Source organism: Clostridium weizhouense, from assembly GCF_019431045.1.
Classification (GTDB): Bacteria; Bacillota; Clostridia; order Clostridiales; family Clostridiaceae; genus Clostridium; species Clostridium weizhouense.
Genome location: NZ_JAHXPT010000001.1, coordinates 1 through 230,686, shown reverse-complemented (window position 1 = coordinate 230,686; position 230,686 = coordinate 1). Strand labels below are relative to the sequence as shown.

Annotated in this window: 211 protein-coding genes, 1 other RNA gene, 1 riboswitch and 2 other annotated features (1 of these 215 cut by a window edge); of the genes, 188 read left to right on the top strand and 24 right to left on the bottom strand. The window is 26.2% G+C overall.

What is annotated here, in order from left to right:
• A protein-coding gene (locus KYD98_RS01050; RefSeq protein ID WP_219777736.1) for a methyl-accepting chemotaxis protein crosses the window boundary here: on the top strand, positions 1-1,511 show its 3' portion. The gene continues 496 nt to the left of window position 1, outside the view; 1,511 of the gene's 2,007 nt are visible here — the last part of the coding sequence; its start codon lies beyond the left edge, outside the window; it ends in the stop codon at positions 1,509-1,511.
• Positions 1,512-1,688: 177 nt separating this feature from the next.
• On the opposite strand, the gene KYD98_RS01045 is transcribed toward KYD98_RS01050, so the two are convergent.
• Positions 1,689-3,698, bottom strand: coding sequence for a methyl-accepting chemotaxis protein (locus tag KYD98_RS01045; protein WP_219777735.1), 2,010 nt, complete (start codon positions 3,696-3,698; stop codon positions 1,689-1,691).
• A 438-nt stretch (positions 3,699-4,136) separates the two neighbouring features.
• Between KYD98_RS01045 and KYD98_RS01040 the strand changes: the two genes are divergently transcribed.
• Positions 4,137-5,390, top strand: a complete 1,254-nt coding sequence (locus KYD98_RS01040) for a L,D-transpeptidase family protein (protein ID WP_219777734.1) — start codon at positions 4,137-4,139, stop codon at positions 5,388-5,390.
• 160 nt (positions 5,391-5,550) lie between these two features.
• Here KYD98_RS01040 and KYD98_RS01035 read toward each other — a convergent pair whose 3' ends face one another.
• Complete coding sequence (locus KYD98_RS01035; RefSeq protein ID WP_219777733.1) at positions 5,551-7,173, bottom strand: sensor histidine kinase; 1,623 nt, start codon at positions 7,171-7,173, stop codon at positions 5,551-5,553.
• Positions 7,174-7,652: 479 nt separating this feature from the next.
• Here KYD98_RS01035 and KYD98_RS01030 point away from each other — a divergent pair, with 479 nt between their 5' ends.
• The 5 genes from KYD98_RS01030 (at position 7,653) to KYD98_RS01010 (ending at position 13,450) form a co-directional block, all read left to right on the top strand.
• The gene (locus KYD98_RS01030; RefSeq protein WP_219777732.1) at positions 7,653-8,144 is read left to right on the top strand and encodes a CarD family transcriptional regulator; all 492 of its coding nucleotides are present in this window, start codon (positions 7,653-7,655) and stop codon (positions 8,142-8,144) included.
• A gap of 155 nt (positions 8,145-8,299) precedes the next feature.
• Positions 8,300-8,452, top strand: coding sequence for a zinc-ribbon domain-containing protein (locus KYD98_RS01025; protein ID WP_219777731.1), 153 nt, complete (start codon positions 8,300-8,302; stop codon positions 8,450-8,452).
• A gap of 367 nt (positions 8,453-8,819) precedes the next feature.
• Complete coding sequence (locus KYD98_RS01020; protein ID WP_219777730.1) at positions 8,820-10,544, top strand: FUSC family protein; 1,725 nt, start codon at positions 8,820-8,822, stop codon at positions 10,542-10,544.
• Between the two features lie 254 nt (positions 10,545-10,798).
• Positions 10,799-11,064, top strand: a binding site (T-box leader).
• Positions 11,065-11,185: 121 nt separating this feature from the next.
• Positions 11,186-12,523: a branched-chain amino acid transport system II carrier protein gene (brnQ, locus tag KYD98_RS01015; RefSeq protein ID WP_219777729.1), complete on the top strand. Its 1,338-nt coding sequence runs from the start codon at positions 11,186-11,188 to the stop codon at positions 12,521-12,523.
• A 261-nt stretch (positions 12,524-12,784) separates the two neighbouring features.
• The gene (locus tag KYD98_RS01010) at positions 12,785-13,450 is read left to right on the top strand and encodes a Crp/Fnr family transcriptional regulator (protein ID WP_373368719.1); all 666 of its coding nucleotides are present in this window, start codon (positions 12,785-12,787) and stop codon (positions 13,448-13,450) included.
• 255 nt (positions 13,451-13,705) lie between these two features.
• Here the strand turns inward: KYD98_RS01010 and KYD98_RS01005 are convergent, their stop codons facing one another.
• Positions 13,706-14,485, bottom strand: a complete 780-nt coding sequence (locus KYD98_RS01005) for a DeoR/GlpR family DNA-binding transcription regulator (RefSeq protein WP_219777727.1) — start codon at positions 14,483-14,485, stop codon at positions 13,706-13,708.
• 455 nt (positions 14,486-14,940) lie between these two features.
• Between KYD98_RS01005 and deoC the strand changes: the two genes are divergently transcribed.
• The 18 genes from deoC (at position 14,941) to KYD98_RS00920 (ending at position 34,604) form a co-directional block, all read left to right on the top strand.
• Positions 14,941-15,606: a deoxyribose-phosphate aldolase gene (deoC, locus tag KYD98_RS01000; RefSeq protein WP_219777726.1), complete on the top strand. Its 666-nt coding sequence runs from the start codon at positions 14,941-14,943 to the stop codon at positions 15,604-15,606.
• Between the two features lie 267 nt (positions 15,607-15,873).
• On the top strand, positions 15,874-17,175 hold the full coding sequence (locus KYD98_RS00995; protein WP_219777725.1) for a pyrimidine-nucleoside phosphorylase: 1,302 nt from the start codon (positions 15,874-15,876) through the stop codon (positions 17,173-17,175).
• A 374-nt stretch (positions 17,176-17,549) separates the two neighbouring features.
• Positions 17,550-19,193, top strand: coding sequence for a hydroxylamine reductase (hcp, locus tag KYD98_RS00990; RefSeq protein ID WP_219777724.1), 1,644 nt, complete (start codon positions 17,550-17,552; stop codon positions 19,191-19,193).
• Positions 19,194-19,456: 263 nt separating this feature from the next.
• Positions 19,457-19,786, top strand: coding sequence for a hypothetical protein (locus KYD98_RS00985; RefSeq protein ID WP_219777723.1), 330 nt, complete (start codon positions 19,457-19,459; stop codon positions 19,784-19,786).
• Positions 19,787-20,226: 440 nt separating this feature from the next.
• Positions 20,227-21,000, top strand: coding sequence for a viral A-type inclusion protein (locus KYD98_RS00980; RefSeq protein ID WP_219777722.1), 774 nt, complete (start codon positions 20,227-20,229; stop codon positions 20,998-21,000).
• A gap of 211 nt (positions 21,001-21,211) precedes the next feature.
• Positions 21,212-21,871: a YczE/YyaS/YitT family protein gene (locus tag KYD98_RS00975; protein ID WP_219777721.1), complete on the top strand. Its 660-nt coding sequence runs from the start codon at positions 21,212-21,214 to the stop codon at positions 21,869-21,871.
• A gap of 544 nt (positions 21,872-22,415) precedes the next feature.
• A complete protein-coding gene (locus KYD98_RS00970; protein ID WP_219777720.1) occupies positions 22,416-22,973 on the top strand; it encodes an accessory gene regulator ArgB-like protein in 558 nt (185 codons plus the stop codon).
• Positions 22,974-23,055: 82 nt separating this feature from the next.
• Positions 23,056-23,181 (top strand): hypothetical protein, encoded by a 126-nt coding sequence (locus KYD98_RS18040; RefSeq protein ID WP_258049553.1) that lies wholly within the window; start codon positions 23,056-23,058, stop codon positions 23,179-23,181.
• 28 nt (positions 23,182-23,209) lie between these two features.
• Positions 23,210-24,472 (top strand): sensor histidine kinase, encoded by a 1,263-nt coding sequence (locus tag KYD98_RS00965; protein ID WP_219777719.1) that lies wholly within the window; start codon positions 23,210-23,212, stop codon positions 24,470-24,472.
• An 82-nt stretch (positions 24,473-24,554) separates the two neighbouring features.
• A complete protein-coding gene (locus KYD98_RS00960) occupies positions 24,555-25,781 on the top strand; it encodes a histidine kinase (protein WP_219777718.1) in 1,227 nt (408 codons plus the stop codon).
• A gap of 87 nt (positions 25,782-25,868) precedes the next feature.
• A riboswitch (SAM riboswitch) is annotated at positions 25,869-25,984 on the top strand.
• A 166-nt stretch (positions 25,985-26,150) separates the two neighbouring features.
• A complete protein-coding gene (locus KYD98_RS00955; RefSeq protein ID WP_219777717.1) occupies positions 26,151-27,116 on the top strand; it encodes a methionine ABC transporter ATP-binding protein in 966 nt (321 codons plus the stop codon).
• A complete protein-coding gene (locus KYD98_RS00950; protein WP_219777716.1) occupies positions 27,116-27,754 on the top strand; it encodes a methionine ABC transporter permease in 639 nt (212 codons plus the stop codon). Before KYD98_RS00955 ends, KYD98_RS00950 begins: the two co-directional genes overlap by 1 nt.
• A 55-nt stretch (positions 27,755-27,809) precedes the next feature.
• Positions 27,810-28,637, top strand: a complete 828-nt coding sequence (locus KYD98_RS00945) for a MetQ/NlpA family ABC transporter substrate-binding protein (RefSeq protein ID WP_219777715.1) — start codon at positions 27,810-27,812, stop codon at positions 28,635-28,637.
• 364 nt (positions 28,638-29,001) lie between these two features.
• Positions 29,002-29,961 (top strand): YkvA family protein, encoded by a 960-nt coding sequence (locus KYD98_RS00940; protein WP_219777714.1) that lies wholly within the window; start codon positions 29,002-29,004, stop codon positions 29,959-29,961.
• Positions 29,962-30,207: 246 nt separating this feature from the next.
• Entirely contained in the window at positions 30,208-31,122 is a 915-nt protein-coding gene (locus KYD98_RS00935) for a ribonuclease H1 domain-containing protein (protein ID WP_219777713.1), read from the top strand.
• 383 nt (positions 31,123-31,505) lie between these two features.
• Positions 31,506-31,682 (top strand): YtxH domain-containing protein, encoded by a 177-nt coding sequence (locus tag KYD98_RS00930; protein WP_219777712.1) that lies wholly within the window; start codon positions 31,506-31,508, stop codon positions 31,680-31,682.
• A 310-nt stretch (positions 31,683-31,992) separates the two neighbouring features.
• The gene (locus KYD98_RS00925; RefSeq protein WP_219777711.1) at positions 31,993-33,291 is read left to right on the top strand and encodes a helix-turn-helix domain-containing protein; all 1,299 of its coding nucleotides are present in this window, start codon (positions 31,993-31,995) and stop codon (positions 33,289-33,291) included.
• A 47-nt stretch (positions 33,292-33,338) separates the two neighbouring features.
• Positions 33,339-34,604 carry a helix-turn-helix domain-containing protein gene (locus KYD98_RS00920; protein WP_219777710.1) on the top strand — a complete coding sequence of 422 codons (1,266 nt, stop codon included), beginning with the start codon at positions 33,339-33,341 and terminating at the stop codon, positions 34,602-34,604.
• A 78-nt stretch (positions 34,605-34,682) separates the two neighbouring features.
• Here the strand turns inward: KYD98_RS00920 and KYD98_RS00915 are convergent, their stop codons facing one another.
• Positions 34,683-36,755 (bottom strand): AraC family transcriptional regulator, encoded by a 2,073-nt coding sequence (locus KYD98_RS00915; RefSeq protein WP_219777709.1) that lies wholly within the window; start codon positions 36,753-36,755, stop codon positions 34,683-34,685.
• 184 nt (positions 36,756-36,939) lie between these two features.
• On the opposite strand from KYD98_RS00915, the gene KYD98_RS00910 reads away from it, so the two are divergent.
• Together KYD98_RS00910 and clpB are read left to right on the top strand one after the other, a co-directional pair.
• Positions 36,940-37,473 carry a DNRLRE domain-containing protein gene (locus tag KYD98_RS00910; protein WP_219777708.1) on the top strand — a complete coding sequence of 178 codons (534 nt, stop codon included), beginning with the start codon at positions 36,940-36,942 and terminating at the stop codon, positions 37,471-37,473.
• A 423-nt stretch (positions 37,474-37,896) separates the two neighbouring features.
• Complete coding sequence (gene clpB, locus KYD98_RS00905) at positions 37,897-40,503, top strand: ATP-dependent chaperone ClpB (protein WP_219777707.1); 2,607 nt, start codon at positions 37,897-37,899, stop codon at positions 40,501-40,503.
• A gap of 322 nt (positions 40,504-40,825) precedes the next feature.
• Here the strand turns inward: clpB and KYD98_RS00900 are convergent, their stop codons facing one another.
• From KYD98_RS00900 to KYD98_RS00890, 3 genes are all read right to left on the bottom strand, one after another.
• Positions 40,826-41,008 carry an alpha/beta-type small acid-soluble spore protein gene (locus KYD98_RS00900; RefSeq protein ID WP_012423416.1) on the bottom strand — a complete coding sequence of 61 codons (183 nt, stop codon included), beginning with the start codon at positions 41,006-41,008 and terminating at the stop codon, positions 40,826-40,828.
• A 152-nt stretch (positions 41,009-41,160) separates the two neighbouring features.
• Complete coding sequence (locus tag KYD98_RS00895; protein WP_219777706.1) at positions 41,161-42,132, bottom strand: P1 family peptidase; 972 nt, start codon at positions 42,130-42,132, stop codon at positions 41,161-41,163.
• A gap of 119 nt (positions 42,133-42,251) precedes the next feature.
• Positions 42,252-42,845 carry an ECF transporter S component gene (locus KYD98_RS00890; protein WP_219777705.1) on the bottom strand — a complete coding sequence of 198 codons (594 nt, stop codon included), beginning with the start codon at positions 42,843-42,845 and terminating at the stop codon, positions 42,252-42,254.
• 608 nt (positions 42,846-43,453) lie between these two features.
• Here KYD98_RS00890 and KYD98_RS00885 point away from each other — a divergent pair.
• The 4 genes from KYD98_RS00885 (at position 43,454) to KYD98_RS00870 (ending at position 47,768) form a co-directional block, all read left to right on the top strand.
• Entirely contained in the window at positions 43,454-44,317 is an 864-nt protein-coding gene (locus tag KYD98_RS00885) for a tRNA 2-thiocytidine biosynthesis TtcA family protein (RefSeq protein WP_219777704.1), read from the top strand.
• Between the two features lie 339 nt (positions 44,318-44,656).
• The gene (locus KYD98_RS00880; RefSeq protein ID WP_219777703.1) at positions 44,657-44,851 is read left to right on the top strand and encodes a DUF4250 domain-containing protein; all 195 of its coding nucleotides are present in this window, start codon (positions 44,657-44,659) and stop codon (positions 44,849-44,851) included.
• A 259-nt stretch (positions 44,852-45,110) separates the two neighbouring features.
• The gene (locus KYD98_RS00875; RefSeq protein ID WP_219777702.1) at positions 45,111-46,865 is read left to right on the top strand and encodes a sensor domain-containing protein; all 1,755 of its coding nucleotides are present in this window, start codon (positions 45,111-45,113) and stop codon (positions 46,863-46,865) included.
• A 38-nt stretch (positions 46,866-46,903) separates the two neighbouring features.
• Positions 46,904-47,134 (top strand) — a binding site (T-box leader).
• Positions 47,135-47,249: 115 nt separating this feature from the next.
• Positions 47,250-47,768 (top strand): tryptophan transporter, encoded by a 519-nt coding sequence (locus tag KYD98_RS00870; RefSeq protein ID WP_219777701.1) that lies wholly within the window; start codon positions 47,250-47,252, stop codon positions 47,766-47,768.
• Between the two features lie 227 nt (positions 47,769-47,995).
• Here the strand turns inward: KYD98_RS00870 and KYD98_RS00865 are convergent, their stop codons facing one another.
• Complete coding sequence (locus KYD98_RS00865; RefSeq protein WP_219777700.1) at positions 47,996-48,709, bottom strand: polysaccharide deacetylase family protein; 714 nt, start codon at positions 48,707-48,709, stop codon at positions 47,996-47,998.
• 388 nt (positions 48,710-49,097) lie between these two features.
• Between KYD98_RS00865 and KYD98_RS00860 the strand changes: the two genes are divergently transcribed.
• The 3 genes from KYD98_RS00860 (at position 49,098) to dut (ending at position 55,968) form a co-directional block, all read left to right on the top strand.
• A complete protein-coding gene (locus KYD98_RS00860) occupies positions 49,098-54,362 on the top strand; it encodes a GGDEF domain-containing protein (RefSeq protein ID WP_219777699.1) in 5,265 nt (1,754 codons plus the stop codon).
• Positions 54,363-54,570: 208 nt separating this feature from the next.
• The gene (locus tag KYD98_RS18035) at positions 54,571-55,236 is read left to right on the top strand and encodes a prealbumin-like fold domain-containing protein (protein WP_258049551.1); all 666 of its coding nucleotides are present in this window, start codon (positions 54,571-54,573) and stop codon (positions 55,234-55,236) included.
• Positions 55,237-55,527: 291 nt separating this feature from the next.
• On the top strand, positions 55,528-55,968 hold the full coding sequence (dut, locus tag KYD98_RS00850) for a dUTP diphosphatase (RefSeq protein ID WP_219777698.1): 441 nt from the start codon (positions 55,528-55,530) through the stop codon (positions 55,966-55,968).
• 286 nt (positions 55,969-56,254) lie between these two features.
• Here the strand turns inward: dut and KYD98_RS00845 are convergent, their stop codons facing one another.
• Entirely contained in the window at positions 56,255-58,177 is a 1,923-nt protein-coding gene (locus tag KYD98_RS00845; protein WP_219777697.1) for an ABC-F family ATP-binding cassette domain-containing protein, read from the bottom strand.
• A gap of 135 nt (positions 58,178-58,312) precedes the next feature.
• On the opposite strand from KYD98_RS00845, the gene KYD98_RS00840 reads away from it, so the two are divergent.
• Positions 58,313-58,927, top strand: coding sequence for a TetR/AcrR family transcriptional regulator (locus KYD98_RS00840; protein WP_219777696.1), 615 nt, complete (start codon positions 58,313-58,315; stop codon positions 58,925-58,927).
• Between the two features lie 97 nt (positions 58,928-59,024).
• On the opposite strand, the gene KYD98_RS00835 is transcribed toward KYD98_RS00840, so the two are convergent.
• Positions 59,025-59,672: a DUF4397 domain-containing protein gene (locus tag KYD98_RS00835; RefSeq protein WP_219777695.1), complete on the bottom strand. Its 648-nt coding sequence runs from the start codon at positions 59,670-59,672 to the stop codon at positions 59,025-59,027.
• Between the two features lie 9 nt (positions 59,673-59,681).
• Positions 59,682-60,308, bottom strand: coding sequence for a hypothetical protein (locus KYD98_RS00830; protein ID WP_219777694.1), 627 nt, complete (start codon positions 60,306-60,308; stop codon positions 59,682-59,684).
• A 366-nt stretch (positions 60,309-60,674) separates the two neighbouring features.
• Between KYD98_RS00830 and KYD98_RS00825 the strand changes: the two genes are divergently transcribed.
• Positions 60,675-61,979 (top strand): aminotransferase class V-fold PLP-dependent enzyme, encoded by a 1,305-nt coding sequence (locus KYD98_RS00825; RefSeq protein WP_219777693.1) that lies wholly within the window; start codon positions 60,675-60,677, stop codon positions 61,977-61,979.
• 240 nt (positions 61,980-62,219) lie between these two features.
• On the opposite strand, the gene KYD98_RS00820 is transcribed toward KYD98_RS00825, so the two are convergent.
• Complete coding sequence (locus KYD98_RS00820; protein ID WP_219777692.1) at positions 62,220-63,437, bottom strand: 6-phosphofructokinase; 1,218 nt, start codon at positions 63,435-63,437, stop codon at positions 62,220-62,222.
• Positions 63,438-63,662: 225 nt separating this feature from the next.
• On the opposite strand from KYD98_RS00820, the gene KYD98_RS00815 reads away from it, so the two are divergent.
• Together KYD98_RS00815 and KYD98_RS00810 are read left to right on the top strand one after the other, a co-directional pair.
• Positions 63,663-64,214, top strand: a complete 552-nt coding sequence (locus KYD98_RS00815; RefSeq protein WP_219777691.1) for a manganese efflux pump MntP — start codon at positions 63,663-63,665, stop codon at positions 64,212-64,214.
• A gap of 101 nt (positions 64,215-64,315) precedes the next feature.
• Entirely contained in the window at positions 64,316-64,741 is a 426-nt protein-coding gene (locus KYD98_RS00810; protein WP_219777690.1) for a Fur family transcriptional regulator, read from the top strand.
• A 71-nt stretch (positions 64,742-64,812) separates the two neighbouring features.
• Here the strand turns inward: KYD98_RS00810 and KYD98_RS00805 are convergent, their stop codons facing one another.
• From KYD98_RS00805 to KYD98_RS00795, 3 genes are all read right to left on the bottom strand, one after another.
• On the bottom strand, positions 64,813-65,610 hold the full coding sequence (locus KYD98_RS00805; RefSeq protein ID WP_219777689.1) for a metal ABC transporter permease: 798 nt from the start codon (positions 65,608-65,610) through the stop codon (positions 64,813-64,815).
• A gap of 203 nt (positions 65,611-65,813) precedes the next feature.
• Positions 65,814-66,488 carry a metal ABC transporter ATP-binding protein gene (locus KYD98_RS00800; RefSeq protein WP_219777688.1) on the bottom strand — a complete coding sequence of 225 codons (675 nt, stop codon included), beginning with the start codon at positions 66,486-66,488 and terminating at the stop codon, positions 65,814-65,816.
• Positions 66,489-66,620: 132 nt separating this feature from the next.
• Positions 66,621-67,061 carry a hypothetical protein gene (locus tag KYD98_RS00795; RefSeq protein ID WP_219777687.1) on the bottom strand — a complete coding sequence of 147 codons (441 nt, stop codon included), beginning with the start codon at positions 67,059-67,061 and terminating at the stop codon, positions 66,621-66,623.
• Positions 67,062-67,268: 207 nt separating this feature from the next.
• Here KYD98_RS00795 and KYD98_RS00790 point away from each other — a divergent pair, with 207 nt between their 5' ends.
• The 10 genes from KYD98_RS00790 to recJ all read left to right on the top strand — a co-directional run bounded on the left by KYD98_RS00790 (position 67,269) and on the right by recJ (position 83,414).
• Entirely contained in the window at positions 67,269-67,676 is a 408-nt protein-coding gene (locus KYD98_RS00790) for a DUF6762 family protein (protein ID WP_219777686.1), read from the top strand.
• Positions 67,677-67,886: 210 nt separating this feature from the next.
• Positions 67,887-69,671, top strand: coding sequence for an oligoendopeptidase F (gene pepF / locus KYD98_RS00785; RefSeq protein WP_219777685.1), 1,785 nt, complete (start codon positions 67,887-67,889; stop codon positions 69,669-69,671).
• Positions 69,672-69,968: 297 nt separating this feature from the next.
• Positions 69,969-70,949, top strand: a complete 981-nt coding sequence (locus KYD98_RS00780; protein WP_219777684.1) for a rhomboid family intramembrane serine protease — start codon at positions 69,969-69,971, stop codon at positions 70,947-70,949.
• Positions 70,950-71,064: 115 nt separating this feature from the next.
• Complete coding sequence (locus KYD98_RS00775; RefSeq protein WP_219777683.1) at positions 71,065-71,676, top strand: DUF2238 domain-containing protein; 612 nt, start codon at positions 71,065-71,067, stop codon at positions 71,674-71,676.
• A gap of 311 nt (positions 71,677-71,987) precedes the next feature.
• The gene (gdhA, locus tag KYD98_RS00770; RefSeq protein WP_219777682.1) at positions 71,988-73,334 is read left to right on the top strand and encodes an NADP-specific glutamate dehydrogenase; all 1,347 of its coding nucleotides are present in this window, start codon (positions 71,988-71,990) and stop codon (positions 73,332-73,334) included.
• 386 nt (positions 73,335-73,720) lie between these two features.
• On the top strand, positions 73,721-75,112 hold the full coding sequence (locus KYD98_RS00765; RefSeq protein WP_219777681.1) for a glycosyltransferase family 2 protein: 1,392 nt from the start codon (positions 73,721-73,723) through the stop codon (positions 75,110-75,112).
• Positions 75,113-75,596: 484 nt separating this feature from the next.
• The gene (locus tag KYD98_RS00760; RefSeq protein ID WP_219777680.1) at positions 75,597-77,546 is read left to right on the top strand and encodes a DNA gyrase/topoisomerase IV subunit B; all 1,950 of its coding nucleotides are present in this window, start codon (positions 75,597-75,599) and stop codon (positions 77,544-77,546) included.
• Between the two features lie 228 nt (positions 77,547-77,774).
• Positions 77,775-80,684 carry a DNA topoisomerase IV subunit A gene (locus KYD98_RS00755; protein WP_219777679.1) on the top strand — a complete coding sequence of 970 codons (2,910 nt, stop codon included), beginning with the start codon at positions 77,775-77,777 and terminating at the stop codon, positions 80,682-80,684.
• 166 nt (positions 80,685-80,850) lie between these two features.
• Positions 80,851-81,387, top strand: coding sequence for a DJ-1 family glyoxalase III (locus KYD98_RS00750; protein ID WP_219777678.1), 537 nt, complete (start codon positions 80,851-80,853; stop codon positions 81,385-81,387).
• A 260-nt stretch (positions 81,388-81,647) separates the two neighbouring features.
• Positions 81,648-83,414, top strand: a complete 1,767-nt coding sequence (recJ, locus tag KYD98_RS00745; RefSeq protein WP_219777677.1) for a single-stranded-DNA-specific exonuclease RecJ — start codon at positions 81,648-81,650, stop codon at positions 83,412-83,414.
• Positions 83,415-83,730: 316 nt separating this feature from the next.
• Here recJ and KYD98_RS00740 read toward each other — a convergent pair whose 3' ends face one another.
• From KYD98_RS00740 to KYD98_RS00730, 3 genes are all read right to left on the bottom strand, one after another.
• Entirely contained in the window at positions 83,731-83,919 is a 189-nt protein-coding gene (locus tag KYD98_RS00740) for a hypothetical protein (protein ID WP_219777676.1), read from the bottom strand.
• A gap of 14 nt (positions 83,920-83,933) precedes the next feature.
• Positions 83,934-85,229: an acetyl-CoA hydrolase/transferase family protein gene (locus tag KYD98_RS00735; protein WP_219777675.1), complete on the bottom strand. Its 1,296-nt coding sequence runs from the start codon at positions 85,227-85,229 to the stop codon at positions 83,934-83,936.
• A gap of 437 nt (positions 85,230-85,666) precedes the next feature.
• On the bottom strand, positions 85,667-85,858 hold the full coding sequence (locus KYD98_RS00730) for an alpha/beta-type small acid-soluble spore protein (RefSeq protein WP_219777674.1): 192 nt from the start codon (positions 85,856-85,858) through the stop codon (positions 85,667-85,669).
• A 350-nt stretch (positions 85,859-86,208) separates the two neighbouring features.
• Between KYD98_RS00730 and murG the strand changes: the two genes are divergently transcribed.
• The 74 genes from murG to KYD98_RS00365 all read left to right on the top strand — a co-directional run bounded on the left by murG (position 86,209) and on the right by KYD98_RS00365 (position 155,901).
• Positions 86,209-87,282 carry an undecaprenyldiphospho-muramoylpentapeptide beta-N-acetylglucosaminyltransferase gene (gene murG, locus KYD98_RS00725; RefSeq protein ID WP_219777673.1) on the top strand — a complete coding sequence of 358 codons (1,074 nt, stop codon included), beginning with the start codon at positions 86,209-86,211 and terminating at the stop codon, positions 87,280-87,282.
• A gap of 179 nt (positions 87,283-87,461) precedes the next feature.
• Entirely contained in the window at positions 87,462-87,887 is a 426-nt protein-coding gene (locus tag KYD98_RS00720) for a flavodoxin domain-containing protein (protein WP_219777672.1), read from the top strand.
• 98 nt (positions 87,888-87,985) lie between these two features.
• Complete coding sequence (gene nifJ / locus KYD98_RS00715; protein ID WP_219777671.1) at positions 87,986-91,498, top strand: pyruvate:ferredoxin (flavodoxin) oxidoreductase; 3,513 nt, start codon at positions 87,986-87,988, stop codon at positions 91,496-91,498.
• 423 nt (positions 91,499-91,921) lie between these two features.
• Complete coding sequence (locus tag KYD98_RS00710) at positions 91,922-92,293, top strand: DUF1292 domain-containing protein (RefSeq protein WP_219777670.1); 372 nt, start codon at positions 91,922-91,924, stop codon at positions 92,291-92,293.
• 530 nt (positions 92,294-92,823) lie between these two features.
• Positions 92,824-94,017 (top strand): pyridoxal phosphate-dependent aminotransferase, encoded by a 1,194-nt coding sequence (locus tag KYD98_RS00705; RefSeq protein ID WP_219777669.1) that lies wholly within the window; start codon positions 92,824-92,826, stop codon positions 94,015-94,017.
• Between the two features lie 386 nt (positions 94,018-94,403).
• Positions 94,404-95,042, top strand: a complete 639-nt coding sequence (locus KYD98_RS00700; RefSeq protein ID WP_219777668.1) for an HAD-IB family hydrolase — start codon at positions 94,404-94,406, stop codon at positions 95,040-95,042.
• 31 nt (positions 95,043-95,073) lie between these two features.
• Entirely contained in the window at positions 95,074-95,880 is an 807-nt protein-coding gene (locus tag KYD98_RS00695) for an aminotransferase class IV (RefSeq protein WP_219777667.1), read from the top strand.
• Positions 95,881-95,974: 94 nt separating this feature from the next.
• On the top strand, positions 95,975-97,957 hold the full coding sequence (locus tag KYD98_RS00690) for a flagellar assembly protein A (protein ID WP_219777666.1): 1,983 nt from the start codon (positions 95,975-95,977) through the stop codon (positions 97,955-97,957).
• Positions 97,958-97,971: 14 nt separating this feature from the next.
• Complete coding sequence (locus KYD98_RS00685; RefSeq protein WP_219777665.1) at positions 97,972-98,421, top strand: chemotaxis protein CheW; 450 nt, start codon at positions 97,972-97,974, stop codon at positions 98,419-98,421.
• Positions 98,422-98,429: 8 nt separating this feature from the next.
• Positions 98,430-98,918 (top strand): chemotaxis protein CheD, encoded by a 489-nt coding sequence (locus tag KYD98_RS00680; RefSeq protein WP_219777664.1) that lies wholly within the window; start codon positions 98,430-98,432, stop codon positions 98,916-98,918.
• Positions 98,919-98,931: 13 nt separating this feature from the next.
• The gene (locus KYD98_RS00675; protein WP_219777663.1) at positions 98,932-100,047 is read left to right on the top strand and encodes a protein-glutamate methylesterase/protein-glutamine glutaminase; all 1,116 of its coding nucleotides are present in this window, start codon (positions 98,932-98,934) and stop codon (positions 100,045-100,047) included.
• Between the two features lie 9 nt (positions 100,048-100,056).
• A complete protein-coding gene (locus KYD98_RS00670) occupies positions 100,057-100,824 on the top strand; it encodes a CheR family methyltransferase (protein WP_219777662.1) in 768 nt (255 codons plus the stop codon).
• A gap of 13 nt (positions 100,825-100,837) precedes the next feature.
• Positions 100,838-102,889 (top strand): chemotaxis protein CheA, encoded by a 2,052-nt coding sequence (locus tag KYD98_RS00665; RefSeq protein ID WP_219777661.1) that lies wholly within the window; start codon positions 100,838-100,840, stop codon positions 102,887-102,889.
• A 24-nt stretch (positions 102,890-102,913) separates the two neighbouring features.
• Entirely contained in the window at positions 102,914-103,513 is a 600-nt protein-coding gene (locus KYD98_RS00660; RefSeq protein WP_219777660.1) for a chemotaxis protein CheC, read from the top strand.
• 19 nt (positions 103,514-103,532) lie between these two features.
• Positions 103,533-103,892 (top strand): response regulator, encoded by a 360-nt coding sequence (locus KYD98_RS00655; protein WP_219777659.1) that lies wholly within the window; start codon positions 103,533-103,535, stop codon positions 103,890-103,892.
• Between the two features lie 26 nt (positions 103,893-103,918).
• Positions 103,919-104,314: a chemotaxis protein CheW gene (locus KYD98_RS00650; protein WP_219777658.1), complete on the top strand. Its 396-nt coding sequence runs from the start codon at positions 103,919-103,921 to the stop codon at positions 104,312-104,314.
• 21 nt (positions 104,315-104,335) lie between these two features.
• Positions 104,336-105,331 (top strand): flagellar motor switch protein FliM, encoded by a 996-nt coding sequence (gene fliM / locus KYD98_RS00645; RefSeq protein WP_219777657.1) that lies wholly within the window; start codon positions 104,336-104,338, stop codon positions 105,329-105,331.
• Complete coding sequence (fliY, locus tag KYD98_RS00640; RefSeq protein WP_219777656.1) at positions 105,324-106,505, top strand: flagellar motor switch phosphatase FliY; 1,182 nt, start codon at positions 105,324-105,326, stop codon at positions 106,503-106,505. Before fliM ends, fliY begins: the two co-directional genes overlap by 8 nt.
• A 503-nt stretch (positions 106,506-107,008) precedes the next feature.
• On the top strand, positions 107,009-107,290 hold the full coding sequence (gene flgM, locus KYD98_RS00635; RefSeq protein WP_219777655.1) for a flagellar biosynthesis anti-sigma factor FlgM: 282 nt from the start codon (positions 107,009-107,011) through the stop codon (positions 107,288-107,290).
• Positions 107,291-107,294: 4 nt separating this feature from the next.
• Entirely contained in the window at positions 107,295-107,705 is a 411-nt protein-coding gene (locus tag KYD98_RS00630) for a flagellar protein FlgN (protein ID WP_219777654.1), read from the top strand.
• A 437-nt stretch (positions 107,706-108,142) separates the two neighbouring features.
• Positions 108,143-109,984: a flagellar hook-associated protein FlgK gene (gene flgK / locus KYD98_RS00625; protein ID WP_219777653.1), complete on the top strand. Its 1,842-nt coding sequence runs from the start codon at positions 108,143-108,145 to the stop codon at positions 109,982-109,984.
• A gap of 49 nt (positions 109,985-110,033) precedes the next feature.
• On the top strand, positions 110,034-111,008 hold the full coding sequence (flgL, locus tag KYD98_RS00620; protein ID WP_219777652.1) for a flagellar hook-associated protein FlgL: 975 nt from the start codon (positions 110,034-110,036) through the stop codon (positions 111,006-111,008).
• A gap of 13 nt (positions 111,009-111,021) precedes the next feature.
• A complete protein-coding gene (fliW, locus tag KYD98_RS00615; RefSeq protein ID WP_219777651.1) occupies positions 111,022-111,450 on the top strand; it encodes a flagellar assembly protein FliW in 429 nt (142 codons plus the stop codon).
• 6 nt (positions 111,451-111,456) lie between these two features.
• On the top strand, positions 111,457-111,675 hold the full coding sequence (csrA, locus tag KYD98_RS00610; RefSeq protein WP_219777650.1) for a carbon storage regulator CsrA: 219 nt from the start codon (positions 111,457-111,459) through the stop codon (positions 111,673-111,675).
• 330 nt (positions 111,676-112,005) lie between these two features.
• Positions 112,006-112,338, top strand: coding sequence for a flagellar protein FlaG (locus KYD98_RS00605; RefSeq protein ID WP_219777649.1), 333 nt, complete (start codon positions 112,006-112,008; stop codon positions 112,336-112,338).
• A gap of 22 nt (positions 112,339-112,360) precedes the next feature.
• Positions 112,361-112,648, top strand: a complete 288-nt coding sequence (locus KYD98_RS00600) for a hypothetical protein (protein ID WP_219777648.1) — start codon at positions 112,361-112,363, stop codon at positions 112,646-112,648.
• A gap of 12 nt (positions 112,649-112,660) precedes the next feature.
• Positions 112,661-113,038, top strand: coding sequence for a flagellar export chaperone FliS (gene fliS / locus KYD98_RS00595; protein WP_219777647.1), 378 nt, complete (start codon positions 112,661-112,663; stop codon positions 113,036-113,038).
• Between the two features lie 320 nt (positions 113,039-113,358).
• A complete protein-coding gene (fliD, locus tag KYD98_RS00590; protein ID WP_219777646.1) occupies positions 113,359-114,879 on the top strand; it encodes a flagellar filament capping protein FliD in 1,521 nt (506 codons plus the stop codon).
• 3 nt (positions 114,880-114,882) lie between these two features.
• Complete coding sequence (locus KYD98_RS00585) at positions 114,883-115,209, top strand: flagellar protein FliT (RefSeq protein WP_219777645.1); 327 nt, start codon at positions 114,883-114,885, stop codon at positions 115,207-115,209.
• Positions 115,210-115,745: 536 nt separating this feature from the next.
• Entirely contained in the window at positions 115,746-117,233 is a 1,488-nt protein-coding gene (gene fliD, locus KYD98_RS00580) for a flagellar filament capping protein FliD (RefSeq protein WP_219777644.1), read from the top strand.
• 3 nt (positions 117,234-117,236) lie between these two features.
• On the top strand, positions 117,237-117,563 hold the full coding sequence (locus KYD98_RS00575; RefSeq protein WP_219777643.1) for a flagellar protein FliT: 327 nt from the start codon (positions 117,237-117,239) through the stop codon (positions 117,561-117,563).
• Between the two features lie 34 nt (positions 117,564-117,597).
• A complete protein-coding gene (locus tag KYD98_RS00570) occupies positions 117,598-117,777 on the top strand; it encodes a YjfB family protein (protein WP_219777642.1) in 180 nt (59 codons plus the stop codon).
• A gap of 248 nt (positions 117,778-118,025) precedes the next feature.
• Positions 118,026-118,859 carry a flagellin N-terminal helical domain-containing protein gene (locus KYD98_RS00565; RefSeq protein WP_219777641.1) on the top strand — a complete coding sequence of 278 codons (834 nt, stop codon included), beginning with the start codon at positions 118,026-118,028 and terminating at the stop codon, positions 118,857-118,859.
• 245 nt (positions 118,860-119,104) lie between these two features.
• Complete coding sequence (gene hag / locus KYD98_RS00560) at positions 119,105-119,938, top strand: flagellin Hag (RefSeq protein ID WP_219777640.1); 834 nt, start codon at positions 119,105-119,107, stop codon at positions 119,936-119,938.
• A 283-nt stretch (positions 119,939-120,221) separates the two neighbouring features.
• On the top strand, positions 120,222-121,055 hold the full coding sequence (gene hag / locus KYD98_RS00555) for a flagellin Hag (RefSeq protein ID WP_219777639.1): 834 nt from the start codon (positions 120,222-120,224) through the stop codon (positions 121,053-121,055).
• 222 nt (positions 121,056-121,277) lie between these two features.
• Positions 121,278-124,577, top strand: coding sequence for a glycosyltransferase (locus tag KYD98_RS00550; protein WP_219777638.1), 3,300 nt, complete (start codon positions 121,278-121,280; stop codon positions 124,575-124,577).
• 17 nt (positions 124,578-124,594) lie between these two features.
• On the top strand, positions 124,595-125,554 hold the full coding sequence (locus KYD98_RS00545; RefSeq protein ID WP_219777637.1) for an NAD-dependent epimerase/dehydratase family protein: 960 nt from the start codon (positions 124,595-124,597) through the stop codon (positions 125,552-125,554).
• On the top strand, positions 125,554-126,405 hold the full coding sequence (locus KYD98_RS00540; protein ID WP_219777636.1) for an NAD-dependent epimerase/dehydratase family protein: 852 nt from the start codon (positions 125,554-125,556) through the stop codon (positions 126,403-126,405). The genes KYD98_RS00545 and KYD98_RS00540 overlap by 1 nt, the downstream gene beginning before the upstream one ends.
• A gap of 63 nt (positions 126,406-126,468) precedes the next feature.
• Entirely contained in the window at positions 126,469-126,720 is a 252-nt protein-coding gene (locus KYD98_RS00535) for an acyltransferase (RefSeq protein WP_219777635.1), read from the top strand.
• On the top strand, positions 126,687-126,839 hold the full coding sequence (locus KYD98_RS00530; protein ID WP_219777634.1) for a hypothetical protein: 153 nt from the start codon (positions 126,687-126,689) through the stop codon (positions 126,837-126,839). The genes KYD98_RS00535 and KYD98_RS00530 overlap by 34 nt, the downstream gene beginning before the upstream one ends.
• A gap of 9 nt (positions 126,840-126,848) precedes the next feature.
• Positions 126,849-126,992 (top strand): LbetaH domain-containing protein, encoded by a 144-nt coding sequence (locus tag KYD98_RS00525; protein ID WP_308462426.1) that lies wholly within the window; start codon positions 126,849-126,851, stop codon positions 126,990-126,992.
• Between the two features lie 524 nt (positions 126,993-127,516).
• Complete coding sequence (locus KYD98_RS00520) at positions 127,517-128,287, top strand: polysaccharide deacetylase family protein (RefSeq protein WP_219777632.1); 771 nt, start codon at positions 127,517-127,519, stop codon at positions 128,285-128,287.
• The gene (locus KYD98_RS00515; protein ID WP_219777631.1) at positions 128,271-129,191 is read left to right on the top strand and encodes a UDP-3-O-(3-hydroxymyristoyl)glucosamine N-acyltransferase; all 921 of its coding nucleotides are present in this window, start codon (positions 128,271-128,273) and stop codon (positions 129,189-129,191) included. Before KYD98_RS00520 ends, KYD98_RS00515 begins: the two co-directional genes overlap by 17 nt.
• A gap of 504 nt (positions 129,192-129,695) precedes the next feature.
• A complete protein-coding gene (locus KYD98_RS00510; RefSeq protein ID WP_219777630.1) occupies positions 129,696-130,520 on the top strand; it encodes a flagellin N-terminal helical domain-containing protein in 825 nt (274 codons plus the stop codon).
• A gap of 578 nt (positions 130,521-131,098) precedes the next feature.
• On the top strand, positions 131,099-131,500 hold the full coding sequence (gene flgB, locus KYD98_RS00505) for a flagellar basal body rod protein FlgB (RefSeq protein WP_219777629.1): 402 nt from the start codon (positions 131,099-131,101) through the stop codon (positions 131,498-131,500).
• 15 nt (positions 131,501-131,515) lie between these two features.
• Positions 131,516-131,923 carry a flagellar basal body rod protein FlgC gene (gene flgC / locus KYD98_RS00500; RefSeq protein ID WP_219777628.1) on the top strand — a complete coding sequence of 136 codons (408 nt, stop codon included), beginning with the start codon at positions 131,516-131,518 and terminating at the stop codon, positions 131,921-131,923.
• Between the two features lie 13 nt (positions 131,924-131,936).
• On the top strand, positions 131,937-132,251 hold the full coding sequence (gene fliE / locus KYD98_RS00495) for a flagellar hook-basal body complex protein FliE (protein WP_219777627.1): 315 nt from the start codon (positions 131,937-131,939) through the stop codon (positions 132,249-132,251).
• Between the two features lie 25 nt (positions 132,252-132,276).
• Positions 132,277-133,836: a flagellar basal-body MS-ring/collar protein FliF gene (fliF, locus tag KYD98_RS00490; protein WP_219777626.1), complete on the top strand. Its 1,560-nt coding sequence runs from the start codon at positions 132,277-132,279 to the stop codon at positions 133,834-133,836.
• Between the two features lie 5 nt (positions 133,837-133,841).
• Positions 133,842-134,858, top strand: coding sequence for a flagellar motor switch protein FliG (fliG, locus tag KYD98_RS00485; RefSeq protein ID WP_219777625.1), 1,017 nt, complete (start codon positions 133,842-133,844; stop codon positions 134,856-134,858).
• Positions 134,842-135,621, top strand: coding sequence for a FliH/SctL family protein (locus KYD98_RS00480; protein WP_219777624.1), 780 nt, complete (start codon positions 134,842-134,844; stop codon positions 135,619-135,621). The genes fliG and KYD98_RS00480 overlap by 17 nt, the downstream gene beginning before the upstream one ends.
• Before the next feature lie 16 nt (positions 135,622-135,637).
• Complete coding sequence (gene fliI / locus KYD98_RS00475; protein ID WP_219777623.1) at positions 135,638-136,942, top strand: flagellar protein export ATPase FliI; 1,305 nt, start codon at positions 135,638-135,640, stop codon at positions 136,940-136,942.
• 20 nt (positions 136,943-136,962) lie between these two features.
• The gene (fliJ, locus tag KYD98_RS00470; protein ID WP_219777622.1) at positions 136,963-137,406 is read left to right on the top strand and encodes a flagellar export protein FliJ; all 444 of its coding nucleotides are present in this window, start codon (positions 136,963-136,965) and stop codon (positions 137,404-137,406) included.
• 5 nt (positions 137,407-137,411) lie between these two features.
• Positions 137,412-138,761, top strand: coding sequence for a flagellar hook-length control protein FliK (locus tag KYD98_RS00465; RefSeq protein ID WP_219777621.1), 1,350 nt, complete (start codon positions 137,412-137,414; stop codon positions 138,759-138,761).
• Between the two features lie 11 nt (positions 138,762-138,772).
• Positions 138,773-139,714, top strand: coding sequence for a flagellar hook assembly protein FlgD (locus KYD98_RS00460; protein WP_219777620.1), 942 nt, complete (start codon positions 138,773-138,775; stop codon positions 139,712-139,714).
• On the top strand, positions 139,715-140,104 hold the full coding sequence (locus KYD98_RS00455; protein WP_219777619.1) for a TIGR02530 family flagellar biosynthesis protein: 390 nt from the start codon (positions 139,715-139,717) through the stop codon (positions 140,102-140,104).
• A gap of 82 nt (positions 140,105-140,186) precedes the next feature.
• A complete protein-coding gene (locus KYD98_RS00450; RefSeq protein ID WP_219777618.1) occupies positions 140,187-141,206 on the top strand; it encodes a flagellar hook-basal body complex protein in 1,020 nt (339 codons plus the stop codon).
• A 117-nt stretch (positions 141,207-141,323) separates the two neighbouring features.
• Complete coding sequence (locus KYD98_RS00445) at positions 141,324-142,343, top strand: flagellar hook-basal body complex protein (protein ID WP_219777617.1); 1,020 nt, start codon at positions 141,324-141,326, stop codon at positions 142,341-142,343.
• 101 nt (positions 142,344-142,444) lie between these two features.
• Positions 142,445-142,636 carry a flagellar FlbD family protein gene (locus KYD98_RS00440; RefSeq protein WP_219777616.1) on the top strand — a complete coding sequence of 64 codons (192 nt, stop codon included), beginning with the start codon at positions 142,445-142,447 and terminating at the stop codon, positions 142,634-142,636.
• 14 nt (positions 142,637-142,650) lie between these two features.
• Positions 142,651-143,466 (top strand): motility protein A, encoded by an 816-nt coding sequence (locus KYD98_RS00435; RefSeq protein ID WP_219777615.1) that lies wholly within the window; start codon positions 142,651-142,653, stop codon positions 143,464-143,466.
• Positions 143,467-143,468: 2 nt separating this feature from the next.
• Positions 143,469-144,209, top strand: coding sequence for a flagellar motor protein MotB (locus KYD98_RS00430; protein WP_219777614.1), 741 nt, complete (start codon positions 143,469-143,471; stop codon positions 144,207-144,209).
• Positions 144,209-144,679: a flagellar basal body-associated FliL family protein gene (locus KYD98_RS00425; RefSeq protein WP_219777613.1), complete on the top strand. Its 471-nt coding sequence runs from the start codon at positions 144,209-144,211 to the stop codon at positions 144,677-144,679. The genes KYD98_RS00430 and KYD98_RS00425 overlap by 1 nt, the downstream gene beginning before the upstream one ends.
• A gap of 14 nt (positions 144,680-144,693) precedes the next feature.
• Entirely contained in the window at positions 144,694-145,080 is a 387-nt protein-coding gene (locus KYD98_RS00420) for a flagellar biosynthetic protein FliO (RefSeq protein ID WP_219777612.1), read from the top strand.
• A complete protein-coding gene (gene fliP, locus KYD98_RS00415; RefSeq protein ID WP_219777611.1) occupies positions 145,067-145,846 on the top strand; it encodes a flagellar type III secretion system pore protein FliP in 780 nt (259 codons plus the stop codon). The genes KYD98_RS00420 and fliP overlap by 14 nt, the downstream gene beginning before the upstream one ends.
• 11 nt (positions 145,847-145,857) lie before the next feature.
• Positions 145,858-146,127: a flagellar biosynthesis protein FliQ gene (gene fliQ, locus KYD98_RS00410; RefSeq protein ID WP_219777610.1), complete on the top strand. Its 270-nt coding sequence runs from the start codon at positions 145,858-145,860 to the stop codon at positions 146,125-146,127.
• Positions 146,128-146,142: 15 nt separating this feature from the next.
• Positions 146,143-147,978: a fused FliR family export protein/FlhB family type III secretion system protein gene (locus tag KYD98_RS00405; RefSeq protein WP_219777609.1), complete on the top strand. Its 1,836-nt coding sequence runs from the start codon at positions 146,143-146,145 to the stop codon at positions 147,976-147,978.
• Positions 147,979-148,017: 39 nt separating this feature from the next.
• Complete coding sequence (gene flhA / locus KYD98_RS00400) at positions 148,018-150,084, top strand: flagellar biosynthesis protein FlhA (protein WP_219777608.1); 2,067 nt, start codon at positions 148,018-148,020, stop codon at positions 150,082-150,084.
• A complete protein-coding gene (gene flhF / locus KYD98_RS00395; RefSeq protein WP_219777607.1) occupies positions 150,084-151,283 on the top strand; it encodes a flagellar biosynthesis GTPase FlhF in 1,200 nt (399 codons plus the stop codon). The genes flhA and flhF overlap by 1 nt, the downstream gene beginning before the upstream one ends.
• Positions 151,277-152,137 (top strand): MinD/ParA family protein, encoded by an 861-nt coding sequence (locus tag KYD98_RS00390; RefSeq protein WP_219777606.1) that lies wholly within the window; start codon positions 151,277-151,279, stop codon positions 152,135-152,137. Before flhF ends, KYD98_RS00390 begins: the two co-directional genes overlap by 7 nt.
• Before the next feature lie 12 nt (positions 152,138-152,149).
• A complete protein-coding gene (locus tag KYD98_RS00385) occupies positions 152,150-152,791 on the top strand; it encodes a flagellar brake protein (RefSeq protein WP_219777605.1) in 642 nt (213 codons plus the stop codon).
• 105 nt (positions 152,792-152,896) lie between these two features.
• On the top strand, positions 152,897-153,625 hold the full coding sequence (locus KYD98_RS00380) for a FliA/WhiG family RNA polymerase sigma factor (RefSeq protein ID WP_219778001.1): 729 nt from the start codon (positions 152,897-152,899) through the stop codon (positions 153,623-153,625).
• Positions 153,626-153,640: 15 nt separating this feature from the next.
• On the top strand, positions 153,641-154,147 hold the full coding sequence (locus KYD98_RS00375) for a hypothetical protein (protein WP_219777604.1): 507 nt from the start codon (positions 153,641-153,643) through the stop codon (positions 154,145-154,147).
• A 77-nt stretch (positions 154,148-154,224) separates the two neighbouring features.
• Positions 154,225-154,347 (top strand): hypothetical protein, encoded by a 123-nt coding sequence (locus KYD98_RS18030; RefSeq protein ID WP_258049542.1) that lies wholly within the window; start codon positions 154,225-154,227, stop codon positions 154,345-154,347.
• Positions 154,344-155,117 (top strand): flagellar hook-basal body complex protein, encoded by a 774-nt coding sequence (locus tag KYD98_RS00370; protein WP_219777603.1) that lies wholly within the window; start codon positions 154,344-154,346, stop codon positions 155,115-155,117. Before KYD98_RS18030 ends, KYD98_RS00370 begins: the two co-directional genes overlap by 4 nt.
• Positions 155,118-155,130: 13 nt before the next feature.
• A complete protein-coding gene (locus KYD98_RS00365; RefSeq protein WP_219777602.1) occupies positions 155,131-155,901 on the top strand; it encodes a flagellar basal-body rod protein FlgG in 771 nt (256 codons plus the stop codon).
• 107 nt (positions 155,902-156,008) lie between these two features.
• On the opposite strand, the gene KYD98_RS00360 is transcribed toward KYD98_RS00365, so the two are convergent.
• Entirely contained in the window at positions 156,009-157,655 is a 1,647-nt protein-coding gene (locus KYD98_RS00360; protein ID WP_219777601.1) for a putative manganese-dependent inorganic diphosphatase, read from the bottom strand.
• 278 nt (positions 157,656-157,933) lie between these two features.
• Here KYD98_RS00360 and KYD98_RS00355 point away from each other — a divergent pair, with 278 nt between their 5' ends.
• Positions 157,934-160,480 (top strand): calcium-translocating P-type ATPase, PMCA-type, encoded by a 2,547-nt coding sequence (locus KYD98_RS00355; RefSeq protein WP_219777600.1) that lies wholly within the window; start codon positions 157,934-157,936, stop codon positions 160,478-160,480.
• 111 nt (positions 160,481-160,591) lie between these two features.
• Here the strand turns inward: KYD98_RS00355 and KYD98_RS00350 are convergent, their stop codons facing one another.
• On the bottom strand, positions 160,592-161,023 hold the full coding sequence (locus KYD98_RS00350; RefSeq protein WP_219777599.1) for a hypothetical protein: 432 nt from the start codon (positions 161,021-161,023) through the stop codon (positions 160,592-160,594).
• A 411-nt stretch (positions 161,024-161,434) separates the two neighbouring features.
• Here KYD98_RS00350 and KYD98_RS00345 point away from each other — a divergent pair, with 411 nt between their 5' ends.
• The 11 genes from KYD98_RS00345 (at position 161,435) to holA (ending at position 175,186) form a co-directional block, all read left to right on the top strand.
• On the top strand, positions 161,435-162,364 hold the full coding sequence (locus KYD98_RS00345; RefSeq protein ID WP_258049540.1) for a DUF4003 family protein: 930 nt from the start codon (positions 161,435-161,437) through the stop codon (positions 162,362-162,364).
• Between the two features lie 233 nt (positions 162,365-162,597).
• Positions 162,598-164,907, top strand: coding sequence for an AAA family ATPase (locus KYD98_RS00340; RefSeq protein WP_219777598.1), 2,310 nt, complete (start codon positions 162,598-162,600; stop codon positions 164,905-164,907).
• A 449-nt stretch (positions 164,908-165,356) separates the two neighbouring features.
• On the top strand, positions 165,357-165,692 hold the full coding sequence (spoIIAA, locus tag KYD98_RS00335; RefSeq protein ID WP_219777597.1) for an anti-sigma F factor antagonist: 336 nt from the start codon (positions 165,357-165,359) through the stop codon (positions 165,690-165,692).
• Positions 165,693-165,707: 15 nt separating this feature from the next.
• Positions 165,708-166,139, top strand: coding sequence for an anti-sigma F factor (gene spoIIAB / locus KYD98_RS00330; protein ID WP_219777999.1), 432 nt, complete (start codon positions 165,708-165,710; stop codon positions 166,137-166,139).
• Between the two features lie 9 nt (positions 166,140-166,148).
• Positions 166,149-166,904 carry an RNA polymerase sporulation sigma factor SigF gene (gene sigF, locus KYD98_RS00325; protein WP_219777596.1) on the top strand — a complete coding sequence of 252 codons (756 nt, stop codon included), beginning with the start codon at positions 166,149-166,151 and terminating at the stop codon, positions 166,902-166,904.
• 250 nt (positions 166,905-167,154) lie between these two features.
• Positions 167,155-167,610 (top strand): stage V sporulation protein AC, encoded by a 456-nt coding sequence (gene spoVAC / locus KYD98_RS00320; RefSeq protein WP_258049537.1) that lies wholly within the window; start codon positions 167,155-167,157, stop codon positions 167,608-167,610.
• 429 nt (positions 167,611-168,039) lie between these two features.
• Positions 168,040-169,059 carry a stage V sporulation protein AD gene (gene spoVAD / locus KYD98_RS00315; protein ID WP_219777595.1) on the top strand — a complete coding sequence of 340 codons (1,020 nt, stop codon included), beginning with the start codon at positions 168,040-168,042 and terminating at the stop codon, positions 169,057-169,059.
• Positions 169,060-169,156: 97 nt separating this feature from the next.
• Positions 169,157-169,513, top strand: a complete 357-nt coding sequence (gene spoVAE / locus KYD98_RS00310) for a stage V sporulation protein AE (protein ID WP_219777594.1) — start codon at positions 169,157-169,159, stop codon at positions 169,511-169,513.
• 240 nt (positions 169,514-169,753) lie between these two features.
• Complete coding sequence (locus KYD98_RS00305) at positions 169,754-172,273, top strand: P-type ATPase actuator domain-containing protein (protein ID WP_219777593.1); 2,520 nt, start codon at positions 169,754-169,756, stop codon at positions 172,271-172,273.
• Positions 172,274-172,278: 5 nt separating this feature from the next.
• A complete protein-coding gene (locus KYD98_RS00300) occupies positions 172,279-173,976 on the top strand; it encodes a ComEC/Rec2 family competence protein (RefSeq protein ID WP_219777592.1) in 1,698 nt (565 codons plus the stop codon).
• Between the two features lie 175 nt (positions 173,977-174,151).
• Positions 174,152-175,186: a DNA polymerase III subunit delta gene (holA, locus tag KYD98_RS00295; protein ID WP_219777591.1), complete on the top strand. Its 1,035-nt coding sequence runs from the start codon at positions 174,152-174,154 to the stop codon at positions 175,184-175,186.
• A gap of 178 nt (positions 175,187-175,364) precedes the next feature.
• Here holA and rpsT read toward each other — a convergent pair whose 3' ends face one another.
• Positions 175,365-175,628 (bottom strand): 30S ribosomal protein S20, encoded by a 264-nt coding sequence (gene rpsT, locus KYD98_RS00290; protein ID WP_219777590.1) that lies wholly within the window; start codon positions 175,626-175,628, stop codon positions 175,365-175,367.
• Positions 175,629-175,801: 173 nt separating this feature from the next.
• Between rpsT and gpr the strand changes: the two genes are divergently transcribed.
• The 26 genes from gpr (at position 175,802) to ppdK (ending at position 204,198) form a co-directional block, all read left to right on the top strand.
• Positions 175,802-176,782, top strand: a complete 981-nt coding sequence (gene gpr / locus KYD98_RS00285) for a GPR endopeptidase (protein WP_219777589.1) — start codon at positions 175,802-175,804, stop codon at positions 176,780-176,782.
• Between the two features lie 157 nt (positions 176,783-176,939).
• Positions 176,940-178,013 (top strand): stage II sporulation protein P, encoded by a 1,074-nt coding sequence (locus tag KYD98_RS00280; RefSeq protein WP_219777588.1) that lies wholly within the window; start codon positions 176,940-176,942, stop codon positions 178,011-178,013.
• A gap of 89 nt (positions 178,014-178,102) precedes the next feature.
• Positions 178,103-178,501: a sporulation-related protein NgaS gene (locus KYD98_RS00275; RefSeq protein WP_219777587.1), complete on the top strand. Its 399-nt coding sequence runs from the start codon at positions 178,103-178,105 to the stop codon at positions 178,499-178,501.
• A gap of 380 nt (positions 178,502-178,881) precedes the next feature.
• A complete protein-coding gene (gene lepA / locus KYD98_RS00270; RefSeq protein ID WP_219777586.1) occupies positions 178,882-180,684 on the top strand; it encodes a translation elongation factor 4 in 1,803 nt (600 codons plus the stop codon).
• Positions 180,685-180,854: 170 nt separating this feature from the next.
• Entirely contained in the window at positions 180,855-181,979 is a 1,125-nt protein-coding gene (gene hemW, locus KYD98_RS00265; RefSeq protein WP_219777585.1) for a radical SAM family heme chaperone HemW, read from the top strand.
• 340 nt (positions 181,980-182,319) lie between these two features.
• The gene (gene hrcA, locus KYD98_RS00260; protein ID WP_219777584.1) at positions 182,320-183,348 is read left to right on the top strand and encodes a heat-inducible transcriptional repressor HrcA; all 1,029 of its coding nucleotides are present in this window, start codon (positions 182,320-182,322) and stop codon (positions 183,346-183,348) included.
• A 36-nt stretch (positions 183,349-183,384) separates the two neighbouring features.
• Entirely contained in the window at positions 183,385-184,008 is a 624-nt protein-coding gene (gene grpE / locus KYD98_RS00255; protein WP_219777583.1) for a nucleotide exchange factor GrpE, read from the top strand.
• A gap of 88 nt (positions 184,009-184,096) precedes the next feature.
• Positions 184,097-185,950 (top strand): molecular chaperone DnaK, encoded by a 1,854-nt coding sequence (dnaK, locus tag KYD98_RS00250; protein WP_219777582.1) that lies wholly within the window; start codon positions 184,097-184,099, stop codon positions 185,948-185,950.
• A gap of 178 nt (positions 185,951-186,128) precedes the next feature.
• The gene (dnaJ, locus tag KYD98_RS00245; RefSeq protein WP_219777581.1) at positions 186,129-187,250 is read left to right on the top strand and encodes a molecular chaperone DnaJ; all 1,122 of its coding nucleotides are present in this window, start codon (positions 186,129-186,131) and stop codon (positions 187,248-187,250) included.
• Positions 187,251-187,774: 524 nt separating this feature from the next.
• Positions 187,775-188,431, top strand: a complete 657-nt coding sequence (gene trmB, locus KYD98_RS00240; protein WP_219777580.1) for a tRNA (guanosine(46)-N7)-methyltransferase TrmB — start codon at positions 187,775-187,777, stop codon at positions 188,429-188,431.
• 82 nt (positions 188,432-188,513) lie between these two features.
• Positions 188,514-189,455, top strand: a complete 942-nt coding sequence (gene prmA, locus KYD98_RS00235) for a 50S ribosomal protein L11 methyltransferase (RefSeq protein WP_219777579.1) — start codon at positions 188,514-188,516, stop codon at positions 189,453-189,455.
• A gap of 52 nt (positions 189,456-189,507) precedes the next feature.
• Positions 189,508-190,272, top strand: a complete 765-nt coding sequence (locus tag KYD98_RS00230; RefSeq protein ID WP_219777578.1) for an RsmE family RNA methyltransferase — start codon at positions 189,508-189,510, stop codon at positions 190,270-190,272.
• Positions 190,272-191,576, top strand: a complete 1,305-nt coding sequence (gene mtaB, locus KYD98_RS00225) for a tRNA (N(6)-L-threonylcarbamoyladenosine(37)-C(2))-methylthiotransferase MtaB (protein ID WP_219777577.1) — start codon at positions 190,272-190,274, stop codon at positions 191,574-191,576. Before KYD98_RS00230 ends, mtaB begins: the two co-directional genes overlap by 1 nt.
• A gap of 117 nt (positions 191,577-191,693) precedes the next feature.
• Positions 191,694-192,038, top strand: a complete 345-nt coding sequence (locus KYD98_RS00220; RefSeq protein WP_219777576.1) for a histidine triad nucleotide-binding protein — start codon at positions 191,694-191,696, stop codon at positions 192,036-192,038.
• A gap of 125 nt (positions 192,039-192,163) precedes the next feature.
• Positions 192,164-192,340, top strand: a complete 177-nt coding sequence (gene rpsU, locus KYD98_RS00215; protein ID WP_003371500.1) for a 30S ribosomal protein S21 — start codon at positions 192,164-192,166, stop codon at positions 192,338-192,340.
• Positions 192,341-192,370: 30 nt separating this feature from the next.
• The gene (locus tag KYD98_RS00210) at positions 192,371-192,823 is read left to right on the top strand and encodes a GatB/YqeY domain-containing protein (RefSeq protein ID WP_219777575.1); all 453 of its coding nucleotides are present in this window, start codon (positions 192,371-192,373) and stop codon (positions 192,821-192,823) included.
• Positions 192,824-193,344: 521 nt separating this feature from the next.
• Complete coding sequence (yqfC, locus tag KYD98_RS00205; protein ID WP_219777574.1) at positions 193,345-193,623, top strand: sporulation protein YqfC; 279 nt, start codon at positions 193,345-193,347, stop codon at positions 193,621-193,623.
• Between the two features lie 5 nt (positions 193,624-193,628).
• Entirely contained in the window at positions 193,629-194,759 is a 1,131-nt protein-coding gene (yqfD, locus tag KYD98_RS00200) for a sporulation protein YqfD (RefSeq protein ID WP_219777573.1), read from the top strand.
• 32 nt (positions 194,760-194,791) lie between these two features.
• On the top strand, positions 194,792-196,864 hold the full coding sequence (locus tag KYD98_RS00195) for an HD family phosphohydrolase (RefSeq protein ID WP_219777572.1): 2,073 nt from the start codon (positions 194,792-194,794) through the stop codon (positions 196,862-196,864).
• A 72-nt stretch (positions 196,865-196,936) separates the two neighbouring features.
• Positions 196,937-197,440: an rRNA maturation RNase YbeY gene (ybeY, locus tag KYD98_RS00190; protein ID WP_219777571.1), complete on the top strand. Its 504-nt coding sequence runs from the start codon at positions 196,937-196,939 to the stop codon at positions 197,438-197,440.
• Positions 197,441-197,458: 18 nt separating this feature from the next.
• A complete protein-coding gene (locus KYD98_RS00185) occupies positions 197,459-198,160 on the top strand; it encodes a diacylglycerol kinase (RefSeq protein WP_219777570.1) in 702 nt (233 codons plus the stop codon).
• A gap of 238 nt (positions 198,161-198,398) precedes the next feature.
• A complete protein-coding gene (gene era, locus KYD98_RS00180; protein ID WP_219777569.1) occupies positions 198,399-199,286 on the top strand; it encodes a GTPase Era in 888 nt (295 codons plus the stop codon).
• 33 nt (positions 199,287-199,319) lie between these two features.
• Positions 199,320-200,069 carry a DNA repair protein RecO gene (recO, locus tag KYD98_RS00175; RefSeq protein ID WP_219777568.1) on the top strand — a complete coding sequence of 250 codons (750 nt, stop codon included), beginning with the start codon at positions 199,320-199,322 and terminating at the stop codon, positions 200,067-200,069.
• Positions 200,070-200,075: 6 nt separating this feature from the next.
• On the top strand, positions 200,076-200,690 hold the full coding sequence (locus KYD98_RS00170; protein ID WP_219777567.1) for a DUF4342 domain-containing protein: 615 nt from the start codon (positions 200,076-200,078) through the stop codon (positions 200,688-200,690).
• A 153-nt stretch (positions 200,691-200,843) separates the two neighbouring features.
• Positions 200,844-201,482, top strand: a complete 639-nt coding sequence (ccpN, locus tag KYD98_RS00165) for a transcriptional regulator CcpN (RefSeq protein ID WP_219777566.1) — start codon at positions 200,844-200,846, stop codon at positions 201,480-201,482.
• Positions 201,483-201,570: 88 nt separating this feature from the next.
• The gene (gene ppdK / locus KYD98_RS00160; protein WP_219777565.1) at positions 201,571-204,198 is read left to right on the top strand and encodes a pyruvate, phosphate dikinase; all 2,628 of its coding nucleotides are present in this window, start codon (positions 201,571-201,573) and stop codon (positions 204,196-204,198) included.
• A gap of 149 nt (positions 204,199-204,347) precedes the next feature.
• Here the strand turns inward: ppdK and KYD98_RS00155 are convergent, their stop codons facing one another.
• The gene (locus KYD98_RS00155) at positions 204,348-205,415 is read right to left on the bottom strand and encodes a CotS family spore coat protein (RefSeq protein ID WP_219777564.1); all 1,068 of its coding nucleotides are present in this window, start codon (positions 205,413-205,415) and stop codon (positions 204,348-204,350) included.
• A gap of 196 nt (positions 205,416-205,611) precedes the next feature.
• Between KYD98_RS00155 and KYD98_RS00150 the strand changes: the two genes are divergently transcribed.
• From KYD98_RS00150 to rnpB, 7 genes are all read left to right on the top strand, one after another.
• A complete protein-coding gene (locus tag KYD98_RS00150) occupies positions 205,612-206,637 on the top strand; it encodes a deoxyguanosinetriphosphate triphosphohydrolase (protein WP_219777563.1) in 1,026 nt (341 codons plus the stop codon).
• Between the two features lie 247 nt (positions 206,638-206,884).
• Positions 206,885-208,666, top strand: coding sequence for a DNA primase (gene dnaG / locus KYD98_RS00145; RefSeq protein ID WP_219777562.1), 1,782 nt, complete (start codon positions 206,885-206,887; stop codon positions 208,664-208,666).
• A gap of 5 nt (positions 208,667-208,671) precedes the next feature.
• Positions 208,672-209,796 carry an RNA polymerase sigma factor RpoD gene (rpoD, locus tag KYD98_RS00140; protein WP_219777561.1) on the top strand — a complete coding sequence of 375 codons (1,125 nt, stop codon included), beginning with the start codon at positions 208,672-208,674 and terminating at the stop codon, positions 209,794-209,796.
• A gap of 231 nt (positions 209,797-210,027) precedes the next feature.
• Positions 210,028-210,714, top strand: coding sequence for a tRNA (adenine(22)-N(1))-methyltransferase (locus tag KYD98_RS00135; RefSeq protein ID WP_219777560.1), 687 nt, complete (start codon positions 210,028-210,030; stop codon positions 210,712-210,714).
• Positions 210,715-210,740: 26 nt separating this feature from the next.
• Positions 210,741-211,532, top strand: coding sequence for a Nif3-like dinuclear metal center hexameric protein (locus KYD98_RS00130; RefSeq protein ID WP_219777559.1), 792 nt, complete (start codon positions 210,741-210,743; stop codon positions 211,530-211,532).
• 178 nt (positions 211,533-211,710) lie between these two features.
• Entirely contained in the window at positions 211,711-211,947 is a 237-nt protein-coding gene (locus KYD98_RS00125) for a hypothetical protein (RefSeq protein ID WP_219777558.1), read from the top strand.
• Positions 211,948-212,072: 125 nt separating this feature from the next.
• Positions 212,073-212,418: RNase P RNA component class A (rnpB, locus tag KYD98_RS00120), an RNA gene on the top strand.
• Positions 212,419-212,470: 52 nt separating this feature from the next.
• Here the strand turns inward: rnpB and KYD98_RS00115 are convergent.
• Positions 212,471-212,932: an ImmA/IrrE family metallo-endopeptidase gene (locus tag KYD98_RS00115; protein WP_219777557.1), complete on the bottom strand. Its 462-nt coding sequence runs from the start codon at positions 212,930-212,932 to the stop codon at positions 212,471-212,473.
• Between the two features lie 19 nt (positions 212,933-212,951).
• A complete protein-coding gene (locus KYD98_RS00110; protein WP_219777556.1) occupies positions 212,952-213,320 on the bottom strand; it encodes a helix-turn-helix domain-containing protein in 369 nt (122 codons plus the stop codon).
• Positions 213,321-213,818: 498 nt separating this feature from the next.
• On the opposite strand from KYD98_RS00110, the gene KYD98_RS00105 reads away from it, so the two are divergent.
• From KYD98_RS00105 to KYD98_RS00005, 21 genes are all read left to right on the top strand, one after another.
• Positions 213,819-214,331 (top strand): helix-turn-helix domain-containing protein, encoded by a 513-nt coding sequence (locus KYD98_RS00105; protein ID WP_219777555.1) that lies wholly within the window; start codon positions 213,819-213,821, stop codon positions 214,329-214,331.
• A 798-nt stretch (positions 214,332-215,129) separates the two neighbouring features.
• Positions 215,130-215,546, top strand: a complete 417-nt coding sequence (locus KYD98_RS00100) for a phage tail terminator family protein (RefSeq protein ID WP_219777554.1) — start codon at positions 215,130-215,132, stop codon at positions 215,544-215,546.
• Positions 215,536-215,691, top strand: coding sequence for a hypothetical protein (locus KYD98_RS00095; RefSeq protein WP_219777553.1), 156 nt, complete (start codon positions 215,536-215,538; stop codon positions 215,689-215,691). The genes KYD98_RS00100 and KYD98_RS00095 overlap by 11 nt, the downstream gene beginning before the upstream one ends.
• 1 nt (position 215,692) lies before the next feature.
• The gene (locus KYD98_RS00090; protein WP_219777552.1) at positions 215,693-217,003 is read left to right on the top strand and encodes a phage tail sheath family protein; all 1,311 of its coding nucleotides are present in this window, start codon (positions 215,693-215,695) and stop codon (positions 217,001-217,003) included.
• A gap of 18 nt (positions 217,004-217,021) precedes the next feature.
• Positions 217,022-217,489 (top strand): phage tail tube protein, encoded by a 468-nt coding sequence (locus KYD98_RS00085; RefSeq protein WP_219777551.1) that lies wholly within the window; start codon positions 217,022-217,024, stop codon positions 217,487-217,489.
• Between the two features lie 288 nt (positions 217,490-217,777).
• On the top strand, positions 217,778-218,191 hold the full coding sequence (locus KYD98_RS00080; protein ID WP_219777550.1) for a phage tail assembly chaperone: 414 nt from the start codon (positions 217,778-217,780) through the stop codon (positions 218,189-218,191).
• A gap of 195 nt (positions 218,192-218,386) precedes the next feature.
• Positions 218,387-220,342: a phage tail family protein gene (locus tag KYD98_RS00075; RefSeq protein ID WP_219777997.1), complete on the top strand. Its 1,956-nt coding sequence runs from the start codon at positions 218,387-218,389 to the stop codon at positions 220,340-220,342.
• Positions 220,342-221,004, top strand: a complete 663-nt coding sequence (locus KYD98_RS00070) for a LysM peptidoglycan-binding domain-containing protein (RefSeq protein ID WP_219777549.1) — start codon at positions 220,342-220,344, stop codon at positions 221,002-221,004. The genes KYD98_RS00075 and KYD98_RS00070 overlap by 1 nt, the downstream gene beginning before the upstream one ends.
• 11 nt (positions 221,005-221,015) lie before the next feature.
• Positions 221,016-221,987 carry an XkdQ/YqbQ family protein gene (locus KYD98_RS00065; protein WP_219777548.1) on the top strand — a complete coding sequence of 324 codons (972 nt, stop codon included), beginning with the start codon at positions 221,016-221,018 and terminating at the stop codon, positions 221,985-221,987.
• Positions 221,988-221,992: 5 nt separating this feature from the next.
• Positions 221,993-222,322, top strand: coding sequence for a DUF2577 domain-containing protein (locus KYD98_RS00060; RefSeq protein WP_219777547.1), 330 nt, complete (start codon positions 221,993-221,995; stop codon positions 222,320-222,322).
• Positions 222,315-222,722: a DUF2634 domain-containing protein gene (locus KYD98_RS00055; protein ID WP_219777546.1), complete on the top strand. Its 408-nt coding sequence runs from the start codon at positions 222,315-222,317 to the stop codon at positions 222,720-222,722. Before KYD98_RS00060 ends, KYD98_RS00055 begins: the two co-directional genes overlap by 8 nt.
• A 2-nt stretch (positions 222,723-222,724) precedes the next feature.
• Positions 222,725-223,783 carry a baseplate J/gp47 family protein gene (locus tag KYD98_RS00050; RefSeq protein ID WP_219777545.1) on the top strand — a complete coding sequence of 353 codons (1,059 nt, stop codon included), beginning with the start codon at positions 222,725-222,727 and terminating at the stop codon, positions 223,781-223,783.
• Positions 223,784-226,690 (top strand): hypothetical protein, encoded by a 2,907-nt coding sequence (locus tag KYD98_RS00045; RefSeq protein ID WP_219777544.1) that lies wholly within the window; start codon positions 223,784-223,786, stop codon positions 226,688-226,690.
• Position 226,691: 1 nt separating this feature from the next.
• Positions 226,692-227,306 carry a YmfQ family protein gene (locus KYD98_RS00040; RefSeq protein WP_219777543.1) on the top strand — a complete coding sequence of 205 codons (615 nt, stop codon included), beginning with the start codon at positions 226,692-226,694 and terminating at the stop codon, positions 227,304-227,306.
• An 11-nt stretch (positions 227,307-227,317) separates the two neighbouring features.
• The gene (locus tag KYD98_RS00035; protein WP_219777542.1) at positions 227,318-228,343 is read left to right on the top strand and encodes a hypothetical protein; all 1,026 of its coding nucleotides are present in this window, start codon (positions 227,318-227,320) and stop codon (positions 228,341-228,343) included.
• A 12-nt stretch (positions 228,344-228,355) separates the two neighbouring features.
• Positions 228,356-228,772, top strand: a complete 417-nt coding sequence (locus KYD98_RS00030) for a hypothetical protein (RefSeq protein ID WP_219777541.1) — start codon at positions 228,356-228,358, stop codon at positions 228,770-228,772.
• Positions 228,772-228,909 carry an XkdX family protein gene (locus KYD98_RS00025; protein WP_219777540.1) on the top strand — a complete coding sequence of 46 codons (138 nt, stop codon included), beginning with the start codon at positions 228,772-228,774 and terminating at the stop codon, positions 228,907-228,909. Before KYD98_RS00030 ends, KYD98_RS00025 begins: the two co-directional genes overlap by 1 nt.
• Positions 228,910-228,922: 13 nt before the next feature.
• A complete protein-coding gene (locus KYD98_RS00020) occupies positions 228,923-229,549 on the top strand; it encodes a hypothetical protein (RefSeq protein ID WP_219777539.1) in 627 nt (208 codons plus the stop codon).
• Positions 229,550-229,628: 79 nt separating this feature from the next.
• Entirely contained in the window at positions 229,629-229,979 is a 351-nt protein-coding gene (locus KYD98_RS00015) for a hypothetical protein (RefSeq protein ID WP_219777538.1), read from the top strand.
• 17 nt (positions 229,980-229,996) lie between these two features.
• Positions 229,997-230,293, top strand: coding sequence for a hypothetical protein (locus tag KYD98_RS00010; protein WP_219778017.1), 297 nt, complete (start codon positions 229,997-229,999; stop codon positions 230,291-230,293).
• On the top strand, positions 230,294-230,542 hold the full coding sequence (locus KYD98_RS00005; RefSeq protein ID WP_219777537.1) for a hypothetical protein: 249 nt from the start codon (positions 230,294-230,296) through the stop codon (positions 230,540-230,542).
• Positions 230,543-230,686 lie beyond the last annotated feature (144 nt).

The window sequence follows — 230,686 nt, the reverse complement described above, 5'->3', positions numbered from 1 at the left end:
TAACATTAGCTAAAACTGTAGAAAATGAATCAGGAATAGTAGGAGTAATAGGATTAGATTTATCATTAGATACTTTAACAGAGAGTTTATCTTCAATAACAATTGGAGAAACGGGATATATATATATAGCTACTAAAGAAGGAAATATGATACTTCATAAAAATAAAGATTATATAAATACTGATATAATAACTAAACAAACCTATTGGGATGAAGCAAAAAATAGTGGACAAGGTATAGTTGAATATAATTTTGAAGGACAAGATAAGCTAGCAGTATATAAAGATAATAATGTAACTGGATGGAAGATATTTTCAAGTTTGAATTCAACTGAAATAACAAAAGATACAAATTCTATTATGATGGTAATGGGTTTAATTATGTTAGCAGTAACTATTATATCAATAATAGTAGCAATTATTATTAGTAAGGGAATACTTAAAAATTTAAATACTTTAAAAGAAGCATTTTCAAGAGCTGCAAAAGGTGATCTTAGTGTTAATGTAGAAATTGATTCAAAAGATGAATTTAAAGAAATGGGACAATATTTTAATTATATGATTAATAATATTTCAAATTTAGTTAGTAATGTTAAAAAATCATCTAATATAGCATTACAAACATCAAGTCAATTAGCAGCTATGTCAGAAGAAACTAGTGCATCTTTAGGAGAAGCTTCGAATGCAGTTAATGAAATAGCACAAGGTGGTACAAGACAAGCACAAAATGCATTAAATTGCGTAGAAAATATGGATGATTTATCTAAGAGATTAAATACTGTTTCTAATGTGACGATGGAACTGTCAAATACATCTGATAGTACTAAAGATTTAAGCACTGATGGAATAGAGATGGTGAAGACTCTTATAGAAAAATCTATGAGAACTAAAGAAGCATCTATTGAAGTTGGAAAAATTGTTATAGATGTTAATGAAAATATGGAAAAAATAAACAAGATATCTGAAACAATTGCAAGTATAACAGAACAAACTAATTTATTATCTTTAAATGCTTCTATAGAGGCAGCAAGAGCTGGAGAAGCAGGAAAAGGATTTGCAATTGTTGCTGAAGAAATCAGAAAATTAGCAGATGAATCAAGCAAATCTACAGAAGAAATTAAAAAGATAATAGGAGAAATTAAAGGTAAATCAAATGTTGCTGTTAATGCTATTGAGGAGACACAATATATAGTTGAAGAGCAAGAAACAGCGGTATCTAAAACTGAGGAAATATTTGATAGTATAACAAATCAAGTAATAATATTAATAGACAAAATTCAAGAAATAAAAGAACATACTATAGATATAGGTGGAAGAAAAGATGCAGTATTAACTGAAATTGAAGAAATATCAAGTATATCAGAAGAAACAGCATCTGCTAGTGAAGAAGTTTCAGCAGCAACACAAGAAATAACAGCTTCTATGGTTGAATTTACAAAATCAGCAGATGAACTTCAAAATATAGTTAAAGACTTAGAAACTGAAATAGGAAAATTTAAAATTAAAGAATAATTGTATATTAAATAAGTAGTTAAATTAACAATAAAAGAGTATCGTTTTAAATAAAATGGTACTCTTTTATTTATATAAAATAAAGATAGTGGTTAATTTTGTTTTTTACAAAATTAACCACTATAATATTTAAAAAGTAAAGTTATATATAAATAAGATTTTTATTAAAATATAAGCTTATATTTTAAACCTATTTACATTATGAGTCATTTCATTACTCATATTATTTAATAGTTCTACAGAATTTGATAATTCTTCAGTAGACTTATTCATTTCTTCAGTTGAAGCAGCTATTTCTTCAGCTGAAGCAGACACTTCTTCAGCGATTGAAGATGATGTTTCTATTTTGATTAAAATACTTTCCTTATTTTCATTTAAATCATTAACAGAATTATTAGCTAATTCAATTTTAGGTGCTATATCATCAACTGCAACTGTAATTGTTTCAAAAGATTTCATAGCAGTATATATATTATTTTCTTGAGTTTTAAGTTCATCCTTCATAGTATCAGTAGTATTAATCATAAGGTTTGTATCTATAGATATTTCTGATATTAAGTTAGAAATACTTAAAGAAGAATCTTTACTTTGCTCAGCAAGTTTTCTTATCTCATCTGCTACAACAGAAAAACCTCTACCAGACTCACCAGCTCTTGCGGCTTCAATCGCTGCATTTAATGCAAGAAGATTAGTCTGTTCAGATATACTATTTATTAAATTAGTTATTTCATTTATTTTTGTAACATTAGAACCAACACTTTGTATTTTTATAATTAATTCATTAAATGCATTATTAACATTGTTAACAGATTGAATAACAGTTTCCATATCTGTATTACTAGAATAAGCTTTAGATTTTATATTATTTGTATTAGAGTCTATATCATTTATTATTTTAACCATATCATCTAATTTAGCACTGAAATTTTGTAATATAGCAGTAATATCTACTAAATCTTGAGCTTGGCCTACAGTTCCTTTAGCAACATCATTAGTAGCGGTTGAGATATTATTACTTGAACATGACATTTCATTAGATAATGCTAATAAAGTATTACTTTGAGAGTCTATATCAGAAGAACTTGTTTTTATATTATTAATCATATTAATCATAGAAGTTTTCATAGTTTCTATAGATTGTGCCATTTCTCCAAATTCATCAGTTCTATCTAAAAGTTTTTTTGAAGTATTTAATGTTAAATCACCTTCAGATATAGATTTTAATTGTTCCATTGATAATTTTATAGGTTTTATAATAGAAGAGGATAGAAGTAATACTATAAAACAACCTAATACAACAAATATAACTAATGTTATACCTATAAGTAATCTTAAAAGGTTTATTTCACTTAAAACTTCATCTTTTTCAGTTACAATAGCTATAGACCAACCTGTAGTTTTAATAGGGGCATAACCAACATATTTATTTTTTCCTTTATAAGAATAATCTCCAGCACCTGATTCACCTTGGGTCATTTTTTTTTCTATTTTAACTATAGATTCTAATGAAGGATCAGTTTTTATATTTTCAAAGTCATTATCTTGATTTATTACTAGTTCTTTATTATTATGTGCAATTATAGTACCTTCTTTATTAATCATATAAGCAGTACCTGTTTCTCCGAATTTAATACTATTAGTATATCCACTTAACTCATTACCATCTCTAACAGCAGTTAAAACTCCAATAATAGTATCATTATTCTTTATAGGTACACTATATACAACTACTAAACTATTATCAGCTTTACTTACTATTGGATCAGATACATAGTTTATTCCAGAAATAGATTTTTTAAAGTAATCTCTATCAGATAGATTTAATGGTTGGTTATCAGTATTAAATCCATTTCCATTAGCATCTAAAAGAGTCATTTTTAAATAACCATTTTGTTTTGCTATTTCTGAAAGTAGTTCTAATTTTTCATTTACTGGTATAGTTTCATCTTTAATTTTATCATTGTTAGCTAAAGTTTCTAAAATCTTAGTTTGAGTACTAATTGCATTTTCTACAGAAGAACTTGCTTGCTTAGCAACTTCTGGTAAAGTGATATTAACAGTTGAAATTAAGGCTTGTTTTGATATGTACATAGAAATTAATGATATGCCTGTACACATAATTATTATTAGTGCAATAAAACATAGTAATAATTGATGCTTTAGGCTCTTAAATTTAAATTTTTTCATTAAAGCTTCCTCCTGATTAGTTATTTAATAAAGTATACAATTATCTATCGTAATATTTAATAAAATCTTAATTAAATACTATAATTTTAGAAAAATATTTTAAAAAATATCATTTAAAATATAAAATATAAATTAGCATATACGAAAAAACATAAAATTTAAAATAAAAAGTCGAAAAATGAATTTTATAAAATAACAAATTATAAAATATATCTTTTAATTAAGTTATTATATTTACAATCTTTATATAGCTTTTATAGAAAATTATATATATATTTAAGAAGCTATATAAGATATATTTGTATTACAAATATAAAAATCTCTCCTTTTTATTGGAAAAAAATGGTATAATATAAAGCGTAAAATTAAAATAATATATTGTGCTGTAATTAAGCGGATATATTTTAGTACTAATTTTAATTTTGGGGGGGATATTTAATGAAAAAAATAACAAAAATATTTAATAAAATTTATAAATGGAGTATAGTTTTTATTTTTAGTACATTTTTTATTTTTAATATGTCTATTTTAACTAATACCATTAATGTTTCGGCTAAAACATTAGATAAAGACAATGAAAAAACGTCATCAGAATCATACACATTAACATTGGAAGAAAGGGGAGGCATAATAGAAAAAATTTATGGAATTGACATAGGATTAAAATATAATGAAGATAATTCTAAAGTAATTTCTTATGATGAAAATTTATTGAATCAATGTTTAAATAAACTTTCTTGCTTTGATAATAATAAAGTGATTCAACCTCAAAATGCTAAAATTGAATATAACAATAATTCATATATACTTACAAAAGAAATTTACGGAAATAAAGTTAAAAAAAATATTCTACATGATAAGATAGTAAAAGCAATTTTAAATGGAGAAATATCTATAAATTTAGAATATAGTGATTGTTATGAAAATCCTAAATTTGTTGAGAATTCACCTATAGTCTCTTATGCATATAATACTCTTAATAAATATATATCTTCTAATATAACGTATACTTTTGCAGGTAATACACAAGTTTTAGATGGATCTACAATAAAAGATTGGATTGGAATAGATGAAAATTTTCAAGTTATTTTTGATGAATCAAAGGTAAGAGATTATGTAGATACAATGGCAAATACTTATACTTCATTATTAGGAAATACAATAAAAGTTAGTGGTGGATATGATGGCAATAATCATAGTTGGAAGATTGATAGTGAAGCCGAAACAAAAGAATTACTGGATAATATAAAAAATGGACAAACTATATCAAAACATCCAATATATTATCAAACATCAGCAGCAAGTTATTTTAGTAATGTTGGTGAAACATTTGTAGAAATTGATATGGGAAATCAACATTTATGGTATTACAAAGATGGATATCTTGTTGTAGAAGGTGATGTTGTTACAGGCAACTTAAGTACTGGATGTGCAACACCAGATGGAATTTATAGATTATATTATAAACAAAAAGATACAGTTCTAAGAGGTCCGGGTTATGCTGCTCCTGTTTGTTTTTGGATGCCATTTAATGGCGGAATTGGACTTCATGATGCGAGTTGGAGATCAGAATTTGGAGGAGAAATTTATAAAACAAATGGTTCACATGGATGTATAAATGCACCATACTATCTAGCAAAGGCGGTATATGATAATATTAGTTCAGGAACAAATGTTATTTGTTATAATTAAGAATAGAAAAATAAATAGTATATACAAAATTTATATTAATAATAAGTTAAATGCTTAATGATATAAAGATATAAGAACTGTTTTAAATATAGGTTTTTGAAACAGTTCTTTAATTATGTATTTTAAAAATTAAGTTATAAATATGTTAAGTAGTAATTAATTACATAGAATATATATCTGAAAATTCTACATTAAATCTTTCAATTTTTGCATCTAAGACCTTGGTTTCAAATTCTATATCATTTTGATTTTCAATTTCTTTAATTGGAAGAGTAAATATTATTTCAGCACCCTCTTTAAGATCTGTATTAGCCCAAATAGTACCTCCATGTAATTCAACTAAAGATTTTACAAGTGATAAGCCAATTCCACTACCTTCACATTTCCTATTTAATAAATTTTCTACTTGAGTAAATCTATCAAAAATAGATTTTGCATATTTTTCATCAATTTTAACTCCATTATCTTTAACTGATACAAATATTTTTTCTTGTTTTTTGTCTACATTTAAATTAACATTAATTTCACCATTTTTTTCAGTGTATTTTACTGCATTTGATAATAAATTTAATATTATAGTTTCAATCCTTTCAGGATCACAAGCAAGTGTTAACTCTTCTTCATTTGTATCAAATATTATAGTTCTCCCTTTGTTACCAATGTGATCAGCAACTGATAATACTATTTCTTCAATAAGATTAATTACATTACAGTTTTTTAGCTTTAATTCATAATATCCACCTTCTATTTTTGTTATATCCAATAAGTTGTTTACAAGTTTTAATAACCTATAAGCATTTTGTTTTAAACCTTTTATATATTTTGTTAAGTTTGCTTTTTCTTCAAAGCCAGTACAATTATTTTGTAAATTAACAGAAAGTAATTGAACTGTAGTAAGTATTATATTAATTGGAGTTCTAAATTCATGTGATATATTAGCAAAAAATTCTGTTTTTAAAGTTTCTAAGGCTATAGCATCTTCTAAAATTTTTTTTTCTTCCTCTAATTTCTTTTGTTCAGTTCTATCTTTTCCAGTCAAAATAATAGAATCTGATTTTTCTATGTAATTCCAGCTCCATTCAATAATCTTATATTCTCCATTTTTACAACGAAATCTAGTTGTTAATCCATAGCCTTTGCCATTTATAGAGTATAAATCTATTATTTCAAGTGATTTATCTATATCATCTTTATGAATTAAATCTGTAAGTTTCATTTTAAATAATTCATCTTTATTCCATCCGAGTGTTCTTGTCCATTTACTAGTAACTTTTTTATAAGTTCCATCTGTAGATACTATTGCACATAAATCAGTAGCGGTTTCTAAAAATAATTCTAATTCTTTTTCTGTTTCAAGACCCTTTTCAATTTCAGATTTTAAAATGTTATCTACCTTTTTATATAAGCTTATTTCTCTTGAAAAAGACATAATCCAATCAGAGTTTTTATATTGTGGTTTAAAGGGTAGTTTATGAACTTTAAACCATTTTACATCTTTATTTATATTTAATTTATCTTCTTGTAAAATACGTATTTTATTAGTTAGTACTTTTTTATCATTTTTATTAAAGGTTTGAATTATATTATTTTGATTAAAATCAGTATCTTTTTTTCCTATAATTTCTTCTTTAGAAAGTTTTATTCTTTGAGCAAAAGCTTTATTTATAAATTTATAATTTCCATCTTTATCTTTAAGCCATACTTCGTATGGAATATTATCTAAAATATTTTCTAAATCACATATTGTATAATCTCTTTCTATATGTATCTTTTCATGATCCATAATTTCACCTCAAAATTATTAAAAAATATATTTATATATAATTATATGGTAATTTTTGTAGATTAACAATAATATATTAGAAATTATGTAATATTATGCACAAATTAAGAAAAATTTTAATTTATTCAAGTAAGTTATAATAGAATTTATTAGTTATTTGTATAAAAATACAAATAAAATATAATTTATCAATATTATAAAAGAAATTAAAATAATATTAATAAATATTTTTAATTAAGAATTTAGAAGTAAAATTTATATATAACTAATATAGTGATGATGTTTTATAAAAATAACAGAACAAGTTTATAAGGAAGTTAAATATAGTGGAAGATTATAAATAAATTGTTAAATATATTAATATTTAAATGCTTGACTTTGTTTATTGACACTGATATTTTTTTATGATAAAATAATAATTTTATAAAAATAATTAATTGTGTTATACTATAAGAATAGTATATAAGGAGGTTGATTATTTGTTTAACGTAGGAGATATAGTTGTTTATCCAAATCAAGGCGTTGGAATGATTGATGTAATAGAAGAAAGAACGTTCAAAGGGGAAGCTCAAAGTTATTATAAAATACACTTATTTAATAATACAATGAAATTAATATTACCTTGTAGTAAAGCAGAAATATCTAATATTAGATTAATCAGTGACTCAAAAATTTTAGATAATAATTTAAAAAACATAAATGAATTTCAAACGAACATAGATGAGTTAATTAAGTCTAATTTTAAAGAGAGAGCAGTTGTTAATAATAGTAAAATAAAATCAGGAACTTTGGAAGACTATCTAGAAGTTTTTTGCAATCTTACTCAACTAAAAACACAACATTCATTAAATTCAAGTGAAAAAGATATGTTACGTAAAACAAAAAACATGTTAATTGAAGAAATAAGTCAATCTAAAAATCTTTCTAATAATGAGGCAAGTAATTTATTAGATAAAGCTGTTATATTTTAATATTAAAATAAAAAAAGCTTGCTATTTATTTTATATATGTTAGTATAAGAGTACAGATGAAATATAAAAAGGTTTTTTATAGATATGTAAATTTCTCCTTTTAGAGAATTATATGAATCAATATATTAATCTTTGATTAAAAGGAGGAACTTAATATGACAGATAAAACTTTAGTATGCAGAGATTGTGGTAAAGAATTTGTTTTTACAGTAGGTGAACAAGAATTCTACAAAGAAAAAGGATTCACTAATGAACCTGTAAGATGTATAGATTGTAGAAGAGCTAAAAAAGAACAAAATAGAAGATAATTTTGTTTATTAAAGGGTTAATTCTTAATGAAAAGTAATTTTTATTGAGAATTAACCCTTATTTTTGTTGTTAAAAAATCTTAAGAGCAGATATATAATCTTAAGACTTTTTAGAATAATTTTAAAAATTAGAAACAAATTATATATGAATAAATTTATATAAAAAATTATAAATGTAATAACTTAATTAGAACATATAGTTAGATTTAAAACACTTTAAATTTTATTAAAAATAATTTCTATAATTTTTAAGAGATATATAGGAGAAATAATATATGAATAAGTACATAAAGATTTATATAGCTAAAATATTGATAATTAGGATAATAAAAAATACTAAATTTATTCAGCTAGGAAGTACTATAATATGTTAGATTGTATAGTAAAAAAATATAAAATAAATATTTATTCAATGTTAAAGCATGGATCAGTAGCAGTTATTACTATGCTTGGTGTTAGAATTTTATTTGGAATAAAAAATATAATGTTAGCTTTTCCTATAGCGTTAACATCTACAGTATTAGGAAGACAGAATTTGCAAATAAAAACTTTTAATAAGATACTTAGAATAATTGTTATTGATTTAATCATTGTAATAGCTTCATTTATTTCAACACAAAATTTTTTTATTGGAATTATAATTAATATTACAGTTATATTTTTAATAATGTATATAATATTTTCACCATATGATTTAACTTTTTATAAACCATTTTTAATGTTATACGTATTTACACAATATTCGTATATAACTTTAGAAGAATTGCCATTAAGAATTTTAGCAGTAATTTTTGGGATTCTTGTGATAGTAAGTAGTAATATTATCATTAAGGTAAATGAAGTAAACAAATTAGGAAAAAGTATAACAAATTCAATTTCGTTAATAAATACTCAACTTAATAATATATTAAATCAAAATTTTGAAGAAAGTTTAATAAAAGAATGCTCTAAAATTATGAGAGAATTAGCGTATAGTATATATATAACTAGACATAAAAATTATTTAACCACTCATTTAGGAAAAATACAATTTGAGTTATACATAAATATAGAATATTTTAATTTGTTTTTAAGAACAATAAATGAACTTTATAAGAAAGAAGATATAGAAAAATGTGAAATAAAAGAATTAATAAAAATAATAGAAAATATTATACAGTATTCTAATCTTTATATATCAATAGAATATTTAACAGAAAGTATAAATTATTTTATAAAAAAATATAAAGAAAAATCAGAGTATATGTTTGAAATATGTGAATTACTTAAAGAACTATTAAAAAATTTTGAGGAATTAAACGCTTTAGGAAACAAAGAGATAAATCGAGTTTATGAAGAGTGGGAGATAATAAATATAGATAAAAATAATAAAACATCTAAGGAACATTTAATATATAAAGGAATGAGATTTAATTTTGCAATGAGGATGTCTATAGCTGTAACTATAGGTTTAACATTAGCAAATATCTTGGGATTTTATAAGATTATATGGGCAGTTATAACAATAATGTCAGTAATTCAACCATATTATGAGTATACAATATCTAAGACAAAAGAAAGGATAATAGGAAATATTATAGGTATTTTAATTACAGGAATAATTATTAATTTAGTAAATATAAGATTTATAACTATAATTATTTTAATAATTTCACTTTATTTATTATATGCATTTAAAGAATATTATAAAATTTCATTATTTGCATCTATAGCATCCATATGTATATCATCTTTAAGTGAGAATATAAATATATTATTATTCTATAGAGTTTTTTATGTGATAATAGGAGTAACAATAGTAATTTTAATTAATAGAGTAATATTTCCATATAAATTAAAAGAAGGAATAGAGGAGTTAATATTAAAAATTGATAATTTAAATACTATTTTAATAAATAATAGCATATCTATATTAGACGGAAAAGAAAATCCTAATAAAATAAGAGACATAATAATACATTCAACGCTTTTGAGTGAAAAATTAGCTATTAGGAATTTAAACTTTAATGATGAATATATAGATAGAGTTGTAAATATAAACAATGAATTTATTATTCAAGTTGGATATAGAGTTCTTAGATCTTGTAATTAAAATTTTAATTAATTATTATGTTATGTAAGATAGTATTTATATGAATTTGTGATTTAATAATTTTAAATGTATAATTGGATTAAATATGTAAAGAAATGGTGAAAATCTTTTAATTTAATAAATAAAGAATATGTTTTAAACTTTAAAATATATAAAAATTAAAAAAACATATAATATTTTATGAAAATATTAAAAAAACAAGTATAATATTGACAGTGAGTCAACAAAGGTGTATTCTAATTACAAATTAAAAATAAAATTCTAAGAAGAGAAAAAGTAAGTAATATTTACTGTTCTACAGAAAGTTAGCGTATGATGAAAGCTAATGTTCAGGATATAACTGAAAATCATCTCGGAGAAGTGAGGCTGAACTATGTTTAAAGTAAGTCTCAACGGAATTTCACCGTTAAAAGAAAGGCGTATTATTTAGTACGTTACTGAGAGCTATAAAATGATTTTAATTTTTATATGATTATTTTATAGAATTAGGGTGGTATCGCGATTAAACCTCGTCCCTTTTATTGGGACGGGGTATTTTTATATTTAAGGGGGCATTTACATGAGTATTGAAAGTGACATTAGAAAGAAGTTAATTATTATAAAAAAAGAGGTTATTTATTATAAAAAAGGGGGATTTTAAAATGAAAAATTTATCAAAAAAAGATTTAGGACTTATAAGTTTAATGCTTTTTTCATTATTTTTTGGAGCAGGAAATTTAATATTTCCACCATTTCTTGGACAATCAGCAGGAGGAGCAACTTGGGTAGCTATGCTTGGATTTTTTATAACAGCAGTTGGGTTTCCAGTTTTAGGAGTAATCACGGTAGCTAAATCTGGTGGATTAAAAAATTTAGCAAACAAGGTTAATCCGATTTTTGCAATAGTATTTACTGTATTAATATATTTATCAATAGGACCATGTTTAGGTATTCCAAGAGCTGGAAGCTTACCTTTTGAAATGGCTGTAGCACCATTTTTGCCTGAAGGATTAATTTCAATTACATTAGCAAGATTTATATATACATTAGTGTTCTTTTCAGTAGCTTATTGGTTATGTTTAACTCCATCTAAATTAGTAGATCGTATGGGAAAATTTTTAACACCAACATTATTAACTCTTATATCAATTGTATTTATAGCGGCTGTATTTAAACCACTAGGAGGTTATGGAGCTGCTAGTGGAGAATATTTATCTTCACCATTTGTTAAAGGATTCTTAGAAGGATATTTAACTATGGATACTATTGCGGCATTAAACTTTGGAATAGTAATCGCTTTTGCAATAAAGAGCAAAGGGATAAGTGAGGAAAAAGTAGTTATTTCAACATCTATAAAAGCAGGAGTAATAGCAGGTGGATTGTTAATAGTAATTTATTCTATGTTAGGTCATTTAGGAGCAACATCAGGAGGTAGATTTGGAGGAACTGAAAATGGAGCTCAAACTCTTACAAATGTTATGACGTATTTATTTGGAAAACCAGGAGTAATATTACTTGCACTTATTTTTACAGTAGCTTGTTTAACTACTTGTGTTGGTCTTATAACTTCTTGTAGTGAATATTTCACAACATTAACATCAAAAATAAATTATAAAACTTGGGTTAGAATACTTTCTATTTCAAGTATGGTACTTGCCAATATGGGGTTAACAAAAATTTTATCAGTATCAGTTCCAGTATTAAATGCTATATATCCAATAGCGATAATTCTTATAGTACTTGGAGTAACAGAGAATATTTTTAATGGAAGTAAAATTGTATATTGTTCAGCAATTTTATTTACAGGAGTAGTAAGTGTTGTTGATGCGTTAAGTCAAGCAGGAATTAATTTAGAATTTATAGTTAAAGTATTTTCTAATTTGCCTCTTTATTCTAAGGGTCTTGGTTGGGTTGTTCCAGCAATACTAGGTATTGTTTTAGGGATTATAGTAAAATTTATTAAAGAGTATTTCAGTAATAAAAATTTGATAGTTGAATAAATTAAATTAGTGTAGTAGTGTATAAAGAAGTACTATTTCAAATTATTATAATGTATTTTGAATAGTACTTCTTATTTATACAGCAAATTATAGAATTTTTAGTAACTGAGAGATTGATTTTATCTAGCTTTAGGATTATCTTGTCTATTTTTAATAGAAAATAATTATTAATATAAAACATAGTGAAAACTATAGATTTATTAGTAAATTTTTTCTACATTGGTTAGGAGGCTTCTTATTTTTAATATGGAAAACATAATAATGAAAATTAAAGAAAATGAATTTTTTAAAGGCATTAGCAAAGAGAATATAGAAAATGTAATTTCTAATATACAATATTTCTTAAAGTCATATAATAAGGGAGAAGTTATTGCATCAGAAGATGACAAATGTAATACTTTAGGGATAATTTTAGATGGAATAGTTGAAATTCAAAGAATATATTTAAGTGGAAAGTATATTGTTTTAAAAAGATTAAAGAATAATGATGTCTTTGGAGAAGCTTTAATTTTTTCAAAAAAGGGTAGTTATCCAGCTACTATAATGGCTTTTAGTGATTGTACGGTATTATATATAAAAAAAGAAGATATTATAAAATTATGTTTAAAAGAAGAAAAATTTTTAGAGAACTTTATGTCTTTATTAAGTAATAAAGTATTGATGCTTAATTCAAAAATAAAAAATATATCATTTAAAAGTATTAAACATAAGGTTATAAATTTTATATTAGAAGAATCCAAAAAACAAAAAAGTAAAAACATAGTCTTAAAAGAAAGCAAAGAAGAAATAGCATCTAATATGGGAATACCAAGACCATCTTTATCAAGAGAATTAATGCAACTTAGAGATATGGGATATATAGAATTTGATAGAAATAAAATTGAAATTATAAATATAAATGAATTAGAAGAAGAATTATTTAATTAATGGTATATTTAGTTATTAGATTAAAAATATATTTGCCAGCTGGATTTTTCTCATATATATTCAAAAAGCTAGATAAAATCTAAGGTTAATGAGATATTTTGAATGGACAATGGATGATTGACAATTGACAATGTAGGATGAAATCACTCGGTGATTTCTAAATAATATATATTAAAGAAAGCCTGTAGCTTTCAACCACAATTGTGCATTGTCAACTGTCAATTGAAAAGTGGCGTAGCCACTCTGTTCTTTATATCAAACAATAATTAATTTTATTCCTAGACTTTCAATACGTTCAATCCATTCTTTAGAAATATTAGAATCAGTTATAATAGTATTAAATTCATTTAAATTAGCAAAATACGAAGATTTCACTATACCAAATTTTTCAGAATCAACAAGTAATATTTTTTCTAAAGAAGATCCTATTATAGCTCGTTTTGTTGGTACCTCATAATTATTTGAACAGGTTACACCTAATTGTTCATGTATACCAGCAGCAGAAATAAATACTTTTGTTGCACGTATATTTTTAATTAAAGAAATTCCTTCTGTACTTTCAAACATTTGAGTATTGGAATGGAAATATCCACCCGAAAAAATTAATTTAATATTTTTTTTATTCTTTAATGCTAATAATATATTTATATTATAAAATAAAGCCGTTAGTTTTATATCATCATTAATACTTTGTGCTAATTTTTCAGTAGTAGTTCCAGCATCTATAATAATGATATCACCTTCCTGTATTAGGCTTGCAGCTGCTTTGCCTATTTTAGCTTTTTCCTTTTCTTGTCTTATTAATTCATCATTAATATTATAAGAAGTACTTAATTTTTCAATATTATTTGCTGGATTATATATAGTAGCACCGTATACATTGCTTACAATATTATTTGCTTTTAATACATTTAAATCACGTCTAATCGTCATTTCGGAAACACCTAATATTGTGGCTAATTCTTTGACAGAAGCTCCATTTTTTTCTTTTAATATTTCTATAAGCTTATTTGCTCTTTGAAATTTTTTATTCATTAATTAATCACCATTTCTTCAAATATTTAATGTAAATTATTATTTAAATATAAGTAAATTTGTTTATATTCTAACATTATTTTGTGTATAATACAAAATATTTAGTATATCTTATAATTATTAAGAATAAAAACCTTATAATTATAAGATATACTTTAACAAATGTTTGAACTTTAACAAAAAATGTTGACGTTATAACATTATGATATTAAAATAAAGTTATAGAGAATTATAATATATTACGATTAAATGAAAAAATTATGTTATTTTTTAATTGAATGTTGGTATTTTATTATAAGAGTGAACACCTATGTTAATGAGTTTTATATTACAATTTCAACATTATTTTAAAATATAACTTAAAATTAATAAATCATTATATGACCAGTGACATATAAATAAATTAAGTTTTAAGTTGAAAATAATTTGATATCACTGGAGAAGTGAGGGTATTTATGACAAATTCAGAAATTTTAAAACATGTAGACCATACACTATTAAAGGCAGTTGCAACATGGGAGGATATTCAAAAAATATGTGATGAAGCTATTGAATATAATACAGCATCAATATGTATCCCAGCTTGTTATATTTCTCGTATACATGAAAAATATGGTGATAAGGTTAATATATGTACTGTAGTTGGATTCCCTTTAGGTTATTCTACAACAGAAGCTAAAATAGTTGAAACTAAAAAGGCTCTTGAGGATGGAGCTAGTGAAATTGATATGGTAATTAACATTACAGATGTTAAAAATAAATTATATGATAAAGTTACAGAAGAAATAAGAATGTTAAAGGAAGTTGTTGGAAATAAGATATTAAAGGTTATAATAGAAACTTGCTATTTAACTGAAGAAGAAAAAATAGCTATGTGTAAATCAGTAACAGATGCAGGTGCAGATTATATTAAAACATCTACTGGTTTTGGTACAGGTGGAGCAACACTTGAAGATGTAAGATTATTCAAGAAACATATTGGTCCAAATGTAAAAATTAAAGCAGCAGGTGGAGTAAAAAGTGTTGAGGATCTTGAAATGTTTATAAGTGAAGGCTGTGACAGAATTGGTACAAGTTCAGCCGTTAATATGATAAAAGGAAAAGAAGCATTAGGATATTAAAAACAATAAACTAAATATAGTTTTATTTAGATTTACTATTTTAACTATATAAGTTCTGATAAAGTTTGTTAACTAATATAAATCTTAAAATATGTATAAATGATATTATGTACTACTATAAATAATGAATATATATAGTTTATATGATTATATGGAGATGTTTAGGTATTTTTAGATATCTCCATAAATTATATTATTTTTAGAACATTTAAGAAAACGTTTCCTTTAAATAAGAAAATAGATTTATGGGTTTGGGAGGATTAAAATATGCGTTTTGTAGATATTATTGATAAGAAAAGAGAAAATTTAGAATTAAGTAATGAAGAAATACAATTTTGGATAGATGGTGTTGTAGATGGTTCTATTCCAGATTATCAAACTAGTGCGTTATTAATGGCTATTGTATTAAATGGTATGACTGATAAAGAAACGGCATATTTAGCAAAAGCTATGATGCATAGTGGAGATGTTATAGATTTAAGTAGTATAGAGGGAATAAAATCTGATAAGCACTCAACTGGCGGTGTAGGAGATAAAACATCTATGGCTTTAGGACCAATGGTAGCAGCCTGTGGATTAAAAGTTGCGAAAATGTCAGGAAGAGGGCTTGGACATACTGGTGGTACATTAGATAAATTAGAGTCTATAGAAGGATTTAATTGTTTTTTAAGTGAAGAAAAATTTATTAAACAAGTAAAAGAAATAGGGGTAGCTATTATTGGGCAAACTGGTGATTTGGTACCAGCAGATAAGAAATTATATGCTTTAAGAGATGTTACATCAACAGTAAGGTCTATTCCATTAATTGCTTCATCTATAATGTCTAAGAAACTTGCATCTGGATCTGATACTATACTTTTAGATGTTAAATATGGGGAAGGAGCATTTATGCGTACTGTTCAAGAAGCAACAGAACTTGCAAATGCAATGATTTCGATTGGTAATAGTCTTGGAAGAAATACAATGGCTATGATAACTGATATGAATCAACCTCTTGGTAATACTATAGGTAATTCGTTAGAAGTAATTGAAGCAATAGATACTTTAAAAGGGAAGGGTCCAAAAGATTTTACTGAATTATGCATGCAAGCAGGAGAAATTATGCTAATGCAAGGAAAGATTTGTAGTACAAAAGAAGAAGCACGTAATATATTACAAGATGCAGTTAAATCAGGTAAAGCATTTGAAAAGTTTAAAGAAATGGTTACTTATCAAGGTGGTAATGTAAAAATGATAGAAGATACTACACTACTTCCAAAATCAAAATTTATAACAGAGATTAAATGCAGAAAAGAAGGATATGTAGAAAAGATACATTCTGAGGAGCTTGGAATACTAGCAATGTTACTAGGTGCAGGAAGAGCTAAAAAAGAAGACAATATTAATTATGGAGTAGGACTTAAAATTAATTGTAAAAAAGGTGATAAAGTTACTACTGAAGATACAATTTGTTATGTATATCACGATCAAGAACTACAAGATGAATGGATTGAAAGATTATATGAGGCATTTTTAATTAGTAATACTCATGTAGAAAATGATCCTCTTATTCAAAAAATATTAAAATAATATAGTATTCCAATTTAAGCTATATTTTAAAACAATGTAGATATTGTAGTATAAACAAAATTCTTAATCTTAGATTAAATTTGATTTTAACTTAGTATTAGAAATTATTAGCTATGAATGGGCAGATGTTATCAAGATTATGATTGTTAGCTATCTAATAAAGTTCATGGACAGGGAAATTTATATTTACTTAGAATATAGAGAAATAAAAAAGAATTAATTCGAAAGAGTTAATTCTTTTTTATTTAAAATATTTTAATTTTTGTAACGTATGTTACCGAACTTTATCTTATTTAAATATAAAATAAGCACATAAAGTAGATTCAAGAAATTAATAAATTTTATAAATATATAAGATAAAGGAGATTTAAATTATGGATAATAAAATGTTTTGTTTTCAATGTCAAGAAGCAGCAGGTTGTACAGGCTGTACAATAAAAGGAGTATGTGGTAAAACACCAGAACTTGCAAAGCTTCAAGATTTATTAATATATGTAACAAGAGGTTTATCAGAAGTAGCAACAAAAGCTAGAAAAGAAGGAATAAAGGTTTCAAGAAATATTAATACTATAGTAACTATGAATTTATTTACTACAATAACTAATGCTAATTTTGATAATGAAATTTTTTATGGAAGAATCAAAGAAACATTAAATTTAAAGGAAGAATTATTATCACAATTTAAAAATAAAGAGAATCTAAGTTCAGCAGCGATATGGAATGCTGAGACTAGAAAAGAAATGGAAGATAAGTCAAGTTCAGTTGGTGTATTAGCAACTGAAAATGAAGATATAAGAAGTTTAAGAGAACTTATAACTTATGGATTAAAGGGATTATCAGCATATATGAAACACGCTAATGCACTAGGATATGAAGATGAAGAAATATGTGCATTTATGCAAAAAGCATTATCATTAACTGCTGATAATAGTGTAACTATAGATGAATATATAGCGTTAACATTAGAAACAGGTAAAATTGGTGTTAATGGAATGGCATTACTTGATAAAGCCAATACAGAAAGCTATGGTAATCCAGAAATAACTAAAGTTAATATAGGAGTAGGTAAAAATCCAGGAATATTAGTTTCAGGTCATGATTTAAAAGATTTAGAACAATTATTAATACAAACTGAAGGAACTGGAGTAGATGTATATACTCACTCAGAAATGTTACCAGCTCACTACTATCCAAATTTAAAAAAATATTCGCATTTAGTAGGGAATTACGGGAATGCATGGTGGAAACAAAGAGAAGAATTTGAAAGTTTTAATGGTCCAATACTTATGACTACAAACTGTATAGTTCCACCAACTAATAAGGATAACTATAAAAATAGAATGTATACTACAGGAGCAGCAGGGTTTGAAGGATGTGCTCACGTTGAAGCTGATGAAAACGGAAATAAAGACTTCTCTGTAATTATAGAGCAAGCTAAGAAGTGTTTATCACCTACTCAAATTGAAGAAGGAGAAATAATTGGAGGATTTGCTCACAATCAAGTATTATCATTAGCTGATAAGATTGTAGAAGCAGTAAAAACTGGTGCTATAAAGAAATTCTTTGTTATGGCTGGATGCGATGGAAGACACAAGACTAGATCATATTACACAGATTTTGCAAAAGCATTGCCAAAAGACACTGTTATATTAACAGCAGGATGTGCAAAATATAAGTACAATAAATTAGCTTTAGGTGATATAGGTGGAATTCCTAGAGTTTTAGATGCAGGACAATGTAATGATTCTTATTCATTAGCATTAATTGCATTAAAGCTTAAAGAAGTATTTGAACTTGAAGACATAAATGAATTACCGATTGCATTTAATATTGCATGGTATGAACAAAAAGCTGTAATAGTTCTTTTATCTTTATTACATTTAGGTGTAAAGAATATTCATTTAGGACCAACACTTCCAGCATTCCTTTCACCAAATGTAGTTAATGTTTTAGTAGAAAACTTTGGTATTGGTGGAATAACAAATGTTGAAGACGATATAAAAATGTTTTTAGATTAATAAGTATTTTAACAACATTAATTTTAAATATAGTATTAAATTTATATAAAAATAGAGGATGAGACTTTATAAGTACTTATCCTCTATTTCTATATTAAGTAAAGAAGATAATTAACTTAGGAAGCTGATTTTATATTAAGGTTTATAAAACTAATTAAATTTACAATGCAGATACTTTACTGAGATTTTAAAATATATTTGCAAAAATAAAGTATTATTAGCTAAAATATATAATAACTTAATATGAAACGAGGTATGTATAAATGGAGGATAATTATATAAATGCTTTAGAGGCTGCAAAAGAATATGGCCTATATTTAAAAGTAGTTACTTCAATAAAATCTTTTGAAAGTTATAATAGTTTTTTTAATATTTTTGATGAACAAGATGAAGCATGTAGAAGAATTGTAGTATTGACAAAAGATAAAAATTTAGAAGAAGTTTATGATCAAGAAACAACAAAAGAAGTAGAGTCTAATATTATAGTTGATGGAGTTATATGGCTTAAAAGTGTTTCACTTCTTACTAATCCTAATAAAATTGATTTAAATAATATAATGGTATCAAGAAGTTTAGTTGAAAAAATAATTTAATATAAATTTTGATTAAGTTAATACATATATAATTTTTATAGAAAAGATATCTTTAATTAATAATATATAGTTAGAAGCATATATATCATAAATTTTCTATATAAATCCATTACTATAGTGATTAGTAATATGATTTATAAATATTCTAAAATTTATATTAATTAACAAACTCTATTGAAACTTATATATAAATTTAATAGCTATATAATACATCAGTTTAGAATTATATATAATAAACTTGCCAATTTATATGCAAAATATTTTTGCTGATAAATTGGCTTTTTGTTTTATAAATAGTAAGATTACTAGGAAATAAATAAAAAATATATATAAGATAGACAATATAAATAAATTATATTTTAAATTTATTATCAAATTTAGAAAAATATGGTAAAATAATATTAAGGGTATAATATAGAGTAATTTAAGGGAGTGGGATTATGTTAGGAAAGACTTTTTATAAGAAAAATGATGCTGAATTAGAGACAGCAAAAATGTTTAATGAGATAAGTGAAAAAAAAGAATTTAAAAATAAAGAATCTCAAAATAATTCAAAGAATAATAGTTTATGTATACTTGATAAGGAAACTATTGGATATATAATTAATAAGTTTTCACCAATGTCTGTTGAGATTAGAGAATCATTGAATAATTTATCTAAAACCTTAGAAAGTACTATAGATTATATTGAAGATAAATCAAGCAATATAATAAAAACAGAACGGAATTTTGAATTAAGCGATTATTATAGAAAAATATCTGTGGAAGTTTATGATATGATTAAAAATATTAATGAGTATGTAAAGTGGATGGAAACAGAATATGAACATGAAAATAATGATTTTAAAGAAACTACCCAAAATAGTATTGAGGAAATAAATGAGAATATATCAGAAATTGAAAATAAAAATATAGATAATAATATTAATTTTGAAAATGGTATAGAAATATATAAAGATTTTTCAACTAAAGAACCTAAGGCATTTAAATTAAATAAGGATATAGTTAGAGTTGATGATTGGGACGATTTATTAGTAAAAACTGCTGAGATATTAACGAAAAAATACAAGGAAAGTAAACATAGTAATAAAACTGTTAATAAAGATATTAAAATTTCAGAAAAGAAATCTAATGAAAATACTTTTAGAAACACAGTTATAGAGATGCTAAATGAATATAAAATAAATCTTAACGATTTTCGACTTTATTGTTAATAAAAAGCGAAAAAACGGTTTTATTTTCAAATGATAGCCTGAATGAAAATGATTACTTTTGAATGTTTTTGACAAATTCAGTCTTGTAATGTAAAATACTTTTATGCCTATATAAATGTAGAAGAGAAATATAATACTAAATGTAATATGGTTAAATAAAGGGAATTTTGAATATTAGTTGTAATAAAGATTTTAGAAAAGGATGAAAAGTATGAACAAAAAAAACTTAATAACAAGACTAATTTTATTTTTTTTAGGAATGACAATAATTCAATTTGGAGTAGGTCTATCACTAGTAACTAATATAGGATCCGATTCGTTTACTGTTTTTACTCAAGGATTATCTAAATTATTGCATAATACACCTGGGATGGCTAATATGTTAATATTATTTGTATTAACTGCTATAATTTTATTGGTTGATAGAAAACGTATAAACATTGGAACATTTATTTGTCTTATAGGGGTAGGACCAGTTATAGATTTTTCAATAAAAATATTTTCAATGTTGCCAATTGATTCTTATAATATAATTATAAAAGCTTTATTAATTGTTTTAGTACAATTTATAATAGCAATAGGTTTTTCAATACTTTCAGCAACTAATTTAGGAGTTGCACCTAATGATATAGTACCATTTATTATACAAGATAAAACAAAATTCCAATATCGTTGGATTCGTATGAGTTTAGATGCAACATACTTAATAGTAGGATTTTTACTAGGTGGTAAGGTATGGATTGGAACAATAATATCTATGTTAACAATCGGACCATTTATACAATTATGTCTTCCTTATGGAACAAAATTAGTTGAATTTATTGTTAAAAGTGAAGATGAAGAAACTATTGGACAAGTAGTTGAAAATTAAATAGAGATTTGTTTTTATTAAGGTGTTTATTAATATTGATAATAAACACCTTTTTTTTATCTGGAAAGTAAAAAAAACTGAAGTTGGAAAGGCAGATAAAATTTAAGGAAAAGGAGAAATCTGAAATAGTGAATTGATCTATGAGTTGTCTATTCTCAGCTGTTAATTTTCCAGTGAAATGTTGTGTACTGTTTAAGGTATAGACTATATAGGTTCTAATAAAGTTTATTTTATTGATATAAATCTTAGAATATTTATAACTGAGACCACTAATTAGTTTAGTAATTAGAATATATACTTAAAAAATTTTTATAATTTAAATTTATAATTTTACTAAAAGTTAAGAATTATATCATAAAGAATAAAAAATTATTATATGTTATACAAATAAATTGAGAGTATATCAATTAAAGTATTTTTTTGTTTTAAATGTATAAAAAATATATATTTTCAAGAATATTGTTATATTATATTGAAAAATATGTAAAAAAAGTATACAATACATTATAGAGATAAAAAAATAGAAAAGATGGTAAAAGAAGTAATGATAAGACAACTTATAAAAAACAGTGTAAAAAATGTATCAGATTATAATGGTTATACCAAAGAACAATGTGAGCAGATGCAATATATAGCTACATTATTGTTTTTTGAATTAATAAAATTAATTTCTATAATACTTATATTCTCTGTATTAGGATATTTTAAAGAAAGCATTATTATTATTGTAGTAATGTCTTTTACTAAGCCTTTTATAGGAGGATATCATGAAGAAACTCAAATAAAGTGTTTAATAGCTTCATTGCTAATAACAACTGGAGTTATAGAATTAAGTTTACATTCTAAACTTAGTTTTGTAAGTAATTGTATTCTAATTGCAATTAGTCTATTTTGTATATGGAATACAGCTCCAGTAATAAATTCTAAAATGCCAATTACGCGTCCTTCAATTATTAAAAAAAATAGACTATTAGGAATTACAATTTCTATAATGTTTGGAATAATATCCATAGGGTTATATCACTATAGTGATTTATATGAATTTATAACATGGACAATCCTATTTCAAGCTATGTTAATGTTTAACAAAAAAGGAGTTTAATAGTATTCATTGAACTTAAAAAATTATATTTAACAATATGATTTATACTTAAAAAAATTAAAATTTATAGGGGGAAAAAACAATGATAAGAAAACTTTTAGGAAAATTTTTAATGATGATGACAGAAGGTATGGTTACTGCTAGCCCAGCATCAACACTTTCAGTAGGTGTTGAAGAAATGCCTGAATCAATGAAAAAAGCTAGATAGAATAGATTTATATAAGGAGGCGCTTAATTTGGCAATAAACATAGTAGATAGTGTAAATTCAATACTTCAAGCAGTTTTTTTTATATGTTTACCTGATTATTGCATATTAGATAAATATAAACAGGATAAAATAAATAAATTTATAAGTATTTTATTTATTTTTTCTATTATGCAAATTTTCAATAGAGTATTTGGAAATTTATCTATTTGTGTTTTTTTTATTCATTTTATGGAAATAAGTATATTATTTATATTATATAGAAAAGCATTTTATAGTGCATTAATTACATATACAATAATTTATTTTTTAATTGCACTTAATGTAACTATATTTGGAAATTTATTTTTTGGATATTTAAAAGATATAATATATATTCAAAATATTGAAAGGTTAATGATTGCTGTTGTATACACTCCACAATTTATAATGGGAATAATATGTTTGTTGTTTAGAAAAAGAATTTTAAATTTTCATAATTATATTAGAAGTATTGCTCCAACAATGAGTACTTTAATAATAATAAATTTTTCATTAGATTTTATAGTAGCTTTTTATTTGATTTTTTATAAAGAAGAATCAGAGTTATTAAAAAATATAGGACTTGTAAGTTCATTAGTATTTGTAGGTGCGATAGCAATATATTTTTTGAAAATACATATGAGATCTAGTAAAATTTTGGCCTTAAATAAGGTTTTAGATGAAAAAAACTCTGAACTTAGAAAAATAAAAAATAATTATTCAAATGAAATTTCTTATATGTATGATTTATATTCAAGAGAAAATTTAGATGAAATTGGACAAATTCTGAAAAATATAATAAATAAAAGCAATTCAAATATTAATAATGAAACATCAAACAATACATCAAATAATACTTTAATAAGTTCTATTATAAAAAATATAAAATCAGAAGATCTTAATGTAATAGTTGATGAATCAGGATCTATAGAAAATGTTGAAATGCAAGAAATTGAATTATATAGAGTTATTTCAAATATTATAAATAATGCTATTAAGGCGATGGATGGAATTGGAATTATAATTGTTAAAACATATAATAGCCTTGATAATTTAATAATAAGTATAGAAAATAATGGACCCAAAATTGAACCAGATCATATATCTAAAATCTTTGAGGCAGGTTTTACTACTAAAAAAGATTTAGATAAAAATCATGGATTTGGTTTAAATATTGTTAGAGAATTAGTAGAAAAATACAAGGGAAAAATAAGTGTAGAAAGTACAGATGCTTCTACAAAATTTGAAATAAGATTACCATTTTTAAAATAAAGTGTTTAAGAATATAAGGTGTTAAAATAAACACCTTTTTTTAAAATTATTAGGTGCTTAAATTAAGAATAGGAGGAAGTTTATGCTTATAAGAATAGAGAGTATAATTGATATAGTTCTACAATCTATAATGACGATTATTATTATAAACTCCTGTGTAAAAGAAATACATAGAAAAGATAAAAAAGAATTAATAATAATTATTGCAATAGTATCATTATTATTTATATTAATTAAACGTTATAATCATAGTAATTATATATATATGGTATATTATTATATAATTTATATTTTTGGAATACTTATATTGTATAGGAAAGATATTATAAAAGCGGAATTATCTTATTTAATAATTTATATTCTTATAAGATTATCGGATTTAGTAGCAGTTAATATATTAACTCCTTGCATTGATTCTCTTATATTTTCAGAGAAATATATAATGAAAATAAATTTCTCAATAATATATATAGTTCATTATATTATTATTTTTTATTTACTAATAAAAAAGGAATATTTAATTAAATTACATAAATTTATAATTGATGATAAATTGCTTATAGGAGTAATTGTATTAATTAGTATAATTAGCAATTATGATATAATTTTTTATTATAGAAATATGGAGTTTAGTTATCCATTAGTAAAAAATATAATAATAATAAATATTTTTGTATTCTTTATATTAAGCACATTTTATTTTAGTAAGATGAAAAAAGAAACAGAACAAATTAATAAGTTAAATGAGGCATTAGATATAAAAAATGGTGAACTTAGGAAAATTAAGCATGACTATGGAGCACAAATTTCATATTTATATGGTTTATATCTTATGAAAAGGAAAGAAAAATTAGGACAATCATTAAAATCTATTATAGATTCAAATAATAATATAAAAAGTGCAGTACAAGTTAATTATAATATTAAAAATAATGTTATATCTAATAGTATAAAACCTATTATGGATAGAGGAATACACATTATTATAGAGGATAATGCTGATATAGATATACTTAAAATACCAGAAAATAAATTGTATACAGTATTAGATAACATAATAGAATGTGTTGATAATGCTAATGGATTTATAATAATAAAAACATATAATACATTAGATAAATTAGTTATTAATATAGAAAATAATATACAGGGAAAACGTAATTTTTTATTTAGGAATAATAAAATTAATAAAGATTTATTGATGAAATCAAAAGAATTAATAGAAGAATATGATGGATGCTTATATATAAGTAAGACTAATTTGCTAACAGAATTTGAAATTATTTTACCTATAACTAATTGTGTATAATTAAATAGAAATAATTTTACTTAGTATTGACAAATAAAAAATATGGGTTTATAATTCTAAAAAAGACATTAAAATTTAATATTTGATATCTTATCAAGAGTGGCAGAGGGACTGGCCCTGCGAAGCCCAGCAACCGATTTATTGGTTCATTTACCAATTCTACGGTGCTAATTCCTGCAGTTTTTATAACTGATAGATGAGAGAGTAAATTTGTATAGTGCTATTTATGCGTTAGAGGTTTATTCTCTAACGCTTTATTTATTTTATCGCGATAAATTTAATAGATAGAATTTTTTAGTTAATAAGTTAATAAGCTTTAATTTAATATTTTAAAGTATTTTCAAAAAATAGGAAAAGGGGGAAGTGTAATTGATAGAAATTAAAAATGTAGTAAAAACTTTTGGGGAAACACAAGTCTTAAATAATATTTCAATAAGTATAAAAAAAGGGGAAATTTATGGAATAATTGGACATAGTGGGGCTGGAAAATCTACTTTACTAAGATGTATAAATGGTCTTGAATCTTATAATGAGGGATCTCTTAAAGTAATGGGGCATGAGGTTTCAAATTTAAAAGATAAAGATTTAAGAGAATTTAGAAAAAACTTAGGAATGATTTTTCAAAATTTTAATCTTATAAAAAGAAAAAATGTTTTTGAGAATATTGCACTTCCACTAGAAGTATGGGGATATGATAAAAAAGAGATTAAAATTAGAGTATTAGAACTTATTAAACTAGTAGGCTTAGAACATAAATTATATAGTAAACCATCAGAACTTAGTGGAGGACAAAAACAAAGAGTTGCTATTGCCAGAGCTTTAGCATTGAAACCAGAAATACTTCTTTGTGATGAAGCAACATCAGCATTAGATCCTAAGATAACTAAAGATATTTTAGCATTACTTTCTAAAATAAATAATGAGCTTGGAATAACTATAGTTATGGTTACACATCAAATGGAAGTTGTTAAGGAAGTATGTCAAAAAGTAGCTTTGATTGAGGCTGGAATTATCAAAGCTGAAGGGAAGGCAGAAGAGTTATTCTTAAAACCTGGATTATCACTAAAGAAATTTTTGGGAGAAGGAGAGGAAGAAATTCTTCCTGAAGAAGGAATTAATATTAAATTATTTTTTCCAAGTAATTCTTCGGAAAATTCTATTATTACTAAGATGGCAAGAGAGTTAAATATGGATTTTTCGATTGTATGGGGTAAACTCGAAAAATTTAGAGATAATGTTTTAGGGGGGCTTGTAATTAACATAAAAGAAGAAGATAGAGAAGATGTAATAGATTATTTAGAAAACAAAGGTATATTGTTGGAGGTGGTTAAATAATGGAAGAGATAATTTTAAAGGCGTTAGGGGAAACATTAATTATGGTTTTTGCATCAACAATATTTTCTGTGATTATAGGATTTATACCAGCGATTTTACTTATAGTTACTTCAGATGAGGGATTAAGACCCAATAAAGTAATTTATAGCATTTTAGATTTTATAGTAAATACATTAAGGAGTTTTCCATTTATTATATTAATGGTGATAGTTATGCCTTTAGCTAAAATAATAGTTGGAAAAACCACAGGTATATTTGCAACAATAGTACCACTTACAGTAGCCGCAGCACCATTTGTATCAAGAGTAATTGAATCTTCTTTGAAAGAAGTTGATAAAGGGGTAATAGAAGCAGCAAAGGCTTTTGGGGCATCTGATTTTCAAATTATATTTAAAGTGATGTTAAAAGAGGCGGTTCCTTCAATAACATCAGGAATAACGCTTATATTAATAAGTATTGTTGGATATTCTGCAATGGCAGGAACTCTTGGAGCAGGAGGCCTTGGAGATGTTGCAATTAGGTATGGATATCAAAGATTTGAACCAGATATTATGATTGTGACTTGTATAATATTAATAATAGTTGTACAAGCAGTACAATTTTGGGGTAATTATTTTTATAAGAGATTATCAAAATAGAATATAAATATTAAATTTAAGTAAATAAGTAAATAATTATTAGGGGGTAATAAATATGAAGAAGAAATCAATTTTATCAATAATTTTAGCAGGAGCACTTACATTTGGGCTAGTAGGATGTGGGGCATCAAATAGTTCAAGTAGTGCATCAAAAGAGGACAAAACAATAAAAATTGGGGTATCACCAGTACCACACAAAGAAATAGTAGAAGAGGCAAAACCATTACTTGAAAAAGAAGGTTATAAAGTAGAAATAATAGAATTTACTGATTATGTGCAACCCAATACTGCTTTGGCTGAAGGCGATTTGGATGCTAACTATTATCAACATATACCTTATTTAGATGAACAAAATAAATCTAAGGGGTTAAATCTAACTTATACTGCACAAATTCATTTAGAGCCTATGGGATTATATTCAAAAACAATTAAGAGCTTAGATGATATAAAAGATGGAGATACAGTTGCTATTCCTAATGATCCATCAAATGAAGCTAGAGCTTTAAAATTATTAGCTTTACATGGTGTGATTAAAGTTTCAGATGGGGAATTAATTACACCTAATGATATAATAGAAAATCCTAAAAATTTAAAATTTAGTGAATTAGAAGCAGCAAGTATTCCTAGAGTATTAGATGATTTCAATGTAGCAGTTATAAATGGTAATTATGCACTTCCAGCAGGATTTGAACCATCAAAAGATGCAATTATAATAGAAGATAAAAATTCAGAAGCAGCAAAACCATATGGTAATATACTAGCTGTAAAAAAAGGTGATGAAGAAAAAGAAAAAATTAAAGTATTGACTAAAGCTTTAACATCTCCAGAGGTAAAACAATTTATAGAAACTAAATATAATGGAGCAGTTATTTCAGTTTTTTAATAAAATAGTTGTGTTTTAAGTAAATCTTGATATTGTAGTATAAAGCTCATGGACAGGATTGAAATAGGAAACTTGATTCATATACATTAGTCCAGTAAGTTCGAGAAACAAAATATAAAATTTTGACTCTTACTTAAGAGTTCTAAAAAGCAAATTCTAATGCCAGTTCGCCCTTATACAATAATATCAACACTGTTTTAAAACATAGGAAATATTTTAAAGAATTGAAAAAAAGCTAAGTGTTGGAGGAAGCCTCTAAATACTTAGCTTTTTACATTTAGGATAAAACTTTAATGTTATATTAAAATAAGGTATACTTTTAATTATATAGATTAAAATAAAGACTTTTAAAGGGGAATATATTATGAGAGTATCAAGTGCAAAGGTTAAATTAGTTGGTGAAGATATATTAAGTATTATTAATGAATTTGTTAAGATAGATGGTTTAAGTTTAAATAAAGTTATCATATCTGATGGAATTTTAATTTATGGAAATTTTAAAAAGGGATTGAATGTAGATTTTTCTTTAAAAGTTAATATATTAGAATGTTCAAATGGAAATATTATTGGAAAATTATCTAATCTTAAAGTTATGAAATTAGGATTATTTAGAATGATAAGGAGTTTAATATTAAAGAAATTAATTAAAGAGTTTAATGATAAAGGGATAATTGCTGATAGAGATAAAGTTATTATTGATATAAAAAAGGTGTTAAAAGATGTACCTTTTGTTGATATAGACTTACACGATGTGTTTATTAAAAAAGATGAATTATGGGTAGAATTAGAAAATATTAATGTTTCATTAAAAGGTGAACTAATAAAAGAAATAAATGAAGAGGATAAAGTAAAAAATATAGAAGAATCTAAAGAAATTATTACTACCAATAAAGTTAAAGATAATTATTCTAAGGGCCGAGAATTTCTAGTAAATAATCTTCCGGAAAAGTCAAAAAACTTTAAAGATTATATATTTCTTTTGCCAGATATTATTTCTTTAATATATAGATTATTAAAAGATGAAAGAGTACCATTAAAAACTAAGGTCATTTTATCATCATCAATTGCATATATAGTATTTCCAACGGATATAATTCCTAATAATATCCCATTTATAGGAGTAATTGATGAACTAGGAGTTGCTTTTTTTGCATTAAATAGTGTAGTTAATGATGTTCCTATGAATGTTATTGTGGAAAATTGGGAAGGAAAAAATAATATTCTTTTAGTTCTAAAGGGTGGTCTTGAATATTTAATCAATTTTACAGGTGCAAAAAATGTTGAAAAATTATATCAAGTTATAAATGAGATGTCTACATTATAAATTATAGATGCTTATTATAAACAGAGTTTTTAGGTAAATGGACTTGTTATTTTTTTGATTATGCCTTAATACTAAGATATATGTTGTAAATTTAAATCTTCAAAAAAGAATATACAGTTCTCTAATTTATTGAACAATTATTACAATATATCTAAGTTTATTTTAAAGTTTTAAATCAGTATTATTTAATGTAGCACATACTAGCATTAAATAAGATTATTATTTTATTATGAAAGGAAAAATAATGTGGGTAAAAAAGTTTATGCAATAAAAGAGGGATTTGATTCTAAAAATAATTTAAAAGTAGAAAATAAAATAGTTAATACATGGGCAGAATGTTTAAGTTATGTTAAAGGAGTAAAAGGTGCAAAATATAAAAGTTTTGAGAATATAGATGAAGCAAAAAAGTTTTTGAATGATAGTGGAGATTTATTAAAGAAAGAAGATAAAAATTATCCTGAAGATTGTCTACATATATATGTCGATGGAAGTTACAATATGGATACACAAGAATATTCATATGGAATAGTAGCTGTTAAAAATAATATAGTAGAGTATATTGATAGTGGAATAGGGAAAAATGATTCAGATAAAAATATAAGACAAATAGCTGGAGAATTAAAAGCTGCAATAGAAGGAGTTAAATATGCTCTAAAAAATAATGAAAAAAAAGTTGTGATTTTTCATGACTATGCAGGAATTTGTTATCATGCAACCGGATTTTGGGAAAGAAAAGAAGAATCATCAAAAAAATATTATGATTCTATGCAAGAATTTATGAATAATGGAATAGAAATTATTTTTGTTAAGGTTGATAGTCATACAGGTGATTTTTTCAATGAACTTGTAGATGAAAAATGTAAAGAGGTATTATTTATAAAATCAGATAAAGTAGTTGAAAAATGGCTTAAAAAGAATCAGTTAAAGGTATCGGATATATCATTAAAAAATCAAATATTAACAATAGCTGCCAATTGTGAAGAGAATATAGTAGTAATAAACAATGTAGATTTAAAGATTAATAAAAAAGAAGATATACAAAGTGATTTTGAATATATAATTAAAAGTTATAATGATAATAAAAGTCAAGGTAAGAAACTTATATCAAAATTATTAAGTAAAGAAAAGGAAAAATTTATTTTGTATTTATTAGAAAAATAGTTATAAATATAAATTTATTAATTAAATTTAATTATAAAAAACAACTAATAAACCAATAATTTCATAGAGTAAATTTTCTTAAATTACATAACTTAACTATATAAATGGAGTTCTTAGTTTAAAATGAAATTTTAATTTCATTTTAGGTAGCTTAAAGAAAATAAAATAGTTAAAAAATGCTGAATATTTTGTTTTAGAAAAATTATATAAATTTAGTCAATAGTGATTTAGTAATTAAATTTGTAGATTAAATTATAACAAAATGCATAAGTATATTAATTAAATATTTTTTTTATATACCTTAAAACTTAGAATTCAGTATCTAAAGCCTATTGTTGTTGGCTAAGGATAAAAATATAATATATGTTAAAGAGGTGTTTATTATGGGAAAATTCACAAGAGGAGTTGCAGCAGGAGCACTAATTGGAGCTACAGTCGGAATGATTGTTATGCCTCAATTAGATAGAAAAACAAGAAGAACTATGAGAAGAACAGGCATGAAAATGAGAAATATGGCAGAAGATGCATATGACGATATGATGCACCATTGGACAAAATAAAATAATTATAACAAATATCTTATCTATAAATAAAATTCATAAATGAATTTTATTTATCTTAGATAAGATATTTTTTTATTTTTATTTTTAAATATTTATAAAAAGTTAAATTTTTTTACAATTTATACGACAATATATTTATAAAAGAAAATAGATAGCATACAATACATATTTTATATTGATTTATTTAGATAAATATGGAAGATAAATATAAATATTACTAAAAATTAATATTTTGGTGTAGTTTATTGTGATTTTATGCTATAATTATTAATAAAATAATTCTTAATATAGAAAAGAGTTGAAAATTGTGGAAATTCTGTCGTTGGGAGAAAAAATAAAAACAAGAAGAAAAGAGCTTAATATGACATTAAAAGATTTAGCTAAAAATAGAATAACACCTGGTCAAATAAGCTTAATTGAATCTGGAAGATCAAATCCTTCAATGGATTTACTTGAATATTTAGCATCAACACTAAATATAAGTGTGGAACATCTTATGGAATCTGAAGAAAGTCAAGCAGAGAAGATAAGCATTTATTATGAACAAGTTGCTGAATCATATATTTTATCAGGCAATTATGAAATTGGACAAAGATATATCGATAATGCATTATATTATTCTGAAAAATATAATTTAGAATATAGAAAAGCTAGACTTTTATTTATAACTGCTCAAATACATGTATACAAGAGAGATTTTCCAATGGCTCAAAAATTCTTTTTATCTTCTAATGTAATTTTTATTAAAAATAATAATTATGAAGAAATAATAAGAACTTTTTTAAACTTGGCAAAGATCACAATAGATTTAAAAGCTTATCATTCGGCTGGCAGTTATTTAAAACAAGCTGAAAAAGTATATTTAGATAATAATATTGCAGATGACTTTTTATTAGGAGAAATATATTATAATATGGCTAGAACATATTTTAATATAGAGGATTTTGATAATGCTTTAAAGTATTCATATTTTTCTAAAAATAGTCTTGAAAAAACATATAGCAATAAGACTTATGCTAAAACTTTGCTTATGTTAGCAGAAGAATTTAATAAAAAAGGTGATTTGGCTAAAGCTACTCAATATTCTAAAAAATCTTTAGAGGTTTACAGGAAAATAGAATATAACAAGGATTTATCTAATATAGAACATAATTTAGGAAAATTATTTTATGAATTAGATGATTTAGATGAATCATTTGTACATTATGAAACATCTAAAAAAATAAGTACTCAAAATGAAATGGATAATGAATTGGACATACTTATAGATATGTGTAAATCTCATTTAAAACTGAAAAATATAGAAGAATGTAAAACTATAGTAAAGAAATTAAATAATCTTATAGATTCAAATGATAATAATAGAATGATAGAGTGCAAATTAATGGAATATACACTTTTAAATATTTTAGAAAAACATTTAGAAGCAGAGGAAACATTAATAGAAGCATATAATATAGCAAAAGATAATGGAGATTTATTAAAAGCAGGGGAACTAGCTATGAAGATAGGTAAACATTTTATCGATAAGAAAGAAGAAGAACAAGCTCAAAATTATTTAGAAGAAGGAATTATGTTTTTTGAAAAATTAGGACTGATTAAATAGTATCTTAAAAAAATAGAGAAATTAATAAATGTAAATGGGTGATGTGAGTGGAAATATTATCTACAGGTGAAAAAATAAAAAGAGCCAGGATATTTAAAGGTATTACATTAAAAGATTTATGTGGAAATAAAATATCAATATCAAAAATGAGCTGTATAGAGAATGGTAAAGTTAAAGCTGATAAAGAATTATTAACATATATAGCAGATAAAATAGGTATTGATTTAAATTATTTAACTGAAGATGTATATGAACAAATATATAATAATTTAGAAATGATAAAAAAGACAATATCTTCAGATATTGAATGTGAAAACAAACTAAAATATAATTTAGAATATTGCATTAAATATGAGTATTATGATTTGGCATTTGAATTAATGCATATATTATTTTCTTATTATATTGAACACAATAAAATTGAAAATATTCAATTAATAGTATCACAATATTATGATTTATATCAACGAAATAATACAGTAGAAAATACACTTATATATTTCAAGGATATGGCTAGATATTTTTATGAAAATAGCGAGTATATGGAATCAATAACATATTATAATAAACTACGAGAAATATTAACTCAAGAGAAGAATATATCAGATAAAGAAGAGTATTGCTTAATAGCTTATAATGAAGCAGTATGTTATCAAAAGTTAAATAAAGTAGAAGAAGCATATGAACTTTTATCAAAGGTAATAAAAGATGTAGATAGTATTAAGAATGATGCGAGCAAAGGAAAAGTTTTTCATTCTTATTCAACTCTATGTATTAAATTAAAAAAAGATTTTGCAGATCAGTATAAGAAGAAAGCTTTTGAATATCAACAGCATAATCCTATAGTTTTGGCATTATCTAAAGGAGATTACGGAAAATATTATTTTGAAGTAAATGAAAGAGAAAAAGCTATTAATGAAATAAAAGAAGGGATAAAAATTTTCCCAAACTATAATAGTGAAAAATATGTTGAATTCCTTAACTCATGTACTAAAATTTTAATAAAAAATTCTGAGTTTGAGATTGCTTCTGAAATAGCAGATGAATCTTTAAATATTGCCATCTCAACGGATAACATAATATTATTAAAAAAATCGTATTATTTAAAAGGAACTATCCTTCAAAGGCTTGGAGATTATTCACAAGCAGAAAAATATATGAACATATCATTAGATGCTTTATTTAAATCAGGAACACGAGAAGAACGTAAAGAAAGATATATAGATATGGGAAATATGTATTATAAATTAGGTTCAATATCAGATTCGTTAAAATATTTTAATTTGGCTTTTGTTGCAAATAAAAAAATATAAGTTTATGCTTTAAAATATAGTTCAAAATAAAAATCTGTCTCAATAATTAAAAATTTAATTTGAGACAGATTTTTTTATTTATAAAACTTCATTGATTAGTATTAATATAGCACCATATCCTTTAAGTTTAGTTACTATATTTAATATAGAACTATTTTTAGTATATTTAAACTCTATTTTAGGAAAAGAAGCTTTGTATAGAATTTCCTTTTCTTCTTTATTTAATCTATTAGGTTTTCCCATGGCTATCCAATAATTAAATGAAGAACCGATTTTTTCATTTATTTCATAGGTTATACTTCTTGTAGATGAGTTTATATTAGAAATATTTAGTGAAAATTTTTTTTGAACAGGTTTTTTTAATCCACGTTTAATTGAGATATCATCTATATCAATTAAATCCATAATATGATCATTATATGAATATAACAGTATACTATAAGAGTTATTCTTTTTAGTTACAATATATCCATTTTCCTTTGCTACAATATCGCCACTCATTTTACTTAGTAAATAATATGCATAATAAGAAGGTTTTTTTATTCCTACATCATTAACAATACCTGATGCACCAATAAAAACTTCATTAGTTAAAAAGACTTGTTTTCCCAATACATCAAAAGCATTTAAAAAATCTAATTCATTTTCATTCCATATGTAATTATGAATTATATATGGAAGCATATAAGCTGTATCATAAATTTTATTTAGTATTTTTTTTGAAGTAAAACTTTTTTCAATAATATGAAAATTATATTTTTCTTCTATAGTTTTAGATAAATATAATTTAATATTTTTATCTATTTTAGAGGAAAACTGAAATTGGAAATCTTTTAAATCTATTATATCAGACAAAGAAAAATATTCATAAAAACTTTTTAAAATATTTTTAAAATCAGATGATGAAAAGATTTCGTAATCGTCTATAACAATTAAGGGCTTTAATTCTATATAATTCAAAAATTCTAGAACAGAATTTATTTTATTCCAATTAAAAAAGTTATTTTTCGGGAAAATTCCCATATCGGGATGGAAAAAATTTTCTAGTCGTCCATAATTAAAATGAATTTCTTCTTGAATTTCTTCCAGAATATCTTTATTATCTTCTATTAATAGATCAAATGCTTCTCCTAAGCCTATAATTTCTCTAAAATTTTCATTAAATTCACCTATCGAATCATTCATGTTTATATGGATTTTCCAAAGTTTATTTTCATAGTTAAATCTTTCATAATCTTCTAAATGCCTTATAACTAAATTAAGACTTTCTTTTACTGGATAGTAGTCTACGTCTTTAAGTTTTTCAAGAGTTTTATCATCAATTTTATATTTTTTTCTATATTGAAATGGTGTACAGTTATAATAAAATTTAAAATTCTTATTAAAATAACGTATATGAGAAAATCCTATTTCATCCGATATTTCTGAGATACTCATATCAGTATCTAAAAGCAATTTTAGTGATTCTTCAACTCTAGTTAAATTAATTAAATCAGTAAAGGTATAGCCAGTAGCTGATTTTATTTCATGAGATAAATAATGAGGACTTAAAAATTCTTTCTTAGCAATTTCTTGGAGCGTTATATTATTATTGTAGTTATTATATATATATTTAGAGATTCTATGATATCTTTCAAGTTGCTCACTATTTTCTTTAAGTTCTTCTTTTTCATAAATCAAATAATGGAAATGATTTAGTAAATGATAAAGAAGATTAATTAAGTTAGATTCTATTTCTTTATTAAAATCTTCTTGCTTTTGAATAAACTCACACAAAATCCTAGATAAAAGTTTTCTAAGTTCTTCATATTCTTCACCTTCTTGTGCCCTATCGTCAGAAGAATTTGTATAAAAGAACATATTTTTAATATCTTTATAATACTTTTCAAAAAACGTAGGATCTATTTGAAATATTAAAACTTTATTATTTTCATCATTGCTATAAATACTATGAGTTTCTTCAACATTTATTATTTCTAATTCATTTTCAGTTAGTTCAAAATTATCAGTATCAATAGTAATATTTAAATTTCCTTTTAAAACATAAATAATTTCAATACTATTATGCCAGTGGAGTGGATATTCTTTTATTGATACATAAGAAATAAGTATAGGTAGATTTTTTTCGTAAGAAATATATTCTTTTCTCATTTTTGTTCACCTTTCACTAATATACAGTATGAATAAATTATAACAATTTATTCATATTATATAAACTTATTGTAGAGTATGATTTAACAAGAAAAAATTAACTATAATCTTAACAATGTGAATTAAATAAAAAATATATTCATAGATATAGATTAAGGAATGATAAAATTAAAGGAGCGATTGCATGAAAATGATTTCAGTTTATCCTTCATCTATATCTGTTATTAGTAAAAAATTTAATAAAGAGAATTTTTATGAAAATAAGTATTTACCGATTGGGAATACGAAAGGGGCTGATGGTAATGTTTTTAGAACACTAATGAGTTTTGATATACGAGAAAAAATATCACGTAATGCTAAAATAAAGAGTGCTAAATTAAATTTATATGTAGAAAAGAATATATATACTCATTGTACATTAAAGAGCAATGAAGTATATATAAACTATAATACAGAAGAATATAATTCTTTAGGAGTAAATTGGGATAATGCACCTAACTTTATATATTTAGGTCAGAAAGCAAGTATAAAAGGAAATAGAACTGAATATTTTATAACTATAGATCTTATGGACGAATCAAATAAATGGACAGATTATTATAAAGACGATTATGGAATAACATTAACAGGAATAGAAAATATGAATAACTCTATAAGCATATTCTCGTATGATCATAACAGAAGAAAACCATATATAGCTTTAGAAATTGAAGACTAAATAAAATTTTTAGAGTAATTAGTTTAAAATTTTATAAAAAGTCATGTGAAAACAAAAAAGTTTTCACATGACTTTTTATATTTATTTTTAGATATATGCTTTAAGTGAATATTGATACTGTAGTATAACACTTATGCTACAATATCAATATTATTTTAAAATATAAGTGTGTATATATTACGATTTAAATTCTACATTTATTTAAATAATTTGTTAAAGATAATTCCAAACTAAATTCTTCCTTACATTATAAATTAAAATTTATTTAGAAGATAAAGATAAATATTCAAATAAACTTTGACTTTCTTTGACCTTTGTATTAATATATATTTATAAAGAAAAAATAATATATATATATTTTAATTAAGTTATTAAATTTATAATCTTTTATAGAGTTTTTATATATTTTTAGGAGGTAGAAGAATGAATATCGATAAAATGACTTTAAGAGTACAACAAGCTTTAAATGATGCAAATGTTACGGCTGTTAAATATAATCATCAACAAATAGATATAATTCATCTTTTTTCTGCACTTGTAGAGCAGGATGATGGATTAGTACCTAATATTTTAACTAAAATGGGTATCTCAGTTAAGAGTTTAAAAGAAAGTTTAAATAATAGTCTTAATTCTATGCCAAAAGTATTAGGTGATGGAGCATCAAGTTCTGGAGTTTATATCACAAGAAGAGTAGATGAAGTACTAATTAGAGCAGAAGAAATTTCAAAAAAGTTTGAGGATTCGTATATAAGTGTTGAACATTTAATGCTTGCAATAATGGAGATTGATAATAATGGAGATGTTACAAAAATCTTAAAAAGATTTAATATTACAAAGGATAGTTTTTTAAAAATTTTATCCGAAGTTAGAGGAAGTCAGAGAGTTGATTCTCAAGATCCAGAAGGAACATATGATGCTTTAGCTAAATATGGGACTAATTTAGTTGATCTTGCGAAAAAACACAAATTAGATCCTGTTATTGGAAGGGATGAAGAAATAAGAAGAACTATAAGAATACTTTCTAGAAGAACAAAAAATAATCCTGTACTTATAGGAGAACCAGGTGTTGGTAAGACTGCTATAGTGGAAGGGTTAGCAGAAAGAATTGTTAGAGGAGATGTTCCAGAAGGATTAAAAGACAAAATTATATTTTCACTTGATATGGGGTCACTTATAGCAGGTGCTAAATATAGAGGCGAGTTTGAAGAAAGATTAAAGGCTGTTTTAAAAGAAGTTCAAAATAGTGAAGGTAAAATTATTTTATTTATAGATGAAATCCATACTATAGTAGGAGCAGGGAAAACTGACGGTGCTATGGATGCAGGAAATTTAATAAAACCTTTATTAGCAAGAGGAGAGCTTCATTGTATAGGTGCAACAACTTTTGATGAATATAGACAGTATATTGAAAAAGATAAGGCTTTAGAAAGAAGATTTCAACCTGTAATCATAGAAGAGCCAAGTGTAGAGGATACTATTTCAATATTAAGAGGATTAAAAGAAAGATTTGAAATACATCATGGAATTAGAATTCATGATTCAGCAATAGTTGCAGCAGCAAAACTTTCTAATAGATATATTCAAGATAGATATTTACCAGATAAAGCAATTGACTTAATTGATGAAGCTGGTGCAATGATAAGATCTGAAATTGATTCTTTACCAACAGAATTAGATATTATAAGAAGAACTATTTTTAAACTTGAAATTGAAAAAGAAGCTTTATCAAAAGAAAAAGATGATGGATCAAAAAATAGATTATTAGATTTAGAAAAAGAACTTGCTGAATTAAAAGAAAAAAATGATGAGATGACTGCTAAATATGAAAAAGAAAAAGAGCATATTGTGGTTATTAAAAATACTAAAAAAGAATTAGATGAAGCAAGAGGAGAATTAGAAGCAGCTCAAAGAAATTATGAATATAATAAAGTTGCTGAAATTCAATATAGTAAAATTCCTGCTTTAGAGGAAAAGCTTAAAAACATGGAAAGTGAAGTAAAAGAAAATTATGAAGGAGCTCTTTTAAAAGAAGAGGTTACAGAAGAAGAAGTATCACAAATTCTTTCTAAATGGACAGGAATACCTGTAAGTAATATTCTTGAAGGGGAAAGAGAAAAACTTTTAAGATTAGAAGAGGATATGAAAGAAAGAGTTATAGGTCAAAATGAAGCGATTGAATCGGTTACAAATGCAATTCTTAGAGCAAGAGCAGGACTTAAGGATATTAATAGACCAATAGGATCATTTATATTTTTAGGGCCAACAGGAGTTGGTAAAACAGAACTTGCAAAAACTTTAGCAAGAAATTTATTTGACTCTGAAGAAAATATTATTCGTATTGATATGTCGGAATATATGGAAAAGCATTCTGTATCTAGATTAGTTGGAGCTCCTCCAGGATATGTTGGATATGATGAAGGAGGACAATTAACAGAAGCTGTTAGAAGAAATCCTTATAGTGTAATACTTTTTGATGAGATTGAAAAAGCGCATGAAGATGTGTTTAATATATTCCTTCAAATCTTAGACGATGGTAGATTAACAGATAATAAAGGAAAAACTGTAGATTTTAAAAATACTATAATTATTATGACATCTAATATAGGAAGCAACTATTTGTTAGAAAATAAAAATGAAAATTGTATTGAATCAAATATAAAAGAAAGTGTTATTAATGAATTAAAATTAAGATTTAAACCAGAATTTTTAAATAGAGTTGATGATACAATTATGTTTAAACCATTAACAGAAAATGGAATCAAAAAAATTATTGATATATTCTTAAAAGAAGTAAAAAATAGATTAAAAGATAGAAATATAGAATTAGATGTAACAGATGAAGCTAAAGCAATAATGTCAAAAGAAGGGTATGATCCTATATATGGAGCAAGGCCGTTAAAAAGATATATTCAAAATACTTTAGAAAATAATCTTGCAAGAATGATAATTAGAGGAGATATTATTTATGGATCTAAAGTTAGGGTTGATGGAAATGATGAAAAGATAACATTAAATGTACTAAATAATTAAATATTGTTGCATTAAAATAAAGACTATCATAAACATAGAAATATTTTTTGATAGTCTTTATTATTTTATTTAAATATAAATTATTTTTATAATTAATCCATAGTCTACATAATTTCTTTTATTGATTAACTACAATAAAAGAAAGAGACAGGATACTTAATATTTTATAAATATCCTTGATGTCCTTTATTTTATATAAGAATTAATTATTATCTGAAAAAATTTCAGTTTTTATAATTCTGTGTGTAAAATAAAAGATGATCAGTTAATTTATCAATATTATAGCATACCTATCTCTCCATTTGGTACATCAGTCAGAATACTATTTTATGCCAGATTCGTATTGTTGTACCATTCTTTTTACCATTTCTCCTCCAACACTTCCGCATTGTTTAGAAGAAAGGTTACCATTGTAATCAGTAAATGGAACACCCATTTCATTTGCTACTTCATTTTTGAATTTTGCTAACCCGTTTTTTGCTTCTGGTACTAATGAATTTGCCATAATATATTCCTCCTTTAATTTAATAATTTTTATTTGCTAAGCATTTCTGCTTTGCATTATTATTGTGTGTAATAGTTAAAAATATAATCTATGTAATGAGAGGAATATAAGTAAAAAAAGAATATAATAGGAATTTTATTCATATTATAAAATCAGAATTTTTTTATCTCTGAATAACTAGGAGTTCCTAATAAAGACTTGGCAGATTTAACACCTCTTATAATAGCTTTTTCCATAACATTTGCTGCAATCATTCCAACAGTAGTAACATCTGACTTTACTTTATTAGTACACATTGCAAATATAGTATCTCCATCAAACATTGTATGAGCAGGGCGCATAGTTCTAGCATAACCATTATGAGCCATAGAAGCTACCTTATTTGCTTCAGCTTTTGTAAAATCAGCATTAGTTACAATAATTCCTATAGTAGTATTACCTTTAAAAGGATTTTTAGGATTAGTTAAATTTGATAAAATAATATTTTCTGTATTTAAAAAAATATTACGTTGTCTATCGTAAGCTCCAGCAATTATATTTAAATTGTTAGGATTAATTACATCACCTAAACAATTTACAGCAACAATAGCACCAACTATAAGATCACCTATTTTTACAGCATATGTTCCAAGTCCTCCTTTCATGGCAGTATGAGGGCCTAAAAATTTTCCCACTGTAGCACCAAATCCAGCGCCTATATTTCCATTAATATCATCTTTATAAATTTCTGAATTTTTACATGCCTCAATTCCCATATTTTTATCAGGTCTTATTTTAGGATTACCAAAGGATAAATCAAAGAGTACTGCCTGACAGACTATTGGTACTTTTGCTACAGTAACATCAAATCCAATGTTTTTACTTTCTAGATATTCCATAACTCCACTTGAAGCATCTAAACCAAAGGCACTTCCACCAGATAATACTACAGCGTGGATTTTATCTACCATTTCCATTGGGTTTAATAAATCAGTTTCTCTAGTTCCAGGAGAACCGCCACGAACATCAACACCAGCAGTAGCTCCAGATTCGCATATTACAACTGAACATCCAGTTCCACCAGGTTTGTTTTCTGCATGACCAAGTTTAATTCCATCTATATCACAAAATTTTATTTCATTCATAAACTAATACTCCTTTTCTATATAAAATGACCAATGATAGTAAAATTATATATATGTATTTTACATCATTGGTCATTAATATATGATAATAAAATTTATTTTTATAAATCTTATATTTATTACATTTTTTTTATTTTTATAAGTGTTAATACTACAGGAATGGAAATTACAGCACTAACTATTGCTTCAATAGAACCATTAGTTACAATTACACCACCTATACCTATTTTAGCAGCAGTTGTACTAATACCTAAGGCTTGGGCATATTTTTCTAAATATATAACATATGTTAATCCCATAACACCAATTGTATTAGTTAATGTACCTAATACTGCTGAAACACCTATGCTTAAACTTTGTTTTTTAAAATATTTTTTACAAAATACATATACATAGTATGATACAACACCGATTAAAATTCTAGGTAATAATGCAATTATAGGATTCCAAAATATAAATGATGTTGGTAATGGTGTAGTAAAAGCTTGATACATTGAAAATAATCCAAATACAGAACCTACTAAAACACCAACAATAGGACCTTCAATAATTGCTCCTATTATAACAGGAAGATGCATTATAGTTGCTTTAACAGGTGGTATTGGAATAAATCCTAATCCTGTTAATCCTAAAAAAATTGAAATAGCAGATAACATTCCGACCATAGCCATTTGTCTAGTTGAGAATTTTGATTTTACAGTAATTTTTTCCATTAATTTGCCTCCGTTCTTATTCCTTTTAGGGATATAATTCAGAAAAATGTATATACCAAATTTTTCGTTCAGTTTCTATAAAAATAGAATACCGACACTAGTAATTTTATCATGTTTATAAAAATATTCAATAAAAAATTGTTAAAAATTTGTCTAACTTTTAAAAAAATTTTTATACTTTTATTTTAAGGAACATTCAAAAAAATAATAGACTAGTATAATCATCTATTTTGTGTGATGTTGCCTAAGCAAATTTCAATGACAGTTCAGTCTACACTACAATATCAACACTGTTTTAAAACATAACCGACTTTCTTAATTAAATTAAAAAGAATTATTTGAACTATAATGTTAATATATAAGAAAATAGTATAGGTTTTATATAAGAAAAATTTTTTGATATTATAAATTTTAAATGTAAAAGGACATTATGTATTATAATATTGTTAAATTTTGAACATAAAAACAATATGTTTAATTAATATAAAATATTATAAATTTGTCTAATATTTATAATAAAAATAATTCTTAAATTATTATTTAAATAATTAATTTTAAATTCTTTAAATTGATGATATAATTACTATGAAAAATGAGGTGTTTATAATATGAATACAATTGCAGGTAAAGGTTGTCCAACAATTATACCGGACGAAGATAAAAAAACATTAAAAGATATTGAGAGAAGTATAGTAAAAACTTATAGAAAACATATATGGTCAAAATTTATTAAAGCTATTAAAGACTATAAGTTAATAGAAGAAGGGGACAAAGTTGCTGTTGCTATATCAGGTGGAAAAGATAGTATTTTAATGGCTAAATTATTTCAAGAACTTCAAAAACATGGTCAAATTAAGTTTGAGGTAGAATTTATAGCGATGGATCCAGGATATCATCCACATATAAGACAATTATTATTAGATAACTGTGAATATTTAAATATACCAATTAAGATTTATGAATCAGGAATATTTGATGTAGTTGATAAAATGGCGAAAGACTATCCTTGTTATTTATGTGCAAGAATGAGAAGAGGCTCACTTTATAATAAAGCACAAGATTTAGGATGTAATAAACTTGCTTTAGGACATCACTATAATGATGTCATAGAAACTACAATGTTGAATATTTTATATTCAGGTAATTTTAAAACTATGTTACCTAAACTTAAATCAGCAAATTTTGAAAATTTAGAACTTATACGACCTCTTTATTATATTGAAGAAGATTACATAAAGAAATTTATAAAAAATGCAGGAATTGCTCCATTAAATTGTGCATGTATGGTTGCCGCAGAAAGAACTGGAAATAAAAGATATGAGATAAAAGATTTAATTAAACAATTAAAAGAAACATTTGATGGTGTAGATAAATCTATCTTTAGATCAGCACAGAATGTAAGTATGGATTCTATACTAGGATGGCAAAAAGGTGATAGAAAATATTCATTTTTAGATGTTTATGATGAATAAAACAATAGGATTGTCTAAAGTTAGGCAATCTTTTTATTTATAAAGTATCATTAAATTTTATATGTTAAATTAATAAAATATATAAATTTTATTAAAGGTACTCAATTAATATAAATCTTAAAATATTTATAAATAGTATAGATCACAAATATAGTTAGAAATTATATACAAAATATATATGATTCTAAGTTGATATTGTTAACTAAAAATTATAAATTTATTAATTTAATTAGAATATAGATACATAAAATAATTGAAATTAATACTATAAAACTATAAAATTGTAAGTATAATATAATAATAGACATATTAACTATATTATTAAAAAGGATGATAAATATGATAATAGGAGACATAAAAAGTATGGATTCGAATATATTGGTTAGTATTATCAATATGAAATTAAGAGATCAATATAACTCATTAGAATCTCTTTGCTATGATTTAAATCTTATAGAAGACGATATTGTAAACAAATGTAAAGATGCAGGATATAGATATATTAAGGAGCAAAATCAATTTAAAGCAATTTAATATAAACATAATGATTAAATATATTTAAGACAAGGAGGCGTATATTTAGTGAATTTAAAAAAATCAGCAAAACTTGTTGGCGTTTTAGCAGCAACTACAGCTTTAGTTTTATCATTAGTAAATGACAAAAAAGACAGCAAAACACAAGAAGAAAAGTAATTGAGGCACATTCAAAAAAATAATAGACCAGTATACTTATTTGATTTATTATTTTATTTCATGTACCTAAACTAAATATTTTGTGAAGGACTGTTTAGTTATGAATATAGAAAATTTAAAATTTAATTATAAGGATGTATTTAAATGTTTAAATGTTAATGGAATAACAATGTTTTGGACTCCGTTAAAAAAAGAATTAGTATTTGAATATAAAATAGTTGACTTTTTAAGTAGTTATAAAGTCGAGAATAGGAATGTTAATCAATTTTTAAATTTAATATATCCAGAAGATTTAAAAAAGATAGATGAGTTATTTAATAAAGACTTGAAATTAGCTTATGAAAAAAAAGAACATATAATTAATCATTATAGAATTAAAGATAAAAATAATAATATTTTATATTTTGTTTTTATGGGAAAATCTATAAAACAAAGTGACGGATATAATCTTGTAGGAACACATTATTGTTTTAATAAAAAGAATACAATTTTAGAAGATGAATTTTTTGATATTTCACAATATGAGGAAGACATCATTAAAGAGAAAATAACATCAATAATTGAATGTGACAGAATTACTAATCTACCAAATGCATATTATTTTAAAGAAACAATAGTTGAATATTTAAGTGAATGTAGTGAAAAAAAAGTACAATGTGCAATGCTAATGCTTAATTTAGATAATTTTAAATATGTTAATGAATCATTTGGACATGAATTTGGAGATTTAGCCTTAAAGGAAATTGCAAACAAAATTTTATTAATGCTTTCAGAAGAAAATTTGGTATGTAGATATAGTGGGGATACATTTTTGATTTTTATCCCAGATATATCCAGCGTTAATGAAGTAAATATTTTGTGTAAAGATATGGTTAAAGCTTTTGATAGTCCTATTTTAATAGATAATAAAGAAATATATTTAACTGTAAGTATAGGAGTGTCTATGTATCCATATAATGGAATAGATTTTGAATCTCTTTTGAAAAATTCAGATGCAGCAATGTATGTGGCTAAAAGTAATGGAAAAAATGAGTATAATTTCTTTGATGATAGCATATCGCTTGAATTAAATAGACTATATACTGTACAAAAAGGCTTAAGGACTGCACTTGAAAATAAAGAAATGTATGTTGTGTTTCAACCTAAAGTTACATTAGAGGATTCATTAGTGCGCAGTTTCGAAGCTTTAGTTAGATGGGAAAGCAAAGAATTTGGATTTGTTAGTCCGGAAGAATTTATTCCAATAGCAGAAAATACAAAAATGATAATACCTATTGGTAGTTTTGTTTTAGAAGAAGTTTTTAGGAAAGTAAGAAATCTTTTAAATGATGGATATGATAATTTTAAGATTGCAGTAAATTTATCTGAGATACAGTTGAGAAAAGATGTAGTTATATCAGACCTTAAAAAATTAATAAATAAGTATAGAGTTAATCCAAAATATATTCAAGTAGAAATTACTGAGAGTATGCTTATGAAATCGTTTGAAAAAAATGTGGAAATTCTTGATGAGATTAAAGAGCTTGGAATAAGTATAGCTTTGGATGATTTTGGAACAGGATATTCATCGTTAAATTATTTAACTAAGCTTCCTATAGATGCATTGAAGATAGATAGAACTTTTGTGATAGACTTAGATAATAATTTTAAAAGTAAATGTATTATTGAAAACATTATTAGACTATCTCATCAATTAGGAATACAAGTAATTGCTGAAGGGGTAGAATCCAAAGATCAAGTAGATTATTTGCAAAGTATTTTATGCGATGTTGTTCAAGGATATTACTTTAGTAAACCAGAAAGCTTTGATAAAATAAAATATATGATTGGAAAAAATATATTGCAAACATATTGACAATTAAATACATGTGATTTAAAATGAAAATTAAGTAGATAAATTCTAAGATAAGGGATAGTAGTCAGGTGCTAAGTTTAAGAGAGCTGAAGATGGTGAAATTTCAGTACTGATGCTAATGATGAATGGGCCTTTGAGAAGCGATATGAAATCTTGTGAGAGTAGTTTAGCCGTAAGTCGCACGTTATAGCGAATGAGATATGTTAGTATCAAATTGAGAGGCATTTTATGCAATTTAGGTGGCAACGCGGATAATCTCCGTCCTATTTATATAGGACGGAGTTTTTTTATATATTTTTTTAGTGGGGTGTGATAATTATGTTGTGAAAGAGTGAATATATAACCTAAATGATATTAATAAGTATAAAATAGGGGGAATTAAAAATGAAAACAAAAAGAATGATAGCAAATTCAATTTTAATAGCAATAGGAGCAATATTACATCAAATTACACCAGCACTAGGATTTCCAATGCAACCGGATTTTGCATTAGCAATGTTATTTATAATAATGATTTTTAATAAAGAGTATAAAACTATAACAATATGTGGATTAATAATTGGAATTTTTACAGCAGTTACAACAAAAATGCCAGGTGGACAATTACCTAATATTATAGATAAATTTGTTACTTGTAATATTATGTACTTAATATTATTACCATTAAGGGATAAAATAAATATAAATATACAAATGCTAATATTATTAATATTAGGAACATTTATTAGTGGAACAACATTTTTAGTTTCATTAATGTTAATAGTAGGATTACCAACTGGAATTTCATTTACTGCATTATTTATAGCTGTAGTCCTTCCAACAGTAATATTAAATGGAATAGCTGGATATGTAATATATAAAATTGTAAAGAGAACAGTATCAACAACTAATGTATATGTATAAAATATTAAAGAAATAGTTATAAATTATATTCGTTCATATTTCTAACTATTTATTATATAATTTTAATAAAAAATAAATATAAGATTATCTCAATTCATAAATATGTTTTGAGATAATCTTTTTTACTTCTTAGGAATTTATATTACTAAAAAATCTGTGGATACTTTATAGAATATCTTGTTTTAGATATATTATAAGTACATTAAATAATAAAAAATATAATTTTATTATTTAATAATATGATATTCTTCTGGTGTATTTGAATCAATTGCTTTAAATTCATAGTCATTATCTTTATAATATTTAATTATTTGAGGTAAGGCTTTAACAGAATTTTTACTTATATAACTACAATGCATTAATAATATAACTCTATCTTTTTCACTTTTTGAATTTTTTATAAAAGTACTAGGAGCAGCAGAATGATGAGCTCCATCTCCACTATCGACATTCCAATCATATATTTTTAAATTATTTTCATGAAGTAAATCTATCATTGAATCACAAATTTTATAGTTAGTATTATTGCATCCAAAGGGAAATCTTAAAATATTTGGTTTAATTCCAACAGTAGAGTATATTAGTTCTTGAGTATCAAGCATTTCTTTTAAAAAATCTTTATTTGATCTATAAAGATTTGATTTTTTGTGAGTCATACTATGAAGTCCTAAAGAATGTCCTTCATAGTAAATTCTTTTAACTAAATTTTCTTGATTTTTAATTTGTTCTCCAATTAAAAAAAAAGTAGCAGGTACATTTTCTTTTTTTAATATAGTTAATATATCATCTGTTACTTTACCAGCTGGACCATCATCGAAAGTTAAATAAATTACCTTTTGTTTGCTAGTACTTTCTTCACATTTAACTGGTATAGGCAAATTAATTATAAATATTAAGATTAAACATAATACAATTAACTTTTTTAATATTTTAAATTTCATATAATCACCTTCATAAATATTTTTATATATGAGTTATTATGTACTAAAATTTATAAAATATTTATTGATAATTTATATATTTTTTATGAAGTACCATTATTTCTACACTACGTTTGGAATAGGTGCATGGCTAAAAAAATCGATTCCCCAAAGTAGCTTGACGATTTTTATATTGAATTATAATAATGTAAATGTTAAAATTACAAGTATATACAATAAATAAATAAAATGGTCGTTTTGGAATAAATATTAAGTTGCTATATAAGACTATTTATAGAAGAGAAAAATTCTCATTTATAAATAGTCTTTTACAATTAATGAATTATACTAACAATAAAGTTATGATTTTAAGTATCTAGATTGCTAAAAGATAAAGAGGTGAAATTGTTTGAAAACTTTAAACAATAAATATTTAATTGAAAGTTGCATAGAGTCTGATGAAAATTTTTTAGTATATAAAGTTAGAAATAAATTTAATCATCAAAAATATAATTTTTATATTTTGCAGAATGATTTTGAATATGAAAATTGCAGGGAATATTTATTAAGCAAGTTTAGAACAATAAAAAATTTGAATTTTGATAATGTAGTTAATTTAATTGATGTAGAAGTGATTAAAAATATTGATGGAATAAACTTAGATAAAGTACAGTATGGTTATACTACAGAATATATTGATTATAATATTGATTTCCAAAGTTATATTAGTAAGTGTACATTTAATGAAAAATTAGATATTTTTATGGCAATATGTGCAGCTGTTAATACATTAAATATAAATGGATATATATTTGATGAAATTAATATTAAAGACTTAAATATAACAATAAATAAAGAAGTAAATGTAAAAATAAAAAATTTATTACAATATGAAATAAGTAAATTTAGTACAAATAATTTGTTGAATATTAAAAAATTATCTTATCCTTATAATTTAGAAAGGCAAGGCCAAGAAGGATTAGTTAAAGACAATATAAAAGAAATATTAGATTTATTTAAAGTATTATTTACAGAAAAGGAGCTTGAAGATGAATTTAAATGTATAAATTATACAGAAAAAAGAGTTTCTTTCAATAAAATGCCTAAAATAACGAATTTTATAAAAAATATAAATAAAGATTTAAATAAAAATTTTAATATATTTGTTTTTGAAGCATTAAATAATGTTAAAACTAATTTAGATATAATTGGCATGGAAGATGAGATAAAAAAAGTAGAAATAGCTTTTAAACAAATTTTAGAAAATAAATTAAGATATAAAATTGTATCTTTTATTGGTGAAGAGGGTACTGGTAAAACTACAACAATAAAAGAGATTAAATATAAGATTATCAATAAATATTTTACTAATAAATTAGAAAAACCATATTTGTTAATAGATAATTTAGAAAATAGTAGTTCATATATTTCAATGTTAGAAACTATTTATGATAATTTAGACAAGAGTTTAAAGGACAAATATGGTGTTTATTTAAAAAAATTTATAGATATGTTATTCGGTGAAGATGTGATTAATGATAAAAATACTCTTCAAGTAATAAATAGAGTATGTAAATTTTTAAATGAATATACTTTAAATACTACATTAATTATATTATTAGATGATTTAGATCAAAGTAAATATTTATTTAAATTATTTTTTAAATATTTTTGTTTATTAGGAAATAAATTAGAAAATATTATGATAATTTTTTCTATAAATCAAGATAATAATGATTCAGAAATGATAGAATTTATTAAAGAACTTGTATCTTTGGAAAATTATGAAGAACATAAAATTAATTATTTTAATAATTATAATACAAGTAAAATGGTAAAAAGTATGCTAAATTCTCATAAAAGTATTGATAAACTTTGTATGAAAATTTATGAAGAAACTTTAGGAAAGCCTCAATTCATTAGTCAAACTATAAAAGAATTATATAAAGATGGAACTATATATGTATCTAGAGAAGATGGATTATGGAAGAGTAAAGTAGATATACATGATATTGTAATACCCAAAAGTATTGAAAAGACCTTGGAAAATAAAATTTTAGATTTAAGCATGGAAGAGGTTAAAGTTTTAGAGTGTTTATGTATATATAAAAGTGCTTTATCAGAAACTCTAATATTTTCTTATGTGTTTTTAGATAAGAAAAGAAGACTTATATATAACGATTTAAAACAAAAAGGATTTTTAATAGATAAAATAAGTGATAGTGGAATACGAGTAGATTTTTATAATGATTTAGTTAAAAAAATAATTTATTCAAAGTTAGATCATGATAGAAAATTAAGAATGCATAATGAGTCTTGTGAGTTTCTTGAAAAGGTTTTAAATAATACGGATGAATATTTAGATGAATTTTTAAATCAGTTAGAAAAATCTATGAAGTATGACAAATTAATAGAGTATAGTTTAAGATGTGGTAAAGCCTTAGATGTTATAGGAGATACATTTAAATCAATATCTTATTATAAAAAGGCACTAAAATATGCTCAAGGGAAAAGTAAAAGTAAAATTTCGATTAGTATTGCAAAACTCAATGAAAAAGTTGGAGAAGAGAAAGAAGCGTATAAATATTTTAATAAAGCCAATATTTATGTATTAGATAATGGAGAAATGGAATTGCAAATATATGCTTTGCTTAGAATGATAATTATAAAAGCTAAGGAATGCAAAACCATAAATTTATATAATTCACTAAATGTAGTTAGAGATTTATTAAATAAAATAATATATCCTAAGGGGGAAGCATATTATTATTATGCATTAGCCTTATTAGCTAAAATAGAAAGAGATAAACAATTATGTTTAAACTATATAGAAAAAGTTTTTGAAATTTGTAACAAAAATAATATAAATGTAGGTGTGTATGCATGGTCAAAGGTTTTGTTTAGTCAAATTTATATTAGCCAAGGTATATGTGATAAAAAGATAAAGGATTCTTTGAAAGAAGCTTTAAGTATATTTAATATAGAAAATAATTATGTAGGGATCTTAAGTGCTAAACTTAATTATCAGTTAGTAAATAAAGAGTGTGGAAAAGATATAAAAGATATTTTAAAAGATATTTTAGAAGTTAATAAATTAAGTAATAAGTATAAAGTATATAAAAAAGAAGTATCAAGTTTGATACAGATAGCTATAATTTATATTGAAAATAAAGAATATAAAAATTCAGTAAAAGAATTACTATATGCATTGGAAATTGCAAAGGAACATAATTTTGATAGATATATATTTAGAATTTGCAATTTTCTTTGTTGGTCATACAGTAAATTAGGAGACTTAAAATTAGCATCTAATTACTATAATTTAATTATGGAAATTAAAAACAGTGTAAAGTTATCAGAATTTGATATTGTAAATTTGAAATCTACTTCAGCATTATATAATTATTTAATATACAATTTTGAATTTGCATTTAAAGAATTAAAAGATATAAATGAAATAATATTAGATTATCAAAGTTTTGAATATAGTAAAATTAGATGTCAATATTATCAAGTTCTTATATTTAAATCTAAGAATGAATGTGAAATAAAAAAGATAGTTAATTTATTAATAGATGAGGTTCAAAAGATTAAAAAAAGATTTATAAGAGCAGAGATATTAATAACTAGTATAAGAATTATTTTAGATTTAGGTTACAAAGATTTTGCAAAAGAATTATTTTTTAATTTAGAAGAATATCCAAATGATTATGATACACAAATGGAATATATGTATTTAGAATTAAATTTTAGATGTCCTAATTGCTATAATACATTAATTAATAAAGCTTTAAGGATAATATCTTTTGGTAATAATAAAAATATAAAAGCAAACATATATTCAATTATAGCGGAAAAGTATGATGAGTTAGGATGTTATGAATTAGCAATAAATTATTATTATGAATCTATAGATATGTTTATAAATATTATTAAGTCATTACCAGAGAAAGATCAATTATTATATGTAAATAATAGTAGATTTTTAATTGTATATAATAAATTTAGAACTACTTTAAAAAAACTTATATTTACTGAAATAGGTTTAAAAATTATAGATAAACTTGATAATATTTTAGAAATGCAAGAATTATTAGAGAAATTAAAAACGGATAATATACTAAAAAATAAAAAAATTTTTAACTTAATGCAGGAATTTTATAGTAAATGTTATTATAATTATGTAATAGACATAGATGAAATATTAAAAAATTTTTCTAGTGATATAATAAAAAATTTAGAAACTATATTAAAATATTTTGCAAGAATAACATTAGCCAATAAAGCTATGATAGTTATGGAAAATAATATTGGAGAAAATGAAGTAATATGTGAGTATAGAATAAGTGATAAAAATGAAATACAAAAATATTTTTCTCTAAAAGTAGATTCAACACAAGATGTACTAATTATATCTAATAATGATAATAGAATAAATGATAAAATTTCATACAATCAAATGAAGAGTTGTATGTATATTAAATTTAGTAATAAAGGGAAGTTAATTAATAGTAATGAAAGAATTAAGGGTAAACTTATTTTAATATCGGACAATGCCATTAATTATATAAATAGTGAATCTAAGAATAAAGTGGAAAAGGCTATACCATTTATCATTTTCTTATTAGATCAGTATAAACTTAGAATAAACTCTACATTAGATAAACTTACAGGGGCTTATAATAGAAAATATTTAGAAACATCTTTTCATGATTTATTAGATTATTCATATGAAAAAAATAAAGAATTTTCATTAATAATTTTTGATATTGATGATTTTAAAGGTGTAAATGATAGGTATGGACATCAAACGGGTGACGATGTATTGGTAAAAATAACAAAAGAAGTTAAGAAATGTTTAGCTAAAAAAGATGTATTTGTAAGATATGGAGGAGAAGAGTTTATATTATTATTACCTAATAAAGGAGAAAATGCTGCTTATAATTTAGCGGAAAAAATCAGAAAACAAGTGGAAAAAGCTAAGATTTTAGGAGATAAGAGAAAAGTTACTATTAGTTTGGGGATATCTGTATATTTAAAACATTCTTTTAATTCAGAAGAGCTTATAAATTTAGCTGATCAAGCATTATATAAATCTAAAGCTGAAGGAAAAAATAAATCTACTATATGGAGTAAAAATTTAATATCAATAAATAAATCAAATGATTCGGAGAGTAGAATAAATACAATATTCCAATCAAATTATACTAAAGATGATAATTTTAAATTAGTTACAAAAGATATAATGGAAATGATAAAAATAAAATCAAGTATTAAAGAAAAGATTTATTATTTTCTTTCTAGGATAATTCAAATAACAGAGTCAGAATATGCATCTATTTTTATAATACAAAATAACAAGATTTTAAAAGTATACAACAAAAAAAGATATGAGCAAGGGGTTTGTGATATAAAAGATTTTAATTGGGATTTAATAAAAGAAAGTATAAACAATAATAATGATTTATGCTTAATTGATTGGAATAATACCTATATAAATGAATCTTTTGGAATTCCGGATTGGAAATCATTATGTATAACACCACTTATATTTAATGGGTATATTGTTGCCTTGATATATATATCTATTTCTGTTAATGAAAAAGAATTTACTAAAGATGACCTTAATTTAATAAAATATTTTGGGCAATTATCAATATCATTATTTTGTTGATTAATTTTTAACCATAATAAACAAGATAACAAGTATACATTCGAAGTTTATTTTTTATTACATTAATAGATTTGCCTAATGAAAAATAATATGGGAATTTTGGAGTTGTTATTTTTTCATATACTTAATATAAAACTCATAAGCACATAAAATATTTTTAAATCATACTTTATTAATATATAAAAAATATGATGAAAGGAATTTTTTTATGGATAATGACAGTAGTGTTAACAAGTACAGTAGTAATAATATTAGTGCAAGTTTTTCAACATCAGATCAAAAAATAAAGGATTATGATTGTGACGAGAATACTTGTCTATTTGAAACTATAAATAATGATTTCGGAAATAACAATAATATTGATATGGATTGTGATATGGATGATTTTATTACAAATTATGAGGAAAAAATAAACGATTCTGTTAATAACATTAAAGATAATTTAAATGATGAGTTGGATACCATTAATGGAGATTTTTCTAATTCTTATACATCAAGTATGAAAAAAAATAGACTGAATAATGGTAACAATGAATCTTGTCAGCAACATATTAAAGGAAAAATAGTTGTTGTATCAATACTACACTGTGGACAAGAAAAAACTTATTTAGAGGGAGCTAAAATAAATATTTATAGATTAAATGGAGTATGTCCGATTTTTGTTAAATCTTGTTTAACTGATAAATCAGGAAAAGTTATATTTAATAATTTACCTGAAGGCTGTTATAGAATTATAGAAATTGTAAATAAAAATTATTTTCAAAAACCTAAATATATTAAGTGGAATGAAGTTTGTATAAGTAGTGAGAATACAGAAGGTAGCATAATGATAGTTAATAAGTTAAAACAAGGTTCCAAAAATAAATTTAAATAATAAGTATATTTATATATAACTTACTAGTGTAGTAATAAACTTATATATTAATCAAAAAAGATTGATAATAATTAATAAAAAAATATCAATCTTTTTTGATATTTTTTTATTAATACTCTATAATCAAATAAGCCACATTAAAAAATAGTAGGTTAATAAATATATATTATAAATTTAAATCTGTAACAAAAGAGTATAGAGTTATTTAATTTATTGAATAATTATTATTCTAAGATATTTAATTTATTATTTTTTTATGTGACTAAAACTTAGTTTAAAGCAGGTGGTAACATGGAAAAATATACATTAAAAATAAAAAAGATTAATAATAAAGCAATAATACCTAACTATGCACATGAGGGAGATGCTGGTTTAGATTTATATTCAGTAGATGAAATTAAGTTATCTCCAGGAGAAAGAGCCTTAATACATACAGGAATACAAATAGAACTTCCAAAGGATACAGAAGCACAAATAAGACCGAGAAGTGGATTAGCTTTAAAAAATGGAATAACAACTTTAAATTCTCCAGGAACTATAGATGAAGGATATAGGGGAGAAATAGGAGTTATTTTAATAAATCATAGCAATGAAGTTTTTAAGGTTGAACAAGGAATGAAAATAGCTCAAATGGTTATAAAACCTGTATTTAAAGTAAATGTAATAGAGTCTAATGAATTAAGCACTACTGAAAGAAGTGAAAATGGATTTGGATCGTCTGGAATTAGATAATATATAGAATGTAAAATCATATATTTTAAGTCAATGTTGATATTATAATATAAAACTCATGAACAGAATTTATATATGAAACTCTACTCATGTACATTCGTGGAATAAGTTCGAGGAACTAAATATAAAAATTTTGACTCTCACTTAAGGGTTCTAAAAAGCAAATTTTAATGTCAGTTCAGGCTTATAATAAAAGATAAATATACTAGGATAAAAAATAGTTCTTAGCTTTAGGTTAAATTTTAGTGTTTACCTGAAGCTAAGAACTTATTATTAAAGATAGTATTTATATACTAGATAATTCTTCCCATTCTTCATAAAGATCTTCAATAATCTTTTCTTTATCTTTGATTTCTTTATTAACTCTTTCACTTTCTGAAGGAACAGAATAAATTTCTTCTTTACATAAATCTTCTTGAAGTTTTAGTAAATCTTCTTCATTTTTACTTATAGTATCTTCAAGAGTTTTTATTTTATTTTTATGAGCTTTAAGTTCTTTATCTAAGGCTCTTTTTTTCTTTTTCTCTTCATTTATTTGTGTCTTAGTTTTATTAGAATTTGATTCAGTATAATGTTCAAATCTTAATGGATTTTTTTTCTTTTCATTATAATAACTATAATTACCTAAGTAATCAACTACACCAGTTTCAGTAAGTTCTAATATTCGATTAATTACTTTATTTAAAAAGTATCTATCATGAGAAATTACAATTAAAGTACCATCATAACTTAATATGGCTTCTTCTAGGGCTTCTCTAGATGGTATATCTAAATGATTGGTAGGTTCATCTAAAAGAAGTAAATTAGATTTTGATAGCATTAGCTTTAATAGATTTATTCTACATTTTTCTCCACCACTTAATTTATCAATTGTTTTAAAAACATCATCATTGGTAAATAGAAATGAAGCAAGAACATTTCTTATTTCTGTTGTAGTTAATTCAGGAAACTCATCCCAAATTTCATCTATTATAGTTTTATCCATATTAAGATCAGATTGCTCTTGATCATAATATCCAACATTCACATTAGCACCTAATACTTTTATACCAGTATCGTTTTTTATTTTATCCATTATTATATTAAACAAAGTTGTTTTACCACGACCATTTTCACCAATCAATGCAAGTTTTTCACCTCGCTTTAAATCAAATGATAAATTAGAAAATAAAGTTTTTTCACCATAACTTTTTGATAAATTTTCAACATGTAATACATCATATCCACTTTTTACAGAAGTCTGAAAATTTATTTTTGATGCTGATTTTTCTTTATCTGGAGCATCTATTAATTCCATCTTATCAAGAGCTTTTTCTCTACTTTCAGCAGCTTTAATACTTTTTTCTCTATTAAAAGATCTAAATTTTTCTATAATTGCTTCTTGTCTTTTAATTTCAGCTTGTTGAAGATTATAAGCTTTTAATTTAGTTTCATAATCTTTTTCTTTTAATTCTAAATATTTAGTATAGGAAGCATTATAAGAATTTACATGTCCATTTATAACTTGAAAAGTTATGTTAGTAACAGAATCTAAAAAGAATCTATCGTGTGATATTACCAAAACAGATCCTTTATAAGTTTTTAAATATTCTTCAAGCCATTCTATAGCATCTAAATCTAAATGATTCGTAGGCTCATCAAGTAATAATATATCTGGTTTTAAAAGTAGAAGTTTACAAAGTGCTACTCTTGTTTTTTGACCACCACTTAATGTAGAGATTGATTTATCAAAATCGCTTTCATTAAATCCTAACCCTTTAACAATACGAGATATTTCTCCTTTATAAGTATAACCGCCTCTATTTTCATATAAATCTTGAGCCGTAGTATAATCTTTTATAATTTTTTCATGATAGCTAGCATTATTTGCATCATAAGGTTCACTCATTTTTATTTGAAGCTTAGAAATTTTATTTTCTAATTGTATAAGGTCATCAAAAACTTTTAACATTTCATCATAGATACTATTATCAGAACTTAAATCTAAATGTTGAGATAAGTATCCTAAAGACTTATTTTTATCTATAAAAATTTCGCCACTATCTTGAAGGATTTCTTTTGAAAGTATTTTAAATAGAGTTGATTTTCCTTCTCCATTTGAACCAATTATACCTACTTTATCTCCCTCATTAACGGAAAAGGTTACATCTTTTAAAATATCATTTATTCCATAACTTTTACTTATATCTTTGCAACTTAAAACAATCATTATTTATCCTCCAACGTTTTATTGTTATAATTGAATATATATTAGAATATGGTGGGAAAATCACATATCTTATATGATTATACTATTTTATAATATGTATATCAATTTAAGGCATTATATTATGGAGGAATAAAAATGAACTTAGGTGATGAAAAAGTTGATAGGGTTACCCAGAAAAAGAAAATAAAAGAGAAACAACTATTTTCAGCTGGGTATGATTTATTTCTTAATCAAGGGATAGAAAAGACAGCTATAAATGATATTGTAAATAAGGCAGGTGTTGCTAAAGGAACATTTTATCTTTATTTTAAAGACAAGTATGATCTTTTGAATAAACTTATATTAAAAAAGAGTAATAAAATATTTAATGAAGCATTAAAAGCAACAGTTAATGCTTCTATCGATGATTTTAATGAAAAAGTATTATTTTTTTTAGATTATGTAATAAATGCTTTAAAAAATAATATATTACTTCTTAAACTTATAAATAAAAATATATCTTGGGGATTATATAGGAAAGCTATAATGAAGCAGGAAGAATATGATAATGGAAGAAGAGTAATAGAAATTTTCATAAATAATTTAATCAAACAAGGTATGAGTAAAGAAGAGGCTGAAATCACATTATTTATGATAATTGAGTTAGTTGGAAGTGTATGTTTTACTACAATTATACTCCAGGAACCAACAGATATAGAAACTGTAAAGCCTATTCTATTTAAAAAGATTTTAGCTATGCTAAAGATATAAATTATATGTAATTAATATTAATTATATATAATCAATGTATAAGAATAATGGTTTAATAAATTTTTATTAAACCATTATTGAAAATAGTTTTAAAAAGTTACACTAATAATATTTTATCTTTCTTATTAATATTATCTTTGACAAGGATATATCCAATCTTAGGAGAATCATTCATCATCCCAACAATGTATATTGTAATAAACATATCATTTTTTAAATTAATCATATTTATAAATTTACTAAAATTATTAATGCTAGATGATACAACAAAATTATATATACCTGGAGATACTGGGTAGTAATTATTAGTTTCTAAATAACTAGCTTCATTAAATAGTACAGGTCCATTTGGTAAACTCAAAGATAACATGGAAGAATCAGGTGAAAGATTAATAAATCTTACATATGATAAAAATGAGTTATAGTCACAATCACACTCTGTATCATCTATAGTTAAAAAATTTATGTTATCATTTTCTAAAACTACATTAGCAGTAGTAGATGTGTTAGGTAATAATTCTATAGATTTGGATATTATAGGAGATTCTTTTGTATAAGCTTTAAATAATTGTATATCATGTTTGCCTGTTGGAAGTGTGATATATTTAGTAACTTGTCCAAACGCAAGGTTTTGATGAAGCATAGTTCCATCTGAATATATATCCACATTAGGTGCATTGGGTACAGCATGAATAAACCTAATATCAGATTTTAAATTTGGTAATGAACTCCTAAATAAAAGCATATAAAATCACTACTCCTCATTACAATATTTTAGAGATAATTTAATTATCCTTTTAATAATAAGTCTTGAAACCGGAGAAGGGATATTATAAGAAGATAGTGTATTTATTATAGCAGAATTTTCCTTTGCAATTTTAGCATAAATTTTATTAACACTATTATCAGAACAACTTCTTTCTAAATCCATGCTTTCATCAAGATCAAGGTCAAAATTTCTCAATATTTCATCAGGAGTTAATACTCTTTTAGTAATATTATTAGTAGTATCTTCACTAAAAAGATTATTATTAAGCATATTATTGTCATAAGCATTATTATTGGTAGTATTAGTAGTAATAGTGTTATTAGTATTTAATTCGTTATAATATGAGTGTAATTCAGAATTTTTAGTTTCAGATGGATATAACTCTGAATATTCTTTATTATTAAATGGTTCATTAACATTGGAAATTGTATTATTTCTAAAATAAAAAGGAATATTATTATTAAAAAGTGATTTATTAAAATTATTTAAAGGTGTTGCAATTGATAAGTCATAATTAAAATTAAAGTCAGTTCTTAATGGAAAAAAGTTTATATCATAAGTATTTTTTGAATCTGTATAAGATTTAGACATATATTTTTGATCAGGTTTCATTATTATATTACCTCCTTATATTTCCTTATAAATATATGAATATAAAGAATTATTTGTTACATTTTATAATATGAATGAATACAAATATATATTACATTAAGCATATTAGATAAAATAAAAAAATAACAAGTCTATGTGTTAAGCCTATTTTCCATTATAATAAATTAGCATATTTGCCTAATAGACTAACTATAAGACAAATATGCTTTTTGCTCAATGAAAAACAATTATGTCATTTTTGATTCAATATTTCCTTTTATATGCCTTAAAGCAAATATTGGTTTAGTGATGTATCTTGTTTAAGAATGTATTAATGGTGGCACAATAAATAAGAAAAGTGAATAGGATATATTGGAGGAGATGTATATGAAGATAAGGGATCATAAAGATATTAGAGATTTATTTTTTGGAATAGATGAAAAAGTATACGATTATAATGGCCATCGTATAGATTCTATAAATTTTGATAACGCAGCTACAACTCCTGTTTTTAAATCAACCTTTTCATATATAAAAGGATTTAGTAAGACTTATGCATCTATAGGAAGAGGTACTGGTCAAAAGGCAGAAATAACAACTCAACTTTATTATGAATCAAAGAGTTTTCTAATGGATTTCTTTCATATAAAGGATAGAGATAAATATACTATAATCTATGTAAAGAATACAACTGAGGGTATAAATAAATTAGCTAAAACTTTAACTAAAAATGATGATGAAATAGTGCTTATTTCAAGAATGGAACATCATTCTAATGATTTACCATGGAGAAAAAGAGGTAAAGTAGAGTATATTGAAGTTGATAAAGATGGGCGACTTAATTTTGAAGAACTAGAAGAAAAATTAGTTAAAAATTCAGGGAAAATAAGATATGTATCTTTGACAGGAGCATCTAATGTAACAGGATATATTAATGATATTCATGAAATAGCTAAGATTGTTCATAAGTATGAAGCTAAATTAATAGTGGATGCAGCTCAACTTGTAGCTCATAAAGAAATTAATATTAGTGGAAGCTGTGAAGAAGAACAAATTGATTTCTTAGTATTTTCTTCTCATAAAATATATTCACCATTTGGTATAGGAGTAATAATAGGTCTTAAAGAAGATTTTAAAAATTCTGTACCAGATTATTTAGGAGGAGGAACTGTTGAATTAGTTTTAGATAATGAAGTTAAGTATCTTGAACCCCCTGAAAAAAATGAAGCAGGAACACCAAATTTTTTAGGAACTATGGCTTTAATTAATGCTCTTAAAATCGTAAGAACTATTAAATATTCTTTTATAGAAGAACATGAGAAAATTCTTTTAAAAAGAATAATACAAGGTTTGAAGAGTATTCCTAAAGTAATAAATTATGGAGATACTATAAATATTTATGATAGACTAGGAATAGCTGTATTTAATATAGATGGATTTTATCATAGGGATGTAGCAGAAATATTAGCTAAAAAGAGAGGTATTTCAGTAAGACATGGATGGTTTTGTGCACATCCATATTGCAGAAGATTAATGAATGTAAGTGAAGAAGAAGCAAAATGTTTTTTAGAAGATTGTAATAAAAAAATGCCTGGAATGATAAGAGTAAGTTTTGCACCATATAATACTGTAAAAGAAGTAGATTTGTTTTTAAATGCAATAGAGGATATTGTTTCAGGAAAGTTAAAATGATGTGGTTAGGCACAATCAAAAAAATAACAAGTCTAATTGCTAGCCTATTTTCTATTATTAAGAAGCTTGACCGTATACGCTTAGTGAGTAAACGACTCAAATTGACCTAATAGGTTTGCTATAAGGCCTATTTATTTCATGTCTAATGGAAAAGATTCATTGCAACATTGGACTTGTTATTTATTTTTATGTGCCTTAGGGGACTCATAAAAAAACTAAAGAGCCCCTATTTTATTTTGGTTAATTATTGAAAACTTTATACTTTGGTAAATTATTTTCCAAGTTTAAAGTAGGAATACCTTCTATTAAGGGTTCAAAATAAGAAAAAGCTTCTTTGGTTACAAAGTTTCCTTCTTCATTAATCCATTCAACAGGGAAATATTTCACATTATTTGCTACTTTATTTGCATCGACTAAAAAATAAGAAGCTTTGTATTCAGTGTTATCGTTTCTTTTAATAGCTACCATTTTACCACTTTCTCCCTGTAGAGCATATTCTAAAGCTAAATATCCGACTTTATGAGCTTCTTCTAAATCTCTACCAGAAGCACAGTGCATAGCACATCTTTGAAGAATTCCAAGTTCTAAGGCTTTTACTCTTGTAGTAATACCACATTTTAATATTATTTCTCTAAGATATTGTCCAACACCACCTAATTGAGCATGTCCAAACTTATCATTTGAAATACATTCAAATTCAGATACAAATTTTCCTTCTTTATTTTTTATCCCTTCTGAGACAACAATATAGACTTTATTTTGTTTATTAAATCTTTCTTTAACATCTTTAAGAAATTGTTCTTCATCAAACACAGATTCAGGAAGATATATAAAATCAGCTACAGGTTTATTATTAATTCTAGCAATACAAGCAGAAGCCGCTAGCCATCCAGTATCTCTTCCCATAGTTTCTAATATAAAGATACCATTATTAACATAAACTGATGAATCTAGATAAGTTTCTAATACAGATGTAGTAATGAATTTTGCTGCACTACCAAATCCAGGTGTATGATCAGTATATACTAAATCATTATCAATAGTTTTAGGAATACCTATAAATGTTATATCTATATTATTTATTTTAGCATATTCTGAAAGTTTAGCAGTAGTATCCATAGAATCATTTCCACCAACATAGAAAAATGCTGTTATGTCATATTCTTTAAGTATTTGAATTAATCTTTCATATTCTTCTGAAGAATCTTTTGAATTTTTCAATTTGTATCTACAAGAACCTAATCCAGAAGATGGTGTATATCTGAAATTTTGTATATTATGTTCATCAATTGATGAAAGATCTATTATATTTTTATTTAAAATTCCTTCAATACCATTTAATCCACCATATACTTTATCAAAGGCTTTAAGTTTTTTATTTCCATTTATTAGGCCGACTACGCTAGAATTAATTACAGATGTAGGACCTCCTGATTGTGCTATGATACAATTTGACATTAAAAACGCTCCTTTTTAAACCTATTAGTTCAAATGTGATACACTATTTAGGTATTAGTTATACTCTATTTAATAATATACAATAAAAAATATATTTAATAAAGACTTTTTTTAGATTTTTTATACATAATTAAAAATTTTTAATTATTTTTGCATATATTTTTAGTTTCATAATTATTATTAATATAAGCATTATAATAATTAATAGATTGGAAAGTGATATATATGAATGTAAGTGGAGCTATATTAATAGGTACTGCTTTAGCCATGGATGCGTTAGGAGTAACTTTAGGAATAGGAGTTAACCCATTGCTTAAAAAGATAAATAAGATTAAGTTTATATTATCTTTTACAATTTTTCAGTTCTTATTTACCTATATTGGAGGGATATTAGGATATTTGTTTGATACATATGTTGCAACGATCTCTTCCATTGCTGGTGGAATAATAATGGGAATAATAGGATTACTGATGATAATTGATGGATTAAAAAATGAGGACAGTATTCTTTTAATAAAAAATAGTACATGTATAATTCTTGGAATATCAGTTAGTATAGACGCTTTGGTAATAGGGTTTACTAACTTTCATCATTTAGGAACAAATACACTTTTATTTCTTTACGCATTATTAATGGGATTAATAGCAATGTTTATTTGTACAATAGGATTTTGGGCTTGTAGATATATAAAAAGAATTAGATTTATCAATAGATATGCTAATTTTTTAGGTGGAATATTTTTAATATTATTTGGAGCTAAAATAATATTTTTTTAATCAATAGATAAATTTAATTTACTATTTTTTTCATGTGCCTAACGGAGTTAATATCATATATGCTATAATATATTTAATTATAGCAGTTAGGGGATATATCAATGGAGTTGAAAGAGTTTTTAAGAACAAATGAGATGAAAATTACTAAAGCAAGAGTTGAAATATTAAATATACTAAAGACTTATGAATTTAGCTTAAGTGCAGAAAAAATATATCAAATATTAAAAAAAAATAATATAAATATAAATTTAAGTACTATTTATAGAACATTAGAACTATTTGAAGAAAAAAAAATTGTAGATAAAATAGTTCTTGAAGATGGAGTATTTTCTTATAGACTTAAGAAGAAAACTCATATGCATCTTTTACAATGTGATATATGTCATAAAAAAGTTGAAATTCCATGTCCTATGACTCAGATAGAAGAAATGGTACAAAGTAAAACAGGATTTACATTGATGGAACATAATATTGACATTGTTCTTAAGGGTGTTTGTAAAGAGTGTAAAAATAATAAGAAAAAATAATTATTTATATATAATGTATTTAAAAAGACATCTATTAAAAAATTTATTTTTAATAGATGTCTTAATGTTTTTTAATGTTTTTTTAACCCACTTTTTAGTACTAATATTAATATTAATGTTATAACAGAAGTAAGAGCGATTGTTCCACCGGGAGCACTATTAATATAATATGACAATATGAGTCCTAGAATAACATCTAAGAATCCAAATAAGATTGCAAAAAGTAATGTTTTATTAAAACCTTTTTTTAACTGCATTGCAGTAGCTACAGGAACAACAATTATAGATGAAACTACTAAAACTCCCATAATTCTTATTGAAAGAGAAATGGTAGCTCCTACAAGTAAAGTAAATATGTAATTTATTAATTTAACATTAATTCCATTAGTTTTAGCACCATCTTCATCAAATGTTACGTAGATTAACTTATTATATATTAATATTAACAATATAATACATATTAAACCAATACTTGAAATTAATAGTATATCTGATTTTGTAACAGTTAAAATACTACCAAATAAAAATGAATCAACTTTTGTAGCAGCTTTACCACTACTTATTAAAATAATTGCTATACCTAAACTTAAGGTTAAAACAATAGACATAACTAATTCAGAATACTTTTTATAGTAACTTCTTAAAAATTCAATTATAATAGCACAAAATGATGTAAATATAAATGCCGTGAGTAAAGGATTAATTCCTATTACAAGTCCTATTGCTACTCCGGCAAATGATGAATGTGATAGAGTATCACCAATCATAGAGTTTCTTCTTAGAACAATAAAAAGACCAATAAATGGACACAGGATAGATACAATAAATCCAGCCATAAATGCATTTTGCATAAAATTTAATTCAAACATATATGAAAGTACCTTTCTAATAGATATATTTAGACTTCTTTTAGGAACATCAAATAAAATAATAGATCAAAGAGGCGTTGCATATCTTACATCAGACAAGGAAGTAAATTTAGTTAATAAGAAGTTATTAGCTAAAAAATTTGCTGACACAGTATTACATAAAATAGATGATTATATTGGTCTATTATTTTTTTGAATGTGCCTTATATAGCAAAAGAAGTTTGTTTTTCGCATTTAAGATGCTTAATGAATTCTTCAGTTGTATATAAGTTAAGAGTACCATTATGTATCTTTAAAATATGAGTAGAATACGTAATTGCTATCTTGGTATTATGCTCAACTGAGATTATAGTTTTACCTAAATCTTTATTTAAAGTTTTTAATAATGGATAAATTTCATTTTGATTTTTTTCATCAACACCAGTTGAAGGTTCATCTAATATTATTAAATCAGGATTTCCTATTAAAGCTCTTGATATAAATATTCTTTGTTGTTGCCCTCCTGAAAGATTTCCTATTAAGCTATCTTTAAAATTTTCCATATTAACTTTTTTTAATACTTTATTTATTTCAGTGTTATCTTTTATCCCCATAGTTTTAGCATGAATTGCTAGAATTTCCTTTATGGTTATAGGAAATTGAGAATTAAAACTATCCAATCTTTGAGGAACATAAGAAATATTATTAAAATCTAAATTAATAGATCCAGAAGTAGGTTTTAATAAACCTAAAATTAATTTTATTAAAGTACTTTTACAGCTTCCGTTTTCCCCTAATACAGATAAGTAAATACCACTTGGAATTTTAATATTTATATTTTGTAAAAGAGGTTTACATTTATTTGTATATGAAAATGATAAATCATTTATATTAATCAAAAAATAATCAACTCCTTAATAAATTTATTTAGATATTGTATGTAAAAGCTTAAATATATTATATACTTACCTGCAAATTAGTTGCAAGTAAGTATATTTAATATTTTAATTATTTCCAAAATACATATAAATCTAATCATTAGATGATACCAGAGGATATATTTCTTCTAATATCCAGGAATTATTTTTATCTTTTCTAAAGTTCCCTTGTAATGATGTTTGTTTATGAGGCTCAGATTTTGAAAGTCCAGATGCTTCTACTACAGCAGTTTTTCCATCAGAATAGATTAAGTCCATTTCTTGTACTCTTAAAAGTTTATTTTTATTACTTAATCCACTAGTGAAATTATGCTCTACAGAATAAGCTAAATCGCTACATTTGTTCATAATATATAATTTTTTTGCTGTGAAAAAACCGATTGATATTATAGCAAATAAAACTAAAGATATTCTTAAATAGCTTTTAATTAATTTTTTTTTCTTACGTTTATTTAATCTTTTTTTCTTATTCTTATTTAATCTAAGTGATTTATTTTTACTTTTATTTATTTGTGATAATTTTTTTTTGTCCATATAATATCCCTCCTTTTTTAAAAACGTTAACATCAAGAAGATATTACCATATTTTTCCAAATAATAAAATAGTCATAGTGTAATATTTGGAAAAAATATTAATAAAACAGGAATCTCTATTGCTTATTAGGATAAAATATATTTATAATGTATTTATTATATTAGGCTCATTAATGTGCCTAAACACTAAGAGGATGGTGCAAATTTATGGATTTTTCAAGTTTAGTCTTAATGGAAAAAGATAAAGAAACAGGATTTATAAAAAAAGAATTAGGAAGTTTTGAAGTTAGCGAAGGTGGACTTTTTGTTAAAAAGTTTTATGTTTTAGATGAAAAAGTATATATGTATTTTGATACTGATAAAAATGTAGAGGAATGGGAATATTCAGCTATATATGATTTATTTAATACTGAATCTTTTATAGAAAATGGATATGAAATTGAAGAGGATTTAGAAGAATATAATCCTACATATATTATAAAATTTAAATATGAAGATGATTTTCAAGTTATGAAAGAAAAAGTACAAGAATGTATTCATTTAATTGAAGAAGAAATGAATAATGTATGGGAAAATATTAAAGATAAGAAAGAAGAATATATAGATCAAGAATAATTTACAAGAAATAATGCATTGAAAAATAAAAGAATACTAACTATCTATTTGGAGATGCATAAATATTAAAGGGAGTGTTTTAATATATAAGTCGATTTTAAGTTTAAAGTTTATAAGTAGAGGAGTTTAGCATTATACTTAAGATCAATATTAGTTTAAATATAGTGAATAAAACATCCCTTTAAATTGTTTTAGAGGAGGGAAAGATTAATGGAAGATTTAAAAAAGAGAGAAGAAATTGATTCTAAGTTTAAGTGGAAGGTAGAAAAAGTATATAAAAATATTGATGATTGGGAAAAAGATTTTCAGGAATTAAAGAATGAAGCACCTAATTTAAAGAAGTTTTCGGGTAATTTGATAAGTGGAGAGAAAATATTAGAATATCTAAAATTAAATGAAAATATATCAAGAAAAGCAGAAAAATTATATGTTTATGCACATTTAAAATCAGATGAAGATACTTCAAATTCAATATATCAAAGTTTAATGAGTAAGATTGATATATATATGGCTGAATTTGCTGGATATACATCTTTCTTTGTTCCAGAAATTTTAAGCTTGGATGACGGATTTATTGAAAAAGAAATAGAAAGATTAGATGAATTGAAACCCTTTAAATTTCTATTTGATGATATATTAAAAGAAAAACCACATATATTATCAAAAGAAATGGAAGAATTATTAGCATTAGCTTCAGATTGCTTAGATGCTCCATCTGATATTCATAATATTTTAACCAATGCTGATATGAGCTTTGGTAAGATAAAAAATGAAGATGGAAAAGAAGTAGAACTAACTGAAGGGAATTATTCATCTTTTATAAGAAGTAAAAACAGAGAAGTTAGAAAAAGTGCATTTAAACAATTATTTGGTGAATATAAAAAATTACAAAATACATTGGCTACATCTTTAACATGTTCAATTAAAAATTTTAATTTTAATAGTAAAGTAAGAAAATATAATTCAGCAATAGAAGCTTCTCTTAAGCCTAATAATATTCCAGTAGAAGTATATAAAAATGCAGTGAAGGTTATAGATAATAATTTAGATTCACTTCATAGATATGTTGATGTTAAAAAGAAGCTTTTGGGTTTAGATGAAATCCATATGTATGATTTATATGTTCCAGTTATTGAAACTCCAAAGGAAAAAATAGCGTTTAATGAAGGCGTAGAAATTGTATTAGAAGCATTAAAGCCTTTAGGAGATGAGTATTTAACTATTTTTAAAAGTGGAATAGAAGATGGTTGGATAGATATATATGAAAATAAGGGGAAAAAGGGTGGAGCATATTCATGGGGTGGCTATGATACAATGCCATATGTTCTTTTAAATTATAATAATGAATTAGGTGATGTTTCAACATTAGCACATGAAATGGGTCATTCTATTCATTCTTATTATTCAAGAAAAGAGCAATCATATTATTATGCAGGATACACATTATTTTGTGCTGAAGTAGCTTCTACAACAAATGAATCAATATTAATTCATCATTTGATTGAAAAAGAGAAGGATGAAAAGAAGAAACTTTATTTAATTAATCAAGAATTAGAACAAATTAGAACTACAGTATTTAGACAATTAATGTTTGCAGAGTTTGAATTATATACTCATGAAAGCTTGGAAAAAGGAATACCTTTAACAGCAGAAGATTATAATAAAGCATGGCATGACTTAAATGTTAAATATTTTGGAGATAAGATTATAATTGATGAAGAAATTGATGTTGAATGGTCAAGAATTCCTCATTTTTATTCAGATTTTTATGTTTATCAATATGCTACAGGGTATGCAGCTGCTTCAGCATTTTCAAATTCTATCTTAAATGAAGAAGAGGATGCAGTAGATAAATATAAAATGTTTTTAAAAGCTGGAGGTAGTGACTATCCAATAAATATATTAAAAAATTCTGGTGTAGATATGACAACAGATAAGCCTTTAGAAGCAACAATAAAAAGATTTAATGAATTACTAGATATGTTAGATAGATAATAAGATTAAATATATTCTATTAAAATATAAATAGATAATAATATAGTAGAAAATAGAGGACTATCTCAAATGCATAAAAATGCTTTTGAGGCAGCCTCTTTTTAAATATCTAGAAAAGTATAGAATTATATTTTTCAGAAAGCCTATGGGTTTAAACGACAATTGTCAATTATAAACTGTCCATTGAAACGTAACATAGTCACCTTTGTTCTATATTAATTTAAGAAATAAACTAGTTTTTTAAATGATTACAATTTGTATTAATAGATTATTTATAGTAAGGGGAGAGTAAAATAAATGATTGAGCTTAGTAATATATTATATAAATATTTAATAAATAATGACTATTTTTATATGAAGCAATATTATAGTAACTTTCATAAAACTGAACGCTATATTGCAATAAAAGATATAGAAGAATATATTTATTGTGTTTTAGTAACAGATGAAAAATATGAAGAAGTAGATGTTTATGAAGCATTTGAATATATAAAGACACTAGGAAAATCTTTTGTATTTAATTTAGTTGTTTTATCAAATGACGAATATGTGAATATAAAACATGAATATGTTAATAAAATAATTATTGATAAAAAAACATATAATACTATTTTATGTGATGATTCTTGTAAGCCATTAGAAGTTGTAATTAATCAATATGTTAGAAAAAATGAGTTTGAAGTAAATAATTATTTAAAGAACAAAGGAATTACATTAATCATAATGTGTATAAATATTATACTTTTTGTATTAACAGCCTTTTTATCTAACAGCCTATTTTCTATGGATGTAGATGTATTAATATCTTTTGGGGCAAAATATAATAAACTTATCTATGAAGGAGAAATTTGGAGATTATTAACTTGTGCATTTTTACATGGAGGATTAATTCATATATCATGCAATATGTATATGTTATATATATTAGGACCTCAAGTGGAAAAAATTTATGGTATTAAACATTATATAAATATATATTTGGTATCATGTTTAGCATCTAGTTTGTTGAGTTTTTTACTTAGTCCATATATATCAATAGGAGCTTCAGGAGGGATATTTGGATTATTAGGAGCGATGTTAGTATTTGCAATAAAGGAAAGACATAAAATAGAAAAGAGTTCAATAATAAATTTAATAGGAATAATAGTATTAAATTTAATCATTGGTTTTAGTATTGCTAATGTAGATAATAAAGCACATATTGGAGGATTCTTAGGAGGTATAATATCAAGTTACTTAATTTTAAGTTTTAAAAAAAGAATAAATAGATATGTGTAAGTTAGATTTCTTCAAAGCATTAAGAATAGATTATAAGAAAAAACATATTTTAAAATTACATTCATATTAGAATATAAATATAAGCTAATTAAGAAGTTGAAAGGAGAGATTTAGTTTGAAAAAAAAGATGACATATGATCATATAATAACAATATTAGTAGTAATTTATTTAATAATACATTTAATTTATAATATATTATTTCAATCAGGAAATAAATTATGGAATATTTCACTGATTTTTATAGCTATTATAGCTATGAAATTCATTTTTTCTTTTACATTTATGAAAAAATCTAAAATTATGTATATGTTAGGACTAATATTTATAGTTATGTCTATATATTTAGGAAATGTATTAAATATTTATACATTTATAAGTCAATATGATAAAATTCTTCATTTTGTTTCAGGAATTATATTAAGTGTGTTTGGTTTTTCTATATATATTTATTTTGAACATAAAGAGCAAAATAAATTGAATTATAAATTTGCAATAATATTTACTTTAATGTTTTCAATTGCTATGGCTGGGATTTGGGAGATATGGGAGTTTTCAACAGATCAAATATTTGGTTTAACATCCCAACATAATAGTTTATTTGATACAATGATGGATATAATTTGTGGAACAATTGGAGGATGTCTTATATTACCATTGGTTTATATTCATATAAAGAATAAAAAAATAAAATTTTTAGAGGTTATCATTAAAGAAATAACTGAATAAAGATTTATTGATAGATTATCAATAAAATAAGATTAAAACAAATATATTGTTAATATTTTATATAATTAAATAATTTTATGGTAAAAAATATGGAATTAATGTATTATTATAGTTGATTGTAAATTTTGGATTTTAATCTTAATAATTACATGGAAATCTTAATTATTTTTATAATGTACTATAATATAAAAATTAATTTATATTATGAGTTAATTTTAATCTATGTAATACAAAATACACTAAGACTTTCAAAAAAATATTTTATTATAAGAGTTGATTTTTTTATAAAATTTAAGGAGATGAATTTAATTATGGAAGCAAAACAATATGTTGAAAAAGTGTTAAGTAAAATTAATAGGACAAATCCAGGAGAAAAAGAATTTATAGATGCAACTAAAGAAGTATTAATTTCTTTAATACCAGTATTAGAAAAACATCCAGAGTTTATTAAAGCTTCTTTACTTGAAAGAATAGTTGAACCTGAAAGACAAATAATATTTAGAGTACCTTGGATAAATGATGATGGTGAGATAGAAGTAAATAGAGGATTTAGAGTTCAATTCAATAATGCAATAGGTCCGTATAAAGGTGGATTAAGATTTCATCCATCAGTTAATTTAAGTATAATAAAATTTTTAGGATTTGAACAAATTTTTAAAAATTCATTAACAGGTCTACCAATCGGTGGTGCAAAAGGTGGATCAGATTTTAATCCTAAAGGAAAATCTGATAATGAGATTATGAGATTTTGTCAAAGCTTTATGGCTGAATTATATAAATATATTGGTGGAAATATGGATGTTCCTGCTGGAGATATTGGTGTAGGAGGAAGAGAAATAGGTTATCTTTATGGATATTATAAAAAATTAAAGTCTTTAAGTGAACAAGGGGTTTTAACAGGAAAAGGATTAACATTTGGGGGAAGTTTAGCTAGAACTGAAGCTACAGGGTATGGATTAGTATATTTTGCAGAAGAAATGTTAAATGATAATGATATGAGTTTTAAAGGAAAAACGGTTGTTATTTCAGGATCAGGTAATGTTGCTATATATGCAACACAAAAGGCTCAAGAGTTAGGTGCTAAAGTAGTAGCATTAAGTGATTCAAATGGATATATATATGATGAAAATGGGATTGATATAAATGTAATTAAAGAGATAAAAGAAGTTAGAAGAGGAAGAATTAAAGAATATTTAGATGTTGTACCTAATTCTAAGTATCAAGAAGGATGTAATAAAATATGGGAAATAAAATGTGATATAGCTCTTCCATGTGCAACTCAAGGAGAAATTAATAAACAATCTGCTGAAATATTAGTTACTAATAGGGTTAAAGTTGTAGCAGAAGGTGCCAATATGCCTTCAACATTAGAAGCAATAGAAGTATTTCAAAATAATAATGTATTATTTGGACCAGCTAAAGCAGCTAATGCTGGTGGTGTTGCTTGTTCAGCTCTTGAAATGTCACAAAATAGTTTGAGATTATCTTGGACATTTGAGGAAGTTGATAAAAAACTTAAAGAAATAATGAAAAATATTTATAATAATACTAAAAAATCAGCAGAAGAGTATGGACAACCAGGAAATATATTAATGGGTGCTAATATAGCTGGATTTATGAAAGTAGCAAAAGCTATGATGTCTCAAGGTCTTGTATAATTAAATAAAATAATATAAAAAATTGACCTTTAAATTTAGTTACTTATGTTTTTAAATTTAAAGGTTTTAAATTTATATATAGTTTTTTATACATTAAAATAAAGAATTATTTAAAATAGACATAATTAATAATATTTTAAATAAATATCTAAATATAAGGGTAATATAAGAATATAAGTCATATATAAAGATAAGTTAAAGAAATTAAGAAAAGTGAAGGTAAATGATTACATAATAAGTAAATTAAATAAATTTAATTTTATCTTAAGAAATATACACTTGATTTTTTAGTTATATTGAAATATATTAAATAAAGATGTAATTAAAATGTGTATATAAAATAATGAATGGAAAATGAGATCCATTTAGCATTAGGAGTGAATGTAATGGGAAAATACATTTTTACCATAACAGCTGTATTTCAAATATTAGTTTTTACATTAACCGTGTATTACATGGTATTAGGATTTTTCGGACTTGTTAGAAAGAAAGAAAAAAAAGATTATACTCCAAAGAAAAAATTTGCGTTACTAATTGCAGCACATAATGAAGAAGTAGTTATTAGTAAGCTTATAGAGAGTATGTTGAATCTTGAATATCCTAAAGATATGTATGACATTTTTGTAATAGCAGATAATTGTACGGATAATACTGCTAAGATAGCAAGTAAATATAAGGTAAATGTTTGTGAAAGATTTGAAAAAGATAAAAGAGGTAAAGGATATGCATTAGAATGGATGTTTGCAAATCTATTTAAAATGGAAAAACAATATGATGCAATAGCCATATTTGATGCTGATAATCTTGTACATAAAAATTTCTTAAAAGAAATAAATTTAAAAATGTGTCAAGGTTATAAAGTTGTACAAGGGTATATTGACAGTAAAAATCCAGATGATTCTTGGATTGCAACTGCTTATTCAATAGCTTTTTGGACTCAAAATAGACTTTTCCAATTAGCAAGAGCAAATGTTGGATTTTCTAATCAAATAGGAGGAACAGGATTTGCTATTGATACTGAGACATTAAAAGAATTAGGTTGGGGAGCTACATGCTTAACAGAGGATTTAGAGTTCACATGTAAACTTGTTCTTAATGGAGCAAAAGTAGGCTGGGCGCATGATGCTATTATTTATGATGAAAAACCTTTAAAATTAGCTCAATCATGGACTCAAAGGAAAAGATGGATGCAAGGTTTTACTGACGTAGCATCAAGATATTTTTTCAAGTTAGTTAAGAAGTCAATTAAAGAAAGAAAATGGTATATTTTTGATTGTGCGTTATATGTATTACAACCATTTGTTACTTTAATGTTGGCTTTATCTGCAATTTTAACAATTGTTCAAGTTGATTCGTCAGCGGGAAGGGACATATTTATTTTAAGTTATTTATTAAGTGATATTGGATGGAAAGTTTTTGCCTTAATTCAGTTTATTATTACGCCTGTAGTATTAGCATTAGAAGAAAAAGTATCTAAGGCATTTTTAACAATGACTGTTATATATTCAACCAATGTATTTGTTATTCCGTATCTTTTAGAAGGTGTAGAAAACTATTTTATTTCTTTAGGAATAACAATAGGATTTAATTTAGCATTTTTATTTTTAGTTCTAATTTTATTAGGTAAAAAGAATTTAATACTATTTTTTAGATTCTTATTATATGGAATATATACAATAACATGGATACCAATTACTATACAAGGAATAATAAATAAGAATAATAAAGAGTGGAGCCATACTAAACATGTTAGAAGTATAGAAATATATGATGTATAGTTTCGCTATTAATAAATAAAAATATAATATTAAAAGAGTGCTTATTAGAAAGTAATTTAAAACTTTATGTTTTGTTTCTTGTAAAATAAAGCACTCTTATTTTATATTTATATATAAGTTCTAATAAAGTTTATTCATTAATTAAATATTACATAAAATTTAGATTTTAAGATAAGTATTAACGTTAATTTTGACATTAGCTATAAAATAAAGTATATTTTTATAGTAGACCAGTACATAAGTTCGCTTGTGTAATGATTATAATATGATTATTTAAAATATTTCTATTTTTTTACTGAATATTAGTATTTTTAAATATAGAAAAAATAAAGGATTTTTAAATAATCATAGCTAAATAAGAAAATATGAGTTAATAAATTGATTTACTTATGAGTGTACTTTAAAAGAATATTTATTATATCTAAGTGAACAAATGATGATTATTAATATATTCAATTTATTAGTATATTTTTAGGAGGACCTTATGGAATTAAAAAATAGTAATTATGATGTAACGGACTTAACATCTTTAGAAAAATTAGAGCCGGTAAGAATTAGACCAGGTATGTATATAGGTTCTACAGGAATGAAAGGACTACATCATTGTATATGGGAAATAATAGATAACTCTATAGATGAAATTAGTAATGGTTATGGAGATAAAATAACTATAACTTTAAATGAAGATAAGAGTGTTACAATTCTAGATAATGGAAGAGGTATACCTACGGGAGTACATCCTATAAAGAAAAAAACGGGCGTTGAAATGGTATTTACAGAACTACATACGGGTGGCAAGTTTGATAATAAAAATTATAAAACTTCTGGTGGACTTCATGGTGTTGGAGCAGCAGTTGTAAATGCATTATCAAAATGGCTTGAAGTAGAAGTGTACCAAAATGGGAATATATATAGACAAAGATTTGAATATGCTTTTGATAAAGAATTAAAAAGAAATATGCCAGGAACTCCAGTATCTAAGTTACAAACAATAGGGAAGACAAAAGAAAATGGTACTAAAGTAACTTTTAGACCAGATAATGAAATATTTTCAACTGTAGATTTTAAATTTGATATTATAGACAGTAGATTACAAGAGTTAGCTTTCCAAAATAAAGGCATAAGATTAGAGCTTATAGATAGAAGAAAGTCTGAAGAAATTAAAAAAGAATATTATTCAGAAAATGGGCTTTTAGATTTTATAAATTATTTAAATGAAAGTAAGACTGTAATTCATGATACACCTATAATCTTTGATGGAGATAGATCACTAAATAATATCCAGATACATGGAGAGGTATGTATTCAATTTACAGATTCATCCACAGAATATATAGCAAGTTATGTAAATAATATACCTACTACTGAAGCAGGAACACATGAAACTGGATTTAAGACTGGTATGACAAGAGCATTTAAAGAGGGTGCTAAAAAGCTTAATCTAATTAAAGAAAAAGATAAAGACTTTGAAGGCAATGATTTAAGAGAAGGAATGACTGCAATATTAAGAATTAAAATTACTAATCCTATTTTTGAAGGGCAAACTAAAACTAAACTTGGTAATAATGAAGCATATACTATGATGAATGATTTGGTTTATACTAAATTTTCAGAATGGATTGAGGATAATAAAGAATTAGCCACAATATTAATTAATAATGCTTTAGAATCAGCTAAAAGAAGAGATAAAATAAAAAAAATAAATGATGCAGAAAAGAAAAAGGTTGGAGTAGGAACCTCTCCATTAGCAGGGAAAGTCGCAGTATGTACTCTAAAAGATAAAACAGTAAATGAATTTATAGTGGTTGAGGGAGATTCTGCTGGAGGTTCTGCTAAACAGGCAAGAGATAGAAGATTTCAAACTATTATGCCTTCTAAAGGTAAAATAATGAATACTGAGAAACAAAAATTAGAAAATGTATTAGCATCAGAAGAACTAAAAATATTTAATACAGCTATTGGTACTGGAATATTAGATAATTATAAACAAGAAGATATGAAATACGATAAAATAATAATAATGAGTGATGCTGATGTAGATGGATATCATATAAGAACTCTATGGATGACATATATTTATAGATATATGAGACCTTTAATTGCAAATGGTCATCTTTATTTAGCACAACCACCTTTATATAAAGTCTATAAAGTAAACAAAGGTGTTGAAACAGTAAAATATGCTTATAGTGATGATGACTTAGAAGCAGTTAAGAAGGAAATAGGAAAGGGTGCTTTGATACAAAGATATAAAGGGCTTGGAGAAATGAACCCTGATCAATTATGGGAAACTACTTTAAATCCAGAAACTAGAACGCTTATGCAAGTTACAATAGATGATGCAGCAAAAGCAGAGAAGATGATATCTTTGCTAATGGGAGATATAGTAGAACCTAGAAAAAGTTATATGTATAAATATGGAGAATTTAATTAATAAATAATATTAAATATATTTTAAACAATATTGATATTTAGTATAAATTAAATTCTAATGTTAATTAGCTTTTATACTATAATATTAACATTTACTTAAAATATAAATTTATAATTAAGCAAAAAGCTCATTTTATGAGCTTTTTTGAAAATATGTTGAAGAAATTTTACTTGAAGTTAAGAATTACTTTAAGATTATTAATTATTAAATTAGGAACGGAGAAAAATTATGGCAAAGAAAATAAAGACTATCCCTAAGGATAATAATATAATTAGGATTCCTTTAGAAGAAGCAATGCCGGAAAATTATTTACCTTATGCAATAGAAGTTGCAAAAGACAGGGCACTTCCTGATGTAAGAGATGGATTAAAACCGGTTCATAGAAGAATACTTTATGGTGCATATCTTTTAAAGGCTTTTCCTGATAGACCATACTATAAATCAGCAAGAATAGTAGGAGATATTTTAGGTAAATTTCATCCACATGGAGATACATCAGTTTATGATGCAATGACAATTTTAGCACAAGATTTTTCGACGAGAATACCATTGATAGATGGACACGGTAACTGGGGATCTATAGATGGAGATAGTGCAGCAGCAATGCGTTATACAGAGGCAAGACTTGCTTCTATTTCCATGGAAATGATAAGGGATATAGATAAGGATACTGTAGATATGATTCCTAACTATTCTGATAGTGAAGTTGAACCTAAAGTGTTACCTAGTAGATATCCAAATCTTTTAGTGAATGGTGCATTTGGTATTGCAGTAGGACTTGCAACTAATATTCCACCTCATAATTTAGAAGAAGTAACTAATGGTGTATTAGCTTATATAGATAATAATGAGATTTCTACTAAAGATCTTATGGAGTTTATAAAAGGACCAGATTTACCTACTGGAGGAATATTAATAGGGAAAAATTCACTTGAATCAGCTTATGAAACAGGTGTAGGAAAGGTTGCATATAGAGCAAAAACTTCAATTGAGACATTAGAAAATGGAAGATTAGGAATAGTGATAAGTGAGTTTCCTTACAAGAGAAATAAAGCAAAAATACTTCAAACAATTTCAGAAATGACAGGAGATAAAAGACATTCTAAAGCTTTAGAATTAATAGCAGATATTAGAGATGAATCAGATAGACATGGAATAAGAGCTGTTATTGAATTTAAAAAGACTGCAAATGAAGAAAATGTAGATAAAGTATTAAAATATTTATTTAAAAAAACGGATTTGCAATGTAATATAAATTTTAATATGGTAGCTTTAGCAGATGGAAAGCCTGAAACTATGAGTTTAAAGGCGATGATTAGGTATTATGTAAATCATCAAAAAGAGATAGTAACAAGAAGAAGTGAAAAAGAACTTCAAATTGCTAAAAAAAGACATCATATAGTTGAAGGTTTTATAAAAGCAATTGATGTATTAGATGAAGTGATTGCAACAATTAGGGCTTCTAAATCTAAAAAGGATGCATCTATTAATTTGATAAATAAGTTTGAATTCTCAGAAGAACAAGCTCAAGCTATTTTAGAATTAATGCTATATAGATTAACTGGACTTGAAATAAAAGTTTTTGAAAAAGAGTATAAAGAACTTCAAAAGATAATAAAAAGATTAGAAAAAATATTATCTGATGAAAAAGAATTATTAAAAGTAATAAAAAGTGAATTGAAAGAAATAAGTGATAAATATAGTGATAAAAGAAGAACAGCTGTAGTAGAAGATGATAGTAAAAGTAAAATAGATCTTAATGAATTAATAGTAATAGAAGAAGTTATGGTAACTCTATCAAAAGATGGATTTATAAAAAGAATACCTCTTAAAAATTATAATAGATCTAACTTTAATCCGGATGATATAGATTATAGAGAAGGTGATTCGTTAGAATATCTTATAAGTTCTAATACAAGAGATAGTTTACTTATATTCACTGAAAAAGGCTTTATGTATCAAGTTAAGAGTATAAATATACCTGAATTAAAGTGGAAAGAAAAAGGGGAAAGATTGGATGAAATAATAAAATCTTTAGATTTAGAAGATGAAAAAATAATTAATGTAATATCAGTAGATAATTTTAATCCTAATAAAATCTTTAGATTTATAACTAAAAATGGTGGAATAAAAGAAACTTCATTAGATAAATTTGAAACATCATATGCAAAGTTACAAGCTTTAAAGTTGCGTGATGGAGATGAACTATTAAGTGTTAAAATCAAAGATTCTGAAGAAGAAAATCAATATTTGAGAGTTAAGAGTAAGTTAGGTTTAGATTTTATTGTGGAAATACCAGAACTAGAAAATGTTTCGAGAAATATTCTTGCAATACAATTATTTAATCTTTCTTCTGATGATGAAATAATTGAAGTAGAAGATTGTAAAGAAGATGAATATTTTGAATTTAATATTGGAGTTACAGATAAAAATACGTTTAAATCATATAAGAAAATTAAAGAAGATGCATTAAAGACTAGAACTAATTCTTTAAAATATTTAGCCTTATTCACCAATAAAGGAAATGTATATAAAATACCAGTATTTTTAATGAAAAATATAATAGAAAATGAAGTAAAAGTAGAATTGTATACTGGAGGATTAGAAAAAGGGGAAAAGGTTATCAAGATATCTACATTATATTCTTATGATGAAAAATTAGCAGTATATTCATTTAGTAAAAAAGGGTTAGTTAAGAAGACATTGCTTCAAGAATTTGAAGGCGATATAAATAAACAATGTTATTATAAATTAAAAAGTGAAGATGATGAAGTAGTATCAGTAGATATCAATAAAGTTACATTAGGACATTTACTTATAATAACTAAAAAAGGTATGGCTATAAGATTCCCAGTTGAGAATGTTAATACAATGGGGAAAATAGCTTCTGGAGTTACTGGAATTAGTTTAAGAGATGAAGATGAAGTTATATTTGGAGGGTATATTTCTAAATATTTAGAAGGGGAAGATAATACAGTTATTATATCTCCCAAATCACAGGAGATTTTACTTACTTCAAAAGATAAGCAAAAATTAACATTAAAAGTTGATGAAGTTAAATTACAAAATAGAGCGGGTAGAGGTACTAATATAATGTTAATGGTTGACGATGAAGTTAAAGATATATTAATAGTATAATAATAAGATACATTTTTATTTAGGCATAATCAAAAAAACAACAAGTTCATGTGTCTTATTTAAATGCTTTTATGTATCTAGTTGATGAGTTATAATTAAAAAAAGTAAAGGATGTTTTAAGTTTTTTAAACATCCTTTTTATTAAGGTATTTAGGAGGTAATTTGAATGAAAAAATCGTGTATATTATTAGCAGAAGGCTTTGAAGAAGTGGAAGCTTTAATGGTAAGTGATATTATAAGAAGAACAGGAATGAATTGTGATTTAGTATCTATGGATAAAGAATTAGTAAAATCTTCTCATGGAGTAGTTATAAAAGCTGATAAAATATTTGATGAAAATTTAGAATATGATTTAGTTGTACTTCCAGGAGGAATGCCAGGGGCAACTAATTTGAGAGATGATTCTAGAGTGATAAAATTTATTAATAAATATAATGCTAATGGGAAATTGATAGGTGCTATATGTGCAGCGCCAATAGTATTGGGTAAGGCAGGATTAACAGTAGGAAAAAATGTAACATCTTATCCAGGTTTTGAAGAAGAATTAAATAATTGTACTTATTTAGAAGATGAAGTTGTTGTTGATGGCAATATAATAACAAGTAGGGGACCAGCAACAGCTATGGCATTTGCTTATAGGCTAATAGAGAAACTAGGTTATGATAAAGTTAACGAATTAGCTAAATCTATGTTATATAAGTAATACTTTATAGGTTTGTGAATGTTTTATTATAATATAAATTCTATTTTAAAATATATATAAATAGTTTTTAAAAATAATCCACAATTCTCCTCTTTTTTTATCTAATATATAGGAATAATGTGGATTATTTGTTATTTAAATGAATAAAATTAATCACGAATGTGAATATTTACTTATAAACTTAGGTTTTAAGTGTATGCTAATGTTAAGATAATGTGTATTACAAGAAGTAAGTTTTTATTAAAGAGTTTGGAGGATATATGGTAGAAAAATGGTTTGTAAAAAATAAAAAAGTGGATTTTAAAAAAGTTTCTATAAAATATGGTGTAAGTGAATTAATAAGTAAATTAATTATAAACAGAGATATTACAGAGGATAATATGATAAAAAATTATATAAATCCTAGTATTGAAAAACTTCATGATGCAAGTGAAATGAAAGATATAAAAAAAGCTGTTAATATATTGAAAGATAAGATAAAATCACAATCTAAAATAAGAATAGTTGGAGATTATGATGTCGATGGAGTAATTAGTGTCTATATATTGTATACTTCATTAAAAAAATGTGGGGCAAATGTAGATTATGAAATTCCAGATAGGATAAAGGATGGATATGGAATAAATAAAGATATAATTTTTAAAGCAAATGAAGATGGCGTAGATACATTATTAACATGTGATAATGGTATTTCAGCAATTGATCAAATAAAATATGCTAAAGAATTAGGTATGACAGTAATAGTAACTGATCATCATGATATACCATTTGTTGAAGATGAAAATGGTATACGAACTTTTATATCTTCTGAGGCAGATGCTATAGTTAATCCTAAACAAATTGAGTGTAAATATAAATTTGATAGGATATGTGGAGCAGGTGTAGCATTTAAATTAATTCAACTTTTATTTAATGAAATGGATATTAAAAAAGAAGAAAGTTTTAAATTAATAGAATTTGTTGCTATAGCTACGGTTTGTGATGTTGTGGATCTTATTGATGAAAATAGAATATTTGTTAAAAATGGTTTGGCTATGATAAATAAAACAACAAACTTAGGATTAAAAGCGTTGATAAATGCAACAAATATGTATGATAAAGAAATATCTACATATCATTTGGGATTTGTTATAGGTCCGTGTATAAATGCATCAGGTAGGTTAGATTCTGCAAAAAGAGGATTAAGATTATTGTTATCAGAAGAGGAAGAACAAGCAAGAATACTGGCAGACGAATTGGTAGAATTAAATAATGAAAGAAAAGATATGACTCTTGAAGGGGTAGAGAAAGCTATAGATATTGTAGAGAGTACTAATATTAAAAATGATAAGGTATTTTTAATATATATATCAGAAGTTCATGAAAGTTTAGCTGGAATAATAGCAGGTAGAATAAGAGAAAAATATAACGTTCCAACAATAATACTTACAAAAGCAGAAAATGGAGCTAAAGGTTCTGGGAGATCAATAGAAGAATACAATATGTTTGAGGAATTGATAAAATGTAAGGAGCTATTAGATAAATTTGGAGGACATCCTATGGCAGCTGGATTGTCTTTAAAAGAAGAAAATATAGATAAACTTAGAGAAAAGCTTAATAAAAATACTATTCTTACAGAAGAAGAACTTATTCCTAAAGTTACAATAGATTTAGCATTAAATTTAGATTATATTAATTATGATATGATAAATGATTTAGAAGTTCTAGAACCTTTTGGAAAAGGTAATTCTAAACCTTTATTTGGTGCAAAAAATATATGTGTAATTAAAGCTATGGTTCTTGGTAAAAACAATAATGTATTAAAGCTTAAGCTTAAAACCGAGTTAGGAAAAATTATTGATGGAATCTATTTTGGTGATATTAATGAATTTGAGAATACAATAATAAATAAGTATGGGAATGAAGAATTACATAAATTATATGATGGTCAATATAATAGTGTTAATATAGATTTTATATTTTACCCAAGTATAAATGAATATAATGGTGTTAGTAATATTCAGCTTATAATACAAAATTATAGATAATTATTTTCATACTTAAAGTATGTTATTAATTTAGGCTATGTTTTAAGTAAATGTTGATATTATAGTATAAAGCTCATGGACAGGGGAATTTACTTTAAGAACTCTAAAATAAAGCTTAGTCCAATTAATGCATGCTCCCAATCACAGATTGTTGACAAGCAATTAATTGTACAAATCTTCATTAAGAGTTCTAAAAAGTAAATTCCAATGCCAATTCGCCCTTATACTATAATATCAACACTGTTTTAAAACATAGCCTTAATTTTAAATAGGGTGTTTACAAAATTATTATATTTTGTAAATACCCTTTAAGATTCTAATCGCCTATTACTTGGCAAACATTTTCAATAAGTGATTCAGTATAATTTTCGTATAAGAAATCTATATAATTTCCATTAGTATTACATTGATTTGCTTGGAAAATTTGATATTGAATGTTATTAACTTTGCTATTAATTAAATCTAACTTTCCTGAGATTTCCTTTAATTTAGCTCTTTCATCCATTAAAATCACTCCTTTTACCAAATTCTATTTTTAACAGCTTCCTTTTTAAGTTCTTGTCTAAAATCAGGATGAGCTATAGCTATTAAACTATCAACTCTTTCTCTAATACTTTTACCACGAAGATTTGCTACACCATATTCTGTAACAACATATTGAACATCGTTTCTAGAATATGTAATTGCTGCTCCCATATAATGACTTGCAGTTATACTAGAAATAGTATCATTTTTAGCAGTAGAGTATAATGCGATTATAGATTTTCCGCCTTCACTCATTTGAGCACCTATACCAGTATCAGTTTGTCCACCAGTTCCACTGTATTGTTTAAAACCTAAACTTTCAGATGCACATTGTCCAGTTAAATCTATAGAAAGTGATGTGTTTATAGAAACCATCTTTTTATTTTTAGCTAATACGTAAGGATTATTTACATAAGAACATCTTTTCATTTCTATACAAGGATTATCATTTAAGAAATCATATAATCTTTTAGAACCAAAGGCGAAAGCACCAACAATTTTATTTCTATGAAGAGTTTTCTTAGTATTATTTACTACTCCAGCTTCAAATAAATCAACCACACCTTCAGTAATCATTTCAGTATGGATTCCTAAATCTTTTTTCGTTAATAAAGATTTAGCAACTGCGTTAGGAATGCCACCAATTCCAAGTTGAATAGTAGAACCATCTTCTACTAAATCAGCAATATATTGACCTATTTTAAAATCTTTTTCACTAGGTTCTTTGGTTACTAATTCAGGAACTTTTTCTTGACTTTCATAAACATAATCAACTTCACTTATATGAATACAAGTATCTCCTAGAACTCTAGGTAAATTTTCATTTATTTCTAAAATTACAATATCAGCATTTTCTAAAGAATCTCTTTCATATACTAATGAAAGTGATAATGAGAAGAAACCATGCTCGTCCATTGGAGTAGCAGCACCTACAAAGATATTAGGTTTTTTGTAACTTAATCTGTTAATAGCAGAATATCTAAGGTGTGTTGGTATATATGAAACTAATCCTGTTGGATGTGCCTTTCTAGCAGGTCCAGCAAAGAAAGTACTCTCATTTACAAAGTGTCCAGCCATACTTGGATCAGTATGATATTTATAATCTAAAGCACTAAGCATACTAACAACAGATACATTTTCTACTCTATCTCTTATCTCATGAAGTCTTGACATAAATAGTGTAGCCTCACAAGGTCCTAATGAAGTAACAATTTCATCATTTGATTTAACAAGTGATAAGGCAGTATCTACTGTGATAGTTTTGTTTTTCAATTGTTCTGAATAATTCATAAAAATATCCCCCTAGTCAAATAAAGTGTTATTTTCTTAACAATAATAATTATAAAAACGATTACTTTAAATACGAAGTAATTCATAATCTTCTCTAAGTATTCTTTTAGTTAAATGTTGTATTATAAAATTCAAGAATAACTTATTTTTAGCTTTTGTGTAATTAAGTTTACTTATAAGCACGTAAACAAGGGTGTTTGCTAGTTTACATAACTAAAAAAATAATATTAAATTAGATAATAATAATAAATATATTAGATTGAAGTAACTTTGTAAATTATTATTTATCTCTATATTTATAATATACTACATTGTTAAATAAAAAACAATACTAATTTTCAGAATTTATTAAATATTTAGAAGTATATAATTTTTCAATCAAAATAGAGGATAGTTTTAAACTATCCTCTAAAAGTATTTATAATGTTTATTTATGGTTAAAGATTTCTTTCATATTGTTCAACCATTCTTTTAACCATTTCGCCACCAACGCTTCCGCATTGTTTTGAACTTAAATCTCCATTATATTCTTTGAATGGTACGCCCATTTCATTAGCAACTTCATTTTTGAATTTTGCTAATCCACTTTTTGCTTCAGGGATTAAGTTTTGATTATTGTAATTACTCATGTTTTTCACCTCCTTTACTTTGTATATATAGCTTGTGTAAAAAAATAAAAATTATATTATATAAATGGAGGAAAAGGAGGAGTAGATTGACAGGCTTTGACTAAGGTAAATAAATAATGTATTCTAAATTTGTGTTAGTTTAGAATACATTATTTATACAAAGTATGAAAAAATATATATTTTAAGTAGTATACTTAAATAAGTAAATTATTAATTATATACTATTTGAGCATTAAGTGGTTAAATCATATCGGTTATATTTAATAAATAAACTTTATTAGAATTATATATTTTTCAACAATGCTGTGTTTTAAGTTGTAGAAACAATGTAATGAAAGGATGAGTTATTCTTGTATAAATATAAAATAATAATGACAGGTGGAGGAACAGCTGGCCATGTGACGCCTAATTTAGCGTTGGTACCGTCATTAAAGGAAAAAGGTTTTGAAATAAAATATATTGGTAGCAAAGATGGAATAGAAAAAGAAATAATTAAAAAAAGTGATATTTCATATTTTGAGATATCTTCAGGTAAATTAAGAAGATATTTTGATGTAAAGAACTTTTCAGACCCATTTAAAGTTTTAAAGGGAATAATAGATGCAAAACGTATTTTGAATAAAGAAAAACCAGATGTTATTTTCTCTAAAGGAGGATTTGTAGCAGTTCCAGTAGTTATTGCAGCATATTTAAAAAATATACCAGTAGTAGCTCATGAGTCTGATATTACACCAGGGCTTGCCAATAAATTATCAGCTCCTTTTTGTACTAAATTATGTGTTACTTTTAGAGAAAGTTTAAAATTTGTAAAAGAAGATAAAGGCGTATTAACTGGTAGTCCAATAAGAAAAGAAATTCTAAATGGAGATAAAAATAAAGGGAAAGAATTTTGCAATTTTACAGATGAAAAAGAAATTTTATTAATAATGGGTGGTAGCTTAGGTTCTAAAGTGATAAATAGAGAAATTAGAAAAAATCTAGAATTATTATTAAAAGAATTTAACATAATTCATATTTGTGGTAAAGATAATTTAGATATTAATCTTTTAAACAAAAAAGGTTATAAACAATTTGAGTATGTTACAGAAGAATTACCTCATTTAATGAAAGCTTCAGATTATATAATATCAAGAGCAGGTGCAAACTCAATTTTTGAATTTCTAGAGTTGAAAAAACCAACTCTATTAATACCACTTTCTAAAAAAGCAAGTAGAGGAGACCAAATCTTAAATGCTAATTCGTTTAAAAATGAAGGGTATTCGCTTGTATTAGAAGAAGAAGAATTACAAAAAGATGCTTTATATAAGAAAATTATTGAACTTAAATCTAAAAAAAGTGAGCTTATTAAAGCAATGGACAGAGGTGATGGTAAAAATAGTATAGATTGCATAATAAATGTAATATTAGAAAGTATAAAAAAATAATTATATATTAATTTTTTTGTACAATAATAAGGAATATCAATGGAAAATATATATAATTGTCTAAGTTTAATTAATGAAACCTTGCAAAAAAAAATATGTGATATATAATAAAGTATGTAGGTTTATTTAATTTTCATTAGGAGAGTTAATTATTTAACGAAAGGCGAGGTGCTATTTTTATGAAAAAGGTGTCAATCATTTATTGGAGTTGTGGTGGGAATATAGAGATTCTTGCTAATGTGATGGCAGATAGCGCTGAAAATTTAGGTGCAGAGGTAACTTTAAAGCATGTTACAGATGCAACAGTTGAAGACGTCTTAGAGGCAGATTCTGTGGCGTTTGGAAGTCCTGCTATGGATGAAAATAATATAGAACAGCAAGAAATGCAACCATTTCTTGAAAAACTAAAAGATTTACCTATCAAAAATAAAAATTGTGTTTTATTTGGAACTCATGGATGGATTGAGGATACGTTTATGAAATTTTGGGCGCATACAATGAAATCATATGGGCTTAATTTGATTGGAGAATTAATTGTAAAAGAGTCACCAACAAAGGAACAATTAAAACAAGCTAAATTTTTAGGGGAAAAACTCGCTAAATAATATTGTTTATGAGGTAGTCAATTAAGACTTACTTTTATAATATATTTAAATTTAATTTTAAAATTTAACTTTTAAATAATAGAAAGAAGGGTCATGCGATGAGAAAAATGAAAACTATGGATGGTAATACTGCAGCAGCTCATATATCTTATGCATTTACTGAAGTTACTGCAATATACCCAATCACTCCATCATCACCAATGGCAGAACATGTTGATGAATGGGTTGCGCAAGGAAGAAAGAATATATTTGGACAACCAGTAAGAGTTATGGAAATGCAATCAGAAGCTGGTGCAGCTGGTGCAGTTCATGGATCATTACAATCAGGAGCTTTAACAACTACTTATACAGCTTCTCAAGGTTTATTATTAATGATCCCAAATATGTACAAAATTGCTGGTGAAATGTTACCTGGAGTATTCCATGTATCAGCAAGAGCTTTAGCTACTTCATCATTAAATATCTTTGGAGATCACCAAGATGTTATGGCAGCAAGACAAACTGGTTTTGCAATGCTTGCTGAAGGATCAGTTCAAGAAGTTATGGATTTAGCAGCAGTTGCTCATTTAACAGCTATTAAATCAAGAATTCCATTCTGTAATTTCTTTGATGGTTTCAGAACTTCTCATGAAATACAAAAAATTGAAGTTCTTGAATATGATGAACTAGCTAAATTAGTAGACTGGAATTCAGTTGAAGCTTTCAGAGCTAGAGCATTAAATCCAGATCGTCCTGTAACTAGAGGTACTGCTCAAAATGCAGATATCTATTTCCAAGAAAGAGAATCTGTAAACAAATTCTACGATTCACTTCCAGATGTAGTTGAAGGATACATGGCTGAAATCACTAAATTAACTGGCAGAGAATATCACTGTTTCGATTACTATGGTGCACCAGATGCAGACAGAGTAATAGTAGCAATGGGTTCAGCAACTGATGTATGTGAAGAAACTGTAGATTACTTAAATGCTAACGGACAAAAAGTTGGTGTTGTTAAAGTAAGATTATTCAGACCATTCTCAAATGAAAAATTATTAGCAGCTATTCCAAAAACAGCTAAGAAAATTGCTGTTTTAGATAGAACTAAAGAACCAGGTTCAGCTGGAGAACCATTATACTTAGATGTTAGAAATGCTTTCTTTGGACAAGCTGATGCACCATTAGTTATCGGTGGAAGATTCGGTTTAGGATCAAAAGATCCAAATCCAGGACACATTGCTGCAGTTTATGAAAACTTAGCAAAAGAAGAACCAAAGAACGGATTTACTATAGGTATAGTTGATGATGTTACTAACACTTCATTAGAAGTTCATGAAGATATAGATGCTACTCCAGAAGGAACTACAGCTTGTAAGTTCTGGGGATTAGGATCAGACGGTACTGTTGGAGCTAACAAGAGTGCTATCAAAATCATTGGAGACCATACAGATATGTATGCTCAAGGATACTTCTTCTATGATTCAAAGAAATCAGGTGGAATCACAGTATCTCACTTAAGATTTGGTAAGAAAGCAATAAAATCACCATACTTAATTAACAAAGCTGATTTTGTTTCTTGTTCTAACCAATCATACATCCATAAATATAATGTACTTGATGGATTAAAACCGGGTTCTACTTTCTTATTAAATACTATCTGGACTCCAGAAGATTTAGAAGAAAAATTACCTGCATCATATAAGAGATTTATAGCTAACAACAACATTAAGTTCTACACTTTAAATGCTGTTGCTATTGCTCAAGAAATTGGTCTTGGTGGAAGAATCAACATGATAATGCAATCAGCTTTCTTTAAGTTAGCTAGAATTATCCCTGTTGAAGATGCAATTAAATACTTAAAAGATGCTGTTGTAACTTCTTATGGTAAGAAGGGTGAAAAAGTTGTTAACATGAATAACGCAGCTATCGATAAGGGTGTTGAAGCAATCGTTGAAATCAAAATACCAGAAGCTTGGAAAACAGCTGTAGACGAAGAAACAGCTGATACTAAGAAAAAATCAGATTTCGTTAAGAATATAGTTATTCCAATGAATAGACAAGAAGGAGATTCTCTTCCAGTTTCAACATTTGTAGGAATGGAAGACGGTACATTTGAAGCAGGTACAGCAGCTTTCGAAAAGAGAGGAATTGCTGTAAATGTTCCAGAATGGGATTCAGAAAAATGTATCCAATGTAACCAATGTTCATATGTTTGTCCACATGCTTCAATCAGACCAGTTCTTTTAACTGAAGCTGAAAAGAATGCTGCACCAGATTCATTAACAGCAGTAGCTGCTAAGGGATTAAAGACAGAAGCACCATTATTCTACAACATGGCAGTTGCACCTTTAGACTGCTCAGGATGTGGAAACTGTGCTCAAATATGTCCAGCACCAGGAAAAGCATTAGTTATGAAACCACAAGAAAGTCAACATGACAAGATAGAAGCTTGGGATTATGCAATGGATGTAGTAGAACCAAAAGCTAATCCAATGAACAAGAATACAGTTAAGGGTAGCCAATTTGAGCAACCATTACTTGAGTTCTCAGGAGCTTGTGCTGGTTGTGGAGAAACTCCATATGCTAAGCTTATAACTCAATTATTTGGAGATAGAATGATGATCGCTAATGCAACTGGATGTTCATCAATCTGGGGTGGATCTGCACCTTCAACTCCATACACAACTAACCATAATGGACATGGTCCAGCTTGGGCTAACTCATTATTCGAAGATAATGCTGAATTCGGATTAGGTATGCACCTAGGAGTTAAAGCAATAAGACAAAGAATTGCTGAAAATGCTGAAAAGGCAATAGCTGAAGGAATAGAAGAAGAAGCTAAAGTTGCTCTTCAAGAATGGTTAGATAATGCTCAAGAAGGAAACGGAACTAGAGAAAGAGCTGATAAAGTAGTTGCTGCTTTAGAAAAATCTAATCATGAATTAGCTAAAGTAATCTTAAAAGATAAGGAATACTTAGTTAAGAGATCACAATGGATCTTTGGAGGAGATGGATGGGCTTACGACATCGGATACGGTGGAGTTGACCATGTATTAGCTAGTGGAGAAGATGTAAATATATTTGTATTTGATACAGAAGTTTACTCAAATACTGGAGGTCAATCATCTAAATCTACACCAACTGCTGCAATAGCTAAATTTGCTGCAAGTGGTAAGAGAACTAAGAAGAAAGATCTTGGTATGATGGCTATGACTTACGGTTATGTATATGTAGCACAAGTTAATATGGGAGCTGACAAGAATCAAGCACTTAAGGCTATTGCAGAAGCAGAAGCTTACAAGGGACCATCATTAATCATAGGATATGCTCCATGTATCAACCATGGTATAAGAATTGGTATGGGTAACAGCCAATTAGAAGCTAAGAGAGCTACTGATTGTGGATACTGGTCAATGTATAGATTTAATCCAGAATTAAAGGGAACTAAGAATCCATTTGTATTAGATTCTAAGGAACCAACTGCTGACTTTAAAGAATTCTTAATGGGAGAAGTAAGATACGCTTCACTTGCTAAGGCATTCCCAGAAGCTGCAGATGCTTTATTTGAAAAGACTTATAATGATGCTATGGAAAGATTAGCAGGATACAAAAAATTAGCTGCTCAAGAATAGTAAGTATTGTTGAGAGTTTAAATTAAAAGAGATGATCATTTTTGATCATCTCTTTTTTGAATGCATAAAATTATAAACTTTTTTTCAAGTATGAAAATGTTGATAAAATCTAATGTTAGAGATTTATAATGAAATTGTATACTAAAATTTAGTGTCTCTATCTTTTTTGTATAAGAAATTATATTTTAATTAGATTGAAGATATTATTTTGTGTGCATAAAAAATATAGATAAGTATAATGATAATACAAAGAGAATTATTTGATTAATTTTCATTAATATGAAATATTTTTATTTTAAGGGTTTTAATTTTCTCTATTTAAGGGTAGAATTATTATGGAGATTAAGCAATATAATTTAGACAGGTGTTATACATAAGTCAATACAGTTGTCTATGTATTTTAAAGGAGGAATAAATTTAGTTATGGATAAAGATTTAGAAAAATGTGGATGTGGATGCGAAGAAAATAATGGATGTGGTTGTGGAGACCATGGACATGATCATGAACATGGATGCGGTTGTGGAGGACACGATCACGATCATGAATGTGGATGCGGATGTGGAGATGAAGAAGCTTTTGTTGTAGATTTAGAAGATGATAATGGAAATATAGTTTCATGCCCTATAATTGACGCATTCGAATTTGAAGGAAAAGAATATATATTAGCTCAAAATCCAGAAGAGGATTCAGTTTATCTATTTAGAACTGAGGGAGAAGAACTTGTAGTTCCTGAAGAAGAAGAATTTGATAGAGTATCAACTTACTATCAAGAAGATTTAGCAGGACAAGAATAATAAATATTATTATTTATCAGATAGGTTTTAGCATATTGCTAAAACCTATTTAGGTATATAAAAGAAAATAACAAGTCTCAAATGCTATGATTATTTTTCATCAAGGAAGGAAATCAGATTGACCTTATAGCAAGTCTATTATAGAAATTTGTTGACACAGCTTAGCGAAAAATAGGCTTTGTAGATTGACTCGTTACTTTTTGGAATATGCCTTATTTACAATTTAAACTATAAATGCTATATTTTATTTTATAAAGAAGTGTTTATTTAATATATATGTTGTAATTAGGTTAATATATTTATAATATTTTATATGATTTTTGTAAAAAATTATATTTTAAATTAACGTTATCTAGTTCTAAGTATATGTAGAATAGATTTTCTATATAAGTTCTTCATTATACTAGTAAGTATGTTATTTATAAATATTTTAAGATTTATATTAATAAACAAACTTTTATAGAACTTATAAATTAACTAAAGAAAATATGAAATTTATTAATATTTATAAAATAATGGAGGAGAAGGGAATGGAATTATCTAGAAAGGCTGAAAATATTAATCCATCAATTACGTTGGAAATTACAGCGAAAGCAAAGGAGCTTAAAAATTCAGGGGTAGATGTAGTTAGTTTTGGAGCGGGAGAACCAGACTTTAATACTCCACAAAATATTATTAATGCAGCAATAAAAGCAATGGAAGAAGGAAAGACTAAATATACTCCAGCAGGAGGAATTATAGAATTAAAGGAAACTATATGCGATAAATTTAAAACTGATAATAATTTATTCTATAAACCAAATCAAATAACTATATCAACAGGGGCGAAGCAGTGTTTAGCAAATGTGTTTATGGCAATATTGAACCCTGGTGATGAAGTATTAATACCAATACCATATTGGGTTAGTTATCCTGAACTTGTAAAATTAGCTGATGGAACTCCAGTATTTGTTAAAACATCTAAAGAAAATAACTATAAATATACTTTAGAAGAACTAGAATCTGTTGTTACAGATAAAACAAAAGCTATAATATTAAATAGTCCAAATAACCCAACAGGAACAATTTATCATGAAGAAGAGCTTAGAATAATAGCAGACTTTGCTAAAAAACATGATATACTTATAATTTCAGATGAAATATATGAAAAATTAATATATGATGGTGAAAAACATATAAGTATAGCAAGTTTAAATGAAGATGCATATGATAGAACTATAGTTATAAATGGAGTATCAAAAACTTATGCAATGACTGGATGGAGACTTGGATATGTAGCAGCAAGTGAAAAACTAACAAAACTTATGACTAGTATACAAAGTCATATGACATCAAATGTTAATACAGTAACTCAATATGCAACAATTGAAGCATTAACAGGTCCAAAAGAAAATTTAGAAAAAATGATAAATGAATTTGAAAGTAGAAGAAATTTTATGCTTGATAAGTTAAGTAAGGTAAATGAAGTTTCTATAATAAAACCTAATGGAGCTTTTTATGTAATGGTTAATATAGAAAAATATTTAAATACTACTTTCAAAGAAGAGAAAATAAACAACTCTCTTGATTTTGCTAGAGTTTTATTAGAAGAAGAAAAGGTGGCAGTAATACCTGGATCTGGTTTTGGATTAGATAATTATATAAGATTATCATATGCAACATCTATTGAAATAATAGAAAAAGGAATTGATAGATTATCTATATTCTTAAGTAAAATAAAATAAATTTATATAGCTATTTTGAGTTAAAGAATTTATTTTGGATATAATATTAAAAGATTCTATAAACCTCTTGTTTTAAACATGAGGTTTTTTAAACGAATATATTATATAAAAAATAAATTTTTTAATATAAAAGTATTAATAATAACAATTTAGAATCATATATATATCTTTTAAGTAAGTTATTGCATTTATAATCTTTTATATAAAATTATATCTTTAATTAACAATATTTAGTTAGAATTATATGTTATAAATTTTATATATAAATTTTTAACTATAATGATTAATAATATCATTATAAATATTCTAAGATTTATATTTAATGTAGAAACTTTTATTGGAATTTATATATTTGAAATTATAATTAAAAGGAAAGAGTTTAAATAATGAAAAAAGTAGCAATATTTGATATAGATTATACTATTACTAAAAAGGAAACACTTATGGAGTTTTTTAAGTATTGTGTGAAAAAAGATATTAAAAATATAAAATTTTTACCGAGAGCATTATATTGTGGGGTCATGTATTCAATAAAAGTATATGATGAAAAAATGGTAAAAGAAAAATTCTTAAAATTTATAGATGGTATAGAAGAACAAGATTTAGAAGAACTTGTAGAAGAATTTTATAGTGAAAAATTAACAAGTATTTTATATAATGATGCTATTAATATGATGAAAAAACTAAAGTCAGAAGGATATGATATATATTTAATATCAGCATCACCTGAATTCTATATAAATAAATTTTATAAAATAAAAGAAGTTGATAGAATAATTGGAACTAAGTTTAAGTTCGATAAAGGTAAATTTATAAGACAAATGGATGGTTTTAATTGTAAAGGTGAAGAGAAAGTAAGACGTTTAAAAGAGTTTCTTAAACAGGAAAATATAGAAGTAGACTTCAAAGAATCATATATGTTTTCAGATTCTTTATCAGATAAACCACTTTTAGATTTAGTGGGTAAACCGTATTTGATTAATTATAAAAAGAAGCATGAATTTGAAATCTTAAAATGGAGATAGTTAAACTACTATATAAAAGGGGGAGAGTAGTATGGAATGTATTAATAATTTTTTTATTGAAGATTATAAGATTAAGGAAACAACAATTATAGACGAAAATGAAATAAAGAATAAAATTATATATGAAGTTTTAAGAGTAATACATGGTAAAGCACTTTTTTTAGAAAATCATTTAGTAAGAATGAAAAATTCTTTTAAATTAATAAATTTAGATTATCCTTTAAATGATAAAGAATTAACTAAAAGTATAGAAGAGTTGATAGAAAAAAATAATAAATTAGAAGGAAATATAAAAATAATTTATAATGTAGATACTAAAAAATTAAAGATATTTTTTATAAAACATAATTATCCAACTGAATCTATGTATGAAAATGGTGTTAAAACTATTCTATATTTTGGAGAAAGAGAAAATCCAAATGCCAAAATAGTTAATCGAACTTTTAGGGATAAGGTAAATAACAAAATTAAAGAAGAGAATGCTTATGAAGCTATATTGGTTGACAAAAATGGATATATAACAGAAGGTAGTAAATCCAATATATTTATGATAAAAGATAATATGTTATTAACTTCACCAGTTAGAGCTGTATTACCAGGAGTTACAAGAGGAGAGATAATAGAGTTAGCTATTAAAAATAATATAGAAGTTAAAGAAATGGAATATAAATACTCTGATATAAAAGAGTTAGATGGAATGTTTATATGTGGAACATCACCTAAAGTGCTTCCGATAAATGAGGTTAATAATATAAAATTTAACAAAAATAATGACATTATAAAGAATATAATGAAATATTATAATAAAAAAATTGAAGATTATATTAATAAATATTAGATGGGAAAATAAGTAATATACAATAGTATGTATTAAATTGTTTTACCATGTGTTATACTAAAAAAAACAATTATTTTTATGGGAGTTGAGAGTTATGGGGCTTTTGTTTTCGGGGACTACATTAGATGAATGCTTAAAAAACGCATCTGATGAATTAAAAATTCCTAAGGAATCATTAACATATAAAATTTTAGAACAAAAACATATCTTTTTTAAAAAGCATGTTAAGATAGAGGTTTCACAATATGATACTGTTACTAAAGAAGATGATGTTATTATTGAAACTAAATTAGAAGAGCAAACAAAAGAAGATGAAAATGATATATATATAAAAAGTGAAAAAGGTATAAAAGTAGAGAATGGCAAAATAATAACTACTGACAAAGCTTATTTAGATACAAATTGTGTAACAATACAACCATGTGATGGTATTGATTTATTAATTAATGGGAAAGAATGTACAAGCACTATAGTTATACATTCTGATGATAAAATTGAAACTAAAATTATTAAGAAACATGCAACTAGAAAGGTTGATATATCTATATCAGAAGATAAAATGGAAGCTTATATAACCATTATTTATACACCTGAATATTATCATGAATTAATAGATAAACCGTGCTGTGAGAATCTTGTATTAGAAGTGAAAGAGGTAGAAGGAGAATATCCTCCTAAATATACTTATGATGAATTATTAACAATATTAAAAGAAAAGAGAATTGTATATGGAATAATGAAAGATAACTTAAATGCTATATGTAAAAGTGGAAATTCTGTAGAACATATATTAGTAGCAAAAGGGGAAAAAATCGTAGAAGATATACCAGATAATATACAAGTATTTTTTGAAACAACTAAAAAGAGGATATTAACAAATGAGAATGAGAGAGTAGATTATAGAAATATGTATTCAATCTCAAATGTAAAAGTAGATGATATTTTAGCTGAAAAAGTTGAAGGAAAAGATGGAAAAGATGGTATTGACATCTTTGGAAAAAATGTAAAAAGGATACGAGCTAAGAAAATAGTACTAAAAGCAGGAGAAGGTTGTACATTAAAAGGTAATAAAGTTATAGCATTGATAGAGGGTAGACCATCATGTAAATCTGGAGTATATAGTGTTAATCAAGTATATACTATTAATGATGTTGATATGAAAAGTGGAAATATAAATTTTATAGGTGATGTTGAAATAACTGGCAGTATAAAATATGGTACAGAAGTAAAGTCGGGAAATTCTGTTACTGTTAAAAAAAATGTTGAGGAAGCAAAAATTTCTGCAGGAGGACAAATTACTGTAGAAGCAAATGTATTAAATTCTAAAATAACTTCAGGTTCAGAAGATATTAATAAAAAAAAGCATTTAGAAATATTAAAACAATACGAAACTATAATAGAGGAATTAATTATTGCAGCAAAACAAATAAAAGATAAGAGACTTTTAGGTGATAATAAATGTGATGGTGAAATAATTAAAATATTAATAGAAAATAAATTTAAAAATATTCCACGATTATCTATGCTTATAATAAGTTTTGAGTTGAATGATGGAATAACTGAAAATGCAATGCTTACCTTTATTCGAGAGAAAATTATAGGACTTGGTCCTATTAATATAAAAAATTATTTTGAATTATATGATTTTAAAAAAATGGTAACAACTGAGATAGATACATTATCAGAAGAAATAACAATTCCAACAGATGTATATATAGGTTATGTTCAAGATTCAACAATTGAAGCATCAGGAAGTGTTTTCATAACTGGTAAAGGTCAATATGTATCTAAGATAACAGCATTAAATAATATTGAATTTACTCAAAGTGGCTCTGTATGTAGAGGAGGGATTCTGTGTGCAGGAAATGAAGTGAAATTAAAAACCGTAGGAAGTATAGCAGGAGTGCTTACCAGAATAGAAGTGCCAAGAACAGGTATTATTACGGCAGATATAGCTTATCAGAACACAGTTTTTTGTTTTGGAGAAAAGCAAATAATATTAGATGTAGCTTCTCGTGATGTAAAAGCTTATTTAGGTAAAGATGGTATGATAAATGTTGACAGGTTTTTACTATAGGAGGTAACAATTGTATGGAAAGTAATGAAATAAAAATATTAATATTTAGCTTAAATAATGAACATTATGCTACTGATATAAAGGATGTAGAAAGAATTTTAGGTTATGAAGAACCAACAGTTCTTCCGGAAGCACCTTCTTTTGTAAAAGGAGTAATTAATTATCAGGAAAGCATACTTCCAATAATAAGTTTATCAAGGAAATTTAATTTTGGTGATGATAAAGATAATGATAATAGAAAAATTATAGTTGTAAAACGAGATGATAAAAAATTTGGGATTATTGTAGAAAATGTTTATGAAGTTAAAGATATTGACAATTCTTTAATAGAAGTATCTCCTCCTATTACAGCTACAATATCAAGAACTTATATTAAGGGTTTAATAAGATTAGAGAATAATATAGTAATACTTTTAGATTTAGATAAGATATTATCTTTAGAGGAAGAACAAAGTATATTTTAGGGGGTAAAATGGAGAGTACAGAAGTAAAAGTTGGAATAGCAGATTTAAATTTGGTATTTTCACCAGGTAAAATCATGACCATAGGTTTAGGTTCATGTATAGGAATAGCATTATATGACAAGAATATGAAATTAGCAGGACTATCTCATATAATGCTTCCAGATAGTACTCAGTTTAAAAATGTAACAAACCCAATGAAGTTTGCAGATCTGGCTATTCCTTTATTAATAAAGAAAATGGAAGATAAAGGTTGCAAAAGAAGAAACTTAGTAGCCAAAATTGCTGGTGGGGCGTCTATGTTTAATTTTTCTGATAAAAGTATGGTTGGAGATATAGGAAAAAGAAATGCAGAAGCCGTAAAAAAATCATTAAGTGATATAAGAATTCCTATAATAGCAGAACAGGTTGGAGGAAATAAAGGAAGAACAATGATTGTTGATGCTTCAGATGGTAAAGTTACACTTAAAATTGTTGGTATAGGGATAGTTGAATTGTAAAGAGGTGAGTAATTTGAATAAAATAAAAGTTATTGTTGTTGATGATTCAGCTTTTATGAGAAAATTAATATCAGAAATGATACAAGAACAGGAAGATTTTGATGTTGTAGCTAAATTTAGAAATGGAAAAGAGCTTGTTGAAAAAATAGATCAATATAATCCAGACATTATAACACTAGATTTAGAAATGCCTCAAATGGATGGATTAACCACACTTAAAGAGTTACAAAAAAAATCTGGAAATTATTCAGTAATTATGTTAAGTAGTTTAACATCTCAAGGATCAGAAAAAACTATGGAATGTTTAGAAAATGGAGCAATTGATTTCATAGCTAAACCTTCTGGGAGTATCTCATTAGACATTAAAAAGATTCAGGATAGTCTTATAGAAAAAATTAGGAATATTGCAATAAAGAAAAAGATTATTTTTAACACACCAAAATCTAAGACTGTTTTTGATTCTAAAACCTCTTCAACTAAGTTAACTAATCTATCAAATGATAGTAAAACAAATAAATTGAAAAAAATTGAGCATACTAATTCACTAAATATAAATAATAAAAAGATTGAAGCGATTGTTATAGGTGCATCTACAGGTGGTCCTAAAGCTCTTCAACAGGTATTAACTAAATTTCCATCAAATATAGGAGTACCTATCTTTGTTGTACAACACATGCCACAAGGGTTTACTAAAGCTTTTGCAGAAAGATTAGATAAGCTTTGTAATGTTAAAGTTGTAGAAGCTGATGAAGGAATGAAAATTTTAAGTAATACAATTTATGTTGCAAAAGGTGGATATCATATGACTGTTGGAACAGATGGAAAAATACATCTAAATGAGGAACCAGCAATATGGGGAGTTAGACCAGCAGTAGATAAACTTTTCGACTCAGCTATAAAAGTTTATAGAGGAAATTTAGTATCAGCAGTTTTAACAGGAATGGGCCGAGATGGAGCCCAAGGTACAAGTAACATAAAAGATTATGGTGGAATTACAATATCAGAAGATGAATCAACTTGTACTATTTATGGTATGCCAAAAGCAGCTTTTGAAACTGGAAAAGTGGATTTAGTTTTGCCCCTTAATAATATAGCAGAACAAATAACTAAAATTGTAAAAAAATGTTAGGAGGCTATTATGAATTTTAATGATTTTCATAAATGGGTTCATAAAGAACTAGGAATAAATTTATCTGCGTACAAACCTGATCAACTTAATAGAAGAATAGATAGTTTAATGAGTAGGGTAGGAATAAAATCATTAGATGAATATGCAAAAGCAATAAAATCTAATCCAGAGCAAAAGCAAAAGTTTTTAGATTTTATTACGATAAATGTAACAGAGTTTTTTAGAAACCCTGAATTATTTGATGATTTAGAAAAAAAATTACTTACAGAATTATTACCTAATAATCCGAATTTAAAAATTTGGAGTGCAGCATGTTCGATTGGGTGTGAACCATATACTCTTGGAATGATTTTAAATAAAATAGCTCCAAATGGAAGACATACAATTATTGCAACAGATATTGATAATACTATTTTATCTAAGGCTAAAATTGGGGAATATACTAATAATGAAATGAAAAATGTTAAAAATAATGAATTAAGTAAATATTTTGAGATTAAGGGCGATAAATATTATATAAATAATAAAATTAAGTCTATGGTTACATTTAGAAAGCATGATTTAATTTTAGATAGATATGATAATAATTTTGATTTGATAGTTTGTAGAAATGTTGTTATTTATTTTAATAATGATACTAAGGCTGAAATTTATAAAAAATTTAGTAATTCATTAAAAAAAGGTGGACTTTTATTTGTAGGAGCTACAGAAAGTATTTATAATTATAAAGAATATGGCTTCGAAAAAGCAGCTACCTTTATTTACAAAAAATTATAGGGGGGATAATATTATGGATACATCTCAATATATGACTATGTTTTTAGAAGAATCTTTAGATAATCTTCAAACACTAAATGAGTCACTTTTAGATTTAGAACAGACTCCAGAGGATATTGATAAAGTTAATGAGATATTTAGAGTAGCTCATACAATTAAAGGTATGGCAGCAACAATGGGATTTACAGATGTTGCTGAATTAACTCATAAGATGGAAGATGTATTAGCTAAATTTAGAGATGGCGATTTAAGAGTAACACAAAAAGTTGTAACTGTTTTATTTGACTGTTTAGACACATTAGAAAAAATGATTGATAATATACAATCAGGAATAGAAGATAAAGTTGAAATAGACGACATAATCGAATCTTTAGAGCATATAGCTATAGAAGGAAAAAATGAAAGTCAAGAAGATGATGCAGAAGTTTCATCTGATAATGCAGAAAGTGAATTAAATGATAGTAACTCAGAATTTAAATTAAATCAATATGATTTATCAGTAATTAAACAAGCAAAAGAAAAGTCTTATAATGTTATTGAGATAAAAGTTAAATTAAGTGAGAATACCTTATTAAAATCAGCAAGAGCTTTTTTAATAGTTAAAGATCTTGAAGATCATGGAGAAATATTAAAATCAAATCCTTCAACTGAAGAAATTGAAAATGAAGAGTTTGATTTAGAATTAAGTTTTATATTAGTGACTCATGATTCTATTGAGGAGATAAGTACTTTAGTTAATGGAATTTCAGAAGTTGATAATGTTGAAGTATCAATAATAGAAGTTAATACTGACGAAATTGAGCCTAAAGAAGTTCAAGATAAAGTTAGTAAAGAAACTCAAGATAAAACTTCAAATTCTGATATTGCTTCTCAAAACAAACCAGTTGCTGAAAATAAAATAAAAAAATCAAATTCTGTAAAAAAAGATTCTAAAAAAGCACATCAATCAGTAAGGGTTGATTTGGTTAGAATAGATAATTTGATGAATATGGTATCAGAACTTGTTATTTACAGAACAAGACTTGAACAAATAGTTATTGATCATAAATCACAAGAATTAAATGAAACATTAGAACAAGTTGGAAGAACTACTTCTGATCTTCAAGACTTAGTAATGAAAATCAGAATGTTACCTTTAGATACAGTATTTAATAGATTCCCAAGAATGATAAGAGATGTTTCAATAGAATTAAACAAAGAAATTAATTTTATCATAGAAGGTGCAGAAACAGAATTAGATAGAACTGTTATCGATGAAATTGGAGAGCCATTAATTCATTTATTAAGGAATGCTGCGGATCATGGAATTGAATCTAAAGAGGAAAGAATAGCAGCAGGAAAGAATCCAGTTGGTACAGTAAAATTAGTTGCATATCAAGAAGGAACAAAAGCATTAATTAAAGTCATAGATGATGGTGCTGGAATAAATGTTGAAAAAGTAAAAGCTAAAGCAGAACAAAAAGGTATAAGTACAGATGGATTATCAGATAATGATATTAAGAATTTAATATTTGCTCAAGGATTTAGTACTAATGAAGTAGTAACTGACATATCAGGTAGAGGTGTTGGAATGGATGTTGTTAAAACAAAAATTTCAGCATTAGGTGGTACTGTTGATGTACTAAGTAAAGAAGGGGAAGGATCAACATTTGTAATAAAACTTCCTTTAACATTACAAATAATACAAGCATTACTTGTAAAAGTAGGAGAAGAAACACTTGCTATTTCATTAGGCTTTATAGATAGAGTAATAGATTATAAAGAAGAAAATATAAAGACAAGTAATGGAAGAGAAGTTATTATTTATAGAGATAATGTTATTCCATTAGTAAGATTAAACGAAACTCTAGATATAGAAGCTGGTGAAACTGATAAAAAATTTGTTATAATAGTCAATGTAGGAGATAAAACTATAGGTCTATTAGTAGATTCGTTATTGGGACAGCAAGAAATAGTAATTAAACCATTAGGGGAAACATTAAAAGGATTAGACCAATATATCGGAGCTACAATATTAGGAAATGGATTAGTTACATTGATATTGGATGTAGGTGCGTTATTATAAGTATAATTTTAAAGGAGGTAGAAAATGGGATATACTAATTTCAATAGTATGCAGTTAGATGCTTTAAAAGAAGTATCTAATATTGGAGCTGGAAATGCAGCAACCTCTCTTTCAATGATGATGTCGCAAAAAATAGATATGACAGTACCGGCAGTAAATATTGTAAGGCTTGAAGATGTTATTGAATTAAATAGTGAAGAAGAAGTGGCTGGCATTGTTGTAAGAGCACTTGGAGATATAGCAGGAAATATTCTTTTACTTTTTGATGGTGATAGAGCTAAGCATATTATAGAAAAATTACTAGGAAAGCAAGAAGATATTACAAGTGAACTTGGAAAATCAGTGTTATGTGAGATAGCTAATATAGTTGCAGCGTCTTATATGAATGCTATAGCAAAGTTTACCAATATGCATATTATCCCGTCAGTGCCTGCAGTTGCATATGACATGTTAAGTGCTATATTAACCACAACATTTGCAGAATCTTGTCAATATGATGAAAATATACTTGACATAGAGACAATTTTCTTAGATGATACTCAAGAGGAGATTGGAGCACATTTTTACTATGTGCCTATGCCAGGCTCTTTAGAAAAAATATTAAAATCAATTGGAGTAAATTAATTTTGGAGGTAAGATTTAAATGGCTAAAGTTTTAATTGTAGATGATGCAGCATTCATGAGAATGATGATAAAGGACATATTAGAAAAGAATGATTTTGAAATAGTTGGAGAAGCAAGTAATGGTGCAATTGCTGTAGAAATGTATAAGAAAGAAAAACCGGATGTAGTTACTATGGATATTACAATGCCAGATTTAGATGGAATTGAAGCTGTAAAGCAAATAAGAGCATTTGATCCAAATGCAAAAATAATAATGTGTTCAGCTATGGGTCAACAATCAATGGTTATGGATGCGATAAGAGCTGGTGCAAAAGATTTTATTGTAAAACCATTCCAAGCAGATAGAGTATTGGAAGCAATTAAAAAAGTACTTGGTTAAATTTCAAGTATGTGGGGGTGTACTAAATGCAAATAGTAGTATTTAAGTTAGGAAATGAACATTTTGCAGTAGAAACTGAGAGAGTTCAAAGTATTAATGATATGATGGGAATTACAAGAGTTCCTAAAGCACCTAGTTATATTAAGGGATTAATAAATTTAAGAGGAAGTATAAAATCCCTTGTAGACATAAATTTATTATTAAACGTTAATTCGAGTACTGAGCAAAACAACATAATAATTTTGACTGTTAAGGATGAAGAAATTGGAATATCAGTTGATGAAGTTGATGAAGTATTAGATATAGATGAAAAAAACATACAAAAATTAGAAGATGGAAATGGTCCTGATTATATAAAGGGCATAGTTGATTATAATGATAAACTTTTAACAATAATAAATATTGATAAGTTATTAAATTAATAGTGAAATGAGGGATAAAGAATGGCAGATGTTTTATCACAAAGTGAAATAGATGCCTTGTTATCTGCCTTATCTACAGGGGAATTGGAGCCAGAAGCTGTACCCAAAGAAGAAGAAAAGCATAAGGTAAAACTTTATGACTTTAAGAGTCCGCAAAAGTTCTCAAAAGATCATATAAGAACTCTTGAGTTAATTCATGATAATTTTGCGAGAATAATTTCTAATTACTTAACAGGGCAAATAAGAAAGAATGTTAAAGTTAGAATAGAAACTGTAGAACAGATAACCTATGAGGAATTTATACATTCCGTACAAAACCCTACTATCATCACAATGTTTAAAATGCCCCCTTTAATAGGGACAGTAATATTTGAAACAAATCCTCAATTGTCATTTCAAATAATAGATATTTTGCTTGGGGGTAGTGGAGATAGAAAAGTAGAAAGTAAGGAATTTTCTGAGATTGATAAAAATATAGTAAAACAAATTACAACAGGAATGATAAGCAACTTAAAATTAGCATGGGAAGATATTTTAGATGTTAATCCAGAAGTTGAGGGAATAGAAACTAATCCAGCAATAAACCAAACATTAGCACCTAATGAACCTGTAGCACTTATTACATTCTCAGTAGAGTTTGGAGAACATAGCACCTTTATGAATATGTGTATTCCATATTTAAGTATAGAAAAAGTACTAGATAAATTAGTAGTACAATATTGGTTCCAAAATGATGATGAAGGATTAAGAGCTGAATCAAGAGTTAAAGTAGAAGAGGCTATACAAAAGGTTGATATTGAAATTGTAGCAGAATTAGGATGTACACACTTAATAGTAGATGATTTCCTAAAGTTATCTGAAGGAGATGTTATTAAACTCGATAATAAGAGTTCATCACCGATTAAGGTATATGTAGGGAATGAAGATTGCTATTATGCTAAACCTGGTATAACAGGGAAAAATATGGGTGTTGCTATTTTAGATATAATAGACAAGGAAGTGAAAGAGTATGAGTAATAGTTTTCTATCACAAGATGAAATAAACGCACTTCTAGCAGGAGAACTTGATAATAAAGATGCACAAGAATCACCAACAGCTAGTAAAGCAAGTGAAGTGATAGAGTTGACAGATATTGAAAAAGATTTGTTGGGGGAAATTGGAAATATATCAATGGGCTCAGCATCTACAGCGCTTTATCAAATAATTAATCAAAATGTAAACATAACAACACCTGTAGTTTCTTTGACAACATTAAAAGAGACAAAAGATTCTTTTGAAACACCAAATATTGTTCTAGATGTTGAATATACAGCAGGTATAGTCGGAAGAAACATATTAGTTATGAAAACAGATGATGCGGCAGTAATAGCTAATCTTATGATGGGAGGAAATGGTGAGGTTCCAGAGAATCCAGAGTTATCTGAACTTGAAGTAAGTGCTGTACAAGAAGCTATGAATCAAATGATAGGTTCAGCAGCTACATCTATGGCTACTATGTTTGCAAGAAAGGTAGATATATCTCCACCAACATCAAAGTTATGGAAAGAAAAAGCAGAGCCTATTACAGAAACTTTATTAGAAGATGAGGAAATTGTTAGAGTTTCTTTTAGACTAATTATAGGAGATCTTGTAGATAGTAATATAATGCAAATTTTACCTATGAAAACTGCTAAAAAAATTGTATCAATAATGATGGGTCAAGAAGAGGAAGAAGATAAATCCCAATCTTCGCAATCTACATATGTTGAACAACCGCAAGTAGCTGTTACGAAAGAGAACAGTTCAGATAAAAAACAAGAAAGCAGGGAGGCTTCAACACACCAAATGTATGAAAAGACAATTGTAGAAGCACCAAAAGTAAAACAACAACCAGTGGAAGTGCATTCAGCAACGTTTGAACCATTAGGTCAAAGTGAAGTTTCACAATCACCTAAAAATATAGATTTAATATTAGATGTTCCATTAGATATATCAGTAGTTTTAGGCAGAACTAAAAAGAATATAAAGGATATTTTGAATTTAAGTACTGGATCCTTAATAGAATTAGATAAACTTGCTGAAGAACCAGTTGAAATATTGGTTAATGGAAAGAAAATAGCCTATGGTGAAGTAGTTGTAGTTGATGAAAATTTTGGAGTAAGAATAACTAGTATAGCAAGTAGTGCTGAAAGAATAAGATCATTAAGATAAAATAATAAATAGAGTAAATATAAATAGAGATAAGCTTTATTTGGTATTTAAGTAATAGATACTAAAAGCATATCTCTATTTATATCTACATTTAAATTATAAAAATTCTAATATTTCAATTTAATAAAATATTTTAGGCGAATTAAAAAAATAATAAACCAGTAAAAGCTCTTCTATTATTTATTTTATCTGCCTTAATAGAGATATGAGAAGATTAATATTACTATAATTTAGTAAAAATAGTTTTATCATATCTCTATTTTTGAGTTTAAATTTTATTTTTATATTTATTTAAGTATAATTTTCTTGTAAAATATTAGGTGAATAGTAATATAAAAATATATAGGTATATGATTATTGAAAGATTAAGCTTATATATTTTCTTAAGAATATTTTAATAATAAAAAGGTATTAAATTGCTTTAAATGACTAAACTTAATATATAAATAACCGATAATAAAAACAGATAGCAAAACAGATAGTAAAAATTGGAGGAGAGATATATGAGTATTAATAGAATCAACTCACACTCTATAGCAAATATATATAATGTGAATTCAAGTAAGAGTTTAAATAATAATGAGAAGATTAATCAAATTCAAAGAAGAGATAGAATAGAGATTTCTTCACTAGGAAAGTCTATTAAGGATTATTCACTAGATATTTCTATAGATAATAGTAAAAGAATAGAAGAAATTAAAGAAAAAATTGAAAATGGAACATATTCAGTAGATGCTAATTTAACTGCAAGGAGTATATTAAATTCTATAAAGGAGAGTAAGTAAAATTATGATAAATGAACTTACGAGAATAATAGAATGTGAAGATTTAGCTTTAAAAGAACTTATGAATTTATTAAAGTTACAGTATAAAATGATAATGGATAAAGATGTATTTGGATTAGAAGGATTAGTTGATAAAATGAATGAATGCAATAAACAAATTGCAGCAGAAGAGGTTAATAGAAGAAAATTAATTGGAAAAGAAAGTATGAGAAAACTTGTAAGTGAAGCTAAAAATCAAAATTTGAATATAGTATATAATAAAATACAAAATACACTAAAAGAACTTACATTACAAAAGGAAACAAATGATATGTTATTAAAACAACAAATTATATTTAATAATCAAATGTTAAATATAATGAATCCAAACAGAGAAATTAAAACTTATAATTCTTATGGAAATTTAAGAAAATAAATATATAAATAATAGATTAATAATTAAAGTCTCTTATCTTATTTAAATTAATTATATAAATTCAAATAAAGTTTTTTAATTAATATAAATGTTATTACTTACTAATAGGGTAAGGAATTATATAGAAAATTTATGATATATAGATTCTAATTATATAAACATTAAATCGATTAGAACATATATATTAGGCACATTCAAAAAAATAAACCAGTATGCTCGTATATTTTGTGTGATACTACATAAGGAAATGGGGTTAATAGTTCTTGTTAACTAAATTTACTCCTTTGTTTGATACAAAATAAACAATGATACTTTGATTTATTATTTTATGTGCCTTAATTAATAAATAAGATTAATAAGAATTTTTAAAGTATAGAAATAAGATAGCTACTAATATGCAAAAAAATATTAGTAGAGGGGAAAGGTAGGATTTATAAATGGCAGGACTATTTGATACATTTACAATAGCCAAAAGAGGATTAAATGTTCAACAAGGTGCGATAAATACGACTTCACATAATATTGCAAATGCAAATACTGAAGGGTTTTCGAGACAAAGAGCAGTATCAAGCACTACAAGACCTTTTGGAGGGATGTCAAGATTTGATACTTGTACTGTTGGTCAAGTAGGGACGGGTGCAGAAATATCATCAATACAAAGAATTAGAGATTCTTTTATAGATTATCAAGTAAGAAATGAATTGGGTAAAAGTGGGAATTTTGAAGTTCAAGATAAATTTTTATATCAAGTAGAAAGTATATTCGGCGAACCATCTGATTCAGGAATACAGCAACTACTAGGAGAGTTTTTTGATTCATTTCAAGAACTATCAAAAACTCCTGAAAAATCATCAGCTAGAACAGTAGCTCTTCAAAAAGCATCAGCATTAGCAAATGCTTTGAATTATACAACTACACAATTAGAAAAACAAGTAACTGATGCACAAGAATTACTACAAATGAATATTAAAGATGTTAATACTCTTTTAGATCAAATAAATGATTTAAATAAACAAATTGCTGGTGTGTGTGCAGTTGGACAAACTCCTAATGATTTAATGGATTCTAGAGATAACTTATTAGATCAATTAAGTTCTAAATTTGGTATAACTATAGATAGAAAAGAAAGAGAAACTCTTGATGTTAAAGCAGAAGGTTTTCAAAGTAAAAATAATCCAATTAATAATTTAGTTAATTCAAGCCCAACAGACGAAAATTATACTAGACTTTCTTATGTTAAAAGTGCTGAAATAAAGGAGAGTAGTGGTAATTATACAATTGAACTTAAATATCACACTTTAGGAAATTTAAATTCAGAACCAAAGACAGTTACAATTAATTGCACGAATAAGGAAGATGCTAAAACAATATCAGATTCTTTAATGCAAAATAGAGTTTTAATAGCAGATAAAAATGGAGATGTTACTATAAGACAAAAAGGAGCTGAAATCACTCCACCAACTGATCCTAAAACGTATCATTATAGTCAAGTAACATTAAATGATGGAGATACTATAAAATCAGATGAAATAAAAACTGCAATATTTAAGGTATATGAAAATGATCCAGATACAAATAGTGTTAATGATAGACAAATAAAAGGTGAAATTGCTGGTAATCAAGGAGTACAAAAAAATATTAAAGAATATATGGTTAAATTAGATCAAATAGCTTCTGGGCTTGCATATTCAGTAAATGCTATTCAAACAGGAAGTTCAGATGGAACTAACAATAATGGATATGAACTTGTGTTTACAAATGGTACAAATGATGATGGAATTACATCTAAAAATATAACACTTAATAAGAATTTATTAGAAGATGTATCAAAATTAAATTGTGGATCTACTTCAGAGTCAGGAGAAAGAGCTGGAGAAAGAGCTTTAGCAATTGCAAGTATTAGGACATTAAAAATGAATATGTCTAGTATTACTGATGTTAAAGATAGAACAAGCTTTTTTGCAGAAGCAGGCATTAGTTTTAATGGAGCAAATAATATAACCTTACAAGGAAGTAAAGAGGGTACAAGTGTAGCGGCTTATTATAAAGATGTAATAAATACATTAGGTGTACAAGCAGAGGCTGCTAGCAGAAATTCAATAAATCAAGATAAAATACTTCAAGATTTAAAAATGCAAAGATTATCTGTTTCAGGTGTGTCATTAGATGAAGAAATGACAAATTTAATACAATTTCAACATGCATATAGTGCAAATGCAAAAATAATCTCAACAGTAGACGAATTATTAGACGTAGTAATAAACGGATTAAAAAGATAGATTAACAAAATAAAAGAGTTTAAATGAGAATATTAGGAGTGTGAACAATATGCAAAGAATAACAAATAGTATGTTATCTTCGAATTATATGAGCAATATGAAGAGAAATTTAAATAATATGCAATCTTTACAAAATCAGTTATCTTCAGGTAAAGAAATCAGTAGACCATCAGATAATCCATATAAAGTATCTAGAAGTATGCAATTACATAGTGAAATTTCAGCTAATAAGCAATATAATGAAAATATAAAAGATATATCAAATTGGTTAGATACAACTGATACGGCATTAAATCAGGCTGGAAATATGTTTGCAAGAGTAAGAGAATTATTAGTTACAGCAGGTAATGGAGCTTATGGACAAGATGAAAGAAGAGCAATTCAAGATGAAATTAAAGAAAAAGTAAATGAATTAGCTCAAGTATTAAATACTAACTTTGATGGAGCTTATATATTTGGAGGAAGTAAAAGTACATCTAAGCCTGTTATGGTAGATTCTAATGGGAAAATTTGCTACGCAGACAAAGATGGAAATAAAATTGAAACCAAACCAGATGGCACAGCATTAGATCCAACTAAACAAGTTGCGTTAGACCAAATTGAAGCAGATTTAAACGTTGAAGTATCTCAGGGAGTATTGATAAATTATAATAAAACAGCAAAAGATATACTTGAGGGAAATGGTACTAATATTATGACTACACTAAATAAGATTATAGATAATCTTGGATCAACTGGAGATAAAAGTTTAATTACTGGTGAATGTTTAGGTGAAGTAGATAATATAATAAATAATTTACTACAAAATAGATCAGAAGTTGGAGCTATGACTAATAGAATGGAGTCAGCTCAATCTAAAAATGAAGATGAAAATTTAAATATGACAGATATTTTATCAAAAACGGAAGATATAGACTTTACGGAAAAAATGATGGAATATTCAGTAATGCAAACAATATATATGGCAGCGCTTCAAACAAGTGCTAAGGTACTTCCCTCAACAATATTAGATTATTTAAGATAGGAGGCACTGAAATATGATTTTTCATTCTAAAATACATGGAGAAATTGAATATGATGAAAAAAATATAGTTGATTTTTTAAAAAGTATTCCAGGCTTTGATGAAGATCTAAGAAAGTTTATAGTGGTAGATTTGAAAGGAATGGAGCCTTTTAAATTACTGCAATCACTAGAAGATGATAAAGTTGGGTTGGTAGTAGTTTCTCCGTTTGATTTTTGTGATAAATATGAAGTTGATTTATCACAAAATATAATTAAGGAATTAGATATAAAAGAATCAAAAGATGTTATGTTATTAACAACAGTAACGTTGAATTCTGATCCTAAAAAAATTACGACTAATTTAAGAGCTCCAATTATTATGAATATTTCTAATAGATTAGGTAAACAAATAATATTAAATAATGAAGATTATGCAATAAAACATCCTTTGATAAAGGAGTGATTATAAGTGTTAATCATAAGTAGAAAAAAAGGCGAATCATTAATGATTGGAGAAGATATAGAAATAACTGTTTCTAAATTGGATGATGGAAGTGTAAAACTAGGAATAAATGCTCCGAAAGAATTAACTATACTTAGAAAAGAATTATATGAAGCAGTACAAGAAGAGAATAAAAAGGCTATGAATGTCAATATTGACTTATTAAAAAATATAAAGAAAAAATAAAATCACTATTAAAAAACAATCTAAAAAAAGTAGTATATTTTACAAAAGACAAAATTCTAGTCTATGTTTTAAAATTATGTTAATATTAAGATACAACATAAAATCATAGTTTTTATATTATGATTAAATATATAATTCTCTATAAAAGATTATAAATATAATAACTTAATTGAAATATATTAAATAATAAAAGAATTATATTATAGAATTTAAAAAGTCTACTATTTTAAAACATAGACTAATTAAAAAGTAAAATAAATTTATTTAAATTAGGTAAAAAAGTAATATTATCGAATTGTTAGAGATAATTCTAAATTCAGGAGGAATTATATGGATATTAATATTATAGGACAGGGCAATGCAACTAATATTCCTTATAGAATAGATAGTAATTTAAATAGTGATATAAATATAAAAGAAATTGATAAAAATGAATCTTTAAATAAAGAAGAATTAGATAAAGCACTTGTTAAATTAAACAAATTCTTGGAAGATGAAAAGGCACATGCAGAGTATTCTGTTCATAAGGATTTAGGAACAATAATGATAAAAATAGTAGATGATACCACTAAAGATGTTATTATGGAAATACCTCCAAAAAAAATATTAGATATGATAGCTGGTATGTGCAAACAATTTGGTTTGATTGATAAGAAAGCATAGTATCTAAGGGGGATAGAGGGATATGGAGTTTAGATTAAACAAAGTTGATACTGACCTTAGAGATAAGTTACATGAAGAAATTAAGGTAGATAAGATTCATGAAAATAATAATATAGATATAAAGAAAGATATAAAAGAAGACGAAAATAAAGAGAAGAATAATAAAAAATTAAAAAAATTAAAGAAAAGAAGATATATAACAATAGATGGTATTAAAATAGAGAATAAAACATTAAGTATTGAAGCAGAGAAATTAGAACCAAATTTTGAGTTACAAAATAAAGGTAGAATAGTAGATACTAAAAAATAGGAGGATATACGAATGTATTCTAACGGATATAATGCTTACAAAAATAATAGTGTTACTTATGCATCAAAGGATCAATTGTTATTAATGTTAGTTGATGGAGCAGTTAAATTTTCTAAAATAGCAAGACAAGCTATAGTGGATAGAAATGTAAAAAAAGCTCATGACAATATAATAAGAACAGAAGATATATTTACTGAATTAAGAGCTACAATTGATACAAGCGCAGGTGAATGGGCTGTTCAAATGTTCAATGTTTATGGATTTATAAATGATAAATTATTTGAAGCAAATATCAAAAAAGATGTAGAAGTTATAGATCAAGTTATACCTCTTATTGAAGAAGTAAGAGATATATGGTATGCAGCAGAGAAAAAATGTAAAAATGCATAATAAAATAGAATTCTTATTTTAAGTTTGTCTATATTAGTGTAAAATAAAAGCATAATTATAAAAATAAAGCATCTATTATCATTGAAATAGTAAATGATAATAGATGCTTTATTTTGCTATTTTATTAAAAATATATGTAAAGAAAATAAAGAAAAGTACGAAAATAGTAATGGGATATTATGCTTATAAAAGATAAAAATGTATATAATAGATAATTTATAGAATATAAGAATAAAAATACAAATATTATAGTGATGTTTATATAAAATTAAATAGGCTATTTTATTTATACAAAAAATTTAGAAGGAGTGAAGAATAAAATGAGAATTACAGGATTAGCTACAGGTATGGATATAGATAATGTAATTAAAGAATCTATGAAGCCTTATAGAGTTAAAATTGATCAAACTACTCAAAAGAAAGATGTTGTGGAAATTAAGCAAAAGCTATATAGAGATATTATAAAGGAGAGTAGAGATTTTTTTGATAAATATCTGGATATAGGTAAAAGTGATAGTTTATTAAAAACATCAAATTGGTCGGCGGTTAGCTTTTCATCAAGTGATGAAAATGCTGTAACTGCAAAAGCTAATGGTGGAGCTATAAAGGATAATTATACAGTTAGTGTAGAACAATTAGCAGCGAAAGCAACTGCAGTAGTAAAGATGGATGATATAAAATTAGGTAAGAGTATTTCTATAGATGGTACACCCCTTATTGATTCTATTACAGATGATCAACTGAAGACTCCAAGTCTTTTAGTTGATAGAATTAATAAAGTTTTATCAGATAATAAAAAAGATATTATTGTAAAATATAGTGAAATTTCAGGTGGCTTAGTATTTGAAAGTAAAGAAATAGGTTCAAAGGTTGGAGATAAGGATAATAAGTTTGTTGTGGAATGTGATAGTAAACCTTTCTCTGGAATAGGAACAGATTTAAAAGCAACAATAAAAGGTTCGAATGGTGAAATAAAGTATGGAACAGCTCCTGATAAGGTGTCAGGAAGTAATTCTGTAATGCTAGATGGAATTACATTTAATTTCAATAAGGTAACAAAAAAAGATGGTGTTGACACTTCAGTTATATTAACAGGAAAAACTGATTCTAAAGCTTTAAAGGACAAGATTGTAGCATTTGTAAATGATTATAATAAGTATATAGAAAAATTGAATAAAACTGTAACGACTAAGCATGATAGAAGTTATAATCCTCTTACAGCAGAGCAAAAGAAAGATATGTCAGAAAATGAAGTTAAGCTTTGGAATGAAAGAGTTGAAAAAGGTCAATTATATAGGGATTCTGATATTACAAGAATAGCTAGTGCTATGAAAGATTCTATGAGAACGTTAATGAAAGATACTGGGTTGAACCTTGAAAAAGTAGGAATAAAACCTGTTAAGGATTATTCAGGTAATTTAAATGGAACATTTACAATAGATGAGGATAAACTTTCAACGGCATTAGAAAATAATACAGAAGATGTTATGAAGTTATTTAATAACCCTATACCGAATGGCAAGGAATTAAAAGATTTAAACTCAGAAGAAAAAGATAAAGTAGGTATATTATTCAAATTGAAAGAAACTATAGATATAGAATTTAAAAGAAGTACTAGTTCTCCTCTTTTAAAAAAGGCTGGTTTTGAAGGAACTACTACATCTGTAACTAATGAACTTACAAAAAGTTTATCAAATTATGAAAAGAAAATAAAAGATATGCAAAAAGATTTTTCTAGAAGAGAACAAGCTATGTATTCAAAATTTGCAACTCTTGAAAAAATGATGAATAAACTTAATTCACAACAATCTAATTTAATGTCACAATTAGGAATGAACTAATTTATGAGTATGGATATTTTTAATGAATATAAAGAAATAAACATAGAAATTCTAAATTCTATAAAAGAAGATAGAGAAGATATTACCTTGTTTGAAAAAAGAGAAGAAATTATAAAGAAGATACTTTCTTTGAATTTAGAAAAAAGTGAAATTAAGAAAATATATAAAGAAAATAAATTAGATATTTTAGATAAAGAATTAGAAGAAACATTAAGAAACAAGATGTTATCAGTAAAAGAGGAATTGAAAAAAATGTCAAATCAAAAACAAGCTAATTTAATATATGCTAATACTAATAGAATTACTAATTTTTTTTCAACACGTACTTAAAGATAGTCATAAATGTATTGAATACGGTATATTAAAAGCATAATATAGATAATTTTATGTAGCTTTAAAATTGAAATAGATTTATTGGTTAAAAAACATTACTGGAAATGATAAATATTTCCAGTAATGTTTTTTGTTTTGAAGTAAATTTAAAATATTCTATTATTTATTAAATATATTTTTTAAACTTTACTTTTTATTAAAAATAATACTGATTTTTATAATAATAGACATTTTGAAAATTGGAATGATATATTATCCTAAAATTACCTTTAAAAAATAAAAATATAATTATAAAGAAATAAATAAAGAGATACGAAAATAGAAGTAATAAATATTTATTCAGTAATATAAATAAAATAGATATAATATGCAATAGAAAAAATAAAGTTTTAGAAGTGAAATATAATTCTTGTTTTAATTTATAAATATTAAACGGAAATAAAAATGCTAGTTATACCTAATAAGCATCTATTATATTATTAAAAATAATGGATTCATATTATTATATAAAAAACAAAAGAGGAGTGAAAAAAATGAGAATTACAGGATTAGCCACAGGTATGGATATGGATAATGTAATTAAAGAATCAATGAAGCCATATCAAATTAAAATTGATCAAACTACTCAAAAAAAAGATGTTGTGGAAATTAAGCAAAAGCTATATAGAGATATAATAAAAGATAGTAGAGAGTTTTTTAGTAAGAATTTAGATGTGCTTAAAAGTGACAGTTTGTTAAGACAGTCAAATTGGTCAGCAATTGGATTTACATCAAGTAATGAAAGTGCTGTAACTGCAAAAGCTAATGGTGGAGCTATAAGAGATAATTATACTATTGATGTAACTCAATTAGCAACAAAAGCAACAACGAGTTTGAAAAATGGTGATATTATAACAGGGGAAGATCTTAAAATAACCGTTGGAACCACAGAAGCGAATATAACAGCTATAACGGATACAGAAAAAAATAATCCTAAACTTTTGGTTGATAGAATAAATAAAGAACTATCAAATAAAACAATTGGTATAACAGCTAAGTACAGTGAAATATCAGGAGGAATAGTATTTGAGAGTAAGACAACAGGATCAATGGTTGGAGCTGAAAAAAATGAATTTAGTGTAACTACTAGTGGAGGAATAAATCTTACTTCAGCAGGAAAAGATCTAATAGCAACCATAAAAGGATCAAATGGTGAAATAAAGTATGGAACAGCACCAGATAATATATCAGGAAATAACACAGTAACAGTAGATGGTATTACATTTAATTTTAATCAAGAATGTACAGGAGTTACATTAACAGCAAAAACTGATTCTAAAGATTTAAAGGATAAGGTTGTAGCATTTGTAAATGATTATAATAAACTTATAGAAAAGTTAAACACAACTGTAACTACTAAACATGATAGAACTTATCTACCGCTTACAGCAGATCAAAAGAAAGAAATGTCAGAAACTGAAGTTAAACTTTGGAATGAAAGAGTTGAAAAAGGTCAATTATATAGAGATTCAGATGTTACAAGGATAGCTAGTGCTATGAAAGAAACTATGAGAAGCTTGATGAGTGACAGTGGATTAAATCTTGAAAAAGTAGGTATAAACCCTGTAAAGGATTATTCAGGGAATTTAAATGGAACATTTACAATTGATGAAGAGAAATTAACTCAAGCTTTAGAAAATAATACAGAAGATGTAATGAATTTATTTATAGGAAATTCAGATTCAACTGATAAGAGCCAAAGAGGAATATTACATCAATTAAAAGACACTATAGATACTGAATTTATGAAAAGTAGTAGTTCACCTCTTTTAAAGAAAGCAGGTTTTGAAGGAACTTCTACATTTTCAACTAATGAACTTAGTAAAAGTATGACAGATTATGAAAAGAAAATTAAAGATATGCAAACAAATTTTTCTAGAAGAGAACAAGCTTTATATTCAAAATTTGCAACTCTTGAAAAGATGATGAATAAACTTAATTCACAACAATCTAATTTAATGTCACAATTAGGATTGGGCTAGGTTATGGATTTAAGTATTTTTAATGAATATAAAGAAATTAACTTAGAAATTATAAAATCAATAAAAGAAAATAAAGAAGAAATTAGTTTGTTCGAAAAAAGAGAAGAAATTATAGAAAAGATATTTTCTTTAAATTCAGATAGGGATGAAATTAGGAAAATATATAAAGAAAAAGAATTGGACATTTTGGATAAAGAGTTAGAAGATGCTTTAAGAGAAAAAATGTTTTCTGTAAAAGAGGAAATAAAAAAAATTGTAATTCACAAACAGGCTAATTTAGGATATGTTAATGCAAGTAGAAAAGTTAATCTTTTCTCCAAGAGAATTTAATAAATAAAAAATATAAATAAAGGGGAATAGGTATATGGATATAGCAGCAATGTCAATCGCTATGAATCAAGGAGCATTGAAAACAGCAGTTCAATTATCTGTAATGAAGTTAGGAATGAATTCTGAAAAGGAAATGGCTAATCAAATGACAGAAATGATGGGTAATATGGCTGTAGAACCTGGAAAAGGAATTAATTTAGATAAGTTTGTTTAAAAAAGTACTAAAGTTATATAACTGGTAGTCGAAACTTATAATATAAGGAATTAATATTAAAATAAATTTAATTATAATAAAAAACAACAAAAATATATAAAGTATTGAAAAGATAATACGAAAAATAAATATAAGCATTTAATAATAAAACATTAAAAAGTTTTTAAATTTAAAGTTATAAACTTTAAATTTAAATAAATAAAAAAATAGGATAAGGATGTCCAATTAAAATCAGGGAGGAATTTATTATGATTATCAATCACAATATGAACGCATTAAATGCACACAGAAACATGGGAGTTAACACAAGCGCAGCTGGAAAGGCAATGGAAAAATTATCTTCAGGATTAAGAATAAACAGAGCTGGAGATGATGCAGCAGGACTTGCTATTTCAGAAAAAATGAGAGGACAAATCAGAGGTTTAGATCAAGCTTCAAGAAACTCTCAAGATGGTATATCTTTAATACAAACAGCAGAAGGTGCTTTAAATGAAACACACTCAATTCTTCAAAGAATGAGAGAGTTAGCAGTACAAGGTGCAAATGATACTAACGTAGGAGCAGATAAAGATCAAATCGGTAAAGAAATAGTACAATTACAAGGTGAAATTGACAGAATTGCTGGTCAAACAGAATTCAATACTCAAAAATTATTAAATACAAACTCAGGTGCGGGTACTTTATCATTCCAAGTTGGAGCTAATAAGGATCAATTTATAAAATTAGATATTGGGAATATGACAGCAGCTTCATTAGGAGTATCAACAGGAAGTGTTGCAATTAGTAGTACAACAACAGCAACTACAGTATCAAAAGCTATAAGTACTATAAATAATGCAATTAATAAAGTATCTACAGAAAGAGCAAAACTTGGTGCATACCAAAACAGATTAGAACATACTATAAATAACTTAAATACTTCTTCAGAAAACTTAACAGCTTCTGAATCAAGAATAAGAGACGTTGATATGGCGAAAGAAATGATGAACTTCTCAAAGAATAACATTCTTAACCAAGCAGCACAAGCAATGTTATCTCAAGCTAATCAACAACCACAAGGAGTTCTTCAATTATTAAGATAGTTATAACTTAATAATATACTTTAAGTGATTAAAGAATTTATTTTAATAAAGTGAAAAATATTTATTTCAAATCAAAGAAAAATAACTAATTTTATTATATAAAAACTCTAAAGTATTAAAAAATATTACCGATAAATAATTACATCGATAAAGATATTTTAAATCTTAAGGTTATAAGCCTTAGGTTTTAAATAAATAAAAAAATAGGACAAGGATGTCCAATTAAAATCAGGGAGGAATTTATTATGATTATCAATCACAATATGAACGCATTAAATGCACACAGAAACATGGGAGTTAACACAAGCGCAGCTGGAAAGGCAATGGAAAAATTATCTTCAGGATTAAGAATAAACAGAGCTGGAGATGATGCAGCAGGACTTGCTATTTCAGAAAAAATGAGAGGACAAATCAGAGGTTTAGATCAAGCTTCAAGAAACTCTCAAGATGGTATATCTTTAATACAAACAGCAGAAGGTGCTTTAAATGAAACACACTCAATTCTTCAAAGAATGAGAGAATTAGCAGTTCAAGGTGCAAATGACACTAACGTAGGAGCAGATAAAGATCAAATAGGTAAAGAAGTAGTGCAGTTACAAGAAGAAATTGATAGAATTGCTGGACAAACAGAATTTAACACTAAGAAGTTATTAAATACAAACACAGGTGCAGGTACTATATCATTCCAAGTTGGAGCTAACAAAGATCAATTTATAAAATTAGATATTGGAAATATGACAGCAGCTTCGTTAGGAGTATCAATAGGAAGTGTTGCAATTAGTAATTCTACAACAGCAACTACAGTATCAAAAGCTATAAGTACTATAAATAATGCAATAAATAAAGTATCTACAGAAAGAGCAAAACTTGGTGCATACCAAAATAGATTAGAACATACTATAAATAACTTAAATACTTCTTCAGAAAACTTAACAGCTTCTGAATCAAGAATAAGAGACGTTGATATGGCTAAAGAAATGATGAATTTCTCAAAGAATAACATTCTTAACCAAGCGGCACAAGCAATGTTATCTCAAGCTAATCAACAACCACAAGGAGTTCTTCAATTATTAAGATAGTTATAATTTAATAATGTACTTTAAGTGATTAAATGGTGTTTCATAAATGTTTTTAAATTTATGAAACGCCCTTTTAAATTATCTATTAATAAAGTAAAAAATAGAATAATAACTAATTTTATTATATAAAAACTCTAAAGTATTGAAAGAACAATACGAAAAATAAATATAAACATTTAATAATAAAACATTAAAAAGTTTTAAATTTTAAGGTTATAAACTTTAAGTTTAAATAAATAAAAAAGGACAAGGATGTCCAATTAAAATCAGGGAGGAATTTATTATGATTATCAATCACAATATGAACGCATTAAATGCACACAGAAACATGGGAGTTAACACAAGCGCAGCTGGAAAGGCAATGGAAAAATTATCTTCAGGATTAAGAATAAACAGAGCTGGAGATGATGCAGCAGGACTTGCTATTTCAGAAAAAATGAGAGGACAAATCAGAGGTTTAGATCAAGCTTCAAGAAACTCTCAAGATGGTATATCTTTAATACAAACAGCAGAAGGTGCTTTAAATGAAACACACTCAATTCTTCAAAGAATGAGAGAATTAGCAGTACAAGGTGCAAATGATACTAATGTAGGAGCAGATAAAGATCAAATAGGTAAAGAAGTAGTTCAATTACAAGAAGAAATAAATAGAATTGCTGGACAAACAGAATTTAATACTCAAAAACTATTAAATACAAACTCAGGTGCAGGAACTTTATCATTCCAAGTTGGAGCTAACAAAGACCAATTTATAAAATTAGACATCGGAAATATGACGGCAGCTTCATTAGGTGTATCAGCTACACTTGTTAAAATTGATAATACTACAACAGCAACTACAGTATCAAAAGCTATAAGCACTATTAATGATGCAATTAATAAAGTATCTACAGAAAGAGCAAAACTTGGTGCATACCAAAACAGATTAGAACATACTATAAATAACTTAAATACTTCTTCAGAAAACTTAACAGCTTCTGAATCAAGAATAAGAGACGTTGATATGGCGAAAGAAATGATGAACTTCTCAAAGAATAACATTCTTAACCAAGCAGCACAAGCAATGTTATCTCAAGCTAATCAACAACCACAAGGAGTTCTTCAATTATTAAGATAGTTATAACTTAATAATATATTTTAATTAATAAAAGAGTGTATCACAAGAATTTTTAATACTTGTGAAAAACACTCTTTTATTATATAAACTAAATAAAATATATGAATTTTAATTATATATTCAATTAACAGTATAAAATGTTAAAAAAACATACAAACTATTTTATAAGGATATTGAATATAAACGTACTATATTAATAATATATTTTGAGGGGAATAGAGCATGAAGTTAAGTATATGTATGATGGTTAAAGATGAAGAAAAGAATTTAAAAAGATGTCTTGAAAATCTTAAACCTATAGTTGATGAAGGGTTAGCAGAACTTATTATAGTAGACACAGGATCAAAAGATAATACTGTATCCATAGCTAAGGAATACACAAATAAGATTTATTTTCATGACTGGAACAAAAACTTTTCAGAGATGCGAAATAAGTCTATTTCTTATGCAAAAGGAGAATGGATTTTTATTATAGATGCGGATGAAAGATTAGATGACACAAATAAGTTAATAACTCTTGTAAAATCAAATGAGTTAAAAAAAGTTAATACAGTGTTATTACAAGTAAAGAATTTATATGACTATAAAGATGAAGATAGATATAATTTAATACTTTCTCCAAGATTATTTAGAAATGATGGTGAATTTTGTTATGTAGGAGCGGTACATAATCAACCTATGTCTAAGGGGCCTAATTTAAGTGTGGATATTTCATTAACGCATTTTGGTTATATTAGCACTGATAAAGAATTAATGGAGAAAAAATATAAAAGAACAGTTGAATTGCTTAAAAATGAATTATCTGATGATCCAGAAAATCTATATTATTTATATCAACTTGGAATTAGTTATGACATGCACAGTGATCATAAAGAATCACTTGAAGAATTTAGAAAAGCATATGAAATTTTAAAAAGAAAAAAACTTTTAAATGATAAGGTATATGTTTATATATTAGCTTCATATTGCAGAATAGCTTATACAAATGGAGAACTTAAGGAATCATTAAAAATTGCAAATGAAACAATTAATTTAGAACCAGATTATGTTGACATGTATTATATTATGGGATTAATAGAAAAGCAGTTAGGTAATTCAAATAATACATTTAAAGCACTTAATAAATACATAAATTTAGTAAAAAATTACTCTAAATTAGAAATATCTAATGATTTAACAATAATTATGTATCATATGGACAAGGATTCAATTTCAAATGGATATTTTGAAGTATTTAATTACTATATGAAAAATAAAGATTATAAAGAGGCTTATCAGATTTATAAGAATATTGAAATAATTGATCAAAAAATTTATGCAGGAATACATGTATTATTAAAATTAGAAAAATATAATGAACTTAAAAATTTATATTTGTCGTTATCAGAAAAAAATAAAAAAGATTCATTTTTAGTAATGCTTGAAGAAAATATCATTAAATTAGAGATTGAAGATAAAACAAAAATATATAGGGAATTTGCTTTAAATAATGATAATTATGCTTTATTAAATAATTTAAGATTAATAAATAATATTTCAAAAACAGAAGAAATGGCAATTGATTTAATTGGAAAGTTGGATTTTAATAAAGAACCATTATTTTATAGTGAAGTATTTAAATACATAAAAAATGATGTAAACATAATAATTAATTATTTCTCTAAAATAGAAATGTTTACTTTAAAAAAAATTATTCAATATATAATTGAACAAGATGAAAGCGTTATTATTAAATTTGAAAATTTTATTTTAAATTATGAAGAAGAATTAATAGATTTAAATAAAATAAAAGTATATTTATCAATAACATATGTTTTATTATTAATTAATATTAAAAATAATTCAAAAGTAGATGATAAATATCAAGATATATTTAAAAGGTATCTAAAATTAGGAAATGAATTTATATCAAGTATTTATCAAACAGATAAAGCAGAATCTATTTATAAATATATAAATAATACTGAAGAGAGATTCTTTTTAATAATGTACATAGTAGATTCTAAATTAAAAATTAAAGAAAAGAAATTAGCTATAAATTATATTATAGAAGCTATAAATGTTTATGAAGTAATGACGAAATATATTGATTGTTATAAAAATGAACTTTTAATTGAAAAAGGTAATAAATCTAAAGAACAAGAAGAATTTCAAAAATATAAAATTCAAATAAAAGAAAATATTAATGCATTGATTAATGATTCACAATTAGAAGAAGCTAAATTATTATTAAATGAATATAAAACAATTGTAACTAATGATATAGAAACATACTCAATAGAGAGTGTTATATCAATTTTAGAAGGAAATTTAAGTGATGCAGAAGTTATATTAAATGAAGGTTTAAAAAAAGATCCATATAATAAAGATTTATTATTAAACATGAGTTATTTAATGAATGAAAATAATAATTATAATAAATCTATAGAACTTATTTGTAATGCAAAATTATTTAATCCAAATTCTAATATAAAAATTGAAGATTTTATTTCAATAAAGAATGAAATAGATAATAATAATTTAAATGTGGTTCAAGGAACAATTGAAATTGCAAATCAGATGAATACTATAAATAAAAGTTTAAAAAGTTTAGGAGTTAATTCTAAAACACTTAATTATCATCCTAATTATATAAAATATAAATCTGATTATGAAATTGATATAAATTCTTTTAAAGATATGAATGAAGCTAATATAGAAACTAAGAAATTAGCTTCAAATATAATTGCAAATAATGATATTTTTCATTTTCATTTTGGAACAAGTCTAGCCATAGATTACTCAGATTTACCTTTGATAAAAGAATTAGATAAAAAAGTTGTAATGCAATATTGGGGATCAGAGGTGAGAATGTATTCTAAAGCATTAAAAATGAATCCTTATGTTAAAGTGAAAAATATGAATGAAGATATAATAAAGAGAAGACTTGAACTTATATCTAAATATATTCCTAATTGCATTGTGGATTATGAATTGGCAGAGTATGTAAAAGATTATCATTCTAGTGTTTATTATTCTAGATTGGCAATAGATTTAAATAAATTTGAACTTGTTCAAAATAAAAAAAATAAAAAAATGTTAATAGTTCATGCTCCTACATCTCCAGAATTTAAAGGAACTCCATATATTTTAAAAGCTATAGAAATGTTAAAGTTAAAGTATGATTTTGAATTTAAACTTGTTACTGGAATGTCCTATGAAGAAGCAATTAAAATTTACAAAAAGGCTGATTTGATTATAGATCAAATATTAACAGGTTCTCATGGTGCATTTGCAGTAGAAGCGATGGCTATGGGAAAACCAGTAATTTGCTGGATAAGTGATTTTATGAAAGAAAAATATCCTAAGGAATTACCTATAATATCAGCAAATCCAGATAACATTAAAGAAAAAATCGAATATGCAATTAAAAATAGAGATATGTTAACTGAAATTGGGAAAAAAGGCAGAAGGTATGCAGAAAAGTACCATGACATGAATATAGTATCTAAGAATATGCTTGAAATATATAAAAAATTATAAAGTAGGAGAAGGTAAAGATGATAAAGAATAAAAGAATTTTATTAACAGGTGGAGCCGGGTTTATAGGAACAAAATTATGTAAATTACTTAGTGATAATAATGAAATACTTTTATATGATAGCTTAAAAAGAAACTCAATAAAGAATACTGATTTATTAACAAAAGATAATATTAAATTGGTAGAAGGAGATATTTTAGATTTTAATAATTTGAAAACAGTAGTAAGTGAATTTTCTCCTAATATAGTTATTCATTTAGCAGCAGTTGCTGGAATAGATACAGTAATTAAAAGTCCTGTTAATACTATGAAAGTAAATATGATAGGTACATATAATATATTAGAATCTATAAAGGATATTAATATAGAGAGATTTGTAGATTTTTCAACATCAGAAGTGTTTGGATCATATGCTTATAAGGTTAATGAAAAACATACTACAAATTTAGCACCAGTAGGAGAAGCTAGATGGACTTATTCAGTATCTAAACTTGCAGGAGAACATTTAGCACATAGCTATTTTAAGGAATATGGAATTCCAGTTGTTACAGTAAGACCTTTTAATGTATATGGTCCTGGTCAAGTTGGCGAAGGTGCTATACATCAATTTGTTTTAAGAGCAATAAAAAATGAAGAAATGCAAATACATGGTGATGGAGATCAAATACGTTCTTGGTGTTATATTGATGATTTTGTTAATGGAATAATGCTATGTTTAGAAAAAGAAGAAGCAATAGGAAATTCTTTTAATATAGGAAATTCAAGAGCAACAGTTACTATTTCTATGTTAGCGGAAGCGATTAAAAGAATAGCTAATTCAGATTCAACTATAATACATGTTCCTAAAGGTTATGTTGATGTTGAACTTAGAATTCCTAGTATAGAAAAAGCAAGAGAAATATTGAGTTTTGATCCTAAAGTAGATTTAAATGAAGGATTAAGAAGAACTATAGAATGGTATAGGGAACGCAATAAATAATGAAGAAAAGGATTTTGCTAACGGGAGGAACTGGATACGTAGGAAAAAACATAATTTTAGAATTAGGGTCTAAATACGATTTTATAAATTTGGGGAGAAATTCAACTAATTTATGTAAAAGTATTATATGGACTCCTAATACTAAACTTGAAATAAATGAAGAAATTGATACTGTGATTCATGGAGCATCAGTGGTGGGAAATACTTCATTAGATTTTAGTGAATATGTAAATGCTAATATTAAGTTTACTAGTGATTTATTAGATTTTTGTACACATAATAATGTGAAGAATTTTATATATCTTTCAACGGGTGGTGTATATGGTTTCAAAGAGGGTAGGTTTAAAGAGGATGATAAATGTAACCCGGAAGGGATTTACAATTTAAGTAAAAAATTTTCTGAAGATCTATGTTTACTTAAGTCTAATTCAATGAGGGTTGTTATATATAGACTATTTTTCCCCTATGGTTTAAATCAAAAAGGGAGATTATTTGATAACATAATAACAAATATAATCAATCAAAAAAGAGTAGTGTTGAATAAGGATGGAAGACCTATTATCAATCCGATATATATAGATGATTTAATTAAAATTATAGACTATGAAATTCAAAGCAATAATGAAGGTATATTTAATATTTCTGGTATGGAAGAAGTATCGATAAAAGATATTGTTTTACTTATGAATAAATATTTAAAAATACCTGACTTAAATTATATATATAATAATAATAATGTTTCTAATTTATTAGGAGAAAATAAAAAAATTATTAAATCATTAAATTATAATTTTAAAAATAATATAGATAAATCTATAAAAAAAATTATTGAAACTTATAGGAAGATTTAGATAGTTCTGTTGAATAGGGAATTTAATATCTATATGCTCTATGGCTTTGGAGGTGTAAATATATTGAAATATAAAAAATGGAATGGTGAAGGAAAAGGAATACCTAATATAAGTAAACTTAAGAAATGTGGAGAAAATGTAATTATTGAAGATGGAGTTAGAATATTTTATCCAGAAAATATTGAAATTGGAGATAATGTGTACATTGGTCATGATACTATTTTAAAAGGTTACTATAACTCATCTTTAATTATTTCAAACAATGTATGGATAGGTCAACAATGCTTCATTCATGGGGCAGGAGGGCTTTTATAGGTGAAAATGTTGGGATAGGCCCCAAAGTAAGTATATTACCTTCTAAGCATAAGAAATGTGGATGTGATATTCCTATATTATTTTCAGAATTAGAATTTTTACCTATAACTATAAAATAAGATTGTAATATAGGTATGGGAGCAATATTATTGCCAGGAATGAAAATAGGTGAGGGAACTAAAATAGGAGCAGGAGCCGTAGTTAATAATTTTATACCAGATTATTCTGTAGCAGTAGGTGTTCCGGCTAGAATTATTAAATATAGGAAGTAACAATATTCAAAAGATATACATTACAATTTAAAATTGAATTCAAAATTTAATTGTAGAAACCATATTACAACATATATTAAGTTAATGTCAATTAAAATTAAATGTAATAAAATAAATACTATATAGTTTTTATTATGTGCTTTAGCGTTAAAAGAAAACCACTTGCTATGCGAGTGGTGGGCGCCTGGTTATACCGTTAAAAAAGTATGAGTATTCTCAAAAGGTTAATTTTTAACAGAAATTTTGTGTTGTCAATAAACTAACACTGTTAATGCAAAACTATAAGTTATTATAAAAGCTAAGTTTCATAACTGGATTTAAAATATAGAATAACCACACAATTAAAAAATGTATAGCAAGTCTAACAGTGAGAAAAGGCTGCACTATATATTTTTTAGCCTTACAGGGGCAGAGCAAGCCATCCGTTTTACGGGTGGTCCTGACTAAAACTTAATTATAGTGACAATATTATGAAAGGAGAATCATAATAAAATTTAAGATAGATTTATTATGAAAGGAAGCTAATGGATAGTATATTTACCTACAATAATTATAAAAACATATTGAATAAAATGAAAAAAATAGGAGAAATACTCACTTTTAGTTCGGCAAATATAGATACAAAATCTGGATTTATATTAAGACATGATATAGATTTTAATGTAGAAAAGGCTTATATCATGTCTAATATGGAAGCGGAAATTAATGTAAAATCAACTTATTTCGTATTAACTACATCAGATATATATAATATAAATTGCAAAAAAAACAGGCAAATGTTAATTGATATGAATAAAAATAAATTTGAAATAGGTTTACATTTTGATCCTACTATATATGGAGATATATCGTTAGAACAAATGCAAATTAAAATGAAAAATGAAGTGAATATTATAGAAAATATTATAGGGAATAGAGTTGAGAGTATAAGTTTACATAATCCATCTGTACACAATAGATATCCAAATTTTAAAGGATATAAAAATGCATATTCAAAAGAGTTTTTTAATCCGGATTTATATATATCAGATTCATGTAAAGATTTTAGAGGAAAAAATATCTATACATTCATACAAAAAGGTGAAAATAATTTAATACAAGTTCTGTTTCATCCTATACATTTTTCAAAGAAAGAAGAATCATATATAACTTGTTTTAACGGGATAATAAATGATAAAATAAAAGTTCTTGATCAGTATAAGAATATAAACAAAACGTACAAAAAAGAACTTGGTGATGAAGTATTATTAAAATATTTTATTGAGAAGAAGAGCGTCGATGGAAAGAAAATTTAATTTTGAAAGTAGCCTATTAAAAAGAATAGAGAAATATAATGATTATATATTTTATAATACCGTAATATATTCAGTTTCAGCTATAAGTAATCCTAAAAATAATACTTTGATTTTCGCTAATGCTCTAAAACATGAAGATATAGAAAATTTGAAGAAAGTAAAAAATAGTATAATTATATTAAATAAACAATATAATAATATTAATTTTGAGGAAAACTATATATTATATGTAGATAGACCAAGAAAAGAATATGCTAAAATATTAAAATTTATATTAGATAATAATAAAGAAGAGGATAATAATTATATTTTTAAGAGTGGATATTATATAGGGAAAAATGTATTGATTGGGGAAAATACAATAATAGAACCTTTTGTATTTATAGATAGCAATAGTGTAATAGGAAAAAATTGTATAATAAAGAGTGGAGCTAAAATTAGAAAAAACGTAATTATAGGGAATAATTGTATAATAAAAGAAAATTGTGTTATAGGAAGTGATGGTTTTGGTGTAGAACGAGATTTTGATGGAATTACATATAAGATACCTCATTTAGGTGGTGTGATAATAGGAGATTCTGTAGAAGTAGGGGCGCTTGCGTGTATTGCACAAGGGACAATAGAACCTACTGTGATTGAAAATTATGTAAAAGTTGATGATTGTGTTTTTATAGCACATAATGTGAAAATTAAAAAAGGTACATTTATAATAGCAAATTCACAAGTAAGTGGTAGTGTTGAAATAGGAGAAAATTGTTGGGTTTCACCTAATGCGTGTATTAAAAATGGAATTAAAATTGGGAATAATAGTTTGATTGGAATAGGTTCAGTAGTGATAAATGATATAAAAGAAAATAATGTTGTTATAGGAAATCCAGCTAGATTTCTAAAAAATATTAAATAGGATATTATTTAGTAGTATGTCTTATAAAAATGCTTGATTAATTAATAGAAAAGTTAGTTTTTATTATTATCAAGCATTTTTATATGTAAAATTTATTATTTAACTAGACTTGTGCAACTATTTGGATATATATTCTAAGAAACCAACATTCTATTATTTTTAAGCATAAATTTTAGAATTAAATAGATTTTAACTCGTTATATTTGAAAAATAAACCAAATTCATATAAAAGATTAAGTAGAGTATATCTAAAATTTATTCTTTGCTATTTAATAAACCCTGATTTTAAGCCATTTGGTTAAATTACTCAATTTAGTGCACAAGTCAAGTTATTTAATATAAAAAATAATTTATATAGAGTTTTTGTTTAATTAGAATATGCTATTGGATATAATAATTATATAAATGGGAAAAGAACTTGTAAAAAACAGTAAGGCATTATAAAGTTTTGAGTTTATAACTCGATAATATAAATAAAATAAATTTGAATGTGATGGTGATAAAATGAGATTAAATCCAAATATATTTTCATTAAACATATATAATAATTATAAAGATAAACTAACTAGTAGTTCTAAAGCTATAAATAATATAAGTTCAGGTTTAAAACTTAACAAGGCTAAAGACAATCCTAATAAAATAGGTCAAAGTGAAATGCTTAAAATACAAATACTTAGCAATGCAGCAGCTCAAAAAAATATTCAAGATACTAATTCTATGATTCAAACTTTTGATGGTGCTATGAGTGAAATGAATGATAGTCTATTAAGATTGAAGGAATTAACAGTTCAAGCTGGTAGTGGTGCAATGAACTCTACGGATAGAGAAACACTTCAGAAAGAAATAGATCAACTTACTGAACATGTTGATTATATGGCTAAAAACACTGAATTTAATGGGATTAAATTACTTGATGGTGTTGGGCCGTCAGAGATAAAGTCTACAATAGGAAGCATGAAAGGGGAAGATACTACTATTAATAAATATGATCTTACAGCTACAAAGTTAGGAATTAAAAATTTAGATGTAACTAATCCAGATAATATAGGAAATGCCATTTCATCAGTAGATAGTGCTATTGTTGAGGTTTCAAATGTAAGAAGCAAGTATGGTGCATTACAATTAAGACTAGAAAGTACAGGAGATAATATGATTCAAAATAACCAATCGCTTGAAAAGTCTCAAAGTAATATTGCAGATGCAGATTTAGCAGAAGAAATGCTTAAATTTTCGGAAAGTCAAATATTGATACAATCTTCTATAGCATTAATGGCTCAAAGTAATAATTTTCCACAAGATGCATTAAGGGTTTTACAGAATATTAAGTAATTATATATAAGCTTTATTTATAAAATATTTTTATAAATAAAGCTATTTTTATGATTAATATAATTATTCTTTTTGTTTTAATAGTATGAAAAATGTAAAAGTTTTATAATAAATTGTAGAAATAAATTCATATAATACTTAACTTTATTTATAGTTGTTCGATAATAATATGAATGTAAAATTTAAAAGTAAAAAAATGTATAAATTTCATTAATTTATTAATATAAAAGAATTTATTTGGATGTAGAAATTTCAAATAAAAAGTAAAATTTCCTTAACAAATTTTAATTATTTTTAATATAATATATAAATATAAGAAAAAAATAGGCTAAACAGCAGAAAAATAGAAATAATTTTACTTAAAATAGGAAAAATTAATTACAAATTTTATGTATAATTTAATATTATTTATTAAAACAACAAAATAATTATAGATAAAAAGTGATAATTATTTTATAATTATATTATATTAAATTACAGATAAAAAAATGTTGTAGAAAAATTATTATGTTGTTATACAAATACATGTGAATAAGAAAAATATACATTTAATTACAAGAAAAGTGGGGGAAATGTGTATGGCGATAAATGTTATAAATTCAGATAATAGTTATAAATTAATCAAAGAAGGTATTAAAGCATCAAATTTAAGAGCACAAACTATTGCAAATAATATGGCGAATATTAATACTAAAGGATACAAGAAATTTGATGTGATTTTTGAAGAAAATTTAAAGAATACAGAAGAAGGAACAAACTTATCATTAAAGACAACAGATGAAGTGCATTTAAAAGATGATTTGCAAACAAATGATAATATAAGTATTCATAGAGTAAATACGACAAGTATGAGAACAGATGGTAATAATGTAGATTTAGAGCTTGAAAAAGTTAATCAAGCAGCTAATACATTAAAATATAATGCTTTAATAAGCAGAATAAATAATAAATTTAATAACATTAGAACAGTAATGAAATAGAAAAGGAGGGATAATATGAATGCATTTACTTCTATGCAAATAAGTGCAACAGGTATTTCCGCTGAAAGATTAAGAATGGATACAATAACTTCTAATATGGCAAATGCAAGTACAACAAGAAGTGCCGATGGAAAAGGTCCATATGTCAGAAAAATAGCTTTTTTTCAGGAAGCACTTGATGAGAATAGGAAAATGGCAGGGATTAAACCAGTAAAAATTGAAGAGGATAAATCTCCGCTTAGAAAAAAATATGATCCAACTCATCCAGATGCAGATGAAAATGGTTATGTTACTATGCCAAATGTGAATGTATTAAATGAAATGGCAGACATGATGGTTTCTACAAGAGCATATGAGGCTAATGTTGAGACATTCACTGCTTTGAAAGGGATGTTTTCAAAAGCACTAGAAATTGGTAAATAAGGAGTAAAATAATATGAATATCAATAATAGTTTTGAACAAAGTCAAATTAGATTTGACAAGAACTTTAATACCCTTAATGAAAATAAAAAAAGCGTACAAGCTACTAATAGTAGTTTTGGGGAAACTTTAAAAAACTGCATTGATGATGTTAATAGTAAACAAATTGAAGCTGACAAATATACAAATGCATTTGTTAGAGGAGATAATGTTAATATTGATGAAGTTATGATAAAAGGAGAAGAGGCTAGTTTAAGCTTACAATTTTTAGCTAAGACCAGAGATCAGCTAGTTGAAGCATATAAAGAACTAACAAGAATGCAGTTGTAACTAAAGTGAGGAGTGCTGTGAAAAAATGAATAAACTTTTAGAAAAAGTTAGAGGGCTATGGGGAAAGTTTAAGTCGCAAAACAAAAAGATTAAAATTGCGATTCTTATATCCTGTGTTGCTGTGTTGATTGCTGTTGCAAGTACAATAATCTACACATCATCAAATAAGTACCAAGTTTTATTTTCAAATCTTGATCCGAAAGATGCACAGGTTGTACTAGCTAAATTAAATGAAAGTAAAGTTACAACAAAGATTCAAGGAGATACGATTTTAGTACCTAAAGAACAAGTAGATCAATTGAGATTACAATTAGCACCAGAATTAACTGCTGGAAGCAGTGGTTATGAACTTATGGATGCTGGAAGCTCTTTTGGTATGACAGATGAAGAATTTAAAATTAAAAAATTAAGAATGCAGGAAGGGGAACTTGAAAAAACTATAAAAAGTTTTTCGCAAGTAGAAAGTGCAAGAGTACATATTACTCCTTCTACAGATTCAGTATTTGTAAAGGAAAGTACACCAGGTAAAGCAGCAGTTTATTTAAAGATATCACCTGGAAAACAAATAACAGAAGAACAAGTTAAATCAATAGTTGCTCTTCTAGCAGGGAGTACACAAAATGTTCCTAAGGAAAACATAGAAGTAATTGACCAAGATATGAATTTGCTTACAAAAAATATAAATAGTGATGAGCAAGGTATTGTAAGTTCAGATGAAATAGATAAGCAACATTCATTAGAAGAATCATATGAAAATAAATTACAAAAAGAAATAATTGAATTATTGGAACCAGTTATAGGCAAAGATAAAATAAAAGCTACAGTAAATGTAGATTTAGATTTTGATTCTAAACAAAAAACTCAAACTGTACTTGATCCTAACAAGGTTGTTGTAAGTCAACAAACAATTAAAGAGGCAAACAACACTGGAGATTCTGGACAAGTAAGTGAGAGTCCAGTTGATAACAATATTAGTAATACTACAGATAATACTAATACTACAAATTCTAATTCAACTAGAGAAGAACAAAAGAACAATTATGAAATTGGTAAAACTGAAACTAAGGTTTTAAGTGCACCAGGTGAAGTGAAAAGAATGACAGCATCAGTGGTTGTTGATGGAAATTTAGATGCAGCAACTCAAAAAGCGATTCAAGATGCTGTAGCAAATGCAGTTGGATTTAATGCTGTTAGAGGAGATCAAATTTCTGTATTAGGTATGAATTTTGATCCAAGTTTAAAAGAAGAAAACCAAAAACAAATTGATGCATTTAATGCAGAACTTAAAGATGCAGAAATGAAGAAGTATATTATTATGGGTATAATTGGAGTAATAGTTCTTTTAACACTTATTGTTATATTAATTAAGAAGAGAAAGAAGAAAAAAGATGATGAAGACCAATTGTTAGATATTGTGATTGGAGATAATATAGAACCAAAACAACCAGAAAAATTTGAGCCAATAGATTTTGAAACTCAGAATCAAAAGACTCATATGGAAAATGAAATTAAGAAATATGCTACAGATAAGCCTGAACAGGTTGTAGAAATTATAAAATCATGGCTTTCTGAAAATGAGGGGTGATAGCTATGGCAAAAGAAGCTAAGAAATTAACAGGGGTACAAAAGGCAGCAATACTTTTTATAACGCTTGGACCAGAAGCATCATCTGGAATATTAAAAAAATTACCAGAACAAGAAATACAAAAAATATCATATGAAATTGCTAATACTACATCAGTTACATCAGAGCAAAGAGAAGAAATTTTAAGTGAATTTTTAGAGATTAATAAAGCAAGAGACTATATTTTAGAAGGTGGTATGGACTATGCTAGAGCATTGTTATCAAAGGCATTAGGTTCACAAAGAGCTAGTGATATATTAGAAAAAGTTTCAGAAGCTACATCTCAATATAGACCTTTTGCTATAGCGAGAAAAGCTGATGCACATCAGCTTTTGAACGCTATAAATTATGAACATCCACAAACAATAGCTTTGATTTTATGTTATTTACAAGCAGATAAATCAGCACAAGTTTTAGCTGAATTACCTGAAGAAACTCAAGCAGAGGTTGCTTATAGAATTGCAACAATGAATACCACATCACCTATGGTTATAAAGGAGATTGAAACTGTACTTGAAAGTAAGTTATCTTCAGTTGTAAGAACAGAAATGACAAGTTTAGGTGGAATAGAGACATTGGTTGACATTTTAAATCAAGTTGATAGAACTACAGAAAAGAATATTACTGAGAGTCTAGAAAGAGAAGATGGAGAACTTGCTGATAAAGTTAAGAGTTCTATGTTTGTATTTGAAGATATTCTTACTCTTGATGACGTATCTATTCAAAGAGTTCTTAGAGAGGTGGAAGTTAGTGAACTTGCTCTTGCTCTTAAGGGATGCTCAGAAGAAGTTGCAAATGCTATTTATAGAAATCAATCTAAGAGAGCAGCAGCTTCATTAAAAGAAGATATGGAATTCTTAGGACCAGTAAGACTTATGGATGTTGAAAAAGCACAACAAAAGATCGTTTCTATAATTAGAAGATTAGATGAAGCTAATGAAATTATAATTTCAAGAGGTGGAGAAGATGCAATCATCGTATAGTTTAATTAAAAAGGATTGTGCTTTGGATGGAGATAAAAAAAAGATATCAACACATTATGTTATATCTAAAAAAGAAGGACTTAGTGAATTAGAGGAAAAGCAAGAAGAGAAAAAATATTATTCTAAAGAAGAGGTTGAAAATTTATATAAACAATATGAAGAAATAGGTAAGAGAATAATTAAAGATGCTAATAATGAAAAGCAAGGAATTCTTTTAAGAGCAACCATGCAAGCTCAAGCTTTGGAAAAAGAAGCGTATGAAAAAGGCTATGATGAAGGTATAAAAAATGGATATGATGATGGATATAAAAAAGCTTTTGATGAAAATATTGATTTAGCTAAAGAAAAAGCTGAAGAAATTATAAATAAGGCAGAAAAAATTTTAGATTCTGCAAATGAAAATTATGCAAGATATTTAGAAAAGAAAAAAATAGAAGTCATAAATTTATCCTTAGAAATAGCTAGGACTATATTAAAAAAGGAAATAGAATATGAAGGATCAATGAATTTTCTAGTTGAACAAGCTATTGAACTTTCTAAAGGCGAAAAAAATATAATTATTAAATGTAATTCTATTCATGCTGATGATCTTAAAGCTGAATTAGAAAAATGGAAGATATCTTATTCTATAAAAGATGAAATTTTTGTATTAACTGACGATTTTATGGAACCAGGTAATGCTGTTTTGGAAAAGTCAAGTGGTAAGGTTATTGTTGGAATTGATATAGGCATGGAGAGTATAAGAAAAGAAATCTTAGGATAATGTTAGGAGCATCAATATGTTAGATATTAATTTTAATAATTTGATTAAAAAAGTTAATGTTACACCTACAATTTATACTGAAGGAATAGTCAAAAAAGTAATAGGACTTACAATAGAAGTTCAAGGAATTAAGGCTTTTATTGGGGAACTTTGCATCATATATAATGAACAAAGTTTGGGTATAAATTGTGAGGTTGTTGGATTTAAAGATGACTTTGTTGTATTAATGCCACTTGATGAACTTATAGGGATTTCTCCAGGTTGTAGAGTTGTACCAATGCGTAAGCCTTTAAGTGTAAAATGTTCAGATAAGCTTTTAGGACAAATTATTGATGGGCTTGGAAATCCATTAAAAGGAGAAGGAATTACTGAGGGAGAAGAATATCCATTAGAGAATAATCCTCCTGATCCTTTAAGGAGAATGAGAATAAAAGAAATAATGCCTACTGGAGTTAGAGCTATAGATGGATTTATAACTTGTGGTGATGGACAAAGAATTGGTATATTTGCAGGTAGTGGAGTTGGTAAAAGTACAACACTTGGAATGATAGCGAGAGAAGCCAAAGCTGATGTTAATGTCATTGCTTTAATAGGAGAAAGAGGTAGGGAGGTCTTAGAATTTATAGAAAAAGATTTAGGACCAGAAGGAATGAAAAAGTCAGTTGTAGTGTGTGCTACTTCTGACAAGCCTGCCTTAATAAGACTTAAGGGTGCTTTAACAGCGACAGCTATAGCAGAGTATTTCAGAGATAAAGGAAAAAAAGTGATACTGATGATGGATTCTGTTACTAGATTTGCAATGGCTCAAAGAGAAGTGGGACTTGCTATAGGGGAACCACCAGCAACAAAAGGATATACACCATCAGTATTTGCTAAACTTCCTAAACTTATGGAAAGATCAGGGACATCAGAGAATGGATCAATTACAGCTTTTTATACAGTTTTAGTTGATGGGGATGATTTTAATGAACCAATAGCCGATGCTGTTAGGGGTATATTAGATGGACATATTGTTTTATCAAGATCTCTTGCTCATAAAAATCATTATCCAGCAATTGATATATTAAATAGTGTAAGTAGACTTATGAATTCAATAGCAACACCAGAACATATAAAGGCTGCTTCTACTGGAAGAGATCTTTTAGCTACATATAAAGATTCAGAGGATTTAATAAATATAGGTGCATATGTTAATGGTAGTAATAAAAAGATCGATTTAGCTATTAATTATCATGATATTCTGGAAGGATTTTTACGTCAAACTGTACACGAAAAAGCAAATTTTGATGAAAGTATAGACAATTTAACAGCTATGTTTTGATAAATAAGGGGGAATAGGTTTTGGCTGAGAGGTTTAAGTTTGGATTAGAAAAGCTTCTTCAAATAAGACAAGATAAGGAAGAAGAAAGTAAAAGACTATTTACTGAGACTCAGCGTGAAAAGCAGAATACCGAAAAAAGATTACATAATTTAAAAGATAATTATGATAAATATAAAGGGATTACTCCAGGCGAAGATGTTGTATATCAAAAACTAAAAAGGTATTATTTGCAGGGAGTGCAAAGTGGGATAAGGCAAACGGAAAAGGAGTTAATTGTAAAAACTCAAAAGGTAGATGAAGCAAGAAAAGAGTTGGTTTCAAAACAAGTGGACAGAAAAACTGTTGAAATTTTAAAAGAAAAACAATACTTAGCTTATGTAAAAGAGGAAGAAAGGGTTGAACAAGTTAACCTTGATGAAATAGCCCTTTATTCATATATAAGAAATATCAGTGAAGGGAGGTGAAAGAAATGACAATAAGTATGAATATTAATAGTGCTTCTGTAAATTCTGATTCAAAATTAAACTATACTAATAATAATTTATCTTTAAATAATGATAAAAATTATATAAACAAAAATAATGATAATTTATCTAATTATTCAAGAAAGCATGAAGATGTTTCGAATTTTAAAAAAGTATTAGATTCAAAAACTACTACTAAACCAGAAAAATCTTCACATGACGCAAAAGAATTAGCAGATGGTAAAATTCAAGATAGTAATACAAATATCGAAGATAAAATCAAAGAATTAAAAGAAGAAATAAAAAAATCATCAAATGAAGATATTGTCAACATATTAAATAATATATTAACTTTATTAAATAAAGATGAGGCAGTAAAAGTTGATGATGAACAATTAAATTCAGAGATTTTAAATGTAGTAATTGAAGGATTAAATAAAAAAACTACATCAAATAATGATTTGGTAGATATTATAACTAAAATGCTTGAAACTTCTAAAAATGATTCATTAGGTGATGTATTAACTAAAGATACAAAAAGTTTAATGGAAGCTTTATTAAATCAAGTAGGAGAAACTGTTTCAGACAAATCAGAAGTATCAAATTCAAAAAATAATACAGTAAAAGATTTAATCGCAGAATTATCAAATGTATTAGGAAAGACTGAAGAAAAAGTATCAAATTTTTCTAATATCTTTAAAGATTTTTCACAATCAAAAGGTGATAATTTAACTAATCAAAGTAATTTACAAGAAAATAAAAAAATTGATGAGAATGCTAGTAAATCAGATGAAGATAATTTTTTAAATAATCTTATTGATAATAAGAAAGAAGATGGAGTTTTAAACAAAATTAATTTATTAGCTCCAAGAAATCAAGAATTTAAAACTGAATTTGTAAGTAATGTTGAAGGAACAACTGTTAATAAAGTAACCATTGGAGATGATTTAATCAAAAACATTAAATTTATGACTACAAATGCTATGAAAGAATTAACAGTAAAACTTAATCCAAAAGAATTAGGACAACTTACTATTAGCCTAATTCAAGAAAATGGAATGATGAAAGCAACTATAAAGGCACAATCTAAAGAAACTTATGAATTAATTTCTCAAAATTTATTAGACATAAAAAAATCTTTAGGAGAACAAAACATTAAAATAGCCGATGTAAATATAGAACTTTATCAAGATGATACTACGTTCTTTATGGACAAGGGATTTAATGAACAGCTTTCAGAGGAACAAGGAAAGAATAATCAAAATAATAATAAGACTTCTAACATTAATTTAAACGAAGTAGAAAATGAAGAGATAGAAGATATTAGTAATAATAATTTAGATTTTCTTGCATAGGAGGTGAAAAAATGGCTTCTATATCATCAGCAGATATAAATAAGATTCTTGGAAAAACAGATGCAAGTAGTGCTGTTAATAAGAAATCAGATAGTACAGGGAAATTAACTACAGATAAAGGAACTAAGATTGTAAAATCAGGTGGTCAATTTGATAAAAATTCATTTTTAAAGATTTTATCAGCCCAGCTATCTAATTTAGATCCAACAGCTAACCAAGATTCAACAGCATATGTTACACAAATGGCGCAATTTGCAGCTATGGAACAAATGTATAATTTAAATGATACAATGACTACATTTTCATATCAACAATTGGTTGGAAAAGGCGTAACTATGAATGTTACAAATAATGAAGGACAATATTATACAGGGATTATAAGAGGTATATCTAAGGATCAATATGGAACTTATGCTTCTGTAGAAATTAATGAAAATGGGAAAAATATCTATAAGGTGTTTGATGTAAAAAATATAGATACTATATTAGAAGTTCCAAATTATTCAAGTGAAATGTTATCTAATTCAGATTTTTCAGTGGCATTGTCATTAAAAGATCAGAAGGCCGTTATTTCAACTTATGATGAAAAGGGTAAAAATATAATAGTAAAAGGTACTGTAAAGAGTGCATTTATAGATAATGGTGTAGTTAAAGTGAGAATTGAAACTGGTGAAAAAGATGAAGATGGAAATCCTATTATAAAGGAATATCCTTATGTTTCGATAATTAAAGCCGGTGATTTAACAGAACAAGATATGGATGTTAAACCAGAAGAACCACCAGCAGAAACTGAAACAGAAAAAAAATCAGAAACTTCACAAGAAACTACAAGTTCAACAAATGAGAATAAAACAAGTAATGTTTTAAGTATGGTTGAGAATACCGGAAAAGATGGATACAAAGAAAATTATGATAATGAATTAGAAAAATTGCATCAAATATTGGGTAAATAATTGAGTTATAGAATAATTAATGGTCAGTTGTATCCTATAGGTAATCTTGGAAATTTTCCAGGATCGAATTCAAAACCAAGATTAGAAACACAAGAAAAAGATAGTTTTAAGAATGTATTAAATGATGTTATCAATAAAAATGAAGGTTTTATTGTATCAAAACATGCAGCAGAAAGACTAAATGAGATTAACTTTACGGATAAAGATATGAAAGAAATTGAAAAAGGATTCCAAATCGCAAAAGATAAAAACTCAAAAAATACTGTTATGGTTTATAAAGATGTTGCTTTAATTGCAAGCGTTGAAAATAATACACTTATAACAGCAGTTGAGAAAGAAAGAGCAAAAGATAATATATTTACGAATGTAGATAGTGTGGTAATTTTATAGGCTGGACCTAAAAAGAGGAAGCCTAAAACTTGTTGAACGATAGAGACGAGTTACAAATTATGATTTGGAGGCACAAAAAAATATGTTAAGATCAATGTATTCTGGAATAAGTGGAATGAAAGTTAATCAAACTAAATTAGATGTTATAGGTAATAATATCGCCAATGTAAGTACTACAGGATTTAAAGCGTCAACAGCTAGATTTTCTGATATGCTTTATCAAAATACATCCAATGCAACAGCACCTACTGGAGTGATGGGTGGTACTAATGCAAAGCAAGTAGGACTTGGAGCAAAACTTGCAAGTATAAATAAGGTTATGGGACAAGGTAATGCATTATCAACAGGAAGAAGCTTAGATATTTGTATTGATGGAGATGGATACTTAATGGTAGCCAAAGGAAAAGTAAGTTATGCTGATGATGGTGGAAATAAAGTTGTTGATGATACTCAGGCACTTGATCCATCAGGAAACTTACAAATATCATATACAAGAGATGGAAATCTTACTTTAGATCATGAAGGAAATTTATTAACATCAGATGGATATAGAGTAATGGGATATTTATTAAAGGCTGGAAGTGTTACTAGTATTACAGATGATGGTGGAAAAGCAAAAGTAAATTATGTAGATGCAGATGCAACAGATTTAAAATCACCTACAAATGAATTATTTCCATTAATGATACCTGATAAAGTTACTATGTCAGATGGAACTACTCAACCAGTAAAGTCATTTGAAATAGGAAAAGATGGAGTTATTACAGCTGTACTTGGAAATAATAAAAGAACTGCATTAGGTCAAATAGCTAAGGCAACTTTTAAAAATCCTGAAGGTTTAACATCTATAGGAGGAAACCTATTACAAGGTTCAGCAAACTCAGGTCCTGAAATAATTCAAACGTATAAAGGTATAGATCCTACTAAAGATAATAGTAAGGGATTTGGATCTTTAATTGCAGGTGCGTTAGAAGCTTCAAATGTAGATTTAACAGAACAATTTACGGATATGATAACAGCTACAAGATCTTTCCAAGCTTCATCTAAGATGATTACAACAGGCGATGAAATACTTCAAACAATAACTAATTTAATGAGATAAACTAAAATTGATTATTAACAATTAAGATTAATGTTGGCTATTAAAAGATAAAAATTCAACTTGATTTTATATTGATAACGAAAGATAAAATTAAAACATAAATGGAGGAAAGCTAATATGTTAAGATCGATGTACTCAGGAATAAGTGGAATGAAAGTCAATCAAACTAAACTAGATGTTATAGGTAATAATATTGCCAATGTAGGTACTACTGGATTTAAAGCATCAACAGCTAGATTTTCTGATATGCTTTATCAAAATACATCAAATGCAACAGCACCTACTGGAGTAATGGGTGGTACTAATGCAAAGCAAGTAGGACTTGGAGCAAAACTTGCAAGTATAAATAAGGTTATGGGACAAGGTAATGCTCTATCAACAGGAAGAAGTTTAGATATTTGTATTGATGGAGAAGGATACTTAATGGTAGCAAAAGGGAAACCAAGTTATACTGATGGTGGTGGAAATAAAGTTGTTGATGATACTCAGGCACTTGATCCAACAGGAAAATTACAAGTATCATATACAAGAGATGGAAATCTTACTTTAGATCATGAAGGAAATTTATTAACATCAGATGGATATAGAATAATGGGATATTTGTTGAATGATGGAGCTACTACTAGTATTACAGATGATGGTGGAAAAGCAAAAGTAAATTATGTAGATGCAGATGCAACAGATTTAAAATCACCTACAAATGAATTATTTCCATTAATGATACCTGATAAAGTTACTATGTCAGATGGAACTACTCAACCAGTAAAGTCATTTGAAATAGGAAAAGATGGAGTTATTACAGCTGTACTTGGAAATAATAAAAGAACTGCATTAGGTCAAATAGCTAAGGCAACTTTTAAAAATCCTGAAGGTTTAACATCTATAGGTGGAAATTTATTACAAGGCTCAGCAAATTCAGGTGCTGAAATAATTGAGACATATAAAGGAATAGATGAAGCTAAAGATAATAGTAAGGGATTTGGATCTTTAATTCAAGGTGCTTTAGAAGCTTCAAATGTAGATTTAACAGAACAGTTTACAGATATGATAACAGCCACAAGATCATTCCAAGCTTCTTCTAAGATGATATCAACTGGAGATGAAATACTTCAAACAATAACTAATTTAATGAGATAATATATAAATGGGGAGATTAAAACTCTCCCCATTTATATAAATTTTAATACTATAAACATACATTGAGTTATAAATAAATTAAAATTTTAGGGGGGTAATTTATGATTGAATTAACAGGAATGAATAATAAGCCTTTTGTACTAAATGATGATCATATTGAAAAAATAGAAGAAGTCCCAGAAACATTAATTACATTAAGCAATGGTAAAAAATACATAGTTATTGATAGTATAGAAGAAGTAAAATCTAAAATTATAAAGTATAAAAGAGAAATTTTTACGTTTAGGGGATAGAGGAGGCACTAATAATGAAAAAAACAGATATAATGACTGCCGTGGGATTAATAGTAGGATTAGGATTAATGATTTATGGTATGGCAAGTGGAGGAAGTGGTGCAAGTAACTTAAAACTATTTTGGGATTTATCTTCAGTTGCTATAACCGGTGGGGGATCTATTGCAGCAGTATTGATTGTATATCCACTAGATGAGATAAAAAAAGCAGGAGCATTGTTTGTTCAATCATTTAAAGAACCGAATATTTCTCCAATGGAGATAATTAGTCAGTTTGCAGAACTTTCTAAAAAAGCAAGAAGAGATGGATTATTATCTCTAGAAGACACAATATCTCAATTAGAAGATCAATTTTTAAAAAAAGGCTTACAAATGGTTGTAGATGGAATAGAACCAGAATCTATTAAGGAAATATTAGAACTTGATATAAGTGAAATGGAATCAAGACATAAATCAGGTTCAGGAATATTTGCAGCTTGGGGAGCCTTTGCACCAGGATTCGGTATGTTAGGTACGCTTATAGGATTAATACAAATGCTTGCAAATCTTACTGATTCTAGTACAATAGCATCAGGGATGGGTAAAGCGCTTATAACGACATTTTATGGTTCGCTTATAGCTAATATTTTTGCATCACCAATAGCACAAAATTTAAATAACAAAAGTCAAAAAGAAGTTGCGATTAAAGAAATGATGCTTGAAGGTATACTTTCAATTCAGTCAGGAGTAAATCCAAGAATTGTTGAAGATAAGTTAATAGCTTATTTATCACCACAAGATAGAACGATTTATGCTCAAAATAATTCAGAAAATAATGAAGGAGTTGCATAGAAATGGCTAGGAAAAAAAAGTCAGATGATGGTGGCTTAAGAGGAGATGAATGGTTAGGAACCTATTCAGATTGTGTTACACTACTTTTAACCTTTTTTATTTTACTTTATTCTATGTCAAGTCTTGATGCACAAAAAGTACAATCAATATCGCAGGCGTTTGTTACAGTTATGACAGGTCAATCGGGAGATACATTTTTGCAATATAATGAGTACAATGGAAAAGTGCCTATAATTGGGGGAGAATCTGATGTTGATGGTGTAGTTGATGCAGAATCTTTAGGCAAAGAAACTATGTATCAAGATGTAAAGAAATATGTTGAACAAAATAATTTAAGTCAAGCGATGGATATTAAATCAGATGAAAGAGGAATAATTTTAGAACTTAAAGATAATATTTTATTTGAATCTGCAAAAGCTGATTTGATTCCAGAAAGTAAGGGTGTCTTAGAGAAGCTTAATACATTAATGGAATCTATACCTAATGATATTTTAATAGAAGGACATACTGATAATGTACCTATTAGTAATTCGAGGTATGCAAGTAACTGGGAATTATCAACTGCTAGAGCAGTAACTGTAGTTAGATATTTTGTAGAAACAAAACATCAAAAGCCTACAAAATTTAGTGCAGCTGGTTATGGAGAATTTAGACCGATAGCAGATAATAATACAGAAGAAAATAAAGCAAAAAACAGAAGAGTTAGTATCTTGATTGAATATAGTAAAGGGGAGGAATCATAATGGCTAATAAAGAAAAAGATACAAAAGAAGGAAAAGGCGGAGGAATGAAAAAAATAATAATCTTCGTATTAGCTTTAGTACTTGTAGGTGGGGGAGTTTTTGCAGGAACATATATGTTTATGCAAAAAAATAATCAAGTAGCTGTAAAAGAAAAACCTATTGAATGTGTTTATGTAGACCTTGGCGAAATGACTGTAAATTTAGCGGATGAAGGTGGTAAAAGATATTTTAAAGGTAAAATATCAGTAGGATATGATGTTTCAGATAAGGATGCACCAACTGAAATGGAAGCTAAAAAAGTAGTAATTAGAGATACAACAATATTCTATTTAAAAGCTTTAAAACTTGAATTTATGAATGATCCCAAAAATGAACAAAAAATAAAAACTGAACTTATGGATAAAATAAATAAACAATTAGCAAAATGTAAAGTTGTTGATATAAGGTTTGATAGTATTATAACTCAATAAGAAAGAAGAATTATATGGATACTTATAAAATGTTTATAAATTTAATTATATCTTTATCATTTGTTTTAGGATTGATTATTTTTATTTCTAAAATTCTTGGAAGTAAAGTAAATGAAATTAATGGAAAAAAATACATTAAAATTATAGACAGAGTACAAATAACAAAAGAGAATAGTTTAATAATTATAAAAGTAGGTAAAAAAGGGTATATAATGAGTAGTTCTTCAAGTAATATGCAAAAATTAGAAGAACTATCACAAGAAGAGATAAATAAAATTGAAGAAGATAGGAAAAACTCTATATATGATATAAAAAAATTATATCATTCTGATTATAAAACTAAATTTTTAGATATATTTAATAATTTTAAATCAAAGGAAGATAAGGATGGGAAAGAATAAAAAAAGAGTAATTTTTATGCTTGTATTGACCTTTGCTATTATAGCATTTTCGGGTATAAAAGCACAAGCATCACCAACTGGCGTAGATTTGCCACAAATAAACTTATCAGTTGGTAATGGAGAAACTACACCAAATGATTATGTAAATAATATTAAAATATTAATATTTTTTACTATTTTGGCAGTGTTACCATCAATAGTAATAATGATAACATCTTTTACTAGAATAGTGGTTGTATTTTCTTTTGTAAAAAGTGCAATGGGAGTACAACAAGCAATTCCAAATCAAGTCTTGGTAGGATTAGCATTATTTTTAACAGTATTTATTATGACACCAGTATATAATGATGTTAATACAAATGCAGTTAAGCCATATTTGGATCAAACTATAACACAGGATGAAGCGATAGAGATAGGATCGAAGCCAATAAAAGATTTTATGTTAAGACAAACACGAGAAAAAGATTTAGAATTATTTGTAGAACTTAGTGGAGCAAACAAAGAAGAATTAACAAGAGAAAATATTCCTTTTACAAGCTTAATTCCTGCATTTGCAATAAGTGAATTGAAAACAGCATTTCAAATAGGATTTTTGATTTATTTACCATTTATAGTAATAGATATGGTTGTAGGAAGTCTTCTTATGTCTATGGGAATGATGATGTTACCTCCTGTTATGATATCATTACCGTTTAAATTGTTATTATTTGTAATGGTAGATGGGTGGTATTTACTTGTAAAATCATTAGTTATGAGTTTTTCGTGAGGTGAAAATTTATGAGTCAGACATTACTAAATGGAGTTATTAAAGACACAATAGTAGTAGCTGCTAAATTATCAGCACCAATACTAATTGTTGTTTTAGTTGTAGGATTAGTAATAAGTATTTTGCAAGCAACTACTCAAATACAAGAACAAACATTAACATTTGTTCCTAAATTAATTGCAGCAGCTATTGTTGGGATATTTTTAGGAAGTTGGATGCTTCAAACACTTATGTCTTTTACAACAAGAATATTTGAATTAATTACACAGATTACAACCTAAAAGGAGGTAGAAAAGTTGATTGATACATTCTACTTTCTTGCTTTATTTTTTATATTTTTAAGATTATCATCATACTTTCTTGTAGTTAATGTATTTTTCCCTAAAGGAACACCTTACATTTTAAAAGGAGTATTATGTTTAATATTTTCATTTGGAATATTAGGCTTGACAGATTATTCAAGTTTAAATGAAATAAATAGTACATATCTTTTAGCTTTTTTTGCATTAAGTGAAATAATGAATGGAATAGTATTAGGATTTGTTACAAATTTAATTTTTGAAATGGTTAGATTTGCAGGAGCTTGGATTGATATACATGTAGGATTTGCAATGGTATCTATTTTAGATCCAACTTCCCATACACAGACCACATTATTTGGAAATTTTTCATACATGATATCTATGGTGTTATTTTTTATAATAGATGGACATCATATGATAATTAAATTATTAGCAGGAAGTTTTAATATACTTCCAATAGGTAAAACATTAGTTTATCAAGAAACTATATTAGTAGTTATTAAAACTATTTGTGAATATTTTATATTAGGAGTGAAAATAGCATTACCTCTTGTATTGATAATTGTTATAACAGATTTATGTTTAGGGTTAATTGTTAGAGTTGTACCAGCAATTCCTGTAATGATATTTGGATTACCAATTAAAAATATATTAGGATTTATTACATATATACTATTATTACCTTTAATATTTAAACTAATTAGTGGTGCAATATATAATTTACCTAATATTTTTGAACAAATATTTAAAGCAATTCCAGCATTACCATTAGTTTTAATATTTTCAGATGACAAGACAGAAGAAGCAACTCCAAAGAAAAAATCAGATGCAAGAAAAAAAGGTCAAGTTGCAAGAAGTAAAGAAGTAAGTACTGCACTTACAATGGCTATATGTACAATAGTAGTTTCAGCGTTATGGGGAACTATTATAGAAACATTTAAAGGTACGATGATTTATTTTTTTAATTTTCCTCAATTAAATAATTTAGGACAATTATCATTGGGGAATGTTGGTATATTTAGTATTATTAAAATTGTAATTTTATTTTTATTATTTGCAATTCCTATAATGATAGGAGGAATTGCTGCAAGTCTGATGCAGACAGGATTTATGTTTACTAGAGAACCATTAAAACCTTCACTTGGGAAATTAAATCCATTAAAGGGATTGAAAAATATGTTTTCAAAAAGGACTTTTACTGGTTTAATAAAGAATATAGTAGTAGTAATTATAATATCTATTTTAGCTTATCAATATGTTAAGGAAAATTATGTTAAAATAATGAATATATCAAACTTATATTTACCTTCGTTAGGTGATGAGATTAAACTATTAGTAGTAGGTATATTTATTAAAATAACTATTGCATTAATTATTATTGCAGCTATAGATTATTTTATTCAATTTAGATTGCATAATAAAGAATTAAGAATGAGTAAACAAGAAATTAAAGATGAATATAAACAAGCTGAAGGAGACCCTCAAGTAAAAGGAAAAATAAAACAAAAGCAAAAAGAAATAGGTATGAGAAGAATGATGCAATCAGTTGCAGATGCAACGGTTGTAATTACGAATCCTACACATTTAGCTATTGCCTTGAAGTATGAAGAAGGGGGAGAAATGAATGCTCCTAAAGTTGTCGCAAAAGGAGCAGATTATGTTGCACTTAAATTAAAAAAAATAGCACAAGATAATGATGTTCCTATTATTGAAAATAAACCACTTGCTAGATTAATGTATGAAAAAGTAGAAATAGATCAAGATATACCTCAAGACTTATATCAAGGGGTTGCAGAAGTTTTAGCAGTGGTATTAAAGCTTAAAAAATAATACGTAGTTTTATTTTTTTAATAAAGGATGGGATAAGATTTGGGTGTTGGAGACAAAAGACTCGATATAAAAAATAACCTAGATGTAGTGGTAGCAGGAGCAGTTATATGTATAGTACTTATGATGATCATACCATTACCTAAGATGGTATTAGATATACTTTTAGCATTTAACATAACATTGTCAGTAGTTATTATGATGATAACTATGTTTACAACTAATGTATTACAACTTTCAATATTTCCAACTTTATTGCTAGTTACAACTTTATTTAGACTAGGTCTTAATATATCATCAACAAGACTTATTTTAAGTGAAGGTGATGCAGGACAAATTATTCAAGCATTCGGAGATTTTGTTATTGGTGGAAATTATGTTGTTGGTATAATTATATTTTTAATTATAATTATTATTCAATTTATAGTTATTACGGCGGGTGCAGGAAGAGTTTCAGAAGTATCAGCTAGATTTACATTAGATGCTATGCCAGGTAAACAGATGAGTATTGATGCTGATTTAAATTCAGGATTAATCGATGAAGTTATGGCTAAAAAAAGAAGACAAGACTTGCAATTAGAAGCAGATTTTTATGGATCTATGGATGGTGCATCTAAGTTTGTTAAAGGAGATGCAATTGCAGGAATTATAATTACAGTAATAAATATTATAGCAGGAATTATAATAGGTGTAATGCAAAAAGATTTAAGCATTGGAGAGGCAGCGCTTAAATATGTCCAATTAACTGTTGGTGACGGACTTGTAAGCCAAGTACCAGCTTTATTAATATCAACAGCTTCAGGTATATTAGTAACTCGTTCAGGGGATGATAATAATTTCGGTAAAGCATTATCAAAACAATTAACAGGTTTCCCAATTGCAACATCAATAGCTAGTGCTGTAATGTTATTTTTAGCAGTAGTTCCAGGTATGCCTAAAGCACCATTTTTAATTGCAGCAGTATCAATGGGGATATTGTCTTTTATGTTATATAAAGAAGAAACAAAACAACAAGAACAAGAGTTTATTTCTGAAGAAGAAGAAATTATTGAAGCAGAACGTAAAGAACCAGAAAATGTTATGAACTTAATTTCTGTAGAACCTATGGAGGTTGAGATTGGATATGGTCTTATTCCATTAGCAGATGAAAGTTCTGGTGGTGATTTACTTCAAAGAATTGCTTCTGTGAGAAGACAATGTGCAATTGAAATGGGAATAGTGGTTCAGCCAATAAGAATTAGAGATAATCTCCAATTAAGAACTAATGAATATATAGTTAAAATAAGAGGGACTTCAATAGCCTCAGCTGAACTAATGCCTAGTATGTTACTTTGTATGAATCCAAATGGAGATTCTTCAGAAATACCAGGTATAAAGACGCTTGAACCAACATTCAAGTTACCAGCAGTATGGATAAATAAAGATCAAAGAGAAGAAGCTGAAATCAAAGGATTTACAGTAGTTGATCCAACAACGGTTATGGTAACGCATTTAACTGAAACAATTAAAGCACATTCTTATGAATTACTTGGAAGACAAGAAGTTAAGCTTATTATTGATAACTTAAGAGAAAAATATAGTGCTGTTATAGAAGAACTTATACCAGATTTAATGACAATAGGAGAAATTCAAAAAGTTTTACAGAATTTATTAAGAGAAAAAGTTCCAATAAAAGATATGGTTACAATAATGGAATCATTAGCAGATAATGCTAGAAATACTAGAGATTTAGAGCTTTTAACTGAATATGTTAGATTTGCTTTAGCAAGGACAATTTGTAATCAAATAATAAATGATGATAAAGCTATTACTGTAGTAACTTTAGATCCTGCAATTGAAGAAATTATTGGTAGCAATATTCAAAAATCTGTTCAAGGATCTTTTCCAACAGTTGATCCAGAAACAACAACTAAATTACTTGGAAGTATAAAAAATACTATTGAAACGATTTATTTCAATAACAATCAACCTGTTATATTAGTATCTCCAAATATAAGGGCTGTATTTAAAAAATTAATTGAAATGGTATTTCCACATATTATGGTAATTTCATTAAATGAAGTACCAAATGATATTGAGATTAATAGTGGAGGAGTTGTAACTATTTAATGATTATTAAAAGATATCTTGTAAGTAATATGAATGAAGCTTTAACAAGAATTAGATACGAATTAGGAAAAGATGCGATTATAATAAGCCAAAGAAAAGTAAGAAAAGCTGGATTTAAAGGGTTATTTTCTGGGAAATTAATAGAAGTAACAGCAGCTATTGAAAATTCATCGGATTCTAAAAAATCTAACATTAAAAAGCAAGAAGATAGCTTTGAAGATTCATTAGCAAGTATAAAGAAGCTAATGGAAAATACAACAAAAGATTACAATATAGAAGATAGTAATAATAAACAACAAGATAAAAAAGTTAATTCATCATTAAATAAAAACGAACCCAAAGAGTCGTTAAAAAATACAAAACAAGATACAATATATAAAGAAGTTAATGAGATGAAAGAACTACTTAATAAGGTTATTGAAAATACTTCTAAGGATGAAGAGGTTAATACTTTAAAAGAAAAATTAGATGATATTGATATAGATGAAGAATTTCATGATGAAATAATGGAAAAAGTAAAACATGATTTATATGAAGGAATAGATGAAGAAGAAAGTTTAAGAAAAATTTTTGAAAATACATTTTTAGACTTTAAAGAAGAAATAAAAGGAAAAATTGTATTAGTAGGACCAACAGGTGTAGGAAAAACTACAACTATAGCTAAATTAGCAGGAAAATTAGCACTTGTTGATAAAAAGAGTGTTGGGTTAATAACAGTTGATACATATAGAATAGGTGCTATTGAACAACTTAAAACATATGCTGAAATAATGAATATCCCATTTAAAGTAGTTATTACAATAAAGGAAATGGAAGCAGCAATAGAATCTATGAAGGATTGTGATGTAGTCCTTATTGATACCACTGGAAGAAGCAGTAAAAATACAATGCAAATTTCAGAATTAAGGGCATTCATAGAAAAGGCAAATCCAGACAATGTAAATATGGTAATAAGTGCAACAACAAAAAATAAGGATATTATAAGTATTTTAAAAGGATATGAAAGTTTAGGATATGATAGTATTATAATTACAAAATTAGATGAAACTACAGCTTATGGCTCGTTATATAACATAATGAAGCGATCAAATAAAGCAATTAAATTTGTTACTACAGGTCAAAATGTACCTAATGATATAAAGACCCTTAATAAAGAAGAAATAGCTAGATTTATATTAGGGGAGGAAACTTTATGTTAGATCAAGCTGAAAATTTAAGAAAGTTAATGCTTAATAGTGAAGAAAAAAAAGGTAAATCCAAGACAAAAGTTATAACGGTAACTTCAGGAAAAGGTGGAGTTGGGAAAAGTAATTTTGTTGTTAATTTAGCTATAAGTTTACAAAATAAAGGGAAAAAAGTATTGATTTTTGATGCTGATTTAGGAATGGGTAACGATGATGTTTTAATGGGAGTATATCCTAAATATAATATATTTGATATTATATTTACGAGAAAAAAAATAGAAGATATAATTATATTAGGCCCTAGTGGGGTAAGTTTATTACCAGCTGGATCTGGATTGAATAAAATTGAAGACTTGCAAGAAGCTGAAAGAAGTTTATTTTTAGAAAAATTAGAATCTTTAAATGGATTTGATTATATATTTATGGATACTGGAGCAGGTATTAATAGAAGTATTTTATCTTTTATAGCAGCATCGGAAGAGTTAATTATTATAACTACTCCAGAACCTACTTCTCTAACAGATGCATATAGTTTAATAAAAGCAGCGGATCATTTTAAGATAAAGAATCATGCAATGGTTGTTGTAAATAAGGCATTTACATTAGCAGAAGGTATTGAAGTTTATAATAAGCTTGAAAGAGCTGTAAATAAATTCTTAAAGCTTGATTTAGAATATTTAGGATGTATATTAGAAGATAAAAAAGTGTTACAAAGTGTTAGACAACAAAAACCTTTTATTTTAGAGTATCCTACTTGTGATGCATCTAAGTCAGTAGAAAATATTGCAAGAAAGATTTTAGGACAAAATATAAAGGATTCAATAGGTGCTAAAGACTTATTTAAAAAGTTATTTAATATATTTTCGTAGGGGGATACTAACATGGCAAAATTTAATTTGAAAATTAATGATAGGATAGAAGTTTTAACAAACGATAAAGTTTATAAAAGCTTAATTCAAGATATCGGAGAAGATTTTATAAATATAAATTTGCCAGTTAATGATGGAGAGTATTTAACACTAAAAGTAAATGACAATATAGAAATTAATTCTTATGTAAAGGGTGGAAGTTGTTTTAATTTTCATTGTGAAGTTTTAGGGCGTGGTAGAGAAGATAGTATAATATATTATACGTTATCTAAACCGGATAATATTAAAGAAATACAAAGAAGAGACTTTGCTAGAGTAGATATACTTAATTCTATTAATTATAAAAAAATCACAGAAATGTCTGAAGAAGAAATAGAAGAAAAAGAATATGACAATGCTTTAATGGTAGATTTAAGTGGTGGAGGAATAAGATTTAAAACAAAAGAGAAACTTAAAATAAAAGATATAGTAATAATTGAATTCACATTAAATGGACAAACAAATCATTTAAAAGCAGAAGTTGTAAGATGTGAAAGATCATTTGACAATGAATATATTTATGGTGTTAAGTTTCTAGAAATTAGTGAAAAGCAAAGAGATAAGATAATAAGAGAAATTTTTAAAGTTATGAGAAAACAAATAGAAACTTTATAAGATAAAATTTATATAAATTTTATGAGTAAGGTTGATTTTTATAGCAAATAATATAGTAGGCATTATTAATATACAAGAGTTAATATTAGGAGGTTATGAAGCATGATGGCTGACTTACAAGCGGTAGATGCAAAAGAACAAATAGTGAAAGAATATATTCCTTTGGTAAAATATATTGCTTCTAGAGTTATGGTTGGAAAAAACAAATATATGGAATATGAAGATTTAGTTAGCTATGGAATAATTGGCCTAATGGATGCGATAAGCAAATATGATTCAAGTAAAGGAATGAAATTTTCATCATATGCTTCTATCAGAATAAAAGGGTCTATAATAGATGAAATTCGTAAATGTAGGCCTATTCCTAAAGGAGCAATGGATAAATTAAATAAATATAATAATGCTGTAGAATTTCTACAAAAGAAACTTTGTAAAGAACCAACAATCATAGAGATATCTGAATATCTAGGATTATCTATTGATGAAGTAGGGCAGATAGAAAATTATATTAACTATATGTCTATGGTATCACTTGAAAATGTTATATTTTCTGATGATGAAGATATAAATCTTATGGGTATTATAGAAGATAAAAATAGTCCTAGTCCAGATAGTAATTTAGAAGAAAAAGAACAATTAGAGTTTCTAGCAAAATCAATAGAATTATTAAAAGAAAAAGATAGATTGGTTTTAAATTTATATTATTATGAAAAATTAACATTAAAAGAAATTGGAGCTATATTATCAATATCAGAATCTAGAGTTTGTCAGCTACATGCTAGAGCTATTAATAATTTAAGAGAAAATATGAAAAAATTACATTATATAGATTAAAGAGGCGGGATGAAAATGCCAGTACTATTGATAATAATAGGAATTGTTTTAATAGTATACAGTTATAGTGATATTAAAAAAAGTAATAATACTTCGTTTAAAATTACTTTAAATGAAGAAAAAGAAAATTTAGATGATTATAAGCTTGAAATAGGACGTTTAAGAAAAGACATAGGAGAAAGTTTAACAGAACTTCAAGAAGAAATTAAGAATATAAAAATAAATTTAAATATGTCTAAGGATATTGAAGAAATGTACGAAAATGAAAGTGACGTATTAAATAATATGAACGAAGTATCAAAATATGATATGGAATTGAATTCATCTAATGTTACTTTAATTGAAGAAGAAAATGATGTGATTTCAGATATAAATTTTGAACATAAAGTAGATAATGACTTAAATAAATCAGATAGTATTAATGAATTAATCAAACAGGGCTTAAATGATGATGAAATATCACAAAAGTTGTCTGTTAGTAAGGGGGAAGTATTATTAGTACGAAACTTATTCAAAAATTAAAAAGTATAATGTTTTTTATTAGTGATAAAAAAATACTATTTGGTATTGGAATAGGACTTATTTTAGGTGTGACACTTATGTTTGGATACAAAAGTAGCTTAAATCTTTCTGATAGTAAAATAGAAGAAAGAGCTAGAGGTCTTGGAATGCATTATAGTGATGAATGTAAGGCTATGATAAAGGGAGATGAAAATAAGTGATAAGAGGATTCTATACTGCTGTGTCAAGCTTAGTAACTTTAGAAAATGATCAGCAAACAGTTACTAATAATATAACAAATGTCAACAATAATGGGTATAAAAAGAATGTTTTAACAAAACAAAGTTTTGAAGATGTTATGATTACCAATAGACAAAATAAGTCTGGAGATAGACATATTCCAAATAAGCTAGGAAATTTGAACTTGGGTGTAAAAGTTAATGATGTAAATACAATTTATACACAAGGTAGTTTTAAAGCAACAGATAACTTAACTGATTTTGGAATTGATGGGAGAGGATTCTTTGTAGTACAAAGAGGAAATGAGAGACTTTATACAAGAAATGGGAATTTTAAAGTTAATCAACAGGGATATTTGATAACAACTAGTGGTGATGAAGTTCTAGGAAGAAATAATGCAACAGGCGCAGAAGAACCAATATATGTAGGAAAAGAACAATTTTCTTTAGATGGTGAAAATTCTATTATAAATTCTAATGGAGGAACAAACTATTCTTTATTAACAGCAGATTTTCAAGATTATGCTTCTTTAGAAAAAGTAGGAGATAATTATTATAAATCAGACAACCCAGTTAATAATGCAAGGGTTAAGGTACAACAAGGTGTATTAGAGGCATCAAATGTAAATCCAACTGAAGAATTAGTAAAACTTATGGAAATAAAAAGACAATTTGAAACTAATCAAAAATTTGTTACTATGCAAGATGAAAGTCTTCAAAAGGCAGCAAATGATATTGGATCTGTAAGATAGAGGAGGATAAAGTATGTTTAATATATTTGCAACTGCTAAAAGTGGTATGAGTGCATATCAAGAAAAATTAGATTATCTTTCAAATGATTTGGTAAATGCTTCTACTACAGGTTATAAAGCTACAGATGTTCAATTTAATGATTTGTTGACTGAATCATTAGATAGAAAGGGAACTCCTCTTGTAAATAAGAATGCTATTAATGGTACAGGCGTTAAAGTTGGTATGGACTATAGAAAAAACACTCAAGGAAATCTTTTGACTACAGGTGGAAAAACTGATATTGCTATAGATGGAGAAGGTTATTTTGCATCAACTCAAAGCGATGGATCTATTGCATATACTAGAGATGGAAATTTAAAAATTGATAGTAATGGTAATTTAGTAGATACTAAAGGAAATAAAATTTATATACAATATGAAGCAGGGATGGCAGAAGGTAATCCAAAGCTTTCGAGTAATGATATTTCTATTGACCAAGAAGGTGGAATATCAACTAAAGTGGATGGGAATTATGTAAAAGTTGGACAAATACCAGTATTTACTGCAGTTGGAGATAAAGCATTTATAGCAATTGGAAATAATTATTTTAAACCATCAGATGATGCACAGGTAACATTAAGCACTAATTATTCAATACAACAAGGATTTTTAGAAGGATCAAATGTTGATACGGCTGAGATATTTACTGATATAATAAGCACTCAAAGAGCATTTCAGATGAGTTCCAAGGGTATAACTGCAGCTGATGATGTTTGGGGTATGATAAATAATATGAGAAAATAGTGTTAATTTTGTTAAACTTAGTATTTTTTTATATGCTTAAGTTAAAATACTAAATAAAAGGTTATCGCAAAACAGTTTGTTTTGAGATAACCTTTTTAAGTATATTTTTAATTATCTTTTGATAGTATTGTTGAGGTTAATGGTGGTATTACTTGTTTCTTTCTTGATAAAACTCCAGGTAAGAATGCCATGGAATTTTCTAAAGTAATATTGAAAGTTTTTTCTATGTATTCTGGTTTTTTACCAGCAACTAAAATTTGGGAACCTTCATTTAATATATCAGTTAGGAGTAACATTACAACATCAAAATTATTATTTTCAGCTTGTTGATTCATATAAGTTAACATCTCATCTTTTAATGGCATGAAGCCATCTATATCCATTGTATTAACCTGTGCTACGCCTATTTTTGAATCTGCTATACTAAAAGGCTTGAAATCTTGATTAAATATTTCAGCAACAGTTTTTCCTTTTAATGAAGTACCAGCTTTAAACATTTCTTTTGCAAATTCTTCAATTTGTATTTCAGCTATTTCGGCTAATCTACTACATATCATTTTATCTTGTTCTGTACAAGTAGGACTTCTAAATAATAAAGTATCAGATATTATAGCTCCACATAAAAGTCCAGCAACTTGTTTAGATGGTTTTAAACCATGTTCAAAATAACATTTAGCAACTATAGTTGATGTACTTCCAAGAGGTTCATTTCTAAAATAAATAGGACTATTTGTTTGAATATCAGCTACTCTATGATGATCAATAATCTCTAAAACTTCAGCTTCATTTAATCCATCAATAGATTGACCTCTTTCATTGTGATCTACTTGAATTACCTTTTTCTTATGTTCTGAAATAAGATGATACCTTGAAACAGTACCAATAACTTTTCCATCCATATTAGTTACAGGATAACAATGATATCTTGTTTTAGCCATAACATCTTTAATATCTTCAACTAAATCATCAACTGAGAAAGAAATTAAATCTTTTTTAGCCATTACATAATCAACTGGTATACTTTGAATGATTAATCTTGCAGCTGTAAAAGAATCATAAGGTGTACTTATAACAGTAATACCTTTTTCTTTAGCTTTAGGAAGCAAATCATCTGCTAGATTATGAGAACCTGTAACTATAATTAATGAAGTTTTTATATTGATTAATTCTTCTTGGACATCATGTCTATCACCTACAATAGCAATATCTCCTTCATCAACTATTTCTTTTAAACTATTAGGTTGCATTGCTGTAACAGCAATTTTACCAGGAAAAGTTTTAATATTTTCATTTATGTATATTGGTGTGGCACAAAGAGTATCAATTATATTATTTAATGAAGTTTTACTCTTAGCTAAGATATTATTATCCCATATATCTAGATAAGATGATGTTAAGTTTGAGATAGAAATAATCCCAACTAATCTATCATTGCTATCAGCAACTGGTAAAGCTTTAAGATGGTTATCTCTCATTATGTTCCAAGCCATTTTTAATGAAAGGTCTGGAGCGATTGGACTAAGATTATCTATTTTTAAATCTTCTACCTTTAATTTTATAGTTTCTAAATATTTTGGTGCTTCAACATCAAAATAATCTAGAATAAATTTTGTTTCTTGATTTACGTTACCTAATCTCACAGGTATAGCTGGAACATCACTAATTCTATTTTTTAATTCTGCATAACTATATGCAGCACATATTGAATCAGAATCAGGATTTTTATGTCCAGTTACATAAACTATATTTTTCAAAATACTTCCTCCTTATTTATACAAAATCATAGTATATATTTTACTTGTAAAATTCAAGAATGTAAAGTTAAGATGATATCTTATGTTAAGCTATGCTCATCTATTTGACCTATTATTTAATTTCATGTGGCTAAAGTTTGTTAATATATATTTTAAATAGGAAAAAACAATGCTTTATTAGTTTATTTTAAGTGGATTAAGTAATAAAAAATCATCATAAGTTTTATAAAGGAAAATATATATAGTTATATGAGGAGAAAGGAAGGGGAGGAAAAATTGTGATACAAGAAAAGGAACTCATAAAAGGTCTTACTACAAATGAAGCAGAAAAAAGAATGAATAACTTTGGGCTCAATGAACTTCAGCATAAGAAAAAGACATCAGCTCTTAAAATATTTCTTTCACAGTTTAATGATTTTATTGTTTGGGTATTAATAGCAGCAACAATAATTTCTGGAATTATAGGAGACAAGGCAGATGCAGTTACGATACTAATTATAGTTTTTGTTAATGCAATACTTGGCTTTGTTCAAGAGTTTAAAACGGAAAAATCATTGGAAGCATTAAAAGATTTAGCTGCACCAACATGTAAGGTTTTAAGAGATGGAAGTATAAAAATTATAAATTCTATATATTTAACAATTGGTGATGTTGTTATTTTAGAATCAGGAGATAGAGTTCCAGCTGATGGAATGTTTATTGAAGGTTTAGGAATCGTTGTAGATGAATCATTATTAACTGGTGAATCAGTAGGTGTTGATAAAGATATTAATGGAAAGCATAACAAGGGATATATGGGAACTACAATTGTTAAAGGTAGAGGGTTATTTAAAGTTGATTCTATTGGTATGAAAACAGAAATGGGAAAAATAGCTGATTTAATTCAAAATATTGATGAGGAAAAATCGCCTTTAAATAAAAAATTAGATTCTCTTGGTAAAGTTTTAGTAGTTATTTGTTTAGTAGTATGTTTGGTAGTTACTGTTATGGGTATAATTAGAGGAAATGATATAACAGAAATGTTTTTACTTGGAGTTAGTTTAGCTGTAGCGGCAATTCCAGAAGGACTTGCTGCTATAGTAACAGTTGCGTTAGCATTAGGCGTATCAAGAATGCTTAAGAGAAATGCATTAATAAGAAAGTTGCCAGCAGTTGAGACTTTAGGTTGTACATCTGTAATATGTTCTGATAAAACAGGTACATTAACTCAAAATAAGATGACAGCTAAAGAGGTTTATTTAAATGGTAGAATATATGAATTAGAAAAAGAAAAATTAAATGATTATACAAAAATGATGAAAGCTTTTGTTTATTGCAATGATTGTAGTTATGATTTTACTAAAAATGTTATGAAAGATGTGCTTCACGGAGAACCTACAGAAACTGCTTTAATAGATATGTTTTTTAAAGAAGTATCGCCACTTAAAGATTTTGTATGTAATGTGGAAAGAAAATATGATATTCCTTTTGATTCAACACGAAAGATGATGTCAGTAATAGTTGATGATGAAGGGAAAGAATGTTGTTATGTTAAAGGAGCACCTGAAAGAGTAATAGAAAAATGTTCATTTATACTAGAAGATAATAAAATAAAGCCTTTAACATACCAAAAGAAAAAGCAAGTTGCTACTTTTATAGAAGCAATGTCCTCTAGAGCTTTAAGATGTATAGCATGTGCATATAAAGAAGAAGGATTAGTTAAAGGGGACAAATTAGAAGAAAATCTTATATTTTTAGGAGTTGCTGGAAGTATTGATCCACCAAGGGATGAAGCTAGAGATTCAGTAATTAAGTGTAAACTTGCAGGAATAAAACCTGTAATGATAACTGGTGATCACAAAAATACTGCACTTGCAATTGCAAAATATCTAAATATATGTAATAGTGAAGAACAAGTATTAACAGGGGAAGACATTGAAAAGATAAGTGATGATGAACTTGTTAAGAAAATAAATAAAGTTAGAGTTTTTGCTAGAGTTTCACCAAATCATAAATTAAGAATAGTAAGAGCGTTTAAGAAAAAAGGAAATATAGTTGCTATGACAGGTGATGGAGTAAATGATGCACCAGCTATAAAAGAATCTGATATAGGAATTGCAATGGGCATATCAGGAACAGATGTAACAAAGGAAGCGTCATCAATGATACTTATGGATGATAATTTTTCAACAATAGTAGCAGCCGTTGAAGAAGGAAGAATAATTTATGATAATATAAGGAAATTTATTAGATATCTTTTATCTTGTAATCTTGGTGAGGTTTTAACAATGTTTTTAGCAACATTATTTTATTTACCAAATCCATTAAGTCCAATACAGATTTTATTAGTAAATCTTGCAACAGATGGTTTACCAGCAATTGCACTTGGTGTAGATCCTCCAGATAAAGATATAATGAGACAAACTCCAAGGGAAAAAGATGAAAGTATATTTGCTAGAGGATTAGTAGAAAAAATAGTAGTTAGAGGTTCACTAATAGGAATATGTACTTTACTTTCATTTATGATAGGTAGGTACTATGGAATGGATTTAGAAACTTGTAGAACATTAGCATTATGTACTTTAGTAATGTCTCAATTAATACATGTTTTTGAATGTAGGTCAGAGAGACATTCTATATTTGAAATAAAATTATTTACTAATCCATATTTAGTAGCTGCCGTTTTAGTATCAATAATTATGATTACTTCAGTTTTATATGTTCCATTTTTAAGAGGAATTTTCCATACGGTAGCATTATCACTTAGTCAATGGTTAATAGTAATGTTCTTCTCAGGAATAATAGCATTAATAAATAGTGTATATTTATTAATTAAAGCTAAATAGACGATGTGAATATTTTTAAACAAAATTTCTTTATTCATCATCTTAGACACATTCAAAAAAATAATATTAAAATATAGCCTAATAAAAAAACTCCTTTTAGGAGTTTTTTTATTATCTTCTCATCATTTTAGTAGCTTGTTGACGAGATTTTCTTATCTGACTATGATCTACAGGTATTAAATCTTTCTTAGTAGTAAGGTTTAATACATTCATTATTTGTATAGCTTCTGTAGTATCTTTTTTCTTTATTTTTTCACCTTTAATTCCCATAATTATAACTTTGTGACCTTGTGAAACAGTAATAAATTCAGGTTTTTTAAACCATTTATTTTGTTTGTAGAAACATTTAACTACAGCTTTACCTACTTCAGGTTTAACTACCATTTCTACTAATAATTTGTGAAATATAAAGTAACTTTTTTCGAAAACTTTTACAGATAAAACGGTTCCTGAAGTACTTGTAATTCTATCTCCATATTTTTCAAGATATGCGTCTTGAAAATATTTATTAAACTTACCGCTGAATTTTTCTTTTAAACCCATATGAACTCTCCTTTTTTAGCATGAATTTCTTTAAAAACAATTATTCCATTATATCTAATTTATTATAGCATAATACTTAGTTAACTACCATATATATTAAGCTTTTCAATAATCTATAGTATGTTATGCATATATTTAAGTATGATACAATTATATAGTTAAATTTAAGAAAAAATTAATTTTATAGACACAGAGATGACATAAAGAATTTATACAATTAATATATAAATTAAGTGCTATATAAATTAAGTGCTATATAAATTAAGTAATATAGATATAGTATAATATTAATGTAATTAAACTATGTTTTAATTTAATATGATACTTAAAAATATAGCTTATATTTAAGGTTATTATTTTTGTACTTAGGGGGAGATTATAATAGATATTAATACAAAACGAATTTGTGATATGACTATAGATAACTATGTTAATGCTAAAGAAAGATTAAGATATGATGGAGATTATATTAATCATTTTTCAGCTTTACTTAATGGATATTATAATAGAGAAATTCCTTTTGAAGAGGTTAAAGATATACGTAAATTTATTAAGGATAGTACATCTAGAATGTCTCCTTTTAGAGGTGACATGTTATATATATTATCTTTTTTAATATCATGTAATAATGATTATAAAGAAAATAAGATGATTATTCTTGAGATAATAGAAGTGTTTGATTTGTTAATAGAACAAAACTTTAAAGATTCTGAGTATTTGCTTTTATCAGCTTATGCAATAGTAAAATATGTAGACTTACAAAATAGGAAGAATATTATATCTAAAACAAAAGATATATTTAATATTATAAAATCTAGATATAATAATGTGACAAAAGAAGATGATTATTTATTTTGTACTTTACTGGCTATAAATTGTTCGGAATTTAATTCAATGACAGAATATATGGAACTGGTTTTTGAATATGTGACTAATTTAGAACTATTTTCCAATAACGGTGTGCAAGGATTAACTAATACTATATTGTTAAACAGTTATGAAGATGCAGCATACAAGACAAAAGAACTCTTAATTTCTTTGCAAAAAAATGGATTTAAAATAAGTCATCAATTTGTAAGTTTACTTGGTGCTTTAGTAAAGAATCAAGATTCTGAAGAAATTATGAATAATATGAGAGAAGTTATAGACTATCTTTGCAGTGAAGAAATTGAATATGAATTTTATATAGATAAGGGATTTAGAGACATGATTGCCTTAATTATTGTGTCTACAAGTAAAATAAACGAAAATATAAAATATTTAGATGAATTATTGGCATTTAGTACTTATACATTTTTAGTAAGTAAAAATCAAGGTGTTTTAAATGAAGTATTAGCTTAAAACATAGTCAAATAATAAAAAGCAGTTGACTTTAAAAGTTGGTAGTATAAACAGAGTTTCTACTCTAAAAATATATTTTTAACTTAAGTTTATAGAAAAAATAAAAAAGTATATCTATTTTCTAAGTTAGAGAATATTAATATTATATATACTACTAATTTGAGGAGGAAACTGCTTTTGAAGGTTTTAATCAAAGTTAAGTCTTAAAACAAACTTCAAAGTGGATATAATTTATGAAAAGAGAGTTAACTCCAAGCGAAGTTATTTTTAATTGTTCTTTTAAGGGTTTACCAAGCGATGAAGAATTTTTTGAAATGCCTGAGGTAAAATCAAGGTTAAATGAAATAGAACGAGCTTTAAAGATCAAGAAAGATGGATACAATTTATATTACGTTGATTCGTTTTCAAAAGATAAACTAAGGGATTTAATAAATTTTGTTACAACTATATATGAAGAAGAAGAATCACCAAAGGATATCTGTTATGTAACAACTGATAATTCACTAAATCCTAAAGTTTTATTTTTACCTAGTGGAAAAGGTACTTTATTAAAAGATAAAGTTGAAGAAATTAAAAATAAATATTTTGATTGTATATTTGAATTTTATAATGGATCATCAGACACAGAAAAAGAGATTATACTCCAAAATATAACTAGGAAAAGAAATGATTATATATCTGAAATAATGAATGCAGCAAAAGCATATAATTTTGATGTTAAAGCTACTAATGGAGGTTTTGTATTTATTCCATTAAAAGAACAAGGGAAAGAAATGACAGAAGATGAATATGAAGATTTAGAAAGCGAAGATCAAGATATAATTAAAGAACAAGTAGGAGAATTAAAAAAACAAGCAAAAGATGTATTAGAGAAATTAACTAAGCTAGAAAAGGATTCTATTAAAGAGCTTAAAGCAATTTATAAGGAATATTTAAAAAATACAATGATGGAAAAAAAGAATGACTTATTATTTGAATTTGTAACTGATGAAAATGTGTGTTTATATCTCTCACAAATGTTTGATTGGATTGAAGAAGAGGTAGTTAAATGTTATACAATAAGTCTTGAAGATGATGAACAAGAACTTGATCAGTTATTTATGAAATATGAAGTTCATGTACTTGTAGATAATAAAAATATTCCTCATCCTAGAGTTCTTTTTGAAGAAGATCCAACTATAAATAATTTAATAGGTAATATAGAATATAAAAGTACTAATGGTAATTATACTACTGATATAGAATTGATACATCCTGGAAGTTTATTAAAGGCTAATGGTGGATGTTTAATTGTAAGACTGAATTCTTTATTAAATAGTGGGTATAGTTATTATTATTTAAAAAAGGTATTAATGCTCCAAAAAGTAGATTACAGTTATACTAAAACTTATTTAGATGTTCTATCTATAGAGGGATTAAAGCCAGAGCCTATACCTATTAATGTAAAAGTAATTGTAATAGGTGATTATGAAAGTTTCAATTTTTTATATGAAAGAGATGAAGATTTTAAACGAGTATTTCCGTTAAAGGTAGAATCTGATATTGAACTTAAATATAATGACAATTCAAAGACTTTAATTGCAAGATATATCCAAAATAAAATAAATAATGAAAATTTATTAGATATAGAACAAGATGCTGTAGAGGAAATATTTAAAGTATTATCAAGAATTAGTGGTGATAGGGAAAAAATTTGCATTGATGACTATGAAATAGATAAAATGCTATATTTGTCTAATCATAAAGCAATTTCTGATGGTAGATTTACAATAAGTAAAGATGATGTTAATAGTATTTGTCATAGTGGAGAAGAGAAAATTCGTGAAGAAATCTTAGAAAGTTATAAGAGTAAAAAAATATTATTATCTATTAGAGATGAAAAAATTGGTTCTATTAATGCACTAGCTGTATTTGGAACAAAACTTTTTAGTCTAGGAAGGCCTATGAGAATAACATGCTTAGCTCTTAAAGGAGATGGCAGAATAATTGATGTTCATAAAGAATGTAAACTTAGTGGAAATATTCATGAAAAATCTATAGCTATTTTAAGAGGATTAATAACTAATTTATTAAGTCCGTATGAAAAATTGCCCGTAGATTTTCAATTAAGCTTTGAACAGACTTATTCATTAGTAGAAGGAGATAGTGCATCTGTTGCAGAAGTAATATGTATGCTTTCTGCACTTAGCAAGAGGTCAATAAGACAAAATATTGCAGTTACAGGATCTATAAATCAATTTGGAGACATTCAACCAATTGGCATGATAAATGAGAAAATTGAGGGTTTCTTTAGTGTATGCAAAGGATTAGATGATATAGACGATAAAGGTGTATTAATTCCTAGTGTAAATAAAAATGAATTAATTTTAAATGCTGAAGTAGAAGAATATATTAGAAATGGCGAATTTCATATTTATACAATGGATACACTAGAAGATGCAATAGAAGTCCTTATCTTAAAACCTGGTGAGTCAGTTAAAAGTTTTTATAAAACTATTGAAGAGGAACTTTCAAAATATAAGAATGTTAAAAAGAAAAAATAAGACACATCAAATAATAGATTAAATGTAAATTGTATATTTATTTTATTTAATATGAACAAAATCAAAAAAAGTATACAAGCATTAATCTATTATTTTAAAAACTATATTTAGGTATAGAAAATATAAAAATTAATATAAAAGAGATATTTTGTTTAAGGCATATGAAGAAAAATAACAAGATATCTCTTTTATTTTTCGCTATCTTTTAAATGGATGTTATAAAGCTTATGGTTAGAGATGAAATTGGAAAGTTGATTTATGTATATTGTATATTGTTAATTAAAATGTGATTTAGTTGTTTGATTTTCATATATTATAGAATAATTAGAAAAAAATGTAATAAAAAATTGACGTTGAATAAAAGAGTATGTTAAAATATGGTAAAGATTAGTAATAAGTATTAAATAAGGAGGTGAATTACTCTAAGGATAACTTTAGAGTAATGATATATGAATTTAAAGTTTGAAAAATATGATGATATTTTAATTATTACTCTTGTAGGGGAATTAGATCACCATAGTGCTGAGGAAGTTAGAGTCAAAATTGATGATAGAATGGATAGAGACAATATAGAAAAGGTTATTTTAAATTTTGCGGGTGTAAGTTTTATGGACAGCTCTGGTATTGGAGTTGTTGTTGGAAGACACAAAAAGATAGCTAATAAAAAAGGAACTCTATGTATTACAAATGTTAATACAAATGTTAATAAAGTATTTGAATTAACAGGTTTATATAAGGTTGTTAAGAATTATAAGACTATAGACGAAGCAATAAGATGCATTTAGATGGAGGGTTTTATGGTGTATGATAATAAAATGAGTGTAGAATTTTTAAGTAAATCTGAAAATGAAGCTTTTGCAAGGGTAGTAGTTGCAGCATTTGTTTCTCAACTCGATCCAACAATTGCAGAGTTAACAGATGTAAAGACAGCTGTATCAGAGGCGGTAACTAATTCTATAATACATGGATATGAGAATAGAGATAACGGAATAATTAGGGTTGAAGCAGAGATTTATGATAGTGAAGTAACTATTATAATAATCGACAAGGGTAAAGGTATTGATGATATACCTAAGGTTATGGAACCATTATATACATCACGTCCAGATTTAGAAAGATCAGGGATGGGATTTACAGTGATGGAGACGTTTATGGATAGTTTGTTAGTTGAAAGTGAAGAAGGAAAGGGTACAAGGGTAATAATAAAGAAGAAATTTGACACAGTGAGTTAGGTGGAAAATATGGAAAAAGGGAATTTAAAAAGAGAGGAATATAATTATAATGATAATTCAGAATTATTACCTTTAGCCAAATCTGGAGATAATGCTGCTATGAATAAATTAATAGAGATTAATCTACCATTAGTATCATCTATTAGTAAAAAATTTTTAAATAGGGGTTATGATTATGAGGATATTTTCCAGATCGGTTCTATTGGATTAGTTAAAGCTATAAATAATTTTGATTTGAATTATAATGTTAAATTTTCGACTTATGCAGTTCCTATGATAATAGGGGAAATTAAGAGATTTTTAAGAGATGACGGGATGATTAAAGTAAGTCGTAATGTTAAAAGTTTAGCTAAAAGAATACATTTTGACAAAGAGGAATTAACAAAAAAACTAAATAGAGCACCTACTATAGAAGAATTAGCAGGGTTTTCAGGTGTAGATAAAGAAGAAATTATATTTGCAATAGAGTCTGCAACAAGTTTACAATATCTTTATGATACCATACATCAAGATGATGGAGCGCCAGTTTTATTAATAGATAAATTGAGTGAAAAAGGTGAAGAAGATATTGGAATGATTAATAAAATAGCTCTTAAAGAGGCCCTAAGAAGCTTAGATGAAAAAGCACGACAAATAATTATTCTAAGATATTTTAAAGATAAAACACAGGTACAAGTAGCAAAATTACTGGGTATAAGTCAAGTACAAGTTTCTAGAATTGAAAAAAAGGTACTATTAAAAATGAGAGAAAAATTAGAAGATTAATGGATTGTTTTTTGAAGCCATAGATTTGTATTAATTCAATCTTTACATTTTTTATAAAAAGTAATCCGTTTAAAATAGAAAATTAATTTCTATTTTAAACGGATTTTTTTTATCCAAAAATTAACATAATTAAATTTTTCAAATATACAAATAATAAACATACATAAAAGAAATTTTAAATAAAATAATAAACAAAAATTGAATAATTAACCTTTAATATTTGTTAATTAAAAAAGGAGAGTGACAGGTTTTGCATAAGGATGAGAAAATTATAAGAAAAAAATATGAAGATATGGCAAAGCAAGTTGAACCGAAACCAAGGATACTTTTAGATTGTACTAAAGCTTTTTTTGTTGGAGGAGCAATTTGCACTATAGGACAATTTATTGATAAATATATTTCAACATTAGGTTTACCAGATGAACAAGTTAAAACTATAGTATCAATAATAATGATTTTTTTAGGTGCTTTATTAACAGGTATAGGTATATATGATAAAATAGCTCAATTTGGTGGAGCAGGAACAGTAGTTCCAATAACAGGATTTTCTAATGCAATTGTTTCCCCAGCTATAGAATTTAAAAAAGAAGGTTTTGTTTTTGGAGTAGCAGCTAAAATGTTTACTATTGCAGGACCAGTTCTTGTATATGGAATAGGATCATCTGTAATTATAGGTATAGTTTATTATATAATTTCATTATTTTAAATAAGATAATAGGATAGCTATATCTAATTATTTATTGATATTTTAGTATAATAAAAAATTAAAATATCAATACTATTGGAAATATCGCTATGTTTTAAAACAGTGTTGATATTGTAGTATAAGCCTAAACTGGCATTGGGATTTGCTTTTTAGAACTCTTAAGTTATAGTAAAAATTTTATATTTTGATACTCGAACTTATTCAGCGAATATATATGAGTCGAGTTTCATTTTAGTCTTACAATTAATTGCTTGTCAACAATCTGGGATTGGGAGTATACATTAATTAGACTAAGCTTTGTTTAGAGTTCTTAAAGTAAAATCACCTGTCCATGGGCTTTATATTACAATATCAACATTCACTTAAAACATAGCCTGAAATATAATGTAAGAATTAATAAATTATATTTGTATTAAGGTGGGTGTAGATATGAAAATAGCTAATAAAAAAGTAGGAAATCAAACTGTAAGGTTAGAGAATCCTCCTAAAATAATTTCCGCTTATTCAATAGTAGGACCTAAGGAAGGTGATGGACCTTTAAAAGAAAGTTTTGATCAAATATTAAATGATGATACTTGTGGAAAAGATAGTTTTGAAAAGGCTGAAAGTGAAATGATGTTTACAGCTATAACTCAAGCATTGTCTAGGGCTGAGCTTCAGGAGAGTGATATAGATTATCTTTTTGCAGGTGATTTGTTAAATCAAATAATATCTTCAAGTTTTGCAGCTAGAAAATTTGATATTCCTTTTTTTGGATTATATGGAGCCTGTTCTACGATGACAGAATCTTTAAGTTTGGCATCAATAATAATGGATGCAGGATGTGCAAAATATGTGGTGGCAGCAACATCATCACATTTTAGTTCTGCGGAAAGACAATTTAGATTTCCACTTGAGTATGGATGCCAAAGATGTGCTACTTGTCAATGGACAGTAACTGGATCTGGAGCTTTAGTATTAGGACATGAAGGCAAATTTCCTGAAGTTACTTATGTTACAACTGGTAAAGTAAAGGATTATGGACAGAAAGATCCTAATAATATGGGAGCTGCTATGGCTCCAGCAGCTGTAGATACATTGGTAAGCCATTTTCAAGATACAGGAAGAAAACCTGATTATTATGATATTATTGCGACTGGAGATTTAGGGAGTGTTGGGAAAGAATTAGCAGATAAATTAATTCAAGAATATGGATATGATATAAGAGGGAATCATATGGATTGCGGAGATACAATTTTTAATGATCAATTACAAAATACAGCAGCAGGAGGAAGTGGATGTGGGTGCTCAGCAGTTGTATTTGCTGGATACTTATATAAAAAATTAATGAGAAAAGAAATAAAAAATGTATTATTAGTATCCACAGGAGCTTTAATGAGTCCAACGTCTTCTCTTCAAGGGGAAAGTATTCCGGGTATAGCTCATGCAGTAGCAATAGAAATGAAATAGAAGTTAATAGGTAATTATAAGATGATTTATTTTTATAAAGGAATATTTAGGATTAAAGATGATATAAATGAAAGGAATTATAGAAAGGATGATATAAATGGAGTATATAAGTGCTTTTATTGTTGGTGGAGTAATTTGTATAATAGCACAAATATTAATGGATACTACTAAGTTAACTCCAGGTAGAATTTTAGTAGTATTTGTTACTATTGGTGCCATATTAGGTGCATTTGGATTATATGACAAGTTAGTTGTAGTAGGTGGAGCTGGAGCAACAGTTCCACTTCCTGGATTTGGGAATACATTAGCTAAAGCTGCAATAAAAGAAGTTAAGGAAATAGGTTTACTTGGAGCTTTTACAGGAGGAATTAAAGGAACAGCTGGTGGTGTTAGTGCAGCAATTTTTTTTGGATATTTAATGGCTTTAATATTTAATCCTAAAACAAAAGAGTAGAATTAACTTTATTTTTAATCTTTTAGCATTTATACTATAAATAAGGAAGTTTGTATTTTTTTTAGATTTAAAGTTAATATAATTTTTATATTATTATTTTTATTTTTCAATATATATGCTTTAATTAAATTATTAAATTTATAATATTTTATAGAAAATTATATTTTTAAATTTATATTAATGAACAAACTTTGTTGGGAACTTATATATCTAATTTATTAATTTAGATGGGGGGATATTTTGAATAAGTATTGTAACAATACTTGGGCTCAAGTTGTGGAAATGCTAGATAGTAATGTACAGAAAGGACTTAGTAGCTTTGAGTGTGAAGCTAGAAAGGAAAAGTATGGCACAAACAAAATTGATTTACCAAGTGGAAATAGAATATCAAAAAATATAATAAATATAATTAAACAAGCACACATAATATTATATATAGTTATTACAGTGCTGTTATTTATTTTAGAAACTAATTTTTATAAATATATTGTATTAGGATTTCTAATAATAAATGTAATGGGAAGTATACTTTATAATATTAAAAGAGGAAAAGAGATAGGATTTTTAGAAAAATTAAATTTTGCAACTTCAATCGTAATAAGAGATGGTAGAGAATTATTGTTGAAATCAGAAGAAATTTTGATTGGAGACATAGTGAAATTTAAAAATGGTTCTGTAATTCCAGCAGATATAAGAATAATAAAAGCGATAAATATAAAAGTAGATGAAAAAAATATAACTGGTGAAACTTTTTATAAAGAAAAGTTTGAGAGTAAAATAAGTGGATCAATAAATTCACTTGGAGAAATGAAGAATATACTTTTTAAAGGATCTGTAATTAAAGATGGTGAAGGTGAAGGTATAGTAATTTCTACAGGTAATTCAACTCAATTAGGAAAGTTATTAGCAATGTTAACTTATGCAAGCAATAAAAAACATACATTGTTAGATAAAATTCAAAAAAAGTGGGGAAATTATTTACTATCATCATTTATATTATTTGCTTTAGGAATATTATTAACTGGAAATTTAGAAAAATATCATGATCAAGTAGAAAAAGGACTTTTAGTAATTACATGTTTCCCAATTATTATAATTTCAATGTTAGCATTTAAAATTATATTAAAACAGTTTAAAAATAAAGATATTAATATAATAAATTTTTCTGCATTTGATCTTATAAATACTATTAATGTTATGTTTTTAGATAAAATTGGAGCAATAACTAAAGAAGAAATGATAGTTGATAAATTTTTTACAGATGGTGAAATAATTTTTTCTAAAGATATAGATTATTCAAAAAATATAAATGTAACAAGGATATTTGATATTTCTTTATTATGTAATAATTCTACATATAATATTGAAGAAAACACAGGTAAAGGTGATTTAACAGAAATAGCATATTTACAATTTGCAGCACAAAAAAAGGTATATAAATCTATTTTAGATAATAAAAATTTTAGAATAATTGAAATACCTATGGACTCTGATAAGAAGATGTTGACAATTTTGAATAAAATGCAAAAAGGTTATAGAGCTAATTCCCGTGGAAATTTAGATTCAGTTTTAGAGAGATGTACTCATATAATGTTAGATGGAATAGAAAAAGAACTTACTGATGAAGAAAAAAATAAAATAAAAGATATAGATATAAAGTTTTCGGCAGAAGGATTAATAACTCAAGCATTTGCCTATAGAAATTTTAATTATCAACCATCTACAGATGAAAATATAGAAAGTAATATGGTTTTTGTTGGAATAGTTGCCTTAGAAAATCCTCTTACAGATGATATAGAAGAAACAGTAAGAGAAATAAAAGATAATGGAATAATTCCTATTTTATTTACTGAGGAAAATAAGATAAGTGCTATTACAATGGCCAAAAAGGCAAAAATTATCTATAAAAATGATCAAGTAGTATCAGGAATAGAATTGGATTCTTTGAATTCTCAAGAGTTAATAGATTTAGTAGGAAAAGTGAGAGTTTTTTCTAGAATAAATCCAGAAATAAAATCTCAAATAATAGCATTATTTAATAAAGATGGATATAAAGTAGTTGCAAGTGGAGAAACTTTAGGCGATTTACCTTCAATAAATTTATCTGAAGTAGGTATTTCAAAAGGAAATGCACCTTTAATAGTTAAAAAGGTTTCTGACATTTATGTAAAAGAAAATTATTTAGATGGATTCTTTAAGGTTAGAGATTATGCAAAAATATTTAAGAGCAATTTAGATAGAGCATTTAAAGGTATATACTCTATAGTTTTTGCTGAATTAATGATTTTGTTAAGTAGTATTATATTAAGTTATAATCAAATGTTGAATGTTACAAACATTGTATTTATTAATATATTTTTACTTGTTCCTTTAGCTTTAATATTTATATTAAAAGAAAATGGACAAGAATTAAAAAACAAACAGATGATAGTAAGATCAGTTATATTAACACTAGCCACAATATTTGTAACATATGGGGTAAATGACAATCAAAAGTCATTATTATCATTAATTATTTTATCAACAGGAGCAATATTGTTTACAGCATTTAATAATAATATATCAATACAGAAAAAATCTATAGAAAGAAAATTATTATTTATTTCTTTACTATTGACTACAATAGTTGTATTGGCAATTGTTTTAATTAAAAATATTATTTTAACTAAAGTGGTAATAATTAATTTAATTATTAGTATAATAGTTTTAATTATATTTGAAATTTTATTTAAAAGATGGCAAAACTCATTAATGAGGTGAGCTATTTGTTTTCAAAAAAAATTAATGAGATAAATAATCCTATTATATATATGTTTTTGACATTAATATTATCATGTATTAGTTATGGGTTATTTGATGACTTTAAGAAGCTTACAATTTTTATTGTTTGCTTCTTTTTTATATCAATAATTATTTATTGTGGATTTAATTTTACGATTTTAATGATTGTAGTTTTTATTTTAGGATTAATTATTAATATTTCTTATTATAGTATAGATTCTAATATAGAATCATCTGTTAGAATATTAAGAAAAAATTCATATGAAATTACGGCAGATTATCAAGGTAAAAAAATACTTTTAGAAACTAATAATGATGTTAAAGTAGGACGGGAATATAAAATTAATTCTAAAATAATAAAATCACAAGAAAAAAGTAAGGGAGTAGTGGGGAAGGTAATAACTAATGATGTAAATGAAGTTAATGAGGATTTTATAGTTAAACTTTATAAAATTAAACATAAAGTATTTTTTATGTTAAAAGAAAATTTAGGTCAAAGAAAAGCAGCATTAATATCGTCAGTAGCATTTGGATATTCAAATTATTTAGACAAAGAAGATAAAAGTGATATGAAAAAATTTGGAATAATTCACACTATTAGTATTTCTGGGTTACATGTTGTCATAGTTTATATATTTTTAAAAACTTTGTTAGGAAATAAGATGGGATTAATAGCTACAATAATATATGTTATATTTACTGGATGCAACTATTCAAGTATAAGAGCTTTTATAATGCTTTCTTCATTAGAGATAAGTAAAATTATAAAAAGAAATAATAATTCACTTTCAGCATTATGTTTATCTGGTATGGTATTAGTATTAATTAAACCTTATAGTATTTTTGAAGTATCTTTTCATTTATCTTATTTATCTACACTTGGAATAGTAATTTTTAATAAGAAATTAAATAATTATTTTTATAAATTACCTGATAAATTAAGAACAGTTGTAAGTATTAGTTTAGCAGCTCAAGTTTTTACATTTCCTTATTTAATATTAGTGTTTAAAGATTTTTCAATTAATTTTATAATAGGTAATTTAATTTTAGTGCCTTTTATTAATATTATTGTGATAACAGGTAATATCTTGCCAATAGTATATATTTTTCCTAAACTTTTTGATTTTTGTAGTTATCTTAACTTAATTATTATAAAATTATTTGATTGGAGTTTGGATAAGTTAGAAAATTATTCTATACCTATGTTTTATGGAAATGAATATGTAGCTATACTTTATATGTCAATACTTATAAGTATTTATTTTATAAATAAAAATTACAGAGAATTTATTTATTTGCCAGCAATATTTATATTATTAATTACTATTCAAATATACAGTCCTATTCCTAAAATTACTTATTATAATGAAGGTGCTTTATTAATTAGTTATAGGGGAGAGAGGGCACTTGTTACTAATAAAAATAACATAGATATAAAAAGGCTAAAAAAGGCCACTATGTCAAATAAGGTATATAGAAATAATAAAATAATTAATATAAAGAATATCGGAAAAATTAAAGAAAAAGGTAAAAATTATTTTTTAGAAACTTCAAATAATCTATATATATTAAAAATTAGTAATTCTAAAATCTCTTGTTTAGATTATGATATAATAAATTTTAAAGATCAAAAAATAAATAAAATATTTATACTAAAAGATAGAATAATTTTAAGTATTTAAGTTCCAATAAAATTTATTTGTTAATATAAATTTAAAAATCTTTGTAAAGAGCATTCTTTATGAGCATGATGAGGGACTTATATAAAAAACTTATTAAAAGATGATAGTATGTTTTAATAATGGTGTTAGAGCATTGTAATTAAAATATACTTAAACATAAGAAAGGCGGATTAATTTGATTGACTATGAGGTTTTTGAACGAGAGATTGAAAAAGGTAAGATAAAAAATTCATATATATTTTGTGGGTTAGATGAAGAACTTATTAAAGATGGTATAAATGTTGTTATAAAAAAGACATTAGGAGTAGATACTGATGATTTTAATTTAATAAAGATAGATGGAATGAAAACAAATTTTGATGAAATAATGAATGCTTGTGAAACATTTCCCCTTATGAGTGATAAAAAGGTTGTTTTTGTATATAGAGCTAATTTTTTAAGAGATAAAACTGATGAAGCTTCAAAAAAAATATATAAAAGTCTTAAAGAATATCTCTCTAATATGCCACCATATACAGTGTTAATAATGTACTATTTATTTAATGACAAAAGAGAGAAAGCAAATAAAAATAAAAAGTTAATTTCATTAGATAAGTCAATCACAGTTGTACATTGTGATAAATTAAGAAGAGATGCTTATATAAAAAAAATAAATGATATTTTTAAAGAACGTAAAAAAAACATAGGAAAAGCTGAACTTATATATTTCTCAGAAAAAGTACAAAATAATTTCGATATAATAAAAAGAGAAGTTGACAAACTTATATCTTATACAATAGGAAGAGATATAAATAAAGAAGATATTAATTTATTAATATCAAATTCTGGAGAAGAAGATGTATTTGACTTAGTAGAGTTAATAGCTCAAAGAAAAATTGAATCTGCAATGGATGTAATGAGAGAAATTTTATATAAGTCTGATCAACATATGTTAATAATAAATAATTTAGAAAGGCAGTTTATAAGACTTTATGAAATAAAAACAGGATTAGCTAGTGGTGAAAAAGTACAAGATTTTATTTCAAAATTCAAGTTACCTAAATTTATATGTGAAAAATTAGTTTCTCAAAGTCATAGATTTTCAGAAAAACAATTAATTGAACTTATAAAATTATGTGTGAAAACGGAAAAAAATCTGAAATCTAGTAGTATAGATAAAACTATGGAGATGGAATTATTACTTATTAATACTTTAACTGTAAAAAAATAAAGATATATATTCAAAAAATTATAATATAAAACTTAAACTAATATAAGTTACACTAATATTGTAATATCTACATCATTATTAAAAATAGCATAAGATAAAATAAAATTATATTTTTGATAAGATGGAAAAATAAAAAAGTGTAAATAAATAACCCACCAAAATCGGTGGGTTTATCAGATTACGCCATAGCGTTTAACTTCGCAGCTAATCTAGACTTCTTTCTTGCAGCCATGTTCTTATGAACAACTCCATTTGAAGCAGCTTTGTCTAATGACTTAACAACTAATGTAAAAGCAGTTTTAGCTTCTTCAACGTTGTTAGCAGCTACAGCAGTTTCAAACTTCTTGATTACAGTTTTTAACGCTGATTTAATCATTCTATTTCTTAAAGTTTTAGTTTCAGTAACTTTAATTCTTTTCTTTGCTGATTTTATGTTTGCCATTCTTGATTCACCCCCTTAAAATTTTATAGGGCCCCTGCAGCTTTTGGGGATATCTGCGTATCTTTTAATTTCAACAAACCTTATTATAGCATTGAAAGTTATGTAATTCAAGTATTAAATTCAAACATATAGGAAAAATAATATCAAGTAAATTTATAGTGAGGTGTAATTTGATGATAAATGTTAGAACAGATTTGGCAATTGAAGCAAGAGAAATGTATATTAAAAAGCATAATCGAAATAAAGAAATAGATGGAGTTATTGTTGAAGAAGAACAAGAGGGAGATATAAAATTTAGTACTGTAAAGATTAAAGATGAAGAGGGAGCTAAAAAGATAGGAAAACCTATAGGAAATTATATAACAATAGATATTCCTGAATTTACTGTTTATGATGGTGGAATAATGGATAGTGTAGCTAATGTTTTAGCAAAAGTATTAGAAAGATTAATTCATGTAGATGAGAAGAAAACTGCGTTGGTAGTAGGTCTTGGGAATTGGCAAGTAACTCCAGATGCTTTAGGACCAAAAGTTGTAGAGAAAATAATGGTCACTAGACATTTGCAAGTTGTAATGCCAGAGGCGATAGATGAATCTGTAAGACCTGTATGTGCAATAGCACCTGGAGTTTTAGGAATAACAGGCATTGAAACAGGAGAAATTATTAAATCATTAGTAGAAAAAGTAAAACCAGATTTGGTAATTTGTATAGATGCTTTAGCATCCAGAAGAGTTGAAAGGGTAAATAGAACAATTCAAATATCTGATACTGGAATATCTCCAGGTGCTGGAGTTGGTAATAATAGAAAGGAAATAAGTGAAAAGTCGTTAGGAGTAAAAGTAATAGCAATAGGAGTTCCAACAGTTGTTGATGCTGCAACTATTGCTAATGATTCAATTGATTTAGTTATAGATGAATTAATAAGTAAAGTTTCTTCAGGGAAAGAGTTTTATAATATGTTAAAAGATATTGATAGGAATGAAAAAGAATCACTTATAAAAGAAGTATTGTCTGCAAATGTAGGTGAATTAATAGTAGCTCCTAAAGAAGTAGATATGATAATAGAGGCTCTTTCTAAAATAATAGCAAATGGAATAAATATGTCTTTGCAACCTAATATGGATATGGAAGATATCAATAAGTTTTTGAGTTAGCATATGATTTAAAATTGTGTAAAATTTAATATTGCCAAAGGTAACGTTCAAGTATTAGCTTTTTAGGATTATTTAAGATTATTATAAATTTAATGAATTTTATAATAATTATGTAAATCCCCTAATATAAATATAAAAGAAGCAAGGGGGGATTAACTTGTATAAACTTACTGCAGGAAGAAATAATCTTAAACATAGGAATAATGGAAGTAAATTGGGTTCAGAAATTAATATGAGTTTAATTGGACTTATAATTTTTATAATGATATTTTTTATTAGAGTTGGAGGTGTATTAAAAAACAATACTGAAAGAGGCGGATTTGCATATGTTCAATTATTAAATTTAGGAATTCCTATAGTTGAAACGCAAGTTTATAAAGAAGAAAATTATGCGGAAAATAAATTATCAATAAAGAATATTTGTTTAAAAGCGGTTGGTTTAGAAAATTTAACTTATGAGAGTATAATAGAAAGTGAAGTTGGCTTTTTTAACAAAGCAGGTAATGCAAATAAGGGAAATTTAGTAACTTTTAATCAATTCAATTTGAATGAAGATAGTGTATCTAAAGTATCAGCAAATACATCATCTTCAAATACTAAAATTTATAATCCAAGTTTAAAAAAACAATTAAATGCATCAAAGCCTGAAATATTAATATATCATACTCATACAACTGAAAATTATTCAGAATCTTCAACTGGTGATACAACTGATGAAAATGCTAATGTTGTTGGTGTAGGTGATACTTTAGCAAAAGAACTTGAAGAAAATTATGGGATTTCAGTTATACATGATAAGACTAATCATTGTGTTTCTTATAATGATAGTTATACTAGATCAAGTGAAACAGTTGATAAATATTTAAAAAAATATGGAAATTTTAAAATGATAATAGATTTACACAGGGACTCTGTTAATAATAAAGACGCCATGACTACTCAAGTAGAGAGAATGAATGCAGCTAAAATTATGTTTGTAAATGCTAAAAATAGTACTAAATATCAAAAAAATAAACAATTGACAGAAATGATTTTTAACAAGACAAATGAATTGTTTCCAGGTTTATCAAGAAAAATATTGACTTATAATAGAGGTAAAAATGCATTTAATCAAAGCAAATGTGATGGAAGTGTACTTTTTGAAATGGGATCTAATGTTAATTCTATTGAAGAAGCAAAAGTTACAGCAAGGTGTATGGCTAGAGTTATAGCAGAAATTTTAAATAAATAAAGATTAGTTATTAATGAATATTTATTTTTAAACTTGACAATTATTTAGATAAGGTGAATGCCTAAAGTAAAATCTAAGAGGTGATCTTGTTGAGAAAAATAAATAGACATTATATAATAAGAAAAATCTTACCAGCTTGTTTATTAGTCATTTTTGTAATGACGGGGTTAATAAAAATAAATATAATAAATACTAAATCTTTATCCCCACTCGGAAATACTAGTGAAAATTATCAATTAGTTAGTGAAGAATTTGGAGAAGATTTTTCTAATTTTATTAAAGATAATTCGTGGATGAAAATATATAAAGAACAAGGTGATGATATACTAGTTAGGATGGGAAATAAGGATTTTAAGATTACTAATAAATCTATTTTTACTAAAGCAATAAAAGGATTAGGTAATAAAATAGAAAGTGGTTTTAATGGTGCAAAAGAAACTATATATGATTTTAGTAATAAATTGAAAAATTCAAAAGAAGAGTATTAGTTTAATTTCAAACTACAAGATGAAATGTGATTATTAAGTTTATTATTAAGGATTAGATAAATTTTGATAGCAAATTTAAATATATATATGTTATAATTTAGGCACTTGAAAAAATAGAAATCCAATATATAAAAGGCATTGGTTTTATTTGATTTCAAATGCCTTAGGCACAATCAAAAAATAACAAGTTCATTTGCTATTTTATTTTTCATCATGCTGCCTTTTCAAATTGACCTAATAGGAATACTATGAGGACAATGCATCTTTTTGTTTGATGAAAAATATTCATTGCAACTTTGGAATTGTTATTTAATCTCATGTGCCTTACTTATTAATTACAATGGGGGTGAATAAACTGTCTTAAGAGGACAGTTATATATATGAGTGAAAGACAACAACATATTAGAAATTTTTCAATAGTAGCACATATCGATCATGGTAAGTCAACGCTTGCAGATAGATTACTTGAAACAACAGGAACATTAACTAAAAGAGAGATGGAAGAACAAATTTTAGATAACATGGAAATTGAAAGAGAAAGAGGAATAACAATAAAATCTCAAGCCGCTAGATTAGTATATAGAAGACCAAATGGTGAAGAATTTATATTAAATCTTATTGATACTCCAGGACATGTAGATTTTACATATGAAGTATCAAGGAGTTTAGCAGCATGCGAAGGTGCGTTATTAGTAGTTGATGCAACACAAGGTATTCAAGCACAAACATTAGCGAATTGTTATTTAGCATTAGATAATGATTTAGAGATTGCACCAGTTATAAATAAAATAGATTTGCCATCAGCAAGACCGGAAGAAGTAAAGCAAGAAATAGAAGATGTTATTGGTATAGATGCAGAAGAAGCGCCTATGATTTCAGCAAAAACAGGACTTAATATAGAACAAGTTTTAGAACAAATTGTTGAACAATTACCATCTCCAAATGGAGATGAAGAGGCCCCATTAAAAGCATTAATTTTTGATTCTTATTATGATAGTTATAAAGGCGTTGTATGTATAGTTAGGGTACTTGATGGCAAAGTTAAGCCTGGTGATAAAATAAAACTTATGGCAACCAATAAAGTTTATGATGTCACTGAAGTAGGGGTATTTATCCCAAGTCCATTGCAAATACCAGAATTAAGAGCAGGAGATGTTGGATACATAACAGCATCAATTAAGAATGTTAGAGATGCAAGAGTTGGTGATACAATAACAGAAGCTAATAGACCAACAGAAAAAGCATTGCCAGGATATAAACCTGCTATACCTATGGTTTATTCAGGAATATATCCAGTAGATGGTGCAAAATACGATGAATTAAAAGAAGCATTAGAAAAATTGCAAATAAATGATGCTGCCTTAAACTTTGAGCCTGAAACATCAATTGCACTAGGCTTTGGTTTTAGATGTGGGTTCTTAGGATTATTACATATGGAAATAATTCAAGAAAGAGTAGAAAGAGAATTTAATTTAGATATTATTACAACAGCACCATCCGTTATATATAAAGTAATTAAAACTGATGGAGAAATATTAGATATTACAAATCCTACAAATCTTCCACCAATGACAGAAATAGATTATATGGAAGAGCCTATTGTAAAGGCATCTATTATTACGCCTACAGACTATGTTGGAGCTGTTATGGAATTATGTCAAGAACGTAGAGGAACATATATTGATATGCAATATATAGAAGAAACTAGAGCAGTTATAAATTATGACATTCCATTAAATGAAATAGTATATGATTTCTTTGATACTTTAAAATCAAGAACTAGAGGATATGCTTCTTTAGATTATGAATTTAAGGGATATACTAGAACTAAGTTAGTTAAGCTTGATATATTATTAAATGGAGATATTGTTGATGCATTGTCAATGATAGTTCCTGATGAAAGAGCATATCAAAAAGGAAGAGGAATAGCGGAAAAATTGAAAGAAATAATTCCTAGACAAATGTTTGAAGTGCCAATTCAAGCAGCTATTGGAGGTAAAATTATAGCAAGAGAAACTGTAAAAGCTATGAGAAAAGATGTATTAGCTAAATGTTATGGTGGAGATATTTCAAGAAAGAAGAAGTTACTTGAAAAGCAAAAAGAAGGAAAGAAGAGAATGAGGCAAGTAGGTTCTGTTGAAGTACCTCAAGAAGCATTTATGGCTGTATTAAAGGTTGATTAAAATAATAAATATAAAAACTATTATGGTGTTTAAATAAAAATATTTAGAAACTTAAGATTTTAGACGATTTGTTTAATAATATAAAAATAAAAAGGCTTGACTTATGGTCGGCCTTTTTATTTATCAAGTAATTAAAAACAGAGAACGAATTTTATTTCTAGGAGGGCAAAATGAAAGAGATATCGTTATATATTCATATTCCATTTTGTAAACAAAAATGTTTGTATTGTGATTTTCCTTCATACACAGGAAAAGAAAAGCTTATTAGTGCATATATTAAGGCTTTAAAGAAAGAAATTATTGAAAAAGCAAAAAAATATTTAATAAAAAGTATATTTATTGGAGGAGGTACACCTTCATATTTAGCTGTTGAAGAGTTAAAAAGTTTGTTGGAGACAATTAATAAATTAAATTTAAAACAGAACTTAGAATTTACTATGGAGTGTAATCCAGGAACTCTAGACGAAAAAAAATTAAAAATTATGAAACTATATAATGTAAATAGAATAAGCATGGGACTACAATCTACAAATAATTCTATATTAAAAAATATAGGAAGAATACATAGTTTTGAAGAATTTAAAAACAATTATTTATTGGCAAGAGAAGAGGGCTTTAAAAATATAAATATAGATTTGATGTTTGGACTTCCAAATCAACAAATAGATGATTGGAAAGACACATTAAAAGAAATAATAAAACTTAAACCAGAACATATTTCAGCATATAGTTTAATAGTCGAAGAGGGGACATGTTTTTATAAGTTATATAATAGTAATAAACTCAATTTACCGACAGAAGATGAAGAGAGAGAAATGTATTCTTATACAAAAAAAATTTTATCTAGTAATGGCTATAATCAATATGAAATTTCTAATTTTTCTATAGATAATAAAGAATGTTTTCATAATAAAGTTTATTGGAAAATGGAGGAATATTTAGGATTAGGAGTTTCAGCTAGCTCTTTTATAGATGAAAAACGTATTAAAAATTTAGATGATATAGAAACTTATATATTAAATATAGAAAATAATATAAGTATAGAGGAAGAAATTCATTTAAATGATATAAATGATGATATAGAGGAATTTGTATTTCTGGGTCTTAGAATGACAACTGGAATAGAAGAAGAAGAATTTAAGAGAAGATTTAATCAGGATATAAATAATATTTATGGAGATGTTATTTATAAAAATATCAAACAAGGATTATTAGTTCGAGATAAGGGAAGAATATATTTAACTTCTTATGGAATAGAAGTTTCTAATTGGGTAATGAGTGAATTCATATTATAAAACATAATAAGCACACTAAAAAAATAATAGAGGATTAGTAGTATTTATTTTGAGGCGGCAAATTTAGCTAGTAGCTCACTATTAATTGAACTTACTTCATTGCCGGAGTTAGAATATTCAAAACTTCTTAGAAAATCATTTTATCTAATATGCTTAAAGATAGAAAAAGGAAGTAAAAATGAGAAAAATAAAGATAAATAGGCTAAAATGATAATAGAGCATCTGAAATAAAATATATTAAATATAAATAGAATTGACAAAAAACGTGATAAATAATATATTTAAAACATAGTCATTAGCACTCGTGAATAGTGAGTGCTAACAAAAAAGAGGTGAGATTATGACTATTGATGATAGAAAAATAAAAATACTTCAAGCTATTATCAATGATTATATTCGTACTGGAGATCCTGTTGGCTCTAGAACTATTGCCAAAAAGTATAATTTAGGAGTTGGTTCTGCAACAATTAGAAATGAAATGGCTGATCTTGAAGATATGGGATACTTAGAACAACCACATGCTTCAGCAGGGAGGATACCATCTAGTAAAGGATATAGATTATATGTTGATAAACTAATGGTAGATCAGTTTTTAACACCTGAGGAAGATATGAGGATAAAACAATATATTATTGATTCTGCAATGTTAGAGGTTGATAAAATAGTTAGACAGACTAGTGCTTTATTATCAGAGCTAACTAATTTAACTTGTGTTATGCAAACACCGTCAGTTAAAAGAAGTATCATTAAGTCAGTTCAACTATTAAAAATAGATAATAATACTCTAGTATCAGTAATTTTAACAGATACAGGAGTTATAAAGAATCATATGCTTAGAATTAAGAATGTTCCAGCTATTGAAGAATTAAATAAAATAAATGCTGTTATTAATGGAAGACTTATTAATCTTTCGATAGAAAAAATTAATCTTGAAGTTATTAATCAATTAAAAGAAGATTTATATGGCTATGATGATGTGTTCAATGCACTCTTACCTGCTTTATATGAAACATTAAATGAATCAGATTCATCGGAAGTAATTATGGAAGGAACAACTAATATTTTTAACTATCCAGAATACAACGATATTGAAAAAGCTAAAGAAATGCTTGCTCTCTTAAATGATAAAGAGGCATTAATAGATTTATTTAAAACAAGTGATGATATTACAATTAGAATAGGTGAAGAAAATTATAAGCCACAAGCTAAAGAATGTAGTGTAATATCAGCTGAGTATTCTCTAGGGGATAGGCCTATTGGTACAATTGGATTAATTGGACCAAGAAGAATCAATTATTCAAGAGTGATAGTAATAATGGCTGAAATTGTAAAAGAGTTAAATAATATTTTGAAAAATCAACACTTATAGATTTAGAAGATAGAGAGAAGGGGTGTATTTACAATAATGACATACAATGATGAAAATTTAGAAAAAAATTTAGATATTAATGAATCAGTTGAAGATCTAAAAGAAGAAAATATTGAATCTAATGAAGAAGAGATAGAAATAACAGAGGATAATAAAGAAAATCAAACTTCAGAGCAAGATTCAAACAATGAAGAGGATGAGCTTGAAATGCTAAAAAAACACAAAGAAGAAAATAAAAAATTAAAAGAGGAATTAGAAGCATTAAATGATAGATTATTAAGAGTTACTGCTGAGTATGACAATTATAGAAAGAGAACATCAAAGGAAAAGCAAGGAATATATGGAGATGCATGTGTAGATGTATTAAAAGAAATAGTTCCTGTTCTTGATAATCTTGAAAGAGCTATTGAAGCAGATGGTAGCGTTGAAGATCTAAAAAAAGGTGTAGAAATGACTATGAAAGCTTGTAAAGATTCTTTTGAAAAATTAGGTGTTGAAGAAATAGATGCATCATCAGACTTTGATCCAAATCTTCATCAAGCAGTAATGCATATTGAAGATGAAAATTTAGGGGAAAATCAAATAGCTGAAGTTTTCTTAAAAGGATATAAAAAAGAAGATAAAGTTATTAGATATACAGTAGTTAAGGTAGCTAATTAATAATAGCCAATAAGTAGGCTAGTTAAAATATATAAATTACAAAAATAAATTTAGAAATAAACTAAACCAAATTTAGGAGGAATATATTATGGGAAAAATTATAGGTATTGATTTAGGTACTACTAATTCATGTGTTGCAGTTATGGAAGGTGGAGAACCAGTTGTTATAACAAATTCAGAAGGAGCAAGAACTACTCCATCAGTAGTTTCATTCCAAGCTAATGGTGAAAGATTAGTGGGTCAAGTAGCTAAAAGACAAGCGATTACTAATCCAGATAAAACTATCATATCAATAAAAAGACATATGGGAACATCATATAAAGTTGATATAGATGCTAAAAACTATTCACCACAAGAAATTTCAGCTATGATACTTCAAAAAATAAAATCAGATGCTGAAGCTTATTTAGGAGAACCAGTAACTCAAGCAGTTATAACAGTTCCAGCATATTTTAATGATAGTGAAAGACAAGCAACAAAAGATGCTGGTAAAATAGCAGGTCTTGAAGTATTAAGAATAATAAATGAACCAACAGCTGCAGCTTTAGCTTATGGTTTAGATAAAATGGATTCTAACCACAAAATTTTAGTTTATGATTTAGGTGGTGGTACTTTCGATGTATCTATCCTTGAACTTGGAGATGGAGTATTTGAAGTATTATCTACTAATGGAGATACAAAGCTTGGTGGAGATGACTTTGACCAAAAAATAATGGATTATATAGCTGATACATTTAAAGCAGAAAATGGCGTTGATTTAAGAAATGATAAAATGGCACTTCAAAGATTAAAAGAAGCAGCTGAAAAAGCAAAAATTGAATTATCATCATCAACACAAACAAATATTAACTTACCATTCATTACTGCTGACGCAACAGGTCCAAAGCATATTGACTTAAACTTAACAAGAGCTAAGTTCAATGAAATTACTAGTGACTTAGTTCAAAGATCAATAGAACCAATGAAAAAAGCATTAAGTGATGCTGGAGTATCTATAAATGACATTGAAAAGATAATATTAGTTGGTGGATCAACAAGAATACCAGCAGTTGTAGATGCTGTTAAAAACTTTACTGGAAAAGATCCTTCAAAAGGTGTAAATCCAGATGAATGTGTTGCTGTTGGTGCAGCTGTTCAAGCAGGTGTATTAACAGGAGAAGTTAAGGATGTATTATTACTAGATGTTACTCCATTAACTTTAGGAATTGAAACAGCAGGTGGAATTGCAACACCATTAATAGAAAGAAATACAACTATTCCAACAAAGAAAAGTCAAATATTCTCTACAGCAGCAGATGGTCAAACATCAGTTGAAATTAATGTAGTTCAAGGTGAAAGACAAATGGCTGCAGATAATAAATCACTAGGAAGATTTACACTTTCAGGAATAGCACCAGCTCCAAGAGGAATTCCTCAAATTGAAGTTACATTCGATATAGATGCTAATGGTATAGTTAAAGTATCAGCAATGGATAAAGGAACTGGAAAAGAAGCTAATATAACAATTACTGCTTCAACAAATTTAAATGATGAAGAAATAGATAAGGCAGTAAAAGAAGCAGAAAAATTTGCAGAAGAAGATAAGAAGAGAAAAGAAAAAGTTGAGACTGCAAATAATGCTGATCAAATAGTATATCAAACTGAAAAAACTTTAAATGAACTTGGAGATAAAGTATCAGCTGAAGATAAAGCTAAGGTAACTGAAAAATTAGAAGCTCTTAAAGCTATAAAAGATGGTGAAGATGTAGAAGCTATCAAAAAAGCTATAGAAGAATTAACTCAAGAATTCTATGCAGTATCTTCTAAGGTTTATGCCGCAGCAGGTGGAGATCCATCACAAGCGGGTGGTTTTGATCCAAATGCAGCAGCTGGAGGAGCTCAACAAACTGCACATGATGATAATGTAGTAGATGCAGATTTTAAAGTTGATGAAGATAAATAGTATACTAAATTCTAATTATCTAATATAATAACTGAGAGTCTAAATATAAACAGGGTTCTTATTACTAACTTATTGAGTGAGTTTTAGTAACTCTGATTACAGTTAAAAAATAGGGAAGGCAATGCTCGTCTTCCCTTTTTATGGATTTTTAATAAAACTAGGTGGTGAACAATAACAAATGGCAAATAAAGACTATTATGAAGTGCTTGGACTTCAAAAAGGTGCGAGTGATGATGAAATTAAAAGAGCTTTTAGAAAATTAGCTATAAAATATCACCCTGATAAAAATAAGGGAAACAAAGAGGCAGAAGATAAATTTAAAGAAATAAATGAGGCATATCAAGTCCTTTCAGATCCTGAAAAGAAATCTAACTATGATCAATTTGGAACAGCTGATTTTAATGGTGGTGGATTCGGCGGTGGTGGATTCGGCGGATTTGATATGGGCGGTTTTGGTGATATATTCGAAACATTCTTCGGTGGCGGTGGAAGTTCAAGGAGAAGAAATGGGCCGGTTAGAGGTAATGATATTGAATATACCTTAACATTAACTTTTGAGGAAGCTGTTTTTGGTGTTGAAAAAGAAATTTCTATTACTAGAAGTGAAAATTGTGAACATTGTCATGGCTCAGGAGCTGAAGAGGGAACATCTCCAAAAACTTGTCCTACATGTGGAGGATCAGGTCAAGTGAGAGTTCAAAGACAAACACCTCTTGGAAGTTTTGTTTCAACTTCAACTTGTGATAGATGTAATGGTAATGGAACAATTGTGGAAAAACCATGTACCCATTGTAGAGGTAAGGGACATATAAGAAAGAGTAGAAAAATAAAAGTCAATGTTCCGGCAGGAGTAGATACAGGAAATGTAATGCCATTAAGAGGACAAGGAGAACATGGATTAAGAGGGGGAAGTCCTGGAGATTTATATGTCAGAATTAATGTTACTCCATCAAAGGTATTTACAAGAAAAGGCAACGATATTTATATAGAGACGCATATTTCTATGTCTAAAGCTGCACTTGGAACAGAGATTACTGTTAATACAGTAGAAGGAAATGTTAAGTATACTATACCAGAAGGAACTCAGTCAGGTACATTATTTAGATTAAAAGGTAAAGGTATAGCTAGAGTTAATTCTACTGGTAAAGGGGATCAATATGTAAAAGTTATTGTTGATATTCCTAAGGGATTAACGCAAAAACAAAAAGAAGCATTATATGCATTCATGGAAGCAAGCGGTGAAGAGATTGATGCCAATACTCACCATACTAAAAAATCACTTTTTGGAAGAAAAAAATAAATGAAATAAAGAAACTAATTCAAAAAAATTATATTTTGAATTAGTTTTTTTATATATTTAAATATACATTCTAAATGCTTAAGTATAAAGGTTAAAAAATATTATAGCTTATGAAGTAATTTAGAAAAATATTATTGAAAGAAATAGATGAATTTTAAAATTTAGTGAATAAGTAAAAAAAATAAGCATAAATTATTATTGAGGTTTACTTTTTAAAAGAAGCCATCATATAAAAGCTATTTGTTTTGTGTAATATTTATACACAAGATGGATAGCTTTTTTATTATATTAGAAAATTATCTTATAAATAACATGTAGATGATTTATAGAATATATTGTTTCAGAGGTATGAGAGGCACCACATAAAGAATAAAAAAAGAAATAATATGTTTTACTTATATAAATTATAGAATATACAGTTTTTATAAAGACTTTTTTTATTTCTTATTTTATTATTATAGAATTGCAATATAATTTTATACATGTATAATTATTATGAATGATAGAAGATGGAGTGAATAAACATGAGAATGAGAAAAAAACCATGGGCAAGACCTGAACTTGAAAGTTGTGATTTTTTTGTTATAAACCCAAAAGAATACAAATGTAGATGGAAAGAATTTTTTGATAATGATAAACCTATATATGTTGAACTAGGATGTGGAAAAGGCACATTTATGGCCGTACATGGTTCAGAAAATGATGATATTAATTATATTGCAATTGATATAAAAGATGAAGTATTAGGATTAGCTAAGAGAAATATAGAAAAAGCATATAAAGAAAAAAGTAAAAAATTAGATAATGTTAAATTAATGGCACAAGAAATAGGGCTTATTAATGAGATGCTTGGAGAAGAAGATACAATAAGTAGAATATACATAAATTTTTGCAATCCTTGGCCTAAAGAAAAACATAAAAAAAGAAGATTAACACATACAAGACAATTAAATCAGTATAGAAACTTTCTAAAAGATCAAGGTGAAATTTGGTTTAAAACAGATGATGATGAATTGTTTGAAGAATCGCTTGAATATTTTAAAGAAAGTAAGTTTAGAATTGAATATATAACTTATGACCTTCATCAAAGCGGATTTGAAGGAAATGTAGAAACAGAACATGAAAAGATGTTTACTGAACAAGGAATAAAAACTAAATTTTTAATAGCTATAAAAGAGTAATATATTATACTCAGTTAAAACATATTAGAAGTTTTTGAGATAACCATTTTAAGAGTATTTGATAACGGAAGGATGATAGAACGTGAACGGAGTATGGACTGAAATTAGAGTAATAACAAATAGTGAGGCATTAGAACCTATATCAGGGATTTTTTATGGATTGAATTGTCAAGGGGTAGCAGTAGAAGACCCGAATGATTTATTAACAAGAGAACAAGGTCCTTTAACTTGGGACTTTGCAGATATAAATGTATTAGAACATAAAGGTGAATTTGCAGTAGTTAAGGGATATTTCTCAGAAGAAGATAATATTGAAGAAATAGTTTCTATTACAAAGGAAAAATTAAAAGAAATTAGTGATATGGGAATTGATATAGGTAAAGGTATTGTAGAATATGAAAGTATCAAAGAAGAAGACTGGGCAAATAACTGGAAGAAGTATTATAAACCAGCTAATATAACTGATAAAATAGTTGTAAAACCTATGTGGGAAGAATATGTTCCAAAGGATGGAGAAATGGTAATTGAATTAGATCCAGGAATGGCATTTGGAACTGGTACACATGAAACTACTAGAATGTGTGTTAAAGCTTTAGAAAAGTATGTAAAACCTAATACAACTGTTTTTGATGTTGGATGTGGTTCTGGAATATTAGCAATAGCTGCTGCTAAGCTTGGTGCAAAGATGGCTTTTGGAGTTGATTTAGATCCAGTTGCAGTTGAGTCAGCCAAAGAAAATATAGGATTAAATGATTTAGATAATATTGAGATTTTAGAAGGAAATCTTTTAGATGTAATTGATGGAAAGGCAGATATTGTTGTTGCTAATATAATAGCTGAAATTATTTGTATATTAACTGAAGATGTTAAAAAAGCCTTGGATTCAAATGGATTATTTATTACATCAGGTATAATTCATGATAGAGTTGAAATGGTTACTAATAAACTTAATGAATGTGGATTTGAAGTTTTAGAAATAAATAAAGAAGGGGAATGGAACTGTATAGTTGCAAAATTAAAATAAAGTATTATAGAATATTATAAATAATACTTTATTTATTGAGAGGGAGATTTTTATGCATAAATTTTTTACCCCAGCATGCAACATTACACAAACCGAAGGTAAAATAATAGGAGAGGATGTAAAACATATTTATAAAGTTTTACGTTTGAGTGAAGGGGAAAAAGTAGTCTTAAATAATTGTGAGGGAACAGAATATTTAGGAGAAATAGCTTTTGTAGGAAAGCAAGAAGTTGTTGTAAATATTATTAATGTTTTAGATATAGACAATGAAAGTAAGGTTAAGATTACACTTTTTCAGGGATTACCAAAAGGTCAAAAGATGGATTTAATAGTTCAAAAGGGAACAGAACTTGGAATAACTGAATTTGTTCCTACAATTACATCTAGAGTTGATGTGAAAATTAAAGGTGAATTTAAAAAGCTTGATAGATTGAATAGAATTGCACTTGAGGCGTCAAAACAATCTAAAAGAAGCATTATTCCAAAGGTAAGAGAAGTTATTAATTTTGATGAAGCTTTAGAAGAATTAATAAAAATGGATTTATTATTAGTTCCATATGAAAATGCAGAAGAATTTGGAATAAAAACTCTTGTTAAAGAGTTAAATAAAAAAGGTTTAGACATAAATAATATAAAGAATATAGGTATTTTAATAGGGCCAGAAGGCGGTTTTGAAGAAGAAGAGATAAATATTCTTAAAGAAAAAGGTGCTTATATAGTTACATTAGGAAATAGAATATTGCGTACAGAAACTGCAGGGTTTGTAGCTACTTCTTTAATACAATATGAATTAGGAGATTTAGGAGGAAAGAGTTAATGAAAGTTGCATTTGCGACACTAGGATGTAGAGTTAATCAATATGAAACTGAAGCGATGACTGAAAAATTTATAAGAGAAGGGTATTCAGTTACTAATTTTGAAGATTTTTCAGATGTTTATGTTATAAATAGTTGTACTGTAACTAATATGGGAGATAAAAAATCGAGACAAATAATAAGTAAAGCCAGAAGAACTAATCCAGAAGCAACGATTGCAGTTGTTGGATGTTATTCTCAAATAGCACCAGAAGAGGTTTCTAAAATTGAAGGTGTAGATGTAGTTTTAGGAACAAGAAACAAAGGAGATATAGTTTACTACATAAATAAGGCTAGAGATGAAAAAAAACCACAAATTAATGTTAAAGAAGTTCTTAAAAATAAAGAATTTGAAGAATTGAATATAGAAGAATATCAAGATAAGACAAGGGCATTTTTAAAAATCCAAGATGGATGTAATAGATTTTGTACTTATTGCTTAATACCATATGCAAGAGGTGCTACTTGTTCTAAACATCCAGAAAAGGTGATTGAAGAAATAAATAAATTAGCTCAACATGGATTTAAGGAAGTAATATTATCAGGAATACATACTGCTTCTTATGGAGTGGATTTAGGAAAAGATATAACTTTAATAAGTTTACTTGAAGAAATAGAAAAGATAGATGGTATAGAAAGAGTTAGAATTGGGTCTATTGAACCCGCATTTTTTACAGAAGAAGTAGTAAATAAAATAAAGAATATGAAAAAATTATGTCCACATTTTCATTTATCTCTTCAAAGTGGATGTGATGCAACGCTGAAAAGAATGAATAGAAGATATACTGCATCAGAATATGCAGAAACTGTTGAGATATTAAGAAAAAATATCAAAGATGTATCAATTACGACAGATCTTATAGTAGGGTTTCCAGGAGAAAATGAAGAAGAGTTTAATGAAACATATGAATTTTTAAAGAAAATTAAATTAACAAAAATTCATATATTTAAATATAGTCCAAGAAAAGGAACTAAAGCTGCTGAAATGAAAAATCAAGTTGATGGAAAAATCAAAGATGAAAGAAGCAAAATTTTAGCAGAATTAAATAGAAAAAATGAAAAAGAATTCATAAAAAATTTGGTTGGAAGAGATATGGATATTTTGATAGAACAGGAATTACCAAATAAACCAGGAAGATTTGAAGGATATACAAGAAATTATGTAAAAGCTGAAATAATTAATGCAAATAAGGAAATGATAGGAAAAATTGTTGAATGTCATATAGATGATGAAAATGAAGAATATTTAATTGGTAAAATTAGATAAGAATTTGTTATAATTATAAATGTTATAGGAGATAATTTAATTTATAAGGTGAATTTTGATATAGGATAAATTATTATCTTTAATGACATAATAAATTAATATGAGGAGGTGAATTTTATGGGAGATTGTATATTTTGCAAAATTATAAAGGGAGATATTCCAAGTAAAAAAATATATGAAGATGAGTTCGTTTATGCTTTTTATGATATAAATCCAGAAGCACCAACTCATTTTTTAGTGATTCCAAAAGAACATATAGAAAGTGTAAATATGTTAAATGAAAAAAACATTAATGTTATTTCACATATATTTAAAACCATCAAGAAATTAGCGAAAGAATTAGGTATATCTGAAAAAGGATATAGAATAGTAAATAATTGCGGAGAAGATGGGGGTCAAACAGTAAACCATATGCATTTTCATGTATTAGGTGGAAGAAATTTAAAGTGGCCTCCAGGTTAGATTTTATAAATAGATTTTAATCTAAGTTATTGACAGTGCTTATAGCAATATTGTATAATATACCGTGTGTTATAAAGCCCATAGCTGAGTTAATTAATTTAAGCTAGCGGAGGGAGGGATAGTAAATGTCAGAAATTAAAGTTGGAGAAAACGAAACACTTGAAAGTGCTTTAAGAAGATTTAAAAAGAAGTGTGCTAGAGCTGGGGTTCTTTCTGAAGTTAGAAAGAGAGAACATTATGAAAAGCCAAGCGTTAAGAAAAAGAAAAAATCAGAAGCTGCTAGAAAGAGAAAATTTAAATAAGAATGGTTTCTTTTGAAAGAAGGTATAATAATGCCAACAATTAAGGATAGACTTCAAGAAGATTGGAAAGCTGCTTTAAAGGCTAAAGATAAATTCAGAGCTAATACAATTAGTACAGCTAAAGCTGCTATATTATTAGTTGAAAAAACTGATAATATTAAGCTTGATGAGGATGAAGTTATTAATATTTTAGCAAAGGAAGTCAAGCAAAGAAGAGAATCTATGCTTGAATTCGAAAAGGGAAATAGACAAGATTTAGTTGATGAGTGTAAAGCTGAACTAGAAATTTTGTTAGAATACCTTCCTCAGCAGTTAAGCGAAGAAGAAATAAAACAAATAGTAGAAGATTCAGCTCAAGAAATGGGTGCAAATAGCATTAAAGATATGGGTAAAGTTATGTCAGCTATCAAACCTAAAATAGTAGGTAGAGCTGATGGAAAGCTTGTAAGTCAAATTGTTAAAGAATATTTAAATAATAAATAATAAAAGAACTCTTTTTTAGAGTTCTTTTATTATTATATAGAATTTTATTTTAAATAGAGAAATCTTTAAAACATTTTTTGATAAAATTTCTAATAATAATTTGAAAGTATACATGAACTGAAAAATTGATAACTGCTTTATCAATTTTTTATATAAATTTGGTACATAATAAAAAGAATTGTAATTTTGTATAATTTAAATACAAAATTACAATTCTTTTTTATCTCTAAAAATTATATTGCTAAATAATCTATAAAGAATTTCTAGAATATTTTCTTTTACAGGTATGTTAAATACCGTTAAAAAATAGTTGGTAATAAATTTGATTTTTGCTTAGGTAGATGGAATTGTTATTTTTTGATTAGGCCTTAATTAATGTATAAACTATATTTAAACTATTATAAAAATTTTATGTATAGTAAAATTTATGAATTAATTTGACTATAAAATCATAAATTACAAATAAAGGTATTTGTTTTGTTAAGATGTTATAATAATGATTTTATATATAGGGGGATAATATGGAGAGTAGGTTTCAACGAGGAAGAGAAAAAATATTTAATAAATTGGATTTCCCAACAGATGTTGCTTTAGATTTACCAAAAATAATTGTTACAGGAAATAGAGAAATAACAATTGAAAATCATAGAGGTATTATGGCTTTTGAAAATAGTCTAATTAAAATAAATTCTAGAATTGGTGCGATTACAATAATGGGGGAAGGGTTTGAGATACTTTTTATTGGAGATAACACTATAACTATAAGTGGAATTTTTAAGGGTATATCATATGAGGGGTAAAAAGAATGATATTAGATAAATTAAAAGCAGGAAAGATAACAATAGAAGTAAGTAGTTTAATGCCTGAAAAAATATTGAATATACTTTGGCATAATGGAATTTATACATCTAATATAACTAAAGTTAATATAACTACTGTTAGATTTCAAGTGCCTTTTATGGAGTATAAAGATGTTCAGCATTTGGTAAAAAAGTCTAAAGGTAAAATAAGAGTAATCGGTAAGAGTGATATAATAGTATTACTAATATTAATGAAAAGGAAAATATCATTATGTATTGGAGGTGGAGTATTTTTATTAAGTTTATATTTATTATCTAATTATATATGGGCCATAGATATAGAAACTAAAAACAATTTATCACCTTTTGAAGTTAGACAGGAACTAATATCTATAGGGATAAAACCAGGTCTTAAAAAAGAAGACATAAATGTATATAACGTAGAAAAAAAATTGGAAGATTTAAGTTCGGAGATTATGTGGGTAAGAGCTAGAATAGAAGGTTCAACATTAAAAGTTGTTGTAGAGGAAAAAGTAAATCCTCCGAGTAGAAATAAAGTTATGCCAGAACAAGTATTAGCTAAAATGGATGGAGAAGTAAAAAGAGTATTTACATTCTCGGGTAATTCTGCTGTTGTACCAGGAGACATAGTAAAAGCAGGAGATGTATTAATATTACCTATACAAGGTAAAGAAGGATTTGAAAAAGAGGTAAAACCAAGTGGAAGTGTTATAGCTAACACTTTTTATGAAAAGTCAATGGAACTACAAATAAGTGGTAAAAAACTTGAGAGAACTGGAAAAAAAGATAGTGATATTTATTTGAATTTCTGGAATAAAAAAATTTACTTAAAAAAAGCTATAAATGATTTTGAATCTTATGATAAAATAGAGGAAAATGGAGGAGTATTTAACAAAATAATATATTTTGAAAGAGCAGGGAAGAATATAAATTTAGATAGAGATTCAACAATAAAAGAATCAGTAGAAAAGTTACAGCGATCTTTAGAAAAAAATCTTATAAATGATGCAAAAATTATAGATAATAAGGTATCAGTAGAAGATATTGAAAATGGGAAAATACGTATAAAGGTAGTATTTACAGTAGAACAAGATATAGCAGAAAATATATCTTAATACTATAGTACAGAGATGAGAAGGTGATTAACATGAATTTAAGAAAAGATAAAGATAAAGAGAAAAATCGTGATGGAAATCAATATAATATATCTAGATATATATTACTTTTTACTGTGGTTTTTATTATAATCTATTTTTTGTTAATAACAGTTGTAGCTCCTAAACAGTTTAGTTTAAAGGAAGGCGATATAGCTAGAGTAGATATAAAGGCGACAAGAGATACTATTGATGAAAAAGCAACCAAAGAAAAAGAAAATGAGGCTATTGAAAATGTTGAAAAACAGTATACTGTAAAAAATGATGTTAAACTTAAAGCAGAAAATAATATTAAACAGTTATTTGATAAAGCACTAAGTTTAAATGCTGTTAACATAACAGAAGCAGAAAAAATATCAGAATTAAAAAAAATATTAGATTTTAAATTGACAGATAATGAATATAAGGAAATATTAATTACCTCAAAAGATAGTTTGATTGAATTTGAATGGCAAATTATTAATATTATTGATGAAGCTTATAATAAAGATATACAGGAAAATAATAAGAATGCTCTTGAGGCAGCAAAAGATGATGTGAAAAAAGAAATTGAAAAGCTAAATGCAAGTTCAACATTAATAGATGCTTTGAAAAGTATTAGTACATCTCAAATATATCCAAATTTATTTTATGATAGTGAAAAGACAGAAGAAATGAAAAAAGAAGCACAAAAAAATGTTTCTAAAGTTATAATTAAAAAAAATCAAACTATAATTAAAGAGGGAGAACCAGTTACAGCAGCTCAGATTGATATTATACGTACATTAGGTTTACTTGATGATGATATAACAGGAAAATATGTTTATGTTTATTTAGCGCTTATATTATTTTTGGGGGTAATTCTATTTATACAATATCAGTATATTTATGTAAATTATAAGGAAATATTTATTAATAAAAAAAGGTTGATGCTTATTAGTTTAATAACTATAGTTTCATTAATTTTAGCAAGAACCATAGGAGCAATATCTCCATTCTTGATTCCGTTTGCTTTTGCACCTATGCTTTTAACATTACTTTTAAATTATAAATTATCTCTTGTAATAAGTGTTTGTAATGTGGCGATTATTGGTGCTTTATCTGAATTTGATCCTCAAGTGATGATTATAGCTTTAGCAAATGCAACTCTTGGTGCAACAATACTAAAAAAATTACACCAAAGAAATGACCTTATATATTCAACAATGCATATAGCTATAGTTAGTGCAATACTTACATTTGCAACGGGTACAATATTATCAAGCAATATAAAAGAGGTAATTGTCCAAAGTGCTTTTTCTATAATTAGTGGATTATTATCAGGTATTTTTGCATTAGGTATGTTGCCATTTTTAGAGGGAATATTTAATGAAGTTACAACAGTGAAATTGTTGGAATTATCTAATCCTAACAATCCTTTATTAAAGAAATTGCTTATGGAAGCTCCAGGAACTTATCATCATAGTATGCTTGTAGCAAACTTAGCTGAGATGGCAGCTGAAGAGGTCGGAGCTGATCCTGTAATTGCAAGAATAGGATCTTACTATCATGATGTAGGTAAAACTGAAAGACCATACTTTTTTGGCGAAAATCAAATAGGTGGAGAGAACCCACATGATAAAATAAGTGCAAGATTAAGCACTAGGGTTATAATATCTCATGTAAAAGATGGATTAAAATTGGCTAAAAAGCATAATCTACCTAAAGTAATTCAAGATATTATAGCTCAACATCATGGAACTACTTTAGTTAAATACTTTTATTATACAATGAAAAATAATGCTGAAAATCCTGATGATATAAATACACAAGATTATATGTATCCTGGACCAATTCCTAATACTAAAGAAGCCGCAATAGTAATGCTTGCTGATAGTATTGAAGCAGCAGTAAGATCAATTAAAGAACCTAGTAAAGAAAAAATTGAAGAAATGGTAAATAACATAATAAAAGATAAGTTAAATTCTGAACAATTGAAAGATAGTGATTTAACATTTAAAGACATTGAAAAAATAAGAGTATGTTTTTTAAGTGCACTTAATGGTATATATCATCAAAGAATTGAATATCCAAAGGAAAAGATATAGCCTTAACATTAAGAAAAATATTATTACAACAGTAATTAAAAATAATTTATTTTTATAACAAAGGAGCAAAAAATGATTTATGTAGATAATAGACAAGAAAAAATTGAAGTAAATGAAGAATTTATTGATTATTTAAAAAATGTAATAAAATTTGCTTTAGAACAGGAACAAGTAAAAATACCATGTGAGATATCATTATTGTTTGTAGATAATAATGAAATTAAAGAAATTAATAGTGAAACAAGAAATATAGATAAAGAAACAGATGTTTTATCCTTTCCTATGTTAGATTATCCTGAAAAAAAAGTTTTTAAGGAAGTTTATATTGATAATAAATTCTCTCCAAGTGACTTTGATGGAGAAGAGCTAGTTTTAGGAGATGTAGTACTATCTTTAGAAAAAGCCCTTGAACAAAGTAAAGACTTTAATCATTCTTATGACAGAGAAGCTGCATATTTAGTAGTACATTCTATATTGCATCTTTTAGGATATGATCATATGGAAGAAGACGACAAAAAAGTAATGAGAAGTAGGGAAGAAGATATATTAAATAGGCTTGATATAAGGAGAGATTAAAAAAGCAGGTGAAGTATAATGAAATTTAAGAAAATTTTAGATAGTTTTAATAATGCCATAAATGGGATAATAGAAACTGTTAGAACCGAAAGAAATATGAAAATTCATTTGAGTGTATCATTATTAGTATTAATTGCATGTTTTTGTTTTGATATAACCAAATATGAATTTCTAACAATAGCAATAACAATAACAATGGTAATAGGTGCAGAATTAGTTAATACAGCTATAGAAGCTGTAATAGACTTAACAGCTAATTATTATCATCCATTGGCTAAAGTAGCTAAGAATGCAGCGGCAGGAGCAGTATTTGTTATGGCGATAAACGCAATAGTTGTTGGGTATATAATATTTTGGGATAAACTATCTTATTTTTCTTATAATTTAATAAATAAGGTTAAAACTTCAGAACCTTACACAATATTTATAGTATTAGTAATAGTTTGTATTGCAACATTAATAGTAAAGGCTGTTTTTGGAGAAGGAACCCCTCTAAAAGGGGGTATGCCAAGTGGACATAGTGCATTAGCGTTCTCTATTGCAACGGCATTATCTTTGATTACAGAGGAACCTATATGTGTAATGTTAAGTTATCTTATGGCATTTATCACAGCGCAAAGTAGAGTAGATTCAGAAGTTCATACTATTCTAGAAGTAATAATGGGAGCTTTATTTGGGATTTTATTAACTATTTTTATATTTGTAGTATTTAGGATATAAAGAGACTGTTTTTTATTCTAATTATATTAGGTATATTAAAAAAATAATAGACCAGTATGCTCATCTACTTGATCTATTATTTTATGTACCTTATGAATATTTAATATACATAGAAGAATAAATAGAGTATACTATTTATAAACTATATAATATCTAAAAATGGATATACTTATAATTAAATTAGGAAGTCTATTTTTATTTATAAATAAATAGAATTTAGACTACAAAAGGAGGCAAAATGTTTAAATCAGGATTTGTTACAATTGTTGGTAGACCAAATGTAGGGAAGTCGACTTTATTAAATTATATAATGGGTGAAAAATTATCAATAGTTTCAAGTAAACCACAAACAACTAGAAATAATATTCAAACTATTTTAACAGGTGAGGATTATCAAATTGTATTTGTAGATACACCAGGAATACACAAACCTAAACATAAATTAGGGGAATATATGGTGAATTCAGCAAAAGATTCAACAAAGGATGTTGATTTAGTTTTATTTTTAACTAATCCAGATACAGAGATTGGTAGAGGAGATAAATTTATATTAGAATCATTAAAAGATAAGAAATGTCCAGTATATCTTGTTTTAAATAAGACTGATGAAAGCACTCCTGAAAGAGTTGCCAAAAGTTTAGAAATGTATTCAAAAGAATTTAATTTTAAAGAGATAATTCCAATTTCAGCAATAAAGGGTAAGAATGTAGACGCTTTAATTAATTTAATGAAAGAAGAAATGCCAGAAGGACCACAATACTATCCTGAGGATATGATAACAGATGTACCAGAAAGATTTGTAGTATCAGAAATAGTTAGAGAAAAAGCATTAAGAACTTTAAGAGATGAAGTTCCTCATGGTATTGCAGTAGATGTAATTCAAATGAAACAAAATCAAATAGGAACTTATCATATAGAAGTAGATTTAATATGTGAAAAAGATTCACATAAGGGAATAATAATAGGTAAGAATGGTCAAACTCTTAAAAGAATTGGAGAAACTTCAAGATTTGAATTAGAAAAATTCTTAAGAGCTAGAGTTAACATAAAAATATGGGTTAAGGTAAGAAAAGAATGGAGAGATAATCAAAATCTTTTAAAAGAATTAGGATATAAAAAGAAATAATTATGTATTTATTGAGAAATACTATAATAGGAGATGATCTTTCTGGCACTTTTTGAAAGTAAAGCTGTTATTATAAAGTCACAGGATTTTAAGGAAAATGATAAATTAGTGTGGCTTTATACAGAAGAGTTAGGTAAGATTACTGCTATAGCTAAAGGGGCAAAGAGGAGTAGAAGTAAATTGCTATCCATAACTTTGCCTTTATGTTATGGTGAGTATATGTTATATAAAGGTAAGAATTTGTATACGATTCAAGAAGGTAAAATTATAAATTCATTTCAGGGATTATTAGAAAATTTAGATAAGCTTACATATTCATCTTATTTATGTGAATTAATAGATATATGTTCTCAGGATGAGGAAAAGAATAAACAGCTTTTTATAGATTTAGTTATGACACTTTATCTTTTAGATACAAATGCTTTAGATTATCAATTACTTATAAGAGCTTTTGAATTAAAGGTTTTAAGAAATACAGGATATGCTTTAAATTTAGATAGCTGTACTATCTGTAAAAGAAAGATTAATGCTTCAAATTATATAAGTTTATCAAATTATGGGGGAGTTTGTTCTGAATGTCCTAAAGAATATGGCCTATATATTTCAAAGGCAGCGTATAATTCTTTGAGATTTTTATTAAATATGAGGGTAGATAAAATTTATAGATTAAATTTAACAGATCAAATCAAAGAAGAGATAGAAAAGGTGACAAATCATTTGATATGTAATAATTATTCTAAAAGACCTAAAAGTTTAGAATTATTAAAATTTATTAAGGAGTGATTATAAATGGAACAAATAACATTAGAAAAAGTTGATAAGATAATAGAAAGAACTGGTGTGAGCTATTCTATTGCTAAGGAAGCATTAGAGGCATGTAATGGTGATGTATTAGAAGCTTTAATATATATAGAAAGTATACAATCTGGAAATTCAGAGTATGATATCAACAATGATAGAGAAGAAAGTAAAAATCAAATAACAATAGAAGAATTAAAAGCATTTATTAAAGACTTAATTCATAAAGGAAATATTTCTAGAATAAAAATTAAAAAAGATGATAGTGAGTTAATTGATGTTCCAGTAAATGCAGGGATTGCAGCAGGAGTAATTGCGGTTTTAATTCCACCAATATTAGCAGCAGGAGTAATTGCAGCAATAGCTACTAAGATAACAATAGAAATTACTAAAAATGATGGTTCAGTTGAAGTTATAAATAAATATGTATCAAAAGTTTCAAATGAAGTAAAAGATAAAGCTATTGATATTACAGATAAGGTAAAATCTAAGGTTAACGAAGTTAAGGCAAAAGTAAAGAATGCTGAAGAAGAAAAACAAAGGGTATATACTGGAGATGAAACTGTTTATAGTTATACAGTAAAATTTGATGAAGAAGATAAGTAAAAAATAATTTAATGTGTTATAAAATAAAAAAACAAGGAGTATTTTTTAAAATTATTTAATTTTTCAGAAAATTTAATATACTTATACAAAAATTACATGGTATAATTAAGTTGTGATTAGATAGTTCTTGTATTCAGAGAAAGAGGGATAATATTGAAGTTATCAGATAGGCAAGAAGAAATAATTAGATTAGTAAAAGAAAATCAGCCGATAACTAGTGAATCATTAGCAGAAAAGTTAGGAGTTACAAGGGCAGCACTTAGAGCTGATTTGGCAATACTTACTATGATAGGAATATTGGATGCGAGACCTAAAGTGGGTTATATATATTTAGGAAAGTCTTCTAATGGTCTTGTTTATGAGTATATAAGTAAAATAAAGGCTAATGAAATAATGTCTAAACCAACTACTGTAAGTGAAGAAACAATGGTATATGATGCAATTGTATACCTATTTTTAAATGATGTAGGGACATTATTTGTAGAGAATAATGGGATTTTAACGGGTGCTGTTTCAAGAAAAGATTTTCTAAAAATAGCGATAGGAGGAACCGATATTCATAAAGTTCCAGTAGGAGTAATAATGACACGTATGCCAAATATAATATGCGCAGATAAAAATGACAGTGCATATAATTTAGCAAAAAAGATAATTGAACACGAAATAGATAGCATTCCAATTGTTGAACAATTAGAAAAAATAGAAGGTAAAGAACAATTTAAGATAATTGGTAAAGTTTCAAAGACTAACATAACAAAGTTGTTTGTTAAATTGGGTGTTCAAGAAGGGTAATTTAAAAAGGGTAATTTAAAAAGGGTAACTACAAGATTTTATCTTGATAGTAATAAAAAAAATTGAGAATTAAAGGGGAAATGTTGAGATGGTAAAGAAGTATGTATATCTTTTTAATGAAGGCAACGCTTCAATGAGAAATTTACTAGGAGGTAAAGGTGCTAACTTGGCTGAAATGACTAATTTAGGAATTCCAGTACCAACTGGTTTTACTGTTACAACAGAAGCATGTAATAAGTATTATGAAGATGGAAAAATTATTTCAGATGAAGTAATAAATCAAATTCATGAAAGTTTAGCAAAACTTGAAGATACTAGTGGAAAAAAATTCGGAAGTGATGAAAATCCATTATTAGTATCAGTGAGATCAGGTGCAAGAGCTTCAATGCCGGGAATGATGGATACTATTTTAAATTTAGGACTTAACGACAAAGTTGTTGAAACAATGGCTAAATTGACAAATAATCCAAGGTTTGCCTATGATTCTTACAGAAGATTTATTCAAATGTTCTCAGATGTTGTTATGGATATCGAAAAAAGATTATTTGAAAATAAGATTGATGAACTTAAAGAGAAAAAAGGTGTAGAATTTGATACAGATTTAACAGCAGAAGATTTAAAAGTTTTAGTATCAGAATTTAAGGAAATATATAAGAAAGAAAAAGGTGAAGATTTTCCACAAGATCCAAAAGTTCAATTAATAGAATCAGTAACAGCTGTATTTAGATCATGGGATAATCCAAGAGCAATAGTTTACAGAAGATTAAATGATATTCCAGGTGAATGGGGAACAGCTGTTAATGTACAACAAATGGTTTTTGGTAATAAAGGAGACACTTCAGGTACAGGAGTTGTTTTTTCTAGAAATCCTGCAACTGGTGAAAAACTTATTTATGGAGAATATTTAATGAATGCTCAAGGTGAGGATGTTGTTGCGGGTATAAGAACTCCTCTTCCAATATCAAAATTAAAAGAACAAGATCCTAAGATATATCAACAGTTTGAAGGTATAGTTAATACATTAGAAAATCATTACAGAGATATGCAAGATATGGAAATAACTATAGAGGAAGGAAAGTTATATTTCCTACAAACAAGAAATGGTAAGAGAACAGCACAAGCTGCTTTGAAAATAGCTGTTGATTTAGTTGAAGAAGGAATGTTAACAAAAGAAGAAGCAATATTAAAGGTAGAACCAAAACAATTAGATACATTACTTCATCCAGCATTTTATACAGAAGATTTAAAGAAAGCAGAACCTATTGCTAAAGGACTACCAGCATCTCCAGGAGCAGCATGTGGTAAAATAGCATTTACAGCTGAAGAAGCAAAGGATAGAGCTGCTTTAGATGAAGATGTTGTATTAGTAAGACTAGAAACTTCTCCAGAGGATATAGAGGGAATGATTGCAGCAAAAGGAATATTAACTGTTAGAGGTGGTATGACATCTCATGCAGCTGTAGTTGCTAGAGGAATGGGAACTTGCTGTGTTGCAGGTTGTGGAACAATTAAGGTAGATGAAGTTAAAAGAACAATTGAAGTTGGTGGAAAGGTTTATACTGATAAAGATTATATATCAATAGATGGTACTTCAGGAAATGTCTATGGTGAGAAAATAAAGACTGTTACTCCTGAAATATCAGGTCACTTTGCTACATTTATGGGATGGGCAGATGAAATAAGAAAATTAAAAGTTAGAACTAATGCTGACACTCCAAAGGATGCACAACAAGCAGCAGAGTTTGGTGCTGAAGGAGTAGGTCTTTGTAGAACTGAGCATATGTTCTTTGCTGAAGATAGAATAATGGCAGTAAGACAAATGATTACATCTAAAGACGAAGAACAAAGAAGAAGAGCATTAGATAAGATATTACCAATGCAAAGAGCAGATTTTATAGGCATTTATGAAGCATTAGAGGGAAAACCAGTTACAATTAGATTATTGGATCCACCTCTACATGAATTCTTACCAAATAATAATGAAGATATTAAATCTTTAGCAAAAGAGATGGGATTAAGTTTTGAAGAATTAAAACTTACAGTTGAAAATTTACATGAATTTAATCCTATGATGGGTCATAGAGGTTGTCGTCTTGCTGTATCATATCCAGAAATAGCTGAAATGCAAGCTAGAGCAATTATAGAAGCGGCTATAGAAGTTAAAACTACTAAAGGATTTGATGTTGTTCCAGAAATAATGATTCCATTAGTTGGAGAAATTAAAGAATTAAAATATGTTAAGGATGTCATAAAAGACACAGTAGAATCAGTTATGGAAGAAAAGAATGTCAAGCTAGATTATAAGATAGGAACAATGATAGAAATTCCAAGAGCTGCGTTAACAGCTGATAAAATAGCGAAAGAAGCTGAATTCTTCTCATTTGGTACTAATGATTTAACTCAAATGACATTTGGTTTCTCAAGAGATGATGCATCAAAATTCTTATCAGATTATTATGATAAAAAGATATATGAACAAGACCCATTTGCTAAATTAGATCAAACAGGTGTAGGAGAACTTGTTAAGATAGCTGTAGAAAAAGGAAGAGCTACGAGACCAGGTATAAAACTAGGCATATGTGGAGAACATGGTGGAGATCCATCATCAGTTGAATTCTGCCACAATATAGGTTTAGATTACGTATCATGTTCACCATTTAGAGTACCACTTGCAAGACTTGCAGCAGCGCAAGCACAAGTGAAAAATAAAAGGTAATATAAAAGGTAATATAAAAAATACACATTGGATATAAATCCAATGTGTATTTTTGTTTCTTCAGGAATTTATAAAAATTAAATATAGTTTATATAAGAATGTGCTTTATAAAAACTATACGTATAGAACCTAAAGAATAAAAAATATAATTAAATTAATAATATATTAAACTCATCTTTAATACTTTTAATTAGTTTTAAAGCAAACTCATATTGAGTTTTACTTTTAGTAGTTGTATTTTTTAGAAGTGTTAAAAAAGCAGTTTTATTACATTTAGAAATATTTTTATAATAATCTCTAGATATTCTCCAGTATTTTTGAGGAAAACAAATATATGAAACTAAATATCTAAAGTCTGAATCAGTAAGCTTTAAAATATCATTATAAGTTTTAATTATAGATAAAGCCAAATCTAAATTACAGTTAGTACTTTCGCGTCTGAGTAATCTTCTCATAAAATATCCTAAATCTTTAACAGAGTAATCCATTTTACATTTATCAAAGTCAATTATGCAGGGTTCTAAAGATTTTGTGAAAATTATATTTTTATTTACATAATCACCGTGACATAATGATTTGGTTAAATTTGAATCATCTATATTATAAGCTATATCTAAAGAGAGTTTTGCAAGATATAAATTTGTATTAAATTTAGCTATAAATTCTTTTGAAAATTCATCTTTATATTTGAAAGCTTCATTTGAAATTGTTAATAGTTGTTCAAAGTGTTTTAAGGTTGATATGTAATGATTATCAAGACCTACCTTATAAGAACTTCCTAAAATAGGGTGAAAATCTTTTGATATGGAATGTATAGTAGCAAGTTTTTTTATAGAAAGTATCACATGTGTTATATTATCAAAGTTACATTTAGTTCCATCTATCCAAGGAGTTAATATAAAAAGCATATCAGAATAATAAACAAATCTATTACCATCAGTTGCGGGCAAAAATTTAGAGACTGTTATTCCGTTTCTAAATAGCCATTCATTAGCTGAATATACATATAATAAATCAGGTAAATCATAATAAACTTTTTTTAAACAATAACTTTTACTATTATAATCTATTTTATAAACAGCTCTTTGCTTATTGGTATCTTTAAATTTAACTACACTTATCTCAGCATTTTGTAAATTATAATGTTTTAAAACAGTATTTTTTATAATATCTGGTGATAAGCTAGATGTTTCTAACGAAATTGATTCTGAGCGCATAAAATTCTCCTTATAAATTTATTCATTACTATGATATTAATAAAAAACGATAATTATACATGAATAAATAAATAAAAAATTATAAAATTTCAGATGTAAAGGATTTTATTTTGCTATTTTTGTAAATAATATTTATAGGTTTTAAATAGAGGATTTTAGTGATATATATAGAATAGATAAAGTGAGGTGAGAATATATGAATATAAGGGAAAAAATTGAGGGTTTTGAAAGGTTGACACTTATTCCGGAAGCCTCTTTTTCATCTTCTTCTTTAGGAAGAGCTAGAGAAGAAGAAAAAGATGATATTCGAACTTGTTATATGGTAGATAGAGATAGAATTATTCATAGTAAATCATTTAGAAGATTAAAACATAAAACACAAGTATATATAAAAACTTTTGGGGATCACTATAGAACAAGATTAACGCACACTTTAGAAGTTGCACAGGTGGCTAGGAGCATTGGTGTTGGAATAGGTTTAAATGAAAATTTGATTGAAGCTATAGCATTAGGGCATGATTTAGGGCATGTTGCTTTTGCACATAATGGAGAAGAAGTTTTAAATGAATATTTAGGAAGGTTTAGGCACAATGAACAAAGTGTTAGAGTAGTAAAAAAATTAGAAAATAATGGATTGGGAATTAATTTAACGAGAGAAGTTATTGATGGAATATTAAAACATAGTGGTTTTGGAGAAAAAAGTTCAAAAGCAATAACATTAGAAGGTATAGTTGTAAAATATAGTGATAAAATAGCATATTTAAATCATGATATAGATGATTCAGTAAGAGCTGGTTTACTTAAAGAAGATGCTATTCCTAAAGAAATAAGCAAAGTGCTAGGAAATTCTTCAAATAAAAGATTAGATATATTAATTAAAAATTTTATAAAGACATCTAATAAAAATATAAGTAATGGAATAAAAGAAGTAGGATTAGATAAAGAAATTGAGGAATCAATGATTGAACTTAGAAATTATATGTTTAAAAATATATATTTAGGGGAGAAGTTAAAAATAGAAAGAGATAAAGCAAAATTTGTATTAAGAGAACTTTTAAATTATTATACTAATCATCCAGAAGAAATGCCTAAAATTTATAAAGATATAGTAGAAGAAGAAGGATTAAAAAGAGGTGTAGCTGATTACATTGCTGGAATGAGTGATGATTATTGTTTATCTTTATTTAATAAATTATATGTTCCTAAATTAGTAATATATTAGTTGTTTAAATAAAATTATTAAGGTAATTATAATAGAATAAAGATTTATAAAATTTATAGTATAAAATTTATATTAAATGGGTAAATAAATTTTATAAAGAAAAAAGAGGAATATAAGTAAAAAAGAAGAATTATAAGAATTATGATTTGTAAATATAAAAAAAATTTATGCAATAAGAAGGAAAAGCAAATAAGATGTCGAATATTATATAATTGCTGAAAAAAAAAGTAAGGAGGGAGATGTCTCCTTGCAAATTCCACAAGATATTATTGAAAAAATAAGAGAGCAAAGTGACATAGTTGATATTATTTCAGAAAGCATAAGATTAAAAAAATCAGGCAGAAACTATATAGGTTTATGTCCATTTCATAATGATAAGAGTCCCTCATTCAGTGTTTCTCAAGATAAACAAATATATAAATGTTTTGCATGTGGAGAAGCGGGAAATGTATTTACATTCATTATGAAACAACGAAGACTTACATTTGTAGAGGCTGCAAAGTACTTAGCAGACAAAGCCAACATTTCTTTGAATATAAATGATAAAAGACAGTCTGAAACCTCAAAGAAAAAAGATCTTTTATATAAGATTAATACAGAGGCAGGAAGATATTATTTTGCAAATCTTCAAAGAATAAAAAATGCAAAAGATTATTTTCTTAATAGAGGAATTAAGGAAGAAACAATAAAAAGATTTGGGTTAGGATATTCAAAAGATAGTTGGAGAGATCTAATAAATTATTTAAGGATAAAAGGATATAAAGATACTTTATTACTTGAAGCAGGATTAGTTTCTAAAAATGAAAATAAGGGGAACATATATGATAGATTTAGAAATAGAGTTATGTTTCCTGTATTTGACGTTAAAGGAAGAGTTATTGGTTTTGGTGGAAGGGTTTTAGATGATTCAAAACCTAAATATTTAAATTCTCCGGAAACAATAATATTCCAAAAAGGAATTAATTTATATGGGTTAAATTTTGCAATTAAAAATAAAATAAAAGAAGATTATATTATCATAGTCGAAGGCTATATGGATTTAATTACTTTACATCAATATGGAATAACTAATGTTGTTGCATCATTAGGGACAGCACTTACTGTTAATCAAGCTAAACTTTTAAAGAGATATACAAATAATGTGATTATATCTTATGATGCAGATATTGCTGGTCAAACTGCAACATTAAGAGGACTTGAAATTCTTAGAAATAATGGGTTTGATGTTAAGGTGTTAGTAGTTCCAGAAGGAAAAGATCCAGATGAGTTTGTGAGAAGTAATGGGAAAGATGCTTTTTTAAGATTAGCTAATGATGCATTACCATTGATTGACTATAGAATTAAAAAAATTGGTGAAGGAGTAAACTTCAAAGATGCTAAAAGTTTAATTAAATATGGTGAAAATGTAGCTAAGATATTAGCAGACTTAAATCCAGTAGAAAAAGATGTATATATTAAAAAAATTTCCGAAGATACTGGAATAAAAGAACAGGCATTATATGACTTACTTTCACAAGTAATGACTAAAAAACAAAAAGAAAATAATTATATGAATAAAAAGGAAGAATTTGGAACAAAATTATATGTAGAACCAGCATATGTAAAAGCTGAAAGGGCATTGCTTAAGTTAATATTAAATGAAGAAATCTCTGAAGAAATAATTAAGAGTATAATTGTAGGAGATTTTATCATGAATTCTCATAACAAAATTTATTCATTAATACTAGAAAGCAAAAATAATGGTTCTAATAATTTGGAGTCGTATATTGAGAGTAGATGTGATGATATAGAAACTTCAAAAGAATGGATTGCTATAAAAGAACATAAAATTCTAGACTTAAGTGATAAGGAAAGATTAATTAATGATTATTTAAATGAAGTAAGGTGCTTTAAACTAAAATTAGAAATTGATAATTTAAAGAATGAACAAAGAAAGTTGGAAGATAAGGGAATGATTGAGGAATCTATAAAACTTGCAATTAAACTAACAAATTTGTCAGAAGAATTGAAGAAAAGAAAGAGAGGATAATGGTCATGGCAGAAGGAGGTAAAGAAAATATGGAGCAAAAAACTAAAACAAAGGCCGTAAAAGGAAAAGATGATAAAAATGCTAGAATGGCCATGGTGAAGGGTCTTATTGAAAAAGGAAAGAAAAATGGTTCTTTAACATATAAAGAAATTATGGATGAAATAGATCATATAGATTTAAATCCAGAACAAATAGAGAAAATATATGAAGTTCTTGAAATGATGGGAATTGAAGTTATAGGTGCTGAACATGCTCAACCAGAAGTTGAAGAAGAAATAGATTTAACAGTTCCAGAAGGTATAGCTATAGATGACCCTGTAAGAATGTATTTAAAGGAAATAGGAAAAGTTCCTCTATTATCTTCGGAGGAAGAAATAGATTATGCAAGAAGAATTGAAGATGGTGATCAAGTAGCTAAGAAAAAACTTGCAGAAGCTAATTTAAGATTAGTAGTAAGTATTGCTAAAAGATATGTCGGAAGAGGAATGTTATTTTTGGATTTAATTCAAGAAGGAAATTTAGGACTTATAAAAGCTGTTGAAAAGTTTGATTACAGAAAAGGGTACAAATTCTCTACTTATGCTACATGGTGGATTAGACAGGCAATAACTAGGGCTATTGCGGATCAAGCTAGAACTATAAGAATACCTGTACACATGGTGGAAACAATAAATAAATTAATAAGAGTTCAAAGACAATTATTACAAGAACTTGGTAGAGATCCTTTCCCAGAAGAAATTTCAAAAGTAATGGAATTACCAGTAGATAAAGTTCGTGAGATTCAAAAAATAGCACAAGAACCAGTATCTTTAGAAACTCCAATAGGAGAAGAAGAAGATTCTCATTTAGGTGATTTTATACCAGATGATGAAGCTCCAGCTCCAGCAGAAGCAGCAGCATTTACAATGCTAAAAGAACAATTAATAAATGTACTAGATACTTTAACTCCTAGAGAAGAAAAGGTATTAAGATTAAGGTTTGGCTTAGATGATGGAAGAGCTAGAACTCTTGAAGAGGTAGGAAAAGAGTTTAATGTTACAAGAGAAAGAATTAGACAAATAGAAGCAAAAGCTTTAAGAAAATTAAGACACCCATCAAGAAGTAAGAAATTAAAAGATTATTTAGATTAAGCACCTTTTTTAAGGTGCTCTTTTTTTAATATAGCATTTAATTTGAGTGATATTTCAAATTAAATTAATGTTTTTGTTTAAAAAGTGAATTTTAAGGTAGTTTTGTTTTTATAATATAATATTAATATTTATTTAAAAATATAGAAATATTATATTATTGTTAATTTTATGATTAAAATAAATTCATGTACTAAAAGAGACATGATACATAAGTAGGAGTGTAGATAGAATATGGAATTAAGCAAAAGATTGAATTGGATTATTAAGTATGCAGATAAATGTAAAGTGATCATGGATGTTGGTACTGATCATGGATATATACCTATTTATTTAGTAAAAAATAAAATATCAGAAAAAGCTATTGCATCTGATATAAACAAAGATCCTCTTCAAAAGGCAAAAATTAATGCTTCATTGGATGGTGTATTATCTAATGTTGATCTTAGATTAGGAGGTGGTCTTAAACCTTTAAGAAATAATGAAGCACAAGGTGTTATAATTGCTGGAATGGGTGGTAACTTAATTAGAGATATATTAGAGAATGATCTAGAGAAGGTTAAAAATTTAGATTATATAGTTCTTCAACCAGCTCAAAATCCTGAAATTTTAAGAGAATATTTATATAATAATAATTATAAAATTTTAAATGAAGATTTGTGTTTTGATGAAGGGCAATATTATGAATTATTTAAAGTTAAATATAAATCGGGAGAAAGAACAACATTAGATTCTATATTTTATGAAATAAGTCCTATAATGTTAAAAGAAAATAATGTATTAATCAAAGAATATATAAAATTTAAAATTGAAAAATATAATAAGATTTTAAATTTTATTAAGGAAAATACAGAAGCCGCGGAAAGAAGAAAAACAGAAATTAAAAATAAGATTAAAGTTTTAGAAGGATTTATTAGTTAATTTATTATTAAAGGAGTAAAATTATAATGAGTACTGTTAAGGATATTTCAAAATTAATTGAAAAAAAAGCACCTAAATTTTTAAAAGAAGATTATGATAATGTTGGTTTAATGGTTGGAGATAATAATAAAAATGTAAAGAAGGTTTTATTAGCGTTAGATTGCACTAACAAGGTAATTAAAGAAGCAATAGAAAATAAAGTTGATTTAATAATAACTCACCATCCTTTAATATTTAGAAAACCTAAAAATATAGTAAAAGGTGATTTATTAGGAGAAAAATTAATAAGTTTAATTCAAAATGATATAAGTCTGTATTCATGTCATACTAATTTAGATTCTGCTAAATTAGGAATAAATGAAACATTAGTTGAAATGCTTGGATTTAAATCAAATAAAATAATTGAAACTTCTAATATTAAAGGTTTTGAAGATGCTGGTATTGGAAGAATAGTTAAATTAGAAAATAAAATTGAATTAAAAGAGATTATAATGATTATAAAAAATAAGTTAAATGTACAACATATGAGAGTTGTAGAGGGGAAAAGTGAATTTAATACATTGGCTATAATCAATGGAAGTGGTCAAGATCTTTTCACTAAAGCAAAAGACCTTGGTGCAGAATGTATAATAACGGGAGACACTACTTATCATTTTGCATCTGATTTTAAAGAAATGGGAATAAGTATAATAGATGCTGGACATTTTGGAACTGAATGGATTAGTTTTTTTAAAAGTTTGGAATTTTTAAAAGACGAATTTAAAGATATTGAATTTATAATATCAAAGAAATGTGAAGATCCTTATAGTTTTATATAGATTTTTGTTTTAAGTTAATATTAATATTAACTTAAAACATATATTATATAAAAAGTTTAAATAAAATAGTATCAATTTTAATGTGTCATTATAACAGCAAAATTTCCACTTTATCAGTTAACTAAACCATGATATATATGCATATATTAGTTATAAGAATAATGTGTAGGTGGTAATTATGGGGGATGGCAACAAAAAAGGCTTTAAACATATGTGTAGGAATGTGAAAAGATGTTTTAGAGGTGGAAGAAGGAGAGGCTGGTGGTATCCATTCTTTCCAGGACCTTGCCCTTGGTATCTTTGCCCTAAAGCTATAGTTGGAGCAATGATACTTGCATCATTACTTTTGTGGGGAGTTAACCTTTATGGGATAATAATAATAGTCTTATTAATATTTTTATTTATATTAGTATAAAATAGAAAATATTATTTCTAAAAAAGTTTATTTATAGTAATTTTATTATTTATTTTAGTAATTACCAACAAATTTAATTGAATTTTATTTGTAAAATATAAAAATCTGTGGTATTATTTATCTTGCGAGCAAAACGTGCAATCGCTGCTAGACTTGATCTAGGAGAGGAAAGTCGGGGCTCCATAGGGCAGAGTGCTGGATAACGTCCAGTCAAGGCGACTTGAAGGAAAGTGCAACAGAGATATACCGCCTAAGTTTACTTAGGTAAGGGTGGAAAGGTGAGGTAAGAGCTTACCAGCGTGATGGTGACTTCACGGCTATGTAAACCCCACTTGGAGCAAGACCGAATAGAGAGGCATTAATGGGATTGCCCGTCCCGCCTCTGGGTGCGTCGCTTGAGTCTATTGGCAACAATAGACCTAGATAGATGATTGCTTAATACAGAACCCCGCTTATGGTTTGACTCGTTCAAATATGAAAAACACTAGGTTAACGCCTAGTGTTTTTCATATTTAAAATTATTTTAAATAAGTTTTAGTATACCTAAATTAGGTTCAAAATAAATTAAATAATTATCTAATTCATAATAAGTCCCATATTTTCTTTTATAATGGTTTATAGTTTCTGCTAAAAATTCATCTGTAACCTCTAGATATTCAGCTAATTCATATTTATTTCTTACACCATTATTATAAGCATTTATAAAATCTTTTAATTTAACAAGTCTTTCATTTCCCCATCTTCTAGCACGAAGTTCTTGTTTTCTATTATTAATATCATTGTCGTCAATTATATTTCCAAATGAGGTTTCATGATGTCCTATTTCTTCAACTAAAATACATTTACGTTCAACATTGGTTTCAATACTTTTATCAATAAGTATTTTACTATTTTTATATAAACCTTTAAGATTATATTTTAATTTTTTCTCCTTAACCCTTAACCCCTTATTTTCAGCATCTATAAGCAAGCTTTCATATGTCATTAAAGTATATCCTTATCTTTTACCAATATTCATCGTCAAATAAAGCATCAATATAATCTTTTAATAGTTTTACCTTTTTAGGAGTTAAGTTTTTATCTTCTAAATGTGCTGCAACGGTATCTATTTGTTTTTGTTTTTCAACATCAATATTTTTTTTAGGTAGTTTATTATTTTCAATGATATGATTATCGCTTTCAAAAAAATCATTAACAGATATTTCAAGTGCATTAGCAAGTCTTTGAAGTGTGCTCATTCTAGGATTTAAAGAAGTACCTGTTTCTATATCTGAAATAGTACTAGGACCAACACCGCTTATATCAGATAATTCTTTTAATGTGAATTTTTTTTGAATTCTTGTAGCTTTTAAAAAATCACCTATATAGCTCATTTTCAATCCCCCTTTATAAGTAATTACGGTTTACAGGAATATCATACCACTTAATATTACTAAAGTAAATCAAAAATTACAGAAAACCGGAGATAAAACAAGGATTATTATATAGAAGGGTATAATATAACGGAAAAACGTAATTGGTAGAACTTGTATAAACGCTAAACCGGATATATAATTAATTACGGTTAGCCGTTTAAATAATAAATATTAACTTAATGTTAGAAAATTCAAATCTGCATATTTATAAAAAGTACTACAAATTAAATAATAAAATATCATAATAAATAATAGGATGTTTAATTTGATAAATAGATAAAAATAATATGGTATTTTAATGATAAATTTGACATGGGATAATAGTAGTATGGAAATAAAGAAGAGAGAATACAGTATATACTTAAAATATAGTATGTTATGGGTTGTTAATATTAATGTATAAAATTAAAAGAAAAATTAAGGAATTTTGAACATAAGGTATAAGGGGGAATTTTTATGTTAGAATTAGAAGAAATGAATATATGTAAAGTTATAGAAAAAGCAGTTAAGACTGCTATAAAAGAATATGATAAGGAACAAAAATCAATAGATAAAAAAAGAGTATTTCATAATACTAAATTACTTATGAAGCATTATAATGATTTAAAGTCTCATATAATTTATTCAATAAGTGATATAAATGATATAGGTGTAACTGATAAAATAGAATTAGAAAAAGAAGAATATGATGAATTATATATATTAAGTATAAAACAAAGCAAGGTTAAAACTTTAATAATGATTTCACATGTAGATTCATCATTAGAGATATTAAAAAAAGAACAAAGGAAAAAGGGTGTTATAGAAAAGTATTTAGCATTAGAGAAACTATTTATAGATGAAAAAACATATGAAACTATAGCAGAAGAATTAAATTGTGGTGTTATTACTGTTAGACGATGGGTTAATGAAATGCTAGATGAGTTAGGAATTTATCTGTTTGGTATTGAGGGGATAAAATTAAGTTAATTAAAGCTTTACCGAATTGATAAATAAATGAAAAAAAGATGTTATTTTAATGAAATATTTAATGTGAGATAATGTTATTGTGGAAAAGTAAACAAAAGCGATTAAATAAATGAAAATAAAACAGTAAATTAAAAAGTATCTATAAAAAAATAGGTACTTTTATTTTGCTTTTGTATAGTATAGAAGAAAAATATATTAAAGAAGATGTAAAAGTTTATTTTAGATAATATCTATAAATGAATTGATAAATAAATGAAAAAAAGATGTTATTTTAATGAAATATTTAATGTGAGATAATGTTAATGTGGAAAAGTAAACAAAAGTGATTAAGTAAATGAAAATAAAATAGTAGATTTAAAAGTATCTATTAAAAAATAGGTACTTTAATTTTACTTTTATATAGACAGAAGAAAAATAGATTAAATAAATAAGATATAAAAATTTATTTTAGATGACATATATAAATGAATTGATAAATAGATGAAAAAAAGATGTTATTTTAATGAAATATTTGATGTGAGATAATGTTAATGTGGAAAAGTAACAAAACTTATTAAACTAAATATTAAAAAATTAGACATATGAGTTAGCATAATTATGCTTTAAATTTATAGGTATCTATAAAAATATATAATCATAATTAAAAAAGCCTTATTTAAACAAGGCTTTTTATTATGCTCTTTTTTAGAAGTTGCAGAGCTTAAAGAACAACTTTGTTTTTCTGCTTATGATTTTGTTTTAAATGTCATGAGGTGATAGATGGTTGTACAGAATTATGGAAGGAGGTGGTAATTATAAATGATGAATGAATTGAAAAGTAAAATTAGTACAATGTTAGTTGAAAAGTTTCCAGCTGTAACTTTATATGATCAGGAATTAGAACAGAGTTTTAATAAACCTTGTTTTTTTGTGCAAATATTAGCTTCGAAGCAAATTAAAGAACTTAATAGAAGATATAGATGTAATTTATCTTTCGATATAAGCTATTTAAGTAATAAAGAAAGTAAAAATTTAGATTACTTTAATATGGCTGATAGTTTATACAAATTACTTGAATATATAGAAGTTGATAAAAAATTATATAGAGCAGTTAATATGAAGTATGAAATAACAGATGGAGTATTACATTTTATCTTTCAAGTAAATTTCAACTTATTAAAAGCTTTTAAGGAACAAGATATGAATAATTTGGAGGTAAAAGTAAGTGGAAAGTAAATTTTCAAAAGAACAAATAGTAGAGTCAAAGCATTTTACACCTAATGAAAAGGATATTTTAAATGCTTTATTAGGTGAAGAAGAATACAGCATAAATGATGCTAAAAATGTAATTAATAAATTTTATGATAGGGAGGCTGATTAGAATGTCAGGAGGAACATGGGAAAAACAAGATAAGTTAATAGCAGGAGCTTATGTAAATTTTAAAAGCAAGAAAAATGAAGAAAGTAATATTAATGAAAGGGGAATAGTTGGATTACCATTAGTATTACCTTTTGGACCAGAAAAAAAGATTATTGAAATAGATAATGAAACAGATGTATTAAACACTATAGGAATAGAAAATAGTGATAGATCTATTTTAATGTTACAAGAGGCATTAAAAAAGGCAAAGAAAGTATTGTTATATAGACTTAATGATGGTGTTAAAGCTAATAAAACATTAGGAGGATTAACTATAACATCTAAATGGAGCGGTAGCAAAGGAAATGAAATAAGAGTAGTTATTCAAACTAATATTTACGATGAAACTGCTTTTGATATAACTACATTTTTAGGAGAAACAAGAGTTGATATCCAAACAGTTAAGAATATTGAAGATTTAACTAACAATATATTTGTAGAATTTACAGGTACAGGAGCACTTACATTATCAGCTGGAATTAAACTTGAAGGTGGAGAGGATAAAGTTGCAACAGGAAAAGATTATTCAGAGTTCTTAAAGGAATTAGAATTATATGATTTTAATACTGTAGCAATTCCTTATGATGATAAGAGTACTAAGTTAGTTGTAAAAGAATTTGTTAAGAGACTAAGAGAAAATGAAGGAAGAAAAGTACAAGCTATTTTACCTAATTTTGCAGATGCAGATTATGAAGGCATTATATCAGTTAAAAATGGTGTGTATATTAAAGACAATATACATGTTGGAAATATAGAAGCAACAGCATATGTTGCAGCTTTGACTGCAAGTTCAGGATATTCACAATCTAATACTTATGCAGTATATGAAGGTGCTGTAAATGTAGATGCAAGATATTCAGATAGTGATATCAAACAAATAATTAAAAATGGTGAAATTATTTTTATTACTAATAACAAGAAAGTATTAATAGAACAAGATATTAATACTCTAAAGGATTTTACAGATGATAAAAAATCTGATTTTAGAAAAAATCGAGTTGTAAGAGTTTTAGATGGAATAAATGATTTGATAAAGAATAAGTGGGAAGAAAACTATATAGGTAAAGTAAGCAACAATGAAGATGGAAGAAATTTATTCAAAAAAGATGTACTTAATATATTAGAAACATTACAAGCACAAGGTGCATTAGAGAATGTAACTGTAGAAGATATTGAAGTATATAGTGGAAATTCAAAAGATGCTATTGTGGTTAATGTCAATGCACAACCAATAGATAGTATGGAAAAAATTTATATGACTGTATTTATATAATGATGGGGGTAGGATTAAATGAGTGATTTTTTAAATTTTAGCGATACATTAAGTGGAACAGAAGCAAAAGGTTTTATAACTATAAATGGTAGAAATGAAGAATTGTTTTATGCAAAAAAACTAGAATCTGATGCAGAAAAAACTAAAACAACAGGAAAAACTTTAGGCAGTAGAGTAGAGCAAAATAAAGCAACTGGTTGGAAAGGAACAGGAACTCTTACTGTTTACTATGTTACATCTTTATTTAGAGAAATGATGATAAAGTATATTAAAACTGGTAAGGACATGTACTTTGATATGACTGTTACAAATGAAGATTCAACATCAACAATAGGCAGACAAACTATTGTATTAAAGAAATGTAATTTTGATAAGGTAAGTATGGCAATGTTTGATGTAGAGAGCGAAGTGTTAGAAGAAGAGATGGCATTTACTTATGAAGATGTTGATTTATTAGATAAGTTTGGTAAACCAGTAATTTCATAATAATTATAAATTTTTTAAATTAATTTTAATATTGTAAGATAAAAGCCGTATGAATAAATTAATTTATTAAAACATTAATATTATTTTAAACAATAATATAGTTTAGAATACAGAGCTTTAAGCCATTACAAATTTGAGAACTAAATTAATATATAAAGCTACTTAAAGCAAAAAAATAATGACTTAATATTATGTAAGACTTAAAGCAAATAAAAAAGATTAATTATAGTAAACATAAAAAATTAACAGTTAATTTAATAAATACTGAAAAAAGAAGGAGAAAGAATAATGAATAATTTTGCAGATTTTTTAATGGATAATTTTGAGGATACACAAGAAATTGAGAGAGAAGTAACTTTAGGTGGAAAGAAAAAGTTGATGAAATTTAAACCTATATCTGCTGATTTAGGAGATAAATTGAGAAAGAAAAATAGAAAAACCAAATTTGTAAAAGGACAAAGAATAATTGAAACAGATCAGGACAAGTATATTTCAGATTTAATAATTGAAACTACAACTTATCCAGATTTAAAAAATTCAGAGCTTCAATCTTCTTGGGGAGTTATGGGATCAGAAGAATTATTAACTGCAATGAAATCAAAAATGAAAGATGGAGAATTTTCAGAATGGTCATCAATAGTAAGTGAAGTAAATGGATATGACAAAAGTGTAAATGAATTAATAGAAGAAGCAAAAAACTAATTGAGGGGGGAGATGGTGAAGCAGCTTATGCCCACTATGCCCTCCATAAGCTTAAAATACTTCCTCATGTATTAATGAATTTATCTAGACAAGAAAAAGCTTTTATATATGCTTCAATAGATTTACATGTAGAAAAAGAAAATAAAGAAGCTAAGAAATTAAAGAGAAGAAGATAAAAAGAAAGGAGGGAATATGATGGCGTCAATGGAAACAGGATTAATACCAATAGGAGGTATTAATCCTCCGGTTCAAGCTAATCCACCAACTTCAGCAATGTTTGGATTACAATTTATACAACAACAAATATCATTAACAAATATTTTACAAGTAAATATACAACAAGCAGCAAATGCTCAATCTAATTTAAGTCAAAATATAGAAAAGAGTTCTTCATCTATGGATAATCTTTTAAGTAAAGCTAAGGATTTCGGCAAAAATCTAATAAGTTTTGATTCAATAAAAAGTGGAGTACAATCGGTTTTATCAGAAGCATCAAAAATTGAGGATAAAAAGCTTTCAGTACAAGGAATGGTTGGCGATAAAGATGCAGGAACAGCTTATTTTAATCATCTACAAAAGCAAGCTAATCAATCAGGATTTTCATTTGATGAAATTAAAAATAATGCACAGTCATTTTTAGGAGTAACTAAAAATACAGAAAGCTTAGATAAATTAGCTAATTTATCTGAGAGGTTATCACTTGGTAACTCTACTGAAGGGATGTCAGGGGCAGGAGATGCTATTAAAAAGATGATGTCTGGTGATGGAAGTTCACTTCAAAACAAGTTTAAATTTAGTAGTGATGACATAGGAATTCTGCAAGCAAGTAAGGATTTAGATGATTTTACATCTAAATTTGATGGACTTTTAGATGGAAAAGGTCTCAATGATTCAATGCTTGATAATTTTAATAATTCAGCCTCTGCTCAATTTGATAATTTAAAAGAAAATTTTAACAGTAGTTTAGGAGAAGCTGGGCAAGGTGCATTAGAAGCATTTACCCCAGTCATGGGAATAGTAAATGAAATGTTTTCTAATGGTTCATTTCAAGTATTCTTTGATTCAATATCAGTAGGTCTTGGATTATTAGCTAATGTTATATTATGGATTTGTGAACTTGTAAAAAATAATTGGGGAATAATAGAACCTATGCTAATGGCGATAGGAATATATTTGTTATATACGATAATACCAAGTTTCTGTATTCTTATAAGTCAAGCATTAGCTATGGCAGGAGCATGGATGCTTGCAAATATACCAATACTAATAGCAATTGGAGCAATAGCATTACTTATATATATATTAATGCAATGTGGAATTACAACTCAGCAGGTATGTGGATTTATAGGCGGAATTTTTATGATGGTCTTTGGGAATCTTTATAACCAAATTGCATGTATATGGAATATATTTGCGAGTTTAGCGGAATTTCTAGCAAATGTATTTAATCATCCACTATATTCAATACAAAGATTGTTCTATAATATATGGAATTCAATAATTGAATTCGTAGGAAGTGCTTTAGATTGGATTGTAGAAAAAGCGAAAAGTATTCCATTTTTAAAGGATTTAATCGGAGATTTTTCAATAGGTTCTCTTAAAGTAGATATTCCTGATCCACCTAATGATTATTGGGTTGCACCTAGGATGGAAAGTAAGGATTTGGGTAACGAATACAATTTTGGATATAACGCTGGAAGTAAATTTGCATCAGGTATTGGAAATAATTTTGGAGATATTAAATCTAAAATAGATAATATAAAAAATGGAAATGATTTAACTAAGTTTGGAGTTCAAAACAATAGTCCAACAAATTCAACTAACTCTGGAGGAATGTCTAATCCATTATATAATTCAGGTGATGGTTTAAGTTCATCTATAGATAATACTAATTTAGGTAATAATGTAGCTGATGTATCTGAAAATCTTAAAGGAATGGATGATAATGTAGAAGTTTCAAATGAACATTTAGAAATGATGAAAGATTTAGCAGAACAAGAAATTATTCAAAATTTTGTATCTTTAACCCCAACAGTACAGGTAACAACAGGAGATATTAAAGAGGAAGCTGATATTAATACAATTATATCTAAAATAGAATCATATATGGAAAATGAGATGATTAATAGTGCAGAAGGGTTGTATGCGTAATGAGTAAAAAGTATAAAATGCGATTAAGCATAAATAATGGAGATGAAGGATTTGTTTTACCTGTTCTTCCACAAGAAATTGAAATAAATGAAAATGGAAATAACAAAACTTATGACGTTATAAATCTAGGAGAAGTAAATGTTCTAAATGTCCCTAAATTAACTAAAATATCATTTAAAAGTTATTTTCCAAGAAATAATGGACCGTATGTAAGTGATAAGCATTTCTTTAGGCCTCATGTTTATATGAATAAATTAAAGCAGTGGCGTCAAAACAAAGAAAAAATAAGATTTATATTTATAGGTTCTGAATTTGAGATAAATGATCTATTTTCTATTGAAAGTCTTAAATTTACTGAAAAAGGTGGAGAAGTTGGCGATATTTATTATTATATAGAATTAAAAAGATATAAACCATATTACGCTAAAAAAGCAGTGGTACAGGAAATAAAGAATGGTGTTGCTTTAGAAAATTATAATACTACAATTAGACCTAATGATACTGTAAAAGTAAAGACTCATACTGTGGTTGAGGGAGATACTCTTTGGCATATTGCTAAAAAATATTTAGGTGATGGAAATAGATATACAGAAATTGCAGAGATTAATAATATTTCTAATCCAGATTTAATATTTCCAGGGCAAGTATTTAATATTCCATAAAGGAGGTTTATATGAAAATAGAATTGCTGATTGATGATAAAAAAGGAAATATTTTTGATATTAGTGATCTTGTAAAAGATATAACATGGAAAACAAAAAGAAAAGGTAGTACATCAAGTTTAGATGTAAACTTATTAGAAGATTCAACATTAGTTTTATCAAATGGAGATATTATAAGGTTTAGAGTAGATGAAGCTAATATATTTTATGGTTATATATTTAAAAATTCAGGTGATGAAGGAAATGAAATTAAAATAACTGCATATGATCAAATTAAATACCTAATGTATAACGATACTTATGTATTTACTGGCATAAAAGCAAGTGACATAGTTAGTAAAATAGCTGATAATTTAGGATTAAGAAAAGGAATCATTGAAGATACTGAATATGTTATTCCAAAGCTTCAAGAAAGTGATAAAAAATTATTAGATATTATTTATAAGGCACTTGAAAAAACATTAATAGCAAATACAAAAACTTTTGTTTTATATGATGATTTTGGAAGCTTAAATCTTAAAGACATAAATAATATGAGACAAGAGATAATCATATCTGATGATACTAATTTAGGAAAATATGATTGGAGCAAATCTATTGAGGATAGTTATAATAGGATAAAATTTGTTAAAAAAAATAAAGATGCTGGACGAGACGATGTCTATATTGCTCAAGATAGTTCAAATATATATAAATGGGGAAGACTTCAATTTTTTAAAAGTATTGATGATAAATTAAGTAAATCAGATATTGAAAAAATGCTTGATGGAAACTTAAAATTAAAAAACAAAGAAAGTAAAACCTTAAAATTAAAAAATGTATTAGGAACTGATATAAAATTAGATGGAAAGCTAAGAGGGGGTGCAGGAGTGTTTGTTGATATAAAAAAGCAAGGTATAAATCAATGTTACTTAATAGAAGAAGCTACACACAAATTTTCAAAAGATGGACACATAATGGACTTTAATTTAAAGGTGGTGTAATAAGCATGGGAAATATGATAGAGCTTATAAAACAAGCAAGTGTAAATGCAATTAATGCTGGAAATCCTTTAGATATTGAGTTTGGAACCATAATAGATGAATCTTTAACTATAAGAATAGATCAGAAAAGAATATTATCTAAAGAATTTTTTATTATTCCAGAAAGTTTAACAAGATATGAATTAGATTTAACACATTCGCATTTAAAAACATCATCAGCTCTTGGAAAAATAGTAATTAGAGAAGGATTAAAAAAGGGAGATATTGTTGCATTATTAATGATTGAAAAAGGTGATAGATTTTTAATCCTTGATAAGGTGGGAATTTATGAGTAGTTTTAGTGTATTGCCACAAGGTGGTTTATTACAAGATATTGATAATATAGAATATGTAAAATATTCAGGAAAAACTTATAGAATTAAGAATAATAGGATATTTGGAATTTGCGATGAAGTAGAAGCCCTTAAACAAACAATATATTTTATATTAAATACAGAAAGATATGAATATCTTATATATCCCGATAACTATGGCAGTGAACTTAAAGGAATAATAGGAATGGATAGAGATATAGCTGAAAGTGAAATAAAGAGAAGGATAAAAGAAGCTTTAATCCAAGATGATAGAATTGAAAATGTAGATGAATTTATTTTTGAATATGAAAAAGACAGTGTTTTAGTAAAGTTCACTGTATTTTCTATTTATTCAAAGTTATATGAAAGTGTGGTGATTTAAATTTGTTTGAGGTAAAAGAAGACGAGTTATTAAAAGATATGTTAAATAAAGTTCCAAATGATTTAGATAAAAGACCTGGAAGTAGTTTGCTTTATAATGCATTAGCTCCAGCAGCACAAGAAATAACAAAATTAAGATCTGATATGGATAGATTTTTAGAATATTCTTTTGCTTCCCCTAATATACCAGAAGAATATTTAGATAAAAGATGTGAGGAACATGGAATAAAAAGAAAAATGCCAACTTATGCAATTAAGCTTGGGATATTTTACGACAGTGAAGGAAAGGTAATGGATATACCTTTAAACTCTAGATTTTCTATAGATAAAATAAATTATTATGCAATCGAAAAGATTGAAGATGGTAACTATAAAATGAAATCCGAAGTGATAGGATCTATTGGAAATTTTCCAAGCGGGGATTTACTTCCAATTGAATATATTGATGGATTAGGAAGAGGAATTTTAGGAGAGACAATACTTGAAGGTGTGGATACAGAAAGTAATGAGAGTTTATTTAATAGATTAATGGTTAAAGTAAGAACACCATCTACATCTGGAAATAAATATGACTATTTAAATTGGGCATTAGAAGTTACAGGTGTTGGTGGTGCAAAAGTATTTCCAGAAACTAATTTAAAAGGTGAGCATGAAAATGGGTGTGTAAAAATTGTTATAGTTGATTCTAATAAACACAAAGCAAAACCTAAATTAATACAGGATACATTTGAGTACATTGAAAAAGTTAGACCAATAGGAGCTACAATAAGTGTTGTTAGTGCAACAGAAAAAGTAATAGATGTAAATGCAAATATAAATTTAGTAAAAGGTTATAATCTAGGTATTGCACAACAAGAATTTACTAAGTTATTAGATGAATATTTAAAGAGTTTAAGCTTTAAAACAGATTATATAAGTATTGCAAGAATTGGGGAAATTCTTCTAAATACAACAGGTATATTAGATTATTCAGACTTAAAAATAAATAACATACTTTCTAATATAAAATTAGCAGACGAAGAAATTGCAATTTTGGGTACTGTGAATTTAGGAGTGATGTAATTGGATATAAGTAAATTTAATGAAAAGTTTAATAAAGTTGAAGGTAATACTTATGTTGTAGAAGAAAAAATAGATGTACGTGATGGAATTTACGAAAATGAACTTGCTCATGACAATATAAATATTAAGACAGTAAATATATATACAGGTTCAAAGCTTACAGGAGATAAAATTGAAACTTATAGTATTTCAACACCAAGTCTTACACCATGGAAAAATATAATTAAAATATTTTCTAAAGTAACGCCATTGTATATATCTTATGAAACTATAGGAGATCAAGTAGAAGCAGATGATATTAATAAATTGCAATATTCAGTAGTTAATACTCAAGAAAACTTAAATTATGAAATTGATAGAGCAAAGTTAGCTGAAAAAACTTTAAGTGATAATCTTTCTAATGAAACCAAGCGAGCAAAAGATGCTGAGAATATATTAATAAATAATATTATTAAAGAGACTAAAAGAGCAACTGATTCTGAAAATAATATTTACAAAGAGCTGCATGATGAAGTATTAAGAGCAACTAATTCTGAAAGTAGTATTATAAAGAATTTAAATGCTGAAATAAACAGAGCTAAAAGTTGCGAAAAAGATTTAACAGATAATTTAGAAATAGAATCTAATAGAGCTAAGAATTCAGAAGAAGGTTTAAATAATAGTATTAATAATGAAATAATTAGAGCAAAAAAGGAAGAAGAGAGATTAGCAAATAGTATCAATACTACTAATACTGATTTAAGCAATGAAGTTAATAGGTCTAAAGATACAGAGAATATTATTAGCAATAGTATTAGAGATGAAGTGAAAAGAGCTATTAGTGCTGAAAAAGTATTGACAGATAATTTAAATGTAGAGAGTAATAGAGCCAAGTTTTCTGAGAAAATACTGACTGAAAATTTGAATACTGAAATATCTAGAGCAACAAAGTCTGAAGAGAGTATAAATGCAAATTTAACTGAAGAAATTAATAGATCAAAAGCAGTAGAAAAAAGTTTAACTGAGAATATTAATAATACAACTAATAGTTTAAATAGTGAGATTTCTAGAGCAAAGAGTGTTGAAAATGATATTACAAGTAAATTTAATGAGGAAGTAAATAGATCTAAAACTAAAGAAAACAGTATTGAAGGTAGTCTTAATAATTATAAAACAACTAATAATGCAGAAATGCAAAAATTAAGAGAAAAAGATATAGAATTGCAAGACAAGAAATCTGATAAAACTTATGTAGATGCAGAACTGAATAAGAGATATACAAAAGATCAAACATTTACAAAAGAAGAGGTACTTAAAAAGATTAAAGATGTTATAGGAACTGCTCCAGAGGCATTAGATACATTACAAGAAATAGCAAAAGCTTTAAATAATGATGCGAATTTTGCAGGTACTATGACTAAGCAATTAGCTACTAAAGTTGATAAAATTCAAGGAAAACAATTAACTGATGAAAATTACACTTTAGTTGATAAGAAGAAATTAGCTAAGATAGAAAGTGAAGCTAATAAGTATATACATCCAGCGAATCATAGTGCAGACATGATAATTGATAATGCTAATAAGAGATTTACTACTGATAATGAAAGAGCTAACAATTTAGAAGCTTATAATAAAAGACATGAGCATAGTAATAAAAGCATTATAGATAAAATAACGCAAGTTTTATTAGATAACTGGAATGCTGCTTATGCACATATAAATGATGCAATAAAACATGTAACAGGCAATGAAAGAGAAAATTGGAATGAATCTTACAAGCATATAAGTGATAGTGTAAAGCATATAACAAATGACGAAAGGAAAAAATGGAATGATGTAGATAACAAGCTTGATAAAAATAATAATGCTGTAAGTGCATCTAAATTAGCTAGTGCTAGAATTATAACTTTAAAAGGATTATTAAGTGGTAAGGCAGATTTTGATGGTAGTAGGGATATAAATATAAATGTATCACTAAATCCAACAGAATTAACAAACCAAAGCTTAGATAGTATTCTTACAGTTGGATTATATTATGCCGGTGGTGGTAATACTTGCGCAAATAAACCAAATGGAGTTGATGCATTTGGAATGGAAGTTGTAAGAAGTGCCAATGGGTGGTATACACAAGTGTTGTATGCTTCAAATGGTCAGGAAAAAGTATATTTTAGATATTATACTGGAAATCAGTGGAGTATTTGGAGTGAAGTTTATACTAGTAGTAATAAACCATCAAAAACAGATGTAGGATTAGGGAATGTAGACAATACAAATGATTTAGATAAACCTATTTCAAAGGCTACTAAAAATGCATTAGATGGAAAAGCCAATAATTCACATACACATATTAAATCACAAATAACTGATTTTCCTAATAAGATATCACAATTTACAAATGATATAGGTTTTATTACTCAAAAAGATGTGGATATATCTCAAAATCATATGCATACTAACAAAAATGTGCTAGATAAAATTAATCAAATGTCCGTAGATACATGGAATACTATAAGTAATAAAGCAGATAAGAAACACAAACATTCAATATCAGAAATAGAAAATATGCCATCATCATTACCAGCTAATGGGGGGACGGCTTCAAGAATTTATGGAAGTATGGCTTCGAACGATTTTATAAGAATAGAAGGTCAGGGAAATAATGATAATGGAAGTTTAGAAATAGCTACAGCAGATAATGGAAATGAGCCTATTTATGTAAGACAATATACAGGTAATTTTGCTAATATTTCTAGAACACTAACTCTTTTGGATGGGAATGGAAATACAGTTTGTCCAGGAACTTTAAATGCTAATGAACTTCAAGTAAAGGGTGCTAATGTATATACTACAAATAGAAAACCAACACCTGCAGAAATAGGAGCAATGAAAAAAGGTCCTATAATATGGAATGATTTAAAGGGGGTATAATATGTATGGATTAAATAACTATGGATTAATTAAATATTCAGAAAAAGACTCCAATGAAGAAGAAATAAAAAAATATTTTATTGATTTAAATAAATACGTACCTTCTTTTATTTCAGATATAAAAGAAATGCAGACTATCTATTCTGTGCAAGGAACAGAATTAGGTAGTCTTTTATATTCTATAAATGATTTATTTAATCAAATTTTTATAGAAACAGCTACATGGGGATTAACTTATTGGGAAGAGCAATATGCAATAGAAACTAATTTGAATAGTAGCTATGAAGAAAGAAGAGAAATTATAAAAGCAAAGAAAATAGGTAGGGGTACTACAACCAAAGATATGATTAAGAATGTTGCTGAAATATTCTCAGGGGGAGAGGTAAACATAACAGAAGATAACAAAAATTATTCTTTTATAGTTCAATTTATAGGTGTTAAGGGTATCCCTAAGAATATGCAAGCATTTAAAAATATGCTAGAAGATATAAAACCGGCTCATCTTAGTTATAGTTTTAAATATACATTTACAATTTGGGATTTTATTAAAGAAAAAAATCTAGATTGGAATAGTGCTAAAAATAAATTATGGAATGAATTAAAAGTTTATGAATAGGAGATGGTTAAATGAAATTAACAAGTAATTATAATCTAAAGAAACCGGATGGAACTGATGTTGTCAATGTTCAAGATTTTAATGATAATTCAGATAAAATTGATTTAGAACTTAAGAAAGTTGATTCATCATTGAAAGATATGAAGAACAACTTATCTCAAATAAGCAATCCTAATTTACTGATAAATGGTGATTTTCAAGTGTGGCAAAGAGGTGAAGGTTTTGAATATATAGGTTCAGTAACTGAAAAGAAGAATATATATACAACAGATAGATGGAGAATAGTTCAAAGTCATGATATACCAAAATGCAATATAAATAAATATAAAGATGCTAATGGTGTTTATTTTGGGTTAGCGAAGCTTTATAAACCTAAGGATGTTGGGATGTCAATTCATCAAAAATTAGAACCCTTTTATCTTATATGTGGAAAGTATACTTTGAGTTTTGAATATGCAAATACAGGAAATATTGAATTTAATGCAAGAGTATATTCTTTCAAAAGGGCGGCGAATATAATTACTTCTGAAAGATGTATTCCGAATTCTTCGGGAACGTGGAGTAAATGTGAAGTAACTTTCAACATTGATAGTATAGATATACAAGATATAATAGAAATAGCTTTTGATTTAATGGGTGACTATAATAATAACGGAAGTTTCTATTTAAGAAGAGTTAAATTAGAATTAGGAGATAAGTCAACACCTTTTGTACCTAGAAGTTATGGCGAAGAATTAGCTTTATGCCAAAGGTATTTTGAAAGAGTATTTTTTTCAACAAGACTAATAACTGATATGAGTGAAATTTCACAAGGGATTGAAATGAATGTTCCATATAAAGTTGAAAAAAGAATAATTCCAACAATGAAAATAGATAATATTATAAGTGAAGTTGGAAATCCGAGTATAAACACCTATACTGATAATGCTAAATATCATTTTTGTGCTTTTTTACAAAAAAACATTGAGCAAAATTCAAAATTACCAAAAGGTTGTAGAATAACATGGTATGGAAATGCTGATGCTGAAATATATTAGGAGGGTATGAAAATGGAAGAAAATAAAATAAAAGTATATGTAAAATTAGATAAAAATAATTGTATTATAAAAATTAATTCATCTATATTTTTACAAGATATAACAGGTTATATTTGCATTGATGAAGGGTTTGGAGATAAATATTCTCATGCACAAGGAAATTACTTTACTATAGATGGTAAAAAACCTTTAATAGATATGCAAGGTAGATATAATTATAAACTAGTGGATAATAAGCCTATAGAATTAACAGAAGAAGAAAAAGAGGTATTATTTCCACCAGTCTCACAACAACCTAACCAACAAGAGTTAATTAATGCACAATTATTAAAATATAATGCAGATACACAATTACAACTTAAAAATCAAATATTAGTTAATGCAGAATTATTAAAACAAATAGCTGAGTTAAAGGGAGGTAATCAATAATGGAGAATTTTTGGTTTAATTTAATTAAAGATTATTATAATTTAAAACTATATAATAATGAGGATTTAGATTTGTTTGTCAAAGTGAAATATATTACAGATGAACAGAAAACAACTATAATCAATAAAGTTGTTTAGTTAGGAGGTATTTATGCGAATAAAATCAATAGAGAATGGAAAAGAAAAATCACTTATTATTAATGCACCAGAAGTTAGAATAGTAGATGTGGCTGAACAATTTAAAAGTAATGATGTTGAAGGTGCGTTAAAAGAATTGGCTTTAGGTCAAGGTAATATAGGTGGTACAGCTTTAAAAGATATTGAACAATTAAAAGAAGATAAAAAAGAAATTTTAAATAAAGTTAATGAATTAAATACTAAAAAGTTTAATAAAGATGCAGTATCTATAGATAATAATATTGATATATTAACTTTAGATACTGGTCATTATTGTGTAGAAGGTGCTGTATCAACTAAACAAAATTATCCTATAGATAGTGGGTGGGAACACATTACTATTTTTAATAGTGGTTGGGTTAATACTGCTACACAACAAGGTTATAGAGATATGTTATTGATACGACGTAATGGGGAAATATTTTTAAACTCTCAAGGATGGAAGAGTAATGATTGGAGCGGTTGGAAACAACTAGCCACAACTGAAAATAGTTTTCCTATGATAAATAAAATGCAATGGGGAGGGAGAGAAGGTTTAAATATAGATACAGATGTTGTGAATGGTTTTCAACATGGGTGGCAAATGATTTTTATATATTAAGCCCTTGGGATGGCAATGGTGATTGGCAAAGACAAATAATATTTGATATAAGTCAAATAATATGTTCCAGCGTGCAAAGATGGGTGGTAAATGGAGTGAATGGCAACAACTAGCGACAACTGAAAATATAGATATAATTACTAATTTGAAAAATGGTTGGATAGTATGTGGTGGCTGTACTTTTAGAGCCAAAAAGATAGATAATGAATTATTTATTGAAGGAATTGTAATTAATCAATTGGAATCGCCTAATAATATAATAGCAAAATTGCCAAGACCGAGTGACGGTAGATGGCATGGAGGTAATGCAATAGATAGTAATAATAAATCTTTATATCTAGTTATAGACCCTACAGGTACTTTGATGTTTCAAATAGGTGGGCAAGCTAAAAACCTAGGATGTTCTATTAATATTCATTATCCAGCATAGAAAGGATGTGATAGATTATGAAATATTCTGAATTAAGAGAACTAAATTGTATTTTTGATGGTATAGAATTTACTCCTATATATAAAATTGATAATTATATACCAATAAAAGATGATCAAGGAAATACAATTGATTTTGAATTAGATGGATTTAAATTGATAAAAACAGCAGAACAGAATTATAAAAATAGTATTAAAGTAGTATCAAAAGAAAAAACAGAAACAGAAATATTAAAGCAACAGTTGTTAGAAACTCAATCTCTCGTAGCAGAGTTAAGATATAAATCAATATTAAAAGAAAATGGAGGAATGTAAATGTATAATTTAATGTTAAATTTAATAATTAACAAATATTATAGTGCTATGGAGGAAGCAGTTAAAAAATTAAAAGTATTTTTTGCAATAGATGATTTAACTCAAGAACAATTAGTAGAGTTGGTAGAACTTGCTAGAGAAAAATATGAAGTTAAGAAAGAAGAAAAGCTAGTTGAAAAACAAGTAGAAACTGTAAATACAAATGTAGAAACTAAAGCAGAAGAAGTTAAGACAGAAGTTACACAATAGTCAGAGAATATAGTGTATGAAATTACGAAAAAACTATCTAATAGGCAATAAAACCAACACCACAAAAGGTGTTTTTGGTACGTTATAAGTGTAGCCAATAATCTTGTAAAAGATTAAAGCTAGCACTTATTTTTTTTACACTAT

Excerpts from the sequence above, each read along its gene's own strand:
- KYD98_RS00630 (WP_219777654.1), top strand. The coding sequence starts at position 107,295 with ATGATAAATGAACTTACGAGAATAATAGAATGTGAAGATTTAGCTTTA.
- KYD98_RS00520 (WP_219777632.1), top strand. The coding sequence starts at position 127,517 with ATGGATAGTATATTTACCTACAATAATTATAAAAACATATTGAATAAA.
- fliD (WP_219777644.1), top strand. The coding sequence starts at position 115,746 with ATGAGAATTACAGGATTAGCCACAGGTATGGATATGGATAATGTAATT.
- KYD98_RS00480 (WP_219777624.1), top strand. The coding sequence starts at position 134,842 with ATGCAATCATCGTATAGTTTAATTAAAAAGGATTGTGCTTTGGATGGA.
- mtaB (WP_219777577.1), top strand. The coding sequence starts at position 190,272 with ATGAAAGTTGCATTTGCGACACTAGGATGTAGAGTTAATCAATATGAA.
- KYD98_RS00340 (WP_219777598.1), top strand. The coding sequence starts at position 162,598 with ATGAAAAGAGAGTTAACTCCAAGCGAAGTTATTTTTAATTGTTCTTTT.
- KYD98_RS00960 (WP_219777718.1), top strand. The coding sequence starts at position 24,555 with ATGCTTATAAGAATAGAGAGTATAATTGATATAGTTCTACAATCTATA.
- KYD98_RS00090 (WP_219777552.1), top strand. The coding sequence starts at position 215,693 with ATGTCAGGAGGAACATGGGAAAAACAAGATAAGTTAATAGCAGGAGCT.
- fliG (WP_219777625.1), top strand. The coding sequence starts at position 133,842 with ATGGCAAAAGAAGCTAAGAAATTAACAGGGGTACAAAAGGCAGCAATA.
- hag (WP_219777639.1), top strand. The coding sequence starts at position 120,222 with ATGATTATCAATCACAATATGAACGCATTAAATGCACACAGAAACATG.
- KYD98_RS00885 (WP_219777704.1), top strand. The coding sequence starts at position 43,454 with ATGAATACAATTGCAGGTAAAGGTTGTCCAACAATTATACCGGACGAA.
- KYD98_RS00450 (WP_219777618.1), top strand. The coding sequence starts at position 140,187 with ATGTTAAGATCAATGTATTCTGGAATAAGTGGAATGAAAGTTAATCAA.
- KYD98_RS00435 (WP_219777615.1), top strand. The coding sequence starts at position 142,651 with ATGAAAAAAACAGATATAATGACTGCCGTGGGATTAATAGTAGGATTA.
- flgM (WP_219777655.1), top strand. The coding sequence starts at position 107,009 with ATGAGTATTAATAGAATCAACTCACACTCTATAGCAAATATATATAAT.
- KYD98_RS00545 (WP_219777637.1), top strand. The coding sequence starts at position 124,595 with ATGATAAAGAATAAAAGAATTTTATTAACAGGTGGAGCCGGGTTTATA.
- fliI (WP_219777623.1), top strand. The coding sequence starts at position 135,638 with ATGTTAGATATTAATTTTAATAATTTGATTAAAAAAGTTAATGTTACA.
- ppdK (WP_219777565.1), top strand. The coding sequence starts at position 201,571 with ATGGTAAAGAAGTATGTATATCTTTTTAATGAAGGCAACGCTTCAATG.
- KYD98_RS00460 (WP_219777620.1), top strand. The coding sequence starts at position 138,773 with ATGGCTTCTATATCATCAGCAGATATAAATAAGATTCTTGGAAAAACA.
- KYD98_RS00835 (WP_219777695.1), bottom strand. The coding sequence starts at position 59,672 with ATGCTTTTATTTAGGAGTTCATTACCAAATTTAAAATCTGATATTAGG.
- KYD98_RS00720 (WP_219777672.1), top strand. The coding sequence starts at position 87,462 with ATGAAAAAGGTGTCAATCATTTATTGGAGTTGTGGTGGGAATATAGAG.
- KYD98_RS00970 (WP_219777720.1), top strand. The coding sequence starts at position 22,416 with ATGATAAGACAACTTATAAAAAACAGTGTAAAAAATGTATCAGATTAT.
- trmB (WP_219777580.1), top strand. The coding sequence starts at position 187,775 with ATGAGAATGAGAAAAAAACCATGGGCAAGACCTGAACTTGAAAGTTGT.
- KYD98_RS00155 (WP_219777564.1), bottom strand. The coding sequence starts at position 205,415 with ATGCGCTCAGAATCAATTTCGTTAGAAACATCTAGCTTATCACCAGAT.
- recJ (WP_219777677.1), top strand. The coding sequence starts at position 81,648 with ATGGTAGAAAAATGGTTTGTAAAAAATAAAAAAGTGGATTTTAAAAAA.
- hrcA (WP_219777584.1), top strand. The coding sequence starts at position 182,320 with ATGACTATTGATGATAGAAAAATAAAAATACTTCAAGCTATTATCAAT.
- KYD98_RS00685 (WP_219777665.1), top strand. The coding sequence starts at position 97,972 with ATGGAAAGTAATGAAATAAAAATATTAATATTTAGCTTAAATAATGAA.
- hag (WP_219777640.1), top strand. The coding sequence starts at position 119,105 with ATGATTATCAATCACAATATGAACGCATTAAATGCACACAGAAACATG.
- KYD98_RS00815 (WP_219777691.1), top strand. The coding sequence starts at position 63,663 with ATGAATGTAAGTGGAGCTATATTAATAGGTACTGCTTTAGCCATGGAT.
- KYD98_RS00125 (WP_219777558.1), top strand. The coding sequence starts at position 211,711 with ATGGGGGATGGCAACAAAAAAGGCTTTAAACATATGTGTAGGAATGTG.
- KYD98_RS00605 (WP_219777649.1), top strand. The coding sequence starts at position 112,006 with ATGGATATTAATATTATAGGACAGGGCAATGCAACTAATATTCCTTAT.
- KYD98_RS00930 (WP_219777712.1), top strand. The coding sequence starts at position 31,506 with ATGGGAAAATTCACAAGAGGAGTTGCAGCAGGAGCACTAATTGGAGCT.
- KYD98_RS00550 (WP_219777638.1), top strand. The coding sequence starts at position 121,278 with ATGAAGTTAAGTATATGTATGATGGTTAAAGATGAAGAAAAGAATTTA.
- KYD98_RS00575 (WP_219777643.1), top strand. The coding sequence starts at position 117,237 with ATGGATTTAAGTATTTTTAATGAATATAAAGAAATTAACTTAGAAATT.
- KYD98_RS00015 (WP_219777538.1), top strand. The coding sequence starts at position 229,629 with ATGGGTGGTAAATGGAGTGAATGGCAACAACTAGCGACAACTGAAAAT.
- KYD98_RS00750 (WP_219777678.1), top strand. The coding sequence starts at position 80,851 with ATGAAAAAATCGTGTATATTATTAGCAGAAGGCTTTGAAGAAGTGGAA.
- gpr (WP_219777589.1), top strand. The coding sequence starts at position 175,802 with ATGATAAATGTTAGAACAGATTTGGCAATTGAAGCAAGAGAAATGTAT.
- KYD98_RS00765 (WP_219777681.1), top strand. The coding sequence starts at position 73,721 with ATGGGAAAATACATTTTTACCATAACAGCTGTATTTCAAATATTAGTT.
- KYD98_RS00695 (WP_219777667.1), top strand. The coding sequence starts at position 95,074 with ATGGAATGTATTAATAATTTTTTTATTGAAGATTATAAGATTAAGGAA.
- fliS (WP_219777647.1), top strand. The coding sequence starts at position 112,661 with ATGTATTCTAACGGATATAATGCTTACAAAAATAATAGTGTTACTTAT.
- KYD98_RS00875 (WP_219777702.1), top strand. The coding sequence starts at position 45,111 with ATGAATATAGAAAATTTAAAATTTAATTATAAGGATGTATTTAAATGT.
- KYD98_RS00025 (WP_219777540.1), top strand. The coding sequence starts at position 228,772 with ATGGAGAATTTTTGGTTTAATTTAATTAAAGATTATTATAATTTAAAA.
- fliF (WP_219777626.1), top strand. The coding sequence starts at position 132,277 with ATGAATAAACTTTTAGAAAAAGTTAGAGGGCTATGGGGAAAGTTTAAG.
- KYD98_RS00870 (WP_219777701.1), top strand. The coding sequence starts at position 47,250 with ATGAAAACAAAAAGAATGATAGCAAATTCAATTTTAATAGCAATAGGA.
- dnaK (WP_219777582.1), top strand. The coding sequence starts at position 184,097 with ATGGGAAAAATTATAGGTATTGATTTAGGTACTACTAATTCATGTGTT.
- KYD98_RS00780 (WP_219777684.1), top strand. The coding sequence starts at position 69,969 with ATGATTGAGCTTAGTAATATATTATATAAATATTTAATAAATAATGAC.
- KYD98_RS00795 (WP_219777687.1), bottom strand. The coding sequence starts at position 67,061 with ATGGACAAAAAAAAATTATCACAAATAAATAAAAGTAAAAATAAATCA.
- KYD98_RS00075 (WP_219777997.1), top strand. The coding sequence starts at position 218,387 with ATGGCGTCAATGGAAACAGGATTAATACCAATAGGAGGTATTAATCCT.
- spoVAD (WP_219777595.1), top strand. The coding sequence starts at position 168,040 with ATGAAAATAGCTAATAAAAAAGTAGGAAATCAAACTGTAAGGTTAGAG.
- rpsU (WP_003371500.1), top strand. The coding sequence starts at position 192,164 with ATGTCAGAAATTAAAGTTGGAGAAAACGAAACACTTGAAAGTGCTTTA.
- KYD98_RS00910 (WP_219777708.1), top strand. The coding sequence starts at position 36,940 with ATGAAAATGATTTCAGTTTATCCTTCATCTATATCTGTTATTAGTAAA.
- KYD98_RS00670 (WP_219777662.1), top strand. The coding sequence starts at position 100,057 with ATGAATTTTAATGATTTTCATAAATGGGTTCATAAAGAACTAGGAATA.
- KYD98_RS00115 (WP_219777557.1), bottom strand. The coding sequence starts at position 212,932 with ATGACATATGAAAGCTTGCTTATAGATGCTGAAAATAAGGGGTTAAGG.
- KYD98_RS00425 (WP_219777613.1), top strand. The coding sequence starts at position 144,209 with ATGGCTAATAAAGAAAAAGATACAAAAGAAGGAAAAGGCGGAGGAATG.
- KYD98_RS01010 (WP_373368719.1), top strand. The coding sequence starts at position 12,785 with ATGAAAATTAAAGAAAATGAATTTTTTAAAGGCATTAGCAAAGAGAAT.
- KYD98_RS18030 (WP_258049542.1), top strand. The coding sequence starts at position 154,225 with ATGTTTGGATACAAAAGTAGCTTAAATCTTTCTGATAGTAAAATAGAA.
- KYD98_RS00985 (WP_219777723.1), top strand. The coding sequence starts at position 19,457 with ATGGAGGATAATTATATAAATGCTTTAGAGGCTGCAAAAGAATATGGC.
- pepF (WP_219777685.1), top strand. The coding sequence starts at position 67,887 with ATGGAAGATTTAAAAAAGAGAGAAGAAATTGATTCTAAGTTTAAGTGG.
- fliY (WP_219777656.1), top strand. The coding sequence starts at position 105,324 with ATGAGTAATAGTTTTCTATCACAAGATGAAATAAACGCACTTCTAGCA.
- KYD98_RS00510 (WP_219777630.1), top strand. The coding sequence starts at position 129,696 with ATGAGATTAAATCCAAATATATTTTCATTAAACATATATAATAATTAT.
- KYD98_RS00825 (WP_219777693.1), top strand. The coding sequence starts at position 60,675 with ATGAAGATAAGGGATCATAAAGATATTAGAGATTTATTTTTTGGAATA.
- KYD98_RS00030 (WP_219777541.1), top strand. The coding sequence starts at position 228,356 with ATGGAAGAAAATAAAATAAAAGTATATGTAAAATTAGATAAAAATAAT.
- KYD98_RS00760 (WP_219777680.1), top strand. The coding sequence starts at position 75,597 with ATGGAATTAAAAAATAGTAATTATGATGTAACGGACTTAACATCTTTA.
- spoVAE (WP_219777594.1), top strand. The coding sequence starts at position 169,157 with ATGGAGTATATAAGTGCTTTTATTGTTGGTGGAGTAATTTGTATAATA.
- recO (WP_219777568.1), top strand. The coding sequence starts at position 199,320 with ATGATCTTTCTGGCACTTTTTGAAAGTAAAGCTGTTATTATAAAGTCA.
- KYD98_RS01020 (WP_219777730.1), top strand. The coding sequence starts at position 8,820 with ATGTTAGATTGTATAGTAAAAAAATATAAAATAAATATTTATTCAATG.
- KYD98_RS00665 (WP_219777661.1), top strand. The coding sequence starts at position 100,838 with ATGGATACATCTCAATATATGACTATGTTTTTAGAAGAATCTTTAGAT.
- ybeY (WP_219777571.1), top strand. The coding sequence starts at position 196,937 with ATGATTTATGTAGATAATAGACAAGAAAAAATTGAAGTAAATGAAGAA.
- lepA (WP_219777586.1), top strand. The coding sequence starts at position 178,882 with ATGAGTGAAAGACAACAACATATTAGAAATTTTTCAATAGTAGCACAT.
- flhF (WP_219777607.1), top strand. The coding sequence starts at position 150,084 with ATGATTATTAAAAGATATCTTGTAAGTAATATGAATGAAGCTTTAACA.
- era (WP_219777569.1), top strand. The coding sequence starts at position 198,399 with ATGTTTAAATCAGGATTTGTTACAATTGTTGGTAGACCAAATGTAGGG.
- KYD98_RS00365 (WP_219777602.1), top strand. The coding sequence starts at position 155,131 with ATGTTTAATATATTTGCAACTGCTAAAAGTGGTATGAGTGCATATCAA.
- grpE (WP_219777583.1), top strand. The coding sequence starts at position 183,385 with ATGACATACAATGATGAAAATTTAGAAAAAAATTTAGATATTAATGAA.
- rpsT (WP_219777590.1), bottom strand. The coding sequence starts at position 175,628 with ATGGCAAACATAAAATCAGCAAAGAAAAGAATTAAAGTTACTGAAACT.
- KYD98_RS00420 (WP_219777612.1), top strand. The coding sequence starts at position 144,694 with ATGGATACTTATAAAATGTTTATAAATTTAATTATATCTTTATCATTT.
- KYD98_RS00080 (WP_219777550.1), top strand. The coding sequence starts at position 217,778 with ATGAATAATTTTGCAGATTTTTTAATGGATAATTTTGAGGATACACAA.
- hcp (WP_219777724.1), top strand. The coding sequence starts at position 17,550 with ATGGATAATAAAATGTTTTGTTTTCAATGTCAAGAAGCAGCAGGTTGT.
- KYD98_RS00375 (WP_219777604.1), top strand. The coding sequence starts at position 153,641 with ATGCCAGTACTATTGATAATAATAGGAATTGTTTTAATAGTATACAGT.
- fliE (WP_219777627.1), top strand. The coding sequence starts at position 131,937 with ATGAATATCAATAATAGTTTTGAACAAAGTCAAATTAGATTTGACAAG.
- KYD98_RS00705 (WP_219777669.1), top strand. The coding sequence starts at position 92,824 with ATGGAATTATCTAGAAAGGCTGAAAATATTAATCCATCAATTACGTTG.
- KYD98_RS00650 (WP_219777658.1), top strand. The coding sequence starts at position 103,919 with ATGCAAATAGTAGTATTTAAGTTAGGAAATGAACATTTTGCAGTAGAA.
- KYD98_RS00805 (WP_219777689.1), bottom strand. The coding sequence starts at position 65,610 with ATGTTTGAATTAAATTTTATGCAAAATGCATTTATGGCTGGATTTATT.
- KYD98_RS00820 (WP_219777692.1), bottom strand. The coding sequence starts at position 63,437 with ATGTCAAATTGTATCATAGCACAATCAGGAGGTCCTACATCTGTAATT.
- KYD98_RS00430 (WP_219777614.1), top strand. The coding sequence starts at position 143,469 with ATGGCTAGGAAAAAAAAGTCAGATGATGGTGGCTTAAGAGGAGATGAA.
- KYD98_RS00655 (WP_219777659.1), top strand. The coding sequence starts at position 103,533 with ATGGCTAAAGTTTTAATTGTAGATGATGCAGCATTCATGAGAATGATG.
- KYD98_RS00890 (WP_219777705.1), bottom strand. The coding sequence starts at position 42,845 with ATGGAAAAAATTACTGTAAAATCAAAATTCTCAACTAGACAAATGGCT.
- sigF (WP_219777596.1), top strand. The coding sequence starts at position 166,149 with ATGGAAAAAGGGAATTTAAAAAGAGAGGAATATAATTATAATGATAAT.
- KYD98_RS00020 (WP_219777539.1), top strand. The coding sequence starts at position 228,923 with ATGCGAATAAAATCAATAGAGAATGGAAAAGAAAAATCACTTATTATT.
- KYD98_RS00915 (WP_219777709.1), bottom strand. The coding sequence starts at position 36,755 with ATGAGAAAAGAATATATTTCTTACGAAAAAAATCTACCTATACTTATT.
- KYD98_RS00940 (WP_219777714.1), top strand. The coding sequence starts at position 29,002 with ATGAGAGTATCAAGTGCAAAGGTTAAATTAGTTGGTGAAGATATATTA.
- KYD98_RS00755 (WP_219777679.1), top strand. The coding sequence starts at position 77,775 with ATGGCAAAGAAAATAAAGACTATCCCTAAGGATAATAATATAATTAGG.
- KYD98_RS00735 (WP_219777675.1), bottom strand. The coding sequence starts at position 85,229 with ATGAATTATTCAGAACAATTGAAAAACAAAACTATCACAGTAGATACT.
- KYD98_RS00570 (WP_219777642.1), top strand. The coding sequence starts at position 117,598 with ATGGATATAGCAGCAATGTCAATCGCTATGAATCAAGGAGCATTGAAA.
- rpoD (WP_219777561.1), top strand. The coding sequence starts at position 208,672 with ATGGCAGAAGGAGGTAAAGAAAATATGGAGCAAAAAACTAAAACAAAG.
- deoC (WP_219777726.1), top strand. The coding sequence starts at position 14,941 with ATGACAAATTCAGAAATTTTAAAACATGTAGACCATACACTATTAAAG.
- KYD98_RS00945 (WP_219777715.1), top strand. The coding sequence starts at position 27,810 with ATGAAGAAGAAATCAATTTTATCAATAATTTTAGCAGGAGCACTTACA.
- flgB (WP_219777629.1), top strand. The coding sequence starts at position 131,099 with ATGGCGATAAATGTTATAAATTCAGATAATAGTTATAAATTAATCAAA.
- KYD98_RS01035 (WP_219777733.1), bottom strand. The coding sequence starts at position 7,173 with ATGGATCATGAAAAGATACATATAGAAAGAGATTATACAATATGTGAT.
- KYD98_RS00660 (WP_219777660.1), top strand. The coding sequence starts at position 102,914 with ATGGGATATACTAATTTCAATAGTATGCAGTTAGATGCTTTAAAAGAA.
- KYD98_RS00070 (WP_219777549.1), top strand. The coding sequence starts at position 220,342 with ATGAGTAAAAAGTATAAAATGCGATTAAGCATAAATAATGGAGATGAA.
- KYD98_RS00230 (WP_219777578.1), top strand. The coding sequence starts at position 189,508 with ATGCATAAATTTTTTACCCCAGCATGCAACATTACACAAACCGAAGGT.
- nifJ (WP_219777671.1), top strand. The coding sequence starts at position 87,986 with ATGAGAAAAATGAAAACTATGGATGGTAATACTGCAGCAGCTCATATA.
- yqfC (WP_219777574.1), top strand. The coding sequence starts at position 193,345 with ATGGAGAGTAGGTTTCAACGAGGAAGAGAAAAAATATTTAATAAATTG.
- KYD98_RS00680 (WP_219777664.1), top strand. The coding sequence starts at position 98,430 with ATGGAGAGTACAGAAGTAAAAGTTGGAATAGCAGATTTAAATTTGGTA.
- fliW (WP_219777651.1), top strand. The coding sequence starts at position 111,022 with ATGATTTTTCATTCTAAAATACATGGAGAAATTGAATATGATGAAAAA.
- KYD98_RS00005 (WP_219777537.1), top strand. The coding sequence starts at position 230,294 with ATGTATAATTTAATGTTAAATTTAATAATTAACAAATATTATAGTGCT.
- KYD98_RS00895 (WP_219777706.1), bottom strand. The coding sequence starts at position 42,132 with ATGAATGAAATAAAATTTTGTGATATAGATGGAATTAAACTTGGTCAT.
- KYD98_RS00380 (WP_219778001.1), top strand. The coding sequence starts at position 152,897 with ATGGCTGACTTACAAGCGGTAGATGCAAAAGAACAAATAGTGAAAGAA.
- KYD98_RS01005 (WP_219777727.1), bottom strand. The coding sequence starts at position 14,485 with ATGAATAAAAAATTTCAAAGAGCAAATAAGCTTATAGAAATATTAAAA.
- KYD98_RS00740 (WP_219777676.1), bottom strand. The coding sequence starts at position 83,919 with ATGGATGAAAGAGCTAAATTAAAGGAAATCTCAGGAAAGTTAGATTTA.
- KYD98_RS00840 (WP_219777696.1), top strand. The coding sequence starts at position 58,313 with ATGAACTTAGGTGATGAAAAAGTTGATAGGGTTACCCAGAAAAAGAAA.
- spoIIAA (WP_219777597.1), top strand. The coding sequence starts at position 165,357 with ATGAATTTAAAGTTTGAAAAATATGATGATATTTTAATTATTACTCTT.
- hemW (WP_219777585.1), top strand. The coding sequence starts at position 180,855 with ATGAAAGAGATATCGTTATATATTCATATTCCATTTTGTAAACAAAAA.
- KYD98_RS00345 (WP_258049540.1), top strand. The coding sequence starts at position 161,435 with ATGACTATAGATAACTATGTTAATGCTAAAGAAAGATTAAGATATGAT.
- KYD98_RS00975 (WP_219777721.1), top strand. The coding sequence starts at position 21,212 with ATGAACAAAAAAAACTTAATAACAAGACTAATTTTATTTTTTTTAGGA.
- KYD98_RS00100 (WP_219777554.1), top strand. The coding sequence starts at position 215,130 with ATGATGAATGAATTGAAAAGTAAAATTAGTACAATGTTAGTTGAAAAG.
- fliQ (WP_219777610.1), top strand. The coding sequence starts at position 145,858 with ATGAGTCAGACATTACTAAATGGAGTTATTAAAGACACAATAGTAGTA.
- KYD98_RS00845 (WP_219777697.1), bottom strand. The coding sequence starts at position 58,177 with ATGATTGTTTTAAGTTGCAAAGATATAAGTAAAAGTTATGGAATAAAT.
- KYD98_RS00515 (WP_219777631.1), top strand. The coding sequence starts at position 128,271 with ATGGAAAGAAAATTTAATTTTGAAAGTAGCCTATTAAAAAGAATAGAG.
- KYD98_RS00060 (WP_219777547.1), top strand. The coding sequence starts at position 221,993 with ATGGGAAATATGATAGAGCTTATAAAACAAGCAAGTGTAAATGCAATT.
- yqfD (WP_219777573.1), top strand. The coding sequence starts at position 193,629 with ATGATATTAGATAAATTAAAAGCAGGAAAGATAACAATAGAAGTAAGT.
- KYD98_RS00035 (WP_219777542.1), top strand. The coding sequence starts at position 227,318 with ATGAAATTAACAAGTAATTATAATCTAAAGAAACCGGATGGAACTGAT.
- KYD98_RS00465 (WP_219777621.1), top strand. The coding sequence starts at position 137,412 with ATGACAATAAGTATGAATATTAATAGTGCTTCTGTAAATTCTGATTCA.
- KYD98_RS00445 (WP_219777617.1), top strand. The coding sequence starts at position 141,324 with ATGTTAAGATCGATGTACTCAGGAATAAGTGGAATGAAAGTCAATCAA.
- KYD98_RS00565 (WP_219777641.1), top strand. The coding sequence starts at position 118,026 with ATGATTATCAATCACAATATGAACGCATTAAATGCACACAGAAACATG.
- KYD98_RS00830 (WP_219777694.1), bottom strand. The coding sequence starts at position 60,308 with ATGAAACCTGATCAAAAATATATGTCTAAATCTTATACAGATTCAAAA.
- brnQ (WP_219777729.1), top strand. The coding sequence starts at position 11,186 with ATGAAAAATTTATCAAAAAAAGATTTAGGACTTATAAGTTTAATGCTT.
- KYD98_RS00135 (WP_219777560.1), top strand. The coding sequence starts at position 210,028 with ATGGAATTAAGCAAAAGATTGAATTGGATTATTAAGTATGCAGATAAA.
- KYD98_RS00790 (WP_219777686.1), top strand. The coding sequence starts at position 67,269 with ATGGATTTTTCAAGTTTAGTCTTAATGGAAAAAGATAAAGAAACAGGA.
- KYD98_RS00010 (WP_219778017.1), top strand. The coding sequence starts at position 229,997 with ATGAAATATTCTGAATTAAGAGAACTAAATTGTATTTTTGATGGTATA.
- KYD98_RS00995 (WP_219777725.1), top strand. The coding sequence starts at position 15,874 with ATGCGTTTTGTAGATATTATTGATAAGAAAAGAGAAAATTTAGAATTA.
- KYD98_RS00170 (WP_219777567.1), top strand. The coding sequence starts at position 200,076 with ATGGAACAAATAACATTAGAAAAAGTTGATAAGATAATAGAAAGAACT.
- fliP (WP_219777611.1), top strand. The coding sequence starts at position 145,067 with ATGGGAAAGAATAAAAAAAGAGTAATTTTTATGCTTGTATTGACCTTT.
- KYD98_RS00055 (WP_219777546.1), top strand. The coding sequence starts at position 222,315 with ATGAGTAGTTTTAGTGTATTGCCACAAGGTGGTTTATTACAAGATATT.
- KYD98_RS00350 (WP_219777599.1), bottom strand. The coding sequence starts at position 161,023 with ATGGGTTTAAAAGAAAAATTCAGCGGTAAGTTTAATAAATATTTTCAA.
- KYD98_RS00865 (WP_219777700.1), bottom strand. The coding sequence starts at position 48,709 with ATGAAATTTAAAATATTAAAAAAGTTAATTGTATTATGTTTAATCTTA.
- KYD98_RS00040 (WP_219777543.1), top strand. The coding sequence starts at position 226,692 with ATGTATGGATTAAATAACTATGGATTAATTAAATATTCAGAAAAAGAC.
- KYD98_RS00390 (WP_219777606.1), top strand. The coding sequence starts at position 151,277 with ATGTTAGATCAAGCTGAAAATTTAAGAAAGTTAATGCTTAATAGTGAA.
- KYD98_RS00710 (WP_219777670.1), top strand. The coding sequence starts at position 91,922 with ATGGATAAAGATTTAGAAAAATGTGGATGTGGATGCGAAGAAAATAAT.
- KYD98_RS18040 (WP_258049553.1), top strand. The coding sequence starts at position 23,056 with ATGATAAGAAAACTTTTAGGAAAATTTTTAATGATGATGACAGAAGGT.
- KYD98_RS01045 (WP_219777735.1), bottom strand. The coding sequence starts at position 3,698 with ATGAAAAAATTTAAATTTAAGAGCCTAAAGCATCAATTATTACTATGT.
- KYD98_RS00220 (WP_219777576.1), top strand. The coding sequence starts at position 191,694 with ATGGGAGATTGTATATTTTGCAAAATTATAAAGGGAGATATTCCAAGT.
- gdhA (WP_219777682.1), top strand. The coding sequence starts at position 71,988 with ATGGAAGCAAAACAATATGTTGAAAAAGTGTTAAGTAAAATTAATAGG.
- KYD98_RS00065 (WP_219777548.1), top strand. The coding sequence starts at position 221,016 with ATGAAAATAGAATTGCTGATTGATGATAAAAAAGGAAATATTTTTGAT.
- KYD98_RS00600 (WP_219777648.1), top strand. The coding sequence starts at position 112,361 with ATGGAGTTTAGATTAAACAAAGTTGATACTGACCTTAGAGATAAGTTA.
- flgC (WP_219777628.1), top strand. The coding sequence starts at position 131,516 with ATGAATGCATTTACTTCTATGCAAATAAGTGCAACAGGTATTTCCGCT.
- flgL (WP_219777652.1), top strand. The coding sequence starts at position 110,034 with ATGCAAAGAATAACAAATAGTATGTTATCTTCGAATTATATGAGCAAT.
- dut (WP_219777698.1), top strand. The coding sequence starts at position 55,528 with ATGGAAAAATATACATTAAAAATAAAAAAGATTAATAATAAAGCAATA.
- KYD98_RS00585 (WP_219777645.1), top strand. The coding sequence starts at position 114,883 with ATGAGTATGGATATTTTTAATGAATATAAAGAAATAAACATAGAAATT.
- KYD98_RS00900 (WP_012423416.1), bottom strand. The coding sequence starts at position 41,008 with ATGGCAAATTCATTAGTACCAGAAGCAAAAAACGGGTTAGCAAAATTC.
- KYD98_RS00810 (WP_219777690.1), top strand. The coding sequence starts at position 64,316 with ATGGAGTTGAAAGAGTTTTTAAGAACAAATGAGATGAAAATTACTAAA.
- KYD98_RS00085 (WP_219777551.1), top strand. The coding sequence starts at position 217,022 with ATGAGTGATTTTTTAAATTTTAGCGATACATTAAGTGGAACAGAAGCA.
- KYD98_RS01025 (WP_219777731.1), top strand. The coding sequence starts at position 8,300 with ATGACAGATAAAACTTTAGTATGCAGAGATTGTGGTAAAGAATTTGTT.
- KYD98_RS00185 (WP_219777570.1), top strand. The coding sequence starts at position 197,459 with ATGAAATTTAAGAAAATTTTAGATAGTTTTAATAATGCCATAAATGGG.
- KYD98_RS00950 (WP_219777716.1), top strand. The coding sequence starts at position 27,116 with ATGGAAGAGATAATTTTAAAGGCGTTAGGGGAAACATTAATTATGGTT.
- KYD98_RS00385 (WP_219777605.1), top strand. The coding sequence starts at position 152,150 with ATGGCAAAATTTAATTTGAAAATTAATGATAGGATAGAAGTTTTAACA.
- KYD98_RS00440 (WP_219777616.1), top strand. The coding sequence starts at position 142,445 with ATGATTGAATTAACAGGAATGAATAATAAGCCTTTTGTACTAAATGAT.
- KYD98_RS01040 (WP_219777734.1), top strand. The coding sequence starts at position 4,137 with ATGAAAAAAATAACAAAAATATTTAATAAAATTTATAAATGGAGTATA.
- dnaJ (WP_219777581.1), top strand. The coding sequence starts at position 186,129 with ATGGCAAATAAAGACTATTATGAAGTGCTTGGACTTCAAAAAGGTGCG.
- KYD98_RS00105 (WP_219777555.1), top strand. The coding sequence starts at position 213,819 with ATGTTAGAATTAGAAGAAATGAATATATGTAAAGTTATAGAAAAAGCA.
- KYD98_RS00130 (WP_219777559.1), top strand. The coding sequence starts at position 210,741 with ATGAGTACTGTTAAGGATATTTCAAAATTAATTGAAAAAAAAGCACCT.
- KYD98_RS18035 (WP_258049551.1), top strand. The coding sequence starts at position 54,571 with ATGGATAATGACAGTAGTGTTAACAAGTACAGTAGTAATAATATTAGT.
- KYD98_RS00110 (WP_219777556.1), bottom strand. The coding sequence starts at position 213,320 with ATGAGCTATATAGGTGATTTTTTAAAAGCTACAAGAATTCAAAAAAAA.
- KYD98_RS00730 (WP_219777674.1), bottom strand. The coding sequence starts at position 85,858 with ATGAGTAATTACAATAATCAAAACTTAATCCCTGAAGCAAAAAGTGGA.
- KYD98_RS00700 (WP_219777668.1), top strand. The coding sequence starts at position 94,404 with ATGAAAAAAGTAGCAATATTTGATATAGATTATACTATTACTAAAAAG.
- KYD98_RS00980 (WP_219777722.1), top strand. The coding sequence starts at position 20,227 with ATGTTAGGAAAGACTTTTTATAAGAAAAATGATGCTGAATTAGAGACA.
- fliD (WP_219777646.1), top strand. The coding sequence starts at position 113,359 with ATGAGAATTACAGGATTAGCTACAGGTATGGATATAGATAATGTAATT.
- clpB (WP_219777707.1), top strand. The coding sequence starts at position 37,897 with ATGAATATCGATAAAATGACTTTAAGAGTACAACAAGCTTTAAATGAT.
- fliM (WP_219777657.1), top strand. The coding sequence starts at position 104,336 with ATGGCAGATGTTTTATCACAAAGTGAAATAGATGCCTTGTTATCTGCC.
- KYD98_RS00690 (WP_219777666.1), top strand. The coding sequence starts at position 95,975 with ATGGGGCTTTTGTTTTCGGGGACTACATTAGATGAATGCTTAAAAAAC.
- KYD98_RS00540 (WP_219777636.1), top strand. The coding sequence starts at position 125,554 with ATGAAGAAAAGGATTTTGCTAACGGGAGGAACTGGATACGTAGGAAAA.
- KYD98_RS00880 (WP_219777703.1), top strand. The coding sequence starts at position 44,657 with ATGATAATAGGAGACATAAAAAGTATGGATTCGAATATATTGGTTAGT.
- KYD98_RS00210 (WP_219777575.1), top strand. The coding sequence starts at position 192,371 with ATGCCAACAATTAAGGATAGACTTCAAGAAGATTGGAAAGCTGCTTTA.
- KYD98_RS00530 (WP_219777634.1), top strand. The coding sequence starts at position 126,687 with ATGCTTCATTCATGGGGCAGGAGGGCTTTTATAGGTGAAAATGTTGGG.
- KYD98_RS00195 (WP_219777572.1), top strand. The coding sequence starts at position 194,792 with ATGAATTTAAGAAAAGATAAAGATAAAGAGAAAAATCGTGATGGAAAT.
- flgK (WP_219777653.1), top strand. The coding sequence starts at position 108,143 with ATGGCAGGACTATTTGATACATTTACAATAGCCAAAAGAGGATTAAAT.
- KYD98_RS00150 (WP_219777563.1), top strand. The coding sequence starts at position 205,612 with ATGAATATAAGGGAAAAAATTGAGGGTTTTGAAAGGTTGACACTTATT.